We start from the raw sequence: 216,533 nt of genomic DNA, 5'->3' as shown, positions 1-216,533 counted from the left end.
TCGTGTGGCGTGTTGCCACGCAGCAGGGCGATCCCTGCCTGCCGCTGGCGGCGGCTCAGCTGGGCAAACTGCGCGATAAAACGGATCCATTTGGCATGCTGCATGGAAGGCTCCTGTTTGTCTGATATAGACAGTCAGACAGCCGGGGCAGAGCAAGATTCCTGGAAATCCCCTATTTAACGGAGACAGAGCCTTTTTTAAACTTCGCGCACGGATCCGGGCGCGGCTGCGCAGGCATCGTTTGCGTCAGATCAAACGTCCCCTGGTAGCCGGCGACACCCTGCTCCAGGTAGCCGATGCTGCGCACATTCAATTGCGGGTCGGCCAGTTTCAGCCAGCGGGGCACGCCGAGATCCTTGCGCACATGGTCATTGCCGGCGATCAGCACCACGTCGCGCGGCGCCTGGTCGCGGATCAGCTTGGCCATCCAGATATCGCGCGCCACCTGGGCATTGACGACACCGTTGATCATCATGTCGGGCAGCATATTGCAGCGGGCCGCCTGGACCTCCTTTTTTTGCCCTTCCACGATGTCGGCCGGCACGGGCGCGGCCAGATACGTGGCGACCATGGCGGGCGGCATGGACCACTGGATACCGTCGCGCACGATGCGCGAGGCATCGGCCGGCGACAGGTTGCCTGCAATCAAGGTCAACTGGTAGCTGATGACGAGGTCCAGCACGGGCCGGTACAAGCTCCAGTCCCAGCGCGGCTGTTCCATCACGCGGATGATGCAGTCGGGGTCGGCGCAATCGCGCGCGGCGCGCGTCAGCAAGGCCTGGTTTTCGCGGTCGAACTGCTCCATGACGATCACGGGACGCCAGCCGGCCGCCAGGCGGCGCTGCAATTCCGCGACGCGCAGGCGATGGCCTTGCGCATTGTCATGCACTTCACCGAGCAGCAGCACTTGCGGGTTGGGCAAGGTGTCGGCCACGGGCGCGGGAGGGGGCGGCGCTTGCTTCTTCAGCAAGCTGCCGCAGGCGGCCAGCGCCAGCACGCCGCACAGCAGGGCGGCGCGCGCGCCGGCGCGGAAAATCACGGTCTTCATGTCAACGGGTATCCAGAGTGGCGATGCGCCAGATTGTACCGTCTCAGGCCGGCGCGGGTGCCTTGCGGCGCTCCAGCACTTCAAAGACGGCCATGCCAGCCAGCATGGCAAGCACAAAAATCCACGCCTTCGGCTGTCCCGCCAGCAACGACACGAGGGCGGGACCGGGACAAAAACCGGCGATACCCCAGCCCGCGCCAAAGGCCAGGCTACCCAGCAGCAAACGCCGGTCGATGCGGCGCGTCGCAGGCAATTGCATGGGGTCGCCCAGCAGCGACCTGGTGCGCCGGCGCGCCAGCCAGAACGCGGGCATGGCCACGCCGATGGCACCGCCCATCACCAGCGCCAGCGACGGGTCCCAGGCGCCGGCCAGGTCGAGAAAACCGAGCACCTTGGCCGGATTGCTCATGCCGGAGACAATCAGGCCCAGTCCAAAGACGAGGCCGCTCAACAGGGAAAAGATCAGCTTGCTCATAAGCTTGCTCACAGATGGCGCAACAGATACACGGTGAGGAAACCGGCCGCCATGAAGGCGATGGTGGCAGCCAGCGAACGGGGAGACAGGCGCGACAGGCCACACACGCCGTGGCCGCTGGTGCAGCCGGCGCCATAGCGCACGCCCAGGCCCACCAGCAAGCCCGCCACGATCAGCGCCGGGGTGCCCGCGTCGACTTGCACGGCCGGCAAGGCTTGCCACAGCTGGTACAGCAGGGGCGTGCCGACCAGGCCGGCAAGAAAGGCGATGCGCCAGCCCAGGTCACCCTGGTGCGGGCGCAGCAAGCCGCCAAGTATGCCGCTGATGCCGGCGATGCGGCCATTGAACAAGATCAATAGCGCAGCCGCCAGGCCGATCAGCATGCCGCCGGCCAGCGAGGCGAACGGCGTAAAGTATTCCCACGCAATCGTCATGGCAATCTCAGTCGGCTTCGTCGTTGAACGGGGGGCGCGGCGCGCAAAATTGCGCGTACAGCACTTGCAGCACGGCCAGCACGGGCGCGCTGGCAACACGGTAATAGATCTGCTTGCCATCGCGCCGCGTGGCCACCAGCATTTCTTCGCGCAGCACGCCCAGTTGCTGCGACAGGGTCGGCTGGCCGATGCCCACTTTTTGCTCCAGGTCGCTGACGCAATGCTCGCCCTGCGATAGCTGGCATAGCAGCATCAAACGGTCGGCATTGCCCATGGCCTTGAGCAGCGAGCTGGCCTTGTAGGCCGATCCGCGCATGGCGTCGAGGTTGTATTCGGCGTGTTGTGTTGCGACTGTCTCCATCTGGCCCTCCCACAGGCTGGGTTATGCATCATCATGCGATAAACAATATACTAATCAATATATTGTTTTCTTGCTGGCGATTCGCACAAAAAAACAACAGTGTTTTCGCCGCGATAGCGTACTCATGCGAAGCGCTCGGCAGCGATAGCGCCCGCACTATCAAAATGACAAATATTCGTAATTAATAGCAAATATACATACCAAAATTGCCATCGTTTGTGCTGTAATAAGAAGTCATCAGAAAAATCAGAATACGCCCCCGTACAGGCGAATTGTCCGTCCATGCGCCAGCCGGTTTCGGCGGCGCCACACGGTGAACACACGGAGATCAAGATGAAGATATTTCAGCCGCTATGCGTGGCCATGCTGGCGCTGTCGGCCAGTGCATGGAGTACGGCGGCAGTGAGCGAGACGGAGAAGCTGCCAGACGCGGACGCACACCTTGCGATCGACGAAAGCATCAGCCTGAACAACAACCCAGGCTGGGAAACACCGGACGTGCCGTACACGCGCCTGCTGGCCGATACCAGCCCCGCGCAAGCCACTCCGCCTTGGAGCAACGCGCGCCATGCCACCTTGGCGCCTGCCAAGGCTGGCGCATCAGTTCCCGCGCAACAGAACAACGTACCGGCAGCCGTGCCGGAAGCGAGCATGTATTCGATGTTGCTGGTCGGCCTGGGCTTGCTGGCATTGAGCGTGCATGGTGAAAAACAGGAAAAATTCGACGGGTAATGCCTTCCCAGCGGCGCCCTGCCCTTGCCCTGCTGAAAAAATTCCGCCTCGTGCGGAATTTTTTTTACTGCTTACTTTTCCGTCAGGCGGCAAACCCGTTCAATATTGCCCACTGGCATACGCGCCTTCAGCGCGCGCGCGATGCAGGCCGCCTTGTCGGGGCCGGATGCAGAAATCAGCACGAAGGCAGTCATCACGACGCTGATGGCGACGAGCACGATCAGCACGCCCTTGACGATGTCCCAGTTCATGGCTCCTCAGCAATGTCGTAGGTGAAATCATAATAATGCTTGCCGCCTTCGATGCGGATGGCCATGCTGCCATGCAAGCCCTGCAGCTGGCCCGTGCCCGTGTCGGGCACCACGGTGAGCGACAGGCTGGGCGTGCCGCGCGCCATGCTGCCGCTATGCTGCAGATAAAAGCTGCCCTGGCGGCCATCGAGCGTGCCCTCGACGCGCTCCAGCGCCACATAGCCGGCTGAGCCGGCCACGCCGGCGCGCACGCTGAGCATCTCGCCCTGCGCGCTGGCCTCGAGCGCGCCGCGGTAGCGCTTGTCGAGCGACATGCGACCCAGTCCCGACTGCGCGGTCATGACCGACAGGCTTTCGGGCGCCATGGTGACTGCGAATTCCCCTGTAATTTGCGGCATCATTCCTCCTTGCTCATGCGTTTGCGGCTCCCTCTGGCCCATCCAGCAACAATTTTAATTTATGCATGGTGGCCCAGTTGCGCGACGTGACGCCATCGCCCAGCATGGCACCCAGGGCCGCCAGCACCTTGCTGGCCAGCACGCCGTCGGGACACCAGGCATACGCCGCCCATTGTCCCAGGGCCAGCGCTTCCGGCTGCCAGGATTGCTGCAGCAACGGCACCAGTCGCTGGACATCGGCCGGATTGTTCAGCACCAGCGCCAGCAGACGGGCCGCATCGGCCGCCGGCGCCAGCGTATTTTGCGCGATCAGCTCGGCAAACTGGGCGGCCGACAGCACCGTCACGCGCGCCGCCACGCCCAGCTTGAGCACCAGGGCTTCCTCGATACGGACTGCGGCCTCGGCCGGCGCTACCTGGCCCGCGTCAAACACCACATTGCCACTGTTGAGTACGGTGCGAACCTCCGCAAAACCCAGGTCGCCCAGCAGCTTGCGCAGGTCGGCCATGGCCACGCGCTTGGCGCGGCCGACATTGATGCCACGCAAGAACGCCACTTGCTGTGTGTTTGCTACGTTTGCCATGGTTTTCTCCTCGCCTATGCCTGGCCGGCAGGCGCAACGAGGGCGCCATCCGGCAGCGGCGTCACGCGGGGCAGGCGCAACAGGAACGTCGCGCCCTGCCCCAGCGTGCTGCTGACCGTGATGGTGCCGCCAAACTGCTTGGCAATCAAGTTGAATACGATATTGAGGCCCAGTCCCGTGCCGCCCTGGCCCCGGCGCGTGGTGACGAATGGGTCGAATACGCGGTCGAGCATGTCCGGCGCGATGCCGCGGCCATTGTCGCGCACCTGCATTTCAATCCAGTCGCGGTCGCAGCGCACGCCGATATGGATGTTGCCGGCCGTATCCGCGTCGAAGGCGTGCTCGACGCAGTTGAGCACCAGGTTGGTCAGCACCTGCGCCAGGGCGCCAGGGTAGCTATCGAGCATGATGTCCGGCGGGCAATCGATGTCGATGGCGATGCGCGTCTTTTTCAGGGTAGGCTGCAGGCTGGAAATCACTTCGCCAATATAATCGCGCAATTCGAACAGCCGGCGCGCCTCGCTGACCTGGTCGACGGCGATCTGCTTGAAGCTGTGGATCAGGTGTGCAGCGCGGTAGGCATTGTTCATGATCAGCCGCGCACTCTCGCCGGCCGTCTCCAGGTAGCGCACGATGTCGGTTTTCTTCACGGCGCCGCCCGCCACGGCCGCGCTGATGGCGTCCGTGGCTTCCTTCAGCACCGAGGCGCTGGTCAGCGCAATGCCGACCGGGGTATTGATTTCATGCGCGACGCCGGCCACCAGACTGCCCAGCGAAGCCAGCCGTTCCGATTGCAGCAGCGACTCCTGCGTGCGGCGCAAGTCGTCCATCGCCTGCGCCGTCTCCTGCTGCGAGCGGCGCGCCACGTCTTCCGCCTGACGGATGCCGGCGATGATGGACTTGAGCTTGCGCTGCACGGCGTTGAAGCCACGGATCACGTCACCCAGTTCATCGCGGCGGTTTTCCGGCAACTCTTCGACGTCGTCGCTGCCGCGCGTGGCCAGGTCGAACAAACCGTCGCGCAACTGTTTCAGCGGGTCAAAGACGATGCGCAGGCTCAGCGCCAGCGCACCCACGAGAATGATGTCAAGCAGCAAAACTTCCACCACCTTGCGCCGCACTTCGCTGCGCAGGGCCGCATCGATCTGTTCGCGGCTGAAATTGACGATGACCTTGCCCACGATCACGGGCTTGCCGCCGGTAGCGGCCGCCACGGCGTCACGGAACACGAGCGGCGCCTCGACGGGCGTGCCGCCCATGGCCACGTCCGCTTCGAGCGGCACCAGGGTGCCGGAGGCGTCGCGCACCTCCCCCGCGAACAGGCCAACGGAAGCATCGTAGACGCGGATGCCGACCAGTTCCGGCGGCAGCATTTCGGCCGCGACGATGCTGTCGACCTTGGATTTATCGAGGTCCCACAGGGCCGAAGGCAGGCTCGTCTGCAGGCGCGTCAGCACGCCGCTGCGCAGGCGCGCGCTGCCCGATTCCAGTTCCTGGCTCAATGTATATTGGGTATAGCTGCCGGAAATGCCCAGCACCAAAGTGACGATCACGACAAAAAGCAAAGTCAGCCGGACTTGGATACTCACCATCAATCAACGCTCCCGGGACCGGCCGCCGGCCCGCGGCGCGGGCGCAGAGAAGGCAGCAATGCAACGGCCTGAATCAAATGTACGGTATGACATGCTTATTGGCAAGATTTACAGCATCCCCGATTTCGATAGGGACTTTGATGCAGGTTGAGACATTGCGCGATGGCAATGGTAATATCCCGCAATCATCTAAGGAGTCGTCATGGCGGTCACGCATCAACATCTACCCCTGGAACAGGTTCGTCCCGGCATGATTTTGTCGGACGTCTTGCTCGATGCGCATGGACAAGTGCTGTTGCCGCAAGGCGCGGTACTGACGGAAAACATGCTCGCGCTGATGCCGCGCCACGGCATCGCCATGCTGCCGATCCAGGCACCGCCACCGTCGCCGGAAGAAATCGCCGCGCAGCAGGCGGCGTATCGCGAGCGGCTCGATTATCTGTTCCGCAAGAATGACCCCGATGACCCCACCGACGTGGCCACCACCCTGCTGCGCAGTTATGTCTCGGCATACCGCCTGGGCTCGGAGGAGGCAGCATGAGCAGCCAGCTGACGCTCGACGATATCGTCGCCCACCTCGATGACCTGCCATCGCTGCCCGCCGTCGTCATGGAATTACTGAACAGCATAGACCAGGAAGACGTCGATATTTCCGTGCTGGCGAAGAAAGTCTCGTATGACCAGGCGCTGACGGCAAAAAACCTGCGCCTGGCCAACTCATCCCACTATGGCCTGCAAGTGAAGGCCACCACCATCCAGCAGGCGATCACTTACCTGGGCTTCCAGACCACGCGCAGCCTGATTACCTCGGCCGCCATCACGGGCTGCTTCCCCGAAGGACGCTGCCCCGGCTTCGACGACAAGGCTTTCTGGCGCCACTCGGTGGCGACGGCCGCCTGCGCCAAGGTGCTGGCGCGGCAGATCCGCTTCAACCAGGACTACGCGTTTACGGCCGGCTTGCTGCACAACATAGGCCGCCTGGTGCTGGTCAGCAGCTTCCCGGCACACTATGCCCAGGTCATCGCGCACCAGGCGGCGCAGGACTGCACCCTGCTCGAGGCGGAACAAGCCGTGCTGGGCGTGGACCACGTGCAGGCGGGCGTGGCCCTGGCCGAACACTGGAATTTTTCCGACACCATGCGCCTGGCCATCGGCAACTATCTGCAACCGGAAGTGCCAGGAGCGGGTTTCTTGGCGGCACTCATCCACGTGGCCAATGCGATTGTCTGCGCGCTCGACCTGGCGCAGGCGGGCGACGACATGGTGCCGCGCGTGTCGCCGGTGGCGTGGGATGCGCTGGGCCTGGGCGAGGACACGTATCTGCAACTGTTCCGCGAAATCGAACTGCGCTACGATGAAATCACCACGGCATTATTGAGCTGATTCAGGCGGGCTCGGCAGGCAGAATTCCAAACGCAAACGGCCCTCGCCTGGGGCGAAAGCCGTTATGGGTACTGCCATCGGTCCATCTTGCCCGGTCCACGCCAGCCTGTTGCCGCCAGCAGCTACGCAAGCGGCACAGTCAGCGCACAACCGCCACATCAGTGCGCGTAATTCGACTCTTGCGCATCGCCGCGGTCTTCTGCTTTTGGACGGCCCTGGGCATCGGACAAACGGTACTTGGTGCGGCGGTCGCCCATCAGGTCGCGCAGGTCACGGATGCTCATGCCCGTCACTTCGTGCATGCGGATCAGCAGTGAGGCGCCGACCGGCAAACGGTGATGGCGGATCTTGCTGATGACCGGTGGCGCCACTTCGAGCAGGCGCGACAGGGCTGCATCATTCTTCAGCTGCATCTTACTCAGCAGAATATCGAGCAGGTGGTTAGGGTTGTAACTTTCTTGCGATGCTAATGCATGATGTGCCATGATTTTTCCTCGTCTGGTGAATGTTGAAAGAATGCCGATACGAACTTAAGGCTGGCTTAGAGTGTTTAAGTATTTCGAAAACCATCAGCCTCTCTCCTTCTATCGCGCCGCCTGCACGGGACTCGCACAGCCACGGCCAAGCAACGTGCACAGCTTGCCGCGTAAGTAAAAGCATCTGCAACCCGATAAAATGAATTGCATATAAGGCAATATACTAGCCCAAACAGGCAGCATTCGCGGCTTGCGCAACCTTCCTGATTGTTAAATATCAATCAAGCTGCTGGTTGGCTTAGCAACGATGCCATTTCAACACATTAGGATGCCTGCGGGCGCACACAAGGCTTTGCAGCAACTTGTTACAAATCAATGGTGTCGTACAGCAATAAATGCCATGGAGGAACATCGACAGCAGGACCATGCCGCACTGAAACGGCCGCAGCGACATGGCCCGCAAGAGCGATTTACGCTAAACTATGGCCTGAACTTGCAGCGAGCCTGCCACCGGGCAGCCACAGGCGCCCGGCCGGTCATCCACCGCCCCGCCGCCCGAGCAGCGTCCAGCGCTGCAGCCCCCCAGCAGCTGATTTGCCGCCACACTAATTTGTCCCACTTATTTGCCGCCACATTTACCGATAAGCACCGACCCCATGCAGAAAAAAGTATTCATTAAAACCTTCGGCTGCCAGATGAACGAGTACGACTCGGACAAGATGGCCGACGTGCTGGGCGCCTCCGACGGCCTGGTGCGCACCGACACGCCGGAAGATGCCGATGTGATCCTGCTCAATACCTGTTCCGTGCGCGAAAAGGCGCAGGAAAAAGTGTTTTCCGACCTGGGCCGTCTGCGCGAGCTGAAACTGGCCAAGCCGCACCTCCTGATCGGCGTGGGCGGCTGCGTGGCCTCGCAGGAAGGCGACGCCATCGTCAAGCGCGCGCCGTATGTCGACATGGTGTTCGGCCCGCAAACGCTGCACCGCCTGCCGCAGATGATCGAACTGCGCCGCGCCAGCGGCGATGCGCAAGTGGATATCAGCTTCCCGGAAATCGAAAAATTCGACCACATGCCGCCGGCCAAGGTGGAAGGCGCCTCGGCATTTGTTTCCATCATGGAAGGCTGCAGCAAATACTGCAGCTACTGCGTGGTGCCCTACACGCGCGGCGAGGAAGTGTCGCGCCGCTTCGAGGACGTGCTGACGGAAGTGGCGGGCTTGGCCGCCCAGGGCGTCAAGGAAATCACCCTGCTGGGGCAAAACGTGAACGCCTACCGGGGCGCGATGGAAGGCGGAGAGATCGCCGACTTCGCCCTGCTGCTCGAATACGTGGCCGATATCCCTGGCATCGAACGCATGCGCTTCGTCACCAGCCACCCGAAGGAATTCACGCAGCGCCTGATCGACGCCTACGCGAAGATTCCGCAACTGGTCGACCACCTGTACCTGCCGGCGCAGCACGGTTCCGACAAGATCCTCGGCGCCATGAAGCGCGGCTACACGGGCCTCGAATACAAGTCCATCATCCGGCGCATCCGCGCCGTGCGCCCGAACATGGCCATTTCGTCCGACTTCATCGTCGGTTTTCCCGGCGAGACGCAGGCCGATTTCGACGCCATGATGAAACTGATCGCCGACGTCGGCTTCGACAACAGCTACAGCTTCATCTTCAGCAAGCGCCCCGGCACGCCGGCGGCCAGCCTGGAAGACGACACGCCGCATGACGTAAAACTTGCTCGCTTGCAACAACTGCAGGCGGCCATCGACGCCAACACGCGCAAGTACAGCCTGGCCATGGTGGGCACGGTGCAAACCATCCTCGTCGAAGGCCGCTCGAAAAAAGATACAGACGACAGCGAACTGCAAGGCCGCACGGAAAACAACCGCGTGGTCAATTTCGACGCCGGCCCGGACGCGCTGCAGCTGGTCGGCCAGCTGGTCGACGTGCGCATCACCGAAAGCCATTCCTACACCCTGCGCGGCGAACTCGTCGCCAGCGCCCCCGCATTGAAAAGAGCCAGTTGAAAACCAAAGCCCCGATACAGCCGCACTACTTCATCCCTGAGCCGCTCGACAACACGCGCCTGGCGCACCTGTGCGGGCCGCTCGATGAAAACCTGCGCCAGATTTCCGCCGCCCTCGACGTGACGATCTTCCGCCGCGGCGAGAAATTCATCGTCGGCGGCAGCAATGCCGCACGCGCCGTGGAAATCCTCGAGCAGTTCTACGCCATCGCCAACAAGGTCGTGCCGCTGGAAGAAGTGCAGCTGGCCCTGGTGGAGCAGCGCGCGGGACTGTCCGCCGCCTCGGAACACCACGCCAACGCGCCCGCCAGCACCTTCGTCGAGCCGGACATCGCCAGCCCCGTGCTGAAAACGCGGCGCTCCGACCTGCGCGGGCGCACGCCGCACCAGATCGCCTACCTGCGCGACATCCTCGAACACGACATCAGCTTCGGCGTAGGCCCGGCCGGCACGGGCAAGACCTACCTGGCCGTCGCCTGCGCCGTCGACGCCCTCGAACGCGACGCCGTCAAGCGCATCATTTTGACGCGCCCCGCCGTCGAAGCGGGCGAGCGCCTGGGCTTTTTGCCGGGCGACCTGGCGCAAAAGGTCGATCCGTATCTGCGCCCCCTTTACGATGCGCTGTACGACTTGCTGGGCTTTGACCGCACGCAAAAACTGTTTGAAAAACAGGTGATCGAGATCGCACCGCTGGCCTATATGCGCGGACGCACCCTGAACCACGCCTTTGTCATCCTTGATGAAGCGCAAAACACCACCGTCGAACAGATGAAGATGTTTTTGACGCGCATCGGCTTTGGCAGCAAGGCCGTGGTGACGGGCGACGTGACCCAGGTCGACCTGCACAAGAGCCAGACAAGCGGCCTGATCGACGCCGTGCAAGTGCTGAAAGACGTGCGCGGCATTGGCTTTACGCAATTTAACAGCACCGACGTGGTGCGCCACCCGCTCGTCGCGCGCATCGTCGACGCTTATGAAACGGCGCAGGCCGCCAGCGCCGACGCCGCCCAGTTGCTCCCCCTGATCAAACCAGCCGCCGCCAAAAATGTCCGAAAAAAATAAACTGTCCTTGTCCGTGCAATACCCGGACGCCCGCCTGGAAACCCTGATCACGCGCCCGAAAGTGCGCCGCTGGGTCAAGGCGGCCCTGTTCGCCCCGGCCGAATTCACCATCCGCTTCGTCGACGCGGAAGAAGGCCGCAGCCTGAACCGCGACTACCGCGAAAAGGACTACGCCACCAACGTGCTGACGTTTGCCTACAACGAAGGCGAGGAACTGGCCGAGGACGAACCGACGCGCGCCGACATCATCCTGTGCACGGACGTGCTGGAAAAGGAAGCGGCGGAACAAAAGAAAAGCGTGGAAGAGCACACGGCCCATTTGATCGTGCACGGCGTGCTGCATGCGCAGGGCTACGACCACATGGATGACGAGGAAGCGGCCGAGATGGAGGGCCTGGAAACGGAGATCCTCGCGAAACTCGGCATCACCGACCCGTACAAGGAGTAAGGACATGGGCACCTGGGCACTTGATGCCTTCGGCAACGACTACGCCATGGATTGGGCGCAGGATTTGCACGAATATAAAACACTGGAACTGGTCGAGACGACGCTCGACAACGTCATCGACAGCCAGGAAGCGGAACTGGAAGCGCCGTTCGCCGCCGAGGCGCTGGCCGCGCTGGAAGTGATCGCGCGCCTCTTGGGCAAGCCGGGCGAGGCCGACCCGGCCACGGCTGAGGTGGACGAATGGGTGGCCGCCTGCAGGAAGAAAGTCACGCCGCCGCTGCTGGAGAAGGCCCGCCTGGCCTTCGACAGGATCACCGCCGAGACCTCGGAACTGCGCCAGTTGTGGCAGGACAGCGAACATTTCGCCGACTGGCAGGCCGACGTGGCCGGCTTGCGCCAACGCGTGCTGGGCCCGGAAGCCTGAAACGTCGGGCAACGGGTCACTTCAGCGTATTAAATTTACATCAAAAGCGGGGACATCCGGTATTCCCCCACTTTTGGTGTATCCTATATCCCTTCGCAACAACGGCTCACGCCTCCTATGCCCGAGCACCCTAGTGGCGTCAGAACTGACGTCAAGCCCCACCGGTCACTGTTTGAACGCCTGACCGCACTCATTTCCCCCGAGCCAGAGAACCGTGCAGAATTGCTCGAAGTTCTACACGATGCGCATGAACGCAAGCTGATCGACGCCGACGCCCTGTCGATGATCGAAGGCGTGTTCCAGGTATCGGATCTCTGTGCGCGCGACATCATGATTCCCCGTTCGCAAATGGATGTCATCGACATCAGCAAGCCGATCGAGGAATGGATGCCGGAAGTCCTGTCCACCGCCCACTCGCGCTTCCCCGCGATCGAAGGCGAGCGCGACAAGGTTATCGGCATCCTGCTGGCGAAAGACTTGCTGCGCTATTACGCAGAAGAAACTTTCGACGTGCGTGACATGCTGCGCCCCGCCATCTTCATCCCCGAATCGAAACGCCTGAATGTGCTGCTGCGCGATTTCCGCGCCAACCACAATCACATGGCCATCGTCGTCGATGAGTACAGCGGCGTCGCCGGCCTGATCACCATCGAAGACGTGCTGGAACAGATCGTCGGCGACATCGAGGACGAATACGACTTTGACGAAGCCGAGGACAATATCCTCTCGCTCAAGGAAGGCCAGTTCGGCCCCCGCTGGCGCGTCAAGGCGCTGACCGAGATCGAACAGTTCAACGAGGAAGTGGGCAGCCACCTGGTGGACGACGACGTCGACACCATCGGCGGCCTCGTCTCCAAGTACCTGGGCCGCATGGCGCACAAGGGCGACATCTTCGACCTGGGCAATCTGCGCTTCGAGGTGCTGCGCGCCGATGCGCGCCAGGTGCACGTGCTGCTCGTCGAGCGCCTGCCCAACGTGCCGGAACTGGAACTCTGACATGCGCGTGCTGTAAATGCGTTTCAGACGCGCCGCCCCCAATGCCCCCGCCAAACCGCCCCGCAGCACGTGGGCGCGCATGCTGACTGCCTTTGTTGCCGGCGCAGTCGCCGTGCTGGCGTTCGCCCCTTTCGGCTACTGGCCCCTGCAAATCCTCAGCCTGGGCGTGCTGTTCTACCAGGTGCTGCGTTCGTCCAGCGTCAAGGGTGGCGCGCTGATCGGCTGGGCCTATGGCTTCGGCTGGTGCGCGGCCGGCACGCACTGGCTGTATATCTCGATGCACCGCTATGGCGACATGGCCGCGCCGATCGCCGCCATCGCCGTGGCCCTGCTGGCCCTCTTGATGGCCATCTACGTGGCCCTGGCCATGGGTGCGGCCGCCTGGCTGCGCCAGCGCTGGGTGTTGTCCCTGCCCGCCATGACCCTGCTGGTATTGCCGGCCACCTGGACCCTGTTCGAATGGACGCGCGGCTGGCTGTTTACGGGTTTCCCGTGGCTGGCCACGGGCTATGCCCACAATACCAGCCCGCTGGGCGGCTTTGCCCCCATCGTCGGATCGTACGGCCTGGGCTGGCTGGCGGCGCTGTCGGCCGGCGCCCTGCTGTTGCTCACGCATCGCACGCGCTGGAGCGCGCTGGGCGGCGTGATCGCGCTGTATGCGGCCGGCGTTGGCCTGCAATACGTGAACTGGACCCACCCGGTCGGGCGCCCCATCACCGTGCGCCTGCTGCAGGGGAATGTGCCGCAGCAGCAGAAATTCGACCCCGGCTTCGTGCTGGGCGCCCTGCAGATGTACCAGAGCGCCATCACCAGCGCCCCGGCCGACCTGATCGCCACGCCGGAAACGGCCGTCACCGTGCTGCCGCACCAGCTGCCGCCCGGCTATCTCGATAGCCTGGCGAAGTACGCGCAGCAGACGGGCAGCACGATTTTGCTCGGCATGCCCGTGCTCGACGAGCAGCAGCGCTTCTACAATGCGGCCGTGGGCATCACGCCCAACGGCACACCGGGACCGTACTACCAGTACCGCAAGCACCACCTGGTGCCGTTCGGCGAATTCGTGCCGCCCGGCCTGCACTGGTTCGTCGCCATGATGGCCATCCCGCTCGGTGACATGGGCCGCGGCGCCGAGGTGCAGGCACCGCTGCAGGTACGCGACCAGCTGGTGCTGCCGAATATCTGCTACGAAGACCTGTTCGGCGAGGAAATCGCCGGCCAGCTGGCCAGCGCCCACCGCCACGGCAAGCAATCGGCGTCCGTGCTGCTTAATATCTCGAACCTGGCCTGGTTTGGCGACTCGATTGCCATCCCCCAGCATCTGCAGATTTCGCAGATGCGCAGCCTGGAAACGGGCCGCCCCATGCTGCGCTCGACGAACACGGGCGCCACGGCCGTCATCGACGGCAAGGGCGTGGTGCAAAGCCTGCTGCCGCCGGAACAGCAAGCCACGCTGGCGGCCAAGGTGCAGGGCATGGGCGGCATGACGCCATACATTCTGTACGGCAACAAACTGGTGCTGGCCCTGGCCGCGCTGGCCCTGCTGACGGCCTTCCTGCTGTCGCGCGCCGCCCGCCGTGGCCGCGCCGTGCAGCAATAAGCGGCCGATATTGCCCGAAGAGTCACAGTGGGCCCGTAAAAACCGCTAAAATTAGCAAAACCCCGGCCCGGACGCGCTTGTTAGCAGCGTGCGGGCTTCAAGCAAACCTTAACAAAGCGCAGCCTCCCGCGCGGCGAACTCATACGATGCTCACATTTCAACAAATTATCCTGACCTTGCAAACCTATTGGGACAAGCAAGGTTGCGCCTTGCTCCAGCCTTACGACATGGAAGTCGGCGCCGGCACCTTCCACACCGGCACCTTCCTGCGCGCGATCGGCCCGGAACCGTGGCGCGCCGCGTATGTGCAGCCGTCGCGCCGCCCGAAAGATGGCCGCTACGGCGAAAACCCGAACCGCATGCAGCACTACTACCAGTACCAGGTGGTGCTCAAGCCCGCGCCGGAAAACATCCTCGACCTGTATCTGGGTTCGCTGGCCGCGCTGGGCCTGGACTTGAAGCAGAATGACGTGCGCTTCGTCGAAGACGACTGGGAAAGCCCGACCCTGGGCGCCTGGGGCCTGGGCTGGGAAGTCTGGCTGAACGGCATGGAAGTGACCCAATTTACCTACTTCCAGCAAGTGGGCGGCCTCGATTGCAAGCCCGTGCTGGGCGAGATCACCTACGGCATCGAACGCCTGGCCATGTATCTGCAGGGCGTGGAAAACGTGTATGACCTGGTGTGGACCGAGTGGGAAGAAAACGGTATTACGAAAAAACTGACCTACGGCGACGTCTTCCACCAGAACGAAGTGGAGCAATCGACCTACAACTTCGAGCACGCGAATACGGACCTGCTGTTCGAACAGTTCGGCAACTACGAAGCGGAAGCGAAGCGCCTGATCGAGCTGCAGCTGACCCTGCCCGCCTACGAGAAGATCATGAAGGCCTCGCACAGCTTCAATATGCTCGACGCGCGCGGCGCCATCTCGGTGACGGAACGCGCCGCCTACATCGGCCGCGTGCGCACCCTGTCGCGCCTGGTGGCGCAAGCCTATTACGACTCGCGCGAGCGCCTCGGTTTCCCGATGCTGCCCGCCGCAGACCAACCCGCCGCTTGATCGCCTAGCTCATACACCGCCGTACCAGACAAGAACACCATGAACCAAACACTGCTCATCGAACTGCTGACCGAAGAACTGCCGCCGAAAGCGCTGGCCAAACTGGGCGCCGCCTTCACGGCCGGCATCGTCAACGGCCTGAAATCGCGCGACTTCCTCGAAGCCGACAGCGTCGCCACCAGCTACGCCTCGCCGCGCCGCCTGGCCGTCTCCATCACCAACGTGCGCGAAGTCTCGCCCGACAAATCGATCCGCGAAAAAGTCTTGCCCGTCTCCGTGGCGCTGGACGCCAACGGCAACGGCACGCCGCCGCTGGCCAAGAAGCTGACCGCGCTGGGCTTTCCCGATCTGACGGTGGCCGAGCTGGAACGCGCCGCCGACGGCAAGGCCGAAAGCTTCTTCTACACCTACACGGCGCCGGGCAGCCAGCTTGCCGCCGGCGCGCAAGCCGCTTTGAGCGAGTCCTGCGCCAAGCTGCCGATTCCAAAACTGATGAGCTATCAGCGCCCGGACGGCACCACCGTGCAATTCGTGCGCCCGGCCCACAGCCTAATCGCCCTGCACGGCATCAATATCCTGCCATTGACCCTGCTGGGCTTGACGGCCGGCCGCACGACGCTGGGCCACCGTTTCCTCACCGACGGCGAACCGATCACCATCGCGCACGCGGAAAACTATGCGCCCTCGCTGATCCTCAACGCCAGCGTCATCGCCAGCAACGAGGAACGCAAGGAGCGCATCCGCGCCCAGTTGCTGGACAAGGCCGGCGCCGACCAGGTGCTGATGCCCGAAGCGCTGCTCGACGAAGTCACGGCCTTGGTCGAATGGCCGGTCGTATATGAGTGCCACTTCGAGGAAGAATTCCTGGCCGTGCCGCAGGAATGCCTGATCCTCACGATGCAGACGAACCAGAAATACTTCGCGCTGACCGACAGCGAAGGCAAGCTGCGCTCGCGCTTTTTGATCGTCTCGAACATCGAGACGGACACGCCCGAGCACATCATCGGCGGCAACGAGCGCGTCGTGCGCCCGCGCCTGTCCGACGCCAAGTTCTTCTTCGAGCAGGACAAGAAGAAGACGCTGGCATCGCGCCTGCCGCTGCTGGCCAACGTCGTCTACCACAACAAGCTGGGCACGCAAGCTGCCCGCACAGAGCGCGTCAAGTCTCTGGCCGGCGCCATCGCCGCCAAATTGAACTACGACGTGGCCCTGGCCGAACGCGGCGCCCTGCTGGCCAAGGCCGATCTGCTGACCGACATGGTGGGCGAATTCCCCGAACTGCAAGGCATCATGGGCACGTACTACGCGCGCCATGACGGCGAACCGGAAGAAGTGGCGCTGGCCGCCTCCGAACACTACCAGCCGCGCTTTGCGGGCGACAGCCTGCCGTCCACCGCCACCGGCACCGCCGTGGCCCTGGCCGACAAGCTCGAAACCCTGGTTGGCATCTGGGCCATCGGCCTGGCGCCAACGGGCGACAAGGACCCGTTCGCGCTGCGCCGCCACGCCCTGGGCGTGCTGCGCATGCTGCTGGAAAAACGCCTGCCATTGTCGATCCAGGGCTTGCTGGCGGACGCCGCCGCGCAGTTCGCGTCGGTGCCCGGCTTCAAGGACCCCGTCGCGGATGTGACCACCTTCATGCTCGACCGCCTGCGCGGCATCCTGCGCGAGCGCGGTTTCTCGCCGAATGAAATCGAAGCCGTCGTGGCGCAGAACCCGGACCGCCTGGACGACATCGTGCAGCGCCTGGAAGCCGTGCAGGCGTTTGCCGCGCTGCCGGAAAGCGCGTCGCTCGCCGCCGCCAACAAGCGCATCACGAACATCCTGAAAAAGAACGAGGAAGCCGTGAGCCAGGTCGCCGCCGGCGGCGTCAACGTGGCGCTGCTGCAGGACGAAGCGGAGAAAAAACTGGCCGCCGCCGTCTCGCGCGTGCAGCCGGAAGTCGACGCGGCCTTTGCCAAGGGCGATTTCACCAGCACCCTGCAAACCCTGGCGCAGCTGCGCGACGACGTCGACGGTTTCTTCAACGACGTGATGGTGATGGCCGAGGATGTCGCCCTGCGCAACAACCGTCTGGCACTGCTGTCGTCCCTGCACGGCATGATGAACCGCGTGGCCGACATTTCCAAGCTGGCGGCATAATGGGCACTCCGGCGCTGAAACTGATTATTCTCGACCGCGACGGCGTCATTAATCATGACTCGCCGGACTTCATCAAGTCGCCGGCCGAATGGCTGCCGATTCCCGGCTCGCTCGAAGCGATCGCCCGCCTGAACCAGGCCGGCTATCGCGTCGTCGTCGCCTCGAACCAGTCGGGCATCGCGCGCGAATACTTCGACATGACGGTGCTCAACGCGATCCACCAGAAGATGCACACCCTGGCGCAGCAGGTGGGCGCCGATATCGACGCCATCTTCTTTTGCCCGCATGCGGGCGCGGACAATTGCGACTGCCGCAAGCCGAAACCGGGCATGTTCCATGAAATCTCGCAGCGCTACAACACCAGCCTGCGAGGCGTGCCCACCGTCGGCGATTCGCTGCGCGACCTGCAGGCCGGCTTCATCAGCGGCTGCGTACCCTACCTTGTGTTGACGGGCAAGGGCGAAAAGACCAACGAGACGGGTGGCCTGCCGCCTGGCACCCAGGTCTTCCCCGACCTGGCCGCCGTCGTCAGCCACCTGCTCAAGGCGCCCGCCGCACCGGCGCCCACCGTGGCATCGAGTATCTAATCTTCGGAGAACCGCATTGCGTAATATTTCCCTGTTCCTGCGATCCCTGCTGTTCATGATCATCATGATCGTGGCCACCATCGTCTGGGCCTGCGTGTGCTTTTTTGCCGCGCCATTGAGCTACAACAAGCGCTATTGGGTCACCTCGCGCTGGAATGTGTTTATCCTGTGGTGCGCCAAGGTCATATGCGGCATCCGCTATGAAGTCAAGGGCGCCGAGAACTTCCCCGACGCGCCGGCCATCGTGCTCTCAAAACACCAGTCGGCGTGGGAAACCATCTTTTTGCTGCCCAGCCTGCCCCGCCCGCTCGTGTATGTGTTCAAGAAGGAGATCCTGTACATTCCCTTCTTCGGCTGGGCCATGGCGCTGCTGCGCATGATCCCCATCGACCGCAAGCAGGGCAAGCATGCCTTCAAGAGCGTGGTCGCGCATGGCAAGCGCCGGCTGGCCGATGGCCAATGGATTATCATGTTCCCGGAAGGTACCCGCATTCCCGTCGGCCAGGCGGGCAAGTACAAGAGCGGCGGCACGCGTCTGGCCATCGCCACAGGCGCCGTGGTGGTGCCGATTGCGCACAATTCAGGCGAGTGCTGGCCCAAGCAGTCATTCCTCAAACGCCCGGGACTGATCACCGTCTCGATAGGCAAACCGATTTCGCCGGAAGGGCAAACTCCGGACAGCATGATGCAACAGGTGGAAAATTGGATAGAATCAGAAATGCGCGTCATTTCGCCTCACGCCTACAACGCTGGCTAGACGGCATCAGCGCGGTCATCCAGGAGCCGACCCTGCGCCAGCAGATGAAGACCATCAAGGTCGGCGACCAGCAACTGGATTTGTTCGCGCATGACGTCTCGACCAGCACGCCCCCGGCGGTGCGCCCCACGGCACCGCCAGCGCCGCCCGTGGCGCCACCGGTAGTGGCGCCCGCGCCGCCCATCGTCCGCCCCGCTCCGCCTCCCCTGCCCTCCCCCCCACGCACCGCCGATGGCCCGCCACTGCGCCAACTGCAGCTGGGCAGCCACCTCGTCGAATTCGCCCTGCGCCGCTCCACGCGCCGTTCCATCGGCTTCATGATCGACGATAACGGTTTGCGCGTCACGGCCCCCAAACGCGTCACCTTGGCCGAAATCGACAACGCCATCCGCGCCAAGCAGGGCTGGATCGTCTCGAAACTGCTGGAGCGGGGCGAGCGCAAGGTGCAGCGCCAGCAGCGCCCGCCCGTGGCCTGGATCGATGGCGCCGTGCTGCCGTATCTGGGCGGCGAGATCACCCTGCGATTGCACCAGGCGCCGCGCCACCGCGCCAGCTTCCAGCGCGAGACGAATGAACTGCACGTCTGGGTCACGCCCACGGGCAGCGAGCAGCAATTGAAGGAAAAAGTGAAGGGCTGGTTCCAGCACGAGGCGCGCCAGTTGTTCGAAGCACGGCTGGACCTGTATGCGGACAAGCTGGGCGTGCGCTACGATTCGCTGTCGCTATCGTCGGCCGGCACGCGCTGGGGCAGCTGCACCATCGAGCGCAAGATCCGCCTGAACTGGCGCCTGATCCACTTCGCCCTGCCGCTGATCGATTACGTCGTGGCGCACGAACTGTCGCACCTGCTGGAAATGAACCACAGCCCCCGCTTCTGGGCCACCGTGGAATCGATCTATCCCGATTACGACGGGGCCAAGCAGGCGCTCAGGAAACGCTCGCAGGAATTACCGGTATTATTCCAATAAGACGGCACTACCGCCTGCAGTGTTGGTATGGGATACTGAATGTCCCATTCCGCCCATTTCGTCCATGAATATTTTCAAGATGCTGTTTGGTGCCAAGACAGCTACCGTGCCAGCAAACCAGTTATTGCCTGGAGCGCCCCATGACCAGTCTTCGCTGGAAGGTGAGCTATGCCATTATTCCGGCTATGAACGGCAAGCCGCGCTGGAACGCTGCGCTGCTCTGGACAGGACGGACCTGCTGCCCTTGGTCGTCGTGCGCCTGAATGACTGGGTGCCGGCCGTGCGCCATGCAGCACGTGCCACCATGCAGCGCCTCTTGCCACTGACACCAGCTCCCCAGTTATTGCAGATACTGCCGAAAGTTCTGCGCCTGCGCGAAATGAGCAGGAGCGACCATGCGGACTGGCTGCAGCACTTTGAAGACAGCATACTTGAACTGCTGAACGTGCAAGACTTGCTCGATGGCGTCTGTGGCAAGAACGTCCATGTCGCCAGGAGCTGCTTCTACATGCTCCACCAGCATGGTCTGGGTGATCCCGCGCAATACATCGGCATGGCGCTGGCCACGCGCGGAGATACGGTGCTGGCAACGCAAGCACTACGGCTATGCGCCAGCACCGCACCAGAGGTACAAACGGCGCTATATCTCAAGGCGATGTCGTCGCCTTTCGGCCGGATACGTACCAGTGCGTTATTGTCCCTGACGCAAGCGCCTGGAGGCCAGGATATGCGTACACTTGCGCAAGCGTCCCTGCTTGATGCCCAAGCGTCGGTACGCTACCTGGCTGTCGCCTGCCTTCAGACAATGGGAGAGGAGGCACGCATCAGCTACCGCGCCATTCTGACCAGTCCGGGATCGAGCACACAAGCCACTCGTGTCAGTCTGCTCTCGCTGGGCAGCCTGCGCAAGCCAGAAGATCTGGAGCTGATTCACACTTTTACGCAGTCAAAACTGCCCTCCGTGCGCCTGGCGGCCTATACCGCGTGGTTCAAGGTCGCGCCATCCGATAAAGATGCGATCGCCCTGCAAGCGGCAGGCGATGCGGCGCCCGGCATGCAGAAACTTGCCTGGAAAATGGTATCTCACCAGGGCGCGTTCATTCCCTTCGCTACGCTACATCCCTTGCTGGAAGCAAGGGGTGACCATGATCTGCTACTGCGCTACGCTTCCGCCAACAAGTGGCAATGGCTCTCGACCATCGCGCACCTGGCTATGGCACACGCACCACACAGGCCGTCTCATACCCGCCTGCACCATGAACTGCTGCGCTGGATCAGGGACTCTCATCGCGATACCGCTAAACCGGATGGTCAACAGCACGACCTTCTGTCACAGGAGTGCGCGCAAGCGGCGTTGTTCGCGCTGTTGACAGTGCATGACGAGCACAGCAGATTACTCACGCTTGAACTGACACACCATCAGCTAACTCCTGCCAGGACACTGCAGCATTAAACTATGGCAGCAGGGGTTTGATTGCCGCGATCGTGCGCGGCGTGGCGCCCCGGTGCTGACTGGCAAACGCCAGCGCTTTTTCTCCCATCGACGCCAGGCGCGCGGGATCCTGCAGCAGCGCCGACGCCTGCGCCATCAGCGCGTCGGCATCCGCCACCAGCGCGGCGCCGCCGGCGGCAATCGCCTGCTCGGTCACCAGCGCAAAGTTGAAGGTGTGGGGGCCGATCAGCACGGGCTTGCCCAGGGCCGCCGGCTCGATCAGGTTTTGCCCGCCCAGCGGCAGCAGGCTGCCGCCGACGAAGGCGCAATCGCAGGCAGCGTAGTACGCAAACATCTCGCCCATCGAGTCGCCCAACAGCACTTGCGTGCCCTGCGCCACGGCATCGTCCTGCCCCAGGCCGGACCTGCGCTGCACGGCCAGGCTTTGCGCCGCGATCAGTTTTTCCACCTCATCGAAGCGCTGCGGATGGCGCGGCACGATCAGCAGCAGTGCATGCGCGGGCAAGCTGGCGCGGATATACGCATCGAGGATCAGCTGCTCCTCGCCTTCGCGCGTGCTGGCGCACAGCAGCACGGGGCGCGCACCGATGGCCGCGCGCAGCGCCGCCCCCGTCGCCAGCGCCGCCTCGGGCACGACGACGTCGAATTTGATGCTGCCCGTGACGACCACGTCCCGCACGCCGAGCTGGCGCACGCGATCGGCGTCATCCTGCGTCTGCGCCGCCACCAGGGTGATGCCGCGCGCCGCGTCGGCTATGAGTTTGCCCAGGCGCTGCGCCTTGCCCAGCGAACGCTGCGACAAGCGCGCGTTGGCCAGCACCACCGGCACCTTGTAGCGATTGCATTGATGTATCAGATTCGGCCACACTTCCGTCTCCATCAGGATGCAGATGCGCGGCGCAAAGTGGCGGATGAAACGGGCTGGCATGGCGCCCGTGTCGTACGGCAGATAGCTTTGCACGAGGCGTGCGCCGTGTTTGGCGAACAGCGCCTTGCCCGTGGCTCGCCCCGTGGGCGTCATGTGCGTGAGGACGATGCGGCACGCTGGCCAGGCTGCCAGCAGCGCATCGATCAGCGGCTCGGCCGCGCGGGTTTCGCCGACGGAGACGGCGTGCAGCCAGATGGTGCCCGCAGCAGGTGCCGGCTGGCGCCCGTAAAATCCCAGGCGCTCGCCCCAGTGCTGGCGGTAGCCAGGTTCCTGGCGTCCGCGCAGCCACAGCCGCGCCAGCACCAGGGGCAAGGCCAGCCACCAGGCAAGAGTATAAAGAAGTCGCATGATTGTTGAAGGTTAAAGTCAGGCGGGAGGATAGTCCGCCAGCAGGCGACGTGCAGCGGCCAGCACTTCCGGCACGCCGGGCGGCGCGCCTTTGTCGCCCAGATTGATGATTTTCGGCGACCAGTTGCCTTCCGTTTTCCACAGTGGCGAGTCGGCATAGATTTCCACTGTCGGTCGCACAAAGGCGGCCGCGATGTGCGTCAGGCCCGTATCGACGCCGATCACCAGCGCCGCATGACGCGCCAGCAGGGTGGCATCACCCATCGACAGTTTCGGCAGCACGCGCGCATTCGGCAGGCCGGCCGCCAGCTGTTCGGCTTCCGCCTTTTCCCTGGGCGAACCCCAGGGCAGCAAAATCGGCATGGGCGCGAGCGCGTGGCCGAGGGCGATCCAGTTCTGCGGCGCCCATTTCTTGGCGTCGCGCGCCGTGCCGTGGAAATACACGCAGTAGGGAGCCTCGCCCATCCAGTCCGGGCGCGGTTCGCTGCCGGAGACTTCCGGCAAGCCGAAATCGGCCGGCGTGTCGACCTCGTAGCCCAGTGCGGCGGCAGCCACCAGGCGGCCGCGCGCTACCGCGTGCGTGCGCGGGTCTAGCGGAATGCTTTTGGTGTGGAAGAGGCGCGAGACGCCTTCGTAACCGGAGCCTTCGCTGCCGTTGGCCAGACCGATCTTCTGTCCGCCAGGCGCCAGGCGCGCGGCGCCCATGATGATGCCCGTCTTGAGCAAGCCCTGGGTATCGAATACATAATCGTAGCGCGTCTGGCGCAGGCTGCGGAAGAAGGCGGCGATTTCCGCGCGCGTCTCCTTCTTGCCCAGGCTCTTGCGCCAGCGCCGCAGCGCGAACGGAAAGATAGTCCCCACGCGCGGGTTCAGGCGCACCAGGCTGGTGTAACCCTCTTCGACCACCCAGTCGATGGTCGCGTCCGGATAGTGGCGGGCGATATCCGCCACCATCGGCAGGTTATGCAGCACGTCGCCCAGCGAGGACACCCGCACCAGCAATATTTTCAAGGGCGCCTGTGCGCCTGGTTGAGCGGCCATGCTGTCAGAACGGCAGAATGGCGTCTGGCTTGGCCGCCAGGATCACGCTCTTGAACTGTCCCTGGATGCGCGTCAGGGCTGCCGGCGTTTCCGCCTCGAAGCGCATGACGACTACCGGCGTGGTATTCGACGAGCGTGCCAGGCCGAAACCGTCCGCGTATTCCACGCGCAAGCCGTCGATGGTGATGATCTGTTCATTGCCGGGAAAAACGGCGTCGCGGCGCAGCATGTCCATCAGCGCGACGTTCTCGCCTTCCTTCAGTTCCAGGTGCAGTTCCGGCGTGCTGTCGGACTGCGGCAGGGAGTTCAGCAGGGCAGAAGGATCAGCCGAACGCGTGAGGATTTCCAGCAGGCGCGCGCCAGAATACAGGCCGTCGTCGAAACCGTACCAGCGGTCCTTGAAGAAGATATGGCCGCTCATTTCGCCGCCCAGCGGCGCCCCCGTCTCGCGCAGCTTGGCTTTCACCAGCGAGTGGCCCGTCTTGTACATCAGCGGCATGCCGCCATGCTTGCTGATCCACGGCGCCAGGTGGCGCGTGCATTTCACGTCGTACAAGATCTGCGCGCCAGGGTGGCGGGTCAGCACGTCGGCCGCGAACAGCATCATCTGGCGGTCAGGGTAGATGATCTGGCCATCCTTGGTGACCACGCCCAGACGGTCGCCGTCGCCGTCGAAGGCGATGCCGATTTCGGCATCCGTCTCGGCCAGGCAGCGGATCAGGTCTTGCAGGTTTTCCGGATGCGCCGGATCCGGATGGTGGTTCGGGAAGTTGCCATCGACTTCGCAGAACAGTTCGATGACTTCGCAGCCCATGCCGCGGAACAGGTCGCCCGCGAATGCGCCGGCCACGCCATTGCCGCAATCGACGGCGATCTTGATCGGGCGCGTCAGCTTGACGTCGCCCAGGATGCGCTCCAGGTAGGCAGCGCGGATATCATGCGTGGCGTAGCTGCCCGGCTTGGCGCTGGCGCTGCCGTCGTGCGCGACGATGCTGTGGTACAGCGCCTGGATGGCTTCGCCATGGATCGCTTCGCCAGCCAGCACCATCTTGAAGCCGTTGTAGTCGGGTGGATTGTGGCTGCCCGTGACCATGATGCCGGAGCGCGTATCGAGCACATTCGTGCCGAAATAAACCATCGGGGTGGCCACCACCCCCAGGTCGATCACGTCGACACCTGCCGCCTGCAAGCCCTGCGCCAGCGCCGCCGTCAATTCAGGTCCGGACAGGCGGCCGTCCCGGCCGATCACGACCCGCTGCTCGCCCTTGGCCAGGGCGGCCTGGCCAAATGCCTGACCGATCTTGTGGGCCACGCTGGCATCGAGGGTTTTGGCGATGATGCCGCGAATATCGTAGGCTTTGAAGATCGTGGATGACAGAGGCAGCATGGTATTGGACGTAAGGAAAATGAATCGCTAACTGAATAGATATCTGCGCTGGCAGGCAGGTAAAAAACTGCCGCTGAGCCAAGGCATACCGAATTATACGCGCAGCAGATCGATGGCCTTGCCTGATTCAAGCCACTTCTTGACCCACAGCGGCTGACGGCCGCGGCCGGTCCATTGCTCTCCCGCATTCTCCGGATGGCGATATTGCACCGCCACCTTGCCCCTGCGCGGGTGCAAGCCTTCCAGTATCAGCTGCTTCAGCGGGATGCCGGCCTGCTGCGCAATGGCCATGATCTGCTCACGCGCCTTGTCCATATCCTCACGCCCGCGACCAATCAATTCGCGCTGGACCTTGTCCTGCAAATTGCGCAATTCTTCCATTGTCAGTGCTGATAAATTCATACCGTGCCTTCTTTAATAATATGGATTAAAAACCATGCAATATACACCACACTTATTATTTCTTCTTATTCATAATCATCCAGCGTGGCGATTTGAATCGGATGATGCGGAAATATAACCAGACATACGACGCCATGAATAAAAACGAACAGAAAATCAATAAACAGGTATGGCGCCAAAGCAAGGTCGCGGGGATCACGGCCGTCAGAGAAAACAGCCACAGATAGGGCGAGGTCATCGAATTGCGGCGCATCAGCGCTCTGGCTTCCTTGCGTCCCACGGTCCACTGCACGATACGTCGGAAAATCAGGCTGTGCAGGTGTATGCCGTCAGGCATCACGGGCGACTTTCCTTGTATGAATGCACGCCGATAGGCGGAAAACAGGGTTTCAAAGGCGGGGTAAATCAGCAGCAGCACGGCATACCAGGTCGACACTTCCGGATTACGCATCACCAGCAGCAAGGTCAGTTCACCAAGCATGAAGCCGATAAAATAGGCGCCGCCATCGCCCAGGAAAATCAGACCGACCGGATAGTTCCAGATCAGAAATCCGGTCACGGCGCCCGCCACCAGCAAGGCGGACACCAGGATAAAGGAATCGTTCACTTGCAAACCCACATAGGCAAGCGATAGGAACATGCAGATCGATACCACGCTTGCCAGGCCGTTGAAGCCATCGATAATATTGATGGCATTGGCAATGCCAGCGACGGCCAGCACCGTGATGGGCAAGCTCAGCCAGATGAAAGGTATCGCCCAACTGGAGAAGGGCAGGTCAATGCGGTCGATGCGCGCGTCGATCAGGAAATAGGCCAGCAGCGCGCCTCCCATGGTCAGCAGCAGGCGTCCCACGGGGCTGACTTTGCCAGTGAAGTCCTCGATGATGCCGCCTGCAAAGGCGATGCCAGAACACAGCAGCAATGACAACATCCAAGACGTCATGACCGGCAGGCGCCAGATCGACACGAACGCACTGAGCAGCACTGCCACAAAGATCGCCAGCCCGCCGATGCGTGCCACCGAATGCGAGTGCACTTTTTGCACGCCATGAAAATCTGAGTCGAGTGCCGATTTGTGCAATCTCACCTGCTTGATAATCAACAGGGTGAATAATGCGGAAGCGACAAAGCTCACGATAAAAGAAAACATTTTTATTATCAATAAAAAATCGGGCTAGCCACCAAACAGCGCCGATAAGGTAAAAACCACGAGAAATTGCTGCCTGCTGCCGTGCAATGACATTGTACCCAAATAGGCAACAAATCCATATTTCGGGCTTTGGCTTAAGCAATCGCAGGTGCCTATATCCAAAAAAATACGATATATTCAGTATCGCAAATGAAAAATACCTCTTCGTGTGAAAAAAATACACATGCGGCCAGTTTGCCGGATTCTCGGCACAGCAAAATTATATAAAATATAACATTATGCACAACTCCCAAGGCAAACCTGTCGCAGCGTGGCGCATGGTAGCAAGAGAGGCCATGATTGCTGACAGCTTTTACCATTTGATACATCAACAATAGCGGTTTGCATAACAGGCCCAAAGCACCAGGCTGATACAAGGTAGCGGCCCGCCGTACCGCCCGGAAGCGCGCAACTTCAGGCATGATGCTGACTCCATGTGCAAGCGTGCCGCCATCCGGCATGTTTGCCGTCCAGTCCGGCCACTTGCTGAAAAATACGACACATCCATGAAAACCTACTTTATCGGCGATCTGCAAGGCTGCCATGCACAAACCGAAGAACTGATCGAGCGTATCCAGACGGCAGCGGATGGCCCGTACCGCCTCCTGTTCGCTGGCGACCTGATCAACCGTGGTCCCGCCTCGCTGGCCACCCTGCGCCATGTTCATGCGCTGGCCAAGCAAGGCCTGGCAGACAGCGTCCTGGGCAACCACGACTTGCACTTGCTGGCCGTGGCCAACGGCATCCGGCCCGAGCATGCGTCCGACACCCTCGCCGAAATCCTCGATGCACCCGACCGCGAGGAGTTGATCACCTGGCTGCGCCAGCGACCACTGGCACTGGAACACAATGGCCATGTGCTCGTGCATGCGGGCTTGCTGCCGCAATGGAGCGCGGCCCGGGCCCTGGCCCTGAGCGAGGAGGTGTCCGCCATGCTGCGCGGCGACGATTGGGTGGCGTTCCTGCGCACCATGTACGGCAACGAGCCGAGCGCCTGGCGCGACGACCTGCAGGGCGCCGACCGGCTGCGCTGCATCGTCAACGCCATGACGCGGCTGCGCTTTTGCACGCCGGACGGCGTGATGGATTTCAAGATGAAGGAAAGCGGCAGCCCGCCGCCAGGCTCCGGCCTGCTGCCGTGGTTCGACGTGCCGGGCCGGCGCAGCGCCGGCGACACCATCGTCTTCGGCCACTGGTCGGCGCTGGGACTGCTACTACGGCCGCACCTGATCGGGCTCGATAGCGGCTGCGTCTGGGGCGGGAAACTCTCGGCCGTGTGCATGGAAGACCGCTCGCTGCTGCAGGTCGACTGTCCCGCCTTCCAGCAGCACGGCGGCAAGCGGTAAGCTGCATATGCTTAGTCGAAATCGGTCGTTGGCCTTGCCGCGCCGAGTCCGTATGATGGCGGTTTTGACCTTGCGATTCCATGCATCCTGACACCGACAGACTGGCGCGCTGGCTGCTTGGCAGCCTGCAACTCGACACCGCAGTGCTGCACGTGGGCCAGTACTGCGGCCGCTGGCGCGCGTCCACGGCGGGCCGGGAACTGGGCAGCTTTCACCTGGTGCTCGATGGCCACTGCTATCTGCACCTCGATGGCGCGGCACCGATCGCGCTCGGCCCACGCGACGGCGTCTTCCTGCTGCGCGATCTGCCGCACTTCCTCAGTCCCCACGGCGATCCGCTGCGGGCGGTGAGCGCGCAAGCGATGCTGCCGCTGCAAACGCCCACGCAGCAGCCGGCAACGGCGCTGGCCTGCGGCTTCTTTCAATTTCGCGGCGCCCTCTCCGCGCTGATCGTCGACTCGTTTCCACCGTATCTGCTGATACGCGGCGATGCGCCTGCCTTCAGCGCTGCTGCCGCATTATTCGACCTGATCCTGGCGGAGGCCGGTGGCGACCCGGAACAGCCGTCGCCGCTCATCGCGCGCCTGGTCGAGCTGCTGTTCTTTTACCTGATCCGCCATGTGGCGCAGGGCGAGCAGGTGGCGGCTGGCCTGCTGTCGCTGCTGCACCAGCCCGCATTTTCGCCGCTGCTCGAACGCATGCTCGACGCCCCGGCCGACGACTGGTCAATCGAGAACATGGCCAAGGCAGCGTGCATGTCGCGCGCCAGCTTCTGCAAGCATTTCGCCAGCGCCAGCGGCCACTCGCCGGCCCAGTTCCTGCTCCTGCTGCGCATGAAGATCGCCGCGCGGCGCCTGCACGACGGCGTCTCCGTCGAACGGGCCGCCGAACTGGTGGGCTACCGTTCGCACGCCGCCTTTACGCGCGCCTTCAAGCGGGTCACGGGCGAGCAGCCGGGCGCCTACCGGCGCGACCAGCGATTGCGCCAGCTGGCCAGCTAAGAGCCTGTCTGGATCGAGGATCACACAATCGCAGACGAACGAGCACAAAAGGACGACGCTGACGTCTGTTGTGTACACGATATGGCCGATATAATGCCCGGGTGACTTACTAACTTAGCAAGGTACCCCATGTCCCGTCTGACGCTGCACACTCTCGATACCGCCCCGGCCGACAGCCGCCCCTTCGTGGAAAAGGCCATCGCCAATAACGGCTTCCTGCCCAACCTGATCGGCGTGCTGGCCAATGCCCCGCTGGCACTGGAAACCTATCTGACCGTCTCCGGCATCAATGCGCGCGCCAGCCTGACGTTAATGGAACGCGAAGTGGTGCAAATCACGGCCGCGCGTATCCATGGCTGCGATTTCTGCATCGCCGGCCATAGCGCCATCTCGCTGAAAAAGGCGGGCCAGACACCGGACACGGTGCGCGCCCTGCAGCACGGCCAACCGACGGACGACGCCAAACTGGACGCCGTCGCCGCCTTCGCCACGGCCGTCATCGCCACGCGCGGCGCCGTCAACGACGCCGAATATCAAGCCTTCCTGGCCGCCGGCTACAATGAACAGCAGGCGCTGGAAGTGGTGCTGGGCATCAGCCTCGCTACGCTGTGCAATTTCTCCAACAGCCTGGCCGGCACGCCCGTCAATCCCCAGTTGACGCCCTACCTGCCCGGCGCCGTCTGATATGGGCCACCTCAATCACTGGCTGCACATGCATGCCGATCAGCTCGACCAGTCTTCGCAACTGGCTGAAACCGTACTACCGGCGCTGGCCGGCGACAAGCTGCTGGCCATCGGCGTGCCGCAGGAGCACGGCGGCGCGGGCGGTGACGTGCGCGACGCCATCGAAGCCATCGCCAAGGTGGCCGAGCAATCGGTGACGGCCGCCTTTGTCTTCTGGGGCCAGCGCTGCTTCATCGAATTCCTGCTGCAAAGCGAGAACCGCGCGCTGGCCGAGCGCCGCTTGCCCGGCCTGCTGGCCGGCACACAGGCAGGAGCCAGCGGTTTGTCGAACGCGATGAAATTCTTGTCCGGCATCGAACAGTTGCAAATCACGGGCGCACGCCACGGCGACGGCTTGCTCGTCGACGGCGGCCTGGCTTGGGTGACCAACCTGCGCAAGGCGGGCTTTGTCGCGGCAGCCGCCGTGGCGCCCGATGACGGCGCGCCGCCCGTCATCGTCGCCTTTGACAGCGGCACGGCTGGCGTCAAGCGCAGCGACGATCTGGACCTGATCGCCTTGCGCGGCAGCAATACGGCCTCCGTCAGGCTGACGCAGGTGCACATTCCTGCCGAGGACATCATCAGCGACAACGCGCCAGCCTGGCTGCCGCAAGTACGCCCATCGTTCCTCGGCATGCAATGCGGCCTGTCGATTGGCCTGGCGCGCGCCAGCCTGGCGCAGGCGGCGCAGATTTCGGCCGGCTCGCGCAACCAGCTCACGCCGCGCATCGCAGCGCTGCAAGCGACCCTGGAAGGCGCCGTCGCTACCCTGCTGGCCGGCGTGCACGATGGCCGCTTCAAGACACAGGCGCCGGCCATGTTCCGCTTGCGCATACAACTGGCCGACGTGCTGCAGCAGGCCTTGATGCTGGAACTGCAAGCCATGGGCGGACGCGCCTACCTGAACGCGGAACAGCAGGGCTTTGCCCGCCGTTGGCGCGAATCATCGTTCATCCCCATCGTCACTCCCAGCCTGACGCAATTGCAGGCGGCCTTGCAGCTGTTCGACAGCCAGCAGGCGGCAGCGGGAGCCCCGGCATGACGGCAACGGCAGAATTGCAACAATGGGCCTTGCAGGCGCAGGATCTGAGCTATGCCTATCCGGGCACGGCGCCCGTGTTCCAGCACGTCTCGCTGGGCGTGCGCAAGCGCGAAATCGTCTGCCTGCTGGGCGGCAGCGGCTGCGGCAAATCGAGCCTGCTGCGCGTGCTGGCCGGCTTGCAATCGCCGTCCACGGGCGCCATTCAATTCCTGGACGCGCCCATGCGCGAACCGGATCCGCGCAGCGCCCTCGTGTTCCAGCAGGCGAGCCTATTGCCCTGGCTGAACGTCACGGGCAACGCCGGCTTCGGCCTGGACTTCAAGCACCAGCCGCAGCTCACGCGCGCAGCGCACGAGGCGCGCGTGGCGCAAGCCATCGAAGCCGTCGGTTTGAAGGGCCGCGAAAAACTGTATCCTTCCGCACTGTCAGGCGGCATGGCGCAGCGCGTGGCGCTGGCCCGCGCGCTGGCGCGCGAACCGGAGCTGCTGTTCGCCGACGAGCCGTTTTCCGCGCTCGACGCCATCACGCGCGCCGAGATGCAGTCGCTGCTGGTCGACGTGGTGCACCGCTGGCACACGGCCGTACTGCTGGTGACGCACGATATCGATGAAGCGATCCTGGTCGCCGATCGCATCCTGCTCATGGGCGGCAAGCCCGGCAACATCGTGCGCGAATGGCCCGTCGCCATCGAGCAGCCGCGCATCGGCCACAGCGCCGACGTCATCGCCCTGAAGATGGACATCCTCGACGCCCTGCAGGCGCTGCAGCAGCAGGACCAGGCCCACGCCGCCGCCCTTTAGCATATCCCATACACCACACTGGAACCCTTCATGTCCCTTTATCTAGATAACAAACCCTTGCACATCTGCGCCTCGTCCGATTGCGACTGCGGCCTGACGCGGCGCGACTTCCTGCGCATGTCGGCCCTGGCCACGGCCAGCGTCGCCTCGCCGCTGCTGTTCGCCGGCGACGCCATGGCCCAGCAAGGCCCGAAAGGCGACGACCAACCCGTCAAGATCGGCTACCTGCCCATCACCGACGCCACTCCGCTGCTCGTCGCCCACGCCCGCAAGCTGTTCGAGGCGGAAGGCTTGCAGGCGGAAACGCCGCGCCTGTTCCGCAGCTGGGCGCAGATCATCGAAGCTTTCGTGGCCGGCCAGGTCAACGTCATCCACCTGCTCTCGCCGGCCACCCTGTGGGTACGCTACGGCGCCAAGTTCCCGGCGAAAGTCGTCGCCTGGAATCACGTCAACGGCTCCGCACTGACGGTAGCCAACGAGATCAACAAGGTTTCAGACCTGGGCGGACGCACGGTCGCCATCCCGTTCTGGTACTCGATCCACAACATCCTGCTGCAGCAAATCCTGTCCGCCAATGGCCTGACGCCCGTTACGCGCGCGCGCAACGCGGCCATCAAGCCGAATGAAGTCAACCTGATCGTGCTGGCGCCGGCCGAAATGGTCTCGGCCCTGGCCAGCAAGTCGATTGCCGGCTACATCGTGGCAGAGCCGTTCAATGCGGCGGCGGAAAACGCCGGCATCGGCAAGATCCTGCGCTTCTCGGGCGACGTGTGGAAAAACCATGCATGCTGCGTCACCTTCCTGTCCGAACGCGACATCAACACGCGTCCGGAATGGGCGCAAAAAGTCACCAACGCCATCGTCAAGGCGCAGCTGTGGACGCGCACGAACCAGGTCGACACGGCCAAGCTGCTGTCGAACGTGGGCGAGCACCGCTACACACCGCATCCGCTGCAGGTGCTGACCAAGGTGCTGGCCACCACCGACTACGCCGGCTATGAAAAGCAGGGGCTGATCGTGCACAAGAACTGGCAGCAGCGCCGCATCGACTTCCAGCCCTATCCGTTTGCCTCGTACACGGAAGAACTGGTGCGCGCCATCGGCCGCACCAAGGTTGAGGGCGATACGCGCTTCCTGGCCAATCTCGATCCGAAATTCGCCGCGCGCGACCTGGTCGATGACCGCTTCGTGCGCAAGGCCATCACGGCAGTCGGCGGCCCGGCCGCCTTCGGCTTGCCGGCCAACCTGCTGCGCAGCGAAACCGTGGCGGTCTGACGATGGCAAGCAAGTTGTTGACGAAGTTCGGCCTGCCCCTGGTGGGGCTGGCCTGTGCCTGGTTGTTGTGGTCCGTGGGCGTGACGGCGCTGGAGAAATCCACGCCGATCGCCACCGCCTTCGCGCCCTTGCCCACGGCGCTGGCGTTCAAGGAAATGCTCGGTGGTTCGGATATCTGGCTGCACGTGGTATTGAGTCTGCAAAGGGTGGCCGTGGGCCTGGGGCTGGCGATCGTCATCGGCGTGCCGCTCGGCGTGCTGGTGGCCATGTCGAAGAGCTTTTCCGGCGCGGCCATGCCGTTGTTCCAGCTGCTGCGCATGATTTCGCCGCTGTCGTGGATGCCGATCGCCGTGATGGTGCTCGGCGTCGGCGACGCGCCCGTGTACTTCCTGCTGGCGTTCGCGGCCGTCTGGCCCATCCTGCTCAATACGGCGGCCGGCGTGGCGCGGCTCGATCCGAACTGGCTGCTGCTGGCGCGCAGCCTGTCTGCCACGCGCAGCGAAATCGTCTTCAAGGTGATTTTGCCAGGCATCACGGCCGATATCCTGACTGGCGTGCGCCTTGCCATCGGCATCATCTGGATCGTGCTGGTGCCGGCGGAGATGCTGGGCGTGTCGGCAGGTCTCGGCTACTTCATCCTCGATACGCGCGACCGCCTCGCCTATTCGGAACTGATGGCCGCCATCGTGCTGATCGGGATGTTAGGTTTCATCCTCGACTACCTGGCCCGCGCCGCCCATGCGCGCTGGCTGCACGTCAAGAACTAGCCTGTTCCAGCGGCAGCGCGGCGGCCACCGCCGCCTGCGTTGCCGCTGCCAGTTCGCGGCGGTGCGCGTCGACCGTCGCCACTGGCGCCAGGCAGGTCAGGCGGGCCGTGACCGGCGGGCCGGTCAGGATCGCCACCATGCTTTGCGCAAAGCTCATGTCGCCGATGAAATCGACGGCGTGGTGCAACTCCCCCTTGTCATCCTCGTACACGAGCGCGAACGGCTGCACCGGTACCTTTGCATCGATAGCCGCCTCGAACAGGTTCGCGTGAAACGGCAGGATTTGTCCTTGCGCTGCGGTCGTGCCTTCGGGGAAGAACGCAATGCGCTCGCCCGCCGTCAATTTATCCACCAGTCCCTGGAAAATCAGGCGCAGGTCGCGCTTGCTGCCGCGCGAAATGAAGATGGTGCCGGCACGCCCCGCCAGCCAGCCGAGGATAGGCCAGGCGCGGATTTCCGCCTTGGCGACGAAACGGCAAGGGTGGACGGCATTGATGACGAAGATGTCGAGCCACGAAACGTGGTTCGCCACCACCATCGCATGGTCGAGGGCCGGCACGCTGTCCGCCGGCTGCGCCACGTGCACGCCGCAGATGTCGAGCAGTTGCGTGGACCAGCGGCGGATACGCCGGTTGCGCCCTTCCAGGTCCAGCCAGGGAAACAGCACGGCGCTCTTGGCCATGCCGCAGCTCAGGTGGATGGCGATGCGCGCGAGGCGGTAGGTAAGCAGAAGTTTCAAATCACACCAACAAATAAACCAGAGCCGAAATCCGGGAGCAGACAAGGGATGCCGGAGCAGCATGCCCCGGTCCGCGGATCTGATTTTTAACGCTGAAACGCCACCTGTCCAGCCACGATGGTCGCCTTGACGATGCCGCTCAGCTCATAGCCGAGGAAAGGCGTATGCTTGCCCTGGCTGGCCAGCGAGGCCGACGACACGGTCCAGCGCGCGGACGGATCGAAGACGCAGATGTCGGCCGCTTCGCCCACGGCCAGGCTGCCGGCAGGAATGCCGGCCACACGGGCCGCATCGGACGTGACCTTGGCCACGGCGCGCGCCAGCGGACGCTCGCCCGCCTGTGGCTGGCCCAGCGCGTAGTCGTCGGCCCATTTCAAGGCCAGCGACAGCAGCAGTTCCAGGCCCGTCGCGCCGGGCGACGCTTCGCCGAACGGCAGCAGTTTTTCATCGTCATCGACGGGCGTGTGGTCCGAGCACATGGCGTCGATCGTGCCGTCGAGCAGGCCGGCGCGGATCGCATCGCGGTCGCGCTGGCTGCGGAACGGCGGCGTGACGCGCGCGTTCGGATCGAAGAAGCCGATGTCGGCGTCCGTCAGGTGCACGTGGTGCACGCCGACGTCGCAGGTGACGGGCAAGCCTTCGGCCTTGGCGGCGCGGATCAGTTCCAGACCCGCCGCCGAGGAGATGCGGCACAGGTGCACGCGCGCGCGGCTGGCGCGCATCAATTCAAAGATCGTGTGCAGGGCGATGGTTTCGGACATTACGGGCACGCCGGACAAGCCCAGGCGCGACGCCAGCGGACCGCTGTGGGCGATGCCGCCACGGCCGATGTGCGGGTCTTGCGGGCGCAGCCAGACCGTGTAGCCGAAGGTGTTTGCGTACTGCATGGCGCGCAGCAGCACGGTGGTATCTTCGATTGGCTCTTCCGCCTGCGCGAAGCCGATGCATCCCGCTTCCGTCAGTTCCGCCATTTCCGTCAGCGACTGGCCCTTCAAGCCCATGGTCAGCGCGCCCAGCGGGTGCACGTGGGCCTTGTTTTGCGTCTTGGCGCGGTATTTCAGCATTTCCACCAGGCCCGGCTCATCGAGCACGGGGTCGGTATCGGGCGGGCAGACCAGGCTCGTGACGCCGCCCTGCAGGGCAGCCTGCAGTTCCGATTCCAGGGTCGCCTTGTATTCGTAGCCCGGCTCGCGCAGGCGCGCGGACAGGTCCACCAGGCCGGGGGAAACCACCAGCCCTGCCGCATCAAACGTGGTGTCGGCCTTGAAGCCGGCCGGGGCGCTGCCCACAGCCAGTACCTTGCCGTCGGCGATAAACAGGTCTTGCAAGCCATCGATGCCATTGGCGGGGTCGATCAGGTGGCCATTCTTGATATGTAGTGTCGTCATGCTCGCTTACTCGTCCTTGGGCTATCAGCCCTGATTACCAGCCAAAATACTCATCACCGCCATGCGCACGGCGATACCGAACGTCACCTGCGGCAGGATCACCGCCTGCGGACCGTCGGCCACGGCCGAATCGATTTCCACGCCGCGGTTCATCGGCCCCGGATGCATAACGATGGCATCCGGCTTCGCCAGCGCCAGACGCTCGGGCGTGAGGCCATAGCTCTTGAAGTATTCCTGCGCCGACGGCAGCAGCGCGCCGCTCATGCGTTCATTCTGCAGGCGCAGCATGATGATCACGTCCACGCCCTTGAGGCCTTCATCCATGTTGGTGAAGGTGCGCACGCCCATCTGTTCCAGGCCACCCGGCAGCAGGGTATGCGGGCCGATGGCGCGCACTTCCGGCACGCCCAGCGTGGTCAGCGCATGGATGTCGGAGCGGGCCACGCGGCTGTGCAAAATGTCGCCCACGATGGCCACCGTCAGGTTGGTGAAATCCTTCTTGTAGTGGCGGATCGTGTACATGTCGAGCAAGCCCTGGGTCGGGTGCGCATGGCGCCCGTCGCCCGCGTTGACCACGTGGACATGCGGCTGCTTCGTGTCGATCAGGTGCTTGGCGATCAGGTAGGGCGCGCCCGACTGCGCGTGGCGCACGACGAACATGTCGGCATGCATGGCCGACAGGTTGTCGATGGTGTCGAGCAGGGACTCGCCCTTGCTGGCCGACGAGGCCTGGATATTCAGGTTGATGACGTCGGCCGACAAACGCTTCGAGGCGATCTCGAAGGTGGTGCGGGTGCGCGTGGAGTTTTCAAAGAACAGGTTGAAAACGCTCTTGCCGCGCATCAGCGGCACCTTTTTCACGTCGCGGTCGGAGATGCCGACAAACGAGGAAGCCGTGTCGAGGATATGGTTGACGATAGACTTCGGCAAGCCTTCGATCGTCAGCAGATGTTGCAGTTCGCCGTGTTTATTCAGTTGCGGATTAAGCATGGTGGGTATCTATGGTGAGCGTGAATTTTCCATCGTCGGCTTGCTTCAGTACCAGGGCCTGGCCCGGCGGCACGGCTGTGAAGGCGGCCACGAAATCGGCGGCCACCGGCAGCTGGCGTTCGCCGCGGTCGACCAGGGCCGCCAGCATGATCTTGGCCGGGCGGCCATAGTCGAACAATTCGTTGATGGCCGCGCGCGTGGTGCGGCCCGTGTACAGCACGTCGTCGACCAGCAGGATGGTGGCGCCGGCTACGTCGAAGCTGATTTGCGTCGGCTTGACGTCGGCATGCAAGCCCTTCTGGGCAAAGTCGTCGCGGTAGAACGAGACGTCGAGCACGCCCAGGCGGTCGAGCAGGCTCAGGTCGCGCGCCAGGCGCTCCGCCAGCCAGGCGCCGCCCGAATGGATGCCGACGATGGCCACGTTGGGGATGCCCGCCAGGCCGCTTCGCACCTGCTGCAGCAGGTCTGCATACAGGGCCTCGGCGTCGAGTTGGGAAGGATTCGCAGGATGCGGCATAGAGTTCTTAATCATTCAGGATTGGAGGCTAAAGTCAGATTAATAATTCGCGTCGAAATACTGTTGCAGGATGATGGCGGCAGCCCGGTCGTCGATGACTTCGCCGCGTTTGGCGGCAATCACGGCCGAGGAATAGCGCTCGTCGACCAGTTCCACCGGCAGGTTGAAACGGCCGTGTACCTGGTTGGCGAACCGCCGGCAACGCGCGCTCATCTCGTGTTCGGTGCCATCGGGGTGGCTGGGCAAGCCCACCACGATGCGGCTGGCGCCCCACTCCTTGATCAGGCTCGCGATGGCGGCGAATTTCGGCTCATTCGCCGTCTCCGTGATCACGCTGAGCGGCTTGGCCTGGCAAATCATGCTATTGCCGATGGCCACGCCGATGCGTTTCAAGCCGAAATCGAAGGCGAGGATGGTGTCGATGGCGTCACCGCTCATGCGTGGCCAGCCTCGCTGGCGAGCATGAGCGGATCGATGCCCAGCAACTTGATGGCCGCCACGTAGCGCTGCTCGATGGGGAAGTCGAACAGGATGTCGGCCGAGGCGCCCACCGTCAGCCAGCCGTTGCGGCCGATCTCGTCTTCCAGCTGACCCGGGCTCCAGCCCGAGTAGCCGATCGAGACGAGCATGCGCTCGGGACCATCGCCCTTGGCGACGGCTTCGAGCACGTCGATCGAGGTGGTAAACGCGATTTCATCGGTCACCGTCAGCGACGAGGAATAGCGCGCTCCCGGCGTATGCAGCACGAAGCCACGGTCATCCTGCACCGGGCCGCCGAACATGATCGGTTCATTGATGATGGGCGTGTCGGTGCCGGCCGCCAGTTTCAGGTCGATACGGTCGAACAGCACTTCCATGGTCATGTCGGTGGGCTTGTTGATGACGACGCCCAGCACGCCGTTTTCATTGTGTTCACAGACGTACACGACCGTCCCGCCGAAGATCGGATCTTGCATCGCCGGCATCGCAATCAGGAAATGGTTGGCCAGATTCAGAGTGGAAGACCCGGTTGCGGCCGGTTCTCCGACACCATGCATCAATCGATGTCCTGGTAGAGTCTGGTCGATTTTACTCTTCTTCATACGCGATGCTCTCTCTGTGGGCTTGCTGGCAAGTTTCGCTTACCCCTGCTGTCATACGCCTGACTGATCACGCGGCACGGAACTGGTGGCCGCACGCCGCAATGATGCCTGACGCTATTATTGTTTTAAATTCAATTATAAAAGTTCACTTTGCGTGTTGCGGAACATCAGTTCAAAGCCGGATTGCCAGCTCAGTCCCCCGCCATTGCAACATCAATTGTAAAATTGATCGCAAAATGGTTGTCGCACGTGAAACACGACGAACATACCCGGTAGTTTACACTGAATTGCCATCACGGCGACGCCAATGGCATGACACGAGCGACCATAAAGCCGCTTGAACGGCGAAAAATCGACTATTTTTGACCCTAAACACAGAAAATAATGACAATCAAGACTTCCCTGGTATGGTTCCGCCGCGATTTGCGTGCTTTTGACCATGCTGCGCTGCATCACGCCCTGCGCCAGAGCCAGGCCGTGCATTGTGTGTTTGTGTATGACACGGCCATCCTGGCCACGTTGCCGCGTCGTGACCGGCGCGTCGACTTCATCCATGCCAGCGTGGCGGAACTGGCCGCCGAACTGCGGCAGCTGGGCGGCGACCTGATCGTGCTGCACGCCGATGCGGCCGAGGCCATCCCACGCCTGGCCGCCGAACTGCAGGTGGACGCCGTCTTTGCCAACCACGATTACGAGCCGCAAGCCATCGCCCGTGACGCAGCCGTGGCAAGCGCCCTCAGTGCCAACGCGCGCCTGTGGTTCAGTTTCAAGGATCAGGTGATCTTTGAGAAAGATGAGGTGCTGACCTTGTCGCACAAGCCGTATACCGTCTATACGCCATACAAGAATGCCTGGCTGAAGAAAATGCGTGCGGAACCAGCCTGCCTGGCATCATTTGATATCGGGCCGCATGTCGCCAGCCTGGCGCCACCGCGCAGCGAGGTGCCGGCGCCCCTGCCCTCCCTGTCAGAACTGGGTTTCGAAGCGAGCAACCTGGCAGAACTGGCGATTCCGACCGGTATGTCCGGCGCCAGCAAGCTGTTCGAGGACTTCCTGCCACGCGCAGCCCGCTATGACGTGGCGCGCGACTTTCCGGCCCTGAAGGGACCGTCGTACCTGTCCATGCATCTGCGCTTCGGCACAGTCTCGCTGCGCTACCTCGTGCGCACGATTGTCGACCTGATGGACCGGGGCGGTGGGGGCGACGGCGCTCCCGTGTGGCTGGCCGAACTGATCTGGCGCGACTTCTACGCCATGATCCTGTATCAGAACCCGCACGTGGACGGCGGCGCCTTTAAACCCGCGTATGACGCCATCGCCTGGGAGACAGGGCCGCAGGCCGACGCCGCGTTCGCGGCCTGGTGCGAAGGACGCACCGGCTATCCTCTGGTCGATGCGGCCATGGCGCAACTGAACCAGACAGGTTACATGCACAACCGCCTGCGCATGGTCACGGCCTGCTTCCTGATCAAGGATCTGGGCATCGACTGGCGCCGCGGCGAAGCGTATTTCGCGCTGCACCTGAACGACTTCGACCTGGCGTCGAACAACGGCGGCTGGCAGTGGGCGTCCTCGTCCGGCTGCGACGCACAGCCTTATTTCCGCATCTTCAATCCGATCACGCAATCGGAAAAATTCGATGCTGGCGGACGCTTCATCCGCCGCTACCTGCCGCAACTGAAGGCGCTGGGCGACAAGGAAATCCACGCGCCGTGGCTGGTGCCGCGCATGCTGCTCGAACAGAAAAACATCGTGCTGGGACGCGACTACCCGCATCCCATCGTGCAGCATGATGAGGCGCGCAAGCTGACCCTGGAACGCTATGCAGTAGTCAAGGCGGTAGCGTAGAAGGTGGTGCCGTAAGTCAGCCCCCCGCCAGCAGGCGCCCCACCTCGGCCAGCAATTCCTCTTCCTGAAACGGCTTGCCGAAATACGCATTCACGCCCAGTTCAAAGGCGTGCGTGCGGTGCTTGTCGGCGCTGCGCGAAGTGATCATGATGACTGGAATGGCGCGCGTCTTGCCGTCGCTGCGCACATTGCGCGTCAGGTCAAAGCCATCCATGCGCGGCATCTCCACGTCGACCAGCAGCAGCACCGGCATGGCCGCCGGCTCCAGCGCGTGCAGCTGCTCCAGCGCATCAACGCCGTCTTTGGCCAGCAGCACCTGGTAGCCTTCGCGCTCGAACAGGCGCTGCATCACGCGACGCACGGTCAAGGAATCGTCGACTACCATGACGCAGGCGCGCGGCATAGCCAGCCCGCTGTTGGCGGTCCGCTGCACGCTGCTGGCCAGCGCGTATTGCGACAGGAGTTCCGGATGGTGTTCGAGGTGCTGCGCCAGCGCCACAGGGTTCAGGATCAGCACGATGTCGCCTGTGCCCAGCACGGTGGCGCCGGCAATGCCCGGCATGCGTGCCAGTTGCGGCCCCACATGCTTGACCACCACCTCGCGGTTGCCCACCACATCATCGACCTGCAAGGCCAGCCTGTCGTTGCCATTTCTCAGCAGTAACACGGGCGCGTAACGCTGCACGGCCTGTGCCACCGGGGTCTCGCCCAGCATGGACGACAGGTGGTGCAGCGCCAGCACCTGTCCGTGCGACTCGATGCAACCGGCCGCCTGCACTTGCTCCAGCTGCTCGCCCTTCAGGTGCAGCACCTGCTCGACCAGCACCGATGGCAAGGCGTAGGTCTTGCCGTGCGCCGCCAGCAGCACCACTTGCGTGACAGCCAGGGTCAGCGGCAGGTGTATGGTGAAGCGCATGCCCAGACCCGCCTGCGTCAACGTTTCCACGCGTCCGCCCAGGGCCAGCGCTTCGGAACGCACGATATCCATGCCAACACCGCGTCCGGCCAGTTCCGTCAGGCTGTCGGCAGTGGAGAAGCCGGGCGAGAAAATCAGTTCTGTCGCCTGCGCGTCGGTTAGCGGCGCGTCCGTCGCCAGCAGGCCGGCGCCATGCGCCTTGGTCCGGATGCGCTCGAGGTCCAGCCCCGCGCCATCGTCGGAGAAGGCGATCGCCACCTCGTTGCCCTGCTGGCTGAGCTGCACCAGCAGCTCGCCTGTTTCGCTCTTGCCCACCGCCAGGCGCGCGTCGCGTGGCTCGACGCCGTGCACGATGGCGTTGCGCAGCAGGTGTTCGAAGGGCGCCGCCATGCGTTCGAGCACGCTGCGGTCGATTTCCACACTACCGCCGCGGATGTCGAGGTTGACCCTCTTGTCGACTTCCTTGGCGCTTTGCCGCGCCACGCGGAACAGGCGTTCGGCGATGCTGGAAAACGGCACCATGCGAATCTGCATCAGGTCGCGCTGCAGCTCGCGCGTCAGGCGCGCCTGCAGCACCAGGTCATCCGTCACCGCATCGATGCTATGGCTGAGGTTTTCGTGGAACGAGGCTACGTCATTGACGCTTTCGGCCATCATGCGCGTCAATTCCTGCAGGCGCGTAAAGCGGTCGAATTCGAGCGGATCGAAATCGCGCTCGCTGCCGACGGCCATGCGCGAGGCGATCTGCGATTCGGCCTGCATTTCCACTTCGCGCAGCTGGCGGCGCAGTCGCGCCAGATTGTCGGAAAACTCGGACAGCGAAGCTCCCAGCACGCCCACTTCATTTTCCATCTTCGAGCGCGTAATCGACACTTCTCCGGCCTGGTTCACCAGGCGGTCGAGGATATCGGCGCGCACGCGCACCAGGGCCGCCTTCGGTTCGGCCACCGGCGTGTCTTCCATGCCAGGCAAGGGCAACAACGGTTGCTGCAACTGTTCGAACAGGTGCAACGCATGGTCGTAATGGGCCAGCAATTCCTCGAAGGCTTGCGGTGTGGCGGTGCCGGCGTGCAGCATGTTTTCGATATGCGTCTCGATTTCATGCGCATGCTGGCCCAGGCGCATGGCGCCGGCCATGCGCGCGCTGCCCTTGACCGTATGCAGCGTGCGCAGCAGCATCTGCGCCTGGCCGCTGTCATGCGGATGCTGCTGCCAGCTACGCAGCGCTTCGCCGATCTGCGGCAACAAGTCAGCGCCTTCCTCGAGGAAGACGGACAGCAGATCGAGATCGAGTTCATCGCTGATGCCGGCGCTCGCCGCCAGCAGCGCGGCCGCATCTGCCGGCATGATGGCTGGCACCAGCACTTCGGGCACCGCGTGCTCCAATGGCGGCGCGTGCTCGAAGCCGGCGTCGAACAGGTCATCGCTGGCGCCAATGTGCAGTTCTGGCGCGCCTGGCGGCAAGGATGCCGCCGCATCGACGATGCTCGCATACGTTGCCGCGAACAAGCTATCGAGCTGCGAGACAGGAACTTCGGCGGGCGCTTCGGCGTCCGGCGCCGGCGTACCGACGATGCTGGCGTAGGCGGCGGCAAACAAGGTGTCCAGCTGCGCTTCCTTGCTCTCGCCAGGCGCTGCCGTCAAGGTGCGCCACAGGGTGTTGAGCGCTTCGATCATGTCCGGCTGCGCTGGCGCCAGGTCGCCCAGCGCGAAAGCCTGCAGCATCTGCCCGATGCGCTGCGTGGCCTGTTCCAGCACCTCGTGCTGCGCATCGCGCAAACCGGCCCACGGCGGCACCACGGATTCGATCGTCGTCTCCAGCGCCAGCGCCAGGTCGCGCAAGGACTGGAAGCCGACCGTGCCCGACGTTCCTGCCAGGGTATGCACGGCCTGCAGGGCCTCGGCACTGACGACCCGCTGTTCATGGCGCCACTCGCCAAAGTCGCGCGTCAGCACGCGCAACAATTCGTCCGTCTCGGCCAGGTAGATGTTGTACAAGGGCAGACTGATGCGCAGCTCACCCACGTGCTTCAGGTTGTCGTCGGGCGCCTCGTGCAGCAAAGGTGCAGTCGCGGCCGGAAAACCGATCACGTTGCCGTTGCCGTGCACCGGCACGGCCGCTTTCGCCACCGGCTCGGGCGCGACGGGACGCGGCTTGCGCAGCTCAAACGGTCCGCCTTCGCGCACGCGTTCGGCCGCCATCAGCAGCATGCCAGCCTCGCGTTCGCGCCCCGCTCCCCCTTCCAGTTCAGCCACCCATTCGCTGAGCTGGTACCAGCCGTAATTCAACAGGGTAAACAGATCGTCGCTTGCCGGGCGCGCCTCGGCCAGCCAGGTATTCATGACGCGCTCGACGGCGCCGGCCGCTTCGGCAAATTGCGCCAGGCCGATCATGCGGCTGCTGCCTTTCAAGGTGTGAAAGGAGCGGCGCAGCATGGCCAGCCGTTCGCCGCTGGCGGCCTGCTCACGCGGCAAGGCCAGGGTACTGTCGACAAAGGTCAGCACTTCGCGCGCTTCGGCGATGAAGATGTCGAGCATCTCCGCGTCGACCCCGGCTGTTGCTGGCGCCACCTCGCCGGCAGACGGCGCGACAGGGGGCAAGGCATGGTCCAGCAGCGGCACGGGTACCATACCGGCGGCGGCCACCTTTTCAAATGGCAGCGCGCGGAAGGTGCCGGCGGCCGCGTCAAAATGAAAGCGTCCCTTCGCCGCTTGCGCATTGCGGCCCAACATGTCGACAAAAAAACCCAGCGCGCTGACATTCTGCGCGATCTCGTCCAGCGCTTCGGCCGGTGCCTCGCTGGAGGACAGCTGCCGCACTGCCGCTTCGACCTGCAGTACGGCGGCGCTGGCATCGCCCTGGCCAAGCCCGGCCAGCTGCTCCTGCAAATGCTGCAGCACCAGTCCCGCGTCTTCAAGGGCGGCCTGCCGCTTTCCATCCACGTAATAGTCGTTAAGCAGTTTTTCGACCTGCCGCAGCCCTGCCTTCATATCCTCAGCCCGTGCGGCGACCGTCTGCCCCTGTTCGATCTGGCGCGACAGCTCGCCAGCGGTCGCAGGCGGCGCCTCGCCCGCCAGCAGCGCCTGCAAGCGCGCGGCGATGGTCTCCGCGTTGCCCGCGAAATCATCGGGCAGGCGGCGCACCTGCTCCAGACCCGTGTCGGCGAACAGCAGTGCGGTACCGATTTCCTGCTCCAGGGCGGCACTGCGGCCACTGGCCACGGCCTGCTGCGCCACGGCCGCGCACTGGCGCAGCAGAGTGGCCAGGGCCGGCAACTTCAGCACATCGCTCTGCACCGCCACCTGCTGCAAGGATTGCTCGAATACCGCAGCCAGCGATGGATCGAGGTCCGCCTGCGCCAATCTGCCCCAGCTGCTCCTCGCCTGCGCCAGCGCGGCGCGTGCGCCGTGCAGCGCTTCCTGGTCGACCTGGCCATAGCGCCGCTTCTCCACGTCGTCGGCCACCAGTCCATCGAGCGCGAAAGCGGCGCGCAACTGAAGCGCCGCCGGCGTCGGTTCGGCTGCCGCGGCGATAAAGAACAGCGCGTCACGCAGCATCGCCTCGGGCAGGCTCCCCGTGCCCTGCGCCAAGCGCCGCAATTGCAGGTTAATCAGGCCAAACAGCTGCTTGACGTACAGGCTGTGCGCACCTTGCCCGCTGGCCGCCAGTTCGGCGCACGCCTGCATGGCGAACCAGAAGGTGCGGGCCTGCGCTTCCCGCTGCGCATCGGCCACCAGGGTCAGGGTTTCGTGCAGGGCGGCGGCATGCAGGCGTTGCGCCTCAGCGTCTGCCGCTTTCAGAAAGGGCAGCAGAGATTTTTCAAAGCGGCCGCGCCAGGCCGGATAGTCCGCCGCAGGCGGCGCGTCGGACAGCGCGATAGCATGCCCTTCCAGCATGCCAGCAGGAGGAAAAAACAGGTCGGCAGGATGGATGCGCTCCACGCCAAGCATGGCCTGCACGGCGCGATAATAGGGAAACAAACGGGTGGGCTGTGGCGGCGTGCCGGCCACCAGGTCTTCCAGGTATTCGAGGAGGGCCTGATACAGCTCGGCGACAACCTGCGCATGGTCCACCGTGTATTCCAGGCTGCCGTCGCGAAAGCGCGCCAGCGCCTGTTCCGCACTGGCCGTCAACAGGCTGGCGCCGGCCACGTCAACCATCACCAGAGCGCCATGCGCCTGATGCAGGTGGGAGCGTGCATGCTGCAATGCCGTGGCGCGCTCCTCGCGCGCGCGGCCACCCGCCTCGTACAGGGCTGTTTTCGAGCGGCCCAGCGCTTCGCGGATCTCCACCATCACCCACGACAGGGGTTCGCTGTCGAACGGCTTGGACTGCTGCGGACTATCAGGTGTGCTCATGCATGCCTCGGTAAAGAAATCGTAGCGCAAAAATCGGTACGCACAACGCGCCGCGCCATCGCCAGGCGCGGCGTTCAGGCGGCGACGCGGAAGCGCGACACCGAGTTTTTCAGTTCCTGTGCCAGCATCGACAGCTTGTGGATCGACTGCGCCGTCTGCTGCGTGCCATCCTGGGTCTGCTCCGTCACGCTCAGGATATGCTGAATGCTCAGGGCCACGCCGCTGGCCGAGCCTGCCTGCGTGCCGGTGGCGAACGAAATGCCCTGGATCAGCTCGGCCAGGTGCTTCGACACCTGGCTGATGTCATTCAAGGCGGCGCCAGCCGCGTCGGACAGGCGCGCGCCCTCGACCACGCCCTGCGTCGATTTCTCCATCGCCCTTGTCGCATCCTGGGTGTCGGCCTGGATGGTGCGCACCAGGGCGCCGATCTGCTTGGCGGCGGCGGCCGAACGTTCGGCCAGGCGCTGCACCTCCTCGGCGACAACGGAAAAGCCGCGTCCCGCCTCGCCGGCCGATGCGGCCTGGATGGCGGCATTCAGCGCCAGCACGTTCGTCTGCTCGGTGATGTCGGAGATGAGTTCCGTGATTTCGCCGATTTCCTGCGACGACTCGCCCAGGCGCTTGATGCGCTTGGAGGTGTCCTGGATCTGCTCGCGGATTTCATGCATGCCCTTGATGGCGTTTTCCACCGCCGTCGATCCCTGCAGCGCGGCCGCCACCGACTGGCGCGCCACGTCGGCCGAGACGCTGGCCGATTTCGACACGTCGGTGATCGCATTGGCCATCTTTACCACGGTAGCGCTGGCATCGAGTATTTCGCGCGACTGCTGCTGCGAGGCGATCAGGAGCTTGCTGGAGATGCTCTGTGCCTGCGTCGATGCGCCGTTGACCTGCTCGGCCGTGGCCGTCACACGTCCCACCAGGCCGCGCAATTCCTCGACCGTGTAGTTGACGGAATCGGCGATGGCGCCTGTAATGTCTTCCGACACCGTCGCCTGCACCGTCAGATCGCCATCGGCCACTTTCTGCAGCTCGTTCATCAGGCGCAGGATGGCCGCTTGGTTCTGGTCGTTCTGCGCCTTGGCCTGTTCTTCCTTTTCCTGCGACAGCAGGCGTTGTATTTCCGCTTCCTGGCGCCGCCGCTCCGCATCGCGCGTGCGGTTGACTGAATCCTGCAGCAGCACGCGGCCGATGCCGGCTGCCGCGATCAGGGTCAGCACCACGCCGGCCACCATCAGCCAGAATTCCGCGCCCAGCGACTCCTGGTTGACGTGATACATCTGCTGCAACAGCGTCAGGCGCTGGCGCAGGTCTTCGTTCTCGTTGAAAATCAGCTGTTCCGCGCTTTTCGCCGAACTGAATTTATCCAGGCGGTCGAGGATGGACGACACCAGCTTCTGGTAGGCGTCAAAGCTGGCCTTCAGCGCCACCAGGCGCTCGCGCAGTTCGACGTCGCGCGTGGGCGCCAGCTGCAGCGAAACGCTGCCATTGAGCAGTCCCTCGACGGCAGCGCGGAAGTACGTCGTGTCGCGTCCCAGCGAAAACGCCGTTTCCGAGCTGATGCTGCCGGAGGCCAGAAACTCGCTGGCGCTGCGGCTCATGCGCTGCGTCAGCATCATCAAGCGGCCGATGACGGCCAGCTCGCGGCCACTGCCGCCCCGCTGTACCTTCAAGGCGGCGACTTCCTCCGTCTGCGCCAGCAACGCGGGCGACAAGGCATTCAATTGCTGCAAGGTCTTGTCGAATTCGCCCAATTCCGTCTTCAGGCGCAGGATGGTGCTGGCGGCGCGGTCACTGCTGGCCCACTTCTTGCGCGCGTCGGCCACCGCCGCCAGCAGGCCCGAACGCGATTCGCCGATGTCGCGCCCATGATATGTCCCGCCGCGCAGCATCAGGCGGAAATCCTGGTTCAGTTCATTGCGGCTTTCCTCGAGCTGGCGGAAGGCTTCCGGATTGCCTTGCACGGCATTCGGCGTGGCCTTGCCGATGCGCTGCGAGTGCATCAGCGCATCGCTGGCCAGCTGCGTCTGCGCCGAGGCGATATTGCCGCTGCGCGTGTTCAGACCCACGAACAGCAGGCTGGCGGCCAGGCTCAGGGCCATTACCGTCGACAGGATGCTCAATTGTTTTTGCAGCGGAAAATGGCCGATGAAGGGCAATTTCAAGTCGCTCGCCGGCGCGCTGGCCAGCGACTTGCGCCGTCCCAGCGCGTCGCGCAGGCGCAGCGGAAGATCGTCCGCCTGCACGGCGTCGGCCAGGCCATTGGCCGCTTCGGGCAGGCTGGCCGCCAGGATAGGGGAATGGGCACCCATCAGCGAGTGTCCTTGTACGTGGGTGCGCCGCCGAATCCGGCGTCCAGAAAACGTTCCGCCTGCACCAGCTGCGCCAGATCCAGGCGCAGCCAGTGCTGCCCTTCGCTGTCGCGCAATGCCTGCGCGGCCCATGGCAACGCATTTTGCAACGACATGGCTTGCATGCCGCGCTGCTGGCGCAAGCCCAGCACGCGCTCGACCAGCAGCGCGCAATTCATGCCCAGGCGCGGAGAGAAAGTGATGATGCGGCTGTCGCCGCCTGCCACGCAGGCGGGTTCACCCATGTAGCGGGCCAGGTCGATGACTGCCGTCAGGCGGCCGCGCATGGCCACCAGGCCCAGGTACCAGTCCTGCGCCAGCGGCACGCCCTGGATCTGCAAGCCGGCGGGGATGACGATTTCACCGAGCTGCGTCAGGTCGAGCAGGCAGCGCCGTCCACCAAGCATCACGCCCAGCTCCTTGCGGGCCGCCAGCGCGCCGCTGCGCGCGGCCTGCACGCGCTCGATCAATTGCAGCTGGTACTGGCGCAAGCGCCCCTGCCTGCCTGCCGTTTCAAGCGGCGGCAGGACGGCCACAGGCGGAAAGGCCGATGGGGGCACGCCGTTGCCAGGCATGGTCCGCATTACCTAGGTCAGCGCCGCGATCTTCGCCAGCAGGTCGGCTTCGACCACCGGCTTGACCAGGTAATCGCGCGCGCCCTGGCGCAAGCCCCAGATACGGTCGGTTTCCTGGCTCTTGCTGGAGCAGATAATCACCGGCACATCCTGCAGTTCGGGATCGCGCGCGATCGCGCGCGTGATCTGGAAGCCATTCGCACCTGGCATCACCACATCCATCAGGATCAGGTCGGGCCTGGCCTGCTTCAGTTGCGCCAGCGCGTCGGCACCGTCCTGCGCCGTCAACACGGCGTAACCGGCACGCACCAGCATCTCGCTCAGGTAATAACGTTCTGTCGGCGAGTCATCGACGATCAGAATTGTTTGTATGGCCATGTGTTTATTTACTTCCTTGCTGCGTTGTGTACATCATACTAAAAACGGCAGGCCAGGTGCTGCCGCACGGCCGCCAGCAGCGCCTCCGGCGCCAGCGGTTTGGCCAGACAGGCGCTGGCACCCGCCATGACGCCGCGCGCCCGGTCGAACAAGCCCTCCTTCGACGACAGCATCAGCACCGGCGTGGCGTGAAATGCGGCGCTGGCCTTGATCAGCGCGCACGTGCGGTAGCCATCGAGGCGCGGCATCACGATGTCGCACACGATCAGCGCCGGCCGGCAGTCGCCGATCTTGGCCAGCGCATCGAAACCGTTTTCCGCCACCACCACGCGAAACCCCGCCCCGCGCAGTACCTTTTCGGCCGCGCTGCGCACGGTGGCACTGTCATCGATCACCAGGATCGTGATGCCGGTGCAAGCGCCATCGGACGATGCCTCGGGCAGTAGCGAACTCGTCATTTGATTTTTCGGCAATCTTTCATACCATAGCATATGCTGCCGCTACTGAACTGTGCGGCCGGCACATGCCAATTGATCAGGATTAATTAAATATTAAATGGCCACCATCTCGAAATCATCCTTGCGCGCACCGCATTCCGGGCAGGTCCAGTTCATCGGCACATCGGCCCAACGCGTGCCGGGAGCGATGTCTTCGTCAGGCAGGCCGGCCGCTTCATCATAAACCCAGCCGCAAATAAGACACATCCACGTTTGGAATTGCTGCGTTGTTTCGTTGCTACTCACGTTCTGCCACCCTTCAATCAAGTAAAATGCTGAATTAGGTATCTTAATCTACCCGCCGTGCAAAACCAAACTTCTCCCCTCATATTAAGCTTCGGCGTGTCCGATCCGGTCGGTGCGATCGGCATCCAGGCCGACCTGGCCACGTTTTCAGCCTTCGGCTGCCATGGACTGTCAGTCACCACGGGCCTGTTGATCAGCGATACGGCGCGCGTGGAAGACGTGCAGGCGGTCGACCCCGACTGGGTCTCCGACCAGGCGCGCGTGCTGCTGGAAGACATGTCCGTGTCTGCCATCAAGATCGGCGCCCTGGGCAGCGTGGAAAACGTCACGGCCATCGCCGAAATCGTCTCCGACTATCCGAACGTGCCGCTGATTCTCGATCCCTTCATTTCGGCGCTGCCGGAACAGGGCATGGACGACGAGGACATCCTCACCGCCGTGCGCCAGCTGCTGATCCCGCAAACGACCCTGCTGGTGCTCTCGCCGGTGGAGCTGGAGCGCCTGGCCGAAACCTGGCGCGACGCCGACCCGGACGACACCCTGCAAAACGACGTCGACTACCTGGTGGCCCTGGGCTGCGAATACGTGCTCGTCACCGGCATGCCGGCCGATGCCAGCAAGTCAGGCAAGGGCGAAGGCAAGCTGCGCGCCAATACCCTGTTCGGCGAGGACGGCGTGGTGCGCCACGACGAATGGCAGCACCTGCCCGGCATCTTCAACGGCGCCGGCAGCACCCTGTCGGCGGCGGCCACCGCCCTGCTGGCCCTGGCCGACAATGAAGACGACGTGCCGCAGGTAGTCGTGGCGGCGCAGGAATTCACCGCCGGCGCGTTGGCCCATGCGCAGCGCCACGGCATGGGCAAGCTGGTGCCGAACCGGCTGTTCCGGCAGCAGCGCCAGCACGGCGCCCAATAAGCACAGACGACACAGACAACGATCCACTTTCAAGGCACGATTATCATGACGACGACTTCCCAGAACGACATCCTGTTTACCCGCGCGCAAAAAACCACGCCAGGCGGCGTCAATTCGCCCGTGCGCGCCTTCCGCTCCGTCGGCGGCACGCCGCGCTTCATCACGCGCGCCGAAGGCCCGTACTTCTGGGACGCGGACGGCAAGCGCTATATCGACTATATCGGCTCGTGGGGCCCGGCCATCGTCGGCCACGCCCATCCTGAAGTCGTGAAAGCGGTGCAGGATGCGGCCGCGCTCGGCCTGTCGTTCGGCGCGCCGACGGAAGGCGAAGTGCTGATGGCCGAGGAAATCACGCGTCTGGTGCCGTCGATCGAGCAGGTGCGCCTGGTGTCGTCGGGCACGGAAGCGACCATGAGCGCCCTGCGCCTGGCGCGCGGCGCCACGGGACGCGACAAGATCGTCAAGTTCGAAGGCTGCTACCACGGCCACGCCGATTCGCTGCTGGTCAAGGCGGGCAGCGGCCTGCTCACCTTCGGCAATCCGACGTCGGCCGGCGTACCGGAAGATTTTGTGAAGCACACCCTGGTGCTCGACTATAACAACGTGGAACAGCTGAAGGACGCCTTCGACAGCTTCGGCGCGGAGATCGCCTGCGTCATCGTCGAGCCCGTGGCCGGCAACATGAACCTGGTCAAAGCCACGCCCGCATTCCTGCAGGCGATGCGCGAACTGTGCACGCAGCACGGCGCCCTGCTCATTTTCGATGAAGTCATGTGCGGCTTGCGCGTGGCCCTGGGCGGCGCGCAGGCGCTGTACGGCATCAAGCCCGACCTCACCGCCCTGGGCAAGGTGATCGGCGGCGGCATGCCGGTGGCGGCCTTCGGCGGCAGCGCGGCGCTGATGCACAACATGGCGCCGCTGGGCGCCGTCTACCAGGCCGGCACCCTGTCGGGCAACCCGGTCGCCGTGGCGGCCGGCATGGCCACCTTGAAACTGATCCAGCAGCCCGGCTTCTACGAGCAGCTGGGCGCCACGGCCAGGCGCCTGGCCGAAGGCCTGACCGACGCTGCCAAGGAGGCAGGCGTGGTCTTCTGCGCCGACTACATCGGCGGCATGTTCGGCATCTATTTCAGTGCCACGCCGCCGACCAGCTACGCGGAAATGATGGCGGGCGACCGCAGCAAGTTCAACACCTTCTTCCACGCCATGCTGGACGAAGGCGTGTACTTCGCGCCCGCCGCCTTCGAGGCGGGCTTCGTCTCGGCGCAGCACGACGATGCCGTCATCGACGCCACCATCGCCGCTGCGCGCAAGGTGTTTGCCAAATTGGCATAAGCACTGTCAGACGGTCGCGGCATCCATCACTGCGGCCACCAGCGCCGGCAGCTTGCCCATGTCGTTGAACACGACATGGGCGCCGGCCGCCTTCAGGCGCGCTTCCTGGCCGGGGGCGATATGCCCGCCGCCGATGAAACCCAATACCGTCATGCCCGCCGCCACGGCGGCCGTCACGCCCGTGACGCTGTCTTCCAGCACCAGGCACTGGCCAGGCGGCACGCCAAAAGCGGCAGCCGCCGCCAGGTAGACGCCCGGATGCGGCTTGGCGTGGCCGACCAGGTCCGGCGTGAAGACGCGGCTCTGGAACAGGGGCGCCATGCCAGTGCGCTCGAGCGCCGACAGCACGCGCGCGCTGACACTGTTCGAGGCCACCGCCTTGGGCAGGGGAATGGCGGCCAGCGCCTGCGCCACGCCCGGCACTGCGCGCAGCTGCGCATCGCAGGCCGCATCAACGGCGTTGCCGATCGCCATGATCTCGTCGGCCGGCAATTGCGGCAAACCCAGCTCCCTGTAAATATCCTGCATCAGCGGCACCAGGCGCTGGCCCAGGCGCGGCTCGATCAAGCCTTGCACCGTGATACCTTCGGGCAACTTGGACAGGCGCGGCGCCAGCAATTCCAGCAGCGCCTGCAGGGCCACGGCCTCGCTGTCGACCAGCACGCCATCGCAGTCGCTGATCAGGTGGGTAAAGCGCAGTGGGGCGGTAGCAGTATCAGGCATGAAATCTCCAGAAGTACAACGTTGGCGGGAAATGCGGCGGCCAGCCGGCAGGCCGGTAACGCAACGATCATAGGTGGAACAGGCGGACGCTGCTACGCAAAAACGTATCGATGGCGATACTTTTCTGCACAAGACAGCCAGCGGGGCAAAGAACGGCTCAGCGCAGAAAAAACAGATACCAATTCAATACCACGCAATACCAATGATTATCGCTGATTTTTGAAATTGCTGCGTTCGCCTTGAAATCCGGGAACTCCGGTGGCGGTGCCGGAACGCGGACGCGTCCCGGCGCCAAGGCCTTATTTCAGCCAGCCACGGTGGCGGAAGTACAGGAAGGGTGCGATGGCGCTGGTGATCATCAAGCCCCAGGCCCAGGGATAACCGAACGACCATTCCAGTTCCGGCATCAGCTTGAAGTTCATGCCGTACACGCTGGCGATCAGGGTGGGCGGCAAGAAAGCGACGCTGGCCACCGAGAAGATCTTGATGATCTTGTTCTGGTTGATGTTGATGAAGCCGACGGTGGCGTCCATCAGGAAGTTAATCTTATCAAACAGGAAAGATGTATGGCCATCCAGCGATTCGATGTCGCGCAGAATCTGGCGCGCTTCCTCGAACTGCTCGGAATTGAGCAATCGGCCGCGCATCAGAAAACTCACGGCGCGGCGCGTATCCATCATGTTGCGGCGGATACGGCCATTCAAATCTTCCTCGTGGGCAATGGCATTCAGCGCCTCGGCCGCGTGCGCATCGGTAAATTCCTTTTGCAGCACGCGCGTGCTGACCTCTTCCAGGTTCTGATAGATGCCTTCGAGCACGTCGGCCGAATATTCGGCATCGGTGGCGTACAGATCCAGCAGCACGTCCATGTAGTCGGCAATCGATCCAGGCCGTGAGCGGGCGCGCATGCGCACCAGGCGGAACACGGGCAGGTCGTCCGTATGCATGGAAAACAAAATCTTGCGGGCCAGGATGAACGCCACGGTGATGACGCGCGACGGACCGTCGTCTTCTTCGCGCAAGAAGTCCGTGCGCAGATGCAAGTCGCCGTTTTCCGCTTCGTAGTAGCGCGCCGACGCTTCGATATCCTTGACTTCGTCTTCGCCCGGCAGGGTCACGTTGTAGATGGCCTTGACCCAGGCCCGTTCGTCATCGGTGGGGTCGGTCAGGTCGACCCAGACCGGTTCGGCGTTTTCGAGGTCTGCGCGGCTGTCGATCGGCACCTGGTTGAGCCGGCCATTCTGTAATACAAAAACATTGATCATGCGCGCTCTCAGCCGGATGTTAGGTTATCGTGATGTGCTGGCGCTGGCGCCAAAAATGAAAACAGCGCAAGTGTACCCGCAAAGCCCTTTTCACGACCACCCCTCGCCGCCGCTTTTTCACGGAAATTGTGTGTCGCTGCAGCAAAGGCATCGATTAAGATGCCGCATTGCAATAGTGCAAATACGACATGTTTAATCTTATGCAAAGCAACGCGGGCTGGCGTCAAGGCAGTTCGGCCGCTCCCATGCGGCGCAGGATGACACTGGTGCGCCGGTTCAGGTAACCCGTGTCGCGGTGACGGTCGTAAAAGCGGGGATTCGGCAGCATCACGGCCAGTTTCGCCGCCTGCGCCGCGTTCAGGCTGGCCGCGCTGACGTGGTAATAATGGCGGGCAGCCGCCTCGGCGCCGAAGATGCCCGTGCCAAATTCCACCACGTTCAGGTAAATCTCGAAAATACGCTGCTTCTCCATCAGGCTTTCCAGCATGTAGGTGATGATCAGTTCCTGGCCCTTGCGCACATAGCTGCGCGAGCCGGACAGGAACAGATTCTTCGCCAGTTGCTGGGTGATGGTGGACCCGCCGGCCACGACCTTCTGCTTCTTGCTGTTTTTCTCATATGCCTTTTGCAAGGCTTCCCAGTCCACGCCTTCGTGCTCGGAAAAATTCGCGTCTTCCGAGGCGATGATGGCCCGCTTTAAATTGTTCGAGATGCGGTTGTACGGCACCCACGTTTGCTGGATCGTGGCATTCGGATTCTTGTCCTGCAAGACAGACAACTGCTCGCGCATGAAGGCCGTGCTGGAAGGGTTGTGGTCGACCCACCACCAGATTTGCAGGAAGAAATACAGTTGCACGACGATAAACGCCAGCACGGGCACGATGAACAGCCACTTGATCCAGCCGTAGCGGCCGCCGCTCTTGCGCGCGCCCTTCTTGCCGGCGCTCACAGGCTGCCCCGCAATTGCGCCAGCAAGTCCTGCGTCTGTGGCCGCACGCCGCGCCACACGTAAAACGCTTCGGCCGCCTGCTCCACCAGCATGCCCAGGCCATCGCGCACCTGCGCGCCATGCTGGGCGGCAAAGTCCATGAAGACAGTGGGCTGGGCGCCATACATCATGTCCAGCGCCAGGGTGTGGCTGCCGAAGATACCGGGCGGCACGGGCGGCAAGTCGCCCGCCAGGCTGGCCGAGGTGGCATTGATGACGATATCGAAGACGCCTTCGGGCTGCGTGAAGCCGCCGGCACGCAGCTGGCCGGGGTGCGCCAGCGCGTCGGCAAACTGCGCCACCAGCGCCTCGGCCGTGGTCACGGTACGGTTGGCAATGACGATTTCCTGCGGCCCCTGTTCCAGCAAGGGCAGGATCACGCCGCGCGCAGCGCCCCCCGCGCCCAGCAGCAGGACGCGCTTGCCGGCAATGCACACGCCCGCGTTGCGCACGATGTCCGCCACCAGGCCCGCGCCATCGGTATTGTCGCCAAGAATGGTGTCTCCATCGAAACGCAGGGTATTGACGGCGCCGGCGGCCCTGGCCCGCGGCGTCAGCGCGGTGGCCAGCGCGCACGCGTCGAGCTTGAAGGGCACCGTCACGTTCGCGCCCTTGCCGCCTTCGGCCGCAAAGCTGCGGGCAGCCAGCGCAAAGCCATCGAGCGGCGCCAGCCGACGCTCGTAGACCAACGCTTGTCCTGTCTGCAGGGCAAACGCGGCGTGGATCAGGGGCGACTTGCTATGGGCGATGGGATTGCCGAAGACACAATATTGATCACGATTAATATCTTGCTTGCTCAATTGCTGCCGCCAGTCAGGTTAGCTTCCATTTTTTCTTCGCGGGTAAATTTGAAACGGGTGATGACGACCCACAGGTCATCTTTATCACTCGACAACATATTCGGTGGAAAGCGGCCAAACGGCGCCGAACGGCGCACGATGGCCAGGGCCGCCGCGTCCAGCGCGGGATTGCCCGAGCTTTTCTCCACGCGGGCGCCGCCCTCCTTCTGGTAAATCGTGCCGTCCTGGAAGATGGGGATGTAGACGACCAGTTCGCCATACATCTTGCGGCCATTCTTTTGCGGGAAATTCAGCGTGCCGATTTCCTCGATGCGCTTTTGCAGGGTCTTGTAATACATGGCATAGCCGACTTCCTGCGTGCTGGGCGTAATGAAGGTCTTGCGCGGACGTTTATTCTGGTCTTCCACGGTCTGGCTGATCTCGGCCGCCATGCGCGCGATGGCTTTGCTGCTTTCCATCAAGTCCGAACCGGAAGCGAGCGGGTTCGGTTTGTCCTTTTCCGTGACGGGCGCGGCGCTGTAAGGCGTCGCCTTGGCCGCCTGCGTCAGCAATTCCTGCTGCTTCTGCTCCAGTTCGGCGATGCGCCGGGCGCTGGCCTTGACGCTCTCGCCCTCTTCCACCTTGCGCATGTCGGGCAGGGGCGATTTGGCGCGGCCCTTGTCGGCCTGGCCACCGCCGTCGAGGTTGGCTTGCGCGAGCGCGTCGGCCTTCAGGGGCTTGTCCGCATGCTTGGCATTGACGAGGATCACTTCCAGGCCGGGATCCGTGGCCACGGCCCGCTGCGGAGCCGGGGCGACAAAATGCATCGCCAGCAAGGCGCCGTGCGCCAGCAGCGATACCGCCACGGCGATCATCAGGAAACGATTCTCTTGGAAAGACTTCACGCGCAACCCAGTTCGCAACAAGCACAAGATACAAGACTGCTGAATTCTACGTCAAAGGACGGCGCTGGAAACAGTTTTGCTCCCGTTTTTCGCGCCGCCCCGCGGCCTTACTTGACCTCGGGTTCGCTGACCACGTCTTCGCTGGCCAGTTCCGCCACTTCCGCGTCCGCATCACTGACCTGGTTGGCCGCCTCCGGCGAGGCGTCCGGCGCCACTTCTCCCTCGTCGGCGCCGTCGTCGCCCGCGTCTTCCTCGTAATCGAGCTCGGCATCGGCCGCCACCTCGGGCACGGCGGCGATTTCCAGCAGGCGCGCTTCGATGCTCAGGTCGACTTCATCCCAGCGCAGCAAGTCCAGTTTCACCTGGGCGCCGCGCGCCACGGAAGGCATGCCCGGCAGCTTGATGACCAGCGGAATGTCGACCAGGCGCAAGATCTCGTCTTTCAGCACGACGGCATCGACCTGGCGCGCGTTTTCCTGGTGCAGCCAGCGCAAGCACCAGTAGCGTTCCATGTTCGACTGGAAATCGCCATACGCGGCATACGCGGCGTCGAAGGCCGAGACGATGGCGAACAGGTTGGCGTCGCGCGGCTTGAACGGGGCCACCAGGGGCGCCGTCACGCCATGCTCGGCGCAGGCGATGATTTGCCACTGGTTCACCAGGTCCGTGTAGCGGCGCAGGGGCGAAGTGCTCCACGCGTACTGATCCACGCCCAGGCCCTGGTGCGGCGCCGCATGGGTGACCATGCGCACCTGCATCTTTGCCGCCCAGCTATTGCCGCTGCCGCCGCCCTGGCTGCGGTAGATGCCGGGCACGCCATGGTCGTGCAGCATCTTGCCCCAGGTACTGTTGGCAAAGATCATCAATTCGGCGACGATCTTATCCAGCGGCGCGCCACGCTTGCGGCGCGCCACGGTGACGATGTCATTTTCCACATAAAAGTTGAAATCGACGCGGTTATTCTGTTCCGGCTTCAAGCCAAACGCTTCGCGCTTCTTCATGCGCCCCTGTTCCAGCTGCTGCGCCCATTGCCACAGCACGGCGAAGTCGGCCTTGTGCGGGTACTCTCCCTCGCCGCTGGCCAGGGTTTCCTCGTTGACCACGTCGTCGAGCTGGTTGTGGCGCAAGTTGCTGGCGATCGGCACCAGCTCGGCGCGCGTCTGCGTGCTGACCACGGCCCAGTCCGCTTTGGGGTCCAGGGTGGCGTACAGCGACAGGGCCGGGCAGGTCGTGCCTTCCGCCAGGGTAAACGCGTTGACGATTTCGTCCGGCAGCATGGTGATCTTGTCGCCCGGCATGTAAACGGTGGACATGCGCTGGCGCGCCATCTTGTCGATCACATCTTCCGGGCGGATACCCAGGCCCGGCGCAGCGATGTGAATACCCACTTTCACAGTACCGTCCGGCAGTGGCTGCACGGAGAAGGCATCGTCGATCTCGGTGGTGGTCACGTCGTCGATCGAGAAGGCGGCCACGTCGGCCAGCGGCAGCTTGGCCGTGACGGACGGCACGGGCACGTTGGGGAAACCGGCGCCCTTGGGGAAGTTCTCGAAGAGGAACTTCGACAAGTGCAAATCCTTCGGCGAAGCAATACCGCCGACGGCCAGCATCAGGCGTGCCGGGGTCGTGTGTAATTCCGTGCACGCCGCGTCCAGCGCCTTGTATTCAATCGTGTTCTTGTCCGGCTTGAACAGCAGTTGCAGCACCATGGGCTGCATCGAGGCGGGCAAACGGTTCTGTTTCAGCTCTTCCACATAGCCTGCCTGCACCAGCGCCTGCTGCTTTTTCTTCTCGATGCCGGCCAGGGCCGCCTTCAGCGACGCTTCCGGCGCCGCCTTGTAGCGGCCTCGGCCCTTCTTGTAGAAATACACGGGCGCCGAATGCAGGGCCAGGATCAGCCCGGCCGCTTCCGGCGGCAGCGGCGTATGGCCGAAATACTCGGCGCCCAGCTCGGCAAAGCCGAACTCGTCTTCGCCCGCCACTTCCCACAGGAAATCAAGGTCGATCTCGGCGGCGATGCTCTTGGCTTGTTCCAGCAGCTCGGCCGGGGCCGGCTTTTCATATTGCAGCAATACATCCTTGGTCTTGACCTTGGTGCGTTTGCCGCTGGCCATCTCGACCTGGTAAGCTTCACCCGCTTGCGACAGGACCGTGCCGACCTTGAAATCGCCGGATTCTTCAAAAAATAGATTCATTGTTATGCTTTGTTTATTAATGTGTCGGTTGCAACGGTGCGAGTGAGCTCAAACACCGCCGGCAGAAATACTTCCGTTACCAGCAGTAATCCACGATGGCGCTGATACAGGCAGCGCCTGGCAAAAAACAGCGCCTTGTCGCTGGTGCGCGTCCCTTCCCGGGCCAGCGCCGCCTGCGCCCGCTGCACCAGCGGGTGTCCGGCGCGCAAGCGGGCAAATTCCAGAGGGCCGCGCCGCACCATGCGGTCGCCGAACAGGGTTGTCCCCAGTGAGCGCTCGCCCAGCGCGGAAAACAGGGGCCAGTCCGTGGCCGTCGCCTGCATGGGCACGACGGTATGGCCAAACACGGCGGGCCTATTATCACACCGCAGCAGCACTTCGCGTTCCCACACCCGGCCAGGACGGTACAGGCCGATGCTGGCCGCCTCGTCGCTCAAACAGCGGGCAGTTTCCTGATGCAAACATTGCACGCGAAACGACTGGCTATGCGCTTTCAGCTTGGCCGTCAGCGAACCGCCGCCCGTCAGCCAGTGGCGCAAGGCCGGCGGCGCATTGACGGCGTTCACGTGCGCATGCCACTGCGCCTGCCGCAGCGAACCCGGCCTCACTGGGCCGCGTCCGTCGGGATGCCGCAAAAGGCCAGCACGGGCGCCACGTATTCGGCAAATTCGCTGATGCCATGGTCGCTGCCCTCGATGACCAGTTGCCGCGCGCCCTGATAATGCGCCACCATGTCGCGGTAGTCGAGTACTTCGTCGCCGGTGGCGGCGATCAGGAAGTAACGTTGCGGTTGAGTAATTTTCTCTACGGAAAAGGTAGCCAGCTCGTCTATATACTCGCGCTTGAACTCGAATGGCTTGTCAGAATGGAACTCGGTCGTCACGCCCACATGCTGTTCCAGGTCGATCAGGGGCACGATGGCGGGATTGAGCAAGACGGCACGGCAACCAAGCCGCTCGGCCAGCCAGGTGGCGTAATAGCCGCCCAGCGAAGAGCCAATGATCGTCAAGTCGGCTGGCGCCACCTCTTTCACCAATGACAGGGCCAGTTCGATGGCCAACTTGGGCGAGGCCGGCAATTGCGGGCACAACCACTGCGCCTCGCGGCCCAGCGCCCGCATCTGCGCGGCCAGCAGGCGCGACTTCATCGACAGGGGCGACGAGCGAAATCCATGCAGGTACAGAATCATCGGCCCAGCGCCTCCAGCAATTTCTGGTGCACGCCGCCAAAGCCACCATTGCTCATGACCACGATCTGGTCGCCGGGACGGGCACTGGCGGCCACGGCCGCCACCAAGGTATCGATGTCTTCATAGGCGCTGGCAATCTTGCCCAGCGGCGCCAGCGCGTCACCCAGGCTCCAGCCCAGCGCGGCATGGCTGCCGTAACCGAAGACCAGGTCGGCATCCTTGAGGCTGCCCGGCAGCGCATCTTTCATGGCGCCCAGCTTCATGGTGTTTGAACGCGGCTCCAGCACGGCCAGGATGCGGCCGCTGCTGCCAATTTTTTGGCGCAGACCGCCGACGGTGGTGGCAATGGCGGTCGGGTGGTGGGCGAAATCGTCGTACACGGTAATGTCGTTGACGACGCCGCGCACTTCCATGCGGCGCTTGACACTCTCGAACGTGGCCAGTGAAGCGCACGCCTGGGCAATCGGCACGCCCACGTGGCGCGCCGCGGCGATGGCGGCCAGCGCATTGCTGCGGTTGTGCTTGCCCGTGAGGGCCCATGCGACGTGGCCTTCCTGCTTGCCATTGAACAAGACGTCGAAACTGCCGTCGGCCTGCTCTTGCAGTTGCCAGTTGGCATCTTGGCCAAAGCTTTCCTTTTCGCTCCAGCAGCCGCGCGCCAGCACGCGCTGCAGCGAGGCTTCGTCGCCGTTGTACACGAGGCGGCCGATGCCGGGCACGGTGCGCACCAGGTGGTGGAATTGCGTCTCGATGGCATGCAGATCGGGGAAGATGTCAGCGTGATCATATTCGAGGTTATTCATGATGGCCGTCTTCGCGTGGTAATGCACGAATTTGCTGCGCTTGTCGAAGAAGGCCGTGTCGTATTCGTCCGCTTCAATGACGAAGAAGTCCGAATCGGCGCTTTTACCGTCAATTTTTCCGCTGAGGCGGGCAGAAATGCCGAAATTCATCGGCACGCCGCCGATCAGGAAGCCCGGCGCGTAGCCCGCGTCGTCGAGTATCCAGGCCAGCATGGCGGATGTTGTCGTCTTGCCATGCGTGCCGGCCACGGCCAGCACCCACTTGTTGCGTAATATATGTTCGCCTATCCACTGTGGACCGGACACATATGGCAGGCTGCGGTTGAGAATCTCTTCCACCAGCGGATTGCCGCGCGACACCACATTGCCAATCACATACAAATCCGGGTTGAGCTTGGTTTGTTCGGGATCAAATCCCTGGATCAGTTCGATTCCCTGCGATTCCAGCTGGGTGCTCATCGGAGGATAGACGTTGGCATCGCAACCGGTAACTTTATGGCCGGCTTCCTTGGCCAGCACGGCCAGGCCGCCCATGAAGGTACCGCAAATGCCGAGAATATGAATATGCATGTGGTCAGTGCGCAAGGTGCACGCTTAAGTAAGTCGGTGAGATAAAAAAGAGCAAGTGCAGGATTTTACCTGACGCCATGACTTTTTCCGCTTCGGAGTATCATCTCGGTCATGACGACTGATGCATTTGACGATAGCGCGCTCCTGCGCCTGGAAATCGCCGCCGCTGCCGCGCGCCTCGTGGCGCAGGACGGCGCCGACTATGGCAGCGCCAAGCGCAAGGCGGCGCGGCAGGTTCTCGGTGACACGCCGAACCGGCCCAACATACTGCCTGACAACGAGATGATCGAGGAACAGGTGCGGCAATACAATGCCCTGTTCCTGGCCGACAGCCAACCGGCGCGATTGTTCCAGCTGCGCATGATCGCGTTGCAGGTGATGGAAGCGTTGCAACAATTTCATCCGCTGCTCAGTGGTCCCGTGCTCAATGGCACGGCCGGCCCCCACGACGAGATCTATCTGCAGCTGTTTGCCGAGAGCGCCAAGGCAATCCACATCTTTCTGCTGAATAAAAATGTCGCGCTCGACATGTCGGAAAGCCCGCATTTCAAGGGAGCGCGTTATGATGCGGTCGAGACAGCCAGTTTCTTGTGGAAAAACGAAGGCGTGCACGCGGCCATGTATGAACTCGACGATATGCGCGGCGCGCTGAAAACCAAGGCCGACGGCAAGGTACTGCGCACCGATATCGCCGGGCTGCGCAGCCTGCTGGCCGCCAGCCTCGCCGATGGCGTGCCGGCTGCCGACTAACATTGATATAGATAAAGTTATGACAAAAAAGAATTGGATCGCCTGCGCCATCGTCGCGCTGATGTTTGGCGGCATGGGCGCCTATGTCGGTCTGAGCAAGGAAAAAGCGAAAGCAGCGGGACCGCTGACGACCACCATCGCGCCGGGCGCGACGGGACCCGTCAACGAACTGTATGCGCTGTCCCTGCCGGACGCGGCGGGCGCCACGCAAGCCTTGTCGCAATGGAAAGGCAAGAATTTACTGGTCAATTTCTGGGCGCCGTGGTGCCCGCCTTGCGTGGAAGAAATGCCGGAATTATCCGAAGTACAAGGCCACTATGCGGCGAAAAACCTGCAGGTCATCGGCATCGGCATCGATTCGGCCAGCAATATTGCCACCTTTGCCAGCAAGGTCAAGATCGCCTATCCTGTCTACGTGTCCGGCATGAGCGGCACGGACCTGTCGCGTCACTTTGGCAACGCCACGGGCGGTTTGCCCTTTACGGTGCTGATCGGCGCCGATGGCGAAGTGAAAAAGACCTATCTGGGCCGCTTGAAATTTGATCAGTTGCGCGCCGATCTGGATAAATTGTAAATTCGGAGCGTGCTTTTTTCTCTTGCCAATGCGTATCTTTGGCGGCAAAATGCGGAACTTTCGCTAAAACGGTCTTCCATACATGGCAAAAAACCTCCTTCTGCTCAACGGTCCCAACCTGAATTTGCTGGGAACGCGCGAGCCTGAGGTCTACGGCGCCAGCACCTTGGCCGATATCGAACAGGCAGCAATGGCGCAAGCCATGGCGGCCGGTGCCGACCTGGTCTGCTTTCAAAGCAACCACGAAGGCGCGCTGATCGACCGCATCCATGCCGCGCGAGCGGAAGGGATCGATGCCATCGTCATCAATCCGGGCGGCCTGACCCATACCAGCGTTGCCTTGCGCGATGCGCTGGCCGGGGTCGCCATCCCGTTCGTGGAAGTCCATATCTCGAATATTTATCAACGCGAAACGTTTCGACATCACTCATTTCTCAGCGCGATCGCGCAGGGGACGATCTGCGGGCTAGGTATCGATGGATATCGGTTTGCCATCGACTTTGCGCTTAAAAAACGTTAATCTACGCGATCTGCACGCATTTAGCGCGGCGATAGGTTCTGGACATCACCGCATCACTCATAAAACAAACTACATTCCTAGGGGTTTTACATGGATCTACGAAAACTCAAGACCTTGATCGACCTGGTCGCCGAATCGGATATCGCAGAGCTGGAAGTTACCGAAGGCGAAAGCAAGGTTCGCATCGTCAAATCGTCGGCCATGCCGCAAAACCAGATGGTCATGATGCAGCCGCAAGGCATGCAAGCCCAATACCAGCCAGCCGCGCCAGCCGCCGCGCCCGCTGCGGCACCTGCCGTCGTGGTCGCCGCCGAGCCAACGGGCTATGTGGTCAAGTCGCCGATGGTTGGCACCTTCTACCGTTCCTCCGCTCCTGGCAGCGCCGCCTATGTTGAAGTGGGCTCGACCGTCAAGGAAGGTGATACCCTGTGCATCATCGAAGCGATGAAGCTCCTGAATGAAATCGACTCGGACAAAGCCGGTGTCGTGACCCAGATCCTGGTCGAGAACGGCCAACCGGTCGAATTCGGTCAACCCTTGTTTGTGATCGGCTAAAACCCAGTCCACACGGCCGGCAACGGCCGTTTGCAGTTTTAGCCCCTCACACTTGTTGTTTCGCCGGCTCGCCGGCTCTCACAGACATACGCGAACCTACCATGTTTGAAAAAATCCTGATTGCCAACCGTGGTGAAATTGCCCTCCGTATTCAGCGCGCCTGCCGCGAAATGGGCATTAAAACGGTTGTAGTCCACTCCGAAGCCGACAAGGACGCGAAATACGTCAAGCTGGCCGACGAATCCGTTTGTATCGGGCCGGCACAGTCGACCCTGAGCTACCTGAACATGCCCGCCATTATCAGCGCCGCTGAAGTGACGGATGCACAAGCGATTCACCCAGGCTACGGTTTCCTGTCGGAAAATGCCGACTTCGCCGAACGCGTCGAGAAATCGGGCTTCGTCTTCATCGGCCCCCGCTCCGAGTCGATCCGTTTGATGGGCGACAAAGTGTCGGCCAAGCAAACCATGATCAAGGCTGGCGTACCGTGCGTGCCCGGCTCGGAAGGCGCCTTGCCGGACGATCCGAAAGCAATCGTGCAAATTGCCCGCAAGATCGGCTACCCGGTCATCATCAAGGCCGCCGGTGGCGGTGGCGGACGCGGCATGCGCGTCGTGCACACGGAAGCTGCCCTGATCAACGCCGTGGCGATGACCAAGACGGAAGCGGGCACCGCTTTCGGCAACCCTGAAGTGTATATGGAGAAGTACCTGGAAAATCCGCGCCACGTGGAAATCCAGATCCTCGCCGACGAACACAAGAACGCCGTCTGGCTGGGCGAGCGCGACTGCTCCATGCAGCGCCGCCACCAGAAAGTGATCGAAGAAGCACCAGCGCCGGGCATCCCGCGCAAGCTCATCGAGAAAATCGGCGACCGTTGCGCCGAAGCCTGCCGCAAGATCGGCTACCGCGGCGCCGGCACGTTTGAATTCCTGTACGAAAATGGCGAGTTCTATTTCATTGAAATGAACACCCGCGTGCAAGTAGAACATCCGGTCACCGAAATGATCACCGGTATTGATATCGTACAAGAACAGATCCGTATCGCCGCCGGCGAAAAACTGCGCTATCGCCAGCGCGACGTCATGCTGTCGGGCCACGCCGTCGAGTGCCGCATCAATGCGGAAGATCCGTTCAAGTTTACGCCATCGCCGGGCAAGATCGTGTCGTGGCATGCACCGGGCGGTCCTGGCATCCGCGTCGATTCGCACGCCTACGCCGGCTACTACGTGCCGCCGCACTACGACTCGATGATCGGCAAAGTGATCGCTTACGGCGCCACGCGCGAGCAAGCGATCCGCCGCATGCAGATCGCCCTGTCCGAAATGGTAGTCGAAGGCATCAACACGAATATCGCCCTGCACCGCGAGCTGATGATCGACGCGCGCTTCATCGAAGGCGGCACCAACATTCACTATCTGGAACAGAAACTGGCCGACATGCCGGACCTGGGCAAGAACCTGAATGGCGGCAGCCCCAGCATCGCCAAGAAATCCGAAATCAAGGCGGGCGCATGAGCTGGACGGAAATCGTCATCGAAATCGCCCGTGACAACGCCGAGGCCATGTCCGACGCGCTGATGGAAGCGGGCGCCCTGTCGGTGTCGGTGGAAGACGCCGATGAAGGCACGGAAGCCGAGCAGCCCTTGTTTGGCGAGCCGGGCATGGAACCGAAGGAAGCGGCATGGGAACGCAGCCGCGTGGTGGCGCTGACGGACGTCGACGCCGACCAGGCTGCCATCGTGGCCGCTGCCGCCCAGGCAGTTGGCATGGCGGAAGCGCCCGCGTTCACCGTGCGCCCCGTGGAAGAGCAGGACTGGGTGCGTCTGACCCAGTCGCAATTCGCACCGATTCACATCGGCAAGAACATCTGGGTCGTCCCCAGCTGGCACGAGGCACCGGACCCAAGCGGCCTGATCCTGGAACTGGACCCGGGCCTGGCCTTCGGCACGGGCAGCCATCCGACCACGCGTTTGTGCATGGAATGGCTGGAAGCCCATCCTGCCCCAGGCAAGACCGTGCTCGACTACGGTTGCGGTTCCGGCATCCTGGCCATGGTGGCCAAGAAACTCGGTGCGCAAACGGTGGCCGGCGTCGACATCGACCCGCAAGCGATCGAATCGGCGCGCGACAATGCCGAGCGCAACCAGTGCGAGATCGAATATTTCTTGCCAGACACGTTCGCCACCTCGGCACACGCCACGGCCAAGTTTGACATCGTCGTCGCCAATATCCTGTCGAGCCCATTGAAGCTGATGGCGCCGATGCTCTCGGGCCGTGTCGCCGACGGCGGTGCCCTGATCCTGTCCGGCGTGCTGGCACGCCAGGCAGAGGAAGTGGCCGCTGCTTATGCGCCATTCATCGAGCTGGGTGTATGGGCCGAGCAAGACGGCTGGGTGGCCCTGCATGGCCGCCTGGGTGCAACGCAAGCCCCTGCGCCCCGCGCGGAAGGTGCATAAGCACAGCAATGGCCCTCGCCACCAAATGCCCCCATTGCAACACGATATTTCGGGTCGCTGCTGACCAGTTGAAGTTACGTGGGGGCATCGTGCGCTGTGGCACGTGCAGGGAAGTGTTTGACGGCAATGCCGCGCTGGTCGATCCGGCTGCGGCATCGCCGTTTTTAACCTCCAGCGCCGGCGCCACCACCCCGTTGCCGACGAGTTTCCCCACCGACAACAGCCTGCCGTCCGTCACGGACGACGAACCCATCTATTCTCTCGACTTCGACACCTCGTTCGACCCGTTCGGCATCCTGCCGGAAACGGCGCAGCTCAAGGACGACGCAGACGATAGCGAACACATCGAACTGGACCTCGACGTCAGCCTGCCTGCCGAGGTACCGGCCGACGCGCCTGCCGACGCGCCGCTCGACCTGCCTGAAGAAACACCGGCAGAGCCGCCAGAAGCGCCGCTGCCCCAGCCGATGGCGCCCTTCAGGCGCCGTCAGGTCGATGAAGTGCCCGCCTTTGCCACGTATCTGCGCGACAGCCGCCGCGAACCGAGCCTGGAAGCGGGCGCGTCGCCCGTACTGGCGGCGCAGGAAAAGGTCAACCTGGACAAGCCCGTGCCGCCTGCGCCTGCCGCTGCCGGCGCCGCGCGCCGGGAACCGACACTGGCCGACCATTCCTTCACGCCGCTGCCCGCCGCCCCCGTTGCGCCGGCGCCAGCCGAAGAGCAGGAAGAAACCGTCCTGCCGCCGGCCGACGACGAGCCGGCCTTTGTCACCCAGGGCCGGCGCCGCGAACAGAGCGGCAAGGCCCTGCGCATGGCCATGGCCATCGGCTCGCTGGTGCTGCTGCTTTTGCTATTCCTGCAAGTAATGACCACCTTCCGCAATCCGCTGGCGGCGCAATTCCCCCAGTGGAAGCCGACTCTGGTCGCGCTGTGCAAACTCAGTGGCTGCCAGGTGGACTTGCCAGCGCAGATCGAGGCGCTGGCCATCGAGCAAGGCGAGTTGCAGACCTTGAAGGAACAAACTTTCTCCTACGTCTCGCTGCTGCGCAACCAGAGCCGCAGCGTGCAAGCCTGGCCCAGCATCGAACTGACTCTCAACGACGCGAACGACAAGCCGGTCTTGCGCCGCGTGATCGCGCCGCGCGACTACCTGCCGGCCAATATCGACGTAAGCCAGGGTTTTGCGCCGCGCTCGGAACAAACCATCAAACTGTACTTTGCATTAGACCAGCTCACGGCGTCTGGCTACCATATCGCCATCTTTTACCCTTAACAGACACTATCATGACGAAAACATCGCTGATCTGCGGCTCGCTTGCCACCGACACCATCATGCAATTCCCTGGCCGCTTCGGCGAATCCCTGCTGGCCGACCAGTTGCACAAGGTCAACGTCTCCTTCCTCGTGCCCACCATGCGCACGGAATTTGGCGGCTGCTCGGGCAACATCGCCTACAGCCTGAAAATGCTGGGCGGCGACCCGCGTATCGTCGGTGTCATGGGGCAAGATAGCGCCGCCTACCTGGAACGCCTGCAAAAGCTGGGCATTTCCACCGCCAACATCCTGATCAAGGCCGACAGCTACAACGCGCAGTGCTTCGTCACGGCCGATGCGGACAATAACCAGATCAACGCCTTCCACCCGGGAGCCATGTCGTACGCACATGAAAACCCGATCGCCAACGCGGGGCCGGCCAAGGTCGCCATCATTTCGCCGGACGGCGACCAGGGCATGCTCAAGCACGCCGCCGACCTGGCCGAACTGGGCATTCCCTTTATGTTTGATCCGGGTCAACAGTTGCCGCGTTTCAACGGCGAACAGTTGATCGATTTCATCAACAAAGCTACTTACGTGTCGGCCAATGACTATGAAATGGAAATGTTGATGGAACGCACGGGCTTGACCCTGCCGGACATCGCCAGCCGCCTGGAAGCACTGATCGTCACGCGCGGGGAAAAGGGTTCGGAAATCTATACGGACGGCAAGCGCATCGACATCCCTGTCGTGACCGCCAAGGAAGTGCTGGACCCGACCGGCTGCGGCGACGCCTACCGCGCTGGCTTGCTGTTCGGCATCACCAACGACCTGGGCTGGGAAACCAGCGGGCGCCTGGCCAGCCTGCTGGGCGCCATCAAGATCGCCACTCAGGGCGCGCAAAACCACGTGTTCACGCCCGAGAGCATCGCCGACCAGTTCGAAGCGGCGTTCGGTTACCGCTATTAATATGTAGGTCGTAGGTCGGATTGGCGCGGCAAAGCCGTGCGCAATCCGACATTACCACTTGGCATCATCGCAGCACAATAATCATTCCCACCAGCACTTGCGCGATCTGCAGCAGGATCAGCGCTACCAGCAGCGACAGGTCCAGGCTGCCCACCAGCGGCACCACCTTGCGGATCGGACGCAGCAGCGGCTCGTTCAGGGCCCGTACGAACGGCGCCAGCGGCGCATGCGGGTTGACCCAGCTGAAGATGGCTTCGATGATCAGCAAGGCCATGAAACCGTAGAGTATCCATTGCAGGAAGCGTTGCAGCGACTTGAGCAGCACCACTCCGACAGGATAGCCGGAAATAAACAGGACCGAACTGGCCAGCAAGACGATCAAAAAGGCGCCGATCAGGCTGGCCCAGTCATACCCGCCCACTCCAGGCACCACGCGCCGCAGGGGACGTACCAGCCAGTCGGACAATTGAAAGGTGAATTGCGCCACGGACGAAGGTGGCCGCACGCGCACTGCCTGCATCCAGAAGCGCAGCAGCAGGACGCCGCCCAACAACGTGGCAATGGTATCAACGATCAATGTAAGAATAACGATCAGCACGACAAATTCTCCAAAAAAAAACCGCTGTGTGATTGAGTCACACAGCGGCGTGTTGCCTCATCCAGGCATCCGTCTCGTTGGGATTACGATGGGCGGGTGCTGGTTGGGAATGGCCAGGCTGCAGCCGGTGCCAACACGGTTTTTGCTACAGGTGCGATAGGTGCCGATGGCTTGGCAACAGCTGCCTTCTTCGGTGCGGCCTTTTTAGGCGCGGCCTTCTTGGCTGCTGGCTTGGCGGCCACGACGGCTGGTGCCGCTGGAGCTGCTGCCGGCGCTGCGGCGACAGGAGCCGGTGCGGCCACTGCTGGTGCTGCAGCTGGCTTGGCGGCTGGCTTCGCTGCAACTTTTGCTGCTGGCTTGGCTACCGGTTTCGCGGCAACCTTGGCGGCAGGTTTCGCTGCTGCTTTGGCTGCTGGCTTGGCTGCAACTTTGGTTGCTGGCTTGGCCGCAGCTTTTGCTGCTGGCTTGGCCGCAACTTTAGCTGCTGGCTTCGCAGCTACCTTTGCTGCTGGCTTGGAGGCAACTTTTGCTGCCGGTTTCGCTGCTGCCTTGGCTGCTGGCTTCGCTGCAACTTTTGCTGCCGGCTTGGCGGCGGCCTTTGCGGCTGGCTTGGCTACGGTTTTTGCCGCCGGCTTGGCGACTGCCTTGGCGACGACTTTTTTCGCCGCTGGCTTGGCCGCAACTTTTGCTGCTGGCTTAGCAGCTGCCTTGGCGACCGGTTTCGCCGCGGCTTTTTTCACTGCTGGCTTCGCTGCTGCCTTGGCCACTGGCTTGGCTGCAGTTTTTGCTGCTGGCTTGGCGACTGCCTTGGCGACGGCTTTTTTCGCTGCTGGCTTGGCCGCAACTTTTGCTGCTGGCTTCGCGGCTGCCTTGGCGACCGGTTTCGCTGCGGCTTTTTTCACCGCTGGCTTGGCTGCAGCTTTTGCTGCTGGCTTCGCTGCGGCTTTCGCGGCCGGCTTGGCGACGGCTTTTTTCGCTACCGGCTTGGCTGCGGCCTTGGCGACAGGCTTCGCTGCAACTTTCGCTGCTGGCTTGGCTGCCGGTTTTGCGGCGGCTTTCGCTACCGGCTTGGCAGCCACTTTTGCTGCAGGCTTGGCTACGGCTTTAGCGGCTGGTTTTGCTGCTGGTTTTGCTGCTGGTTTTGCTGCTGGTTTCGCTGCGGCTTTGGCAGCTGGTTTAGCGGCAACCGTCTTCGCTGCGGCTGCCGGTTTCTTCGCGGCAGGAGCAGCCTTGGCGGCTGGTTTCTTTACTTCTGATTTCTTAGCGGCTGTTGCCATTTGTCTCTCCTTCATCTGAGATGAGAAATTTAAGCTACAAGATTTAAACCCGTCCGACCCACCACAGGGATAGGCCAGGCGAATTATTCATCGGCACAAACGGTCGTTTGCGCTAATGAATTCGGCACCAGCTGAACTGCTGCAACTCCTCACGTTTGCAGCACTTCAGCCATCGTCGGTGCCACCCTGCTTTATCTCGCAGCTGGTGGCAAAGTCTGAATTCGGTCATTCGCTTTCGATGCCGTGCGTTTTTTCGCTCCTCGCATCGCGCTCGCCACAACACCCATGCGTCAAATAAAAAACCGCCATGCCTGAAAAAATTCGGGCACGGCGGCAGACGAAAACGGTGTGGTTTTGTGCATATCCGTGTAAATCTGTATCCCTGTTTTGCGAGGTTTTTTTGTTACCGCGCTGGTTAAAAAACCCCGCATTCTAACTCTCGCATTTGCAATCTCATAAAGTACACGAAAACCTTGTCAATGCGCAACCGGCACGACACGTTTTCACGGGCTTTTTTGCACGATACGCGCGCTATCGCACAATCGCATGCCAAATGCCGCCGTCAGGGTACCCGGAAACGCTATTTTCCACCTTGGACGCGACTGCGCGCGAGCACCGAAAAAGCTGGCGCCGGCCTGCCCATTCCAGTGCAGTCGCAGGTACTTTTTCGGACGCTCCGCCGGTACTTTTCAGCGCCTTCCGGCGGCGGTATTTTTCGCGTCCAGATAAAAAAAAGCGCCGTCAACGTGACGGCGCTTTTGGCTTTTGAAAGCGAAGGCTTATTCCCAGTTCAACGCACCGCCGGTCTGGTACTCGGTCACGCGCGTCTCGAAGAAATTGCGCTCCTTCTTCATGTCGATCATCTCGCTCATCCACGGGAACGGGTTTTCTTCCTGGGCGAACAGCGGCTCGATGCCGATCTGCTGCGCGCGGCGGTTGGCGATGAAGCGCAAATAGCCCTTGAACATCGGCGCGTTCAGACCCAGCACGCCGCGCGGCATGGTGTCTTCCGCGTACGCGTATTCCAGTTCCACAGCCTTCATGAACAGGTCCTTGATCTCTTCGCGGAAGGCGGCCGTCCACAGCTGCGGGTTTTCCATCTTGATCGTGTTGATCAAGTCGATGCCGAAGTTGCAGTGCATCGATTCGTCGCGCAGGATGTACTGGTACTGCTCGGCAGCGCCCATCATCTTGTTCTGGCGGCCCAGCGCCAGGATCTGCGTGAAGCCGACGTAGAAGAACAACCCTTCCATCAGGCAGGCGAACACGATCAGGGATTTGAGCAGCTTCTGGTCGTTTTCCACCGTGCCGGTGACGAAGGCCGGGTCGGTCAGGGTGTTGATGAACGGGATCAGGAATTCATCCTTGTCGCGGATCGACTTGACTTCGTTGTAGGCGTTGAAGATCTCGCCTTCGTCCAGGCCCAGCGATTCGACGATGTACTGGTAGGCGTGCGTGTGGATCGCTTCCTCGAACGCCTGGCGCAGCAGGTACTGGCGGCACTCGGGCGCCGTGATGTGGCGGTAGGTGCCCAGCACGATGTTGTTGGCGGCCAGCGAGTCGGCCGTCACGAAGAAGCCCAGGTTGCGCTTGACCAGGCGGCGCTCGTCGTCCGTCAGGCCGTTCGGGTTCTTCCACAGCTCGATATCGCGCTGCATGTTCACTTCCTGCGGCATCCAGTGGTTGGCGCAGCCGGCCAGGTATTTGTCCCATGCCCACTTGTACTTGAACGGCACCAGCTGGTTGACGTCCGTCTTGCCGTTGATGATGCGCTTGTCGTCGGCATTCACGCGGCGCGCCACTTGCTCGGCGTTCGCTTCGGACGGCTCGGCGCCGGCCGGCAGGTTCAAATCGGTATTTCCCAGTGGCGCTTGCTGCGCCGGACGCGGCACAGCTGCCGACGTGGTTTCATCATCCCAAGACAACGACATATTCTTCTTCCTTTCCATGCCGGCTCACCGGCGTCTGCAACAGGCCCGTTGAATCGGACAATACAGACATTGACAACATTGAATCAGCCCAGAAGTTCTGGGCTGACAACGAAAAATTTACTGGCAGGCTTCGCACTCTTCGAAACCGTCGTCACCCGGACGCAGGTAGCAGGCTTCGCCATCGGCGTCGTCCGCTGCCGCTGCTGCCACCGGCGCCACGGCCACAGCTGCTGCCGCCACGACGGCTGCCTGGGCGCTCTGTGCGCTGGCCGACATGCCGCCGTCGACTGCCACGGCGTTCAGCGCGCCCGTCTTGGAGGTCGATTTCTCCATGTGGGTGGCGGCGATGGTGCGCAGGTAGTAGGTGGTTTTCAGGCCACGCAGCCATGCCAGCTTGTAAGTCTCGTCGAGCTTCTTGCCCGAAGCGCCAGCCATGTAGATGTTCAGCGACTGGGCCTGGTCGATCCACTTCTGGCGACGCGAAGCCGCTTCCACCAGCCAGCTTGGCGACACTTCAAAGGCGGTGGCGTAGATATCGCGCAAGTCTTGCGGGATGCGGTCGATCTTCACCAGGGAGCCGTCGAAATACTTCAGGTCGGAAATCATGACTTCATCCCACAGGTCGCGCGCCTTCAGGTCGCGCACCAGGTAGCCGTTGATCTCGGTGAATTCGCCCGACAGGTTCGATTTCACGTACAGGTTCTGGAACGTCGGCTCGATACAGGCCGACACGCCGATGATGTTCGAAATCGTCGCCGTCGGGGCAATCGCCACGCAGTTCGAGTTGCGCATGCCGAACTTGGCGATGCGCTCGCGCACCGGGGTCCAGTCCATGGCCGACGAGGAATCGACTTCCAGGTAGCCGCCGCGCTCTTCGGCCAGCAATTTGACCGAATCTTGCGGCAGAATGCCGCGGTCCCACAGCGAACCGGCATACGACTCATAGCGGCCGCGCTCTTCGGCCAGTTCCGTCGATGCCAGGTAGGCGTAGTAGCACACCGCTTCCATCGAGGTGTCGGCGAAGCTGACGGCTGCGTCCGAGGCGAACGGTACGCGCATCATGTGCAGGCAGTCCTGGAAGCCCATGATGCCCATGCCGACCGGACGGTGGCGCATGTTCGAATTGCGTGCCTTGTCGACGGCGTAGTAGTTGATGTCGATGACGTTGTCGAGCATGCGCATGGCGGTGCGGACGGTCTTGGCCAGCTTGACGTGATCGAGCTTGCCTTCCTTCATGTGCGCCGGCATGTTGACGGAACCGAGGTTGCAGACGGCGATTTCGTCGCTGCTGGTGTTCAGCGTGATTTCCGTGCACAGGTTCGAGCTGTGGACGACGCCAACGTGCGACTGCGGGCTGCGGATGTTGCACGGATCCTTGAACGTGATCCATGGGTGGCCCGTTTCAAACAGCATCGACAGCATCTTGCGCCACAGGTCCAGCGCCGCGATCTTCTTGAAGACGCGGATTTCACCGGCGGCGGCCTTGGCTTCGTAGCCCAGGTAAGCCTGTTCAAACGCCTTGCCGACCTTGTCGTGCAGGTCTGGCGTGTCCGACGGCGAGAACAGGGTCCACTCGCCTTTTTCCATGACGCGCTTCATGAACATGTCGGGAATCCAGTTCGCCGTGTTCATGTCGTGCGTGCGGCGGCGGTCGTCGCCCGTGTTCTTGCGCAGGTCGAGGAATTCCTCGATGTCCATGTGCCAGGTTTCCAGGTAGGCGCAGACGGCGCCCTTGCGCTTGCCGCCCTGGTTGACTGCCACGGCCGTGTCGTTGACCACTTTCAGGAACGGCACCACGCCTTGCGACTTGCCGTTGGTGCCCTTGATGTGGGCGCCCAGGGCGCGCACTGGCGTCCAGTCGTTGCCCAGGCCGCCGGCAAACTTGGCCAGCAGCGCGTTGTCCTTGATGGCGTCGTAGATGCCTTCCAGATCGTCGGAAACGGTGCTCAGGTAGCACGACGACAGCTGCGAGCGCAAGGTGCCCGAGTTGAACAGGGTCGGGGTCGAGCTCATGAAGTCGAACGAAGACAGCAGGCTGTAGAACTCAATGGCGCGCGCTTCGCGGTCCGCCTCGTTCAGCGCCAGGCCCATGGCCACGCGCATGTAGAACGCTTGCGGCATTTCGATGCGCACGTCCTGAATGTGCAGGAAATAGCGGTCGTACAGGGTTTGCAGGCCAATGTAGCCGAATTGCAAGTCGCGGTCGGCGACGATGGCTTTCGCCAGGCGCTCCAGGTCGAAACTGGCGAGTACCGGGTTCAGCAGCTCGGCGGCGATGCCCTTGGCGATATATTGCGGGAAATACGTCAGGTATTCGGCGGCAGCGGCCGCTTGCGGCACTTCCTTGCCGAACACTTCCTTGCGCACCGTGTGCAGCAGGATGCGGGCCGTGACCTGGCTGTAGGCAGGGTCTTTTTCCATCAGCGCGCGCGCCGCCAGGATGGCCGACTTGTGCAGCTCTTCAACGGGCACGCCGTCGTACAGGTTCTTCACCGTTTCCGCCAGGATGGCGTCGGCATCGACGTGCTTTTCCAGGCCGGCGCAGGCGGCGTTGATCAGGTCGCGCACTTCCTGCATGTCCAGCAGGCGGCGCACGCCGTTGTCGGTGACATTCAATTGCGGTGCAGAAACTTGCGCGGATGCGCCCAGCGCTTCCTTCTGCAAGCGACGCTCTTCCATGTGCTTGGCGCGGTACAGCACGTAGGCACGCGCCACATCGTGCTCGCCCGAACGCATCAGCGACAGTTCCACCTGGTCTTGCACATCTTCGATGTGGAAGGTGCCGCCGCCCGGCTGGCGACGCACCAGCGCTGCGACCACGCCAGCGGTCAACTGTTCCACCAGTTCGCGGATACGGGCCGAAGCGGCGCCCTGGCCGCCGTTCACGGCCAGAAACGCCTTGGTCATGGCGATGGCGATCTTCGAAGGCTCAAATGCCACCACCGCACCGTTGCGGCGGATGATGCGATAGTCGCCCAAGGCCGCGCCCGTGCTAGCCACGCTATTGGCCGCGCTGGGCGCTGGCGATGCTGGCGTTGGATGGATGGAAATATCTTGAGGTGATTGCATTGAAGCTCCCGTTGTCAGCTAAATTCAGCCTGCAGTTTTGCTGCCGCGTATGTTGTTGAATAGAACGCCCGATGGTCAGGGTTTCTTCAGGTTTTTTTGTTGCTAAATAGTAAATAATTCACAGTCAGAATTCATATGCCCAAGCTGTACTGCCCGGCTGGCGCGAAACACGATCAAGGGTGATGAACCGCCAGTTCCAGTGCTTTATCAGCAATCCGGGTAGCTTTGACAATAATTATGAAAACGTCTGTGATGGCACTACATATAGTCATTAAATCCAAATTCTGCACTAATTGTAGTACCCATCGAAAGGCGATGCAATAGTTTTCCGGCATCGCCTCTGGTAAATTTTTGTGCTTTCTTCTACGATTTCGGTTGACTTTTCAGCGTACCGGCGGGAAGCCCAATACCCGCGAAGTAAGCGCTAACGCAGGCTGCTCGCCCTGCGCTTCCAGCCAACATTCCTGATAGTAATTCCAGTCAAAGAATGGCCCCGGATCCGTCTTCCTGCCCGGCGCGATATGTTCGTGTCCACGCACTTGCCCCAACCCATAGCGCACTGCCAGCGCCGCAGTCAATGCCGCCAGGACATGATATTGCCGTGGCTGAAAAGGGACGAAATCCGAGCCTTCCATTTCGATACCGATGGAATATCCATTGCACTGCGGGCGCCCCTCGAACGTGGACGTGCCGGCATGCCAGGCGCGCTGGTCAGCCGAAACATATTGCAGCAACGCACCATTGCGCCGCACAAAAAAGTGCGCCGACACCTGCAAACCACACAGGTCGGCGAAAGAAGGATCGGCATTATAATCTACCCGGCCCGTAAACAAGTCCGACACATGCGGTCCGCCAAATTGTCCGCCGGGCAAACTGATGTTATGAATCACCAGCAAGTCGATTTGCGCGCCGTCCGGACGCGCATCCCAGTACGGCGAATCGTAGCGCACAGCGCCATCGCACCAGCCGTCTTCATCTATTTTCCATGCCATCATCAAGCCAGGGCTCCTGTATCGTCAACTTTTGCATCCGGTAGCGCAACTGGCGCACGCTGAGCCCCAGTTGCCGCGCCGCCCGCGCACGGTGATAGCGCTCGCGCTCCAGCGCCTGCATGATCATTTCACGCTCGGCCTGGCGCAAATACAAGGCCAGCGGCAAGAGCGGCGCCGCTTCGCGCGACGCCATGCCCGGCAGGGACAGTTGCCGCTCGACGCCCGGCAAGCCTGTCTTCAGGGACGTGATCGAGGCCGTCGCCGCGCTTGGCAAGCCCATACCATCAAGTGCGATCACGCCGTCGTCGGCAAAGGCCAGCGCCCGTTCCAGCAGGTTCTCCAGCTCGCGCACATTGCCCGGGAACGCGTAGCGGCGCAAGGCGTCCAGCACCGGCGGTGCCAGGCGCACGCTTTGCCGTGGCGCCAGGCGCGCCAGAATTGCCTCACATAATACAGGCAGATCGCCGAGCCGTTCACGCAGCGGCGGCAAGACCAGTTCGATCACGTTGAGCCGGTAATACAGGTCCTGACGGAAGGTGCGCGCCGCCACGCCACGCGCCAGACCATGCTGGCTGGCGCACAGGATGCGCACGTCAAAGGCCTCATCAGCGCTGCCACCAAGCTTGCGCACGCGGTGCTCCTGCAGCGCGCGCAACAGCTTGACCTGCATGGCCAGCGGGAGATCGTCGACTTCGTCGAGCAGCAGGCTGCCGCCGTTGGCTGCCTGGAACAGACCATCCCGCTCATGCCGCGCGCCCGTATATGCCCCCTGGCGACAGCCGAAGAACTCTGCCTCCATCAGCGCCTCGGGGATGGCAGCGCAATTGACGGCAATGAACGGGAAACGGGCACGCTCCCCCTGCGCATGGATGGCGCGCGCCGCCAGTTCCTTGCCGCTGCCCGATTCGCCGCGGATAGCCACCGGCGCGCCGCAACGGGCGATGCGGCCGATCTGCGCGCGCAAGGCCTGCATGGCGGCCGAGTCGCCAATCAGCTGCGGCGCAGGCGGCACGCCCTTGGCCGCCGACGTGCGCGCGGCCGACATGATATGCGAATTGGGCATATTCCAGGCTCCCTGCGATGGCGATATCGGATCGCTGCATGAGATGGTACGCCTGGCGCGCGGCGGGGGACGTTACGATACGGCTGAGCAATGCGAACGCGGCGGCATGGCCGGCGCACCGCCCGCATTGCATTACAGCGTGGCGTGCGCGTGGCTGCAGTAATCGTGGCCCTTGGCCTGCACGTTTTCGGAGGCAGGGTAATACACGCCGCAGTGGGCGCAGCACAGCATCAGCTCGGCATCGGGCAACTCCCGCGTCCGGCCCGGCGGCGTAAATGGCTGCGAAGGCTGTTGCTGCTGTGCACGGGCGCGCTGCTGCATGCCGCGGATCTTGCTGCGGATCGCAAACAGCACCAGAAACACCAGCGCCAGCCAGAACAAAACACGTGTCATGCGAATCCTCGGTGTAAAACCACTTCAAGTACAAAACGACTGCCGACATAGGCCAGCAGCAAGGTGGCGAAACCGGCCAGGGTGAAGCTCAGGGCCGTCTTGCCGCGCCAGCCACGGAAACGCCTGCCGGCTAGCAGGGAGGCAAACAGCAGCCACGAGAGCATGGTAAACACCGACTTGTGATCCCAGTTCAGGGCCTTGCCAAACAGTTGCTCGGAAAATACGATTCCCGACAGCACGGTCAGGCTGAGCAAGATGAAACCCAGTCCGATCATGCGGAACAGCAACTTTTCCATCGTCAGCAATGCTGGCAGCTGATCAAGCGCGCTGCCGATGAAACCACGACTTTCGCTGCGCGTGTGCAAACGCGACTCCTGCAGCGCCATGAGCACGGCGTGGAAGGCGGCGATCGTCAAGGTGCTGTAGGCAAGCACGGCGACGGCAATATGCCAGCCGAAGACGGCCGACTTGCCTTCCATGCTGACCTGGCTGCCGGGGAAGGCCCACGCCAGGCAGATGGCGATGACGGCGCTGGGCATGACCATGCGGCGCAAGCCATCGAGGCTGAAATTACGGTTCTCTATCCAGTACGCCCCCACCGACACCCACAGCGCAGCCGACAGCATGGCGGAAAAACCAAAGCGCAAGGTACCCGGCGCCATCAGGTCGAACCACAGGGTCACGGCGTGAGCCAGCCAGGCGACACCGGTCAGGCCGGCAATGATCCTGGCACGGGAAGAGGGAAGCACGGCGCACGCTGCATACAGGAGAGCGGCAAGGAGAAAGAAATAGGTCTGCATAGTTTAAGTTTACACCATAGCCGGCAAGCGCGATTCAAGCGGCAGTATAGGTTGCGGGCAATACGCCGCCTACCGGTACCGCAAGCCTGCCATGATATCGCGCCTGAGACGTGAAGGGGTGGCGCGCTCTCAAGATTTCAACAATCTTTCGCACCGCCTGTATATATTAGTGTGTCGCAAAAAAAGATGGCCCGCCTAAGCGGGCCATCAGACCATATGGCAGGTGAGCTTTACTTGACGTTCAGGCTCTTCTTCGCCTGCTCCAGCAAATCCGTCTTGACCCAGTCCTTGGCTACGGGCGGTTTCGCCATGCGGCCCACGCCCGTTTTCACCATCACATCGGTGGTCACCTGGATATGCTCGGGCGTGATGTCATACGAATATGGCGAATTGCTGATCGCATCGTCGAAATCGTCCTTCGTGATCTGGCCACGGAACACCACTTCGCGCACATATTTTTCCGCCGTTGCCTTGCTGTCAATAAATGTTTTCGTCGCTTCGACGAAGCAGCGCATGAATTTTTCCGCCACGGGACGGCGTTCCTTGTAAAACTTTTCCGTCATCACCATGGTCCGCACGGGCTCGCCGATCGGCGTGTCGTACGGTTTGATGACTTCGGTGCCGAAGCCCTTGTTGATGGCCTGCGACGATTGCGGCTCCGACTGCATCATCGCGTCGATATTCTTGCCCATCAGCGCCTGGTTCAAGTCGGCGTAGGCGAGGAACACCAGTTGCACATCCTTGCCCTTGGTTTCGGAGAACGTCAGGCCTGCCTGCGCCAGTTCGGCCAGCAGCAGCACTTCCTGGATGCCGCCACGCGTCACGCCCACGCGCTTGCCCTTCAAGTCCTTAACGCTGGCAATCTTTTGCCCGGCGCCCGCCACCAGGCGCGCGCCGCCCTTGGCAAAGCCGGCCACCACATAGATCGGCGCGCCGCCGGCGCGGCCGGAAATGGCCGCTTCGGACGCCGTCGCGCCCACGTCCAGCTCGCCCGCGATAATCGCCTGCATGACATCCAGGCCCTTGGCGAAGATATGCTCTTCGACCTTGATGCCGCACTTGGGCGCGATTTCCTTGATGTACGACACGGCGCCGTAATGGGCGAACTTCAAGTTACCCAGGCGCACGACTTCCTGTGCCTGTGCCTGCACGGCGCCCATGCCGAACGCCAGCATGAGGGCGGCGGCGATACCGGTCTTCAAGGTTGATTTTTTCTGCATCTGGTTCTCCTGTGGTGGTGGGTATGTGCCTGCAAGGGCATAAAACACGAAACACTGCTTTTTATTATGAGGAGATAGTACCGTGTGTTGAGTCAGGAGCAATCTTTTTTATGGAAAGCCTGTCTTGGCGCTGTTGCGGCAGCGCCAAGACAGGCGAATACGGGAGCAGCAAGCCCGGCTGCGTGAAGCGCTACTGTCCCGCCAGCGCCACCACCGGATCGAGTCCCGACGCCTTGCGCGCCGGCATGAACCCAAACACCAGCCCCGTCACCACGGCGCAGGCAAATGCCCCGGCGATGGCGCTGAGCGAAAAGATCACCGGCACGTCCCAGACCAGCAGCAAGCCTGCCACCGTCACGCCGACCACGATGCCAGCCACGCCGCCCACCACCGACACCAGCACGGCTTCCGTGAGGAACTGGCGCAGGATGTCGCGCCGGCGCGCGCCCGTCGCCATGCGGATGCCGATTTCGCGCGTGCGCTCGCGCACCGTCATCAGCATCACGTTCATGACGCCGATGCCGCCCACCACCAGCGAGACGGCGGCGATCAAGCTGAGCATCATGGTCATGTTGTCCTGCGTCTTGGCTTCGGCGGCGATCGACGCGGCCGCGTTACTGATGCCATAGTCGCGGATGCGGTGGCGCTCGAACATGGTGGCGTCGACCGCCGCCTCCACTTCGGTCACGCGCTTGACGTCGTCCACCGCCATCACCGTGTACGTCGGCTCGCGCTGGCCGAAGACGCGGATGCCGGCCGTGGAAAACGGCAGCAGCAGCACGTCGTCTTCATCCTTCTCGCCCGTCAGCGCGCCCTTCGCGCTCATCACGCCGATCACTTGGAACGGCACGTTGCCGATCAGGATGCTCTGCCCCACGGGATTGGGCACGTCGGGCATCAGCTTTTCGGCCAGGTGCGCGCCCAGCACGGCCACGGTGGCCATTTCGCGCTCGTCTTCCTCGGTAAAGAAACCTCCCTTGGCCACGGGCCAGGTCTGAATCTGCGGCAGGGCCGGCCCCGTGCCGCGCACATAGGTCTGCACGTCGAGGTTACCGTGGCGTATCACCTTGTTGCCCGTGACATTCGGCAGCACGTGGGAAATGCCCGGCACGTCCTTGAGCGCATCGAGGTCGGCCAGGGTGATGCTGCGCCCGGGGATGCGCGAGCTTTCGCCGCGCGATGCCATGTACAGCAAGTTCGAGCCGAAGGCACCTAATTGGGCCATCACCTGCTGGCGCGTGCCCAGGCCGATGGCCAGCATGACGATCACGGAAGCGACGCCGATGACGATGCCCAGCAGGGTCAGGCCCGTGCGGAAACGGTTGATCCACAGCACGCGCCAGGCGGCGCGCGCCGCGTCGAGCAATTCCGTGCCCAGCGACGCGCCGGTATCGTGGGCGGCGCGCGACATGTCCAGCGGCGGCAGGGCCGTCGACGTGGCGGGAATGGCGACGGCGCCCGTGTCGGCGATGATTTCGCCGTCGCTGATCTCGATCACCCGGCGCGCCTGGGCCGCCACCTTGCGGTCATGCGTGATGAGGATGATGGTGTGGCCAGCGTCGGCCAGTTCGCCCAAGAGGGCCATGACTTCGGCGCCGCTGCTGCTATCTAACGCCCCCGTCGGTTCGTCGGCGAGGATGATGCGCCCGCCATTCATCAGGGCGCGCGCGATCGACACGCGCTGCTGCTGCCCGCCGGACAACTGGTTCGGCCGGTGGTCGAGCCGCTCGCCCAGGCCCAGGCGCTTGAGCAGCGCTTCGGAACGGGCGTGGCGGGCCGCAGCCGGCATGCCCGCATACAGGGCCGGCACTTCCACGTTTTCGCGCGCCGATTCGGTGGCGATCAGGTGGTAGCCCTGGAAGACGAAGCCGAACGCCTCGCGCCGCAGCCACGCCAGTTCATCGGGGTTCAGGCTGGCCACGTCCTGGCCGGCGAAGCGGTAGCTGCCGTCGCTGGGGCGGTCCAGGCACCCAAGCAAATGCATCAGGGTCGATTTGCCGGAACCGGACGCACCGACGATGGCGACGAATTCGCCGGCGCCGATAGCCAGGCTCACGCCGCGCAGCACTTCCACGGCCGGTGCGCCATCGTGGCCGCCGTAGCGCTTGCGGATGCCTGCAAGCTCGATCAGGGGCGCCGGCTGGCCACCTTCTCCCGCTTGTCCCAGAGAAGCGGCCTCGCTCATCGCGCTCACAGCTGGAACCTGCTGCTGCCGCTGCCGGCCGGCTGCTCGCCCGTGACCAGCAATTCGCCTTCGCGCAAGCCCTGCAGCACTTCCGCGCTGAGGCGGTTGCGTACGCCCACGGTGACGGTGCGCGTATCAACCTTGCCGTCCGCATCCATCACGCGGGCCGTGAACTGCCCCGGCTTGGCGCCTTCTTCCGTCGATGCTTTCAGGGCCGGCAAGGGCACGGCCAGCACATTGTTCGCCGCTGCCGTGACAAACACCACCTGCGCCGTCATCTGCGGCATCAATTCGCCATCGGCGTTATCCACGTCAAACAGCACCGTATATAAAATCACCTTGCTGGTCGACGGCGCCAGGGCCGTACCAGCGCTGGTGCCCCCCGGCACCGGCGGCGCGGGCAGCACTTGCCGCACCTTGCCGCTCCAGCGCCGCTGGTCGCCGCCCAGGGTGGTGAAGTACACGGGCATGTCCGGGCGCACGCGGCGCACGTCCGCTTCCGACACTTCCGTCCATACCGTCATGGCCGACAGGTCGGCGATGCGCAGGATGTTCGGCGTCTGGTACGTGGCGTTCAGGGTTTGCCCCTCTTTCGCGTCCAGGCCCACCACCTTGCCGGCCATCGGCGCGTAGATGCGCGTATAGCCGAGGCGCGCCTCGTCCGCCTTCAGGCTGGCCTGGGTCTGGTCTATCTGCGCCTTCAGGTGGTCGATCTTGGCGGCGGCCGAGGCCAGGGTGGCTTCGGCCGTCTCCAGGTCGGCCAAGGGCGTCGAATCGAACTTGGCCATCTGCTTCTGGCGGCCATGCTGCTGGCCCGCCAGGCGGTGCTGCGCCTGCTGGTCGGCCAGCTGCGCGCGCAAGCCCGCCAGCGCGGCGCGGCCCGCGTCGACCGTGGCTTGCTGCACGCTGGGGTCGATCTCGGCCAGCAGCTGGCCTTTTTCCACGGCGCTGCCGGGCTGCACGTGCAGGCGCGTGATCTGGCCCGACACCTGCGCACCCACGTCGACATAGGTTTGCGGCTGCAGGGTGCCGATGGCCGTGACGCTGGCCTCGATATTGCCGCGCTTGACGGGGGCCGTATCGAACACGGTCGTCGGGCCGCGCGTGGCCCACAGGGCACCGGCGCCGAACAGCGCCAGCAAGACCACGCCGCCGAGGATGCGGGCGCGGCGGGTAGGCAGGCGGGCCGCCATCAGGAAGCCGCCTTGCGGTTGCTGCTACAGTAAAACGGTGTCGCCAAACGTGAAAAATACATCGGTCTATCCTTGAAAATAGCGGTGGACATCACCGCAGGAACGTCACAAGACCTGCCAGCGCGGCGACGGCTGCCAACAGGGAACTACGCAACAGCAAGCGGGGGGCATACGGCAGCAGCAGGGCCACCAGCAGCGCCCCGGCACCGATGAATCCCAGCCAGGCGACGACGCCGACGGTGGCGCTCCAGCCGGCCACGCAAGGCCAGATGGCCAGCGCCAGCAGGACGGCGCCCGCCAGCTGCAGCGCGCGCCGCACGTTCGGCGCCGCGTCCCTGCCCCAGACCTGGCCATGGTGGCGGTCCATCGCCAGGGAGAGGCTGGCCATGCCCGCATACGACAGGCCCAGCGCGCACAGGATGGTGCTAATCATGACTGTCCTTCCGTATTGACTCGCAGGCTGGCCGACGGTGCTTCCTTGGCTACCGCCTTCTTGAGCGGTTTTTCCTTGCGCTTGTGGACTTTCCACGCGCCCCAGCCGGCCAGCAGGCCGAAGGCCATGCTGACCAGTTCCACGCCCGCGCTTTCCCAGTCGCCACGCGCGATTTGCGCCGCCAGGTTGTCGCCCGTGCTCAGGACATTGAGCACGGGCAGCAGCAGGCATAGGGCGGCCAGCAAGCCCAGTTGCTCGATCCAGGCGCGTTTTTCGCCGCGCAGGCAGGCGTGCACTAGCATCAAAAACCACACGCCAAAGAAGGCGCGCACTTCCCAGCCGGCGCGGTGCTCGAGGCCGACGGGGATCAAACGGTTCGCCCACAGGAAACCCGCGCAGGCGATGGACAGGCCGGCAATCGCCGCCACGTTCAGGCATTCGATGGCCCGGTAGACGCGCTGCGTGTAGGCGCCGAACTCGCCGCCCGACTTCTGGCGGCGCTTGACCATGAACATGATCGCGCCCGTGCCCATCATGGCCGTGCCGGCCAGGCCGCAGAAGAAGTACAGCCAGCGCATGGGCGTGCCGCCAAAGCCGACCATGTGCAGATTTGACATGACGGAGCGCGTCAGGCCCGCGCCGCCCGTGTCGGACGCGCCGGGCAGGCGCAAGGCGGTCTGCTCGCCCGTGGCCAACGCATAACAGGCCCTGCCCGTGTTGGCGCTGAGGCGCTCCATCGTGTCCGTCTCTTCATTCCAACCGTACATGCACACGCGCATGGAGGCGTCGTTCGGATTGTCCAGCACCACGGCGCGGATTTCCTGGCCGATGGACTGCTCGGCGCGCAGCGCGAACGCTTCCAGCGCGGGAATGGCCAGCGGCTGGCCCGTCTTCACGGGTTTGCCCGCATCGTTCCAGTCGCTCAAAAAGGCCTTCTTGGGATTGTCCATGCCGTATTGCGCCGCCACGGGGGCCGGCACATAGTCATCGCTGAAGAATGCCAGGCCCGTGTAGGCGATCATGAACTGGAACGGCAAGGTCAGCACGGCCACCGCGTTGTGCGCGTCCAGCCACGAACGCTGGCCCTTGGCGGGGCGGAAGGTGAAGAAATCCTTGAAGATGCGCTTGTGCGTGATGACGCCGCTCACCAGCGCCACCAGCATGATCATGGTGGTGATGCCGACGATCCACACGCCGATACGGCCCGCGTGCAGCTCGTAGTGGAAATCGACGAAATGGTGGCCGCCGATGGTTTCCCGTTCCGTTGCCTCGCGCGCATGTTCGATGACGGCGCCCGTCAGCGGATCGAGCTCCGCCGAGCCATAGCCGCCGCTGGGCTGGAACCAGTAGGCGGACAGGCCGTGGCCGGGGCGCTGCACGGGCCAGATTTCCCACATGTCCGCCTTCGGGTGTTCCTTCGCCATGAAGTCGAGCGCCAGCTCCAGGCGGTGGCCACGGTCCGTGACCTTCGGCAGCGGCGGATCGTTCGCATGCGCCGCCTCTTCCAGCGCGTGTTCGGGCGTCATCCAGTGGCCGATCGGGTCGTCGAAGACGGCCAGGGTGCCGGTCAGGAAGATGGCGAACAGCAGCCAGGAAATCCACAGGCCGCTCCACGTATGCAGCCAGGCCATGGCCTGGCGCAGGCCGCCCTGCTGCGGCGTTTTCACCACTTTGTCTACCTTGACGGCGTTCATGCGGCACCCCGCGACAGCAGCAGGCCGATGCCACCGCAGGCGATGGCCGGCAGCAGCATGCCGAGCCAGGCGCGGCGCAGGTCTTGCACGGCAAAGACCCAGATCACGGCGCAGGTGTAGACGACAAAGGCGCTCAGGGTCGCCGTCAGCACGGCTTCGGGGCGCGACAGCGGCAGCACGGCAGCCAGCAGCACGGCCACGCCGGACGTCAGGGCATAGCCGCCAAAGACGGCGGCAAGCACGCGCGAAAACAACATCATGTTGGCCGACTTCATCATCGCGACACTCCCCGTGGCATACGCTGGCCCGCGCTGCCGCGGGCCAGATTCAACTGCACATCCATAAGCCATGCATCCTTCATCAAGATAGGTCATTCAAAAGTGATTGTTTACAGTTTGTAGTTCAAAGTCAGCATCACATTGCGCGGCGCGCCTACCAGGTTGCCGAAGACATCGGAATAAATGCTCTGGTAATAGTGCTTGTCGAGCGCATTGTTGACGTTCAGGCGCAGCTCGGCGCGGCTGTCGATCTGCCAGGCCGCGTTCAGGCCCACGATCGCATAGCGGCCCTGGCGCAGATGGTAGGTGCCGTCGCTCGACTCGGTCGCGCCCTGCCCGTACACCGACGCGCCGACGCGCCAGCCCTGCGCCGCGCCAGACAGGCGGTAGCTGGTGGCCAGCTTGAGCTGCTGGCGCGGATAGCGGCTGTTGAAATCCTTGCCGATATTGGCCGGATCGCTGTCGCGCGTGAATTGCGCCTTCACATAGGTAAAACCGGCCGACAGCTGCCAGTCGGGCGTCAGCGCGCCCGCCACGTCCAGCTCCACGCCTTCGCTGCGCACTTCGCCCAACGCGCGCTGACAATAGCCCCAGGTGCTGCCGGGGCAGGGATACGGGCCGGCCAGGTCGTCCACGCCTCGGTTCTGCTGGCGGATCTGGAACACGGCCGCGCTGGCATTGAGGGCGCCGCCGAAGTATTCTCCCTTTACGCCCGCTTCATAGTTGGTGCCGCTGATCGGCTTCAGGGGCTGCGCATTGGCGTCGGTGGACGCCTGCGGCTGGAAGATCTCGGTCCAGCTGGCGTACACGGAATGCTGCTTGTCGAGGTCATACACGACACCGGCGTAGGGCGTGAATTCGCGCGCCACCGAGTAGCCGGCATCGTCCTTGTACCAGCTCACGCGCCCGCCCAGCACCAGCGACAGCGGGTCGGCCAGGCGCAGGCGCGTCCCTGCATACACGCCGCTTTGCTCGGTGATGCTGGCCGTGCGCCACTGCGCGTAGTTGATGACGGGGGGCGCCACGCTGCCCGCATCCCAGTGGAACGGGTCGAGCACGGGCGCGTTTGCGCCCCAGCTGTACGGCGCCCAGCCGCCATAGCTGTTCTTCGACGAACGGCGGTGGCTGGCGCCGACGGTCAGCTCGTGCTCGCGGCCGAACAGGCCGTAGCTGCCGCTCGCATACGCGTCGTAGCTGGTATTGGCCAGTTCGGCGCGGTAGCTTTGCGAATTGAAGCGCAGGGTGTCGCCGCGGCGGTTGATGCCGGAAAACGTGGTGTCGATCTCGGGCGTCTTGCGCGTGGCCGCCAGCTTGGCCTTCCAGCCGTTGGCGAAGCGGTGCTCCAGTTCGGCGAAAATGGTCTTGTCCGTCTGGCGCCATTCATCGAAATCGCTGCCCAGGTAGGTCGAGCGGGGCAAGTTCAGGAAAGTGCCATCGGCCGCCGTGACCACGCCCGTCGTCACGCCGTCGTTGTCCGTCTTGCGGTAGTGGGCGCCCACGGTCAAGGTCGTATCGGGACGCAGGTCGGCCTCGATGACGCCGTACAGCTGGTGATTGCGGCCATGCAGGACGTCGACAAAATCCTTCTTGTCCTGCACCGTGACGACCATGCGTCCGCGCAGGGTCTTCGCTTCATTGAGCGCGTTGGCCGCGTCGGCTTCCAGGCGGTAGTTGCTCCAGCTGCCCACGCTGGCCGAGAACGACGCCTGCGGCGTGGCCGTCGGGCGCTTGCGCACCAGGTTGATGGCCGCGCTGGGCGTGCCGCTGCCCGTGGTCAAACCCGTGGCGCCGCGCACCACCTCGATGCGGTCGTAGATGGCCAGGTCGTCATTGTCGCCATTGAAAGTATTGTTCGCACCGAGGCTGGTGGGCAAGCCGTCGAGCAGGATGTTGTCGACTGGAAAGCCCCGTGCGCTGAAACTGCCCGAATCGCCCGTAAAGTTGCCCTTTTGCATGACCAGACCCGTGATCGACTGCACGGCGTCGTCCAGGGTCGTGATGCCCAGGTCGTCGATCTGCTGGCGCGTCAGCACGCTGACCGACTGCGGCGTTTCGCGCAGCGACAGGTTCAGCTTGGTTGCCGTGTTGCTCACGCCCGTCGTGTAGGAGCCGCTGCCTTCCGTCGTCGCATCGCGCCCCGCCGTGACGGAGACGCCGAGCATGGTCTGCTCGGCAGCAGGGATGGCAGGCGCGGCCTGCTGCGCCAGCGCCGGCAGGCTGGCGGCCAGACACAGGGCCGCGGCGGCTTGCGCCAGCGGACGCAGTGAGGAGTGAGACGATGGCAAACTGACAAAAGGCAAAGCGTGCGACATGAAAGTTCCTGATAGTAATGGCGTCATCAGACGGTAAAAAACAGGCGCCTACTTCTGTAGGTGCCGCGAAAACGAAAAACGGGCAGCCGAATGGCTAAATATTTTTGCGCGGCGTGCTATGACGCCGGTTCGACGCTGACCCAATAGCGCGTGCGGCTGCGTACCTGCACCGGCAGCGAGTTGGGCAGCATGTTCAAGATACGCTGCGTGTCGTCCAGCGGGAATACACCCGACAGGCGCAACCGGGCGACCTCCGGCGCACAATGAATCACGCCGGGGCGATAACGGGCCAGGTCGGCCAGGAAATCGCCCAGGGTCACGTCGTCGACGATCAGCTGCCCGCGCGACCAGCCGTCGGCGGACGCATCGATGGCGTGCGGCGCGCCGGGCGCGTGGCGCGAAAACGCCACGCCACGCCCGGCCGCCAGCCGCATTGGCTCGCCTTCGCCGTCGCGGGGGCTGATTTCAACGGCGCTTTCCAACACGTCCACCGTGCTGGTGCCATCGTGCTGGCGCACGGCAAAGCGCGTGCCCAGCGCGCGCACCACGCCTTCGCGCGTGGCCACTTCCAACGGCGCGGCGCTGCCGGCGCCGTGGCCGCTGGTGACGAGGATTTCGCCGGCCAGCAGCTCGATCAGGCGGCGGCTGGCGTCGAAACGCACGTTGACGGCCGATCCCGTATTCAGGCTGAGCACGCTGCCATCGTCCAATATCACCTCGCGCCGCTCGCCCGTGGCCGTGCGGTAGTCGGCGCGCACGGTGCGGACTGCATCCCAGGCGCCCGTCTGCGCGGCCAGCAAACCGCCGCCGGCCGCCACGCCCAGCCACGCCAGCACCTGGCGCCGCTTGCCGTTGACGGCTTTGCGCTGCGTGCCGGCCAGCGCCTGCGCGGCCGCGCTGCGATGCAAGCCGTTGAAGCGCCGCGACACCGCTTCGATATGCCGCCAGGCCCGTTCATGTTCCGGGTCGGCGGCGCGCCAGCGCTGCCAGGCAGCCTGCTGCGCTTCGCTGACCTCGCTCGACATCAGTACGGTCAGCCACTCGGCCGCCTGCTGCTGCACGTCCTCGCGGATGGCTGGCGGTTCCGCCGATGCTGCCAACTTGCTCATGCCGGCAGCGAGAAAAACACCTGGCGGTTGGCACGCGTCAGGTATTGCTTGACCGAGCTGGCCGATACGTTCAGGCGCGCAGCGATCTCGGCATAGCTGAGGCCTTCGAGCTGCGCCAGCAAGAACGCCGTGCGTACGGGACCCGGCAAGCCGTCGAGGGCCAGGTCGATCTCCTGCAAGGCTTCCAGCGCCAGCAGCCGCGCTTCAGGCGCGGGCGCCACCTCGGGCGGCAGGCAAGCGAGCGCCTCCAGGTAGGCGTCTTCCAGCACTTGCCGGCGGTAGCGGTGCGCCACCAGGCGGCGCGCGACGGTGGCGAGAAAAGGCCGCGCTTCGCGGATCTGCGGCGCGGAAGCGGCCGTCAGCACGCTGATGAAGGTATCTTGCGCCAGATCCGCCGCGTCGCCCGCATTGCCCAGCTTATGCCGCAGCCAGCCCTGCAGCCAGCCGTGATGGCTGCTGTAGAGTGCGTGCAGGTCTTGTTGCTGTGCAAAATCGGCGGCCGACATGGCATCCCTTTCCGCTCAGGCGTGCGCCACCCGAGAATGTAAATAAGAATTATTCTCATTCTAACCGCGCAATGCCTTTGATGCAATCGCGGCATTGACAGAAATACCAACTAATTCAAAAGCCGGCCAACCGCCAGGCGCTGCAGCACAGGACCGCCAGCCACCCGCGATAAGGTAAAATGACGGCCATCGTCCGGCTTGCGCCGCCCACTCCCAAGCTTTTCATTGCAGGTTCATCATGCTAGATAATCTCACCCAACGGCTTGCCAAAGTCGTCAAGACCATGCGCGGCGAGGCGCGCCTGACCGAAGCGAACACCGCCGACATGCTGCGCGAAGTGCGCCTGGCGCTGCTCGAAGCCGACGTCGCCCTGCCCGCCGTGCGCGAATTCATCGCCAAAGTCAAAGAAAAAGCCATGGGCGAGGATGTCATTTCCTCGCTGACGCCAGGCCAGGCCCTCGTTGGCGTGGTGCAGCGCGAGCTGGCCGCCCTGATGGGCGCCGACCTGGGACCGGAAGCGTCGCAGATCAGCTTTGCGCAGCAGCCACCCGCCATCATCCTGATGGCCGGTCTGCAGGGTGTGGGTAAAACCACCACCGTCGGCAAGCTGGCAAAGTACCTGAAGGAAGAAAAGAAGAAGAAAGTACTGACCGTTTCGGCCGACGTGTACCGTCCTGCCGCGATCGCCCAGCTGCAATCGGTCACCGCCCAGGTAGGCGCCGATTTCTTCCCGTCCACCAGCACGGACAAGCCGGTCGATATCGCCCTGGCCGCGCTGGACTGGGCGAAGAAGCATTACCACGACGTGCTGATCATCGATACGGCCGGTCGTCTCGGTATCGACGAAGAGATGATGCGCGAAATCGCCGCCGTCCACGGCGCCGTGAAGCCGATCGAAACCCTGTTCGTCGTCGACGCCATGCTGGGCCAGGACGCCATCAACACGGCCAAGGCCTTCAACGATGCGCTGCCGCTGACCGGTATCGTGCTGACCAAGCTCGATGGCGACGCGCGCGGCGGTGCGGCCCTGTCCGTGCGCCACATCACGGGCAAACCGATCAAGTTTGCCGGCGTGTCGGAAAAACTCGACGGCCTGGAAGCATTCGACCCGACCCGCATGGCCAACCGCATCCTGGGCATGGGCGACATCCTCGCCCTGGTGGAAGAGGCGCGCAAGGGCGTCGACAGCAAGGCGGCAGCCGACCTGGCGCAAAAGATCAAGGTCGGCGGCAAGTTCGACATGAACGACTTCAAGGCGCAACTGGGGCAAATGAAGAAAATGGGCGGCATGGCCAACCTGATGGACAAGCTGCCGGCCCAGTTCCAGCAGGCGGCGGGCGGCAAGAACATGGATCAAGCCGATAAACAGGTGCGCCGCATGTGCGGCATCATCGATTCGATGACGCCGCAGGAACGCGCCAAGCCTGAACTGATCAAGGCCACGCGCAAGCGCCGCATCGCCGCCGGCGCCGGCGTGCAAGTGCAGGAAGTGAACCGCATGCTGACACAATTCGAGCAAATGCAGACGATGATGAAGAAATTGTCGGGCGGCGGCATGATGAAGATGATGCGCAGTATGAAAGGCATGATGCCTGGGATGAGGTAGTGGAAGGCTTCAAAATCCGCTGCGCGGTGGTCCTTGCGGCCGGCGATGCTCAGCGCACTAGAGTGCGCTTGCGCTTCTCGGCCACAAATACCATCCGCTCGCGGTGATTTTGAAGGCCTTTTTTACGCCGCGTGAGACGTAGTTCAAGTCAAAAAACATCGTTCTAAATAATGCCGGATTGCATTTTCATGTGTCCGGCATCACTGTTCCCTCCCTCCGCAGTCCTCCTCCCCGCATAGCCAGCAACCATGCCATTTACGGGCAAAAATGCGCTTCTGTGCCCGCAAGCGCTGCGCCCGGGCGACAGCATTGTCATTTCCCTGCTTTTTCCTCGTGAAAACGTGAAAAACACTTGCATACTAGGTAAATCCACACCAATATTAGCCGTGCGATTAATTGCGCAATTTCCCATGTGTTTGTTAAGGAGGCTCGAAGATGGCAACAGCCAAAAAAACCCCAGTAGCAGCGCCAGCCAAAGCAGCAGCAGCCAAGCCTGCAGCCGCCAAGAAAGCAGCACCCGCAGCCAAAGCAGCAGCTAAACCAGCAGCGGCGAAGAAAGCGGCAGCACCGGCAACACCACGCAAGCCAAACGCAGCATTCATGAAAGAGATGACGCCATCCGCCTCCCTGGCAGCCGTCGTTGGCGCAGCACCATTGCCGCGCACTGAAGTGACCAAAAAGGTATGGGATTACATCAAAAAACTCGATCTGCAGGATCCGGCCAACCGCCGCATGATCAATGCGGACGACAAGCTGAAAGCTGTTTTCGGCGGCAAAGCCCAAGTCTCCATGTTTGAAATGACGAAACTGATCTCCGATCATTTGAAATAATCTGATACGCGCCGGCCAACACCGAGCGAGTGCCCCGCCGCATGACTGCGAGCGGGGCATTTTTTTTGCCTGCCGTTCAACCAGCGGGCTTGAATTCCCACTGGCTCCACGCAGCCCGCACGGCATTCGGATACTCGGCCCTGCCCCGGCTGCCGTTATAGCGCCCCAGCGCCAGGTACAAGTCGCCCTTTTCCATGTCCAGGTACATCCGCAGGATGGCGCAGCCGTAGCGCAGATTCGTCTGCATGTGGAACAGCTTGCTGCGGTCATGGTCGCCGATGACGCCCGTCCAGAATGGCATCACCTGCATGTAGCCGCGCGCGCCGGCCAGCGAGACGGCATATTTGCGGTAGGCCGATTCCACCTGGATCAAGCCCAGTACCAGGGCCGGTTCCAGGCCCGCGCGGCGCGCTTCATACCAGACGGTTTCCAGGAATTCCGTGCGCAGCTGGGCATCCGGCAGCTTGCGCTGCAGGCGTTGCGACATCTGCGCCAGCCATTGCTGGTAGCGCTGCAAGTCGGCGGGCGTGGCAAATTTGGGCTGTGGCGGGCGTTCGTCGCGGATCGCGTGCGACAGGGCCAGGCGGACGGAGTCGGCCAGCGCCTCCTCCTTCTGGTTGCCGGCCTGCGCCAAGGGAGCACAGGCCAGGCAGGTGGCCAGCGCGAGCGCGCCAGCCGTTTTACTTGGCGATAAGCGCTTCACTGCGCCATTTTGCCCTGGATGAAGGCGACGATCTCGTCCGGTGCGACGCCGGTCGCTTCCGTATCGCGGCGGCCCTGGTACTCCAGCTTGCCTTCTTTCAGGCCGCGCTCGCCGATGACGATGCGGTGCGGCACGCCAATCAGTTCCCAGTCAGCAAACATGGCGCCAGGGCGCAGGCCGCGATCGTCGACGATGACGTCCACGCCAGCGCCTTGCAGGGCCGCGTACAGCTTCTCCGTCTCTTCCTTGACCAGTTCGCTGCGGTCCATGCCCATCGGGCACAGCACGACTTCGAACGGCGCGATCGAGGCCGGCCAGATGATGCCCTTGTCGTCGAAGTTCTGTTCGATGGCGGCGCCCAGGATGCGCGTCACGCCGATGCCGTAGCAACCCATCTGCAGCGGCGCCGGCTTGCCGTTTTCGTCGAGGAAGGTAGCTTTCATGCTTTCCGAGTACGCCGTACCGAGCTGGAACACGTGACCCACTTCGATGCCGCGCTCGATGGCGAGCAGGCCCTGGCCGTCCGGCGAAGCGTCGCCGGCGACGACATTGCGCAAGTCGGCCACAATGGCAGGCTCGGCCACGTCACGGCCCCAGTTGGCGCCCGTGTAGTGGAAACCGGCCTCATTCGCGCCGCAGACAAAATCATTCATGAGGGCAACAGTGCGGTCCGCCACCACGGTGACAGGCGCTTTCGTGCCGATCGGACCCAGGTAGCCGGGGATGGTGCCGTAGACTTCCAGGATTTCCGCTTCCGTCGAGAAACGGTGACCGGCCAGGCCGGCAACCTTGCCCACCTTGATCTCGTTCAGCTCATGGTCGCCGCGCAGCAGCAGCATGAAATGCTGTTTCGTGATTTTTTCGTCCTTGCCCGTCGTTTCCACCGTCAGGGCGATGGTTTTCACGGTGTGTGACAGATCAATACCCAGCAGGGCGGCCACGGTTTCGCACTTGACGGTGTCCGGTGTGGCCGTTTTCGTCAGCGCCTGGGTGGCCGCCGGGCGCTCGCCCGCTGGTGCCAGCGCTTCGGCCGCTTCCATGTTGGCGGCGTAGTCGGACGTCGGGCAATACACGAGCGCGTCTTCACCCGTGTGGGCGATGACGTGGAATTCATGCGAACCGGAACCGCCGATGGCGCCGTTGTCGGCCGCCACGGCGCGGAATTTCAGGCCGAAACGCGTGAAGATGCGCGTGTAGGCGTCGAACATGACCTTGTACGACGCCTGCATGCCGGCCAGGTCGCGGTCGAACGAGTAGGCGTCCTTCATGGTGAATTCGCGGCCGCGCATCAGGCCGAAACGTGGGCGGCGCTCGTCGCGGAACTTGGTCTGGATGTGATAAAAGTTCAGCGGCAACTGGCGGTAGGACTTGATTTCCGTGCGCACGACGTCGGTGATCACTTCTTCCGATGTCGGCTGGATCGCGTATTCGCGGCCGTGGCGGTCTTTCACGCGCATCAGTTCGTCGCCCATCTTGGTCCAGCGGCCCGTCTCCTGCCACAGTTCGGCCGGCTGCACGAGCGGCATCAGCAGTTCGATGGCGGCGGCTTTGTTCATCTCGTCACGGATGATGGCTTCCACCTTGCGGATCACGCGCAAGCCCATCGGCATGTAGGTATAGATGCCGGAGCCGAGGCGTTTGATCATGCCTGCACGCATCATCAATTGGTGGCTGACGATTTCCGCGTCAGAAGGTGCATCTTTAAGTGTGGAAATAAAAAAACGGGAGGCGCGCATAACGGTGAATTCTTTTTAAAAAGAGAGGGTTATAATCAACCTAATTTTAAAGGATTAGCTGGCTGATGCGTCCATACTTTACACAAATGCGCTCAATTGGTGCGATTCCGGCGCTTTTCGCACCCCGAAAAGGTCACCGGCTTGCGAAGTTGTGGGTAATTATGTAAAAAAGGACGCTCTGTCGCAGAAAGTTTGAGGTGCATTATGCTCGACCGTGAAGGGTTTCGGCCCAACGTCGGCATCATCCTGCTAAACGCCCAGAACGAGGTGTGGTGGGGCAAGCGGGTGCGCGAGCACTCTTGGCAGTTTCCGCAGGGCGGTATCAAATATGGCGAAACACCGGAACAAGCCATGTTTCGCGAACTTGAAGAGGAAATCGGACTCAGACAGGAACACGTCAAAATTGTCGGCCGCACCCGCGACTGGCTGCGCTATGAGGTGCCAGACCACTTCATCAAGCGCGAGATTCGCGGCCATTACCGTGGCCAGAAGCAGATTTGGTTTCTGCTGAGAATGTGCGCGCGCGATAACGACGTCAATCTGCGCCTGACCGACCATCCGGAGTTCGACGCCTGGCGCTGGCATGAGTACTGGGTCCCGCTCGATGTCGTGATTGAATTTAAACGCGATGTATATCAGCGCGCCTTGCAGGAGCTGTCCCGCTTCCTGACCTGGCCCGTGCATGGCAACGCACAGCAAGCGCACCGCCACACGTCGCGCTACCTGCGCCAGCCCCATGCGCCACGGGCACAGGACGGCGCGGCACTGGCCAAGCCTTGCGACGGCATCGCCGCCGAAGGGTGTACGCCGGAGCTGATCTTGCCGGGCAAGGGGTAGTCCGCCGCAATGAACGCACGCTCCCACGCAAAAGGGGCAGCCTGAACAGGCTGCCCCTTTTTTTCATGCCGGCAGGAAACTCCCCTGCCGCTCAGGCTCGCTTAGTTTGCTGCCGGCGCTGGCGCAGCGCTTGGCACGTCGAGCGTGATCGCTTTCAAGCCCAGGATATTGCTGCTGTACTGGCGGATCTTGTTGGCCAGGGCCGGGTCGTTATTCAGCTTTTGGCCATACGACGGCACCATTTCCACCATCTTCGCTTGCCATTCCGGCGTGGCCAGACGGCTCTTGAAGGCCGTTTGCAGCACCTTGATCATGATGGGCGGCGCGGTCGAGGCGCCTGGCGAAGCACCCAGCAGGGCGACAATGCTGCCATCGGCGGCACCGACGACTTCCGTGCCGAACTGCAGCAAGCCGCCTTTGACAGGGTCATCCTTGACGATCTGCACGCGCTGGCCGGCGTTTTGCAAGGTCCAGTCTTCCATCTTGGCATTCGGCAAGTATTCGCGCAGGGTCTTCAGGCGGTCTTCCGGCGTGTTCATGACCTGTTCCACCAAATATTTCGTCAGCGGAATATTGTCGTAACCGGCTTGCAGCATCGGTTTCACATTGCCCGTGCCGATCGAGGCAGGCAGGTCAATCCAGGAACCATTTTTCAGGAATTTCGTCGAGAAGGTGGCAAACGGGCCAAACAGCAGGGCTTTCTTGCCATCGATGATGCGCGTGTCCAGATGCGGCACGGACATCGGCGGCGAACCGACGGACGCCTTGCCGTACACCTTGGCCGCATGTGCCGCCACCAGTTCCGGATTGGTGGTCACCAGCCATTGACCGCCCACCGGCACGCCGCCGTAGCCCTTGGCTTCAGGAATGCCCGATTTTTCCAGCAGCGGCAGCGAACCGCCGCCGGCGCCGATGAAGACGAACTTGGCGCGCACGGTCTTTTCTTTGCCGTCAGCCAAGTTTTTCACCGTCACGTTCCATACGCCGTCGGCGCCGCGCTGGATGTCTTCCACCTGGTGGCGCAGGTGCAGCGCCATGCCATGGCTGTCGGTCAGGTAGCTCACCAGGCCGCGCGTCAGCACGCCGAAATTGACGTCGGTACCGATTTCCATGCGTGTTGCCGCCACTTTCTGGCCCTTGTCGCGGCCTTGCATGACCAGTGGCGCCCATTGTTCGATCTGCGCCGGGTCTTCCGAGTACAGCATACCCTTGAACAGGTTTTGCTTTTGCATCGCTTCATAGCGTTTGTGCAAGAAAGCAATATTTGCGTCGCCCCAGACAAAGGCCATGTGCGGCACGTTGTTGATGAAGGTGTGCGGCGCGCCCAGGTGCTTGTTAGCTACCTGATAAGCCCAGAATTGCTTGGAAATTTCGAATTGCTCGTTGATATCGACGGCTTTCTTGGTCTCGATGCTGCCATCGGCCGCTTCCGGCGTGTAGTTCAACTCGGCAAACGCCGAGTGGCCCGTGCCCGCGTTGTTCATCGCGTCCGAGCTTTCGGCGGCCACGGAATCGAGGCGCTCATACATTTCCATCGTCAGGGAGGGATCGAGTTCCTTGAGCATGCTGCCCAGGGTGGCGCTCATGGTGCCGGCGCCGACCAGCAGCACGTCGACCGGTTTCTCGGACGAGGCGGGAGGTGTCTTGTTACATGCCGCCAGGATCAGGCACGACATCAAAAGTAATAGCGATTTACGCATTCGTAACTCCATTTTTGGATACTGAAGGATGATTCTTGCGCGCCACCGTCGCGGCACCATCGCTGTATTGAATGAAAAACAGCCAGCCATCCGGAACGCCAGGGCGGCCGGAAAAGCGAATGTCGATGGTGATAGGCATGCTGCCGCGCTCCGGGATACGCCAGGAGCGAGATCTGGTGGCAAAGGTGCGGGCAATGGATGCACGGAATGACAATAGAATCGCCATCGTGTCCAGAGCAAATATCAAGAGCGGCGATTTTATCACCGTTATTTGCTGCCGCCGGGCCGTGGCGCTAGTGGATAATACTTACTGCAGGGTATTAAATGACGGTAACTATCGGGTCACGAAAGCGGCCACCGGACGGCAAAAAGGGCATCCCCGATGCCCTCGCTTGATGTACGCGGTACAATGCCGGCTGCCCTTTAGCCACAGTCATTCAGCCATGTTCAACCCCTCTTCCGACGATGTGCGCCGCTTCTTTTGCGACGCCTTGCGCAAGCACCGCGCCCACGAAATCCTCACACCGATGGAAGCCATCGCGCTCGACTGGATACTGGAACATCCCGAGTATGAAAACGAGCTCTCCGACGTCGAAGCGGCGCTGGCGCGCGACTACTCCGTCGAAGGGGGCCAGGCCAATCCTTTCCTGCACCTGTCCATGCATCTGTCGATCACGGAGCAGGTACAGGTGGACCAGCCGCGCGGCATCCGCCCGGCCGTCCAGCAGCTGACCCAGCGCCTCGATTCGGCCCATGCGGCCCAGCACGAAGTGATGGAATGCCTGGGCCAGATGATCTGGGCCTCGCAGCGCTCGGGCTTGCCGCCCGATACGGACGCGTATATCGACTGCGTGCGGCGCCGCTAACCTGGCTACACCGCCTGCGGCTGCAGTACCGCTGCCTTCGGCGCCTTGCCCAGCAAGCCCAGCACCACCTGCAATGCCATGGCGACAGCGCCGACGATGAAGACCACGTCGCCGAAGGTGCGTATCCAGCGCAGGTTCTGCAGCAGCGGCTGCTGCATGAAGCCTTCGCTGCGCGCATACCACAGGCCTTCCGTCACGCTGGCGTGGAACTGGATGATGCCAATCGGCAACAGACTGGTAAAGATCATCAGCGCCAGGCCCCCGTTCAAACCCCAGAACGCCCACTTCATCAAGGCAGGGCTGAAGCGGTAGTCGGGCCGCAGGTAGCGCAGCACCAGCAAGGTAAAGCCCAGCGCCAGGAAGCCGTACACGCCGAACAGCGCCGCATGCGCATGCACGGGTGTCGTGTTCAAGCCCTGGATGTAGTACAAGGCCACGGGCGGATTGATCATGAAGCCCAGTACGCCCGCGCCCAGCATGTTCCAGAAGGCGACGGCGACAAAGCACATCAGGGGCCAGCGCAGGTTTTCCATCCACGGCGCGCGTTCCTTCAGGCGCCAGTTTTCCCACGCTTCATGGCCCAGCACGATCAGCGGCACAACTTCCAGCGCGCTGAAGCTCGCGCCGATGGCCATCACGGGCGTGGTAGTGCCGGCAAAGTACAGGTGGTGGAAGGTGCCGGGTATGCCCCCCAGCATGAACAGCGAGGCCGACGCCAGGCTGGCCGTCGTGGCCATGCGCACCGATACCAGGCCCAGGGTCGAGAAGATGAAGGCCAGCGCCGTCGTGGCGAAGACTTCAAAGAAACCTTCCACCCACAGGTGCACCACCCACCAGCGCCAGTACTCCATCACCGATAAATGCGTGCGCTCGCCGTAGAACAGGCCGGCGCCGTAGAACAGGCCGATGGCGCCCACGGACGCGGTCAGCAGCGCCAGCAGGTTCCTGTCGCCGCCCGGCTGGCGCAGGGCCGGCACCACGCCGCGCAGCATCAACACCAGCCACAGCAAGATGCCGACGAATTTGCCGATCTGCCACAGCCGTCCCAGGTCGACATATTCATAGCCCTGGTGGCCAAGCCAGAAATTCCACTCGGGCGGCATGACTTGTGCAATCGCAAGGTAATTGCCGATAAACGAGCCGACGACGACAGCGACCAGGGCCCAGAACAGCACGTCGACACCGAGGCGCTGCCACTTGGGGTCCTTGCCGCCATTGATCAAGGGCGCGAGGAACAGACCGGCGGCCAGGAAGCCCGTGGCGATCCAGAACAGCGCCGCCTGGATATGCCAGGTGCGCGTGAGCGCATAAGGGAACCAGCGCGACACGTCGATGCCGTAGAACTGCTGTCCTTCCACCGTGTAGTGCGCCGTAAAGCCGCCGATGAAGACCTGGAAGATGAACAGCGCCACCACCAGGAACAGGTATTTGCCCAGTCCCCGCTGCGAAGACGTCAGCGCGAAAGCGGTGAGCGGGTCGCGCGGCCCGGCGGCCGGCAGCGCTTCGTCGTGGTCGCGCAAGAAGGCCCAGCCCCAGACGAGGAAGCCCACGCCGGCCAGCAGCACCACCACGCTGGCGACCGACCAGACGAGGTTTTCGCCGCTGGGCTGGTTGCCGATCAGCGGTTCGTGCGGCCAGTTGTTCGTGTAGGTCACTTTCTGGCCCGGACGTTCGGTGGCGGCAGCCCACGCCGTCCAGAAGAAGAACCGCGTCATCTGCGCGCGCCGCTCGGCGCTGGGCAGGGTGTTTTCCTTCATGGCGAAATGCTCGCGGCTGGCGTGCAGGGCGGGCGCGTCGGAGAACAGCTGGTCGTAATAGTGCGCCGTGCTGGCGATCGCCTGCACGCGGCGCGCCGACAGATGCAGTACTTGTTCTTCATCTACCCGGTTGCCGCGGTATTCGATTTTGAGCGCTTCGCGCAGCGCCGCCTGCGCGGGGCCGTCGAGCGCCGCGTACGCCTTGCCATGCTGCTCTTGCGCGGCCAGTTCCAGCCAGGCCGTCAGTTCGCGGTGCAGCCAGTCGGCCGTCCAGTCGGGCGCCTGGTAGGCGCCGTGGCCCCAGATGGAGCCCAGCTGCATGCCGCCGACGGATTGCCAGGCCGTCTGGCCGTCGAGGATGCCCTCGCGGTCGAACAGCTGCCGGCCGTCCTGCGCCAGCACTTGCGCGGGAATCGGCGGCGCCTGCCGGTAGACTTCCGTGCCGTAGTAGCCGAGCAGCGAGAACGTCACGATCAGCACACCGATCAGGGTGAACCAGAGTTTTTTGTAGGGACCCATGGGTCTTTCCTTTGTCAGTGCACCACGGCCGGCGCAAAGCGCTCGAACAGGATATTGTTTTCAGTATGGATGTGCGCCATCAGGTCTTCGCGGAAGGTGCGCAAGCCCGTGTACAGCGCGCGCCAGGTGGTGCAGGCGCCGCCAGGTGCAGTGATATCGTTCGTCATCGCCTCCATGGCGCGCAGGGCCACGCCATGGTCGTCGTGCTCCATGCGCATCACGTTGATGGGTGCGCCGGCCCGGGGGCCCTGGCCGCGCACGATCATGGGGAACAGCACATCTTCTTCCTTGCGCATATGGCTTTCCAGTTCCTGCGCCATGGCCGACAGGTGTTCCGCCAGCCCGTGCGGACAGTCGGCGCGGTCGCCATGCACCTGCTCGACCTTGCGCGCCAGGCGTATCAGCTCGGGCAACTGCTCGCGGTGCACGGCGTGATAGCGCGCCAGGATGTGTTCCACCAGCTCGGCGGCCGGGGCTTCCTGCCAGTCACGCGCGCCGCTGGTGTCAATCCGTCCGGCCAGCACTTGCAGTTCCTTGACGATGGGCGCCGTGTCCACGCCGGCCGCTTCGGCCGCCGCGCGCAAGGTCTTGTTGCCGCCGCAGCAGAAATCGAGGCGGTGCGCATCGAACAGGCGCGTGGCGCCGGGGATGCGGCGGGCCAGCTGGCCCAGGGATAAGTCGATCAGTTCCATAAGATGCTCCTTGATGATGAATGGGGGGGTTTTATTGGACGGCGCCCGCGTGATAGACGCCCGGCACGGGGTCGCCAGTCGCTTCCAGCACGCCCACGGCGCCCTTGCCGGCGCGCGACAGCGCATGGTCGACCAGCAGATAGCTGCCAGGGTGCTGTACCTTGAGTTCGACGATGGTCGCGCCGCCCGGCGCCACGAGCGTGGTTTGCACGTCGTTTTTCGGGCTGCTGATCGAGCCTTCGCTGTACACCTTGTCGAAGATCTCGCCGATGATGTGGAACGACGAAATCTTGTTCGGGCCGCCGACGCCGAAATAGATGCGCACGGTCTCGCCGACTTTCGCCTGCAATTTGTGCGTCTTGCTCAGGGCGCCCACTTCGCCATTGAAGACGTAGTAGTCGGGCAATTCATTGGCCATTTTTTCCAGGTTCGGTTCCTGGTGCACGGGCGCGCCATGCGGACGGCCCGTATACATCTCGCCCTGCATCACGTAATACTCGCGGTCCACTTTCGACAGGCCGCCTTCCGGTTCGACCAGGATCATGCCGTACATGCCGGCCGCGATATGCTGCGGCACCAGCGGCGTGGCGCAGTGGTAGACGAAGAGGCCCGGATTGAGCGCCTTGAAGGTCACCGTCTTTTCCTGCCCCGGCGCCACCTGCGTGTGCTGCCCGCCGCCGTGGCCGCCCGTCACCGCGTGCAGGTCGATCGAGTGGATCATCTTGCTGTCCTTGGCGTTGAACAGGGTCAGCTCCACCGTATCGCCCACCTTGGCGCGCAGCATGGGGCCGGGCACCTGGCGGTTGAAGGTCCAGTACGTAAAACTGGTGCCGTCATCGAGCTTGCCGGGCAATTCCACCGTCTCCATGCGGTATTTCAGGGTTTGCGGCGCGCGCGCGCCGATGGCGGAAGGCACCTGCGCCGGATTGGCGGCCACGCTGACGGCCGATGGATCGGGGCCGCGCATCGGCGACGGCGCGGGCGTGTACAGGGCCAGCGCGGCGGCCTGGCTCGATTCGCCCGCTGCGCTGCCGGCGCCAGCCGTCTTCGGTGTCCCGGCTTCGGCCAGCGAGGTGCCGGCGACTACCAGCTTGCCTTCCATGCCGATCTGGCGGTGGCCGGGAATCGAGCAGTAATAGGTGAACGTGCCAGCGCGCGTGACCTTGAAGCGCACGGTGGTGCTGCCGCTATTGGCGCTGAACTTGCTTGATGCCACATTGAGTTCCGGGATCAGCAAGTCGTGCTCGGCGCCTTCGCCGCTTTTCAGCACGAGTTCGACCATGTCGCCCACCTTGGCCGCCAGCACGGGATTGACCTGGCCCTTGGCGTCGATGAAGACCATCTTGCCGTCGACGATATTGGTTTGCAGTTCATAGCGCTTGAGCGCGGCGGCAGCAGAGGGTTGGCTGACAGCGGCCGCAGCGGCGGCGCTGGCCGGCAGGCTCGCCTGGGCCTGCACGGACAGGGGCATGGACAGGACACAGACGGCGGCGGCAATGGCGCGGAGGGAGGGAGTCGTTTTCATCAGGCTTTCCTTGGTCTTGTATGCCGGTTTGGCACACTTATCTAGGCAAACCGTGTGCCAGGAAAAACTTGTTTTAAATCAATGATTTGAAAAATGCAGGGTATTTACAACCCTGCATCGACATGGTTGCATATACCATTCATGGTGAATATGACCACTTCCGCCACCCATCTGCTGTTGCTCACCGACCTGGTCGCCGACCTTCCCGTGGCCGTGCGCCTGCAGCGCCTCGTGGGCAGCCTGCGCGCGCACTTCGGCTGCGAGGCCGTGGCCTTGCTCAAGCTCGATGGCGAGCATCTGCGCCCCGTGGCGATGGCCGGCCTGGCCAGCGATGCGCTGGGACGCCGCTTCGCCGTAGCCGACCATCCGCGCCTGGCCGCCATTCTGCAGCGGCGCGGCGTGCTGTGCTTCCATCACGACAGCTCCCTGCCCGATCCCTACGATGGCTTGATCGCCGAGCGGGCCGGCGAGCCGCTGCCCGTGCACGACTGCATGGGCATGGCGCTGGACCTCGAAGGCGAACGCTGGGGCGTGATCACGCTCGATGCGCTGCGGGTGGGCACCTTCGATACGCAGGCGCAGCGCGACCTGGGCGAACTGGCCTGCGCCATCGAGGCCGCCGTGCGCGTGACCCGCCTGGAGACGGAAATCCGCGCCCTGCGCCTGTCGGGCGGCGCCATGCAGGCCGATGCGCAGGCGCCGCGCGAGGAACACGACTTCGTGGGACAGAGCGGCGCCATCACCCAACTGCTGCACGAATTGCAGGTGGTGGCCGATTCCGAACTGCCCGTGCTGCTGCTGGGCGAAACGGGGGTGGGCAAGGAATTGTGCGCGCACCGCCTGCACCGGCTGTCGCGCCGCGCGGGCAAACCGCTGATCCACGTCAATTGCGCAGCCTTGCCGGAATCGCTGGCCGAGAGCGAGTTGTTCGGCCATGTGCGGGGTGCGTTTTCCGGCGCCGTCAGCGACCGGCCCGGGCGCTTCGAGGCGGCCGAGGGGGGCACCCTGTTTCTCGATGAAGTGGGGGAGTTGCCGCTGTCGATACAGGCCAAGCTGCTGCGCACCTTGCAAAATGGCGAAATCCAGCGCCTGGGCGCGGACCGGCCGCGCCGGGTCAACGTGCGCGTGATCGCCGCCACCAACCGCAGCCTGCGCGAACATGTGCGCGACGGCTCGTTCCGCGCCGACCTGTACCACCGTTTATCCGTGTATCCCGTGCCGATTCCGCCGCTGCGCGAGCGGGGCAATGATGTGCTGCTGCTGGCGGGAGGCTTCCTGGAACTGAACCGCGCGCGCCTGGGCTTGCGCAGCCTGCGCCTGTCCGCCGCGGCGGAAAGCGCCTTGTGCCATTACCGCTGGCCGGGCAACGTGCGCGAACTCGAACATGTGATCAGCCGGGCCGCGCTGAAAGCCGTGATCCGCGGGGCGGACCGCAAGGAGATAGTGACACTGGAAAAAGATATGCTTGACCTCGATGCGCTGGAGCCGCCGGCCGGCGCGGCTGCGCCGCCGAGTGCGCCGGCAGCGTGCGACGCACCGGCGGCGCCACTGCTCAGCATGCATCAAATCGTGGAAACGAGCCAGCGCCAGGCCATCCGGCAAGCGCTGGCCCGGCATCAGGATAACTGGGCCGCTGCTGCGCGCCAGCTGGGACTCGACGCCAGCAACCTGCACAAGCTGGCGCGCCGGGTCGGCATCAAGGCCTGAGCAAGGCCAGATGTCAGCGGTGGATGACCAGGGTGCCGGGCAGGCTGTGGAAGTAGGCGGCCAGGTCCTTGATGTCCTGATTGCTCAGTGGCTTGACCTGGCCCGTCATGATGGCGTTGTTGCGGCCGTTGGCCTTGTCGCCCCGTTTATACGCCGTCAGGGCGTGTTCCAGGTAATCCTTGTGCTGGCCCGCCAGTTTCGGGTACGAAGGATCGATGGGCGAACCGTAATCCTTGCCGTGGCAAGTGGCGCAGCTGTATTTTTCCGCCAGGGCCTTGCCCGTATTGATGTTGCCGGCAGCGAGGGCGGAAAACGAAACGGTGGCGCAAACGAGGGCGGCGAGTAGTGTTTTCATCTGGCGGTTCCTCAGTTCGGCTTGGCTTGTTGCGAATAATAGGCGGCGACATCGGCGATATCCTGGTCCGACAGGCTGCTGGCAATGCCTTTCATGCTGGGGTGCTTGCGATCGCCCTTCTTGTAGGCCTGCAACGCATTCTCGATGTATTTCGCCGACTGGCCGCCGATCATCGGCACCTGAAACACTTCGGGGAAGGTCGCCTTATAGCCAGGAATGCCATGGCAACCGATACACATTTCCACCTTGGCAGTGGCTGCCTTGGCGTTTCCTACAATGTCAGCCGCAGTGACGGCATTTGCGATGCCGGCAAGCACGAGAAGTGCAAATATTTTTTTCATAGTGGCAAAGTGAACAAAGGTAATCGGAGAAACGCCAGAGCTGGTTTTTATTGATTTTATGTGTTGACAATTAAGGTTGACAATTAATCTGCTGCTTGCCGATTCTAGCCAAGATATTCTTGCAAGTCCACCTATAAAACCCGCATTGTGTGCGGGCGGGTACAGGCTATCTGCGTGACGCTGCGCCGCAGTTCTGTTTATACTCACCCTTTCATTTCTTTGGCAGACCGCTCATGCAAGCAAAGCACCCCCAGCAAAGCCTCCGCTTCGAAGGTTCCGACAGCTACGTCGCCACCGCCGACCTGAAACTGGCCGTGAATGCGGCGCTGACCCTGCAACGCCCGCTGCTGATCAAGGGCGAACCGGGCACGGGCAAGACCATGCTGGCCGAGGAAGTGGCCGCCGCGCTGAACATGCCGCTGATGCAATGGCATATCAAATCGACCACCAAGGCGCAGCAGGGCCTATACGAATACGACGCCGTGTCGCGCCTGCGCGATTCGCAGCTGGGCGACGAGCGCGTGCGCGACATCCAGAACTACATCGTCAAGGGAGTGCTGTGGCAGGCATTCACGGCGCCCGAACCGGTGGTGCTGCTGATCGATGAAATCGACAAGGCCGACATCGAATTCCCGAACGACCTGCTGCGCGAACTGGACCGCATGGAATTCTATGTGTATGAGACGCGCGAAATGGTCACGGCGCGCCACCGTCCGCTCGTCATCATCACCTCGAACAACGAAAAGGAATTGCCGGACGCCTTTTTGCGCCGCTGCTTCTTCCATTACATCAAATTCCCGGACAAGGACACGATGGAGCAGATCGTCGCCGTCCACTACCCGCACCTGAAACAGGAATTGCTGGCGCAGGCACTGCAAACCTTCTACGAAGTGCGCGATGTGCCGGGCCTGAAGAAAAAGCCGTCGACGTCGGAATTTCTCGACTGGCTCAAGCTCCTGCTGGCCGAGGACATCCCTGCCGAAGCGCTGCGCAGCAAGGACAACAAGGCCGTCGTGCCGCCGCTGCATGGCGCGCTGCTGAAAAACGAGCAGGACGTGCACCTGTTCGAGCGCCTGATGTTCATGTCGCGCACCAACCGCTAAGGAGCGCCGGTGAACGACATCAGCCCGGACATGGTCTTCGTCCCCCTGGAACTGCACGGCATTCGCCTCGAAGCCTTGGCGCCGCACCACGCCCCCGGCTTGCGCGCGGCGGCCATGGATGGCGAACTGTGGAATCTGCGCGTCACCTCCGTGCCCGAGCCGGACCAGGTGGACCAGTACATCTTCAAGGCCATCGAAATGCGCCCGGCACGCTTCGCCTTTGCCGTCATCGACGTGGCCAGCGGCGAGGTGCTCGGCACTACCAGCTACCACGACGTGGTGCCAGCCATCGGACGCCTGGAAATCGGTTACACCTGGTACGCGAAGCGCTGCCAGCGCAGCCACGTCAACACCACCTGCAAATTGCTGCTGCTGGCGCACGCCTTCGACACGCTCGGCTGCGCGCTGGTGGGCCTGCGCACCGATAATTTCAACCACGCCTCGCAGGCGGCCATCGAGCGCCTGGGTGCGAAAAAGGATGGCGTGCTGCGCCACCATGCGCTGCGCCGCGACGGCACCGTGCGCGACACGGTCATGTACAGCATCGCGCGCGGCGAGTGGCCGGAAATTGCCGCCCATTTGCGCTACAAGCTGGCGCAGCGCCCCATCGCCGCACTGCCGCGCGCGGGAGACACCGGCACAGAGGAAGCGCCATGCTGATCGATTTCTTCTTCACGCTCAAGGATGCGAAGATTCCCGTCTCAATCAAGGAATTCCTGACGCTTCTGGAGGCGCTGCAAAAGAACGTCATCGACGCCTCGATGGACGATTTCTACTATCTGGCGCGCCTGACCCTGGTCAAGGATGAAGCCCATTTCGACAAGTTCGACCGCGCCTTTGCCCAGTACTTCAAGGGCGTCAACGCGGCTTTCGACACGAACGCGGCGATTCCCCTCGACTGGCTGCTCAAACGCATGCAGCGCGAGCTGTCCGAGGAGCAGAAGGCGCAGCTGGAGAAATTCGGCTACGACAAGCTGATGGACCGTCTGAACGAGCTGCTGAAGGAGCAGAAGGAGCGCCACGAGGGCGGCAGCAAGTGGATCGGCACGGGCGGCACCTCGCCGTTCGGCAATGGCGGCACGAATCCGGAAGGCATCCGCATCGGCGGCAAGGGCGGCAACCGCACGGCCGTGAAGGTGTGGGAAGCGCGCAGCTACAAGGATTACGACAGCGAGCGCGAACTGGGCACGCGCAACATCAAGGTGGCCTTGCGCCGCCTGCGCAAGTTCGCGCGCGAAGGCGCGGAAGACGAACTGGCGCTCGACGCCACCATCGCCGCCACGGCCAACAACGCGGGCTACCTCGACATCAGGATGCGGCCCGAGCGCAAGAACCGCATCAAGGTGCTGATGCTGTTTGATGTGGGCGGCAGCATGGACGACCATATCGAGCGCACCGAGGAACTGTTTTCGGCGGCGAAGACGGAATTCAAGAACATGGAGTTCTTTTACTTCCATAACTGCGTCTACGACTACCTGTGGAAGAACAACCGGCGCCGTAACGCCGAGCGTTTTCCCACCTGGGACGTGCTGCGCAAATACCCGCCCGACACCAAGCTGATTTTCGTCGGCGACGCCACCATGAGCCCCTATGAAATCCTGCAGCCGGGCGGCAGCGTGGAATACAACAACGAGGAAGCGGGATCGACGTGGCTGGCGCGCTTTACCCAGGCGTTCCCGAAATTCATCTGGCTCAACCCCGAAGCGGAAGGATTGTGGCAATACCGCCAGTCGATCGGCGTGATGCGGCAGTTGATGAACAACCGCATGTTCCCCCTGTCGATCGACGGGCTGGAACGGGGCATGCGTCTGCTCAGTAAATAAAGCCGCGCAACAAAGAGTCCATGGCGGCATGCCGCCGTCATGTCGTACACTGCGTAAAAAACTACCGTGCGGAGCATCTCCGCTGCGGGCGGGTACCATACGCTGATACCAACCCCGCCCCACCCTGCTGCATCCCGTGCGCGGCCGCCATGGCCGTGACACTGTTCGATTGCGCACATCGTGCGCGCCCTCTGCTCCGGTAGAATCGGCGCATCGCTCTGCGCAAACCATGCACCATCGCTGCACCACGCTATTGCCGTGCCAGCCCCCGTGCTGCCGGCCGGTGCCAGCGCCATTTTCAAAGGAATGAGCATGCAAAGTCTGATCTCGATCGCCGCCGACCTGTCCTGGCCGTTCGCCATTACCCTGGCCTGGGTGGTGGGCGAATTCGGCCACCGCTGGACTGGCCTGCCGCGCATCAGTTTTTACGGCGTGATCGGCTTCGTCCTGGCACAGACCCAGGTAGGCATCCTGCCGCAGACGGACGCCGGCCCCATGCTGGTGCTGGCCGACGTGGCCTTCGGCCTGATCCTGTTCGAGGTGGGCTACCGCATCAACCTGCGCTGGCTGAAGAACAATCCGTGGATCGCCGTCACGGGCCTGGTCGAATCCCTGCTGACCTTTGCCGTCGTCTACTTCATCGGCATCGAATTCGGCAGCACCTCGATGACGGCGCTGCTGCTCGCATCGCTGGCCATGTCCACCTCGCCGGCCACCATCATGCGCGTCATCAACGAGGAACGCAGCTCGGGCCAGGTCACGGAGCGCATCGTCCACCTCACCGCCTTGAACTGCGTGCTGGCCGTCTTCACGTTCAACATCATCGTCGGCTTCTGGATGTTCCAGAGTTCCACCGACCTGATCGAGGCGAGCAGCAGCAGCGCCGCCGTGCTGGCCGCCTCCGTGGCCGCCGGCACCGTCTTTGGCATCGTCGTGCCGGCCATGCTGCGCCGCCTGGGCAATATGGCGCAGGACGCCACCGTGGCGTTCGCGCTGTCGGTGATGCTGCTCGTCGCCCTCACCTACACCACCAGCCTGTCGCCGCTGCTGGCCACGCTCACCTTCGGCCTGGTGGCGCGCCACCGCCGCGTCGCCTTCAGCCAGGCGCAGCGCAATTTCGGCGCGCTGGGCGAGCTGCTGACGGTGCTGCTGTTCGTGTATGCCGCCTCGACCCTGGAATGGGCCAGCGTGACGGCCGGCGCGGGCCTGGCCCTGGCCGTCGTCGGCGGACGCCTGCTGACGAAGGTCGCCGGCGTGGCCGCGTTTTCACATGTCAGCGGCATTTCCTGGCGCAAGGGCGTGCTGACGGGCGTGGCCCTGACGCCCGTCTCCGTCTTCATCATCCTGCTGCTCGAACACGCGCGCCAGCACGGCGTGAACTTCGGCGACGAATTGAACGCCCTGGCCGCCATCACCCTGGGCCTGGAACTGATCGGCCCTGTGCTGGTGCAGCGCGTGCTGATGCTGGCCAAAGAAACCCACGAAATCAAGGAGCGCTAAATGCCGCTGGAACCTTTTGGCCAATCGGCCGCGCTGACCTTCGGCGTCGAACTCGAACTGCAACTGGTGAACCTGTCGGACTATGACTTGACGGCTGCCAGCCCCGACCTGCTGCATCTGCTGAATAAAAAGCCGTTTCCCGGCAACGTCACGCCGGAAATCACCGAGAGCATGATCGAGATCAACTCGAGCGTGCACACGCACCACGGCCCCCTGCTGGAGCAGCTGCAGGAAATCCGCGACACCTTGATCACGGCCGGCGACAAGCTCAATATCGGCATCGCGGGCGGCGGCACGCACCCGTTCCAGCAATGGTCTTCGCAAAAGATCTTTTCCAAGCCCCGCTTCCAGGAGATTTCGGAACTGTACGGCTACCTGGCCAAGCAGTTCACCATCTTCGGCCAGCACGTGCACATCGGCTGCGCCTCGGGCGACGACGCCATGTTCCTGCTGCATTCGCTGAACCGCTACATCCCCCATTTCATCGCCCTGTCGGCGTCCTCGCCCTACGTGCAGGGCCGAGATACCCTGTTCGATTCGGCCCGTTTGAATTCCGTGTTCGCGTTTCCCATGAGCGGACGCGCGCCGTTTACACTGAGCTGGGACCAGTTCTCCAACGAGTATTTCGCCAAGATGGAGAACACGGGCATCATCAAGAGCATGAAGGATTTTTACTGGGATATCCGTCCCAAGCCGGAATTCGGCACCATCGAGCTGCGCGTGTGCGACACGCCGCTGACAGTGGAGCGGGCCGCCGCGCTGGCCGCCTACCTGCAGGCGCTGTGCCGCTACCTGCTCGAACGCCGCGAAACCCCGCCGGTGGAAGACGATTACCTCGTATATAACTACAACCGCTTCCAGGCCTGCCGCTTCGGCCTCGATGGCGCCATTACGCATCCGAAAACCTACGAGACGATGTCGCTGCGCGAAGACATCATGACCACCCTGCGCAAGATGGAGCCGCACGCCGAGGCGCTGGGCAGCACGCCGGCCCTGAAACACCTGTCGGACGTGGCCAAGCAGTGGAGCGACGCGCAATACCTGCGCAAGCAGCACAGCCTGCAGGGCAGCGCCGAGGGCATGGTCGATTCGGCGATCCGCTGCTTCCGTGGCGAGCCCATGAACTACTGACGTTGCGCTGCCTGGCAACGTGGGTCGGATTAGCCCGTCGGGCGTAATCCGACAACATCGTGAGCGCTATTGGTGGCGTCGGATTACGGTCCTTCAGACCTCGGCGGCCCCACCTAATCCGACCTGCGCCGCTGCCGTAGCAAGGCGCCAAAAAACCACACCGCGCCTTCCCGTCATTTACAGCCCCCTCCCCCGCTTGCTACAATGAGAATGATTCTTATTATTGTTTAAAAACGCAAGGGGAATGCGATGCCGCTGGCAGAGCCGCTACAACGCCAGGACATCGCGACACTGTATGCCGACCACCACGGCTGGCTGCAGGGCTGGCTGCGCAAAAAACTCGGCAGCACGGCGTGCGCGGCCGATGTGGCGCACGATACTTTCATGCGCCTGCTCGACCGCGAAGACGCCGTCGCCGCGCGCGAGCCGCGCGCCTTTCTCGCCACCGTGGCCCAGCGCGTGCTGTTCAATCATTACCGCCGCCAGAAACTCGAACAGGCTTATCTCGACGTGCTGGCGCAGCTGCCGCCCTTGCATGCACCCTCGCCCGAGGAGCGCGCGCTGCTGCTGGCCACCGTGTTTGAACTGGACCGCATGCTCGACGGCTTGCCGCCCCCCGTCAAACGGGCATTTTTACTACGCCAGCTCGATGAACTGCCGCAGGAAGACATCGCGCGCCAGCTCGGCATCTCGCTGGCCACCGTGAAACGCCATCTGCAGCGGGCCGGCAGCGCCACGCAGGCGTGGCAGCAGCTGCAAATGCAGCACGAGCATCTGCCGCCCGCGGCGCACGCGAGCCTGCTGCGCGCCTGCGTGCAAGCCAACGCGCCGCGCCGCCAAGCCGTCAAGACCCTGGCCCTGCTGCTGGCCTGCAGCGCATCGCTGTATGCATTCGAACGCCGCAGCCCGTGGCGCAGCTGGACGGCCGACTACCGCACGGGCATCAACCAGCGTCGCGTCGTGACCTTGAACGATGGCACGCGGCTCACGCTCAATACCAACAGCGCCGTGAATATCGCTTACGACGGCGTGCAGCGCCGCATCGACCTGCTGGCCGGCGAAATCTTCATCGCCACCGGCAAGGATGCGGCGCAGCGCCCGTTCTTCGTCGGCACGCCACATGGCAGCCTGCAGGCGCTGGGCACGCGTTTCACCGTGCGCCAGCACGATGGCTATGCCAGCGCCGGCGTGCTCGAAGGGGCCGTCGCCGTGCTGGCCGGCGATGGCGCGCAGCGCCTGGTGCTGCGCCCCGGCGAAAGCGCCCATTTCGACAGTGACGGTTATCACCGCCAGGCGCTGGCGCCGTACGGCGGCGCCTGGCTCGACGGCATGCTGGTGGCGCGCGACATGCGCCTGGCCGATTTCCTCGCCGAGCTGTCGCGCTATAGCGACCATCCGCTGGACTGCGCACCCGCCGTCGCCGGTTTGCGCGTATCCGGTTCCTACCCGCTGGCCGACGTCGATGCCATCGTCGACGCCGTCAGCGCCAGCCTGCAATTGCGACGCAATACCGTCACGCGCTTCTGGGGCCATCAGGTGCTGCGCATCGAACTGGCGGCCCGCTGAAAAATATTTTCTGCAAAGTGAGCTGTTTTACCGTGCTCGCGTGACCTGGAAGATAGGCAGTCTCCATCTTGCGCATCCACGAAAGGCTTTATCCCATGCACCACGCTTCGCGTTCCCTCCTGACACGTACCGTTTTGGCCTGTGCCCTGGCGCAGATCGGCATGGCCCTGGCCCTGCCGGCGCCAGCGCAGGCACAAAGCCGGCAAGTACGCGCCTACAGCATTCCGGCCGGCGCGCTCGGCGACGTGCTGACGCGCTTCGGCAGCGACAGCGCCATTTTGTTGTCGTTCTCCAGCGATACCACGCAAGGCTTGCGCAGCGCCGGCCTGCAAGGCAGCTACAGCCTGCACGATGGCTTCCGCATGCTGCTGGCCGGCAGCGGCCTGCAAGCCGTGCCGCAGGCGAATGGCGGCTACCTGCTGCAAAAGATCTCCGCCGGCGCGACTACTCCCACGGCGGACAGCCGCGGCGTGGCCGTCATGAGCGGCGTCACCGTGGTGGCGGCCGCCGAGCGCAACGCCGCCACCAGCGGCACGGCCAGCTATACGGGCGGCCCTGCCAGCGGCGCCACAGGCCTGGCCCTGACGCAGCGCGAAACGCCGCAGTCGCTGACCATCGTCACGCGCCAGCAGATGGATGACCAGAACAGCAACGCCGTCTCCGACGTCATGAAGAACGTCAATGGCGTGAGCGTGCAAAACTACGACAGCGACCGCTGGAGCTTCCAGGCGCGCGGCTTTGCCGTCACCAATTTCCAGTATGACGGCGTGTCGGCCATTTATGACGGCGTCTACGACTGGGGCACGACCAACAGCGACATGGCCATCTACGACCGCATCGAAGTGCTGAAGGGCGCGACTGGCCTGATGAGCGGCTCGGGCGACCCGTCGGCCACCGTCAACATGGTGCGCAAGCGTCCCACTGCCAGCTTCGAGGGCGCGGCGACCCTGGGCGCGGGATCGTGGGACAATTACCGGGGCGAGGCCGATGTCTCCGGTCCCCTGAACGACAACCGCACGGTGCGCGGCCGCCTGGTCGGCGCCTACCAGGACAAGCACTCCTACCTGGACCGCTACACGCAGCAAAAATCCGTCGCCTACGGCATCGTCGAGGCGGACCTGACACCCGTGACCCTGCTGACGGCCGGCTTCACGCACCAGGACTACAAGCCGCGCGGCTCGACCTGGACGGGCTTCCCCGTGCTGCTGGCCGACGGCTCGCGCACGGATTTCCCCACCGCGTGGAACCCTGCCACCGGCTGGAGCCGCCGCGACATGCAGAACACCACCCTGTTTTCGTCGCTCGAACATACGTTCGCCAACGCGTGGAAACTGACACTGAGCGCCAACCAGTTGCGCAGCAAGCATGACAGCGTGCTCGGTTCGGCCAGCGGCGGCAATCCCGACCCCGTCACGGGCGAAGGCGCCTATTTCTTCATGGGCAAATACAAGGGCGACCGCCGCCAGACCACCGTCAACGTCGACGCCAGCGGGCCGTTTACCGCCTTCGGCCACCGCCATGAAGCGATGCTCGGCTATTCCCATTCGACGGCAAAACAGGATGGCCCAGTCTATGAGTCAGTCTATCCCCCCGTCGAAGGCAGCTATTTCGACTGGCGCGGCCAGTATGCGGAACCCGCATTTAGCCGCCTGGGCAACGACAACGACAGCACGCGCCAGAGCGGCCTGTATGGCGCCGTGCGCCTGCATCCGGCCGATGCGCTGTCCGTCATCGTCGGCGCGCGCGTGAGCGACTACAAGCAGGAGCAGGACCGCAGCTTCTTCGATCCCAAGACCGCGCGCATCACCTCGCGCATCGAGGAAAGCAACGTCATCACCCCGTATGCGGGCGTCGTGTATGACCTCGACAAGACGTATTCCCTCTTCGGCAGCTATACCAGCATCTTCGCTCCGCAGAGCAACCGCGACGTGAACCGCAACTTCCTCGCCCCCGTGCGCGGCAAGGGTATCGAGGCGGGCGTGAAAGCCGAATACCTCGATGGCAAGGTCAATGCCAGCGCGTCCCTGTTCCAGATCCGCCAGAGCAACGTGGCCAGCTCCGTGGGTGAAGTCAACGGCGAGGAAGCGTATCAAGCCATCGACGGCGTCACCAGCCGCGGCGTGGAAATGGAAGTGGCGGGCGAAGTGATGAAGGATGTGAAGCTGAGCGCCGGCTATACCTACACCCACGTGCGCGACGCGGATGGCAAGGATGTCTTTTCCACCATGCTGCAAACCACGCAGCCTGCCCATTTGGTGCGCGTGCAAGGCTCGTGGCGCCTGCCGGCCAGCCTGGACAAGCTGACCGTCGGTGGCGGCATCAACTGGCAAAGCAGCTACTACGGCAATATCTGGAATCCCGCCATCGAGGATTATTCACGCATCAAGCAGGGCAGCTACGCGCTGCTCAACCTGATGGCCCGCTACGAGATCAGCAAGAACGTCACGGCCAGCCTGAACGTGAACAACCTGCTCGACAAGAAGTACTTCACGGGCCTGGGCCTGTTCCAGACGGGTTTTTACGGCGAACCGCGCAACGTGATGTTCACCGTGCGCACGAAGTTTTAACCAGCAAGTTTTAACTCACTGCCGTACAGCGCCAGCGCCCAGGCTGGCGGGCGCAGTTCCATCGCCAGGGACAGGTAAGCGGGATCGAAGCGCGCCGCCAGCAAATACACATTGGCCGCGCCCTTGGTCTCCCAGTTCCCTGTAAAGCCCTTTTCACCGGCCGCCACGCGCTTGCGGTCGAAGGGCACGGCGCTTTTCGCGAACTCTTCGTGCGTCTTTTTGCCCTGCGCATACGGCGCCAGCCAGGCCAGCGCTTCGGCCAGGCGCCGCGCTTCCGGCGCGCCATACCAGTCGTCGCCATGCGCCTGCGCCATCAGGGCCGTCGTCAGCAGCGGCTCCAGGCTGTAGGTGGTGTAATGCAGGGCGTCGCGCTGCTCGAAGTCGAAGGGCACGCCGCCGGCGCCGATATTGCGCGGCACGTGTGCCAGGAAGCGCTCCTTCGCCCGCGCGACCAGCAAGGCGTCGCCCGTGACATACGCGGCGGCCGTGCCGATCTTGATGCGGTGGCTGTGCCAATTGTTGCGCGCGGTGGACGGGCCGCCCACCTTGACGGGATCGCTCAGATACCCCTGCGCCAGGGTGCGGCAAAACGCCTGCACCTGCTCGCGCTCGACGCCGTTCAAGCCCTCCTGTACCAAATCAAAGCCCATCAGCAGGCTGGCCAGCTCCGTCTCGTCGACGGGGCTGAACGAGGGCTGATAGCTGCCGCTCCAGGCCAGCAGCAGCTGGCGCGCCGCCTCGAAATGCGGCATCTCGCCCGATAGCCGCCAGGCCAGCGCCTGCAAGCGCGCCTGGCGCCAGTCTTCCTGCGCCTGCTGGCTGGTCTCGCGTCCGCCCTCCCCCTTCAGCAAGCCGCCCGTGCGCACTTCCGCCATCAGGTGCACGGGCCGCGCCGCGTCCTTGCGCGCCGCCTTGACTACCTGTTCCGCGATGGCTGGCGCCACCCGCGCCTTGAGCGTGCGGACGCGCACGGCGGACGTCAGCGCAAACGGCAGCGCGCCCTCATGCGGGCGCGGCGCCGCGCGCAAGCCCGCCAGGGGCAGCGCCAGCAGGCCGGCCAGCACGGCACGCCGGCGGATCAGGTGCGTGCTCAAAACCGCGTCTCCCGCGCCGCGCGCAAAAAGTTATCGAGGATGGGCGTGCAATCGAGCAGCTCCACGCCGCCCGCCGAATGGAATTCCGGGTGCCACTGCAAGCCCATGACGAAGCGGGCACGCTGGTAGCGGATGGCCTCGACGATGTTGTCCCCTTGCGAATACGCTTCCACGGTGACGTCGCGCCCCAGGTCCTTGACCGACTGGTGGTGGATGGAATTGACGAGCGCCTCGCCCGTCTTCGGGAACATGCCCGCCAGCGACGAGCCTTTCGGGAAGACGATGGTGTGGCGGTGGCGGTCATACAGGTCGTTGACGTGGGAGGCCGCGCCTGCCACATCCGAGGCGATGTCCTGGTACAGGGTGCCGCCAAAGCCCACGTTGATCAGTTGGCAGCCGCGGCAAATGCCCAGCACGGGTTTGCCCGCATCGACGAATTCGTGCAGCAGCTCCAGCTCGTACAGGTCGCGCGCGCGGTCGCCGTTCCATTCGGGCCGCGTGGCCGCCTCGGAATACGTCTGCGGCGAGACGTCGGCGCCGCCCTGCAGCACCAGGCCGTCCAGATGGCGCGCATAGTGGCGCAAGGTGATATTGCTCGGGTGTAGCTGGCCGCTGGTATTGACGGTCGGGATCATGAACACGAGCACGTCGCGCGACATGACCCACTGGGCAATCGACTCTTCCAGGTATTGCAGGTTCTTGCTGCGCAGGCCAGTGGCGCCCGGCTCGGGGTGGAAAATGCGCGCCGAGATGCCGATGCGCAGGGTGCGCCGCATGAAATCGCGGCTGGCCTTGTCGCGCATGGAACGGTAGCGCGACGAGATCACCCGCCAGGCCAGCGCCAGCGGCGTGTCGTTATCCTTCAGGTAGCGGGGGGCGGCGTCGTGCGCGCGGTGCTCATCATCGGGCGCCCGGCGGCCCACCCGGTCGGGCCGCGGCGGTGCCGGCGCTGCGGGATCGGTGGATGGGGGCTGCTGGGGATCTTTTTCGTCTGACATGGCAAGGCTGACTGAAAGCGGAGACGTTTTCAATATAAACCCCTGCCCCCGAAAGCACGATTCAATTTTGTAACAAAAGCACATGCGCGGCGCATCCGCGCAACACGGCGGCAGTAAAACTGCATACAGTCCGTTTACGCCGGCGGGCCCGCTTTTTAGAGAATCTTTACGCCCCCGCTGCTAATCTTGAACGTACCTCAACCACCGCTGCAAAGCCACCATGGAACCCCATTCACGCCTGCCATCGCATCAAGCACTGCCCCACCGCCATCCCCGCCTGCCCACCTTCCTCATGCATATCACGGTCGACAAAGCCTGCCTGGCCGAGCTGCGCCAGTTGGTCGTCAGGACCTGCGGCGGCATGCTGTCGTTCATGCGCGTCGAGGCGGTCGACCACGCCGAGCGCATGAAGGTCTGGCTGTGCGTGACGGAACCGGCGCTGCGCCTGACCATGGATGCCGTCATGCGCCTGCTGCCAGCGGCGGAATTTGGCCGCATCAGCCAGGGGAAATCGCTATGAACCAGTATTCCTGCGAACAGGCCATGTCGTCATCGCGCATTACCGCCCACTTCCAGGGCATCTGGGTGCCGATGGTCACGCCATTTTGCGACGGAGATGGCGACATCGACTTCGACGCGGCACAACGGCTCGCATGCGAACTGGCCGCCAGCGGCATCGATGGCCTGGTGGTATGCGGCACCACGGGCGAAGCGGCCATGCTAAGCGCCGCGGAACAGACCATGCTGCTCGACAGCGTGCTCGAAGCCGTCGGTCCCCGCTTCCCCGTCGTCATGGGGATAGGCGGCAGCGATACGCGCAGCGTCGTCGCCACGGTGCAGCGCTACAACGACCATCCGCTGGCCGGCCTGCTGGTCTCGGCGCCAGCGTATGTGCGCCCTTCGCAGGAAGGCATCGTGCGCCACTTCCAGGCCATCGCCGCCGCCACCGACCAGTCCATCGTGCTGTACAACGTGCCGGCCCGCACGGGCGTCAATATCGAACCGCAAACGGCGGCGCTACTGGCGCGCGACTCGCACTTCGTCGCCATCAAGGAAGCGGGCGGCAAGCTGCAGCAGCTGGGCGAACTGCTGCTCGACACGCGCCTGGACGTGCTGTGCGGCGACGATGCGCTGCTGCTGGCCAGCCTGTCCATGGGCGGCCACGGCGCCATGTCGGCCGCAGCCCAGGTGCGCCCCGACCTGTATGCGCAGCTGTACCACCTCGTCAGGCAGGGACGCCACGGCGCCGCCGGCGCCCTGTTCAAGACCATGCTGCCCGTCATCCGCCTGCTGTTTGCCGAACCGAATCCCGCTCCCGTGAAGGCCGCGCTGTCCATGCAGGGCAAGGTGCGCGACGCATTGCGCCTGCCGATGACGCCCATGTCGGCCGCCGGCCAGGCCGCCCTGGCCGAAGCACTCGAACCATTGATGCAGCTGCCCGCATGGACCGCGAGCGACAGGGATGCGCCGCGCGAAGGCTGTCTGCTGCAGCTGGTTTCCCCTGCCAACATCATGCCAGCCGTGCGCCAAGATGATCATCGCCATCACGGATGAACGCGGCGGGATGGAGAAATCCATCCTGGCCGGGCGGCTGGCCGCCTCGCGGGCGCTGGCCGGACGCAAGGTGCTGCTGCTCGACGCCGATCCGCGCCAGGGCGCCATGGCGCAGGCCAGGAACCTGCACGACGGCGCCATGCACGGCAGCCTGACGCGGCCGCGCCTGATGGCGCGCGCCATCAGCGCCAAGGGCTTGCAGCCGGAGCTCGAGCACCTGGTGCACTGCTACCACGACATCGTCATCGACAGCGAAGGCCGCGATTCCATGGGCAGCCGCTCGGCCCTGATCGCCGCGCGCGTGCTGGTGGTGCCGCTCGATGGTGTCGTCGACGCCGGCGCGCAGGCGGGCCTGGCGCGCCGCATCGCGCATGCGCGCAGCGTCAATCCGGGCCTGCGCGTCCTGCTGGCAAGGGACACGCAAGCGACGGCCGCCCATGCGCTGGCCGCGCAGATTCCAGCCTCCCGCGTGGTCGGTCTGGAGCAGCTGTATTGCGCCGTTTTCAACCTTTCTACCTAGCCCGTCCGGGCACGCAAAAAAGGCGGCGCATGCGCCGCCTCTCCCTTCAGTCAATTAAAACGTCTTGCTGACCGTCAGCTGCAGCGCCGTCTTGCCCATGAATTTGCCATTCACGGGCGAGGCATAGGCGGATTTGCCCGCGTTCGTGCCGATCACGGCCAGCGCGCCCGAAACAAAACCGAAGTCGCGCGTCACGCCCACTTTCCAGTCCGTGTAGCTAGCCGCATCATTGTTTTTCACTTTCTGGTGGCCCGCATGCAGGTTGCCGGTCCAGCCGTTCGTCAGGTCGATATTCGCGCCGATATCGAGGTAGCCGCTGTTCTTGCTGTTGACGATGCCGAACAGGTTCGAGACGGCATGCGAATACTTGATATAGGCGGGGCCGTACGACAACTGGCCGTAGACTTCCTGCGTGTCCGCGTTGGCCAGGCCGGCGACGTGCTTCAAGCCGTTGTCGGCATACACATACGCCAGCACGCCCACGTCATAGCCGATGTCGGTCGTCAACTGGCCGCGCTTGCCCGCATACAGGTCCACTTCCACGTCGCCGCTGCCGCCCGCATCCTTGGCCCACTTGATGGTGGAAGCCCAGGCGCCTGCATACAGGCCGGTCGGATTGTTGACATAGTCGACGCCGCCCTGCAGCGCGGGTTTCAAACGCGTCTGCGAGATGCCCCGATAACGGTAGTCGGACACGCCGGCCACATTGAAACTGACTTCATTGTCGGGCTTGGCCTCTTCCGCGTGGGCCAGGCTGCCAGTAAAGGCGGTCGCGACGGCAAGTGCAAGTAACATTTTATTCATGGTTTTTTCTTCTTCATGGGTGGTATGGGCCTTTGCCAACATGGCGCAGCTGGCCCGCCGCTGCAAAATTTTGGGTAAAGCGTCCCCCTGGCGCGCGCGGCGCCGGTTTTCAAACAGGGGATTCACAGGTGTTAGAGCGGCAGCAGCAGCCGGTAACCGACGGCCGTTTCCGTCAGCAGGTACTGCGGCTGGGCCGGATCGGCTTCCAGCTTCTGGCGCAGATGGCCCATGTAGATGCGCAGGTAATGGCCGTTTTCGCTATTCGACGGCCCCCATACTTCGCGCAGCAGCTGCGGATTGGTGACCACCCTGCCCGCGTTTTTTACCAACACCGACAGCAGGCGAAATTCCGTCGGCGTCATGTGCACCAGCTGCTTGTTGCGCGTCACCAGCCGGTCCTTCAGGTCGACCCGCACGTCGCCGAACTGCACCACGCCATCGTCGCTGGCGGCGGGCTGGCGCTGGCGGCGCAAGGTGGCGCGCACGCGCGCCAGCAGTTCGCCCACGCCAAACGGCTTGGTGAGATAGTCGTCGGCGCCGGCGTCGAGCGCGCGGATCTTGTCCTGCTCGTCGACCCGCGCCGACAGCACGATGATGGGCACGGCCGACCATTTGCGGATGTCGGCGATGAAATCGATGCCGTCGCCGTCGGGCAGGCCCAGGTCCAGCACGATCAGGTCGGGCCGGCGCGTGCCCGCATCGATCAGGCCCCGCTGCATGGTGGCGGACTCGAAAATCTGCCAGCCCTCGTCTTCCAGCGCGGCACGCACGAAGCGGCGGATTTGTGGTTCATCCTCGACCAGCAAAGCGGTGGCGGAAGGTTCGTTCATGATGGTTTTCCTGTTTCATTTACGTTGGCGTCGTCCAGTTCCGCTTCCGGCAAGGCTGGCGGCGTACCCAGGGGCAGGCTGAAGGCGATGGCAGCACCCTGTCCCGGCGCGTGCGGCTGCGCGTGGATGGTGCCGCCGTGGGCTTCGACGATGGCGCGGCAAATGGCCAGCCCCAGCCCGACGCCCGGCTTGTTCGATTCGCGCTCGCCGCGCGTGAATTTTTCAAAGATGGCTTCTTCGCGGCCGGGCGGCAAGCCCGGGCCATCGTCAAGCACCATCACCTGCAGGAACTGGCCGCGCACTCCGGCCACGACCGTGATGGTGCTGCCCGGCGGCGTATACTTGGCCGCGTTTTCCAGCAGGTTGCACAGTACGCGCTCGATCAGCACGGCATCGTAGCGCACCAGCGGCAAGTCTGGCGCCAGCTGCGTCTGCACGGTGTGCAGCTGCAGTTGCGGACCGCTGGCGCGCAGCGCGCTGCCCACCACCTCTTCCAGCGCCTGCCATTGCAGGTTCAGGCGCACCTGGCCGCTCTCGATGCGCGCCATGTCCAGCAAGTTCGCCACCAGGGCGCTCATGCGCACGGTTTCGGACTGCAGCGAGCGCGCCATGTCCAGCTGCGCGGGCGACAGCGCAGGCCGGGACAGCGCCAGCGATTCGGCCAGGCCCACCAGCGACGTCAATGGCGTGCGCAAATCGTGCGACAGGGCCGCCAGCAGCGAATTGCGCAGCCGCTCGGATTCCATCTGCAGCAGCGCGCCCTGGGCCACGTCGATGTAGTGCACGCGTTCGAGCGCGATGGCCGCCAGCGCGGCAAAGGTATCGAGGTGCTGGCGCTGTTCCGGCACCAGCAGCCAGCGACCGCGCTGCGCGCCATCGAGCGGCAGCAGCGCCAGCACGCCGCGCGTACGCACAGGCGCGATCAGCGGCAGGTAGAAAATGGGCGAGGCCGGCAAGGTATCGGTGCCAGTGCCCGCTGCCTGCGCATGGTCGAAGGCCCACTGCGCGATGCCGAGATCGAGCGGTTCGCCGCCGTTCGGGGCCTGCAAGCTGCCCTCGTCGTCCGGCAGCAGCAAGGTGGCGCGCGCGCGGAAAGCCCGTTCGATGGCGCTTTTCGTGATGTCGAAAATCTGCTCCGTCTGCAGCACGCCGGATAATTCGCGCGAGAATTCGTACAGGGCGCGGGCGCGCGCTTCGCGGTGCGAGGCCACGCGCGCCTGGAAGCGCAGGCCGGCCGTCAGGTGGCCTGTGATCAAGCCTACGGCCAGCATCACGCCAAAGGTGATCACATACTGGAAATCGCCCACGGCAAACGAGAAACGGGGCGGCACGAAGATAAAATCGAAGCTGGCCACGCCCAGCAGGCTGGCCAGCGCCGCCGGCCCCCGCCCCAGGCGCACGGCCACCAGCACCACCGTCAATAATGACAGCATGGCGATGTTGGCCAGGTCCAGATAAGGCTGCAGAGGTACCGAAGCGAGGGCCGTTCCCAGGCTGGCGCCGGCGGCCAGGATGTAGCGCCAATGGCGCGATGGCCGGCGCGGCGCATCCGCGTCGTCGCCCGCCGCGCGCCGGGGCGCCGCATCGGCTGGCGGCAAGCCCACCTCGATCAAATCGATATCGTGCGCCAGGCTGGCCATGCGTGCGGCCGGCGGGGCCTGCCACAGGCGCGCCAGCGGACCGCCACGACCACGGCCCACGATGACTTTCGAGATATTCGCGCCGCGTGCATACTCGACCACGGCGCCGCCGATGTCGGCGGACGGCACAATGGCCGTGCGCGCGCCCAGGTCCTGCGCCAGTTTCAGGGTTTTCAGGATGCGTTCGCGCTGGCCCGCCGGCAAACGCTGCAAACGGGGCGTTTCCACGTACAGCGCGTGCCATTCCGCATTCAGCTGGCTGGCCAGACGCGCCGTGCTGCGGACGACATGTTCGCCCCCCGCATGCGGTCCCACGCAGGCCAGCAGCGCGGCGCCCGTCTTCCACACGGGATTGATCGATTTTTCGACGCGGTAGGCCTGTACGTCGTCCTGCACCCGGTCCGCCGTGCGGCGCAAGGCCAGTTCGCGCAAGGCGATCAGGTTCCCCTTGCGGAAAAAATGCTGCGATGCCCGTTCGGCCTGCTGCGGCTGATACACCTTGCCCTGCTTCAGGCGGCGCAGCAATTCATCGGCCGGGATATCGACCAGCACCACTTCATCGGCACGGTCGAACACCGTGTCGGGCAGGGTCTCGGCCACGCGCACGCCCGTGATTCCTCCCACCACGTCGTTCAGACTTTCCAGGTGCTGCACGTTCACGGTCGACAGCACGTCGATGCCGGCCGCCAGCAGTTCCTCGACGTCCTGCCAGCGCTTCGGATGGCGCGAACCGGCCACGTTCGAGTGGGCCAGTTCATCCATCAGTATCAGCGGCGGCGCGCGGCGCAGGGCCTCGTCCAGGTCGAACTCGTACAGAGTCTTGCCCCGGTACTCGATGGCCTTGAGCGGAAGCACGGGCAAGCCGTCCAGCTGGGCCGCCGTATCCTGGCGCCCATGCGTCTCCACCACGCCCACCAGCAAGTCCTGGCCATCGGCCAGCAATTTGCGGGCGGCCGCCAGCATCGCATAGGTCTTGCCGACGCCGGCTGAAGCGCCAAAATAGATGCGCAGCCGACCGCGCGCGGCTTTCTGTTCCTGCGCCTGCACTTGCGCCAGCAGGGCATCAGGGTCGGGGCGTTGGCTGTCGTTGGGGAGCATGTTGTATTTTAATCTTCTTGGGCATTGTAGGTCGGATTAGCGCGTCCGAAGGGCGCGCGTAATCCGACAACATCGTTGGCCTGGCTGGTGGTGATGTCGGCTTACGCTGCGCTAAGCCGACCTACGCCGACCTGCGCCTTATTTTGCCATGGCATCCAACGCCAGATTCAGTTCCAGCACATTCACGCGCGGTTCGCCGAAAAAGCCGATATACGCGGTTTTCTGCACCTTGGCGATGGCGTTTTCCACCTGCGCCAGCGGCACGGCGCGCACGCGGGCCACGCGCGGCGCCTGGTACAGGGCGCCCGCCAGGCTGATTTCCGGGTCCAGGCCGCTGCTCGACGCCGTCACCAGGTCGACGGGGATCGGGTTGCGGTTGCCGGGATCGGCTTCCTTCAGGGCGGCGATGCGCGCCTTGACGGCGTCCACCAGGGCCGGATTGCTCGGCCCCTGGTTCGAGCCGCCCGAACCGGCGCCGTTATTGGCCATTGGCGCGGTGGCCGACGGCCGGCCCCAGAAGTACTTGGGCGAGGTGAAGGACTGGCCGATCAGCATCGAGCCGACGGGCTTGCCCCCACGCTCGACGATGCTGCCGTTGACTTCATCGCTGAAGGCCAGCTGCCCGATGCCGGCCGTGGCAAACGGATAGACGACGCCGCAGATCACGGTCAGCGCGGCAAACAGGACCAGGGCGGGACGTACGATAGTGCTCATGATGGTTCCTTTAGACTAAATTGAGGGCGGACAGCAGCATGTCGATCAGCTTGATCCCGATGAAGGGCAAAATAATCCCGCCCAGGCCGTAGATCAGCAGGTTGCGGCGCAACAGGCTGGCCGCGCCGATGGCCCGGTACTGCACGCCTTTCAGCGCCAGCGGAATGAGCACGACGATGATCAGGGCATTGAAGATCACGGCCGACATGATGGCTGAGGCAGGGCTGGCCAAATGCATGACGTCGAGCGCCTTCAATTGCGGATACGTACCCACGAAAGCGGCCGGGATGATGGCGAAGTACTTGGCGATGTCGTTCGAGATCGAGAACGTCGTCAGCGAACCGCGCGTCATCAGCATCTGCTTGCCGATTTCAACGATTTCCAGCAGCTTGGTCGGGTTCGAATCGAGGTCGACCATGTTGCCCGCCTCCTTCGCCGCCTGCGTGCCCGAATTCATGGCCACGGCCACGTCGGCCTGCGCCAGCGCGGGGGCATCGTTGGTGCCGTCGCCCGTCATCGCCACCAGGCGGCCTTCGGACTGGTAGCTGCGGATGAGTTTCAGTTTGTCTTCCGGCGTCGCCTCGGCGAGGAAATCGTCCACGCCCGCTTCGGCGGCAATCGCGGCCGCCGTCAGCTTGTTGTCGCCCGTGATCATGACGGTCTTGATGCCCATGCGGCGCAATTCCGCAAAACGCTCCTTGATGCCGCCCTTGACGATATCCTTCAGTTCCACGGCGCCCATGACGCGACCGTCGTCCACCACCACCAGCGGCGTGCTGCCGCGGCGGGCGATATCGTCAACGGCGCGCGCAACTTCATCAGGATACGGCTGCCCCAGCGCTTCCACGTGCTTTTTCATCGAATCGGCCGCGCCCTTGCGCAACTGGCGCACCTGCTGCTCGCCAGGGATATCCACGCCGCTCATGCGCGTCTGCGCCGTAAAGGGCACGAAGGTGGCGTGCAGGCTGGCCATCTCGCGTTCGCGGATATTGAACTTCTGCTTGGCCAGCACGACGATGCTGCGCCCTTCCGGCGTTTCATCGGCCAGCGAGGCCAGCTGCGCCGCATCGGCCAGCTGCTGCTCCGTCACGCCGGGCGCCGGCACGAAGCTCGATGCCTGGCGGTTGCCGAGGGTGATGGTGCCCGTCTTATCGAGCAGCAGCACGTCCACGTCGCCGGCCGCTTCCACGGCGCGGCCCGAGGTGGCGATCACATTGGCCTGCATCATGCGGCTCATGCCGGCCACGCCGATGGCGGACAGCAAGCCGCCGATGGTGGTCGGAATCAAACACACGAGCAGTGCGATCAGCACGGTGATCGTCACCGGCGTGCCGCTGCCGGCCGCCGCCACGGAAAATAGCGAGTACGGCAGCAGGGTCACGGTGACGATCAGGAACACGATCGACAGGGCGACGAGCAGGATCGTCAGGGCGATCTCGTTCGGCGTCTTCTGGCGCTTGGCGCCTTCGACCATGGCGATCATGCGGTCGATGAAGGCTTCGCCCGGGTTGACGGACACGCGCACCAGCAGCCAGTCCGACAGCACGCGGGTGCCGCCCGTGACGGCAGAAAAGTCGCCGCCCGATTCGCGGATGACGGGCGCCGATTCGCCCGTGATGGCGCTCTCGTCGACGGAGGCCACGCCGGCCGTCACTTCGCCGTCGGCGGGAATCACGTCGCCCGCTTCGACCAGCACCGTCATGCCCTTGCGCAGGTCGGTCGCCGGCGTGGGCAGCCAGGAGGTGCCGTACTTCGGCGTCTGCATTTTCTTTGCCATCACCGTCTGCTTGAGGGCGCGCAGCGAGGCCGCCTGGGCCTTGCTGCGGCCTTCGGCCAGCGCTTCGGCAAAGTTCGCGAACAGCACGGTAAACCACAGCCACACGGCGACGGCGACGATGAAGCCGAACGGCGCTTCACCTTGGCCATTCAGCGCCTGGATGGCCAGCAGGGTCGTGATGATGCTGCCCACATAGACGACGAACATCACGGGGCTGCGCCACTGCGTGCGGGGGTCGAGTTTTTTGAACGCATCGACGATGGCGGGGCCAATCAGTGCGGAATCGAACAAAGTCAGGCTTGTGCGTGACATGGTAGCCTCTTATTTGATGAAAAGTTGCAGGTGTTCGACGATCGGGCCCAGGGCCAGCGCGGGAACGTAATTCAATACACCAACCAGCACGACGACGCCGATCAGCAGGCCGATGAACATGGGGCCATGCGTGGGCATGGTGCCCGCATTGGCCGACAGGCGCTGCTTGGCCGCCAGCGAACCGGCCACCGCCAGCACGGGCACGATCACGCCGAAGCGGCCGAACCACATGGCAATCGCCAGCATCACGTTGTAGAACGGCGTGTTGGCGGACAGGCCGGCAAACGCGCTGCCGTTGTTGTTGGCGGCCGATGTGAAGGCGTACAGGATCTCGGAGAAACCGTGCGCGCCCGGATTGGCCACGCCGATCTTGCCCGGTTCGACCATCACGGCGATCGCCGTACCCGTCAATACGAGGGCTGGCGTAATCAGGATGGCCAGCGAGACCATCTTCATTTCATAGGCCTGGATTTTCTTGCCCAGGTATTCAGGCGTGCGGCCTATCATCAGGCCGGCGATGAAGACAGCCAGGATGGCGAACATCAGCATGCCGTACAGACCCGTTCCCACACCGCCGAAGACCACTTCGCCGAACTGCATCAGCAGCAGCGGCACCATGCCGCCCAGGGGCATATAGGAATCGTGCATGGAGTTGACGGCGCCGCACGATGCGGCCGTCGTCACCGCCGCGAACAGGGTCGAGGAGCTGATGCCGAAGCGCGTTTCCTTGCCTTCCATATTGCCGCCCGATTGCAGGCTGCTGGCCTGCTGGTCCACGCCCAGCGCTTGCAAGGCGGGATTGGCTTGCTGCTCTGCGCTCATCACGCCGGCCGTCATGACGACAAAGATCAGGGACATCGCGGCCAGCACGGCCCAGCCCTGGCGCAGGTCGCCCACCACGCGGCCAAAGGTGAAGCACAGGCCGGCGGGAATGATGAAAATGGCCAGCATCTGCAGGAAGTTCGACAGCACGGTCGGATTTTCATACGGGTGCGAGGAATTGGCATTGAAGAAGCCGCCGCCATTCGTGCCCAGCAGCTTGATCGACTCCTGCGACGCGACGGGGCCCATGGCGATTGTCTGCGTGGTCGCCACTTGCGCTTCCATCACGGGTTTGCCGGCCGTATCCAGCAAGGGCTGGCCGTCGGCCGTCACTTTCGGCGTTTCATACGCAACGTGGTCGAGCAGGGTCACTTCCTTGTAGGCGGAAAAATTCTGGATCATGCCTTCGCCCATGAAGACGACGGACAGGGCCAGGGACAACGGCAGCAGGATGTACAGGGTCGAGCGCACCAGGTCGACCCAGAAATTGCCGATCGATTTGCCCGAGCGCGAGGCGAAGCCGCGCACCAGCGCGAAGATCACGGCGATGCCTGTGGCCGCCGAGAAGAAATTCTGGCAGGCCATGCCCAGCATCTGCGTCAGGTAGCTCATGGTCTGTTCGCCGCCGTAGCCCTGCCAGTTGGTATTGGCGACGAAGCTGACGGTGGTATTGAACGAGGAATCGGGGCTGACGGCGCCCAGGCCCTGTGGATTCAGGGGCAGGAAGCCCTGCAGGCGCTGCAGGCCGTAGACGAAGACGGCGCCCACGGTATTGAAGACGATCAGGGCGATGGCATAGCTTTTCCAGCCCATGGCCTTGTCGGCGGGAAGGCCGGACCAGCGGTACAGCAGGTTTTCCAGCTTTTGCAGCCAGCCCAGGCCGCGCACGGGGCCGTCGCCGGCCACCTTGGCCATGTACAGGCCCAGCGGATAGCCGGCGGCCAGCAGCACGGCCAGGAAGGCCACCAATAACAGTATCGATTGCGTCGTCATCACAGTTCCTCCGCCTTCAGCAGCGCCACCAGCAGGTACACGAGCAGGCCGGCCGAGACGACGGCGCCCAGCACATAAAACGCGTTCATTTGACGCTCCCTAATTTGTCGCAGGCGATGGCAAAGCCGGCCGCCACGACGAAAAACACGGCAATCAAGCCGAGATACACGAGATCCATTCCCACCCTCATTCAGGTTTGTTTTGATAGTGAGCAGATTAGCCAAAAGGGTCTAAAAAATTCGTAAAGACTGGGAAGGCAGCTGTAAACAAGATGTAAAAACGGCGGCTTTACCGCATAAAATCCTTCACAATGGGCGCAAAACCACGCGCACAGCGCACCGTTGTTGCCCTGGAGTAGCGCTATTGCTCGCCGGACAAGATAGAATGCGCGAGCGTCCGCACAAGGACGCCAAGCCTGCCGCACTGCCCTCCCCCAGTGACGCTGGACGAGATTTACTGTATATTCATACAGTTATCGCCGCCGCTGTCATTGCGCCCCGCAGTGCCCTGGCCTGGCGTTCCAACCACTGTCTTTACTTAGCTTGAACACGTATGGCCACTAAAAAACCAGCATCCGACTACAGCGAATCATCCATCCGTGTCCTGAAAGGACTGGAACCCGTCAAGCAGCGCCCGGGGATGTACACCCGCACTGAAAATCCGCTGCACATCATTCAGGAAGTGATCGACAATGCCTCCGACGAGGCGCTGGGAGGTCATTGCACGCATATCGCCGTGACGCAAAACACGGATGGCAGCATCACCGTCGAAGACAATGGCCGCGGCATTCCCGTCGGCCTGCACCCGGAAGAAGGCGTGCCGACGGTGGAAATCGTGTTTACACGGCTGCACGCGGGCGGCAAGTTCGACAAGGGTTCGGGCGGCGCCTACGCGTTCTCGGGCGGCTTGCACGGCGTCGGCGTGTCCGTCACCAATGCGCTATCGACGCGCCTGGAAATCACAGTCTGGCGCAAGGAAAGCGACGGCAACGGCCTGCATCACATGGTGTTTGCCAACGGCGACGTGATCGAACCCCTGAGTTCCCGCCCCGCCCCGCGCGACGGCAAGAAGTCCGGCACGCGCGTCACGGCCTGGCCCGATGCAAAATACTTTGATTCGCCCAACATCTCGCAAACGGAGCTGCAACGCCTGCTGCGCTCGAAAGCCGTGCTGCTGCCGGGTGTCACCGTCACCCTGACCAACGCGAAGACGGGCGATACGCAGACCTGGCAGTACGCGGAAGGCTTGCGCGGCTACCTGACCGAAACGCTGGCGCAGGTATCGAATGGCGAAACCCTGATTCCCCTGTTCGAAGGCGCGCAATACGCGGGCCCGGACTCGGAAGGATTTGCCGAAGGCGAAGGCGCGGCCTGGGTGGTGGCGTGGACGGAAGAAGGCGCCATCGTGCGCGAATCGTATGTCAACCTGATTCCCACGTCGAATGGCGGCACGCACGAATCGGGCTTGCGCGACGGCCTGTTCGGCGCCGTGAAAAACTTCGTCGAAATGCACTCGCTGCTGCCCAAAGGCGTGAAGCTGCTGCCGGAAGACGTGTTCGCGCGCGCCTCCTTCGTGCTGTCGGCCAAGGTGCTGGACCCGCAATTCCAGGGCCAGATCAAGGAGCGCCTCAATTCGCGCGACGCCGTGCGCCTGGTCTCGACCTTCACCAAGCCGCCGCTGGAACTGTGGCTGAACCAGCACGTCGACTACGGCAAGAAGCTGGCCGAGCTCGTGATCAAGCAGGCGCAGTCGCGCCAGCGCTCGCTGCAAAAAGTGGAAAAGAAAAAATCCTCGGGCGTCGCCGTCCTGCCGGGCAAGCTGACCGACTGCGAATCGTCGGACATCGCGCGCAATGAACTGTTCCTCGTCGAGGGAGACTCGGCGGGCGGTTCGGCCAAGATGGGCCGCGACAAGGAATTCCAGGCGATCCTGCCCCTGCGCGGCAAGGTCCTGAACTCGTGGGAAACGGACCGCGACCGCCTGTTCGCCAATAACGAGATCCACGACATTGCGGTGGCCATCGGCGTCGATCCGCACAGCGTGGGCGACTCGCCCGACCTGTCGGGCCTGCGCTACGGCAAGATCTGCATCCTGTCCGATGCGGACGTGGACGGCTCGCACATCCAGGTACTGCTGCTGACCCTGTTCTTCAAGCACTTCCCCGTCCTGATCAACAAGGGCCACATCTGCATCGCCCGGCCGCCTTTGTACCGCGTGGACGCGCCGGCGCGCGGCAAGAAGCCGATGCAGAAAATCTATGCCCTCGACGACGGCGAGCTGGTCGCCATCGAGGACAAGCTGCGCAAGGAAGGCGTGAAACAGGGCGCCTGGTCAATCTCGCGCTTCAAGGGCCTGGGCGAGATGAACGCCGAACAGCTGTGGGAAACGACGATGAACCCGGACACGCGCCGTTTGCTGCCCGTCACGCTCGGTGAAATCGACCACATGACCTCGGCCTCGCGCTTCAATATGTTGATGGGCAAGGGCGAAGCGGCAGGACGCCGCGCCTGGATCGAGGAGCACGGCAATGAGGCGGAGGCGGATATCTGATGATCATCGGCATCGACCTGGGCACCACCAACAGCCTGGTCGCCATCTGGCGCGACGGCAAGGCTTCCATCATCCCGAATGCGCTCGGTGAACACCTGACGCCGTCGTGCGTGAGCATCGACGACGACGGCACCGTGCTGGTGGGCCGCGCCGCGCGCGAACGGCTGCAGACGCACCCGCAGCTGACGGCGGCCGTCTTCAAGCGCTACATGGGCAGCGAAAAGAAGATCACCCTCGGCACGCAGCAATTCCGCCCGGAAGAGCTGTCGTCGATGGTGCTGCGCGCGCTGAAGGAAGATGCCGAGGCCTTTCTCGGCCACAAGGTCGAAGAGGCCATCATCACCGTGCCCGCGTATTTCAGCGATGCGCAGCGCAAGGCCACGCGCATCGCCGGCCAGCTGGCGGGCCTGCGCGTGGAGCGCCTGCTCAACGAGCCGACGGCCGCCGCGCTGGCCTACGGCATCCGCGACAAGGAACAGGAAAGCAAATTCCTCGTCTTCGACCTGGGTGGCGGCACGTTCGACGTGTCGATCCTGGAGCTGTTCGAAGGCGTGATGGAAGTGCGCGCCTCGGCCGGCGACAATTTTTTGGGCGGCGAAGACTTCGTCACCGTGCTGGTCGACGCTTTCATGAAAGGCAGCGGCCTGCGCGACGCCGTCGGCAGCCGCCTGCTCGACCCGCGCCAGCAGCAGCTGCTGCGCGATGAAGCCGAGCGCGTCAAGCGATTGCTGTCGGACCAGCCGTCCGTGCGCATGGCCACGCGTTACCAGGACAAGGAATACAGCTGGGAGATCGGCGAAGACAAGCTGGCGCAGCTGTGCGAGCCGCTGCTGGCCCGTTTGCGCCTGCCCGTGGAACGGGCGCTGCGCGACGCCACCATCCGCGCGGCGGAATTGCATGAAGTGGTGCTGGCCGGCGGCGCCACGCGCATGCCGCTGGTGCGTAAACTCGTCTCGCGCATGTTCGGCCGCTTCCCCGCCATCCACCTGGACCCGGACGAAGCCGTGGCGCTGGGCGCCGCCGTGCAGGCGGGCCTGAAGATGCGCGACGCGGCCCTCGACGAAGTGGTCATGACGGACGTGGCGCCGTATTCGCTGGGCATTTCGATTTCGCGCCAGGTTGGCGCGAACCAGTATGAGGGCGGCCATTACCTGCCCATCATCGAGCGCAATTCCGTGGTGCCCGTCTCGCGCACGGAAAACATCACCACCATCCACGACAACCAGAAGGAAATCAACGTGGCGATCTTCCAGGGCGAGTCGCGCCTGGTGGCCGACAACGTCTTCCTGGGCAAGATCAGCTTCCCCATACCCGCAAAAAAGGCGGGCGAGATCGGCATCGACGTGCGCTTCACCTACGACGTCAGCGGCGTGCTGGAAGCGGAAGTGACGGTGCTGGCCACGCAGGAACGCCACAAGATGATCATCAGCGACAACGCGGGTGTGATGACGCCGGAACAGATCGAGCAGCGCTTTGCGGAACTGGCCGACCTGAAGATCCACCCGCGCGAGCAGATGGAAAACCGCACCCTGGTCACGCGCGCCGACCGGCTGTACGAACAGTCGCTGGGCGACGTGCGCCAATACCTGGCGGCGCACACGGCCAACTTCCAGGCCGCGCTGGAAACGCAGGACCCGAACACCATCCGCAAGGCGCGCCAGGCGCTCGACGAGGTGCTGCGCCAGGTCGAGAGCGAGAGCTTCCTGTAAATGGACGGCGGCATGTACAACGGACAGCGCGGCCTGTGGGAGATCCTGGGCACGGAGCCGACCGGCGACGAGCGCGCCCTCAAGCGCGCGTACGCGAAGCGCCTGAAGGTGACGCGTCCCGAGGACGATCCTGCCGCCTTCCAGGAGCTGCGCGAAGCGTATGAATACGCGCTGCGCCATGCGCACCTGTTTGCCGAGGAGCTGCCGGAAGCGGAATCGGCTGGGACCGAAGCAGCGGCGGAAACGCCAGAAGCGCCGCCCATGGAACCGGCCGACCTGTGGGGCGTCATCAACGAGCCCGCGCAACACGCACCTGCGGAGCTGTGGGGCGTCATCGCCCAGGACCAGGCGCCGCCGCCGGAATTATGGGGCGTGGTCGCCATCGATCCGGTGCTGGAAGCGGAGCACCTGTGGCAAGGCTGCCTGGAATTGATGCGGCATGCGGATGCGGGCGAGGTTCTGGCCCGCATGCTACAGGATGATGCCATGCTGAACCTCGACGTGCACGAGGAATTCGAGCTGCGCGCGCTGCGCTACTGCGCCAGCGCAGGCTATGACCTGGCGCTGCGCCAGGCCCTGTTCGAACAGCTGGGTTGGAACCACGATTTTTCCTACCTGGCGCGCAGCCATGCGGACCTGGTGCGCAGCGCCGTGCAGCGCTACCGGGCGGACCGCTCGTTCGCCCACTTCAGCGACAACCGCGACAGCTATCCGGGCCTGGACTGCATCATGTCGCAGCAGCCGCCAAGCGCCTACGCGCGCCAGCTGTTCGATGAAAAATTCACGCTGCAGCTGCGCGAGCTGCTGCACGCGATACGCTGGCAACACGCAGAGATGCTGGCCTACAAGCTCGATACGGACCTGTTCGAGCAGTGGGAACACGCCGTCCATGCCAAACGCTACTTCAAGCAGACGGCGCTCGCTTCGTGCGGCCTGGGCTTCGTGCTGCACTTCATGCTCGCGGGTGTGCTCGATGCGGCCGGCTTCAAGCTCGGCGACACGGCCGCCCATGCCAGCCTGCTCGGTTTCCAGGCACTGACCTTTGCCCTGCTGGCCATGCATGCCATGCGCTGGCCAGTCCCCCTGTTCGCGCGCCTGGATTCGCTGCAGGAAGCGCTGCAGGACCGCCTGCCCGTGCTGTGGCAGCGGCCCGGCTTGCGGCAGCTGGGCTGGATCGTGCCCTATCTGCTGCTGACGCTGATGCTGTTCCTGCCCGAACGCAGCGAGACCGCGCGCCTTGTCACCGCGGCCGGTTTGTGCGCCTCGGCCCTGCTCGCGTATGCGCTGAACCGCCAGCTGCTGCATGGCATGCTGCTGCTCCTGGTCCTGGGTTTGTCGCTGTTCGCCGCCATGTTCATGAGTGGCAGAGGCCAGTCGGCGCTGGCCATCGGCGACGCCATGCCGATGATGTTTTGCCTGGCGGCGCTGGCTCTGCGCAGCGCCACCGGCCTGTATGGCGATTGCGGCTGGCCGGAGGCGCTCTTGCCCCGCCTGCGCGCGGCATGGCTGATCGGCTGCGCGGGCTTGCTGTCCTTGCTGTATGTGCAGCAGATGCCGGCCGCCCTCGTCGGCGCCGCGCTGTATGTCTGGTCGTGCGCCGGCTTGCTGTTTTCCCCCACCGATTTCAAATGGAAGACGATCTGGCCGGTGGTGCTGGTGCCGTCCCTCGCCAGCTTCGTGCTGGCCGGCCACGCCCCGGCCATCCGCGCCATGCAGATGATGCATAACAGCGTGGAGCTGGCCCTGGCCGTGCTGTATTTCACCATGTGCTACATCTACAAGACCTACGGCAAATCCTTCTCCAAATCCGGGCTGTCATAATCGCCCCCATGAATTCAACCGCAACCACTTAACACCGAAACAAGCGCCATGTCCACACAAACCAATTTATTTGACGATGCCCAGCCTGAGCCGATCGAGCCGGATGAACCGGTATTCGACGGCGAAGCGCTGACCCTGTCCACCTTTGCCGAGCGCGCCTATCTCGATTACGCCATCTCCGTCGTCAAGGGCCGCGCCCTGCCCGACGTGTGCGACGGCCAGAAGCCCGTGCAGCGCCGCATCCTGTATGCGATGAATGAGCTGGGCTTGAATTCCACGGCCAAGCCGCGCAAATCGGCGGCCGTGGTCGGCGACGTACTGGGCAAATTGCATCCGCACGGCGACCAGTCCGTGTACGACGCGCTGGTGCGCATGGCGCAGGATTTCTCCTTGCGCTACCCGCTGATCGACGGCCAGGGCAACTTCGGCTCGCGCGACGGCGACGGCGCTGCGGCCATGCGTTACACGGAAGCGCGTTTGACGCCGATCGCCAAGCTGCTGATGGATGAAATCGGCATGGGCACGGTCGATTTCCAGCCCAACTACGACGGTTCGACGGAAGAACCGAAGCTGCTGCCGGCGCGCCTGCCGATGGTGCTGCTCAATGGCGCCTCCGGCATCGCCGTGGGCCTGGCGACGGAAATCCCGTCGCATAACCTGGCGGAAGTGGCCAAGGCGGCCGTCGCCATGATCCGCGATCCGAAGATGACGCACGCCGAATTGATGGCCATCATGCCCGGCCCCGATTTCCCCGGCGGCGGCCAGATCATCACGCCGCCATCGCAGATCGCCGACATGTATGCGAGCGGCCGCGGCAGCATGAAGGTACGCGCGCGCTGGAAGATCGAGGAACTGGCGCGCGGCCAGTGGCAAGCCGTCGTCACGGAACTGCCGCCCGGTACCTCGTCGCAAAAGGTCCTGGAAGAAATCGAGGAACTGACGAATCCGAAAATCAAGCTGGGCAAGAAGGCGCTGTCGCCGGACCAGGTTGCCCTGAAGGCGCTGATCCTCAATTCGCTCGACACCATCCGCGACGAATCGGGCCGCGCCGCGCCCGTGCGCCTCGTGTTCGAACCGAAATCGAAGAACCAGGACCAGACGGAATTCATGCTGATGCTGCTGGCGCACACGTCGCTGGAATCGTCGACCTCGATCAACCTGGTGATGATAGGCGGCGATGGCCGTCCGCGCCAGAAAGGCCTGGGCGACATCCTGCGCGAATGGATCGATTTCCGCTTCGAGACCGTCACGCGCCGCACCGGCTACAAACTGGGCAAGGTCAAGGACCGCATCCATATCCTGGAAGGACGCGAAGCGATCCTGCTCAACATCGACAAGGTGATCCAGATCATCCGCAATTCGGATGAACCGAAAGCGGCCCTGATCGAGGCGTTCAAGCTGTCCGAGCGACAGGCCGACGATATCCTGGAAATCCGCTTGCGCCAGCTGGCGCGCCTGGAAACGATCAAGATCCAGCAGGAACTGGCCGAACTGCGCAAGGAAGAAAAGGCGCTGCAAGACCTGCTCGACAACCCTGGTTCGATGAAGCGCGCCATCATCCGCGAAATCGAAGCGGACGCCAAGCAGTTCGGCGACGCGCGACGCACCCTGATCGAGGAAGCGCAGAAAGCCGTGGCCGAACAGAAGGTGGTCGATGAACCGGTCACCGTCATCATCTCGGAAAAAGGCTGGGTGCGCGCGCGCACCGGCATCGGCCACGACGCGGCGCAGTTCACCTTCAAGGCGGGCGACAGCCTGCATGGCGCCTTCGAGTGCCGCACGGTCGACACCCTGCTGGGCTTTGGCAACAACGGCAAGATCTACTCGGTTCCCGTCTCGGCGCTGCCTAACGCGCGCGGCGACGGGGTGCCGATCACGACCTTGTGCGACCTGAGCGGCGGCACGCCGGGCAACGCCGTGCGCATCCTGCACTACTTTGCGGGCAATGGCGCCACCAATTTGCTGCTGGCGTCGAGCGCCGGCTACGGCTTCATCGCCAAGGCGGGCGACATGACAAGCCGCCTGAAAGGCGGCAAGGCCTTCATCACCCTGGACGACGGCGACGTGCCGCTGGCGCCGAAAGTCATCCCCGAGGCGGCCAGCGCACTGGCCTGTTTGACGGAAGGCGCTCGCCTGCTGGTGTTCGGCCTCGATGAAATGAAAACCCTGACCAAGGGCGGCACCGGCGTCAAGCTGATCGACCTCGATGCCAAGGACAAGCTGCTGGCCGTGCAGCCGATCACCCAGCGCGGTGTAGTCGTCTCCGGCATCGGCCGGGCCTCGAAGCCGCAGGATGCGTCCTTGGGCGCCACGGCCCTTGCCGACCACTTTGGCAAGCGCGCGAAAAAAGGCAAGGCGCTGGCGGCCAAGCTGAAACCGGTCTCGATGGCAGCCATCGGCTGACCGTCATCGCGCCACACGAAAAGACGGGTTCGCCTGTCTTTTTTTTCGCCCATCGCCACGTAGCGGCCACTGGTAAAAATAATTTTAGACATACTCATCACGTTCCCGTTATCCCTGCAGGCATGCCACCGGCATGCCGCCCACGGACAGGAGAGCAAGGATGACAAACAACGTTTCAGGCAGGCCGCCATGCAGCGTCTGACGCCGGCGGAACGGCTGGTGGCGGCCATGGCGGCCGAAGGCTTGCCGTATAAATGCATCGCCAGGGAACTGGGCAAGTCGCCGGCCACCGTGCGCAACCAGCTGCATGCGATTTACCAGAAGCTGGACGTGGGCAACCGCACGGCGCTCGCGCACAAGCTGCGCGGCCAGCCTTAATGTCGCGCCAGGCGCAGCACGTCGGGTGTCGCTTCGACGATGTCGATCACATCCTGCGCGCCGGTGGCATCACTGAGCGCATAGCGGCCCATACCCAGCGGCACCAGCTTGGCGGCGGGACCGGCGCGGGGGCGATCATCGGGACCGGGTGCCATCGACGTCAATGTCACTTCTCCTTGCGCCATGGCGCCGGCGGGTGCGCCGAACTCGAGCACCTTGCGCCCCTTGCGGCTGGGAGGAAAGGCGAAGGTGGCCGTGGGCCGGTACACCTCGATACCGTCTGCATCCTCCTCGAAGGAATGCGTCCAGCTACCGCTGGGCAAAGCCGTTGTCATGCCGTGCATGCCGCCTCCCGTTTAACGCATTGATGTCAGAAACACGATACCACGCCGCCCAGGCTTTCATAGCCGCTCACGGACGGCGACCAGGCCGTGCCGTTCCACGCCTTGTGGAACAGGGCCCCATTCGTTCCCGTGACAAACACGTCGAGGCGGTTCGGCGCCCAGGCCGTCGCGCGCGCACGCGAGGTGCACACGCCGCCCAGGCTTTCAAAGCCCGTCAGCGACGGCGTCCAGGCGCTGCCGTTCCAGGCCTTGTGGTACAGGGCGCTATCGGTGCCGATGACGAACAGATCGAGCCGGTTGGGCGCCCACGACACGGCTTCCACCTCGCCCACGCAGATGCCGCCCAGCCGTTCGAAGCCGTCGTTGGAAGGCCCCCATTTCGCGCCATCCCACCACTTGTGGTACAGGGCGCCATCGGTGCCCGTAACAAAAACGTCGAGGCGGTTCGGTCCCCACGCCACCGCCTTCGGCGACGAGGTGCAAATGCCACCCAGCCGCTCATAGCCCGTCAGTGATGGCCCCCAGGCCGTGCCATCCCACCACTTGTGGTACAGCGCATGGTCGGAACCAATGACGAAGACGTCGAGGCGGTTCGCCCCCCATGCCACGGCTTCCGGCTGGCCCAGGCAGATGCCGCCCATGGCTTCGTACCCGGTCAGCGACGGCCCCCAGGCCGTGCCGTTCCACCACTTGTGATACAGGCCGCGGTCCGTGCCGACGACAAACACGTCGAGGCGGTTCGGCCCCCAGGCCACGGCGCGCGGGTCTCCCACGCACAGCCCGCCCATCGCTTCAAAACCGGTCAGGGACGGACCCCAGGCCGTGCCATTCCACCACTTGTGGAACAAGCCGCTGTCGGTGCCGGTGACGAATACGTCGAGCCGGTTCGGCGCCCACGACACCACCTGCGGCGCGCTGGTACAGATGCCGCCCTGCCCTTCATAGCCGGTGACGGACGGCGCCCAGGCCGTGCCATCCCAGGCCTTGTGGTACAGCGCGCGGTCCGTGCCCAGCACGAAGACGTCGAGGCGGTTCGCGCCCCAGGCCACGACGGGGGAGGAACTCTGGCGCGGCGTGGCGCCCGTGCCGCCCGTTCCCGTGCCGATGCTGGCGCGCGGACCGTCGAGGCAGGCCTGCATGCGCGCCACCTGGCCCGCCGTGAACATGAACATGGCGGGATCGTCGACGTAATCCATGTAGTTCATGAACATGTCGCCATTCGGCCCGTTGCTGCAGGAAATGTGCGGGAACGAAGGCTGGCCCGTGTTCGGCCCGCCCTGGTTCGGCGTGTCGGCCACGTTGTCCGTGCCCGAGCAGCCGGTGCCGTCGTCCCCCCAGATATGGTTCAGGTTCAGCCAGTGGCCGATTTCATGCGTGGCCGTGCGCCCCAGGTGGAACGGCGGCGCCGCCGTGCCCGTCGTGCCGAAGGCCGATTGCAGGATCACCACGCCGTCGGTGGCGGCCGGGCCGCCGGGAAACTGCGCGTAGCCGAGCAAGCCGCCGCCCAGCTGGCACACCCAGATATTCAGGTAGGTGTCGGCCGGCCAGGCATTCATGCCGCCCGTCGCCTGCGATTTGACGGCATCGTCGGCGCCAAACGAGGCCACCGTCGTCTGGCGCCGCTCGATGCCGCTGGTGGCCGCGCCGTTCGGATCGATCGTGGCCAGCGCGAACTCCACGCGCGCATCGGCCGTCAGCGGCAGGAACGGCGCCGGCGTGCTGTTGACATCGGGATTGACGCGCCGGAAATCACGGTTCAGCACGTCGATCTGGCTGGCGATCTGCGCATCCGAAATATTCTGCGCGGCCGTGTTCCACACCACGTGCACGACCACCGGTATCTGCGTCACGCCGGAACGTCCGGCACTGCTGCCAGCCCCCTCGTACATGCCAGCCTGGTTTTCAATATCGGCGCGGATGTTCGCATACGATGGATCTTCCGTCAGCAGGCGACGATGCACATCCATCGTGGCGCAGGTACGCACCTGCGGCGTGCCGCCTCCCTGGCCGCCACCGCCCATGCCCCCTGCGCCACCCCCGTCGTCACCGTCGCGGTCGCCCCCCATGCCGCCGCCATCGCCCACGTGCATGCAACTGGCGCCGGCCATGCCCTGCGATGCCTGCTGCATGCCGCCGCCCGGCATGTCGCCGCCATTCGCTGCGGCGGCGCCCTGGGCGAACGCCGCCTGGTCCGCGTACGACATGCCCACGCGCGGCCCCGGCATGGCGTCGGCGCCGGCAGCATCAGCGCCGGCATGCACGTCGCCCTCGACCGGCATGGATTGCATGGACTGCATGGTCGGCGCGCCTTCAGCCGAGCCGGTCGCCTGTGATTTTTTCGTTTTAGCGGTGCTCATGATGTCTCCTTCGTCTGTTTGCCAATTCACTATGGCACGGCGAAAAGAACAGCATTTGTGCCAGATCAAGACTGGCAAGCGGCGCCCGAAAAAAGTGGCAGACGAAAAAAAAGACAGCCGAAGCTGTCTTTTGGATTTGCCGGCCGTGGCCCGCAAACGGGGAATTACTTGGCGGCGGCGGCCTTGACTTCAGCGTCGGCCTTGGCCTTGGCTTCTTCCGTCTTGGTGGCGGCGAGGGCTTTGTCGGCATTCGCTTCCACTTTTTCCTTGGCGACCTTGGCGTTCGCTTTCACGGCAGCCTTGGTGGCTTTCGCATCGGCTTTGGCATCGGTTTTGTCGGCCTTGGCTTCCGCTTTCAGCTTGTCTTCCGCATCGGCGTGGACGACCTTGTCATGAGCCTTGGCTTTGGTTTTGTTGGCCTTGTGCTGGGCGTCGGCTTTCTTTTCGTCAGCCTTCATTTCGGCCTTGGCGACGTTGGCGTCAGCCTTGGCATCGACCTTGGCTTCCGAAGCGGCAGCCTTATTGACGTCTTTTTGCGCGGAAGCCTGGGCTTTCACGACAGCTTCCGTGGCCGGCGCCGTTTGAGCGAAGGCGGCGGTAGCAAACAGGGTAGCGATCAGGGTGGCGAGTAATTTGTTCATGATGAGACCTTTCAATATGGTTTAATTTTATTCTTACTAAAGGCGGGCAAAATGTTCAAAATTTGCCAGGCATCGCGCTGTTTCTTGATGTAGCGCAATGGCATGACTTCATAGTAAAGATAACTGGCAAACCACACAGTGCGTTAGCGCACTCAACGAGAAATATGTGCAAATCGACAAATTTCCCATCGAGTGCAACCGGACGCTTCAGATCATCATGCGCCCACGGCCAAGGCCGCGTGGCGCGCGGCCACCCACTCTTCATTGGCCGGCTCCACGCCCACCACGATACGGCTGGCGTCGGTGGAAATACGGCTGGCGTTGCGCGCATTCGCCTCGGCATCGAGCACGGGGCCGATAAAACCGAGCTCGGCGCAGATGCGCTGGCGCAATTCAGCGCTGTGTTCGCCGATACCGGCCGTAAACACCAGCATGTCCAGCCCGCCCAGCACGGCCGTCAGGGCGCCGATCTCGCGCACGATGCGGCGGATATATAAGGCCAGCGCGGCGCGGATGCGTTCGCCCGTGGCATCCTGCCGGTCCTGTTGCGCCAGCAGCACGGGCGGGTCGGCCGACACGCCCGACACGCCCAGCAAGCCCGACTCGTGGTACAGCACATGTGCCACTTTTTCCAGCGACAGCTTTTCGATTTCCATCAGATAGATGACGGCGCCCGGATCGAGCGAGCCGCAGCGCGTGCCCATCATCAGTCCGTCCAGTGCGGAGAAGCCCATGGTGGTGGCGACGCTGTGCAAATTGTCCATGGCGCACAGGCTCGCGCCGCTGCCCAGGTGGGCGACAATAACCTTGCCGCGCGCGACAGCGCCAAAGCGCTGCTCCAGCACCAGCGACTGGTATTCGTAGGACAGGCCGTGGAAACCATAGCGGCGCAAGCCCCGCTCCCATGCATCGTAAGGCAGGGCCAGCATCTGCTCGACCTGCGGCACCGTGTGGTGGAAGGCCGTGTCGAAGCACGCCACCTGGGCGATGTCGGGCCGCGACGTGAGCAGCACCTCGATCGCTTCGAGCGCGAACGGCTGGTGCAGGGGCGCCAGCGGCACATAGCTTTTCAGGTCGGCCAGCACGGCGAAATCGATGCGCACGGGAGCGAAATACTTGCTGCCGCCATGCACCACGCGGTGCGCCACGGCGCGCAGCGCACGCCCGTCCAGCTGCGCCACGACTTGCGCGCGGATGTATTCGAGCGCCGCATGATGCGGCTGCTGCGGGTCCAGCTGCAAGGCGACTGCCGGCAGGCCGCCGGCGCGGTACGTCGCGTTTTCGCGGCCGATGCCCTCGACCTTGCCGCTCCATTGCGCCTGCTGCGGCAGCACGCCGCCCGCCTGCTCGAAAAGGGCGAACTTGATGCTCGACGAGCCGCAATTGAGCACGAGGATCAGGGTGCCGTCGGCGTGGGTGATTTGCGCGTTCATGGCGGCGTGCTCCGGTAATGGTTGGCCAGCATCACGGCGATGGCGCACGAGGCGATGCGACTGGCGCGCGAATCGGCGCGGCTGGTGAGGATGACGGGGACCTTCGCGCCCAGCACGATGCCGGCGCTGTCCGCGTCGCCCATGTATTCGAGCTGCTTGGCCAGCATGTTGCCGCTTTCCAGGTCAGGCACAAGCAGGATGTCGGCGCGGCCGGCCACTTCGGAAACGATGCCCTTGACGGTGGCGGCGGCGATCGAGACGGCGTTATCAAAAGCCAGCGGGCCGTCAAGGATCGCCCCGGTGATCTGGCCACGGTCGGCCATCTTGCACAGGGCGGCCGCGTCCAAAGTCGCCGGCATGTCCGCGTTCACCGTTTCCACGGCGGCCAGGATGGCCACGCGCGGCTGGGCCACGCCGATCACGTGCGCCAGGTCGATGGCGTTGCGCACGATGTCGGCCTTCATGGCCAGGTTGGGCGCGATATTGATGGCCGCGTCCGTGATGATGAAGGGGCGCGGATACGCGGGCGTCTGCATCAGGAAGCAGTGGCTGATGCGGCGCTTGGTGCGCAGGCCGGCGCTGGCCGACAGCACGGCCGACATCAGTTCATCCGTGTGCAGGCTGCCCTTCATCAGCGCTTCCACTTCACCCTTGCCCGCCAGTTCGGCGCCGCGCGCGGCCGCCGCATGGCTATGCTCGACGTCCTCGATGGCGATGCCGGCCAAGCTCAGGCCCGCTTCGGCCGCCACCGCTTCCAGGCGCGCGCGCGGCGCCACCAGCACGGGCGTGATCAGGCCGGCCGCATACGCGTCCAGCGCGCCCGACAGGCTCAGTTCATCGCAGGGATGGATGACGGCGACCCGGATCGGCCCCAGCGTGCGCGCATGCTCGAGCAGGCGCCGCGTACCGTCGCCGTTATGCAGGCGCACTTCCGGCAAGGTGGCGCGCGCCCGTTCGATCTGCTCGGCCGGGGCGATCACCTGCGCCTCACCGTCGAGCACCACGGCGCCATGCTGGTTGACGCAGCGGCAAGCCAGGGTCACGTGGCGGCTGCGCGGTTCGCGCGCCGTCACGGTGACGCTGATGGCCAAGGTATCGCCCACGCGAACGGGCTGCAAGAAGCGCAGGGTCTGGCCCGTGTAGACGGTGCCGGCGCCGGGCAGGCGCGTGCCCAGCACGGCGGAAATGAGGGAAGCGCCCCACATGCCATGCGCGATCACGCCCTGGTAGCGGCTGGAAGCGGCAAATTCGGCATCGAGGTGCTGCGGATTGTCGTCGCCCGACATCACCGCGAACAGGGCGATATCGTCCATGCTCAGGGTGCGCGTGATGCTGGCGGTGTCGCCGATGGCGATCTGGTCGAAGGTGCGGTTACGTACGATATTCAGATCATCGTCTTGGGTAGTAGTCATCGTGGTCTTCTAGGCAGGGGTAATGTGTTTGGCCGGTTTGGCTTTGGGTCCGGCATCGGATGCGCGCGCGTCCGGCGGCAGCGCCTTCGCCTGCGCCTTGACCGCGCGGTCGAAGACCTCCAGCATCTGCTGCAGGCTCGCCTCCTCGTCCGGCGTTGGCGCTTCGGGCACCTGCAGCACTTGCTGCAGCCACTCGGCCAGTGCGCCGATGTCGTCCGGTTCGGCACGCGACAGCAAAGTCGGCAAGGCGGCGATGGCGGCATCGAAATCATGCAGCATCAAACGGGCCTGCTGGCGCACGATGCCGCGGAATTCCTCCATGCTGACCTCCTGCCGGTATTGCGGCTTGATCAATTTCAGGGCCAGGTTGACCCTGCGCTCGTCAGCGATCATGCGGAAGCGGTAGATGTAGAACAGCGCGCGCACGGCCGCCTCCACCAGGCCACCGCGCTGCATGTCCTCGTCCATCTTGCGCGTTTCGCAGCGCACGTATTCGCAATGCTCGGGAGAGATGCCGGGGTGCGGACGTGGCGGATTGGCATCGTTCGGGCTTTGTCCCGTCAGCGCCTGCACCAGCGGCGAGCCGTACACCATGTCGAAGGTCGCTTCCTGCACGCTGTCGCGCCAGTCGCGCCAGCTGTTCAGGCCTGCCGTGATGGCGACGGAGATGGCCTCCTGCATGGCCAGCAGCGGGTTGTCGGGCGATACCGGCTGGCGGTGGGCGCGCACCTTTTCCGCTTCCCTGGCCACCAGCCTGGCCAGCGGATTGTGATCGGTCCAGCGCTCGTACGACACGCGCAGCGGATGCGCAAGCTGCAGGAAGCGCGCGGTCTGCGGCGTGACCATGGCGCGCACCCACGGCTGCGCGAACGTGCGGTACAAGGCCAGGTTGACCTCGGATACGCGCGCGGCGGCGGCGAACTTGCGGTCGTTTTCCACGCTAGGCTGCACGATGGCGCGCACGTCCTCGATGCCGCGATGCTCGACCTGCAGCACATAGTCGCCGCTGGCCAGGTCGGCGTTCGGCGTGTCGGGCGTCTTGTCGACGATCCTCGCTTCATAGATACCGGCCGGCAACAGGTTGATCAGGTCGATATTGCTGGCGAATTTCTGGTGTTCCTTGTGCCCCACCTTGGACGACACGAAAATGCCAAGGTGGCCGATGCTGTCATGCACGGCGTAGACGATGGTCTGGTCGTGCATCAGCACGTCGTTGTCGTCGCGGTACAGGTCCGTGATCCAGCCCAGGGCCTGCGGCGGCGGCGTGATGTTGTCGCCGTTCGAGCAGAATACGACGATGGGCGAACGGATATTGCGCAAGTCCAACCGCACGCCGTCGGAAGTGATCAGTTCCGCCGTGGCCAAGCGGTTGCCGATGAATAGATTGTCAACGATGTACTGCATCTCGACGTCGTTGAGGAAGACGTGGCCACCCCAGTATTTCTCAAATTCCAGGTAACGGGGCGCTTCCGTGTCGATGTTTGCATACAGGTTGTACTGCTTGCTCCACAGGGTATTGGCCGGGTTGAGCTTCTCGAAATTCTGCACCAGGCTGGCGCCATCGAAACGGCCGTTGCCCAGGTCACCGGCCAGCGCCGTGGCCCAGCTGCCGCCCATCAGGCCGCCCGCGTAGCGCATCGGGTTGCGGCCATGCCAGCCGGCCCAGTAGGACACGGGCGCGCCGGCCACGATGATGGGACCGAACAATTCCGGGCGCATGGCCGCCGTCATGAGGATTTGCCAGCCCGCCTGGCAATTGCCGATGACGACGGGCTTGCCCTCGCTGAGCGGATGCAGGGCGATGACTTTCTCCAGGAAGGCCGCCTCCGCGTGCATCACGTCTTCCACCGTCTGTCCCGGCACGGGATCGGGCAAGAAGCCGATGAAGTAGCACGGGTGGCCGGCCCGCAGGGCCACGCCGATCTCGCTCTCGGCCTTGAAGCCGCCGATGCCGGGACCGTGGCCGGCGCGCGGATCGACGACGACAAAAGGACGTTTCGATGGGTCAGGGTCGGGCGCATCGGGCGTCAGGATGCGCGCCAGGCCGTAGTTGACGGGACGCGCCAGCTCCAGGCCCGACATCACCACCTCGGCGGGAAAATCGAGCACGTTCGGCACTTCCTCGGCCAGGTGCTCCTGGTATTGGTTGCCACGCCGGCGCATCACGTCCGCGTACAGCACGATGCGTTGCCAGGAGTCGCGCGCATAGTCGCCCAGCATGCCCAGGGACGGCAAGCCGCCGGCGGAGAAAAATGGTGCAGCTTCGGTCTTCATGGCTATCCTTTTCATGCAAACAAGCGCCGGACCATTCCGGCACGGGGGCTACGCCATCTGGCTGATGGTCTTGCGAAAGCGCGCCAGCGCGAAGGTAAACAGGGCCGTGCCGATGGCCAGCAGGGCCAGGAACGGTTTCCACACCACATCGATACCGGCGCCCCGGTACAGGATCGCCTGGCTCAATTCTACGAAATGCGTGGTCGGGGCGATCAGCATGATGTTCTGCACCAGCTCGGGCATGCTCTCGCGCGGCGTGCTGCCGCCCGAGAGCATCTGCAGCGGCAGCAACACGAGGATCAGGAGCATGCCGAACTGCGGCATGCTGCGCGCCACGGTAGCCAGGAAAATCCCCATCGAGGTGGTGGCAAACAGGTGCAGGGCCGCGCCGCACAGGAACAGCGCGATCGAGCCTTCGATGGGCACGTGCAGCATGCCGCGCACCACCAGGTTCAGCGACAGGGCGGCGGCCAGCAGCACCACCAGGCCCATCGACCAGACCTTGCCCAGCATGATCTCGGCCGGCGTCACGGGCATCACCAGCAAGTGCTCGATGGTGCCGTGTTCGCGCTCGCGGATCAGGGCCGCGCCCGTGAGGATGATCGACAGCATCGTCACCTGGTTGATCAGCTCCATCAGCGAGCCAAACCACGCCTGGCTCAGCGAGGGATTGAAGCGCGCGCGCATCACCAGCTCCACGGGCGAGACAGTCGCGCCCCGGTAGCGTTTGGCGAATTCGGATATTTCGCCGGCGACGATCTGCTGGATGTAGCCGCTGCCGCTGAAGGCCTGGCTCATGCGCGTGGCGTCGACGTTCAGCTGCAGTTCCGCCTGGCGCCCGCCCAGCACGTCGGCCTGCAGCTTGGGCGGGATCGTCAGCACGAAGGTGTACCGGCCCGCATCGAGGCCCGCATCGACCTGGCTCTGATTGATCATGGCCGGCGGCGTGAACTGCGGCGCAAAGAAGGCCGAGGCGATGCGCCCGGACAGCGGCGAGCCATCCTCGTCGACGATGGCGATCGAGGCCATGTGCAGGGTTTCCGGCTTGGCCGTGGCGGCCACGTAGATGGCCAGGGTGAACGTGTAGAGGATCAGGATCAGCATCATCGGATCGCGGATCAGGCTCCAGATTTCCTTCACGCCCAGGCGGTAGATGTTTTCAAGGTGGCGCATATCAGCTCTCCTGTTTCTTCAGCAGCGCCACCGTCACGCCGAGGATCACGGGAATGGCGACGAGCAGGGGCCAGAACGAGGCGTGCAGGTCGCCGAAGCCCAGCGCCTTGTTGAACACGCCGCGGCTGATATTGAGCATGTGCGTGGCCGGATACATCAGGCCGATGGCCTTGCCCACGCCTTCCATCGACGAGACGGGATTGAGCAGGCCGGAAAACTGGATGGCCGGAATCATGGTGCCGATCATGGTCACGAACAGGGCCGCGATCTGGCTGCGCGTAAACGTCGAGGCGAACAGGCCGATGCCGGTGGCGCAGATATTGAAGATGAAGGTGGCGCCGATCAGGGTCGGCAAGCTGCCCTTGATCGGCACGCCGAAGGCGGTGACCGCCAGCAGCGCCATGAGGACGAAGTTGAACATGGCCAGCACGACGTAGGGCACCTGCTTGCCGAGCAAGAATTCCAGGCGCGTGACGGGCGTCACGTACAGGTTGATGATGGAACCGAGTTCCTTTTCGCGCACCACGGACAGCGCCGCCAGCATGGCCGGCAGCATCAGCAGCAGCAAGGGAATCACGGCCGGCACCATGGCGGGCAGGCTTTTCACGTCCGGGTTGTAGCGGTAGCGCGTCTGGATGGCGACGGGGTTGCTCATCGTGATGCCATAGCGGTGCAAGGCCTGGTCGGCCAGCCACAGCTGGTGCATGCCCTGCACGTAGCCCTGCACGGTTTCGGCGCGCATCGGCATGGCGCCGTCGATCCACGCGCCCACCTGCGCCGGCGCGCCGCGCTGCACGTCGCGCGCGAAGCCGGGCGGGATCTCGATGGCCAGCGACAGTTCGCCGCTGCGCATGCGCTTGTCGATATCGGCATAGTCGCGCAGCGGCGGGCGCTCGACGAAGTAGCGCGAGCCGGCCAGGTTGTTCGTGTAATTCTGGCTCAGGGTGGTCTGGTCGTGGTCGAGCACCGCATAGCTCAAGTCTTCGACGTCCAGGCTGATGCCGAAGCCGATGACGAACAGCAGCAGCACGGAGCCGCCCAGTGCCAGGGTCAGGCGCACGGGATCGCGGCGCAATTCCAGTGTCTCGCGCCACATATAGCTGAGCATGCGGCCCAGGCTGAAACGGCTGCGCCGGTGCTGCGGCGCCGGTGCCGCTTCCTGCGGCACGGACGGCGGCGCTTCCTGCACTGTCGCCGCTGCCGTGCCGCCGCCCGCCTCTTCCAGGTAGGCGATGAAGGCCGCTTCCAGCGACGGCGCGCCCTTCTTGCGCACCAGTTCGGCCGGCGCATCGCTGACCAGCACTTTACCCGCATGCATCAGCGAGATGCGGTCGCAGCGCTCGGCCTCGTTCATGAAGTGGGTCGAAATGAAAATGGTGACGCGGTCGCGCCGCGCCAGTTCGATCATCAGGCGCCAGAAATTGTCGCGCGCGATGGGATCGACGCCGGATGTCGGTTCGTCGAGGATCAGCATTTCCGGCTTGTGCACCATGGCCACGGCCAGCGACTGGCGCTGGCGTATGCCCAGCGGCAGGCTGTCGGGCAAGTCGTCCATCACCGCGCGCAAGTCGAAGCGCTGCGCCATCTCATCGACCCTCGCGGGGATCTCGGCTTCCGGCACGTGGAACAGGCGCGCGTGCAGCACCAGGTTCTGGCGCACCGTCAATTCGCTGTACAGAGAGAATGCCTGCGACATGTAGCCAACCCTGCGGCGCGTGTCGATGTCGTTGGAATCGACCTCCTTGCCGAACAGCCAGGCCTTGCCTTCGGTGGCCGGCAGCAAGCCCGTGAGCATTTTCATGGTGGTCGACTTGCCGCAGCCGTTCGAGCCGAGAAAGCCGAAGATCTCGCCGCGGCCGATGCGGAAGTTCACATGATCGACGGCGGTAAAATCGCCGAAGCGCATGGTCAGGTCTTGGGCTTCGATGGCGACGTCCTGCGCGCTGGCGGCGTCCAGCGGCGTGATCACGACGGGCTGGTGGCCGGCGCGCTTGGCTTCGGGCAGCAGCTTGATGAAGGCCGCTTCCAGGTTGTCGCTTTGCGTGCGCGCCAGCAGTTCGGCCGGCGTGCCCGTATCGAGCACCTTGCCGTCATCCATGGCCACCAACCAGTCGAAGCGCTGCGCCTCGTCCATGTAGGCGGTGGCCACCATCACGCTCATTTGCGGACGCTGCACGCGGATGCCGGCGATCAGGTCCCAGAACTGGGCGCGCGCGAGCGGATCGACGCCGGTGGTCGGTTCATCGAGAATGAGCAGGTCGGGATCGTGGATCAGGGCGCAGCACAGGCCCAGCTTCTGCTTCATGCCGCCCGACAGCTTGCCCGCCGGGCGCGCGAGGAAGGGGTGCAAGCCCGTGCTCAGAGTTAATTGATCGATGCGTCGGCGGCGCTCGGCCGCGTCGTGGCCGAACAGGCGCGCGAAAAACTGCAGGTTTTCCTCGACCGACAGAGTCGGGTACAGATTCTTGCCCAGGCCTTGCGGCATGTAGGCGATGCGCGGGCAGACGTCGTCGCGGTGGCGCGCGTCCTGCATGTCGCCGCCCAGCGCCATCACGCTGCCCTGCTGCACGGCGCGCGCGCCGGCCACCAGTGACAGCAAGCTCGATTTGCCCACGCCATCGGGACCGATCAATCCCACCATGCGGCCGGCCGGCACGTCCAGGTCGATGGCGTCGAGCGCCACCGTCTTGCCATAATGCTGGCTGACGCCCTGGATGCTGACGACAAAGGAAGTCACGTCCATGCTCACTGCGGAACCTTGGCAGTCAGTTCAGCAGGCCAAGGCTGCTTCGCATCGAGGCGCACCCAGGCTACGCCGGGCAGACCCACCTTGACCAGCGCTAGGTGCTTTTGCAGCAGCTCGCGGCTGATCTGCGCTTTCACGCGGAACATCAGCTTCTGGCGCTCGCTGGCCGTTTCCACCGTCTTCGGCGTGAACTGCGCGCTGGCGGCAACGAATGAAATCGTCGCCGGAATCACGTAGTTGGGCGCCGCGTCGAGGATGATGCGCACTTCGCCGCCCAGCGCCACCTTGCCAGCCGCCGTCTCGGGCAGGAAGAAGGTCATGTAGACGTCCGACAGGTCGACCAGGTTGAGCACCTTGCCGCCACCGGCCAGCACTTCGCCCTGCTGCGCCACCAGGTACTGCACGCGGCCGTCGCGCGGCGCCGCCAGCTGGCCATCGGCCAGGTCGGCGTCGATGCGCGCCGTGGTCGCCTCGGCGGCGACGACGGCGGAACGCGAACCGACGACTTGCGCCCTGGCCGCGTCGATGGCCGCTTGCGCCGCCGTCACTTGCGCCTTGGCCGCATTCAGGGCAGCGGCCACGCTGCGCACGCGGGCGCGGTCGTCGTCGAGTTCCTGCACCGAGGAAGCCCCCTCTTTCGACAAGGTTTCGGAGCGGGCCAGGCGGCGCCGGGCCGCATCGAGTTCGCTTTCACGCTGCGCCACCATGGCCAGCGCGGCCGCCTTGTCGCTCTCGCGCACGGCCACCTGCGCCTGCGCGCCGACCACCGCGTCGGACGCCTGCTGCTGGCGCGCTCGCGCCTCGTCGCGCTGGGCCGTCAGCGAGTCCACCTGCATGGTGGCCAGCGGCTGGCCCGCCTTGACGAAGTCGCCCTCGCGCACGAGGATCTCCTTGACCCGCCCGGCCAGCTTGGTGGCGACGTCGATTTCCGTCGCCTCGATGCGGCCATTGCCGCTGACAAAACCTTCTCCAGGGCCGGTGGGGCGCATTTTTTGCCAGGCCACATAGCCCAGCACGATAACGGCCACGACCAGCGCGGCGGGGATGAGTTTTTTCTTCAGTTGTGGAGTCATGGGTATCGGTGATCGCAATTAGTTGGTGAACGTAGTGGCGGCAGGGGCGCCGCCGCCCAGGGCGGCGTACAGGCTGACCTGGCTGGACAGCAGCGCGCGGCGCGTCTGTACCAGCTGCTGTTCCACCGTCAGCAGGTCGCGCTGGGCATCGAGTACTTCCAGGTAGGGCGCTGCACCATTGTCGTAACGCAGCTTGGCCAGGCGCGCGCGTTCGCTCTGCGCAGCCAGGGTGGTCTTGCCGATATCGACCTGCAGCGCCAGCCAGCGCCGGTTCGACAGAGCGTCGGCCACTTCGCGGAAGGCGCCCTGCACGCTCTTTTCATAATTGGCCACGGCCACGTCGCGGCGCACCTCGGCCAGGTCCATATTGGCGCGGATGCGGCCCGCGTCAAAGATCGGCAGCACCAGGCGCGGCGCGAAATTCCAGGCGCCGCTGCCCGAGTCGAACAGGCCGCTCAATTCCGCGCTGGCCGTGCCATAGCTGGCCGTCAGCGAAATGGTGGGGAAGAAGGCGGCACGCGCGGCGCCGATATTGGCTTGCGCGGCGCGCAGCTGGTGTTCGGCGGCGATCAGGTCGGGGCGCTGCGTGAGCAAGGCCGAGGGCAGGCCCGCATGCAGCGGCTGCAGCACGCTGGCGTCGTCGAAGCGGCGTACCTCACCGGCGACCGGCGTCAGGTCGACAGGACCGCCCACCAGCTGGGCCAGCGCATACGCCTGCACGGCGCGCGCCTGCTCCAGTTGGGCCGACAGCGACAGGGCCTGGCTGAGCAGGGTTTCCACCTGCGTCAGGTCCAGCTTGGAAATCGACCCCACCTCGAAACGGCGCGTGAAGATGCGCAGCGATTCGGCACGGCTATCGACGGTGGCGCGGGCCAGTTCCACGCGCTCGTCGAGTTCGCGCAAGCCCAGGTAGCCGTTCGCTACCTGCGCCACCAGAGCCACGCCGATGGCGCGGCGCGCCTCGTCGCTGGCCAGCAGGGTTTGCAGCGCGCTATCTTTCAGGCTGCGCACGCGGCCCCAGAAGTCAAGCTCCCAGGCGCTCACGTTCAAGCCTGCCTGGTACTGCGCGCTCGTCATGGCGCGCCCCGTCAAGCTCAGGTCGCCGGGCACGCGCGTGCGGCTGCCGGAAGCACCCAGCGCGACGGTTGGAAATTGCTCGGCGCGCTGGATACCATACGCAGCGCGCGCCTCTTCCACGCGCAGGGCGGCGACGCGCATGTCGCGGTTGCTGGCCAGCGCTTGCGCAATGAGCGACTGCAGGCGCGGGTCGGTAAAATAGGCTTGCCAGGCGACGTCGGGCGCATGTGCGCCGGCAGCGTCGTTTTCAGGATACTGCGCCGCCACGGGCAGCGGCGGTGGCGCATATGTGGGCGCCAGCGAGGCGCAGCCGGCCAGCAGCACAGTGGCAGCCAACGCCGCCATTCTGGCGCAGGGGGGCAAAGCAGAAACAGCCATGGTCATCATCTTCCAGTCAATTCAGAATGTTGTAGCCGCCATCGACGTACAGCGTGCCGCCCGTGATGGCGCGTGCGCCATCGCCGGCAAGGAAGGCGCACAGCGCGCCCACGTCCTCGATGGTGGCCAGGCGGCGCATGGGCGAGCGTTCGATGGCATCGGCCATCAGGCGGTCGAAATGGGCGATGCCGGAAGCGGCCCGCGTCTCCAGAGGCCCTGGAGAGATGGCGTTGACGCGAATGCCTTGCGGCCCCAGTTCGGCGGCCAGGTAGCGCACCGACGCTTCCAGCGCCGCCTTCACGGGACCCATCAGGCCGTAGTCGGCGATCACTTCCTCGGCGCCCAGATAGCTCATGGTGGTCAAGCTGCCGCCGTTCCGCATCAGCGGCTCGGCCAGCTTCGCCATGCGCATGAAGGAGTGGCAGGAGATATCCATCGCCTGCGCAAAGCCGTCGGCCGAACTGTCCGTCACGCGGCCATGCAAGTCGTGTTTCGGCGCATACGCGATGGAATGAACGACGAAATCGATGGTTCCCCACTGCCGTTCGATCTGCGCAAACAGCGCTTCGAGCTGGCCCGGCACGGCCACGTCGAGCGGCGCCATGATGGCCGCCTGCACTTGCTGGGCCAGCGGCTCCACGTGCGCTCTGGCCTTGTCATTGAGCCAGGTCACGGCCAGTTCTGCACCGGCCGCGCGCAGCGCGCTGGCGCAACCCCAGGCGATGCTCTGCGTATTGGCGATGCCCACCACCAGCCCCCGCTTGCCCTGCAACGGCGGCGGGGGCGACAAAGGGGGCATCATGACTTGGACGGACGCAAGGCTGGCCAGGGCGTGGCCGCGTTCACGCACTGCACTGCGCCGGCGCAGACGGCGGCGGCGCACGTGGCCAGCGTCACCCCGCCGGCACGCGCATACGGCAACACGATGGGAGTGTGGGGATGGAGGGTACTGCACGCGTCAGGCGCGGGGTTCTGCATCTTCATGAATCTGGCTTCCGTCACTGAAAATTCGAGGCACGCGCCAGTGCATTCTTGGGGAACTGGAGCGTGGCGAAAATTACTCTACAGCATTTCGATGCGTGATTCGTGATGTGTCCGGTCCGCACGCACAACGCTTTTGAGCTAGGTCAACTATAAGTGCGATTGCGGCGATGCAACATTGATGTACATCAAATTCTACATCAATATTATTTAAATGAAACAATTTGCAAGCAATCGAATCGTCATACCTTTTTGATAATCCTATCGGGCTGACGGGAAGAAAAAGATAACGGCAAGCGTAAATTGGTATTGCTGGAAAAAGCAGCACAGATACACGGTTGCGATGGAGTAAGGTTGAGGAAAGGAAAAAATGGCGGCCGCGCTATTGCATTGCAACATGGCCCGCCATGAATTACAGGAGTGACGGGAACGGCATTATTTGCCCGGCGCTGCCGCAGGACGCGAATACAGGTCGATGATGGTGCTGATGCCATCCTGGCATACGGAGCAGAAGGTCTCGCTGCGGTCGAACATGATGCACTGCATTTCGGGCCGGTAGTAACCGGACGATTCATAGTTCGCGCCTTCGAAGGCACCCACCGCATGGCGTTGCGGCGCCTTCGAAAACAGCTGCTGCGTGTATGCCAGGTCGGCCTTGAACAAGGCGCTCATCTCGCTCTCCGGGCGGTTGGCCGCGCGCAGGGCGGCGCGCTGCTTCTGATACTCGCGCGCATGGCTGTCGTAGGCTTCCTTCGGCCAGGGCGTCGGCAGCGGCGTAGCCGCCTTGACGTGGCTCTTCCATTTCAGTCTGGACGGATCGCGCAGCGCCGTGGCGTTCGGCTCCCACGGTTCCTGGCGCTCGCCATTCGACTGGTAGGCCACGGGCGAGGTGTAGTACTCGTCGGCCAGGCCCGCGAAATGGTGGCCGAATTCATGCACGAACAGGTAATTGGCCCAGTCGTTGTTCGCCGCCGCCGTGCTGAACTGGCCGAAGATGCCGCCGCCACCGTAGGTGTCGTTATTGACGAGGATTTCGATGAATTCGTACGGCGCATATTGCGCCAGGTCGCGCAGCGCGCGGTTGTCCGTCGTCAGCACATAGCGCTCGCTGCCGAAGATGTCGTAGCGTGTGCCCAGCGGCGAGGCGTGATGCACGCCCGTCGAAGGACGCGACACGCCAGACTCCTGTGTCGGCGCGGCCATGGCCCACACGTTGAAGTCATTGGCCCGCTCGCGAAATGGCGAGACGGTAAACAGGTGCTCGGCCAATTTGCGCGCCGTCGCTTCGAACTTGCCCATTTCAGCCGCCGTATAGCCGTCGCCCATGATCAGCAGGTCGACCTTGTCGCTGGACGGGCCACTGATGCGGATCGGGATAGGCTTGACGGGCGCCGGCGGCTGCTTGCGGATCACGTCCTGCGCGGCGGGATCGACGTCGGTGCTCCACACAATGGAAAACAGGCCGCGCTCATCGCGCTTGAGGATGCGCACGCGCACGGGCTGCTCGGGCTGCGGGAAGCGCACGGATTCCTGGAACGCGCGCGTGGTGGTCTTCGCTTCATCGGTGCTGGCCCACTCGCCGAAGATGGTGGAAAAACCGCGCGAATACAGCACCTTGCCCGATTTGATGTCGACCACTTCCAGCATATTGTTGCCGCGGTTGCTGTCGTCGATGGGGCGTGCCAGGTTGCCCGGCCATGGCAGGGGCTCGACCAGCACGCGCTCGACCGCATAATGCTCGCCCAGCGCATTGCCGCTGTGCTGGTGGTCGAGGCGCATGGTGGCCGGCAGCGGGGTATTGTCCGCCTGCGCGGCAGGGACGATGCCGGCGGCCAGCGCCAGCGCGCACAGAAGGGATCGGATCGGGGTCTGCTGCATCTCATTCCTAACACGGTAGAAAAACGGGTAAACGAAGCGGTTTTCCGAACAAACAGCGGCGCCAGCGGCGGGCATGGAAAAATCCGGTGCGGCACATTGTAGCGACAGGAATCGACACTGCAAAGCGCCCAGCTTGACCGCGCCACGCAATCCCTTTATATTAGACTGACTAGTCGATTAATTAAAAGGAAAGCAAACTGCCATGCGCACCATCGATCCCGGCAAACACGCGGCCCGCCGCGACGCCATCCTCGCCGCCGCGCGCCACTGCTTCGCGCGCAAGGGTTTCCACCAGACCAGCACCGCCGCCATCTGCGCGCAGGCGGGCATGAGTCCCGGCAACCTGTTTCACTATTTCCCCACCAAGCAAGCCATCATCGCCGCCATCGTCGACCAGGAAGGCGGCGAGACGGCCGCCTATTTCGCCGGCGTGCAAGGCAGCGCCGATGCGTACGGTGCCCTGCTCGACTTCATGGACCTGGTATTGGCATTGGCGGCCGATGGGGACTTTGCGGCACTGGCGCTGGACATTGCCGCCGAAGCGATGCGCGACACGGACATCGCGGCCAGGGTGGCGCACAACGACGCCAGCCTGCGCGGCGGTCTGCAATCCTTGCTGGAAGAAGCGGCGGCGGCAGGCCAGGTCGACGCCGCGCTGGACGCCGCGCAAACGGCCGGCTGGATCGCCGCGCTGATCGACGGCATCTTCAACCGGGTCGCCGTCGATCCCGATTATGCGCCGCTGGCGCAGCGCGCCAGTTTGCACCTGCTGCTGGCGCGCTTCCTGCGCCCTGCACTGGCATGAGCGCCGCCATGCCAACCCCGCCCACGCGCATCGCCGACGTCGACGCCCTGCGCGGCTGCGCCCTGTTCGGTATTTTGGTCGTCAATATCGGCGCCTTTGCCACGCCATGGTTTGGCCTGGGCTTGACCGATCCCGCCTTTCACGGCGGCGTCGACCGCGCCACGCATTTTCTTGTCGCGCTGCTGTTCGAGACCAAGTTCTACCTGCTGTTTTCCTTCCTGTTCGGCTACAGCTTCACCTTGCAGATGCAAGCGGCCGCGCGCGCCGACGCGCCATTCGTGCCGCGCATGCTGCGCCGGCAGGCGGGCCTGTGGCTGATCGGCGTCCTGCATGCCGTGTTCCTGTTTCATGGCGACATACTCACCACTTACGCCGTGCTGGGCATCGTGCTGCTGGCGCTGCACCGCTGCGGCGAACGCCAGGCACTGTCCCTGGCCTTGATCCTCGTCGCCGGCTGCGCGGCATTCTGGGGATCGATGGCCTGGCTGCAAAGCCTGCAGCCGGCGGGCGACGCGGCGGACAATGCAGTGGCCATGGCGCAAAAGGCGGCAACGGCGCTGGCCGCCTACCGCACCACGCCGGCAACAGTCATCGTGCAGCACCTGCGCGAACTGAGCGACATCTGGATTGTCCTGCTGCTGGTGCAGGCGCCGTGCGCGCTGGCCATGTTCCTGTGCGGCCTGGCCGCCGGCAAGCGCGAGATGCTGCTGCACGCGGCTGACTATCTGCCGCTGCGCCGCCGCCTGCTGTGGGCTGGTGCGCTGGTCGGCCTGCCCGGCGCCGCCTTGTATGCGCGGACCTCCGTGTATGGCGACAGCCAGGCATGGCAGGTGGCGGGACTGGCCGTGGGCCTGGCAAGCGCGCCGCTGCTGGCGGGCGCCTACTTGGCATGCGCGCTGACCCTGTTCGAACGGCTGCGCGACGGCACGCTGTTTGCGCTGCTGGCCGACACGGGCCGCATGGCCCTGTCGAACTACCTGTTGCAGTCGGCCGTCTGCGCCTGGCTGTTCCTCGCCTATGGCGCGCGGCTGATGGGCAGCGTTTCGCCGCTGGGCGCCCTGGCACTGGCTGCCATCATCTTCAGCCTGCAGCTGCCCCTGAGCCGCTGGTGGCTGCGCGGCCACGCGTATGGTCCCGTCGAGTGGCTGCTGCGGGCCTTGACGATCGCCGCCTGGCCGCGCTGGCGGCGCGCCAGCGCAAGCTACTTGTAGCGGTACAGCGGCTGGCGCAGCTGGATCGGGCGGATGTCGAGGCGCAGTTTGAGCACCGAATACGCTTCCGCCTCGGTCGAGCTGTAGCCGACGCTGTTGACCGTTTTACTGAAGCGGAATTCGAAGCCCAGGTCCGGGTACGGGTCGCGCGGGTTGCCGAAGGCGATGCCGATGGCTTCCTGCTGCGCGTTGTCGATCAGATTGCCCATCAGGTCGAGCACGGCGTTGTTGCCGAGGATATCGTTGGTAAACACGGGTTCGCGCATGTCGGGCTGGTTCGGATCGAGCTTGTTGTCGGCCTTGTCCGGCGAGGGCGTAAACACGCGCGTGACGAGGTTGAATTTGTCGCCCCGGTCCAGATAGCTGATGGCCGCGTTGCTGATATTGAAATTCTTCACGCCACGGTCGCTGATGGCGCCCGACAGGTCGATCAGCAGGGCGCCGCTGTAGCCGATCACTTCCACGTCGCGCATGGCGTCGACCACCATGGCGCTGTTTTCATCGATGCCGAGTCCCAGGTGATAGCCTTTTTTCAGCATCACGGGAATCATGCGCGCAAAGCGCCCGCGCACCAGCAAATGCTGGTCGACGAAGACGTCGCTGCCGATGAAACCCAGGCCGGGCGCGATCTCGCGGCCGTCCGTGACGCCCATTTTCAGCATGTCGAGCACGGGCTTGGCGTCATAGAACATGGTGGTGCTCATGATGGCCGCACCGGCGCTGGAGCCGGCAATGACGCCGCCGTTGCGGTAGACCGACCAGATGGCTTCCAGCGCGGCCGTGCGGCTGCCGTCCGGGCGCAGCAAGGCTTGCGTGATGCGGCCCTGGTCGCCGCCGGCAAAATAGATGCCGGTGGCCGACTTGATCTGCGTGACGATGGCCGGATCTTCGGCCGCCTTGCGGTAATCGCGATTGGCCAGCTTGACGGCCAGCGGCACGAAAAAGGCGTCCGCGCCATATTGATTGAGCTTCTTGATGATGCTTTCACCCGATTTTTCCGGGTTCATCGCGGCCGAGGCCAGCACGGCGATGCGCGCGCCCGGCCCGCCCGACAACTTGACGATACGCTGCCAGACTTCGGCATTGTCGGCGCGCAGGCCGCCGCCGATGATGACGAGCGTGCCCTGCGGCGCGCTGCCGATGGCGCTGCCGCCGGGCGCCGCCACGGCAGGGAAGCTGCACAATGCCAGCGCGAACAGCAGCGCGGCGCAAAATTTCTGATACAGGCTTGCGGGTGATTTCATGGTGCCTTTCAAATGCAAAGAAAGTGGCGCGCACTTGCTGACACAGGCACGCGCCATTGCTGCCGATACTGCTGCTTGCAATCCAACTCCATCGAACTACGATATTACCCGCTGCGTGTGACAGCGGTATTGCGGCATCTCCTGTTTTGGCGATTTTTACCTGAAAGTGTAGCTGGCACTGGCGTAGAAGCGCCGCCCACGCGGGTCAGTATAGGTAGGGTCATAGCCGGACAGGAAAAAAAACGCCTGGTTCGAGTACGGCGGACTGGTATTGAACAGATTCTGTATGCCTGCGCGCAGCTTGAACTGCTTGCTGACTGCATACGCGCCCGACATGTCCCACAGCGTGTACGCCTTCACGCGGTTCGGCTTGACCACGCTGCCGTCGTCCGTGTTGATGGCCGAGTTCTGGTCATCGTAGCCGCTCGAATACGTATTCGACAGGCTGGCCGAATACGGGCCGTCGTCCCAGTCGAGCGTGATCGTGTGGCGCCAGCGCTGCACCACGCCGTCCGTGACGAATTTATTGAGATTGCTGACAAAGGTATCGCCAGGGCTGGTCTGGATTTTCGAATCGAGCACATAGGTGCCGCTCAGGTGGCCGCCGAAACGCCCCCAGGCCGTTTTTACGCCATGCAGGTCGGCCGTGATATCGATACCCGAAGCTTTTTGCGCGCCGCGGTTCTCCTTGCGCAGCTCGATGTAGTCGATTTCATTGTCATCGTTGCGATGCACGAGATCACCGTATTTGGTCAGGTTGCCCAGGATGATGTCGTCGCCGATTTCACTGATCAGGTCCGTGCGCTTGATGTTCCAGTAGTCGGCACTGAAGGTCCAGTGCTGACTCGGTTCGAGCACCACGCCGGCCGTGAACTGGCGGCTGCGCTCCGGTTTCAGCTTGTCGTTGCTGTAGCGTCGTGTGTCCCAGTTTTGCGCGCATCGCGTGTAATCGTAATCGATAGATGCGCAATACACCGGATCAGGCAGGGTCGCCGTACTGCTGTAAACGGTGGGACGGTGTAACTCGGACATGGAAGGCGCGCGGAAGCCCTTGCCGGCAGACGCACGCAGCAGCACCTGCTTGCTGGGCATATAGGTAAGCCCGATCTTGGGGCTGAGGGCACCGCCCACCTGCTGGTAGTGATCGTAGCGGCCCGACAGCTGCGCCTGCCATTGCCGGGTAAACGGCAGTAGCAGCTCGCTGTAAATGGCTTGCACGTTGCGGCTGTCGCTGGTGGGCTTACCGCCTTCGGGAGCATCATCGTTATTGATGTTATCACTCATCAACAGTTCGGAAGGACGGAAGTTCGTGCGTTCGCGCCGCACTTCGCCACCCACGGCCAGCGCCATATCGCCGCCGCCCAAGGCAATCAAGGCGCGCGACACCTTGAAATCCAAGGCATCCATGGTGCCACGCGCATGACGCACTTCATCATTCACCTGAAGGCTATCAATCAGCGCCTTGCCTTCGACTCCCGAAGGGCCAAAGGGATTAATAAGGCCATCGGCGATACCCTTCTTGAGCTCTTTATACAGCAGGTACCCATGCGTATCTCTGTCGCGTACAGTATTCACACTATGGTTGATACCTATATCGTAATCCCAACCCGCCGCGGTACCGGTCGCCCCCACCACGATACGTTGACTTTCGCTGGTCAGCTCGCTGGTACGCATTCCACCTTCGTTCAGTCGGATACGTAATTCCAGCTCTGTGTCGATCGGCTTGCCATCCTCATCGATAGCTGTGAAGAGGCCGGAACCCGCCAATTGCGGAATCCGGCTCGCATCGATATAGGCTTTCACGCGCGCGGAAGAGCCCACATAATAGGTACGCGATCGACTCAAGGCTACCTCCGCATATAGCTGATGGTCGGAGTTCAGTTTCAACACTCCACGCGTAAGGAAATTCTGCTTGTCGGATTTCGGATACAGCTCTGTATCGCCCATGTAATCATAGGTGCACGCGTCAATGCCACCGGTACCATTAGGTAAGTGCAGGTTGGCCGGTGGATTGCAGCCGGGAGCACCAGTATTGATAGTACCCTTGGAAATTGGCCGTCCGTTCAGCGGAAATCCCTTGAGCACGTCAAACTGCTCATCAGACAGTATGATGTTCGCAGGGCTTGTATAGCCGGACAAGAGGTGGCCAAGGCGTTCCGGCACCTGCAGGTTCGGAATGAACTTTCGCTGCGAAGAGGTGAGGCGGTCGGTTTTTTGCAGATCGACCACGGCAAAGATATTGTAACCATCGGCCGCCAGGTCGCCGGTGCCGGCCGTGATGCTGGCCGTGCGCTTGCCGGCACCGCCTTCCTGGGTGCCGCTGCCGTAGGCGTTCAGTTCCACGCCCTGGTAATCCTTGCGTGTAATAAAATTGATGACGCCGCCGATGGCGTCCGTGCCGTACAGGGCCGACGCGCCGTCGAGCAGCACTTCCACGCGCTGCAACGCGGCGGCAGGGATGTTATTCAGGTCCACGCCGGCATCGTCGCCGGGCGAGGCGAAGTTGGCCATGCGCCGGCCGTTGAGCAGCACCAGCGTGGATGAAGTGCCGACGCCACGCAGGTTGGCGCTGTTGAAGCCGCGCTGGTCGCCGCCCACGTTGATGCTGGCACCATCGGTCAAGCCGCCCACGTTGGCCGACACGCGCGCCATCAGCTCGGCCGCCGTCGTTACCCCCGCCTTCTCGATGTCGGCGCGCGTGATGATCTGCACGGGCAGCGCCGTCTCCGACTCCAGCCGCTTGATGGCCGACCCCGTGATTTCCACGCGCTGCAATTTGGACGGTGCGGCTCCCCCATCCGGCCCCTGCTCCTGCGCCAGCGCCCCGCTGCCCAGCATGCCCAGCGCCGCCGAGACGCTCAATCCCCCTGCTGCCAGGCGCACGGCATGCGCCAATATCGATACACGTGGCGGCATGCGAATGCCGTCCTGTTTTTCTGTTTGCATGCCAACTCTCCCGGATGGTGTTAACCCTGATTCTTATAATGACTGCTTTTTATGTACTGCCTTGCGCTGCTTGACTGCTGTTTTTCGCGCACCCTGCACACCATGCTCGCCGCCATACAGGTAGGCGGCAATCACCTCGCTCAGGCGGGCGGCTTTTTCAACGTTGTCCTTGTTCGACACCATCAGCGCCACAGCCAGCGCCTCAATCATGGCCAGTGCCGCGCTGGCGCTGCTGGGCAGGACCGGATGCGTGCTTTGCGCGTACAGCGCATGATCGGCCAGTTCGGCCAGGGGCGAGGCGGGAGAGTCGGTGAGCGCGACGATGCGGGCGCCGCGGTCGCGCGCGAAGCTGGCCAGGCCAATACAGTCGAGCGTATAGCGGGGGAAGGAAATCACCACCAGCACGTCGCTCGCCGTCAGGTTGACCAGGTGTCCCGCCGCCACTTCCGAGCCGCCGATGCCCACCACTTCGACGACATGCGGGCAAAACGGCTGCAAGTGCTGTACCAGCATGCCGGCCAGGTTGGCTGACAGGCCAAAGCCCATCACATACACTACCTGGGCGAGCGTCAGATGGCGCACCACGGCATGCATGTCCGGCAGCGCCAGCGCGCCAGAAGTGGCGGCGATATTCGCCGCGGCATATTCGAGGCTTTCCGTGACGGGCGATGTGGCGCGCGCGCGTCGTTCTATCGTATGGCGCAGTTTGTCGACCGGCTGCAGCAATGCCTGCAGGGTTTCCGCCATGGCGCCGCGCATGGCCGAATAATTCTTCTGACCTATGTCGCGCGCGAAGCGGCTGATGGTGGCTGTCGAGACGCGGCAGCTGTCGGCCAGTTCCTCGATACCGAGCGCGATAACGCGCATCTGGTTGCGCAGCAGGTAGTCCGCGATCTGGCGCTGCGAAGTCGACCCGGTTGCCAGCACATGCATCAGTGCCTGCCCCAGCGGCGATTGCGCAAACGCCGCATCGGGCGACGACAGCGCGATAACCTGCGGCGTGCGCGGCGTGCGCGGCGTGCGCGGCGTGCGCGGCGTGCGGGTACTGCTGCGGGCAGGACTGGCGGATGATTTCATGTCAGTAGCGGCCTGTGCTGGTCATGTGCGGCGGATCGGTGTGTGTCGGCGCAAAAAATCAGCGCTTGAACTTACTTTACGCATATCAAAAAGAAAACTCAACAACTTTTTGTAAATGCATTTTCATTGATTTACTTCGTGAAAACAATGCGACATAATTGACCGAAACCCATCAACCATGCACCTTTCCGGGGCACCCATCATGCACGTACAACAGCATCCGATCTCCACGCCCCAGGCCAGCGTCTCCTCCCAATTGAGCAGCTTTCACTTCGGCACTGCGGCCGCCACCAGCCGCAGCGGCAAGAAGGTGTACATCCAGGCGGCGCTGCACGCGGACGAGGTGCCGGGCATGCTGGTGTCGCAATTTTTGCGCCGCGAACTGCTGGCGCTGGAAGCGGCCGGCAAGGTGCACGGCGAAATCATCCTGGTGCCGGCCGCCAACCCGATCGGCCTGGCGCAAGCCATCCATGGCGCGCCGTTCGGCCGCTTCGACCTGACCACCGGCATCAACTTCAACCGCGCCTACCGCCACGTGGCCGACGAATTGAAAACCACGCTCGATGGTCAGCTGGGACAGGATGCCAAGGCCAACGTGGCGCTGATACGCGCGCATGCGCGCGCCGCCGTCGCCGCCTGGCGGCCGGGCACGGATGCAGAAATGCTGAAAAAAACCCTGCTGGGCATGGCCATCGACGCCGACATCGTGCTCGACCTGCATTGCGACAACGAGGCGGCCCTGCATATCTATACGGGCACGCCGCTGGCGGCGCAGATCGCGCCCCTGTCCGCCCTGCTGGGCGCGCGCGCCGTGCTGCTGGAGCTGGCCGCCGGCGAAGAGCCATTCGACGAAGCCTGCAGCCGCCTGTGGTGGGACCTCGACAACCACTTCGGCGGCCGCTATCCGATTCCCGCCGCCTGCCTGTCGACCACCGTCGAACTGCGCGGCGAAGTGGAGGTGAGCTACGCCCTGGCCGAACGCGACGCCGCCGCCCTGCTGCGCTTTCTCGCCATCGAGGGCGTGCTGGAGATCGCCGGCGCCGGCGACGACCTGCCCGCGCCGCAATGTACGCCAACGCCGCTGGCGGGCGTGGAACCGATTCTCGCGCCGCATCACGGCGTGCTGGTCTACCTGCGGGAAATGGGCGACGTGCTGGCCGCAGGCGACGCGGTGGCCGACCTGATCGACCCCGTCAGCGGCGAGACGACGACCTTGCGCTGCACCGTCGCCGGTGTCTTTTTTGCGCGCAGCGCCCACCGCCACGTCCTGCGCGGCATGAACGTCGGCAAGGTCGCAGGCAGCATCGCCTTCCGCGGCGGCAGCCTGTTGAGCCAATAAATGTCACAAAAAAGCGCCATGAGAACATTCAAGCTCCCCAATACCTTCGTCCTGCTGTGCGCCATCCTGGCCATGATCGCCCTGGCGACCTGGCTGGTGCCGGGCGGGAAATTCGACACCCAGCTGGTCAACGGCAAGCAGTTGATCATCCCCGGCACGTTTCATTACGTAGCCAACAAGCCGCAGGGGCTGGCCGCACTGATGATGGCGCCCATCAAGGGCTTCGTCGACGCCAGCCTGATCATCGGCTTCGTGCTGATCGTCGGCGGCGCCTTCGCCGTGCTGCAAAAGACGGAAGCCTTCGATTCGCTGATCAAGGCCATCGCCAAGGCCCATACCAGTTCGCGCTTCGTGCGCGCCGCCATCATCCCCGTCTTTTTCACCATGTTTTCGCTGGGCGGCGCCACCTTCGGCATGAACGAAGAAGCCATTCCCTTCATCCTGATCTTCGTGCCGCTGGCACTGGCCCTGGGCTATGACACCATCACGGGCGTGTCGATTCCCTTCATCGGCTCGCAGGTGGGCTTTTCCGCCGCCTTTTTAAATCCGTTCAACGTCGGCATCGCGCAGGGCATCGCCGGGGTGCCGATCTTTTCCGGCATCGGCTACCGCCTGATCGTGTGGGCCATCGCCACGGCGGTCAGCATCGTGTTCTTGATGTGGTACGCGGCGCGCATCAAGCGCCATCCGGAAAAAAGCCCGACCTACCTGCTCGACATCGAAAAGCGCAGCGAACATTCGATGGACCTGGACAGCTTTGCCGGCATGACGCGCACGCACCGCGCCGTGCTGTGGATCTTCATGGCGACCTTGCTGACGATGGTCGTCGGCGTCGTCAAGTATGATTGGTTCATCGATGAAATCGCCGCCCTGTTCCTGGTGATGGCCATCATCGTCGGCCTGGTCGGCCGGCTCGACATGGACAGCCTGGTCGCGTCCTTCGTGCAGGGCGCGCGCGACATGGTCAGCGTGGCGCTGGTCATCGCGCTGGCGCGCGGCACCATGATCCTGGCGCGCGATGCGCAGATCATCGACACCATACTGCATGCATTGACGCCCCTGGTGGCGTCGTCAAGCCCCGTCTTCGCCGCGCAAAAAATGTTCTTCATGCAGTCGGTGATCAACTTCTTCATCCATTCGGGCAGCGGCCAGGCGGCGCTGACCATGCCCATCATGGCGCCGCTGGCCGACCTGGTGGGCGTGACGCGCCAGACGGCCATCCTGGCCTTCCAGTTCGGTGAATTCACCACGCCGATGATCCCCACCTCCGGCATCACCGTCGGCGTGCTGGCGCTGGCGCGCGTGCCGTGGATTACCTGGGCCAAGTGGATGATCCCGCTGCAGTTGATCTACCTGGTGCTCGCGCTGCTGCTCTTGATTCCGCCCTGCCTGATGCACTGGCAGTGAGCGCCAGCCAGGCGGCTCAAACAATCAACGCTGGTAGATGCCCGGCACATACCGCTCCATCAGCGTCTCCGGCCTGAGCGGCGCCGTAAAGCCGTAGCGCGCATACAAATCATGCGCCGTGCTGGTGGCCAGCATGAAACGGCGCAAGCCCTGCAAGCCGGGATGCGCCATCACGGCCTCCATCAGGCGCTGGCTGTAGCCGCGGCCGCGGTATTCTTCCAGCACATACACGTCGACCAGATAGGCAAACGTGGCGTAGTCGGTGACCACGCGGGCGAACGCCACCTGACGGCCGTCCAGCGTGCCGCCAAAGCAGAGCGAATGGTCGATCGCGCGCTGTACGGTAGCCAGCGGGATGCCAATGGCCCATGTCGATTGCGTGCTGAGAAAATGGTGAATGGCTGGAACGTCGAGTTCCGCCTTGTCGGTGCTGATCATCAAATGTGACATCGCGCTGGCCCTGCTATCGTTGAAAAACACGATCATCGGCCTTTTTGCTGCGGCTGTCACCAGGGCTGGATAGAACCGGGGGCGCCGCCCGTTCTGCCTGTCCGTGATGCGGTGTTGCTGTTTGCTGCCGATGCTTCTTGTACTGCCGGCAATGCCATTGCCGCGCTTACAGGGCGGCTTTCTCTTCGGCGCTCAAGCGCTTGGCGCTGACGTACACGGTGTGCATGGTGGCTTGATCGGCGCTGGCGACGATGGGGGCGGGCGCGGCGCGGAACTTCGGCACGGCGGCGGTGGCCAGGCTGGTGGCGGCGGCGACGGCGATGATGGCAACGAAGATGGCTTCCATGTTTTTAGCGATGTTCATGATGGTGTCCTTTGAGTGGCTGGTTGTGTGCTGCGATGATTGAACTGTAGGCCGATCCCCCCTGAACTGCCATCGGATTGCGACCAAACGCACGATTCGCGGGACAGAATACAAAAAGCCCGGATGAAACGCGCGACAGGCCATCGGCGGGGCATTTGAGGCTTGCCAGCCCCATTCCTGGCCATTTCAGCGCCGTGCAAGCCCCTAAAAGCCCTACCGCAGGCCAACCTTGTTTATAATCGCCTTACACTAAAGGACTTCTTTCATGACTGATCAATTCTCCAAAAAGGGCGAAGCCTGGTCGGCCCGGTTTTCCGAACCGGTCTCGGACCTCGTCAAGCGCTACACAGCTTCTGTATTTTTTGACAAGCGCCTGGCGCTGTTCGACATTGAAGGTTCGCTGGCCCATGCGGAAATGCTGCATGCGCAAGCCATCATCAGCCCGGCCGACTACGCGGAAATCCAGCGCGGCATGGCGCAAATCTCGCAGGAAATCGCCGCCGGCCAGTTCGAATGGCTGCTGGACCTGGAAGATGTCCACCTGAATATCGAAAAGCGCCTGACCGAACTGGTAGGCGATGCGGGCAAGCGCCTGCACACGGGCCGTTCGCGCAACGACCAGGTGGCCACCGACATCCGCCTGTACGTGCGTTCCGCCATCGACGACATTAGCGCCCTGCTGGCGACGTTGCGCAGCGCGCTGACGGACCTGGCCGAGCAGCATGCCGACACCATCATGCCGGGCTTCACCCACATGCAGGTGGCCCAGCCGATCACCTTCGGCCACCACATGCTGGCGTATGTCGAAATGTTCGGCCGCGACGCCGAGCGCATGGCCGACTGCCGCAAGCGCGTCAACCGCCTGCCGCTGGGCGCCGCCGCCCTGGCCGGCACCACCTTCCCCATCGACCGCCTGCGCGTGGCAAAAACGCTGGGCTTTGACGACGTGTGCCACAACTCGCTCGACGCCGTCTCGGACCGCGATTTCGCCATCGAATTTTGCGCCGCCTCCGCCGTGCTGATGATGCACGTGTCGCGCATGGCCGAAGAACTGGTAATCTGGATGAGCCCGCGCATCGGCTTCATCGACATCGCCGACCGCTTCTGCACCGGCTCGTCGATCATGCCGCAAAAGAAGAACCCCGACGTGCCGGAACTGGCGCGTGGCAAGACGGGCCGCGTGTATGGCCACCTGATTGGCCTCTTGACCCTGATGAAAGGCCAGCCGCTGGCCTACAACAAGGACAACCAGGAAGACAAGGAACCGCTGTTCGACACGGTCGACACCGTCATCGACACCTTGCGCATCTTCGCCGACATGGCCGGCGGCATCACGGTGAAACCGGAAGCGATGCGCGCAGCGGCCCTGCAAGGCTACGCCACGGCGACCGACCTGGCCGACTATCTGGTCAAGAAAGGCTTGCCATTCCGCGACGCCCATGAAGCGGTGGCCCTGGCCGTACGCGCCTGCGTCGACGCCGGTTGCGACCTGGCCGACCTGTCGCTGGAGCAGCTGCGCGCCTTCTCGCCGCTGACCGGCGAAGACGTATTCGAGGTGCTGACGCTGGAAGGCTCCGTTGCCGCGCGCGACCACGTGGGCGGCACCGCGCCACGCCAGGTACGCGAAGCGATCGCCCGCGTGCGTACGCAGCTGGAAAAATAAACCGCGCTTGTGCGCTCAAGCGCCCCGCTGCAGCGATGCAGCGGGGCGTTTTTCATTGCGCGACGATTTTCGACAATCCAGAAAAGGCAGCGCCCGGGCTCAACCCGAAAGGCGCGAACTGATATCATGCCCGCATTCCCCATTCAGCATTCGAGCAAAGGAGCAGGCATGAGCATAGGCATAGGTGGCACTTCCATCGAACAGGCATTGGCATCGCTGTCGGACATGACGGACGGCATGGTCGCCATCGGCAAGGACGAACATGCGCAACGCATCGCCAAGGCGCAGGACTTCATGCGCGCACAGGGCCTCGCCGCCATCTACCTGAACGCGGGCGCCAACCTCACCTATTTCACGGGCACCAAATGGTATGCCAGCGAACGCATGGTGGGCGCCATCCTGCCGGCCAGCGGCGACATCGAGTACATTGCGCCCGCCTTCGAGGAAAGCACCCTGACGGGTTTCATGCTCATCGCAGGCAAGGTCAATTGTTGGGAAGAGCATGAAAGCCCGTACCAGCTGTTCGTCGACGTGCTGGCGCGCATGGGGATAGCCCAGGATGCGGCTGCGCCGCCGCGCGTGGGCATCTGCGAAAGCGCCGCCTTCTTCATCTACGATGGCATCAAACCGCTGGCGCCCGGCTACGCGCTGGAAAACGCGCGCGCCGTCACGGCGTACTGCCGCAGCCGCAAGTCCGAGGCAGAAATCGCCCTGATGCAGCGCGTGATGGACATGACCCTGGCCGTGCACGTGGCCACGGCCAGCATGCTGTACGAAGGCATCACGACGGTGGAAGTGGAAGAATTCATCCAGCGCGCGCACCGCAAGGTAGGCGCGCCCCGCTCGTACTTCTGCATCGTGCTGTTCGGCGAGGCGACCGCCTATCCGCACGGCGTGAATTACGTGCAGACCCTGAAGGCGGGCGACACGGTGCTGATCGACACGGGTTGCCAGGTGATGAACTACATCTCCGACATCACGCGCACCTATGTGTTTGGTGCCATCAGCGCGCGCCAGCGCAGCGTGTGGAACAGCGAAAAGGCGGCCCAGGCAGCCGCATTCGCCGCCGCCCAACTGGGCGTACCGTGCGGCGACGTGGACCGCGCAGCCCGCGTCTCGCTGGAAGCGGACGGCTTTGGCCCCGGCTACAAGCTGCCCGGCCTGCCGCACCGCACGGGCCACGGCATCGGCCTCGATATCCACGAATGGCCTTACCTGGTGGGCAACGACACGACGCCGCTCGACGTCGGCATGTGCTTCTCGAACGAGCCGATGATCTGCATCCCCGGCGAATTCGGCATCCGCCACGAAGACCATTTTTACATGACGGAAAACGGTCCGCGCTGGTTCACGCAGCCGGCGCACAGCATCGACGATCCGTTCGGCTTGCGCGCGTAAGCCGGTGCTCCTGTGTTGGATTACGCTGCGCTAATCCAACCTACGTCTTCGCCAACGCCAACCGCCGTGGCACGGGCATGCTGGACAAACCGCCCTGCGCCAGCTTGAACACGGCCAGCGCCGTACCCAGTTGCACGGCCTGTTCCTGCAACGATTCGGCCGCCGCCGACGCTTCTTCCACCAGCGCGGAATTTTGCTGCGTCATTTGATCCATGCTGCCGATAGCCACGCCGATGTCGCCGATGCCGGCGCTTTGTGCCTGGCTGGCGGCGCTGATCTCGGCCATGATGTCGGCCACTTTTTTCACGGAATCGACGATCTGGCCCATGGTCAGACCCGCTTCGTCAACCAGCTTCGAACCGATATTCACCTTGGCTACCGAATCGCCGATCAATTGTTTGATCTCGCGCGCCGCTGCCGCACTGCGCTGCGCCAGGTTGCGCACTTCAGATGCCACCACGGCAAAGCCACGCCCTTGTTCACCGGCGCGTGCCGCTTCCACGGCTGCATTCAAGGCCAGAATGTTCGTCTGGAAGGCGATACCGTCGATGACACCGATAATGTCGACGATGCGTTTCGATGCATCGTTGATCTCTCCCATGGTGGTCACCACCTGGCTGACCACCTGCCCGCCCTTCACGGCAACGGAGGAGGCCGACACCACCAGTTCATGCGCCTGGCCCGCGTTGGCGGCGTTGTCGCGCACGGTACTTGTGAGGCTGTCCATGCTGCGCGCCGTCTGATCCAGGCTTCCCGCCTGCGATTCCGTGCGCGCGGCCAGGTCCGCATTGCCCTGGGCGATTTCGGCACTGGCAACCTGGATGGTTTCGGCCGACGACTTGATATCGGAGACCATGCCGCCAAGCTTGGCGCGCATGTCCTTCAGCGCCGCCAGCAGGCTTGCCTGGTCGCCTGCTTCGGTCTCGATGTGCATCGAGAGATCGCCATCGGCCACGGCGCGCGCGATCTGGCGCGCATATTCGGGTTCGCCGCCCAGCTGCTGCCAGATGGCGCGCACGACGAAGTGCGACACGGCCACCAGGCAGACGATGACGGCCAGCGCCACGGCGATGCTGGTATTGAGCGCATTGCGCACATTGGCCGCGCTGCGTTCTATGCCCTGCTTGAACTGCGCTTGCGCCTGTTCATTGGTCTTTGCCAGGTCGGCATTGAGTACCGCCAGCGCCCCCTGCATGCGCGCCACGGTCGCTTGCGGGTCGCCCTCTTCCATTTCCAGCATGATGCGCGCCGCGCTCAGGGCCGGCGCATAGTAGGCATCGAATTCCCTGGCCAGCCGCTGACCCTGTTCGCGCTGCCCGGGGATCGCCGCAAAGTCGCCCAGCCTGGCGCGCAGCTTGGTGGCCTGGCCGCCGACTTGTCCGATGCGTTCCTTGTCGCCTTCGCTGACGGCATCGCGGAGGGCGTCGCCGACGGCGGCCACGTCCAGGGTCAGCGACTTGGCCATGTCAAGCACGGGATAGTCGGCGCTTTCGGTGGCGTGGATGGAATTGAGCGCGGCCGTCGACAGATAGGCGCTGACGGCCAGCCCCAGCCCGAAAATCACGGCCGAGACGACAGGCAGCGCCCATATCTTGCGTTTGATGCTCATTGCTGTCTCCTGATGTTGATGAATTATCGGGCCGCCGCATGGCGCGCAGCCCGAATCGGCTTTATGGCGCCGTCAGCACCACTTTGACGGTGCCGTCGACGGCACTCTTTTCGATATAGCCGATGGCTTTCGGATCGGCCGCCACGGCCTTCTTCACGTCGGCGCTATTGGCCACTTCCTTCGGCAAGGTGGCCTTGCCCGTGAAAACCAGCTTGGACCACAGGGCCTTCGCTTGCGACGGTTCCTTGTCCGTCACCTTCTTGTAGAACTCGGCGCGCACGGGGGCACTTTCCGGCTGGTCGATCGGCGTCATGGCCGTCGATTTACCGAGGAAGAATTGCGCCACCTGTTCATTCGTCATCGCGCCCGCAGCGCTTTTTGGATTGACCACCACGACCACTTCGGCAATGGCGGGAACACAGGTCGACAGCGCCAGCAAGGCAGCCGCAATAATGTAGGGTTTCATGCGGCGCTCCTCAGAAAACGAAATCGATGGCGGCGGCAGCCACCGTGACGGGACCATGGAAGCCCGGCGTGGCTTGCACGAACAGACCCGGTCCATTCTTCGGCTTGATGCGGTCGATCTGCACCTTCAGGGCAGCCGAACGGTGGAAGTCCCAGCGCACGCCTATGCTGTCCGTCGATTGCTCGAGCTGGTTGCGCATGGTGGCCAGGGTCTCGACGCCGGCCGACAGGGCGCGCAGGGTCGGTGTGCAGGCGGCCGGATAGCCGGCAGGGCAGGATGCGGGCACGGTGTTGTTCACGCGGCCATCGGCCTTCAGGCTGGCGTGGCTGTAGTAGGGCAGGAAGGCGCCGATGCGGTAGCCGCCCATCACGTACCACGAGGTGCTGTCGCTGACATAGCTGTCCGTCTTGCGCTTCGCATATTCGGACTGCAGCAGCACGTTGTTCCAGTCCAGCCCCAGGCCCACGGAAGTGAACGACGCCTTCTTGTTCTTGACTTCCAGCGCATCGGCCAGGACGCCCAACTGGGCGATCCGGTAGCCGCTGCCGGCCGCGCGCAAGCCGCCCATCAGCGTGTTCAGGCTCGGCGAATCGTTGATCGTCAGCCTGGTCTCGGCACGGCCGAGGCGCACGGTGACGGGGCCATGTTCGGCCACCACGTTGAGGGCGACGATAGACTTGCCTTCCACCTGCACGGTCGAAGCGGGCCCCGTAGCCAGGGTGGCCTTGGTACGACCCAGCGCCAGCTGCGTGGTGATGCTGGTATCGCCCGCGCTGAACTGGTAGGTGCCGTCGATGCCGTCGATGCTGTTCAGCGGCACCTGCGAATACATTTCGCCTGGTGGGCGCAGCATGGTGTTGGCATAGCCGACGTTGCGGTAATCGGAAATCATGAAGACAGGCAGACCCATACGGCCGACGCGCACGCTGAAGCTGTCCGACACCTTGGCCTTGGCGAAGGCCCAGGCCAGTTCGGCGCCGACATCATCCTCGCCATCCTTGCGCGCCAGGCCCTGCACGGTAGCCGACAGCCACGGGGTGACGGTGACATTGGCCTGCAAGCCCAGGTTGGAATCGACGCCCGTGCGGGCGGTGCGGCCCGCGCCGGCAGCCTGGTTCGGGCGCGCGAACTGCGCGCTGTCGGTATCGGCCATGGTCAGGGCGGCCGTTCCGTAACCGCTGATCTTGACGGCGGGGCCAGCGGTCTCTTCGGCGTAGGCATGGCTGACGGCCAGGGGCATGGCCAGCAGGAAAATCAGGACGTGTTTATTCATAGTAATTAAATACCCGTAGCGGTGAACATTAATCGTGGAATGGGACTCGCAGTCGATGGCTCACCGGCCGTAAAAGGCCGGGTCCGTTTTTTTCGCGCCGCCATCGCCTTGGGCGTCATGGCGTGTGACCAGTGAGTAAAACCATGCTACAGAGAAAAGGTTTTACGTTGGAAAGTTTTCTTGAGGCAACGAGAGAATTCACCCCTTTTCATGAAAAAAACGCGCGTTCTAGAGGGGTTTATCTAAATAGCACGCCATGCAAAACCACACTTAGCCTATATTTTTCATACACTTATGGATAATTCAAGAGGAAAAGAATCCGGATAAAAAAAGCGCCGCCCACGCAAAAAATCGCGGGCGGCGCCGATGTAGACATTCTTGCCGGGAAAGCTTATTCGCGCTTCGACACCAGGGTCAGGATGTCATAACTGGCCACCAGTTCCTCGTTCTGGTTGGTCACCTGCACGTCCCATGCGACCACGCCCTGGCCTACGCCAAACACATCCTTGCGGTTGCGGTCGACCTTGCGCTTGCACGTCAGGCGCGCGCGGATGGTGTCGCCGATGGCGACGGGGGCGACGAAGCGCAGGTTGTCCAGGCCATAGTTGGCCAGCACGGGACCGACGCCGGGCGAGACGAACAGGCCGGCGGCGGCCGACAGTACGAAGTAGCCGTGGGCGATGCGCTTGCCGAATTGCGATTCCTTCGCGGCGATTTCGTCGAAGTGCATGTAGAAGAAATCGCCCGAGATGCCGCCGAAGGCGACGATGTCGGCCTCGCTGACCGTGCGGCGGTGCGTGAGCAGCGAGTCGCCCGTCTTCAAGTCCTCGAAGTGCTTGCGGAACGGGTGGATCGGGCTTTCGTTGACGTCCGCGCCGCGCACGTATTCGCCGGTGATGGCCGCCAGCATGGTCGGCGAGCCTTGCACGGCCGCCCGTTGCAAGTAGTGGCGCACGGCGCGCACGCCGCCCAGTTCCTCGCCGCCGCCCGCGCGGCCAGGGCCGCCATGCTTCAGCTGCGGCAGGGGCGAGCCGTGGCCCGTCGAATCGACGGAAGCGACGCGCTCAAGCACATGTACGCGGCCATGCGTGGCCGCCACTTGCGGCACCACGCGCGCGGCGATCTTCGGATCGCGCGTCACCAGGGTGCTCACCAGGCTGCCCTTGCCGCGCGCGGCCAGGGCCAGCGCTTCGTCGATGTCCTTGTAGCCCATCATGGTGCTGACGGGGCCGAACGCTTCCACGTCATGCACGGCATCGTTGCCGAAGGCGTCGCGGCACATCAGCAAGGTCGGCGAGAAGAAGCTGCCATCCGAAGCGCCCTCGCCGAGCGGATTGAATCCGTCGGCCGCGCCGAACACCACTTCGTTCCCCTGCGACAGCGTGGCGACACGCTCGGCCACGTCATTCTGCTGCTCTTTCGAGGCCAGCGCACCCATGCGCACGCCGTCGATGGACGGATCGCCCACCACCACCTTGGCCAGGCGCTCGCGCAGGCGCGTGCCGACGGCGTCCATCAGGTGCTCGGGCACGATAATGCGGCGGATGGCCGTGCACTTCTGGCCCGACTTGCCCGTCATTTCGCGCACGACTTCCTTGACGAACAGGTCGAATTCCACGTCGTCGGGCGTGACGTCCGGCGCCAGGATGGCGCAATTGAGCGAATCGGCTTCGCCGTTGAACGGCACGGACTGGGCGATCAGATTCGGGTTCGTGCGCAGCTTGGCGGCCGTGGCGGCGGACCCCGTGAAGGTAACGAAATCCTGGCCATTCAGGCGGTCCAGCAAGTCGCCCGTGGAACCGATCACCAGCTGCAGACTGCCGGCCGGCAGCAAGCCCGATTCATGCATCATGCGCACGACGGCCTGCGTCAGATAGCTCGTCGCCGTGGCCGGCTTGGCGATGCAGGGCATGGCCGCCAGGAAACTGGGCGCGAATTTTTCCAGCAAGCCCCATATAGGAAAGTTGAAGGCGTTGATGTGCACGGCCAGGCCGCCGCGCGGCACCAGGATATGCGTGCCGGCGAAACCGCCCTTCTTGCCCAGCGCGATGGCCGGTCCTTCGTGCAGGACGTTCGACGACGGCAGCTCGTTGCTACCCATGCTGGCGTAGGCGAACAGGGTGCCCGTGCCGCCTTCGATATCGACCCAGCTGTCGGCGCGCGTGGCGCCCGACAGGTGCGAGATCGCATACAGTTCTTCCTTGCGCTCGACCAGGTACAGGGCCAGCGCCTTCAGGCGCGCGGCGCGCTGCTGGAAATCCAGCGCCATCAGGCCAGGCACGCCCGTCTTGCGCGCATATGTGACGGCTTCGTCGAAGTCGATCTTTTCCGCGTGCGTATGATAGATGACGCGGTTGTTCAAGGCGCTGTGCAGGGGCACGGCGGCGCTTTCGCCCAGCCAGCGGCCGGCGATCAGGCTTTGCAGGGTGGATATGTGAGCCATGTGGTTTCTCCGTAAAACGAGGGTGTTGGTGACGTTGGTGGTGTCGGATGACGCGAGGCGCAGCCCCGCTGATCCGACCTACGCTCATATGGTTTATTGCGCGGCGGCGTTCTTGTGCAAATGCAGCGGCAAGGCCGATTCGAAATTGAGGCGCTGGCGGTTCGCCTCGACTTGCGTCAGGGCTTCCACCTCGCGCATCGTCTGCATCGAGCGCACGGCCAGTTCGTGGTACTGGCCCGTGCCCGAGCTTTTCCATTTGATTTCATCGTCGGTCAGCGCGCGGATGATCTTGGCGGGCGTGCCCACGACCATGCTGCGCGGCGCGACGACCATGCCCGCCTTGACGAAACTCATGGCGGCGACGATGGATTCCTCGCCGATGACGGCGTTATCCATCACCACGGCGTTCATGCCGACGAGCGCGTTGCGGCCGATGCGGCAGCCGTGCAGCACGGCGCCATGGCCGATATGGCCGTCGACTTCGACCACCGTGTCGCAGCCGGGGAAGCCATGCATGACGCACGTGTCCTGCAGGTTCGCCCCCTCTTCCAGGATCAATCGGCCGAAGTCGCCGCGGATCGAGGCGAGCGGACCGATATAGCAGCGCGGACCGACGATCACGTCGCCGATCAGCACGGCCGACGGATGCACATAGGCGCTGGGGTGGACGACGGGGGTGACGCCGTTGATTTCGTAGACTTTGACCATACAGACTCCTTACATGCCCAGATAGGCGCTTTGTACCTGCTCGTTATGCAGCAATTCGGGACCGGGACCGGACAATATGATGGCGCCCGTCTCGATCACATAGCCGACGTCGGCAATCGACAGGGCCGCGTGCGCGTTCTGCTCGACGAGGAAGATGGTAATGCCCTGGTCGCGCAGTTCGGCGACGATACGGAAGATTTCCGCGATCAGGAGGGGCGCCAGGCCCATGCTCGGTTCGTCGAGCAACAGCAGTTGAGGGCGGCCCATCAGCGCGCGCGCCATGGCCAGCATCTGCTGCTGTCCACCGGAGAGCGTGCCGGCCAGCAGCAGGCGCTTTTCCTTCAGGATCGGGAACAGGCCGTACATGCGCTCCATGTCGCCCGCCACGTCCTGCGCGGGGCGTGTGAAGGCGCCCAGACGCAGATTGTCTTCCACCGTCATGGGGCCGAACACTTGCCGCCCTTCCGGTACCTGGCAGATGCCGGCGCGCACGCGCTTGTCGGCGCTCATGCGGCTGACGTCCTGGCCGGCGAAGACGATGCTGCCGGCGCTGATCGGCTGCACGCCGGAAATCGCCCGCAGCAAGGTCGTCTTGCCGGCGCCGTTCGCGCCCACCAGCGCCACCAGTTGGCCCTGGCGCACCTGCAGTTCGATGCCGTGCAGGGCCTGGATGCGGCCGTAATGGCTGGTCAGGCCGGCGATATCGAGCACCAGCGGCGCTTGAGGTTTTTCCATCTTCATCATGCCGCCACTCCCAGGTATGCCGCCACCACGTCGGGATTCGCGCGCACTTCGGCGGCGGTCCCTTCGGCCAGCTTCTTGCCATAGTCGAGCACCAGGATATGGTCCGACAGATTCATCACCAGTTTCATGTCATGTTCGACGAGGACCACCGTCACGCCCGATTGCGCCACCTTGCGGATCAGGGCTTCGATCTCGCCCGTCTCCGTGTGGTTCAAGCCCGCGGCGGGTTCATCGAGCAGCAGCACCTTCGGCTTGGCAGCCAGCGCGCGGGCGATCTCCAGGCGTTTCAAGGCGCCATACGACATCTGCCCGGCCTCGTCATCAATATGCCGGCCCACGCCGACAAATTCCATCAGGCCCGCCGCCTCGTCGCGGCAAGCCGCGTCCGCGCGGCGCACGGAAGGCAAACGCAGCATGGAGGCGAACAGGTTCTGGTTCAGGCGAAGGTGCGCGCCCACCATCACATTGTCGATGGCTGTCATGTTCATGCACACCTGCAGGTTCTGGAAGGTGCGGCTCATGCCGCGCCGCGCCAGCGCATCGGGCGACATGGCGGCCACGTTCTCGCCATTGAGCAGGATCTCGCCTCTGGTCGGCGTGTAGACACCGGTGATCAGGTTGAACAGGGTCGTCTTGCCGGCGCCGTTCGGCCCGATCACGGAATGGATATTGCCTTCCTTGACGGTGAAACTGACATCCTGCACCGCATGCACGCCGCCGAAGCTCTTGCTCAGGTTTTTGATCGTCAGCATCTCACGCCTCCTGTGCAGATTGAGGCGGTGCTTTCAGCGTAGCAGAACGCTTGCGCGAACGGCTGGCCAGGCTCGGCACGAGCCCCTTGGGCATGAAGATCATGGTCGCCATCAGGATCACGCCGAACACCACCGTTTCCCAGCCTTCAAAACTGGACAGCAACTGCGGCAGGATCGTCAACAGCGCTGCGCCGATGATGGAACCGAAGATCGACGCCATGCCGCCCACCACCACCATCGTCACCAGCTCGATCGAGTGGAAGAAGCCGGCCAGGTTGGGCGTGATGAAACCGATGTAATGGGCGCTGATGCTGCCCGCGATGCTGGCAATGACGGCCGACAGCACGAACACGCGCACCTTGAAGCGCGTTGTATCGACGCCGACCACGCGGGCCGCCACTTCCGAACCGTGGATGGCCTGCAGCGCGCGGCCGACAGGCGAATCGATCAGGTTCAGGGCCAGCCATGTCACCAGCAAAAGCAGTACCGCGCTCACCAGATACCATGATTTTTCACCGGCGATTTCCAGGCCGGCGACACTGAAGGCGGAGACGCCAATGCCGTCAGGCCCGCCCGTCCATTGCGTCTCGTTGTTGATGACGATGGAAATGATGATGCCCAGGCCCAGGGTCGCCATGGCCAGGGTATGACCTTTCAGTTTCAGCACAGGACGGGCCAGCAGCAGCGCCAGCAGGCCCGTGGCGACGGCGCCGGCGGCCAGGGCGGCCAGCGGCGGCCAGCCATAGTGCGTGGTCAGCACGGCCGACGCATACGCGCCCAGGCCATAGAAGCCCGCGTGACCGAGGCTGATCTGGCCCGTATAGCCCATCAAGAGGTTCAGGCCGATGACGACGATGGCGTTCAGCGCGATGCGGATCGCCACGTCATAGTAAAACGCATTGCTGAGGAACAGGGGCAGCATGGCCAGCACCAGGGCCAGCACCAGCAAGCCGCCATGGCGCGAACGGGTAAGGAAATTCTTCATACACGCTCCGAATTTTTAGCGCCAAACAAGCCTTGCGGCAAGAAGAACAGGATCAATAAAATCAGCACGAACGGCACGGCGTCCTTGTAGGCCGACGAGATGTAGCCGGCCGTCATGGCTTCGGCGATGCCAAGGATCAGGCCTCCGGCAATCGCGCCCGCGCCGCCGCCCAGGCCACCCAATACGGCGGCGACGAAGCCTTTCAGGCCCAGCATGATGCCCGCGTCATAGGACGTGTACGTAATCGGCGCGACGAGAATGCCGCCCGCCGCGCCCAGCAGGGCCGACAGGCCGAACGAGAACAGCAGCACCTTGCGCGTATTGATGCCCACCAGTTGCGCGGCCAGCTTGTTGTGCGAGGTGGCCAGCATGGCCTTGCCCATCAGCGTGCGGCCGAAGAACCAGCCCAGCACCAGCACGATGACGACGGTCACGCCCAGCACCCACAGGCTTTGCGGCAGCAGGCTGGCGCCAAAAAATTCGATCGGCGCGTCACCCGAGAAGGCCGGCAGCGAGTGCGTATCCTTGCCCAGCCAAATTTGCACGAGGCCGCGCAGCACCAGTGAAGCACCGATGGTGATGATCAACAGGGTGATGACCTGCGCGTTTTGCGCCGGTTCAATCACGGTCTTTTCCATCAGCAGGCCAACGATGCCGGTGGCGATGACGGCCAGGATGATGGCCAGCGGCAGCGGCACGCCGGCGGCCGACATCACGGCGGCCAGCATCCCGCCCAGCATGATGAATTCGCCTTGCGCGAAATTGATCACGCCGCTGGTGTTGTAGATGATGGTAAAGCCCAGCGCCGCCAGCGCGTAGGCGGAACCGACCGTCATCCCGGAATACAGAAATTGTAGAAATTGAGCGACTTCCATGGTGTCTCCATTATGTTCGGCGATGCGCGGGCCGCCTTCGAGGGTGGCCTCGCGCAGGTACTCTGGCTTACATCACTTCGACAATTGCCATTCGCCGTTCTTCACTTCCACCATGCGGAACGCCGACAGATCCAGGCCCATGTGATCCTTGGCCGACATGTTGAAGACACCAGTGGTGCCGACAAAACCCTTGGTCTGTTCCAGTGCCGTGCGCACTTTTTCGCGGTCCGTGCCGCCGGCGCGCTTGATGGCGTCCACCGACAGGTTCAGGGCGTCGAGCGCATAGCCGCCAAAGGTCGAAGGATCGATCTTGTAGCGGTCCTTATACGTCTTGTCGTAGCCGACGACGACGGCCTTTTGCGCGTCGCTGTCGGGCAGCATGGCGCCGATCAAGAGGGCAGGTGTCGGCAGGCGCACGCCTTCGGCAGCCTTGCCCGACAGCTTCAGGTATTCGTCCGACGCCACGCCATGCGACTGGTACAGCGGCAGCGCGGCCATGCCCAGCTGGCCGTAGTTCTTGGTCACGACGGCCGGGCCCTGGCCCAGGCCGAACACGAAGACGGCCTGCACACCGGCCGTATTCTTGATCCGCGTGAGCTGCGCAGTGATGTCCGTGTCTTTCGGGCCGTAGGTTTCATCGGCCACCAGGGTGATGCCATATTTGGAAGCGACGATCTGCGACTCCTTACGGCCCGAGGCGCCGAAGCCGCTCGTTTCCGACAGCAGACCCACCTTGCTGATGCCGCGCTTCTTCATGTCCTCGAACACCTTCTCGGCCGCCATGCGGTCCGTATGCGGCGTCTTGAAGACCCATTTCTTGACCGGATCGATGATGACCACGGCGCCCGCCAGCGAGATGAACGGCATGCTGGCGCGGTCCACCAGCGGCGCCATCGCCATCGTCGCGCCCGTGGTGGTGCCGCCGATCAGCACATCAACCTTGTCCGACTCGATCAGGCGCTTGGTAAAACCGTTGGCCTTGGCCGCGTCGCTGCCGTCGTCGTAGTGCACCAGTTCCAGCTTGCGTCCCAGGACGCCGCCGGCCGCATTGATTTTCTCGATATACAGCTGCAGGGTCTTCAGTTCCGGGTCGCCCAGGAAGGCGGCAGGTCCCGTGACGGACAGCACGGAGCCGATCTTGATGTTGTCGGCCGCATACGCGCCCGCGGCAGTCATGGCCAGCACGCCGGCGATCAGGGTTTTCTTGAAGATATTGGCAATCATTGTGGTCTCCACCAGGTTGGCACTACGGTCAATTATGGTTGGCGCTTTTTTGCAAGCCTGCGCCTTTTTTGTTGTTTTACTTTTTATACGCGTTCAATGACGACAGCAATACCCTGCCCCACGCCGATGCACATGGTGCACAGCGCATAGCGCCCGCCCGTGCGTTCCAGCTGGTTCAGCGCGGCCATCACCAGGCGCGCGCCCGATGCGCCCAGCGGATGGCCGATGGCAATCGCCCCGCCATTCGGGTTCACGTGGGACGCATCGTCGGCCAGGCCCAGGTCGCGCGTGACGGCCAGCGCCTGCGCGGCAAACGCTTCATTGAGTTCGATCACGTCCATCTGTTCGATGGTGAGTCCTGTCTGCGCCAGCACCTTGCGCGACGCCGGCGAGGGACCGAAGCCCATGATGCGCGGCGCCAGACCGGCCGTGGCCATGCCCAGCACCTTTGCGCGCGGCGTCAGTTTGTATTTATCCACGGCGGCGGCGGACGCCAGCAAGATCGCGCAGGCGCCGTCGTTCAAGCCCGAGGCGTTGCCGGCCGTGACCGTGCCATCCGCTTTCACCACGCCTTTCAGTTTCGCCAGCATTTCCAGCGAGGTGTCCGGACGCGGATGTTCATCCATCGTCACCATCTTCGGCTCGCCCTTTTTTTGCGGCACGGCGACGGGCACGATTTCGCGATCAAACACGCCGGCCGCGTTGGCGGCGGCCCAGCGCTGCTGGCTGCGCAAGGCCAGCGCGTCCTGGTCGGCGCGGCTGATGCCAAATTCCACAGCCACGTTTTCCGCCGTTTCCGGCATGGTATCGATGCCGTACTGCGCCTTCATCTTGCCGTTCACAAAACGCCAGCCCAGGGTCGTGTCTTCGATTTTTGCCGCGCGCGAAAACGCGCTGTCGGCCTTGCCCATCACGAAAGGTGCGCGCGTCATGCTTTCCACGCCACCGGCGATGATCAGCTCCGCCTCGCCCGCCTTGATGGAGCGGGCCGCCATGCCGACGGCATCCAGGCTGGAGCCGCACAGGCGGTTGATGGTATTGCCCGGCACGGCGGCAGGCAGGCCGGCCAGCAGCGCGGCCATGCGGCCCACGTTGCGGTTGTCCTCGCCCGCCTGGTTGGCGCAGCCGTAGAACACGTCGTCGATGGCGGACCAGTCGACGGAAGGGTTGCGGGCGATCAGCGCGGCGATCGGCAGCGCGCCCAGGTCGTCGGCGCGCACGCTGGAGAGCGCCCCGCCATAGCGTCCGAAGGGGGTGCGCACGGCGTCACAGATAAAGGCTTCGTTCATGTTTGCTTCCTTGTTCTGGCTATCAGGAGAAAATCTTCGGGCGCTGGTCGACCACGCGGCGTGCTTTGCCCGTCAGGGTGCGTTCGATGCCGGCAGCGGCCACCAGGCGCACGCGCGTGCTCACGCCCACGTGCGTCTTGATGCGGTGTTCCAGTTCACGCGCCAGCGCATCCGTTTCGCTGGCCGAGATGGTGGAGGTCAGGTCGATGCGCAGCTCGGCGATGACTTCGAGCTTGTCGAGGTGGCCGTCGCGCGTAACCACCAGCTGGTACTGCGGCGCCAGCTTCGGCATTTTGAGGATCAGCTCTTCGATCTGCGTGGGGAAGACGTTCACGCCGCGGATGATCAGCATGTCATCGGAACGTCCCGTGATCTTGCCAATGCGCCGCATGGAGCGCGAGGTGGGTGGCAGCAAGCGTGTCAGGTCGCGCGTGCGGTAGCGGATGACAGGCAGCGCCTCCTTTGACAGTGAAGTGAAGACCAGTTCGCCCTCTTCGCCGTCGGGCAGCACCTCGCCCGTTTCCGGATCGATGATCTCCGGGTAAAAATGGTCTTCCCAGATGACAGGACCATCCTTGCTCTCGATGCATTCGGAAGCCACGCCAGGCCCCATCACTTCGGACAGGCCGTAGATGTCGACGGCATCGATGCCGGCGCGCGTCTCGATTTCCGAACGCATGGCGTCCGTCCAGGGCTCGGCGCCAAAGATGCCGACCTTCAGCGACGATTCGGCCGGGTCCAGTCCCTGGCGCGTGAATTCCTCGACGATGTTAAGCATGTACGAGGGCGTGACCATGATGATGGACGGCTTGAAATCCTGGATCAGTTGCACCTGCTTTTCCGTCTGTCCGCCGGACATGGGAATGACGGTGCAGCCCAGGCGCTCGGCACCATAATGCGCGCCCAGGCCGCCCGTGAACAGGCCGTAGCCATACGAAATGTGCACCATGTCGCCCGAACGCCCGCCTGCGGCGCGGATCGAGCGCGCCACGACGTTGGCCCAGGTATCGATGTCGTTCTGCGTGTAGCCGACCACCGTGGCCTTGCCCGTCGTGCCGCTGGACGCGTGGATGCGCACCACTTGCTCGCGCGGCACGGCAAACAGGCCGAAAGGGTAATTGTCGCGCAAGACTTTTTTATCGGTGAACGGAAATTTCGCCAGGTCGGACAGCGACTTCAGGTCGTCCGGATGCACGCCCGCTGCGTCAAAAGCTGCCCGGTAATGGGGCACGTTGTCATACGCGTGCTTGAGCGTCCATTTCATGCGTTCGAGCTGCAGCGCCTGCAGTTCATCCTTGCTGGCGCGCTCGATCGGCTCGAGGTCATTCGGGGAAGGGGTGCGTTGGACCATCATTGTCTCCTCTAGTAACACCTGACCAAACCTGCTGCGCGTCGTGATTTGCGGCCTGCGATGCTCACTGTGCCACAGCACAGTTGCGCTTCTCGGCCACAACTCACTTCCGCTCGCGACGGTTTTGTCGAGGCGTTTTTAATCTTAAAAAAAATCTAAAACAGTTCCGGCAGTTCAAGCCTGCTCTTGTATGACTTCACCCGCCACGCGGATCGACTTGCCGCGGAAGAGCGCAATGGCGCGCCCTTCCTGGTTGCTGACCTTGACGTCATAGACGCCGCTCTTGCCGGCCAGCGCCTGCTCGACGGCGTGCGCCGTCAACACGTCGCCTTCACGGCCGGGCGCCAGATAGTCGATGGTGCAGCCGGCGCCGACCGTGTTCATGTTGTAGCTGTTGCAGGCAAAGGCGAAGGCGCTGTCGGCCAGGGCAAAGATGAAACCGCCATGGCAAGTCTGGTGGCCGTTCAGCATGTCGGCGCGCACCGTCATCGTCATGCGCGCATGGCCAGGACCCACGTCGGCCAGGGCGATGCCCATGGCCGCAGTGGCGTTATCGCGCGACAGCATGGAAGCGGCCGCCGCTTCTGCCAAAGCCTGGGCAGCGTGGATATGGTCTTCCTTATGCATGAAACGGTGCTCCATTGGCGAGTTTGCGGCGCAGCAGCGGCGAGACCCGGTAGCGGTCTTCGCCATAGCCTTGCGCCAGGTGGTTCAGCACGGCAACGATGTGTTGTACGCCGACGGCATCGGCCCAGGCCAGCGGCCCGCGCGGATAATTGACGCCTTTTTGCATGGCGATATCAACGGCATCCGCCGTGCACACGCCCTGGTGGACGGCATCGGCCGCCTCGTTGGCCAGCATGGCGACGGTACGCATGACGGCCAGGCCAGGCACGTCGTCCAGACGCGTGACGGTAAAGCCGGCCGCCTGGAACAGGCCCACGACGGCGGCGTAAGCGGCGTCGCTGCACTGGTCGGCACGTGCCACGGCGATGCGGCTGGCACTGGCGTAGTCCAGCGCCAGGTCGAACAGCACCGTATCCGGATGCTGGTTATCGTGCGCGCGCTGGGTGGCGCTGCGGCCATCGGTGAGATAAATCGCGGCGCCGTTGCAATGCAGGGCCGGCGCTTCGTCATGGGCCTGTCCTTCCTGCGTCACGCGGCGGCTGACGGTGACGCCAGCCTGTTCCAGCCGCTGCACCAGGCTGCGGATGATGCCGCTGTGGCCACGCCCATCGCCGCCGACGGCCGCCGACAGGGCGACGAATTCCGGGGTCGCTTGCGGGCCTTCCGCCTGCGCGACAAGGGTAGGCGCATCTGCACCGTACAGGTAAAAACCACGGCCCGATTTGCGGCCCAGGAATCCGGCGTTGACCATTTCCTGCTGCAGCACGGAAGGCGTGAAGCGCGGGTCGTTGAAGTAGGCGCCGAATACGGATTGCGTGACGGAGAAATTCACGTCGTGGCCGATCAGGTCCATCAGCTCGAATGGGCCCATGCGGAAACCGCCCGCTTCGCGCAGCACGGCATCGATGGTGGCCGGGTCGCCCGCCTGCTCGTTCAACAGGCGCCAGCCTTCCGCATAGAAAGGACGGGCGACGCGGTTGACGATGAAGCCGGGCGTCGATTTCGCATGCACGGGGTTCTTGCCCCAGGCGATCGAGGTGTCATAGACGGTGGCGGCAACTTGGTCACTGGTGGCCAGGCCACTGATCACTTCCACCAACGCCATCAGGGGTACGGGATTAAAGAAGTGCATGCCGACCAGGCGTTCCGGCCGACGCAGCTTGGCGGCAATCGCCGTGACGGAGATCGACGAGGTATTCGTCGCCAGGATGCAGTCGTCGGCCACCAGCGCTTCGAGTTCGGCGAACAGGCCGCGCTTGACGTCGAGGTTTTCCACGATGGCTTCCACCACCAGGGCAGCATCGCTCACATCAGCCAGGCTGCCGGCCGCCTGCAGGCGCGCCGTGGCGTCAGCGGCTTCGTCCAACGTCATGCGGCCCTTTTCGGCCAGCTTCGCATACATCTTGCCAATGTCCGCCAGCGCCTTGCTCACCGCTTCCGCGCGCGTGTCGTACAGTTTGACGCTGTAACCGGCCGCTGCCGCCACCTGCGCGATGCCGGCGCCCATGGCGCCGCTGCCGATGACGGCGACGATACTGTTGTTGTCCAAAGCTGCCATATCAATGTCCCTTGAATTGCGGTGTGCGCTTTTCCATGAAGGCCGCCACGCCTTCGCGATAATCGTCGCTGTTACCGAGATCGCTCATCATGCGCGCTTCCAGCGCAAGCTGCTGCGGCAGGGTATTGGCACCACTGAGAGCCAGCGCCTGCTTGATGTACGCCAGGCCCTTGGTCGGCGCGCTGGCAAAATGCACGGCCAGCTTGCGCGTCTCTTCCGCCAGCTGCGCGTCGTCCACGCATTTCCAGATCAGGCCCCAGTCTTCCGCCTTTTCCGCCGTCAGTTTTTCACCGAGCATGGCCAGGCCCATGGCGCGCGCGGAACCGATCAGCCGTGGCAGGAAGAAGGTGCCGCCCGTGTCCGGGATCAGACCCAGCTTGCAGAACACTTCGACGAAACTGGCGGACTTTCCGGCGATGACGATGTCGCAGGCCAGCGCCAGGTTGGCGCCCGCGCCGGCGGCTACGCCGTTGACGGCGCAGATCACGGGCATAGGCAAGGCCTTCAAGGCCAGCACCAGCGGCGCGTAGTTCTTTTCCACCGATTCGCCCAGGTCCACGCCCTTCGAGCCCGGTTCCACGGCGCGGTCGGACAAATCCTGGCCCGCGCAAAAGCCGCGACCCGCGCCCGTCAGCACGAAGACGCGCACGGAGCTGTCGGCATTGACTTTCGCAATCGCGTCGCGCACTTCCTCGTGCATGGCTTGCGTAAAGCTATTGAGCTTGTCGGGACGGTTCAGGGTGAGCGTCGCGATACCCTGCTCGATGGTAAAGAGGATGTTTTGGTAGGTCATGGCGTCTCGCTTTGTAATGGGTACGGCAGGGCAGCAGCCCTGCGCCGGCTTTATTCTGCCTGATCGAAGTCGACCACGACCTTGTCGGTCAGCGGAAAACTCTGGCAACTGAGGACGAAGCCGCGCGCCACTTCGTAGTCTTCCAGCGCGTAGTTGACGTCCATCTCGACCTTGCCATCGAGGATCTTGCAGCGGCAGGTCGAGCACACGCCGCCCTTGCACGAGTAGCGCATGTCCAGCCCTGCCCGCAGGCCGGCGTCGAGGATGGATTCCTTGTCCTTGTCCATCGTGAAGGTAGTGTGGTTGCCATCCATGACGACGGTCACTTCCGTTTCCTTCACGGCATCCGCAGCCAGCTGGGCGCGCGGCTTGTGGGCGTTTTTCGGGATGCTGGCGGCGAACAGTTCGATCTTGATATTCTGCTTGGGCATGCCGGCCGCCTGCAGGGCGGCGGACACGCCGAGCATCATGTCTTCCGGGCCGCAGATGAAGGCGTTGTCGTAGTCTTCGACTTTGATCCAGTGCTGCAGGAACTGCTCGCATTTTTCCTGCGTGATGCGGCCGTTGAACAGTTCGATGTCCTGCTGCTCGCGGCTCATCACGTAGACGAGGTTCAGGCGCTCCAGGTACACATCCTTCAAATCCGTCAATTCTTCCTTGAAGATGACGGACGATGAGGCGCGATTGCCGTAGAACAGAGTAAAACGGCTCAGGGGTTCCGTCAGCAGGGTCGTCTTGATGATGGAGAGAATGGGCGTGATGCCGCTGCCGGCCGCAAACGCCAGGTAATGCTTGCGGTTGAGGCAGTCGAGCGGCACGTTGAAGTGGCCCATGGGCGGCATCACCTCGATGGTGGCGCCGGCTTTCAGGGTATCGTTGGCCCAGGTGGAAAAGGCGCCGCCCGGCGTGCGCTTGATGGCCACGCGCAGGGTGCCGTCCTGCACGGCGGAACAGATCGAGTACGAACGGCGCACGTCTTCCGCGTTGATATTGGCACGCAGGGTCAGGTGCTGGCCCTGCTGGAAGCGGAACTGCTGCTGCAGTTCCGCTGGCACGTCAAACGTGACGGCGATGGTGTCGCGCGTTTCGTTGCGCACGTTCGATACGCACAGCGGATAAAATTTACTCATGCTTCATCTCCAGTTTCTTCGGAACGCGTGCCTGATTTTTTTAGTGGCACTTGAAGTAGTCAAACGGTTCGCGGCAAGCCAGGCATTTGTACAGGGCCTTGCACGGCGTGGAGCCGAACTGGCTGGTCAGTTGCGTATGCGTGGAACCGCAGTTCGGGCAAATGACGTCCAGCTTGGGCATCAGTTGCCGTTTCACGCCTCCACGCAAGCCACTGATATCGATCACCTGCTGCTGCGGCGGCGCGATGCCATAGCCTTTCAGCTTGGCCTTGCCCGCTTCGCTCATCCAGTCAGTGGTCCAGGCAGGCGACAACTGGTTCACCAAGGTTACCTTGGCCACGCCATGGCTGCGCAAGGCATCGGTGACGGCATCGGCGATTACCTGCATGGCCGGACAGCCCGAATACGTGGGCGTGATCGTCACGATGCACGCATCGACATCCGTGACTTCGACGGCGCGCACGATGCCCAGGTCCACCACCGAAATGACGGGGATTTCCGGGTCCGGCACATCGCCCAGCCAGGTCCAGACCTGGGCAGCGTCCAGCGCTGCGGCGCCAGCGGCGGCATTCATTACCACTCCGCGCCAGGATAGGCGCGCTGCAGGAACTGCATCTCGGCCAGAATAAAACCCAGGTGCTCCGTGTGCGTGCCCTGCTTGCCGCCCTTTTGCATCCACGCGTCGGGCGCCGGCATGGCCAGGGTGGCTTCGGCGAAGATCTCGGCCACGTGATCGAGGAAAGCCCGGCGCAGCACGTCCGATGGCGGCGCGATGCCGGCGGCGAGCATGGCCTGGTCGACGGCGTCGTACTTGAACATCTCGCCCGTGTACATCCACAGCTTGTCGGCCGCGGCCTGCGTTTTCGCATGGCTTTCCGCCGTGCCGTCGCCCAGGCGCACGATCAGGTCGCCGCTGCGGCGCAGGTGGTAAGTGACTTCCTTGATCGACTTTTGCGCCACTTCGACGATGCGCGCATCCGTCGATTTCGTCAGTTCCAGCAGCTGGAAGTAGTGCCAGCTGTCGAAGAAGAACTGGCGCATCATGGTGTCGGCGTAATTTCCGTTCGGCTGTTCGACCAGCAGGCAGTTCTTGAAGTCGTGGGCGTCGCGCAAGAAGGCAATGTCGTCCTCGTCGCGGCCCGCATTTTCCAGTTCCGCCGCATAGCTGAACCACAAGCGCGTCTGGCCCAGCAAGTCCAGCGACACGTTGGTCAGCGCCATGTCTTCTTCCAGCGCAGGGCCCTTGCCGCACAGTTGCGACAGCTGCTGGCTGAGGATCAGGGCGTTGTCGCCCAGGCGCAGCAGGTAGTTAACCTTGTCATCCATTGCAGGCGCTCCCATCACAGGTTCTTGACTTCTTCCGGCATCGGGAAGAAGGTGGGATGGCGGTACACCTTGCTGTTCGACGGTTCGAACAGGGCGCCCTTGTCGCCGGGGCTGCTGGCGACGATATCGGCCGCGCGCACCACCCAGATGCTCACGCCTTCATTGCGGCGCGTGTAGACGTCGCGCGCATGGTTGACCGCCATGGCGGCGTCGGAAGCGTGCAGGCTGCCCACATGCTTGTGCGCCAGGCCGTGCTGGCTGCGGATGAACACTTCCCACAATGGCCATTCTTTGCTCATGTTGCTATCCCCTTTTATAGATATTTCAGGCTGCCGCTTTGATAGCGGCTTGCTTGTCTGCGTAGGCGACCAAGGCGTCGCGGAACCATTCGCCCTCCTCATACGCTTTCACGCGCGTTTGCAAACGCTCGCGGTTGCACGGGCCGTTGCCCTTCAGGACATTGTTGAACTCGGCCCAGTCAATCTCGCCGAATTCATAGTGGCCCGTTTCCGCATTGAACTTCAGGTCGGGATCGGGCACGGTCAAGCCCAGGTATTCGATTTGCGGCACGGTCTGGTCGACCATGCGCTGGCGCAATTCGTCGTTCGAGAACAGCTTGATGCGCCATTGCGCCGATTGCGCGCTGTTGACGGAGGCGGCGTCGGACGGGCCGAACATCATCAAGGATGGCCACCACCAGCGGTTCAGCGCATCCTGCGCCATGGCTTTCTGCTCGGGCGTACCCTTGCACAGCGACATCATGATGTCGTAGCCCTGGCGCGCATGGAACGATTCTTCCTTGCAGACGCGGATCATGGCGCGCGCATACGGACCGTAGGAGCAGCGGCACAGGGGAATCTGGTTGATGATGGCCGAACCGTCGACCAGCCAGCCGATGGCGCCCATGTCGGCCCACGACAGGGTGGGATAGTTAAAGATGCTGGAATACTTGGCTTTGCCCGAGTGCAGGGCGGCCAGCAAGTCGTCGCGCGAGACGCCCAGGGTTTCCGCGGCGCTATACAGGTAGAGGCCATGGCCCGCTTCGTCCTGGATCTTCGCCAGCAGGATGGACTTGCGTTTCAGGGTCGGCGCGCGCGTAACCCAGTTACCTTCAGGCAACTGGCCGACGATTTCCGAGTGCGCGTGCTGCGAAATCTGGCGGATCAGGGTCTTGCGGTAGGCGTCGGGCATCCAGTCCTTGGCCTCGATCTTGATGCCTTCGTCGATGCGCGCCTGGAAGGCGCGTTCTTCTTGCCCCATGTCGTCGATGGAACGGACATTTTTGAGGCCGGTTTCAACCATTTGTGCGTACATGATGTGTCTCCCATGTCGTTGATTTGCGCAGCAGCGCAGCGCGATGAACAGATAATACGATACAAAAATCGATTTGCATACACTTGATGTGAATCATTTTAAAAAATCGTATCTTATGTGCTTTTTTTGTGCGTATGATATTACTTACGAGCAAGCACTTTGGCAGCACCATCAGCGCTGCCGACAAATTATTGACGCGCAACCCGCGCGGCCAAGTAAACTGCTGCTTTTATTGAAATGACCGCAACACGGCCAGACCGGAACCACATGAAGAACACGCGCTGCACGGCATGGATAGCCGATTTCCTGGAAAGCGACCCACCGCGCTCGAAGTCCCTGGTGATGACGATTTTCGGCGACGCCATCGTGCCGCGTGGCGGCGCCATCTGGCTGGGCAGCCTGATCGAACTGCTGGCGCCGTTTGGCGTCAATGACCGGCTGTTGCGCACCAGCGTGTTCCGCCTGGCGCAGGAAGGCTGGCTCACTTCGCAACGCGACGGCCGCCGCAGCGCCTATGCGATAAGCCCGGACGCGCTGGCCCGCTTCGAACGCGCGTATCGCCGCATCTATGCGCCGCTGGTGGTGCACTGGGATGGCAGCTGGACCCTGGTGATCGGCCCTGCCGGCAGCATCGGCGCGGCCGAAAGGAGTGCCCTGCGCAAGGAGTTGTTATGGGCCGGCTACGGCTTGATCGCGCCCGGCATCTTCGGCCACCCGGCCAGCAATGCGGACGCGCTGGAAGATATCCTCGTGCGCAACGAGGTACAGGGCAAGCTGTATGTCTGCCACACAACAGAGTTGCCGGGCGTGAGCACGCGCCCGCTGCGCGACATGGTGGGCGAATGCTGGGATCTGTCGGAAGTGATGGCCGGCTACGAAAAATTCATCGCCAGCTTCCAGCCGCTGCTGGCCCTGCTACAGGAAGAACCCGTGTTCGATGCGGAGCAGGCCTTCGTCATCCGCTCGCTGCTGACGCATGCCTACCGCCGCGTGCAATTGCACGACCCGCAATTGCCCGTCGAACTGCTGCCCGAGCCGTGGCCAGGCACGCAAGCCTATGCACTGGCGCGCGACCTGTACCGTATCACCCATGCGGCGGCCGAGGAACACATCCTGGCCACCCTGCGGCGCGAGGACGAGCACGCGCCCGACGTGGAGCCGTGGTTCTACGAGCGTTTTGGCGGACTTAATACCTGAACCCAACGGCCTAGTACCGGGGTCGGACCCTTGAGGGTCCGACCCCAGCCTTTGCGTTTAGGGTAAGAGACTAAACCCACCTCAAGCTACTGTTTCACCACCACCTGCTTGGCCCCCGCCAGCAAATCCTGCCCCAGCTTTTCCAGCGCATTGGCCTGCACCAGCATGGTGTCGAGGATGGCGACGTTGAAGGTGAATTCGGCCGGCGTCGTATAGCCGGGGAAACGTATGATGCGCAGCAATTCCTGCAAGGTCGTGCCCTTGCCCAGGTGCGCCAGGGCGTCGCTGAGGGCGCTGATTTTCTTTTCCAGCTCGTGGATATGCTTGTCTTCGCCGGCCATGATGATCTCCTTGTTCACGCTACCACGTTAGCAAAGCGCGCCCAGCATCGTTTGCGCCAGCACAAAGGCCGGCGCAAAACAGGTATCATCGCGCCATTGCACACGATGCAAAACCCATACGTTTTTATCAGGAACACACATGACCATTAAAATCAGCCAGCAATTCGACGCCGGCGCGATCGAGGTGCTGCGCGCCGACGATGCCCAGTCCATCGAGCTGAACATCCGCAAGGATTCCCACGCCGACATTACGCAGTGGTTTTACTTCCGCCTGCAAGGCGCGGAAGGCGAGGCGTGCACGATCCGCTTCATGAACGCGGGCAAGTCGGCCTACCCGGACGGCTGGAAAGATTACCAGGCCGTCGCCAGCTATGACCGCGAAACGTGGTTCCGCGTGCCAACCAGCTTTGACGGCACGGTGATGACCATAGCACACACGCCCGAGGAAGAAAGCGTCTACTACGCCTACTTCGAGCCGTACCCATGGGACCGCCACCTGGCCCTGATCGACAGCGCGCAAGCGTCGCCGCTGGTGCGCCTGATCGACCTGGGCAGCACGGTGGAAGGCCGCGACATGAATCTGCTGGTCGTCGGCGACGCTGATGCCGAGAAAAAAGTCTGGGTCATCGCGCGCCAGCATCCCGGTGAGACGATGGCCGAGTGGTTTGTCGAAGGCATGCTCGAAGCCTTGCTGGACCAGGCCAATCCGTTTGCCCGCCAGTGCCTGCAGGACGCGGTTTTCTACGTGGTGCCGAACATGAACCCGGACGGTTCCGTGCATGGCAACCTGCGCACCAACGCGGCCGGCGCCAACCTGAACCGCGAGTGGATGACGCCGACGATGGAACGCAGCCCGGAAGTATTCCTGGTGAAACAGAAAATGCATGAAATCGGTTGCGACCTGTTCCTCGACGTGCATGGCGACGAAGGCCTGCCCTACGTCTTCGTGGCCGGCAGCGATGCGCTGGAAAACTTCACTGCTGAACAAAAGGCCGAGCAAGACCGCTTCATCGCCGACTTCAAGGTGGCCAGCCCCGACTTCCAGGACGAGCACGGCTATGAAGACGGCCCGTTCACGCCGGAAGTGCTGACCATGGGCTCGCCCCACATCACCCATGCCTTCGGTTGCCTGTCGCTGACCCTGGAACTGCCGTTCAAGGACAACGCCAACGATCCCGACCCGCAAACGGGCTGGAGCGGCGCCCGCAGCGCCGCCCTGGGCGCCGCCGTGCTGCAGCCTATCCTGTCTACCTTGCGCGCCTGAACGCCTGGGCCGACACGGCCCGTCTGATCCCATGCCCCGCACGCCGGGGCATTTTTATGCCTGCGCGGCAAGCGTTGTTGACGCAGCGCTTTTTTTCGCGAACATCTTGCCGGCCAGAAATTATCGTCCTACACTTGACGACAGAATCGGGCTGCGCCACGCTGCACAGCCCCGCAACAATACGCCGCCGGGCAGGTCGCCACGACTTCCCGGCCACCGGAAAATACGCATCCACGGCCCTGTCCCTGCCGCGCCAGCTCTCTGTAACGCAAAATGACCACATCAGCGCCGTCATGGACGCCGCCTGCCCGCATGGCAGGCGAGGACCGGGCCGGCGCCGAACGCACGCTTTCCGCTTTTCGCCCAGGATGGATGACCTATGTCTCAGCTCAAAATCAGTACGCGCCTGGCCTGCAGTTTCGGCTTGATCATTGCCTTGCTTGCCATGGTGGCATTTGTTTCCGTAACCCGCATTCGCAACATCAACGCATCAACGGAAAAAATCCTCAATGACCGCTATGTCAAGGTCATGCTGTCCAATACGATACAGTCCGAGGTCAATATCCAGGCCCGCCTGCTGAGCATCGCCATCATCGGCGCCAACGATGCCGACGAAGTCAGCAGTTCCGTGACCAAGATTCAGGCCTCGATCAAAAAGAACGCGGAGCTGCTGGCGCGCCTGAAAACCCTGATCAACACGCCCAAGGGCCAGGAACTGTTCCAGGCCGTGATGACCAGCCGCGAAAGCTATGCCAGGACGCGCGATGCGAACATCAAGCTATTACAAGAAGGCAAATCGGAAACGGCAGGCATCTTCCTGTTGACGCAGTTGCGCTATCCGCAAGAAAAATTCTTGACTGCACTGACGGCCATGGCCAGCTTCCAGGAATCGCTGATGGCTGCCGAAGGCAAGCAGGCGCTCGCCGGCGGGCGCATGGCCATCATCCTGACCTTGTCCCTGTCCGTTGCCGCGACGCTCATCGCCATTGTCCTGGCCATCCGGATCAGCCGCTCCATCAGCCGTCCCATCGCCGAAGCCGTCACAGTGGCGCAACGGGTGGCGGCCGGCGACTTGTCGGTCAGCATAGACGCGCGCGGCAACGATGAAACGGGCCTGCTGCTGCGCGCCCTGAAAGACATGAACGACAATCTGCAAGGCATCGTGGCCCGCGTGCGCCATGGCACGGATGCCATCGCCCATGGCTCGCGTGAAATCGCCTCCGGCAATATGGACCTGTCCTCGCGCACCGAGCAACAGGCCAGTTCGCTGGAAGAAACGGCCTCGTCGATGGAAGAACTGACGTCGACCGTCAAGCAGAATGGCGAAAACGCGCGCCAGGCCAACCAGATGGCGCAATCGGCCTCCAGCGTGGCGAGCAAGGGCGGCCAGGTGGTGGCGGAAGTGATCACGACCATGGATTCCATCAATGCCTCGTCGAAGAAAATCGTCGACATCATCAGCGTCATCGACGGCATTGCCTTCCAGACCAACATCCTGGCACTGAATGCGGCCGTGGAGGCGGCCAGGGCGGGTGAACAGGGCCGCGGCTTTGCCGTCGTCGCCACGGAAGTGCGCAACCTGGCGCACCGCTCGGCCGCGGCGGCCAAGGAAATCAAGATCCTCATCGACGATTCCGTGCACCAGGTCGGCCTCGGCAGCACCCTCGTGAACCAGGCGGGCAGCACCATGGAAGAAATCGTCAGCAGCGTGCGCCGCGTGACCGATATCATGGCCGAAATCACGTCTGCCAGCAGTGAACAAGTCGCGGGCATCGAGCAGATCAACCAGGCCATCACGGAAATGGATGCCGTGACACAACAAAATGCCGCCCTCGTGGAAGAAGCCGCGGCCGCTTCCGAAGCGCTGCAGGATCAGGCAAGCAGTCTGGCCGAAGCCGTCAGCGTCTTCAAACTCGACGGCATGCAAGCGTTGCCGCCAGCCGTGCCGGCATCGCGTCCCGAGCCACGGCCCGCAGCCGCCAAGGCGGACCAGCCCCGTCTCGTCGCCCGGGCGCCGGCCAACCGCAAGAGCGCAGCGCCCGCCATGGTGGCAGAAGGTGAATGGGAACAATACTGACCGTCCCGTAGCCAGCCGCGAGCGCCGCCCTCTGGCACGACGGGAGCGGCGCGCCGCCATGGCGCAGCGCAACATCGCAAATCGTTGCCACGCGAGCCATTGCTGCCTATACTGGGCGCAGCGCTGCCCGTCCCTCCCTTGCCGATAACTGCCCCACAATGACCATCAAACACCAGCCACGCGCTGCGGCGCGATTTTCACCGACCCGATTTGCACACGTGTGCATATTCTTGTTCGCCAACGTGTATGGCATGCCAGGCACGGCGGCCGAACTCAGTCCTGCCGCACAGCTGGGACGCCAGATTTTCAACGACGCCAGCCTGTCGGCCTCGGGCAAGCAGTCATGCGCGAGCTGCCATGACCCGGCCCACGCCTACGCGCCCGGCAACAAACTGGCCGTGCAACTGGGGGGCGCCGATGGCCAGGCAAGCGGCTACCGCGCCACGCCATCGCTGCGCTATCTGGAACGCAATCCCCCGTTCCGCTTCGACGAGGAAGGCGCGCCCAACGGCGGCATCAACTGGGACGGCCGCGCCGCCAGCCTGGCGGAGCAGGCGGAACGGCCTTTCCTGGCAGCGCACGAAATGGCCAATGCCAGCACGGATGAAGTGGTGGAACGGCTGCGCGGCGCGCCCTATGCGCAAGCATTCCGGCGCGTCTTTGGCGACGGCATCTTTGCGCAACCGCAACAGGCCTTTCGCCGCATCACCTATGCCTTGCAGCAATTCCAACTGGAAGAGCCGGACTTCCACCGCTACGATTCCAAGTATGACCTCTACCTGGCCAACAAGGTTCCCCTGGAACTGGCGGAATTGCGCGGACTGGCCCTGTTCAACGATGAGCGCAAGGGCAATTGCGCCGCCTGCCACCCCAGCGTGCGCGGTGAACATGGCGCGCCGCCCCTGTTCACGGATTTCAGTTTCGACAATCTGGGCGTGCCGCGCAATACGCGCATTCCCGCCACCGCCGACGCCACCTATTTTGACCTGGGCTTATGCGGCCCCGACCGCACGGACCTGGCAAAAAAAGCAGCGTTATGCGGCGCCTTCAAGGTGCCCAGCCTGCGCAATGTGGCCACGCGCCAGGTGTTTTTTCACAACGGCGTGTTCGACAACCTGACGGATGCCCTGCGTTTCTATGTGCGGCGCGATACGCACCCGGAAGAATGGTATCCGCGCGACAGCAAGGGAAAAGTGCAGAAATTCAACGACCTACCGGGCAAGTACCGCGCCAATGTGAACGTCAAGGAGGGGCCGTTCGACCGCAAGCGCGGCATGGCGCCCGCGCTGACGGCCGGGGAAATCGAGGATATGGTGAAGTTTCTGGCCACGCTGACGGATGGCTATCAAGTCCGGCAGTAAAGCGTGGGGCGCCAGCGCGGCGTTGCCGCGGCTGGCCCCCAGGGCGCTCAGCCGCCAGCCACCACCATGCTCTCGATGAGGATGGAGCCTGTCTGCTTGGTGCCGCGGCGCAGCACGTCGGCGCCCACGGCGACGATGTTGCGCAGCATGTCCTTCATGTTGCCGGCGATAGTGATTTCCTCCACCGGATATTGAATCACGCCATTTTCCACCCAGAAACCAGATGCGCCGCGCGAATAGTCGCCCGTCACGTAGTTGGTTCCTTGTCCCATCAGTTCCGTTACCAGCAAGCCCGTGCCCAGCTTTTTCAGCATGGCAACAAAATCGTCGCTGGCTGCCGTCTGGCTGGACGTCAGGTACAGATTGTGCGAGCCGCCCGCGTTGCCCGTCGTCTGCATGCCCAGCTTGCGGGCCGTATAGGTCGACAGGAAATAGCCTTGCACCACGCCATCCTTGACGACGTCGCGGCTGACGGTTTTCACGCCCTCCTCGTCGAACGGGGCGGAGCCGACACCGCCGATCACGTGCGGGTCTTCGAAAATCTGCACATGATCGGGCAGCACCTGCGTGCCGAGCGAGTCCAGCAGGAAAGTAGATTTGCGGTACAAAGCGCCGCCCGAGGTCGCTTGCACATAGGTCCCCAGCAAGCCGGCCGCCAGCGGCGCCTCGAACAGCACGGGACAGGTGCGCGTGCCCAGCTTGCGCGCGTTCAGGCGCGACAGGGCGCGCTCGGCGGCGTAGCGGCCGATGGCTTCCGGACTCGACATTTTTGAGGCGTCGCGCACGGACGAATACCAGTCGTCGCGCTGCATCTTCGCGCCCTTGCCGGCGATGGGCGCCACGGACAGGGTGTGGCGGGAAAACGGATAGCCGCCGATGAAGCCGCGCGAATTGGCGGATACAAAGTGCGATTGCTGCACGTGCACGCTGGCGCCCTCGCTGTTCGTGATGCGCGGGTCGACGGCGAAGGCGGCCGCTTCGGCCCGCTGGGCCAGTGCGACGGCTTCCTCGGCGGAAATGAGCCACGGATAATACAATTGCAAGTCGCGGGGCGACATTTCCAGCATGTCCGCGTCAGCCAGGCCCGCACAATCGTCCTCGGCCGTGAAGCGGGCGATATTGTAGGCCGCGTCCACCGTGGCACGCAGGGCGGCAGGGGAAAAGTCGGACGTGCTGGCGTTGCCGCGTTTCTTGCCGACAAACACGGTCACGCCCATGCCCTTGTCCTTGTTTTGCTCGATCGTCTCGATCTTGCCTTTTCGTACAGAAACGGAAAGCCCGCCCCCTTCGCTGACTTCGACGGCGGCGTCCGTGCCGCCGGCGTCCCGCGCAAAAGACAACACATCACGGGCTAGTTGCTGCAATTGCTCTTGGCTATGGGTAAATACGGAGTCGTTCATGCGCTGTTTTCTTCGGAAAGCCGCTAAAAAGGTTATCATAGCAGTCGTTTACAGTTTACAGGAGCGGTCCACAAGTCCCCTCCCGCCTTATATATCATGCCAAATCCAAACCGGGGAGCTTGCGGCTTCCAATCCACCGAATTCGAACAGGAATATGAACGTCCGTCGAAGTCGGAACTCAAGCGCCAGATGACCGTCCTGCAAAAGCTGGGCGAAGAACTCGTCAATGAGGCACGTGACCGCGTCAAGCGCGTCCCGATGCCGGAAGACGTGCGCGACGCCATTCTCGAATGCCAGCAGATCAAGGATCACGAAGGCCGCCGCCGCCAGCTGCAATACGTGGGCAAGAAAATGCGCACCCTGGACGAGGAAGAAGTTGCCGCAATCCAACGCACCATCGATAGCTGGAAAGGCTTGTCGAAAGCCGACACGGCCAATATGCATGCGATGGAACGCCGCCGCGACAAGCTGCTGGCGGATGACAAGGCCCTGACCGTCTTGCTGTCGGAAAACCCGGAACTGGACGTGCAGCACCTGCGCACCCTGATCCGCAATGCCCGCAAGGAGCAAGCCGAGAACAAGCCGCCGAAAGCCTATCGCGAAATCTTCCAGATCTTGAAAGAGATCGCCAAGAAGAACAACAGCGGCAAGAAAGATGCCGATGAAGATGGCGTTGAAGGCGAAGACGACGAGTAAAAAACTGGGCTCAGACCCGGCGGGTCTGACCCCGAAAGCAGCTAAAAACCGGGATCATCCCGGTTTTTTTACGACATAGACAGGTGCCCCCATGACCACGATAGAAGACGAATTGATTATCGGCCTCGTGTCGATCTCGGACCGCGCCAGCGGCGGCGTGTATGAAGACCAGGGCATCCCGGCCCTGGAAAGCTGGCTGTCCGCCGCCATCCGCACACCTTTCCGCCTGGAAAAGCGTTTGATCCCGGACGAGCGCTCGCAAATTGAAAACACCCTGATCGACATGGTCGACCTGAACCACTGCCATCTGATCCTGACCACGGGCGGCACGGGCCCGGCGCGGCGCGACGTGACGCCGGACGCCACGCTCAGCGTGGGCACCAAGGAAATGCCCGGTTTCGGCGAACAGATGCGCCAGATCAGCCTGCAATTCGTGCCGACGGCGATCCTGTCGCGCCAGGTGGCCGTGATCCGCGAGACACCCGAGCGCGCTTGCCTGATCATGAACCTGCCGGGCCAGCCCAAGGCCATCAAGGAAACCCTGGAAGGCTTGAAGGATGTTGATGGAAATCAATTGGTGAACGGCATCTTTGCCGCCGTCCCCTATTGCATCGACCTGATCAAAGGTCCCTACATGGAAACCGACCCGGCCATCTGCAAGGCCTTCCGTCCCAAATCGGCGCTGCGTCCGGCGCAACCACTACCAGAGGAAAATACATGAGCACCTTGCTGGAAACCATAGAACTCGACAGCGCACCGAACCCCACCGTCTCCATCATCTGGATGCACGGCCTGGGCGCCGACGGCAACGACTTCGTGCCCCTGGTGAAAGAACTCGATTTGCGCGGCTGCCCCGCCATCCGCTTCATTTTCCCCAGCGCCGGCACCATGCCCGTCACCATCAACAACGGCTATGTGATGCGCGCCTGGTACGACATCCTCGTGAGCGACCTCGTGCGCCGCGAAGACGAGAACGGCCTGCGCGCCTCGCAAGTACAAATCGAGGCGCTGATCGCGCGCGAAAAGGCGCGCGGCATTCCCGCCAGCCGCATCGTCCTGGCCGGCTTCTCGCAAGGCTGCGCCATGACCCTGCAGACGGGCTTGCGCCACGCCGAACCGCTGGCTGGCCTGATGTGCCTGTCCGGCTACCTGCCGCTGGCCGACAAGACGGCTCTTGAACGCACGCCGGCCAGCCTGCAGACGCCGATCTTCATGGCGCATGGCACGGCCGACCCCGTGGTGCAGATCGGCCGCGCGCAGCAATCGCGCGACTTGCTCACCGGCATGGGTTACAAGGTGGAATGGCATGAATACATGATGCAACACTCGTTGTGCCAGGAAGAGATCGACGCCATCGGCGCGTGGCTGAAAAAAGTACTGGCCTAAAATGAAACAGGCGCGGCTTGCGCCACGCCTGTTGTCAAACGGAACGCCGGGAACGATCAGTTCACCGGCGTTTTTTCATTCCATATTTTCAACATATCGGCCGACGCTTCCGAGCGGATGCCATTGTCCGTCAGCCCCGATTCCGTCGCGGCCAGCATCTCCTTGCGGGGCACGACGACCATTTCCGCATCGCGCTGCTGGAAACGGAAGGTCAGCAGTTCGTCCTTCTGGTCGCGCAGCAGAGCCACCAGGTGCGCCAGGCTGCGCACGCGCACGCCATTGACGGAATCGACGACCGAGAAGAAACGGGTGCTGTAGCCATTCATCAGCTTGTGCGGGAAGAAAGGCGCGGCAATCACCACCAGTTCCTCGCGCTCGGTATCGGGCGCGTCGCCGCGGCGCGTCATCAGCGGATTGCCAGCAAAACTCATGCCCGTCAACACACCCGCATTGCTGTTCGGACCCGCCATGAATTCCGTGGTGGCGCGCGAAAACACCATCGGGCCGAAGATGAAATACGAAGGATAGTTGCCCTGCAGGCTAGGGATGAGCATCGGGTGCGCCGCCGAGACGGGCACCTTGATTTTCAGGGGCGCGCCCTGGCGCACCACCGTCAACGGCAGCTGGCCATCCTTCGCCAGCTGCTGCACGCGGTACTGGAAGCGCACGCGGCTGTTGGCATTCAGCTTGACCATGCCCTGGTTATCGATAGGGAACTCGCCGATCTGCGTGATGACGTCCCACTCCTTGAGCGGGTAGGCGGCATCCTTGCTGGCCGGCGTCATCACGACGGCGCCCTCGACGCCCTTGGCCAGCTTCAGGTAGGTGCGCAGCGCAGGATTTTCCAGCGTTTGCGTTACATCAAGCATGGCGGGCTTGCCCTTGGGCGCGCCGCTTTCCTGGTCGCGCAGGAACAGCTCGATTTCCTCGTTGGGGATGATGTAGCCGATGTTTTGCGCATTGAGCATGCCCGCAAAGGCCAGGCCGATCATCTTGTCGCCCGCGATCACGGGGCCGCCGCTATTGCCCGGGTTGATGGCCGCATCGATCTGGATGCGCAGGCCGGAGACGGGGAAGTTGTAGCGCACGAATTCGATGCGCGAGACGATGCCCTTGGTAATCGACAGCGAGGTGCCGCCCGTCGGATAACCGTAGGCCAGCACGGCATCGCGCACGTCCGGCAGGACGTTGGCGCGCGGCACCGGCTTGTGGCTGGCGAAAAAGCCGTCGTCGTCGATCTTCAGCAAGGCCAGGTCCATGCCCCGCGAAATGGCCAGCACCGTGGCCGGGATCTTGTCGCCCGAGCCATTCGCCTGGATCTGCACCTGGCTGGCATAACCGACCACATGGGCGTTGGTGAGGATGCGGCGGCCCTCGATGACGACGCCGGAACCCGTCACCTCCTGCGGCTGGGCCTTGCTCCAGGGCTTGTACGGGTCAGGTCCGCGCAGGGTGGAAAACACCTTGACGACGGAATTTTCCAGCGCGGAAGCGCTGGCGCTGGCAGCCGTCTCGGCGGCCAGCGCGCGCACCGTCATCAACGGGCAAAAAGAAAGGGCCAGCGCCAGCAAGGCGCGGCCCATCAGGGTGAAGCACGGACGAGTTTTCATTGAGCGATTTAGCAATGGAAGAGAAGCAAAATTATATATTGAATAATTGCAACTTCATTACAATTCGTCCATCTTCGCCCGAGGAACTCCTCTAATCACGCTGGCAGTGGCGGCACGCCCAGGGCGGGCACGGCCGTCTGCGCGCCATTCATCACCATGGCCAGGAAAGTGTAGTAGCCATTGATGCCCATCAAGTCGACCACGCCCTGCTCGCCGAACAGCGCCAGCGCCCGCGCATATGTGGCATCGCTGACGCGCTTGTTCTGCTGCAGCTCGATGCAAAAGTCATGCACGGCTTGCTCATCGTCTTGCAGGGCCACGGGCAGGCAACGCTGCCCGATGGCGTCCACAGCCGCCTGCGCGATGCCGTTCTGCACGGCCAGCGGCGCGTGGATGGCCCACTCGACCTGCTGATCCCACTGGCGCGCCGTCACCAGGATGGCCAGTTCGGACAGCCGCGTGCCGATGGCGCTGCGGTAGCGCAAATACTCTCCCATGCGCTGCGCCGTTTCCATCAGCTCAGGGCTGCGGATCAGCGGCACGAAGGGGCCGTACAGCGCCCCGCGCGGGCCGTCGATGATGGCTTGCGCGGCCGCGCGCTGCTGCGGGTCCAGCCGGTCCAGCGGCAGCGGCGGCAAACGGTCGATATCGCTACCGGCCATCAGGCAGTCCAGGCGACGACGTCCTGCTGCTGCTCGCCCAGGCCGGCGATGCCCAGGCGCAAACTGTCGCCTTTTTTAAGGAAGCGCTGCGGCTTGCGGCCCTGGCCCACGCCGGGCGGCGTGCCCGTGGCGATGATGTCGCCCGGTTCCAGGGTCATGAATTGCGACAGGTAGCTGACGATCTGCGCCACGGTGAAAATCATGGTTTGCGTATTGCCGGTCTGCATGCGCTTGCCGTTGACTTCCAGGTACAGGTCCAGGTCTTGCTCGTCGATGACTTCATCGCGCGTCACCAGCCACGGGCCGACGGGGCCGAACGTATCGCAGCCCTTGCCCTTGTCCCACTGGCCGCCCCGCTCCAGCTGGAACGAGCGCTCGGAAATGTCGTTGACGACGCAATAGCCGGCCACGTGCTTCAAGGCGTCTGCTTCGCTCACATATTGCGCGCGCGTGCCGATGATCACGCCCAGCTCCACTTCCCAATCCGTCTTTTTCGAGCCTTTCGGCAGCACGACATTGTCGTCCGGGCCATTCAGGCAGCTGATCGCCTTCATGAAGACGATGGGTTCGGCCGGAACCGGCATGCCCGCCTCGGCCGCGTGGTCCGCGTAATTGAGGCCGATGCCGATGAACTTGCCGACCTTGGCCAGCGGCACGCCGAAGCGCGGGTTGCCGCGCACCAGGGGCAAGGTCTTTTCGTCGAGCTTGGCCAGCTTGCGCAAGGCCTTGTCGGACAGTTGCGCACCGTCAATATCGGCGATCACGCCGGACAGGTCGCGCAGTTTGCCTTCTTCATCGATCAGGCCCGGTTTTTCCTTGCCTGGACGTCCATAACGAACGAGTTTCATAGTCTTCCTTGGAGTTGATCATTGCCGCTGTGCAGGCTGCCATTTTACCGGATGGCCCGGCGCGCCTGTAGCGGTTGATGAAAAACATCGCAAGTCCCGGCAGTTGCAAGGCCGCCAGCACGCCAAACGCCGCCTGGTAGGCCTGCGGCGGATATTGCTGCTGGCTGTTCAGGGGCCAGCAGCCGAGGACCAGGCCAAAGCCCGCCTGCACCAGGAAGGCGCCTGTAAAAATAAGCAAGTTCAGGCAGGTTGCCGCCCTGCCCGTCAAACTGGCCGGCATGCTTTGCGCGACAATCGCATAGTCGAGACCCGTCACCGTGCCCAGCAAGGCAAACAGCACGGACAGCATGGGCAGGCTGGACACCACATTGCACGCCATCGCCACCTGCACGGCAATAAACAGGGCGATGCCCACGGCCGCCAATTGCATGGGAGCAATACCGCGCCGGCCCGCCCACTCCGTCAGCATGCCCATGCCGATGGCGCCGAAGATGACGGCCGCCATCCCCAGGTACAGCAGATACGCCACGTTATGCGCGGACAGGCCGCCCACGTCGGCCAGCCAGCGGCCCACCCACAAGCCCTGCACGCCAAAAAACACCGTGTGCGGCAGCAGGATCAGCGCGATGGTGCGGCGAAAGGCCGCGTCGCGATAGACACTCCACACGCTGGCCTTGTTCACGGCAGCGGCCGGCACGGGCATGGCGGGCGACAGCAGGCGGATCAGCACGCCGATGGCCAGCGCGGCCAGCGCCAGGGCCAGGAACACGCCGCGCCAGTCCGTGTAGTGCAGGGCCAGCCTGACGGGCATGGTGGCCGTGGCCGCGCCCAGGCCGCCGACGGCGATCAGATAGCCGTGCACGGAAGGCAGGCGCGACGGCGCGATGGCGCACGAGACCGCTTTCACGGCTGCCATGAAACAGCCGCCAAGCCCGGCCCCCATCACGGCGCGCGCCCACATCAGCTCGGCAAAGCTGTGGCCCCGGCTGAACAGCCACACACCCAGCGCCGCCAGCGCCATCAGCCACGCCTGCACGGCGCGGGGGCCGTAGCGGTCCAGCGCCATGCCGACTGGCAATTGCACGAACGCAAAAGCCAGGAAGAAGGCGCTGGTCAGCAAGCCCAGTTGCGCTGGCGTCAGGGCGACGGCGCCCAGCAATTCCGCCGTCAGCACGGCATTGACGCCGCGCAACAGGCATGACAGGTAATGCCCGAGCGCAAACGGCAGGAAGACCAGGCAAAACACGGCCACGCCGGAGCGCGCTGGTGCGGCGGCGGTGTCCATGTTCATGCAGCCTGCGCCAGGCGGATGACTTTCTGCGGCAGCTGCGGCACGGGCTCATCCGTTTCAAAGAAGAATTTATCGTGGCCGAACGCGGGTTTTAGCTGATCCATCCATGTCGCTTCCGCATCGAACCGGGCGTAAAACGGCCGGCGCACCCAGTCGGGGTTGCGCGCCTGCAAGAACTGCAGGGCGAACAGCTTTTCGCCATTGATGCTGACGATGCCGTCGATGACGACCTTGCCGGGAAAGGCGCTCATCGATGGTCCCCGCACCGTGCGCGACAGGCCCGACACCATCTGGTAGGCGGCCTGGAAAATTTCATGCGCCTTCGCCAGCGGCAACTCGAAATAGCCGCGCGGCCCCGTGTCCCGTTCGACAAACATGTAGTACGGAATCGCTCCCAGGCGCGTGCCCGTCTGCCACAGTTCGGCCCAGCTGTTCGGGTCTTCGTTGATGTGGCGGATCAGCGGCCCCTGCATGCGCAGGGTGGCGCCCGTGGAAACGATGCGTTTCACCGCTTGCTGGGCTATGTCCTGGCGCAACTCGACGGCGTGGCTGTAATGGCCCATCACGGCCAGGTTCTTGCCCGCCTTGACGATGCGCTCGAACAGCCGCATCAAGTCGTCCGCATCGCGGTCGGACACAAAGCGCTGCGGCCAATACGCTACCGCCTTGGTGCCGATGCGAATGTTCTGGATGTGCTCCAGGTCCGGCGCCAGCAGCGGTTCCAGATAAGCTGCCAGTTGCCGCGTGTTCATGATCATCGGGTCGCCGCCCGTGATCAGCACGTCCGTCACTTCCGGATGCAGTTTCAGGTAGCCGGCCAGCTCATGCGATTCGCGCGCATCGAATTTCATGTCGTCCATGCCGACGAACTGGGGCCAGCGGAAACAGAAGGTGCAATATGCATGGCACGTCTGCCCCGCGCTGGGGAAAAACAGCACCGTCTGCGCATACTTGTGCTGCAGGCCGCGCACGGGCGCATCGTTAACCCTGGGCACGTTATGCGTCATCTGGCCCGCCGGATGGGGGTTCATGCCCAGGCGCAAACCATGCACATAGGCGTCGATGGCGGCCTTGTCCCGCTGCACCAGCACCAGGTCGCGCAAATGCGCGTACTGCTCGGGCGGCAGCATGTCGCGGTGCGGAAAGACGAGGCGGTAGATGGGGTCGTCGGGAATATTGTTCCAGTCGATCAATTGATCGAGCACATATTCATTAGTGCGAAATGGCAACACGTGCGATACCACTTGCACGGCTTCACGCTGCTCTTCCGGCAGCCATTCCCACTGCCGTGCCTGTTGTATGGTTTGCCGCGTATAGGGCTTGAACTTGGGTGAAAACGGCTCGGTGATCAATGCGGACACGGTCGGCTCCTTGCCAGTAAATAGCGATAACATCCATGAAATCAGCTGAACATCAGCCAATTCCAACCTGTTTTTACCATGCAGCCAGACCCTGGCATGCTGTGAAAGTCATCATAGTTCTTGCCAAACGGAATCAAATTGCCACATATCAACAAGCCTGCCGATAGACCGCAAGATGCTATTTGGCAAGACCTTAGTTTGTTCCATCGCAATTTGATGGAAGCGGCGGCGACGTAAATTACGACTTGGCAACACTTCCCTCGATTTCACAAGGAGCTGTCATGAAACGCTTATTCACGGGTAGCCTGCTGTGCCTGGCATTGGCCGGCGGCAGTGTCAGTGCCGCGGTCGAACCAACGGAGAAAGACGCCATCGCCATGGCGGAACGGGGTGCCGCCTTCATGAAGGCGCATGGCAAGGAAGAAATGATGAAGAAAATCACGGCGAAAGACCCGGACTTCGTGCAGGGCTCGCTATACGTGGACATGCGCGACATCAAGACGGGCATCGTGCTGGCCCACCCGATCAACCCGTCCATCGTGGGCAAGGACTTGACGGACGTACCGGATGCGAATGGCAAGAAATACCGCCGTGAAATCATTGAGCTGGCGCAAAAACAAGGCAAGGGCTGGGTCGACTACCAGTACAAGAATCCCACCAGCGGCAAGATCGAGCCGAAGACCACGTATATCTTGCGCGTCAACGACGTGGTGCTGGAAGCGGGCATCTACAAGAAGTAAGGCCGTCCCGGCGCGGCGGACGGCGGCTGCCTGCCCGCCGCCCGCCGTTTGCTCAGCCATAGCCTGGAGTCAAGCATGCTCAATCAATTACGCCTCGGACCAAAACTATTGCTGGCGCCCGCGCTGGTCTTGCTGCTGCTGATACTCAGCTCCAGTGGCGCCTGGTATGGCATGGTGCGGCAAAATGCCTCGCTGGAAAACATGGTGCGGGTACGCATCGCCCATCTGAAAGCGGCCGCCGACGTACTCGGCGAGGCCAGGCATGTGCACGGCAATATGTACCAGTTGCTGTCGTGGACCAATGGCAGCTTTGCAAAAGCCCGCATCGATGCGCTGGAGCAACAGATCAAGGCGCGCCACGCCGCCATCGGCACCCAGCTGGCCGCGCTGCGCGGCACGGCCACGGGCGCCGAGCGCAGCCTGCTCGACGCGGCCATCAAGGCCCTGGCCGGCTACCGCAAGGCGGTGCTGGAAACCATGGAAATGGCGCAGATGGACCAGTCGATCGCCACCAATTCCATGCTCAAGGCGGAAACCCAGTTCGTCCAGTTCAATACACAGCTGACGCAGCTGTCAGCCCTGGAAACGACGCTCAGCAGCCAGGCCCATGCGACGGCCAGCGCGGAATTCCGCAGCCTGGGCTGGAGCCTGCTGCTGACGGTGCTGCTGTCGATACTCGTTTCCATCGTGGTGACCATGCTGGTGCGGCGCGCCATGCTGGCGGAAATCCGCGGCATTGGCGACGCCGTGCAAGACCTGGCCGCCGGCAAGCTGATGGCCGGCGCGCCCAGGCAGGGCAATGATGAAATCGCCGACACCTCGCGCGTGCTGGACCAGGCCATCGCCCAGTTGAACCGGACCTTGCGCACCATCATGGACGCCGTGCAATCGATCGACACGGCCTCGCGCGAAATTGCCACGGGCAACCTCGATTTGTCGGCACGCACGGAAATGCAGGCGAGCTCGCTGGAAGAAACGTCGAGCGCCATGGAAACCTTGACGGAAGCCGTCAATGACAATGCCGACAATGCCCAGCTGGCCTGCGACCTGGCGGCGCAAGCATCGGCCCTGGCTGTGCAAGGGGGCACGGCGATGCAGCAAGCCGTGACGACGATGGCGACGATACGGGCCAATTCGCGCCAGATCGTGGATATTATCGGCGTGATTGACGGCATTTCCTTCCAGACCAATATCCTTGCGCTGAATGCCGCAGTCGAGGCGGCGCGCGCGGGCGAGCAGGGCCGCGGCTTTGCCGTCGTGGCGTCCGAAGTGCGCACGCTGGCGCAGCGCTCGGCGCAGGCCGCCAGGGAAATCAAGACCCTGATCGCCACGTCCGTCAGCACCATCGACGGCGGCAGCGTGGCCGTGCAGCAAGCGGGCGAGCGCATGGGCGCCATCGTGGCCTCGGTACAGCAGGTCAACGACATCATCCAGCGCGTCAAACAGGCCAGCGCCGAACAGGCGTCCGGCATCACGGAAGTGAACCAGGCCGTCTCGCAGATGGATGACGTCACGCAACAAAACGCGGCCCTGGTGGAACAGGCGGCGGCTGCGGCCGCCAGTTTGCAGGACCAGGCCGTCAAATTGTCGGCGGCAGTCGGCGTCTTTACCTTGGATCAGGCCGCGCCGGCGGCGCCCGCCAGCGCGGACGATGACGCCTTTCAAGACCCGGCCAGGACGCCCGTCCAGGAACGGCGCGCGCTGCACAGCCCGCTGCGCGGCATGCCACACAACAATGCGCCAGGTAACGCCCCCCGCCGCCAACGCGGTGTTTAATGCCAGCATCCAGCCACAGGCACGTACCGGCACACTCAAGAACGCCTAACAAAACCGTAGCGAGCGGCAGTGATTTGTGGCTGAGAAGCGCAGCTGTGCTGAAGCACGGGGCCGCCGAGGCAGCGAGCATCACCGGCCGCACAGCGCGACGCGCAGTAGGCTTGCCTAGGTGTTGCTAGATCGGCTTGCTCAGGTAGGGCGAGCCGGCCAGCACGAAGCGCCACGGCGTCTCCATTGCCCTGGAAATGCCGATGCGCGGGCCTGCCTGTACCGTAACATCTGCCTCGCGGGCCAGCAGCATGAAGGGCGGCGCATCGAGCGCCAGGCGGTTGTGCAGATGGCTCACGCCGAGCGCCTGGCACACCTTGCCCGGCCCCGAGCACAGCTGCCGCAACGATGCCACGCCACGCCGCTCGCGCATGGTATCGATGCCCGCCAGCGGCTCGATGGCGCGGATCAGCACGCCCGCGCCATGTCCCGGCTCGCGGCACACAAAATTCAGGCACCAGTGGATGCCGTACGAGCGGTAGACATAAGCGTGCGCGGGCGGGCCGAACATGGCTGCATTGCGCGGCGTCAAGCCGCCATACGTGTGCGAAGCGGGGTCCAGCCGGTCATACGCTTCCGTTTCCACGATGCGCCCGCCCACGCCATCGACCAGTACGGTCACGCCGATCAGCTGGCGCGCCACGCTACTGGAATCGTCCGCAAAATCGATACCGGCCAGAATTTTTTTCATCCGGCAATTGTACCGCCGCACCTCCCTTCGCCCCCGCTTGCGCGACATTGAATACAAATAAAACTTAATATTTTTACCATCACTCCCAAAATAGGCGGCGTCGTAAAATGATGAAAATCGCGGCTGAACCAGGCCAAAACGGGAATTTTTTCCAGAATAGTTTGTCGAGACGAACTATTGCTATGCATAAACAGCGATAATCGTCGGGCACTGCGCCCAACGCCCACGAGGCCGGCAGCGGCAGCGCGACAGAATAACCACCATGTAGGGCAATGATGATGAGAGCGGCAGCGCAAAAACAGGTAGTGCACGATGATCCGGTTGACGCCCTGATGCGTTCCATCCGTATCCCGCCGCGCCCCAGCCTGCTGGTCGATCTGCAGCGCGAATTGGCCGAGGATGACCCCTCGCCGCGGCGCATTGCGCGCATTATCGCCGACGATGTGGGCATGTCGGGCGCCCTGCTCAAGCTCGCCAATTCGCCGTTCTATGGCGCCGCGCGCAAGGCCAAGTCCGTCGAGCAAGGCATCAACTTTCTCGGCATCAACCAGTGCAGCGCCATGATGACGGGCTTGCTGGCGCGCCAGGCGCTGGAAGCGGAAGGCGTGGAACTGACCAATTTCTGGGATGTGTCGGCCAAGCGCGCGCGCGCGCTGGTATTTACCTCGCGCAAGCTGCGCATCGCGCCGCCCGACATCGCCCACACCTTCGGCCTGTTCTGCGACATCGGCGTGCCCCTCTTGATGAACCGCTTCCCCGACTACGTCAAGACATTCGCGGCGGCGGCGAATGACGCGCACAACTGCTTTACCAGCCTGGAAGACGCGCGCCACCAGACCAACCACGCGGCCATCGGCTGCTTGCTGGCGCGCAACTGGGGGCTGTCTTCCGACGTCTCCTGGGCGATTTTGCACCACCACGACTACACGGTGCTGGCCGACCCATCCACGGACGACGCCATCCGCTCGCTCGTCGCGCTGTCGCTGCTGGCCGAAAAGGGCATTCAGCGCTACCATGGCAACAGCACTTCGCTGGAGTGGGACAAGGGCGGTGATCTTGCTTGCCAGCATCTTGGCCTGTCGCAAGAAGAAGCGGCCGACCTGCTCGACGAATTGCACGAGATGTTCGATACCGACCATTGATGTGCGGGGCCCCGCCCCCTGTATCATTCCCCTGGCGCGAGGCAAGCCGCCTCGACGCCCGTACGCCCTGACTTTTACCCTGATAAGACCAATTGACCGCCATGCCCAAAAATAAGCGCCCTGTCCCCCGTAAATCCGCCAACACCCCTGAAGACAAGGATGAAGCCGTCACGCGCATGCTGTGCACGATGGCCCTGAACCTGGCGGAACAGGAAGACAGCGAATCGCAGGGCACGGTGCTGGCCGAGCAGGCCGTCGAATTCGGCCGCATCATCCGCAAGGCCCTGAATCAAAAGAAGGATGAAATCCTGTACGACGCCATCGAGCGTTCCAAGTACGAAGACGTGGGCGCCTACCAGTACCTGCGCAGCCATATCGAGGAAGCGGCCTCCATTTCCGTGATCCGCCGCGAAAATGCCCCGGCCATGGAAATCAACGCCTTCGTCGTGCCCCTGCTGGTGCAAAGCACGGGCGGCCTGAAGGAAGCGGACAGTTTCCAGGACCAGGACGCGTTCGAAGCGCTGGTAAAAAGTTTCCAGCAAGCAGAACTGGAAAGCGCCAAGGCCAAGGTGGTCCTGATGAGCCATGCCTACGACCTCGAGGAAATCGACCGCATCACCTACAGCCACCTGCATGAAATGGTGCGCGATGCCTACGCGTCGATGACGGACAAGAAGATCGTCGCCGCGCCGGGCCTGGAAAGCAGCATCGTCGGCTGGAGCGAGACGGCCTTCGGCCCGCAGGACACGGCCGTCGAACTGCGCTTCCTGCTGGGCTTTGCCCTGAAGCGCGTGGACGACCCGTTCTATGCGGAACCGAAGGATGAGGCGGCGCTCGACGCCTGGTTCGATGCCCGCATGGCCCGCTACCAGCAGTGGACGACGGAAGTGGGCGACCTGGTGAAACGCTGCCTGGCGCCGGCCGACAGCGCGCTGGAAGTGAGCTTCCTCTACCAGGATCTGTTCCATGGCGGCAAGGAACAGGGCATGAGCGAATATGCGATGCTGCAAATGATGTCCGGCATCAACCATGCATTGGCGGAAAACAACGTCGATGCGGGCGACGTTTCCGTCGTCGTCGGCCCGGCCGATGAACACGGTGAAATGTTGTTGCGCGTCAATGTCAGCACGGCGGGCGGCGCACTGCTGCACAGCGCCGACAAGCCGCTGGACCTGGCCGCCGACCTGCAGGAAGAAGTCGACGACATCTGCGACGCGCTGGCCACCATCGGCGTCACCAACTTGTCCGTGGCCCTGCGATTCGATGCCAAGGGGCAGCCGCTGGAAGTGCAGGCCTACGCGCCAACGTAAAACGCCATCTTCATTGCAATGCTGTCAATTAGCGCCTTTCTACCCCAGAAGCAAGCTCCGGGATAGAACCTTCAGGGTAACCAGAAGGACAGGGACTGGCCGACGGCACTCACGGTGTCGAGCATGTGCGCCGGCACCGCGCTGCCCTGCTCGGCCAGCTGGGTGGCCCTGCCAGAATAGGCGAGATCAGATCAAGGCTGCAGCCTGAACAGGCTGCACCGTATCATTGCCACTCACCGCCTTGCCGGCACCTTCTCGGCGCGGCAAACGTACACCATCCAGCTATCCGTGTACGGTTCATTACGGTCAAAGCGTCCGGTCGTCGAGGCTGCGGGGTTGGTGCACACGACACGACCTGCCGCCAGGTCGGCTTGGTTACGCGCCACCTCGCCGCTGGGCAAGGTGTTCGAACGGCCATAGCTGGCATTGGCGCTGCCTTTTTTCGCTTGCAGCGCCAGCAAATGGCTGCGGTAGGCGATCACTTTTTTCTCATACTGCGCTTCGCGCCCGCTCTGCTGCACCAATTGCTCGAATGCATTGAACTTGTCGGAGTAGCTTGCCCGCAACTGCTCGACATCCGCTTGCTGCAGGTCGGCGCCGCTTGCTTGCCGCAGTTGTTGCAACTGCGCGTCCAGTGCTGCCAGTGGTTCGTCCTGCAAGGTGGCCGATGACTCGGCCGGCGCGGCTTGCACAAGTGTGGCGGCCTGCGCAGGAAGCATGATTAGCGGGAGCAGCAACGATGCCAGAGAAAAAGAAAAGTGAAAGCTGTACACGATTTGCTCCGCAAAAGGATTTAAAAAAGCAACGACAGGCATCACCGTATTGCCATATATCAATATGGCATATTTTATATCAAAGCCTTGCTTGTTGCCTGTGGCAGGTGGGCGTGGTAGCCGAGGTGGCTCGAATCACTGATGCAAGTGCCGCTCGGCAACACCGAGGATTTCGGCGTCATTCGCTCGTACCTCGCATGCTGCGCAAGCAAGGCACGCATGCTCGTCGTCCTGCAACGCGCATTCGCTGGCAATCCTGTCGACTCCACCATCGCGCCACTTTTCCCGGGCTGCAATTCAATCATGCATTCACCGATAACAAACGCCGTGCGGGAAGTATTGTTCGTCTCCACCTCACTCCCATCCATCCTGAGTGCCGGCGCGGTGCGCTGCCTGGCAACTACAGATTTCGGTCTACCGATGACTGATGACGTCCTCTCCAGATTCGACCGAACAGCTTGCCACCTGAATCGTGAGCATCACCGCGGATCGGGCGATGCCCATGCCATCTGGTGAGTCCATTACCGCACTGTTCAAACTCATCAGCAGAGAATGTGAGGACTGGTCAAAGCTGCCCCTCTTTTCCTTGAAGTCTTGCGGTTGGCTCGCGGTGTTGCTCCAGGATGCACGCATGGTGCAGCGTGTTACGCTGTGGACAGTTGCCGCCACGCCTGCAATTTCTGCGCATACGCGAGCGTGTACGCCGGGCTGCTCGACGGCAAGCTGACGATGCGGTAGCGCTGCGCGTGCTCGCCCAGCACCTTGACGCCCAGCTTCGCGGCCGTGCCGCCGTTGAAGGCGATCGTGTGCAGCCGTGGCAGGCTGGCGGCCAGGGCAAGCAGGTCGTTGTCGTCGCGTTCGCGGATATTGCTGTCCAGGCTGCCCGTGCGCTGCGCCTGCGCCACCACATCCCACAAGCCCACGCCGTGCGCCAGCAAGCTGGCCAGACGCTCATCATAGGGCAGGCTCTTCAAGTCCACGCCCAGCACCTCGCCCAGCAGCATCCAGAACTTGTTTTGCGGATGCGCATAATACTGGCTGTGCGCCAGCGATTTTTCACCGGGCAAGCTGCCCAGTATCAGCAAGCGCGTGCCGGCATCGACAACGGGATCGAAACAGCGTTTAAGCGCGTCGGCGCTGTCGTCTGGCAGAGAGGCAGGGCGAATCAAATGAAATGTCCGGAAGGGAAGATGAAGGATCATTTTACCCGGCCACGCGACAGTGTAGAATTCCCGCACAACCTTCCCCACACAAGAGACCGTCCATGCGCACCATCGACACCCTGCTGGCCCGGTATGGCGAAAGCCACCGCAACCACGTCAATGAATGGGTGCACATCGTATGCGTGCCGCTGATCGTTTTCAGTCTGCTGGGCTTGCTGTGGAGCGTGCATGCCAGCGTGGCGCTGCTCGGCAGTATTCTGGCCTTATACTATTATTACAAGCTGTCGCGCCCGTTTGCGGCGGGCATGCTGGCGATGCTGGCCATCATGCTGGGCTTGCTGCTGCTCATGCCGGCGCTGACGATTTTGCCCGTGTCGCTGGCGCTGTTCGTGCTGGCCTGGATAGGCCAGTTCATCGGCCATCAGATCGAAGGCAAGAAACCGTCGTTCCTCGACGATATGCGCTTCCTGCTGATCGGCCCGCTGTTCGTGCTGGCGTTTCTGTACCGCCGCCTGCGGCTGGCGTATTGAGCGGCAGGCGCTTCCGTGGTCACGCGGGACCAGTAACAGATTTTTACTATTCGCAACTAGTTATCTCAGGCAAGTGTCCTTATGATAAGTAATAGTCCAACTTGCCGGTCGATGTAATCGGCATTCCAACTTTTGTCCAAGGAGTTCCATATGAAAGCACCAATTATTGCCGTGGCATTGCTGGCCACCCTGGCCGGCTGCGCCGTACAACCGAACTCGGCGAACGTGTATAACGCGCGCCAGGCGCAAAATGAGCAGTCGGTTCGCATGGGCACGGTTGAATCCGTACGCCAGGTCACCATCGACAAGGGTGAAACGGGCACGGGCGTGCTGGCTGGCGCGGCGCTGGGCGGCGTGGCCGGCTCGGCGGTCGGCGGCGGCAAGGGCGCCATCGCGGCCAGCATCCTCGGCGCGGTCGCCGGCGGCATGGCCGGCCAGAGCATCGAAGCGAATGCCTCGAACAAGCCCGGCCTGGAAATCACCGTGCGCCTCGACAATGGCGACATGCGCGCCATCGTGCAGGACGCGGACGAACTGTTCCGTCCGGGCGAGCGCGTGCGCCTGCTGTCGGACGGCCGCAAGACCCGCGTCACGCATTGATCTGCATGCCGGCGCATGCGCTTTAACCGAAGGCGCCGGCAGCGATGAGCAAAGTCGAGGGCGACATGCCCTCGTGCAGCCAGACGGCAATCCACGTTGCCACGACGACATACACAAGCACGCTCCATATTTTGATTTGCAGTGAGGCTGGCATGGCGCTTCTCCCTTTAAGATGCAATTCAGAAAATATTTATCTAATATTAATGTAAATATTTTCATAAATTCAACATTCTCCAAAAGCACTGCGCTGGCTCAATACCGGGGTGTCTCCTGCCCGCCCATTCGGCAAGCTCGACCGGGAGAAGCTATGCCCGTATACTTGCGCGATGTCCTCTCCTCTCCTGTTCATCATCGCCTGCCTGATCTGGGGCTCCACCTTCTGGGCCATCACCTTGCAACTGGGCGATGTCGCTCCCGCCGTCTCCGTCGTCTACCGCTTCGGCCTCGCGTCCGCCACCCTGTTTGCCTGGTGCGCGCTGCGTGGCGACCGCCTGCGCCTGCCCTGGCGCGCGCAACAATGGATGCTGCTGCAAGGCCTGGCCTCGTTCGCCCTCAGCTATGTATGCACCTACAGCTCGGAGCAATACCTGGTTTCCGCCCTCGTCAGCGTACTGTTCGCGCTGATGGTGTTCTGGACACCCTTGCTCAACCGCATCGCTTTCGGCACCCCCATCACCTGGAGCACCTGCTGCGCCGCGTTTGTCGCCATCTGCGGCATCGTGCTGCTGTTTTACCAATCCATCGGCGCGGCGCTGCAAGACATACTCGGTGGGGGGAATGGCCACTTCCTGCTCGGTTTTATCCTCGCACTGGTGGCCACCATTTCCAGCACCTGCGGCAACGCCCTCGTCATGAAGGTACGCGAACAGTCGGGCAACGTGATGCTGACCATGGCCTGGACCATGCTGTGGGGCACCTTGATGGTCGCCGCCTGGGCCATCGCCACGGGCCAGTCCTGGCAGCTGCCGACGCGCCCCAGTTACTGGATGGGATTGCTGTACCTGGCCATCTTCGGCTCGGTGATCGCCTTCAGCGCGTATTTCACCCTGATCGCCCGCATCGGCACGCAAAAGACCGTGTATATCGGCGTCGTCACGCCCGTCATTTCCGTGCTGCTGTCGGTGCAGTTCGAACATTACCGGCCCGCCCCCATCGAATGGGTGGGCATGGTGCTGTGCCTGTCCAGCGTGGCCTGGGCCCTGACGTCGGGCGCGCGCAAGACGAGTAGCATTGCTTCCCTTTCCACCACTCCATCGACAAAGGCAACATGAGCACCTCTTCCTCCCTCGCCATCCGTCCCGCGACCGCATCCGACGTGGCCGCCATTTTCGGCATGATCCATGAACTGGCCGTGTTTGAAAAACTCGAACACATGATGATCGCCAAAGAATCCATGCTGCACGACAGCCTGTTCGGCAAGCACCCGGCATGCGAAGCGCTGGTGGGCGAGGAAAACGGCGAGGTGGTGACGTTCGCCCTGTTCTTCCATAACTTTTCCACCTTCCTGTGCCGCAAGGGCTTGTATCTGGAAGACCTGTACGTGAAGCAGTCCGTGCGCGGCAAGGGCTACGGCAAGCAGATGCTGGTGGCGCTGGCGCAACTGGCCGTCGAACGCGATTGCGGCCGCTTCGAATGGTCGGTGCTGGACTGGAATGAAAATGCGATCAATTTCTACAAGGGCATGGGCGCGGACGTGATGCCGGACTGGCGCATCTGCCGGGTCGCGGGCGATGCCTTGACGCAATTGTCGGCAGGCATGCCAAAAGCGGCCTGATCGGAATTGTAGCGAGGCAACTGACAATGTAAGTTCCCAAAAAAAATCCCCGCGGGCTAGCGGCACCGCGGGGTGAACCCATTGTCAAGTGGGAGGGGGAGAATGCAATCAACGGTTATCAATATAAACGCTACGACTGGTCACCGCGCCGACCTTTACATTTGCTTACCGGGCCTTACATTTCACTTAAGGCCGCCAGGCACGCACCATGGCAGGCAGTGATTATTTCCGTGGTTCAATCAGTGTGCCGTGCAGGCCTATGTGTTGTTGCGCAACACTGTCGCCACCCTGCGATTTTTTATGGATTTGGTACACTGTCAAGCAAGCGATGCAGCCAGCAAGGAAGGCGGAAATGAGCATGCGACAATCTCCTGAATGAGGTCCGGACGCGGCAAGGACCGGGCCGGTATGAGGGTCTGCGCATAAGGGACAGCTTATGCTTGCAGGGAAGATTCAGTGTGGCATCTCCAGCATATCGGGCATTGCGGAATATCAAACGCGCCACATTGACCGCAGGATGGTGTTTGATACGACGCAAAGTGGCAGCATTGTGCTCACACAAAATGAACGAATTGTTATGACTCTGGGAGCCACATCATGAATGTCTCTGCCAAACCGCTCGTCATGAAAATCTACCGCGCCTACCTGCGTTCCCGCCTGGAACGCTACACGCGCGACTTGCAAGCCATCGCCGAACAGCGCGAGAACGACTTCCAGGCCGAACGCATCCTGCACCAGGCCGTCGTCTCGGTGCGCTCGAAACTGCACTCGCTGTAACCGTGATGCCGTCAGCGCTGCCGGCCGGCCACGGCCCAGCGCTCCACCAGCTCGAACAGGCCTTGCGTCAGCAGGGCCAGCACGGCTGCGGGGATCGCGCCGGCCAGCAGCATGTCGTTGTCGTTCAGCGCCAGGCCGATGGTGATGCGTTCGCCATAGCCGCCCGCGCCGATGAAGGCGGCGATGGTGGCCGTGCCCACGCTCATCACTGCCGCCGTTTTCACGCCCGCCAGCATGACGGGCAAGGCCAGCGGCAAGTCCACGTGCAGCAGGCGGTCGCGCCGGCTCAAACCCAGCGCCAGCGCCGCCATGCGCAAGCCTTGCGGCACCTGCAGGATGCCCGTGCACGTGTTGCGCACGATGGGCAGCAAGGCGTACACGAATAGGGCCGCCAGCGCCGGCACGGTGCCGATCATGCCCAGTACGGGTATCAATATCGCCAGCAGGGCCAGCGACGGCACCGTCTGCAGCACGCCGACCAGCGCCAGCACCGTTTGCCGCAGCGGCGCCGAAAACGCCGCCAGCACGCCCAGCGGAATGCCGACTGCGCACGCCAGCGCCACCGACAGCAGCACCAGGGTCACATGCTGGCGCGTCAGGGTCCACAGATCGTCGCCGAAGATCTTATCGAGCAGGCCGCTGCGCGGCGCGGCTTGTTTGTTTGTCTGCTTGCCCGATGCCAGCCACTGCCGCGCCACGCCGGCAAAGCTCTTGCCATCGATTTCCACGGCCGCATTCATGGCGATCATGTCGCTCTCGCTGATGCGCCCCTGCAACGCCTGCAAGGCTTGCCAGGCGGCGGGAAAGCGCTGCGGCAGGTCGAGCCGGTACAGCAGCATGGCGTCGTAGCGGGGAAAATACTGCTGCGTGTCAGCCAGCACGCGCAAACCGTACTGGCGGATCTTCGCGTCCGTCGAATAGATGTCGATCACATCCACCTGGCGCTGCGCCAGCGCTTCATAGGCGATGCCGTGATCGAGGCCGCGCGGGCGCTGCGGCAAGCCATAGCGCGCGGCCAGGCCCGGCCAGCCATCGACCCTGCCGATGAATTCATGCGACAGGCCGAATGTCAGGGCCCGATGCTGGGCCAGCTGCGCCAGGCTCGTGATGGATGTTTCATCGCCGCGCATGGCCAGCGCATACGTGTTGTTAAAGCCCAGCGGCACGGCCACGCCCAGGCCCAGCGCGGCCAGCTCGCGCCGCATCTGATCCAGATCAATGGCTTTGTCGTGCCTGAGAATTTCGCCGGCAATGGTGCCCATGTATTCGGCATACACGTCGATGCTGCCCGCCTGCAGCGCGGCCAGCACGATGGCCGTGTTGCCCAGGCCCTGGCGGTGCTGCGCCGCCACGTGCGGCGCGGCGCTCTGCTTGATGATTTCGCCGAGAATATACGATTCCGTAAAGCGCTTCGAGCCTACCTTCAGGGTGCCGCCATCCATGGCAAGGGAGGACATGGGCGCGGCGGCGAAGACCAGTAACAACAGCAAGTAAAACGGCAAATAAGCAGC

At 63.4% G+C, this 216,533-nt stretch carries 197 protein-coding genes and 2 pseudogenes; 77 read left to right on the top strand and 122 right to left on the bottom strand.

Annotated elements, in window-relative coordinates:
- The 5 genes and pseudogenes from BXA07_RS29990 to BXA07_RS05900 form a co-directional block, all read right to left on the bottom strand.
- Positions 1–104 (bottom strand): annotated as a pseudogene (locus BXA07_RS29990) (IS1595 family transposase); the annotation flags it as partial.
- Between the two features lie 68 nt (positions 105–172).
- Complete coding sequence (locus tag BXA07_RS05915) at positions 173–1,048, bottom strand: ChaN family lipoprotein (RefSeq protein ID WP_076566451.1); 876 nt, start codon at positions 1,046–1,048, stop codon at positions 173–175.
- A 43-nt stretch (positions 1,049–1,091) separates the two neighbouring features.
- Entirely contained in the window at positions 1,092–1,523 is a 432-nt protein-coding gene (locus BXA07_RS05910) for a YeeE/YedE family protein (protein WP_076566449.1), read from the bottom strand.
- 8 nt (positions 1,524–1,531) lie between these two features.
- Positions 1,532–1,957 (bottom strand): YeeE/YedE family protein, encoded by a 426-nt coding sequence (locus BXA07_RS05905; protein WP_076566447.1) that lies wholly within the window; start codon positions 1,955–1,957, stop codon positions 1,532–1,534.
- 7 nt (positions 1,958–1,964) lie between these two features.
- Positions 1,965–2,318, bottom strand: a complete 354-nt coding sequence (locus BXA07_RS05900; RefSeq protein WP_070310209.1) for an ArsR/SmtB family transcription factor — start codon at positions 2,316–2,318, stop codon at positions 1,965–1,967.
- A 333-nt stretch (positions 2,319–2,651) separates the two neighbouring features.
- On the opposite strand from BXA07_RS05900, the gene BXA07_RS05895 reads away from it, so the two are divergent.
- The gene (locus BXA07_RS05895) at positions 2,652–3,050 is read left to right on the top strand and encodes a PEP-CTERM sorting domain-containing protein (RefSeq protein ID WP_139335442.1); all 399 of its coding nucleotides are present in this window, start codon (positions 2,652–2,654) and stop codon (positions 3,048–3,050) included.
- Positions 3,051–3,121: 71 nt separating this feature from the next.
- Here the strand turns inward: BXA07_RS05895 and BXA07_RS05890 are convergent, their stop codons facing one another.
- The 4 genes from BXA07_RS05890 to BXA07_RS05875 are packed head-to-tail and all read right to left on the bottom strand — an operon-like array spanning position 3,122 to position 5,874.
- The gene (locus tag BXA07_RS05890; RefSeq protein WP_076566443.1) at positions 3,122–3,301 is read right to left on the bottom strand and encodes a hypothetical protein; all 180 of its coding nucleotides are present in this window, start codon (positions 3,299–3,301) and stop codon (positions 3,122–3,124) included.
- Positions 3,298–3,702, bottom strand: coding sequence for a DUF3224 domain-containing protein (locus tag BXA07_RS05885; protein WP_076566441.1), 405 nt, complete (start codon positions 3,700–3,702; stop codon positions 3,298–3,300). Before BXA07_RS05885 ends, BXA07_RS05890 begins: the two co-directional genes overlap by 4 nt.
- A gap of 10 nt (positions 3,703–3,712) precedes the next feature.
- Positions 3,713–4,282, bottom strand: a complete 570-nt coding sequence (locus tag BXA07_RS05880; protein WP_076566439.1) for a DUF1697 domain-containing protein — start codon at positions 4,280–4,282, stop codon at positions 3,713–3,715.
- Between the two features lie 14 nt (positions 4,283–4,296).
- Positions 4,297–5,874, bottom strand: a complete 1,578-nt coding sequence (locus BXA07_RS05875) for a sensor histidine kinase (RefSeq protein ID WP_076566437.1) — start codon at positions 5,872–5,874, stop codon at positions 4,297–4,299.
- Between the two features lie 202 nt (positions 5,875–6,076).
- Between BXA07_RS05875 and BXA07_RS05870 the strand changes: the two genes are divergently transcribed.
- Both BXA07_RS05870 and BXA07_RS05865 read left to right on the top strand, forming a co-directional pair.
- Positions 6,077–6,415 carry a hypothetical protein gene (locus tag BXA07_RS05870; protein WP_076566435.1) on the top strand — a complete coding sequence of 113 codons (339 nt, stop codon included), beginning with the start codon at positions 6,077–6,079 and terminating at the stop codon, positions 6,413–6,415.
- Positions 6,412–7,257 (top strand): HDOD domain-containing protein, encoded by an 846-nt coding sequence (locus BXA07_RS05865; protein ID WP_076566433.1) that lies wholly within the window; start codon positions 6,412–6,414, stop codon positions 7,255–7,257. Before BXA07_RS05870 ends, BXA07_RS05865 begins: the two co-directional genes overlap by 4 nt.
- Before the next feature lie 158 nt (positions 7,258–7,415).
- Here the strand turns inward: BXA07_RS05865 and BXA07_RS05860 are convergent, their stop codons facing one another.
- Positions 7,416–7,742, bottom strand: coding sequence for a hypothetical protein (locus BXA07_RS05860; protein ID WP_034746769.1), 327 nt, complete (start codon positions 7,740–7,742; stop codon positions 7,416–7,418).
- A gap of 647 nt (positions 7,743–8,389) precedes the next feature.
- Here BXA07_RS05860 and miaB point away from each other — a divergent pair.
- From miaB to BXA07_RS05800, 12 genes are all read left to right on the top strand, one after another.
- Positions 8,390–9,757: a tRNA (N6-isopentenyl adenosine(37)-C2)-methylthiotransferase MiaB gene (gene miaB / locus BXA07_RS05855; protein ID WP_076566431.1), complete on the top strand. Its 1,368-nt coding sequence runs from the start codon at positions 8,390–8,392 to the stop codon at positions 9,755–9,757.
- On the top strand, positions 9,754–10,818 hold the full coding sequence (locus BXA07_RS05850; RefSeq protein ID WP_076566429.1) for a PhoH family protein: 1,065 nt from the start codon (positions 9,754–9,756) through the stop codon (positions 10,816–10,818). Before miaB ends, BXA07_RS05850 begins: the two co-directional genes overlap by 4 nt.
- On the top strand, positions 10,802–11,266 hold the full coding sequence (gene ybeY / locus BXA07_RS05845) for an rRNA maturation RNase YbeY (protein WP_076566427.1): 465 nt from the start codon (positions 10,802–10,804) through the stop codon (positions 11,264–11,266). Before BXA07_RS05850 ends, ybeY begins: the two co-directional genes overlap by 17 nt.
- 4 nt (positions 11,267–11,270) lie before the next feature.
- Positions 11,271–11,690 (top strand): DUF4259 domain-containing protein, encoded by a 420-nt coding sequence (locus BXA07_RS05840; RefSeq protein ID WP_076566425.1) that lies wholly within the window; start codon positions 11,271–11,273, stop codon positions 11,688–11,690.
- 117 nt (positions 11,691–11,807) lie between these two features.
- Positions 11,808–12,686 (top strand): CorC family transporter, encoded by an 879-nt coding sequence (locus BXA07_RS05835; RefSeq protein ID WP_034746750.1) that lies wholly within the window; start codon positions 11,808–11,810, stop codon positions 12,684–12,686.
- Positions 12,687–12,765: 79 nt separating this feature from the next.
- Positions 12,766–14,283 (top strand): apolipoprotein N-acyltransferase, encoded by a 1,518-nt coding sequence (gene lnt, locus BXA07_RS05830; RefSeq protein ID WP_083708063.1) that lies wholly within the window; start codon positions 12,766–12,768, stop codon positions 14,281–14,283.
- Positions 14,284–14,429: 146 nt separating this feature from the next.
- The gene (glyQ, locus tag BXA07_RS05825) at positions 14,430–15,344 is read left to right on the top strand and encodes a glycine--tRNA ligase subunit alpha (protein WP_076566421.1); all 915 of its coding nucleotides are present in this window, start codon (positions 14,430–14,432) and stop codon (positions 15,342–15,344) included.
- A 39-nt stretch (positions 15,345–15,383) separates the two neighbouring features.
- Positions 15,384–17,486: a glycine--tRNA ligase subunit beta gene (gene glyS / locus BXA07_RS05820; protein WP_076566419.1), complete on the top strand. Its 2,103-nt coding sequence runs from the start codon at positions 15,384–15,386 to the stop codon at positions 17,484–17,486.
- Complete coding sequence (gene gmhB, locus BXA07_RS05815) at positions 17,486–18,073, top strand: D-glycero-beta-D-manno-heptose 1,7-bisphosphate 7-phosphatase (RefSeq protein WP_083708049.1); 588 nt, start codon at positions 17,486–17,488, stop codon at positions 18,071–18,073. Before glyS ends, gmhB begins: the two co-directional genes overlap by 1 nt.
- A 16-nt stretch (positions 18,074–18,089) precedes the next feature.
- Positions 18,090–18,830, top strand: a complete 741-nt coding sequence (locus BXA07_RS05810) for a lysophospholipid acyltransferase family protein (protein WP_034746739.1) — start codon at positions 18,090–18,092, stop codon at positions 18,828–18,830.
- 44 nt (positions 18,831–18,874) lie between these two features.
- On the top strand, positions 18,875–19,798 hold the full coding sequence (locus tag BXA07_RS05805; protein WP_076566417.1) for a M48 family metallopeptidase: 924 nt from the start codon (positions 18,875–18,877) through the stop codon (positions 19,796–19,798).
- A 64-nt stretch (positions 19,799–19,862) separates the two neighbouring features.
- A complete protein-coding gene (locus BXA07_RS05800; RefSeq protein ID WP_076566416.1) occupies positions 19,863–21,251 on the top strand; it encodes a hypothetical protein in 1,389 nt (462 codons plus the stop codon).
- A gap of 1 nt (position 21,252) precedes the next feature.
- Here BXA07_RS05800 and waaA read toward each other — a convergent pair whose 3' ends face one another.
- The 6 genes from waaA to BXA07_RS29985 form a co-directional block, all read right to left on the bottom strand.
- Positions 21,253–22,527, bottom strand: coding sequence for a lipid IV(A) 3-deoxy-D-manno-octulosonic acid transferase (waaA, locus tag BXA07_RS05795; RefSeq protein ID WP_076566414.1), 1,275 nt, complete (start codon positions 22,525–22,527; stop codon positions 21,253–21,255).
- 18 nt (positions 22,528–22,545) lie between these two features.
- Positions 22,546–23,568, bottom strand: a complete 1,023-nt coding sequence (gene waaC / locus BXA07_RS05790; protein ID WP_076566413.1) for a lipopolysaccharide heptosyltransferase I — start codon at positions 23,566–23,568, stop codon at positions 22,546–22,548.
- A 4-nt stretch (positions 23,569–23,572) separates the two neighbouring features.
- Positions 23,573–24,955 carry a phosphomannomutase/phosphoglucomutase gene (locus tag BXA07_RS05785; RefSeq protein WP_076566411.1) on the bottom strand — a complete coding sequence of 461 codons (1,383 nt, stop codon included), beginning with the start codon at positions 24,953–24,955 and terminating at the stop codon, positions 23,573–23,575.
- Between the two features lie 93 nt (positions 24,956–25,048).
- Entirely contained in the window at positions 25,049–25,357 is a 309-nt protein-coding gene (locus BXA07_RS05780) for an H-NS histone family protein (RefSeq protein ID WP_076566410.1), read from the bottom strand.
- A 55-nt stretch (positions 25,358–25,412) separates the two neighbouring features.
- On the bottom strand, positions 25,413–26,507 hold the full coding sequence (locus BXA07_RS05775; protein WP_076566408.1) for an MraY family glycosyltransferase: 1,095 nt from the start codon (positions 26,505–26,507) through the stop codon (positions 25,413–25,415).
- A 152-nt stretch (positions 26,508–26,659) separates the two neighbouring features.
- A complete protein-coding gene (locus BXA07_RS29985) occupies positions 26,660–27,082 on the bottom strand; it encodes a hypothetical protein (RefSeq protein ID WP_212592273.1) in 423 nt (140 codons plus the stop codon).
- Between BXA07_RS29985 and BXA07_RS05770 the strand changes: the two genes are divergently transcribed.
- From BXA07_RS05770 to BXA07_RS05740, 7 genes are all read left to right on the top strand, one after another.
- Positions 27,053–27,892, top strand: coding sequence for a symmetrical bis(5'-nucleosyl)-tetraphosphatase (locus BXA07_RS05770; protein ID WP_076566406.1), 840 nt, complete (start codon positions 27,053–27,055; stop codon positions 27,890–27,892). The two genes, BXA07_RS29985 and BXA07_RS05770, sit on opposite strands and share 30 nt — an antisense overlap.
- An 80-nt stretch (positions 27,893–27,972) precedes the next feature.
- Positions 27,973–28,893, top strand: a complete 921-nt coding sequence (locus BXA07_RS05765; protein ID WP_076566404.1) for an AraC family transcriptional regulator — start codon at positions 27,973–27,975, stop codon at positions 28,891–28,893.
- 129 nt (positions 28,894–29,022) lie between these two features.
- Positions 29,023–29,577 (top strand): carboxymuconolactone decarboxylase family protein, encoded by a 555-nt coding sequence (locus BXA07_RS05760; protein WP_076566402.1) that lies wholly within the window; start codon positions 29,023–29,025, stop codon positions 29,575–29,577.
- Position 29,578: 1 nt separating this feature from the next.
- Complete coding sequence (locus BXA07_RS05755; protein ID WP_076566400.1) at positions 29,579–30,658, top strand: acyl-CoA dehydrogenase family protein; 1,080 nt, start codon at positions 29,579–29,581, stop codon at positions 30,656–30,658.
- Entirely contained in the window at positions 30,655–31,458 is an 804-nt protein-coding gene (locus BXA07_RS05750) for an ABC transporter ATP-binding protein (protein WP_076566398.1), read from the top strand. Before BXA07_RS05755 ends, BXA07_RS05750 begins: the two co-directional genes overlap by 4 nt.
- Before the next feature lie 30 nt (positions 31,459–31,488).
- On the top strand, positions 31,489–32,733 hold the full coding sequence (locus tag BXA07_RS05745) for an ABC transporter substrate-binding protein (protein WP_076566396.1): 1,245 nt from the start codon (positions 31,489–31,491) through the stop codon (positions 32,731–32,733).
- A gap of 2 nt (positions 32,734–32,735) precedes the next feature.
- Positions 32,736–33,500 carry an ABC transporter permease gene (locus tag BXA07_RS05740; RefSeq protein WP_170909611.1) on the top strand — a complete coding sequence of 255 codons (765 nt, stop codon included), beginning with the start codon at positions 32,736–32,738 and terminating at the stop codon, positions 33,498–33,500.
- On the opposite strand, the gene BXA07_RS05735 is transcribed toward BXA07_RS05740, so the two are convergent.
- The 6 genes from BXA07_RS05735 to BXA07_RS05710 form a co-directional block, all read right to left on the bottom strand.
- Positions 33,490–34,239, bottom strand: a complete 750-nt coding sequence (locus tag BXA07_RS05735) for a lysophospholipid acyltransferase family protein (protein WP_076566394.1) — start codon at positions 34,237–34,239, stop codon at positions 33,490–33,492. The genes BXA07_RS05740 and BXA07_RS05735 overlap by 11 nt on opposite strands.
- An 86-nt stretch (positions 34,240–34,325) precedes the next feature.
- Positions 34,326–35,627, bottom strand: coding sequence for a dihydroorotase (locus tag BXA07_RS05730; protein ID WP_076566392.1), 1,302 nt, complete (start codon positions 35,625–35,627; stop codon positions 34,326–34,328).
- A gap of 24 nt (positions 35,628–35,651) precedes the next feature.
- A complete protein-coding gene (locus BXA07_RS05725; RefSeq protein WP_034746695.1) occupies positions 35,652–36,617 on the bottom strand; it encodes an aspartate carbamoyltransferase catalytic subunit in 966 nt (321 codons plus the stop codon).
- Entirely contained in the window at positions 36,610–37,134 is a 525-nt protein-coding gene (gene pyrR / locus BXA07_RS05720; RefSeq protein WP_076566390.1) for a bifunctional pyr operon transcriptional regulator/uracil phosphoribosyltransferase PyrR, read from the bottom strand. Before pyrR ends, BXA07_RS05725 begins: the two co-directional genes overlap by 8 nt.
- Positions 37,135–37,173: 39 nt before the next feature.
- Positions 37,174–37,572, bottom strand: a complete 399-nt coding sequence (ruvX, locus tag BXA07_RS05715; RefSeq protein ID WP_170909610.1) for a Holliday junction resolvase RuvX — start codon at positions 37,570–37,572, stop codon at positions 37,174–37,176.
- Positions 37,569–38,171: a YqgE/AlgH family protein gene (locus BXA07_RS05710; RefSeq protein WP_076566547.1), complete on the bottom strand. Its 603-nt coding sequence runs from the start codon at positions 38,169–38,171 to the stop codon at positions 37,569–37,571. The genes ruvX and BXA07_RS05710 overlap by 4 nt, the downstream gene beginning before the upstream one ends.
- Positions 38,172–38,600: 429 nt before the next feature.
- On the opposite strand from BXA07_RS05710, the gene BXA07_RS05705 reads away from it, so the two are divergent.
- Positions 38,601–40,064, top strand: a complete 1,464-nt coding sequence (locus tag BXA07_RS05705; RefSeq protein ID WP_076566387.1) for a cryptochrome/photolyase family protein — start codon at positions 38,601–38,603, stop codon at positions 40,062–40,064.
- 16 nt (positions 40,065–40,080) lie between these two features.
- Here BXA07_RS05705 and BXA07_RS05700 read toward each other — a convergent pair whose 3' ends face one another.
- From BXA07_RS05700 to BXA07_RS05675, 6 genes are all read right to left on the bottom strand, one after another.
- Positions 40,081–45,339, bottom strand: coding sequence for a hybrid sensor histidine kinase/response regulator (locus BXA07_RS05700; protein WP_076566542.1), 5,259 nt, complete (start codon positions 45,337–45,339; stop codon positions 40,081–40,083).
- Between the two features lie 74 nt (positions 45,340–45,413).
- A complete protein-coding gene (locus tag BXA07_RS05695; RefSeq protein ID WP_076566384.1) occupies positions 45,414–47,651 on the bottom strand; it encodes a methyl-accepting chemotaxis protein in 2,238 nt (745 codons plus the stop codon).
- A complete protein-coding gene (locus BXA07_RS05690) occupies positions 47,651–48,265 on the bottom strand; it encodes a chemotaxis protein CheW (RefSeq protein WP_348532952.1) in 615 nt (204 codons plus the stop codon). Before BXA07_RS05690 ends, BXA07_RS05695 begins: the two co-directional genes overlap by 1 nt.
- Before the next feature lie 12 nt (positions 48,266–48,277).
- A complete protein-coding gene (locus tag BXA07_RS05685) occupies positions 48,278–48,643 on the bottom strand; it encodes a response regulator (protein ID WP_076566382.1) in 366 nt (121 codons plus the stop codon).
- Positions 48,644–48,681: 38 nt separating this feature from the next.
- The gene (locus BXA07_RS05680; protein ID WP_076566380.1) at positions 48,682–49,101 is read right to left on the bottom strand and encodes a response regulator; all 420 of its coding nucleotides are present in this window, start codon (positions 49,099–49,101) and stop codon (positions 48,682–48,684) included.
- A 93-nt stretch (positions 49,102–49,194) separates the two neighbouring features.
- Complete coding sequence (locus BXA07_RS05675; protein WP_038488910.1) at positions 49,195–49,347, bottom strand: rubredoxin; 153 nt, start codon at positions 49,345–49,347, stop codon at positions 49,195–49,197.
- Between the two features lie 96 nt (positions 49,348–49,443).
- Between BXA07_RS05675 and BXA07_RS05670 the strand changes: the two genes are divergently transcribed.
- Together BXA07_RS05670 and hemL are read left to right on the top strand one after the other, a co-directional pair.
- Positions 49,444–50,301 carry a bifunctional hydroxymethylpyrimidine kinase/phosphomethylpyrimidine kinase gene (locus BXA07_RS05670; RefSeq protein ID WP_076566378.1) on the top strand — a complete coding sequence of 286 codons (858 nt, stop codon included), beginning with the start codon at positions 49,444–49,446 and terminating at the stop codon, positions 50,299–50,301.
- Between the two features lie 45 nt (positions 50,302–50,346).
- The gene (gene hemL / locus BXA07_RS05665) at positions 50,347–51,636 is read left to right on the top strand and encodes a glutamate-1-semialdehyde 2,1-aminomutase (RefSeq protein ID WP_076566376.1); all 1,290 of its coding nucleotides are present in this window, start codon (positions 50,347–50,349) and stop codon (positions 51,634–51,636) included.
- 6 nt (positions 51,637–51,642) lie between these two features.
- Here the strand turns inward: hemL and BXA07_RS05660 are convergent, their stop codons facing one another.
- From BXA07_RS05660 to mpl, 10 genes are all read right to left on the bottom strand, one after another.
- Entirely contained in the window at positions 51,643–52,359 is a 717-nt protein-coding gene (locus BXA07_RS05660; protein ID WP_076566374.1) for an HAD-IA family hydrolase, read from the bottom strand.
- A 299-nt stretch (positions 52,360–52,658) separates the two neighbouring features.
- A complete protein-coding gene (gene corA, locus BXA07_RS05655; protein WP_034746658.1) occupies positions 52,659–53,624 on the bottom strand; it encodes a magnesium/cobalt transporter CorA in 966 nt (321 codons plus the stop codon).
- A gap of 8 nt (positions 53,625–53,632) precedes the next feature.
- Positions 53,633–53,851 carry a hypothetical protein gene (locus BXA07_RS29980; protein ID WP_139335440.1) on the bottom strand — a complete coding sequence of 73 codons (219 nt, stop codon included), beginning with the start codon at positions 53,849–53,851 and terminating at the stop codon, positions 53,633–53,635.
- A complete protein-coding gene (mtgA, locus tag BXA07_RS05650; protein WP_076566372.1) occupies positions 53,848–54,573 on the bottom strand; it encodes a monofunctional biosynthetic peptidoglycan transglycosylase in 726 nt (241 codons plus the stop codon). The genes BXA07_RS29980 and mtgA overlap by 4 nt, the downstream gene beginning before the upstream one ends.
- Positions 54,570–55,412 carry a shikimate dehydrogenase gene (gene aroE / locus BXA07_RS05645; protein WP_076566370.1) on the bottom strand — a complete coding sequence of 281 codons (843 nt, stop codon included), beginning with the start codon at positions 55,410–55,412 and terminating at the stop codon, positions 54,570–54,572. The genes mtgA and aroE overlap by 4 nt, the downstream gene beginning before the upstream one ends.
- On the bottom strand, positions 55,409–56,266 hold the full coding sequence (locus BXA07_RS05640; RefSeq protein WP_076566538.1) for an energy transducer TonB family protein: 858 nt from the start codon (positions 56,264–56,266) through the stop codon (positions 55,409–55,411). Before BXA07_RS05640 ends, aroE begins: the two co-directional genes overlap by 4 nt.
- Positions 56,267–56,403: 137 nt before the next feature.
- The gene (locus BXA07_RS05635; protein ID WP_076566368.1) at positions 56,404–58,491 is read right to left on the bottom strand and encodes a ribonuclease catalytic domain-containing protein; all 2,088 of its coding nucleotides are present in this window, start codon (positions 58,489–58,491) and stop codon (positions 56,404–56,406) included.
- Positions 58,492–58,493: 2 nt separating this feature from the next.
- A complete protein-coding gene (locus BXA07_RS05630; RefSeq protein ID WP_076566366.1) occupies positions 58,494–59,099 on the bottom strand; it encodes a chorismate--pyruvate lyase family protein in 606 nt (201 codons plus the stop codon).
- Positions 59,096–59,680, bottom strand: coding sequence for a YqiA/YcfP family alpha/beta fold hydrolase (locus BXA07_RS05625; protein WP_076566364.1), 585 nt, complete (start codon positions 59,678–59,680; stop codon positions 59,096–59,098). Before BXA07_RS05625 ends, BXA07_RS05630 begins: the two co-directional genes overlap by 4 nt.
- A complete protein-coding gene (gene mpl / locus BXA07_RS05620; protein ID WP_076566362.1) occupies positions 59,677–61,053 on the bottom strand; it encodes a UDP-N-acetylmuramate:L-alanyl-gamma-D-glutamyl-meso-diaminopimelate ligase in 1,377 nt (458 codons plus the stop codon). The genes BXA07_RS05625 and mpl overlap by 4 nt, the downstream gene beginning before the upstream one ends.
- 111 nt (positions 61,054–61,164) lie before the next feature.
- Between mpl and BXA07_RS05615 the strand changes: the two genes are divergently transcribed.
- The 8 genes from BXA07_RS05615 (at position 61,165) to BXA07_RS05580 (ending at position 68,131) form a co-directional block, all read left to right on the top strand.
- Positions 61,165–61,803, top strand: coding sequence for a hypothetical protein (locus BXA07_RS05615; RefSeq protein ID WP_076566360.1), 639 nt, complete (start codon positions 61,165–61,167; stop codon positions 61,801–61,803).
- 19 nt (positions 61,804–61,822) lie between these two features.
- Positions 61,823–62,377, top strand: coding sequence for a TlpA family protein disulfide reductase (locus BXA07_RS05610; RefSeq protein ID WP_076566358.1), 555 nt, complete (start codon positions 61,823–61,825; stop codon positions 62,375–62,377).
- Between the two features lie 82 nt (positions 62,378–62,459).
- Positions 62,460–62,897, top strand: coding sequence for a type II 3-dehydroquinate dehydratase (aroQ, locus tag BXA07_RS05605; RefSeq protein WP_034746628.1), 438 nt, complete (start codon positions 62,460–62,462; stop codon positions 62,895–62,897).
- A 90-nt stretch (positions 62,898–62,987) separates the two neighbouring features.
- Entirely contained in the window at positions 62,988–63,452 is a 465-nt protein-coding gene (gene accB / locus BXA07_RS05600) for an acetyl-CoA carboxylase biotin carboxyl carrier protein (protein ID WP_070222155.1), read from the top strand.
- Positions 63,453–63,553: 101 nt separating this feature from the next.
- Complete coding sequence (gene accC / locus BXA07_RS05595; protein ID WP_076566356.1) at positions 63,554–64,969, top strand: acetyl-CoA carboxylase biotin carboxylase subunit; 1,416 nt, start codon at positions 63,554–63,556, stop codon at positions 64,967–64,969.
- Entirely contained in the window at positions 64,966–65,910 is a 945-nt protein-coding gene (gene prmA / locus BXA07_RS05590; protein WP_076566354.1) for a 50S ribosomal protein L11 methyltransferase, read from the top strand. The genes accC and prmA overlap by 4 nt, the downstream gene beginning before the upstream one ends.
- An 8-nt stretch (positions 65,911–65,918) precedes the next feature.
- Complete coding sequence (locus BXA07_RS05585) at positions 65,919–67,181, top strand: DUF3426 domain-containing protein (RefSeq protein ID WP_076566352.1); 1,263 nt, start codon at positions 65,919–65,921, stop codon at positions 67,179–67,181.
- 11 nt (positions 67,182–67,192) lie between these two features.
- Entirely contained in the window at positions 67,193–68,131 is a 939-nt protein-coding gene (locus BXA07_RS05580) for a carbohydrate kinase family protein (RefSeq protein ID WP_076566350.1), read from the top strand.
- A gap of 64 nt (positions 68,132–68,195) precedes the next feature.
- On the opposite strand, the gene BXA07_RS05575 is transcribed toward BXA07_RS05580, so the two are convergent.
- From BXA07_RS05575 to BXA07_RS05495, 17 genes are all read right to left on the bottom strand, one after another.
- Positions 68,196–68,729: a YggT family protein gene (locus BXA07_RS05575; RefSeq protein ID WP_244556193.1), complete on the bottom strand. Its 534-nt coding sequence runs from the start codon at positions 68,727–68,729 to the stop codon at positions 68,196–68,198.
- Positions 68,730–68,812: 83 nt separating this feature from the next.
- Entirely contained in the window at positions 68,813–70,006 is a 1,194-nt protein-coding gene (locus BXA07_RS05570) for a transcriptional regulator (protein ID WP_076566346.1), read from the bottom strand.
- 779 nt (positions 70,007–70,785) lie between these two features.
- Positions 70,786–71,937, bottom strand: a complete 1,152-nt coding sequence (locus BXA07_RS05565; RefSeq protein ID WP_070218582.1) for a ribonucleotide-diphosphate reductase subunit beta — start codon at positions 71,935–71,937, stop codon at positions 70,786–70,788.
- Between the two features lie 117 nt (positions 71,938–72,054).
- Positions 72,055–75,006, bottom strand: a complete 2,952-nt coding sequence (locus BXA07_RS05560) for a ribonucleoside-diphosphate reductase subunit alpha (RefSeq protein WP_076566344.1) — start codon at positions 75,004–75,006, stop codon at positions 72,055–72,057.
- A 383-nt stretch (positions 75,007–75,389) separates the two neighbouring features.
- Positions 75,390–76,001 carry a 1,6-anhydro-N-acetylmuramyl-L-alanine amidase AmpD gene (gene ampD / locus BXA07_RS05555; protein WP_076566342.1) on the bottom strand — a complete coding sequence of 204 codons (612 nt, stop codon included), beginning with the start codon at positions 75,999–76,001 and terminating at the stop codon, positions 75,390–75,392.
- Complete coding sequence (locus BXA07_RS05550; RefSeq protein WP_076566340.1) at positions 75,979–77,061, bottom strand: sigma-54 interaction domain-containing protein; 1,083 nt, start codon at positions 77,059–77,061, stop codon at positions 75,979–75,981. Before BXA07_RS05550 ends, ampD begins: the two co-directional genes overlap by 23 nt.
- Before the next feature lie 132 nt (positions 77,062–77,193).
- A complete protein-coding gene (locus tag BXA07_RS05545; protein ID WP_076566338.1) occupies positions 77,194–77,454 on the bottom strand; it encodes a PP0621 family protein in 261 nt (86 codons plus the stop codon).
- Entirely contained in the window at positions 77,451–78,254 is an 804-nt protein-coding gene (ccsA, locus tag BXA07_RS05540; protein WP_076566337.1) for a cytochrome C assembly family protein, read from the bottom strand. Before ccsA ends, BXA07_RS05545 begins: the two co-directional genes overlap by 4 nt.
- Positions 78,255–78,484: 230 nt before the next feature.
- Positions 78,485–79,429 (bottom strand): ABC transporter substrate-binding protein, encoded by a 945-nt coding sequence (locus tag BXA07_RS05535; protein ID WP_139335450.1) that lies wholly within the window; start codon positions 79,427–79,429, stop codon positions 78,485–78,487.
- Between the two features lie 235 nt (positions 79,430–79,664).
- A complete protein-coding gene (locus BXA07_RS05530) occupies positions 79,665–81,659 on the bottom strand; it encodes a MacB family efflux pump subunit (RefSeq protein WP_076566335.1) in 1,995 nt (664 codons plus the stop codon).
- A 5-nt stretch (positions 81,660–81,664) separates the two neighbouring features.
- Positions 81,665–82,852, bottom strand: coding sequence for an efflux RND transporter periplasmic adaptor subunit (locus BXA07_RS05525; protein ID WP_076566333.1), 1,188 nt, complete (start codon positions 82,850–82,852; stop codon positions 81,665–81,667).
- Between the two features lie 91 nt (positions 82,853–82,943).
- Positions 82,944–83,285 carry a DUF3325 domain-containing protein gene (locus tag BXA07_RS05520; RefSeq protein WP_076566331.1) on the bottom strand — a complete coding sequence of 114 codons (342 nt, stop codon included), beginning with the start codon at positions 83,283–83,285 and terminating at the stop codon, positions 82,944–82,946.
- Complete coding sequence (locus BXA07_RS05515) at positions 83,282–84,979, bottom strand: PepSY-associated TM helix domain-containing protein (RefSeq protein WP_076566329.1); 1,698 nt, start codon at positions 84,977–84,979, stop codon at positions 83,282–83,284. The genes BXA07_RS05520 and BXA07_RS05515 overlap by 4 nt, the downstream gene beginning before the upstream one ends.
- On the bottom strand, positions 84,976–85,257 hold the full coding sequence (locus BXA07_RS05510; RefSeq protein ID WP_083708046.1) for a hypothetical protein: 282 nt from the start codon (positions 85,255–85,257) through the stop codon (positions 84,976–84,978). The genes BXA07_RS05515 and BXA07_RS05510 overlap by 4 nt, the downstream gene beginning before the upstream one ends.
- Positions 85,258–85,367: 110 nt before the next feature.
- On the bottom strand, positions 85,368–87,569 hold the full coding sequence (locus BXA07_RS05505; protein ID WP_212592272.1) for a TonB-dependent siderophore receptor: 2,202 nt from the start codon (positions 87,567–87,569) through the stop codon (positions 85,368–85,370).
- Positions 87,570–87,685: 116 nt separating this feature from the next.
- Positions 87,686–88,678 (bottom strand): FecR domain-containing protein, encoded by a 993-nt coding sequence (locus BXA07_RS05500; RefSeq protein WP_076566327.1) that lies wholly within the window; start codon positions 88,676–88,678, stop codon positions 87,686–87,688.
- A complete protein-coding gene (locus BXA07_RS05495; protein WP_076566325.1) occupies positions 88,675–89,184 on the bottom strand; it encodes a sigma-70 family RNA polymerase sigma factor in 510 nt (169 codons plus the stop codon). Before BXA07_RS05495 ends, BXA07_RS05500 begins: the two co-directional genes overlap by 4 nt.
- 238 nt (positions 89,185–89,422) lie before the next feature.
- Between BXA07_RS05495 and ffh the strand changes: the two genes are divergently transcribed.
- Together ffh and BXA07_RS05485 are read left to right on the top strand one after the other, a co-directional pair.
- Positions 89,423–90,790, top strand: a complete 1,368-nt coding sequence (gene ffh, locus BXA07_RS05490; protein ID WP_034746567.1) for a signal recognition particle protein — start codon at positions 89,423–89,425, stop codon at positions 90,788–90,790.
- Positions 90,791–91,225: 435 nt separating this feature from the next.
- Positions 91,226–91,621, top strand: a complete 396-nt coding sequence (locus tag BXA07_RS05485; protein WP_076566323.1) for an SWIB/MDM2 domain-containing protein — start codon at positions 91,226–91,228, stop codon at positions 91,619–91,621.
- 76 nt (positions 91,622–91,697) lie between these two features.
- Here BXA07_RS05485 and BXA07_RS05480 read toward each other — a convergent pair whose 3' ends face one another.
- On the bottom strand, positions 91,698–92,282 hold the full coding sequence (locus tag BXA07_RS05480) for a lytic transglycosylase domain-containing protein (RefSeq protein ID WP_076566530.1): 585 nt from the start codon (positions 92,280–92,282) through the stop codon (positions 91,698–91,700).
- Between the two features lie 38 nt (positions 92,283–92,320).
- Entirely contained in the window at positions 92,321–94,060 is a 1,740-nt protein-coding gene (locus tag BXA07_RS05475) for a proline--tRNA ligase (RefSeq protein ID WP_076566321.1), read from the bottom strand.
- 204 nt (positions 94,061–94,264) lie between these two features.
- Here BXA07_RS05475 and BXA07_RS05470 point away from each other — a divergent pair, with 204 nt between their 5' ends.
- Positions 94,265–94,897: an RNA pyrophosphohydrolase gene (locus BXA07_RS05470; protein ID WP_076566319.1), complete on the top strand. Its 633-nt coding sequence runs from the start codon at positions 94,265–94,267 to the stop codon at positions 94,895–94,897.
- A 101-nt stretch (positions 94,898–94,998) separates the two neighbouring features.
- On the opposite strand, the gene mqo is transcribed toward BXA07_RS05470, so the two are convergent.
- On the bottom strand, positions 94,999–96,597 hold the full coding sequence (mqo, locus tag BXA07_RS05465) for a malate dehydrogenase (quinone) (RefSeq protein WP_076566317.1): 1,599 nt from the start codon (positions 96,595–96,597) through the stop codon (positions 94,999–95,001).
- Positions 96,590–96,736, bottom strand: coding sequence for a hypothetical protein (locus BXA07_RS30745; protein WP_170909609.1), 147 nt, complete (start codon positions 96,734–96,736; stop codon positions 96,590–96,592). Before BXA07_RS30745 ends, mqo begins: the two co-directional genes overlap by 8 nt.
- A gap of 304 nt (positions 96,737–97,040) precedes the next feature.
- Here BXA07_RS30745 and BXA07_RS05460 point away from each other — a divergent pair, with 304 nt between their 5' ends.
- Positions 97,041–97,463: a DUF1841 family protein gene (locus BXA07_RS05460; protein ID WP_076566315.1), complete on the top strand. Its 423-nt coding sequence runs from the start codon at positions 97,041–97,043 to the stop codon at positions 97,461–97,463.
- A 5-nt stretch (positions 97,464–97,468) separates the two neighbouring features.
- On the opposite strand, the gene BXA07_RS05455 is transcribed toward BXA07_RS05460, so the two are convergent.
- Genes BXA07_RS05455 through nirK form a run of 3 tightly spaced genes read right to left on the bottom strand, consistent with a single transcriptional unit; the run spans position 97,469 to position 101,956 of the window.
- Positions 97,469–99,739, bottom strand: a complete 2,271-nt coding sequence (locus BXA07_RS05455; RefSeq protein WP_076566313.1) for a nitric-oxide reductase large subunit — start codon at positions 99,737–99,739, stop codon at positions 97,469–97,471.
- Positions 99,740–99,753: 14 nt separating this feature from the next.
- Positions 99,754–100,431, bottom strand: coding sequence for an iron-sulfur cluster repair protein YtfE (ytfE, locus tag BXA07_RS05450; protein ID WP_076566311.1), 678 nt, complete (start codon positions 100,429–100,431; stop codon positions 99,754–99,756).
- A gap of 31 nt (positions 100,432–100,462) precedes the next feature.
- Entirely contained in the window at positions 100,463–101,956 is a 1,494-nt protein-coding gene (gene nirK, locus BXA07_RS05445) for a copper-containing nitrite reductase (RefSeq protein ID WP_076566309.1), read from the bottom strand.
- 150 nt (positions 101,957–102,106) lie between these two features.
- Between nirK and norR the strand changes: the two genes are divergently transcribed.
- Positions 102,107–103,663 carry a nitric oxide reductase transcriptional regulator NorR gene (gene norR / locus BXA07_RS05440; RefSeq protein ID WP_076566528.1) on the top strand — a complete coding sequence of 519 codons (1,557 nt, stop codon included), beginning with the start codon at positions 102,107–102,109 and terminating at the stop codon, positions 103,661–103,663.
- A 13-nt stretch (positions 103,664–103,676) separates the two neighbouring features.
- On the opposite strand, the gene BXA07_RS05435 is transcribed toward norR, so the two are convergent.
- Positions 103,677–104,018, bottom strand: a complete 342-nt coding sequence (locus BXA07_RS05435) for a c-type cytochrome (protein ID WP_076566307.1) — start codon at positions 104,016–104,018, stop codon at positions 103,677–103,679.
- Between the two features lie 11 nt (positions 104,019–104,029).
- The gene (locus BXA07_RS05430) at positions 104,030–104,359 is read right to left on the bottom strand and encodes a c-type cytochrome (protein WP_076566305.1); all 330 of its coding nucleotides are present in this window, start codon (positions 104,357–104,359) and stop codon (positions 104,030–104,032) included.
- A 233-nt stretch (positions 104,360–104,592) separates the two neighbouring features.
- Between BXA07_RS05430 and BXA07_RS05425 the strand changes: the two genes are divergently transcribed.
- From BXA07_RS05425 to BXA07_RS05395, 8 genes and pseudogenes are all read left to right on the top strand, one after another.
- Positions 104,593–105,462, top strand: a complete 870-nt coding sequence (locus BXA07_RS05425) for an AAA family ATPase (RefSeq protein WP_076566303.1) — start codon at positions 104,593–104,595, stop codon at positions 105,460–105,462.
- 30 nt (positions 105,463–105,492) lie between these two features.
- The gene (locus tag BXA07_RS05420) at positions 105,493–106,122 is read left to right on the top strand and encodes a GNAT family N-acetyltransferase (protein ID WP_076566526.1); all 630 of its coding nucleotides are present in this window, start codon (positions 105,493–105,495) and stop codon (positions 106,120–106,122) included.
- Positions 106,116–107,285, top strand: a complete 1,170-nt coding sequence (locus tag BXA07_RS05415) for a vWA domain-containing protein (RefSeq protein ID WP_076566300.1) — start codon at positions 106,116–106,118, stop codon at positions 107,283–107,285. The genes BXA07_RS05420 and BXA07_RS05415 overlap by 7 nt, the downstream gene beginning before the upstream one ends.
- Positions 107,286–107,597: 312 nt before the next feature.
- Positions 107,598–108,785: a cation:proton antiporter gene (locus tag BXA07_RS05410; protein ID WP_076566297.1), complete on the top strand. Its 1,188-nt coding sequence runs from the start codon at positions 107,598–107,600 to the stop codon at positions 108,783–108,785.
- The gene (locus BXA07_RS05405) at positions 108,786–109,916 is read left to right on the top strand and encodes a YbdK family carboxylate-amine ligase (RefSeq protein WP_034780287.1); all 1,131 of its coding nucleotides are present in this window, start codon (positions 108,786–108,788) and stop codon (positions 109,914–109,916) included.
- A 249-nt stretch (positions 109,917–110,165) separates the two neighbouring features.
- Positions 110,166–110,648, top strand: a pseudogene (locus tag BXA07_RS31265) (sigma-70 family RNA polymerase sigma factor); the annotation flags it as partial.
- Between the two features lie 27 nt (positions 110,649–110,675).
- Positions 110,676–111,482, top strand: coding sequence for a FecR family protein (locus BXA07_RS31260; RefSeq protein ID WP_244556200.1), 807 nt, complete (start codon positions 110,676–110,678; stop codon positions 111,480–111,482).
- 95 nt (positions 111,483–111,577) lie between these two features.
- Positions 111,578–114,049: a TonB-dependent siderophore receptor gene (locus BXA07_RS05395; RefSeq protein WP_076566294.1), complete on the top strand. Its 2,472-nt coding sequence runs from the start codon at positions 111,578–111,580 to the stop codon at positions 114,047–114,049.
- Here BXA07_RS05395 and BXA07_RS05390 read toward each other — a convergent pair.
- Both BXA07_RS05390 and BXA07_RS05385 read right to left on the bottom strand, forming a co-directional pair.
- A complete protein-coding gene (locus tag BXA07_RS05390; RefSeq protein WP_076566292.1) occupies positions 114,046–115,143 on the bottom strand; it encodes an alginate lyase family protein in 1,098 nt (365 codons plus the stop codon). The genes BXA07_RS05395 and BXA07_RS05390 overlap by 4 nt on opposite strands.
- Positions 115,140–116,141 (bottom strand): gamma-glutamyl-gamma-aminobutyrate hydrolase family protein, encoded by a 1,002-nt coding sequence (locus BXA07_RS05385; RefSeq protein ID WP_139335438.1) that lies wholly within the window; start codon positions 116,139–116,141, stop codon positions 115,140–115,142. The genes BXA07_RS05390 and BXA07_RS05385 overlap by 4 nt, the downstream gene beginning before the upstream one ends.
- A 220-nt stretch (positions 116,142–116,361) precedes the next feature.
- Between BXA07_RS05385 and BXA07_RS05380 the strand changes: the two genes are divergently transcribed.
- Genes BXA07_RS05380 through BXA07_RS05370 form a run of 3 tightly spaced genes read left to right on the top strand, consistent with a single transcriptional unit; the run spans position 116,362 to position 118,215 of the window.
- Positions 116,362–116,661 carry a hypothetical protein gene (locus BXA07_RS05380; protein ID WP_244556192.1) on the top strand — a complete coding sequence of 100 codons (300 nt, stop codon included), beginning with the start codon at positions 116,362–116,364 and terminating at the stop codon, positions 116,659–116,661.
- Positions 116,658–117,695 carry a 4-hydroxy-tetrahydrodipicolinate synthase gene (gene dapA / locus BXA07_RS05375; protein ID WP_076566291.1) on the top strand — a complete coding sequence of 346 codons (1,038 nt, stop codon included), beginning with the start codon at positions 116,658–116,660 and terminating at the stop codon, positions 117,693–117,695. Before BXA07_RS05380 ends, dapA begins: the two co-directional genes overlap by 4 nt.
- The gene (locus BXA07_RS05370; protein WP_076566289.1) at positions 117,673–118,215 is read left to right on the top strand and encodes a division plane positioning ATPase MipZ; all 543 of its coding nucleotides are present in this window, start codon (positions 117,673–117,675) and stop codon (positions 118,213–118,215) included. The genes dapA and BXA07_RS05370 overlap by 23 nt, the downstream gene beginning before the upstream one ends.
- A 54-nt stretch (positions 118,216–118,269) precedes the next feature.
- Here the strand turns inward: BXA07_RS05370 and BXA07_RS05365 are convergent, their stop codons facing one another.
- From BXA07_RS05365 to kdpF, 7 genes are all read right to left on the bottom strand, one after another.
- Complete coding sequence (locus BXA07_RS05365; protein ID WP_076566522.1) at positions 118,270–119,019, bottom strand: TorF family putative porin; 750 nt, start codon at positions 119,017–119,019, stop codon at positions 118,270–118,272.
- A 131-nt stretch (positions 119,020–119,150) separates the two neighbouring features.
- The gene (gene kdpE / locus BXA07_RS05360; protein WP_034746496.1) at positions 119,151–119,849 is read right to left on the bottom strand and encodes a two-component system response regulator KdpE; all 699 of its coding nucleotides are present in this window, start codon (positions 119,847–119,849) and stop codon (positions 119,151–119,153) included.
- Complete coding sequence (locus tag BXA07_RS05355; protein ID WP_076566288.1) at positions 119,846–122,587, bottom strand: DUF4118 domain-containing protein; 2,742 nt, start codon at positions 122,585–122,587, stop codon at positions 119,846–119,848. The genes kdpE and BXA07_RS05355 overlap by 4 nt, the downstream gene beginning before the upstream one ends.
- A 138-nt stretch (positions 122,588–122,725) precedes the next feature.
- Complete coding sequence (gene kdpC, locus BXA07_RS05350; protein WP_076566286.1) at positions 122,726–123,301, bottom strand: potassium-transporting ATPase subunit KdpC; 576 nt, start codon at positions 123,299–123,301, stop codon at positions 122,726–122,728.
- A 10-nt stretch (positions 123,302–123,311) separates the two neighbouring features.
- On the bottom strand, positions 123,312–125,390 hold the full coding sequence (kdpB, locus tag BXA07_RS05345) for a potassium-transporting ATPase subunit KdpB (protein WP_076566284.1): 2,079 nt from the start codon (positions 125,388–125,390) through the stop codon (positions 123,312–123,314).
- 9 nt (positions 125,391–125,399) lie between these two features.
- Entirely contained in the window at positions 125,400–127,205 is a 1,806-nt protein-coding gene (kdpA, locus tag BXA07_RS05340; protein ID WP_076566282.1) for a potassium-transporting ATPase subunit KdpA, read from the bottom strand.
- Positions 127,205–127,294, bottom strand: coding sequence for a K(+)-transporting ATPase subunit F (kdpF, locus tag BXA07_RS05335; RefSeq protein ID WP_034746483.1), 90 nt, complete (start codon positions 127,292–127,294; stop codon positions 127,205–127,207). The genes kdpA and kdpF overlap by 1 nt, the downstream gene beginning before the upstream one ends.
- 463 nt (positions 127,295–127,757) lie before the next feature.
- On the opposite strand from kdpF, the gene BXA07_RS05330 reads away from it, so the two are divergent.
- The 5 genes from BXA07_RS05330 (at position 127,758) to BXA07_RS05310 (ending at position 136,066) form a co-directional block, all read left to right on the top strand.
- Positions 127,758–129,755, top strand: coding sequence for a DNA topoisomerase IV subunit B (locus BXA07_RS05330; protein WP_076566281.1), 1,998 nt, complete (start codon positions 127,758–127,760; stop codon positions 129,753–129,755).
- The gene (locus BXA07_RS05325) at positions 129,755–131,464 is read left to right on the top strand and encodes a molecular chaperone HscC (RefSeq protein ID WP_076566279.1); all 1,710 of its coding nucleotides are present in this window, start codon (positions 129,755–129,757) and stop codon (positions 131,462–131,464) included. Before BXA07_RS05330 ends, BXA07_RS05325 begins: the two co-directional genes overlap by 1 nt.
- Before the next feature lie 12 nt (positions 131,465–131,476).
- Positions 131,477–133,285 carry a J domain-containing protein gene (locus BXA07_RS05320; RefSeq protein ID WP_139335437.1) on the top strand — a complete coding sequence of 603 codons (1,809 nt, stop codon included), beginning with the start codon at positions 131,477–131,479 and terminating at the stop codon, positions 133,283–133,285.
- A 48-nt stretch (positions 133,286–133,333) separates the two neighbouring features.
- Positions 133,334–135,688 carry a DNA topoisomerase IV subunit A gene (gene parC, locus BXA07_RS05315; RefSeq protein WP_076566276.1) on the top strand — a complete coding sequence of 785 codons (2,355 nt, stop codon included), beginning with the start codon at positions 133,334–133,336 and terminating at the stop codon, positions 135,686–135,688.
- Between the two features lie 189 nt (positions 135,689–135,877).
- Entirely contained in the window at positions 135,878–136,066 is a 189-nt protein-coding gene (locus BXA07_RS05310; RefSeq protein ID WP_076566274.1) for a helix-turn-helix domain-containing protein, read from the top strand.
- Here the strand turns inward: BXA07_RS05310 and BXA07_RS05305 are convergent.
- The 12 genes from BXA07_RS05305 to BXA07_RS05250 form a co-directional block, all read right to left on the bottom strand.
- The gene (locus tag BXA07_RS05305; protein WP_076566273.1) at positions 136,063–136,410 is read right to left on the bottom strand and encodes a hypothetical protein; all 348 of its coding nucleotides are present in this window, start codon (positions 136,408–136,410) and stop codon (positions 136,063–136,065) included. The genes BXA07_RS05310 and BXA07_RS05305 overlap by 4 nt on opposite strands.
- A 26-nt stretch (positions 136,411–136,436) precedes the next feature.
- Positions 136,437–138,767, bottom strand: a complete 2,331-nt coding sequence (locus BXA07_RS05300; protein WP_280175045.1) for a DUF8189 domain-containing protein — start codon at positions 138,765–138,767, stop codon at positions 136,437–136,439.
- A gap of 164 nt (positions 138,768–138,931) precedes the next feature.
- The gene (locus tag BXA07_RS05295; RefSeq protein ID WP_076566271.1) at positions 138,932–139,408 is read right to left on the bottom strand and encodes a hypothetical protein; all 477 of its coding nucleotides are present in this window, start codon (positions 139,406–139,408) and stop codon (positions 138,932–138,934) included.
- Between the two features lie 215 nt (positions 139,409–139,623).
- The gene (locus BXA07_RS05290) at positions 139,624–140,841 is read right to left on the bottom strand and encodes an acetate/propionate family kinase (protein WP_076566270.1); all 1,218 of its coding nucleotides are present in this window, start codon (positions 140,839–140,841) and stop codon (positions 139,624–139,626) included.
- A complete protein-coding gene (locus BXA07_RS05285; RefSeq protein WP_076566268.1) occupies positions 140,838–142,253 on the bottom strand; it encodes a bifunctional enoyl-CoA hydratase/phosphate acetyltransferase in 1,416 nt (471 codons plus the stop codon). The genes BXA07_RS05290 and BXA07_RS05285 overlap by 4 nt, the downstream gene beginning before the upstream one ends.
- Positions 142,254–142,262: 9 nt before the next feature.
- Positions 142,263–144,473: a DUF3141 domain-containing protein gene (locus BXA07_RS05280; RefSeq protein ID WP_244556199.1), complete on the bottom strand. Its 2,211-nt coding sequence runs from the start codon at positions 144,471–144,473 to the stop codon at positions 142,263–142,265.
- 102 nt (positions 144,474–144,575) lie between these two features.
- Positions 144,576–145,700 carry an ABC transporter permease gene (locus tag BXA07_RS05275; RefSeq protein WP_076566265.1) on the bottom strand — a complete coding sequence of 375 codons (1,125 nt, stop codon included), beginning with the start codon at positions 145,698–145,700 and terminating at the stop codon, positions 144,576–144,578.
- A gap of 1 nt (position 145,701) precedes the next feature.
- Positions 145,702–148,443, bottom strand: a complete 2,742-nt coding sequence (rbbA, locus tag BXA07_RS05270; RefSeq protein ID WP_076566263.1) for a ribosome-associated ATPase/putative transporter RbbA — start codon at positions 148,441–148,443, stop codon at positions 145,702–145,704.
- Between the two features lie 2 nt (positions 148,444–148,445).
- On the bottom strand, positions 148,446–149,519 hold the full coding sequence (locus BXA07_RS05265; RefSeq protein ID WP_076566261.1) for an HlyD family secretion protein: 1,074 nt from the start codon (positions 149,517–149,519) through the stop codon (positions 148,446–148,448).
- 18 nt (positions 149,520–149,537) lie between these two features.
- Entirely contained in the window at positions 149,538–150,941 is a 1,404-nt protein-coding gene (locus tag BXA07_RS05260; protein ID WP_244556191.1) for an efflux transporter outer membrane subunit, read from the bottom strand.
- A 49-nt stretch (positions 150,942–150,990) separates the two neighbouring features.
- Positions 150,991–151,776: an enoyl-ACP reductase FabI gene (gene fabI / locus BXA07_RS05255; protein ID WP_076566257.1), complete on the bottom strand. Its 786-nt coding sequence runs from the start codon at positions 151,774–151,776 to the stop codon at positions 150,991–150,993.
- Positions 151,777–152,390: 614 nt separating this feature from the next.
- The gene (locus tag BXA07_RS05250) at positions 152,391–153,833 is read right to left on the bottom strand and encodes an IgA Peptidase M64 (protein ID WP_083708043.1); all 1,443 of its coding nucleotides are present in this window, start codon (positions 153,831–153,833) and stop codon (positions 152,391–152,393) included.
- A 202-nt stretch (positions 153,834–154,035) separates the two neighbouring features.
- On the opposite strand from BXA07_RS05250, the gene BXA07_RS05245 reads away from it, so the two are divergent.
- Entirely contained in the window at positions 154,036–154,638 is a 603-nt protein-coding gene (locus BXA07_RS05245; RefSeq protein WP_076566255.1) for a TetR/AcrR family transcriptional regulator, read from the top strand.
- 8 nt (positions 154,639–154,646) lie between these two features.
- A complete protein-coding gene (locus BXA07_RS05240; RefSeq protein WP_244556190.1) occupies positions 154,647–155,849 on the top strand; it encodes a DUF418 domain-containing protein in 1,203 nt (400 codons plus the stop codon).
- On the opposite strand, the gene BXA07_RS05235 is transcribed toward BXA07_RS05240, so the two are convergent.
- From BXA07_RS05235 to BXA07_RS05225, 3 genes are all read right to left on the bottom strand, one after another.
- Positions 155,840–157,093 carry a cyanophycinase gene (locus tag BXA07_RS05235; RefSeq protein WP_076566251.1) on the bottom strand — a complete coding sequence of 418 codons (1,254 nt, stop codon included), beginning with the start codon at positions 157,091–157,093 and terminating at the stop codon, positions 155,840–155,842. The genes BXA07_RS05240 and BXA07_RS05235 overlap by 10 nt on opposite strands.
- Positions 157,094–157,249: 156 nt before the next feature.
- Positions 157,250–160,039 carry a TonB-dependent receptor gene (locus BXA07_RS05230; RefSeq protein WP_076566249.1) on the bottom strand — a complete coding sequence of 930 codons (2,790 nt, stop codon included), beginning with the start codon at positions 160,037–160,039 and terminating at the stop codon, positions 157,250–157,252.
- 33 nt (positions 160,040–160,072) lie between these two features.
- Positions 160,073–161,116 (bottom strand): MurR/RpiR family transcriptional regulator, encoded by a 1,044-nt coding sequence (locus tag BXA07_RS05225; RefSeq protein ID WP_083708042.1) that lies wholly within the window; start codon positions 161,114–161,116, stop codon positions 160,073–160,075.
- Between the two features lie 202 nt (positions 161,117–161,318).
- On the opposite strand from BXA07_RS05225, the gene BXA07_RS05220 reads away from it, so the two are divergent.
- On the top strand, positions 161,319–162,455 hold the full coding sequence (locus tag BXA07_RS05220) for a succinylglutamate desuccinylase/aspartoacylase family protein (RefSeq protein ID WP_076566247.1): 1,137 nt from the start codon (positions 161,319–161,321) through the stop codon (positions 162,453–162,455).
- 18 nt (positions 162,456–162,473) lie between these two features.
- Positions 162,474–163,862, top strand: a complete 1,389-nt coding sequence (locus BXA07_RS05215) for a YfcC family protein (protein WP_162995779.1) — start codon at positions 162,474–162,476, stop codon at positions 163,860–163,862.
- 24 nt (positions 163,863–163,886) lie between these two features.
- Here the strand turns inward: BXA07_RS05215 and BXA07_RS05210 are convergent, their stop codons facing one another.
- On the bottom strand, positions 163,887–164,312 hold the full coding sequence (locus BXA07_RS05210; RefSeq protein ID WP_076566515.1) for a GNAT family N-acetyltransferase: 426 nt from the start codon (positions 164,310–164,312) through the stop codon (positions 163,887–163,889).
- A 166-nt stretch (positions 164,313–164,478) separates the two neighbouring features.
- Positions 164,479–164,676 (bottom strand): hypothetical protein, encoded by a 198-nt coding sequence (locus BXA07_RS05205; protein WP_076566245.1) that lies wholly within the window; start codon positions 164,674–164,676, stop codon positions 164,479–164,481.
- Positions 164,677–164,941: 265 nt separating this feature from the next.
- Here BXA07_RS05205 and argH point away from each other — a divergent pair, with 265 nt between their 5' ends.
- Positions 164,942–166,339: an argininosuccinate lyase gene (gene argH, locus BXA07_RS05200; RefSeq protein ID WP_070288641.1), complete on the top strand. Its 1,398-nt coding sequence runs from the start codon at positions 164,942–164,944 to the stop codon at positions 166,337–166,339.
- Between the two features lie 168 nt (positions 166,340–166,507).
- The gene (locus BXA07_RS05195) at positions 166,508–167,737 is read left to right on the top strand and encodes a M24 family metallopeptidase (protein WP_076566243.1); all 1,230 of its coding nucleotides are present in this window, start codon (positions 166,508–166,510) and stop codon (positions 167,735–167,737) included.
- A 40-nt stretch (positions 167,738–167,777) separates the two neighbouring features.
- On the opposite strand, the gene BXA07_RS05190 is transcribed toward BXA07_RS05195, so the two are convergent.
- From BXA07_RS05190 to paaA, 20 genes are all read right to left on the bottom strand, one after another.
- Positions 167,778–169,346: a methyl-accepting chemotaxis protein gene (locus tag BXA07_RS05190; protein ID WP_076566241.1), complete on the bottom strand. Its 1,569-nt coding sequence runs from the start codon at positions 169,344–169,346 to the stop codon at positions 167,778–167,780.
- A 61-nt stretch (positions 169,347–169,407) separates the two neighbouring features.
- The gene (locus BXA07_RS05185; protein WP_076566239.1) at positions 169,408–169,812 is read right to left on the bottom strand and encodes a type 2 periplasmic-binding domain-containing protein; all 405 of its coding nucleotides are present in this window, start codon (positions 169,810–169,812) and stop codon (positions 169,408–169,410) included.
- A 10-nt stretch (positions 169,813–169,822) separates the two neighbouring features.
- The gene (locus tag BXA07_RS05180) at positions 169,823–171,085 is read right to left on the bottom strand and encodes a hypothetical protein (protein ID WP_076566237.1); all 1,263 of its coding nucleotides are present in this window, start codon (positions 171,083–171,085) and stop codon (positions 169,823–169,825) included.
- Between the two features lie 391 nt (positions 171,086–171,476).
- Positions 171,477–173,528 (bottom strand): phenylacetic acid degradation bifunctional protein PaaZ, encoded by a 2,052-nt coding sequence (gene paaZ, locus BXA07_RS05175; protein WP_076566235.1) that lies wholly within the window; start codon positions 173,526–173,528, stop codon positions 171,477–171,479.
- A 93-nt stretch (positions 173,529–173,621) separates the two neighbouring features.
- Positions 173,622–174,236, bottom strand: coding sequence for a phenylacetic acid degradation protein PaaY (paaY, locus tag BXA07_RS05170; protein WP_076566233.1), 615 nt, complete (start codon positions 174,234–174,236; stop codon positions 173,622–173,624).
- Between the two features lie 9 nt (positions 174,237–174,245).
- Entirely contained in the window at positions 174,246–174,977 is a 732-nt protein-coding gene (locus tag BXA07_RS05165) for an ABC transporter ATP-binding protein (RefSeq protein WP_076566231.1), read from the bottom strand.
- Positions 174,977–175,732: an ABC transporter ATP-binding protein gene (locus BXA07_RS05160; RefSeq protein WP_076566229.1), complete on the bottom strand. Its 756-nt coding sequence runs from the start codon at positions 175,730–175,732 to the stop codon at positions 174,977–174,979. The genes BXA07_RS05165 and BXA07_RS05160 overlap by 1 nt, the downstream gene beginning before the upstream one ends.
- Before the next feature lies 1 nt (position 175,733).
- Positions 175,734–176,717 (bottom strand): branched-chain amino acid ABC transporter permease, encoded by a 984-nt coding sequence (locus BXA07_RS05155; RefSeq protein ID WP_076566228.1) that lies wholly within the window; start codon positions 176,715–176,717, stop codon positions 175,734–175,736.
- A complete protein-coding gene (locus BXA07_RS05150; protein WP_076566226.1) occupies positions 176,714–177,592 on the bottom strand; it encodes a branched-chain amino acid ABC transporter permease in 879 nt (292 codons plus the stop codon). Before BXA07_RS05150 ends, BXA07_RS05155 begins: the two co-directional genes overlap by 4 nt.
- A gap of 72 nt (positions 177,593–177,664) precedes the next feature.
- Positions 177,665–178,816: an ABC transporter substrate-binding protein gene (locus tag BXA07_RS05145; RefSeq protein WP_070311614.1), complete on the bottom strand. Its 1,152-nt coding sequence runs from the start codon at positions 178,814–178,816 to the stop codon at positions 177,665–177,667.
- Positions 178,817–178,899: 83 nt separating this feature from the next.
- On the bottom strand, positions 178,900–180,105 hold the full coding sequence (gene pcaF, locus BXA07_RS05140) for a 3-oxoadipyl-CoA thiolase (RefSeq protein ID WP_076566224.1): 1,206 nt from the start codon (positions 180,103–180,105) through the stop codon (positions 178,900–178,902).
- A 22-nt stretch (positions 180,106–180,127) separates the two neighbouring features.
- Positions 180,128–181,456 (bottom strand): phenylacetate--CoA ligase PaaK, encoded by a 1,329-nt coding sequence (paaK, locus tag BXA07_RS05135; protein WP_076566223.1) that lies wholly within the window; start codon positions 181,454–181,456, stop codon positions 180,128–180,130.
- 174 nt (positions 181,457–181,630) lie between these two features.
- Positions 181,631–182,083, bottom strand: coding sequence for a hydroxyphenylacetyl-CoA thioesterase PaaI (gene paaI / locus BXA07_RS05130; protein WP_076566221.1), 453 nt, complete (start codon positions 182,081–182,083; stop codon positions 181,631–181,633).
- Positions 182,076–183,641 (bottom strand): 3-hydroxyacyl-CoA dehydrogenase PaaH, encoded by a 1,566-nt coding sequence (gene paaH, locus BXA07_RS05125; protein WP_076566220.1) that lies wholly within the window; start codon positions 183,639–183,641, stop codon positions 182,076–182,078. Before paaH ends, paaI begins: the two co-directional genes overlap by 8 nt.
- Position 183,642: 1 nt before the next feature.
- Positions 183,643–184,434 carry a 2-(1,2-epoxy-1,2-dihydrophenyl)acetyl-CoA isomerase PaaG gene (gene paaG, locus BXA07_RS05120; protein WP_076566218.1) on the bottom strand — a complete coding sequence of 264 codons (792 nt, stop codon included), beginning with the start codon at positions 184,432–184,434 and terminating at the stop codon, positions 183,643–183,645.
- Positions 184,435–184,484: 50 nt separating this feature from the next.
- Complete coding sequence (paaE, locus tag BXA07_RS05115; RefSeq protein ID WP_076566217.1) at positions 184,485–185,564, bottom strand: 1,2-phenylacetyl-CoA epoxidase subunit PaaE; 1,080 nt, start codon at positions 185,562–185,564, stop codon at positions 184,485–184,487.
- A gap of 40 nt (positions 185,565–185,604) precedes the next feature.
- Positions 185,605–186,138 (bottom strand): 1,2-phenylacetyl-CoA epoxidase subunit PaaD, encoded by a 534-nt coding sequence (gene paaD / locus BXA07_RS05110; RefSeq protein ID WP_076566215.1) that lies wholly within the window; start codon positions 186,136–186,138, stop codon positions 185,605–185,607.
- A complete protein-coding gene (gene paaC, locus BXA07_RS05105; RefSeq protein ID WP_280175044.1) occupies positions 186,138–186,905 on the bottom strand; it encodes a 1,2-phenylacetyl-CoA epoxidase subunit PaaC in 768 nt (255 codons plus the stop codon). The genes paaD and paaC overlap by 1 nt, the downstream gene beginning before the upstream one ends.
- Positions 186,905–187,189, bottom strand: coding sequence for a 1,2-phenylacetyl-CoA epoxidase subunit PaaB (gene paaB, locus BXA07_RS05100; protein ID WP_070224239.1), 285 nt, complete (start codon positions 187,187–187,189; stop codon positions 186,905–186,907). The genes paaC and paaB overlap by 1 nt, the downstream gene beginning before the upstream one ends.
- Before the next feature lie 25 nt (positions 187,190–187,214).
- Positions 187,215–188,204, bottom strand: a complete 990-nt coding sequence (paaA, locus tag BXA07_RS05095; RefSeq protein WP_076566212.1) for a 1,2-phenylacetyl-CoA epoxidase subunit PaaA — start codon at positions 188,202–188,204, stop codon at positions 187,215–187,217.
- Positions 188,205–188,471: 267 nt separating this feature from the next.
- Between paaA and paaX the strand changes: the two genes are divergently transcribed.
- Positions 188,472–189,401: a phenylacetic acid degradation operon negative regulatory protein PaaX gene (paaX, locus tag BXA07_RS05090; RefSeq protein ID WP_076566210.1), complete on the top strand. Its 930-nt coding sequence runs from the start codon at positions 188,472–188,474 to the stop codon at positions 189,399–189,401.
- An 86-nt stretch (positions 189,402–189,487) separates the two neighbouring features.
- On the opposite strand, the gene BXA07_RS05085 is transcribed toward paaX, so the two are convergent.
- Positions 189,488–189,742 (bottom strand): hypothetical protein, encoded by a 255-nt coding sequence (locus BXA07_RS05085; protein ID WP_076566208.1) that lies wholly within the window; start codon positions 189,740–189,742, stop codon positions 189,488–189,490.
- A gap of 139 nt (positions 189,743–189,881) precedes the next feature.
- On the opposite strand from BXA07_RS05085, the gene BXA07_RS05080 reads away from it, so the two are divergent.
- From BXA07_RS05080 to BXA07_RS05070, 3 genes are all read left to right on the top strand, one after another.
- Positions 189,882–191,006, top strand: a complete 1,125-nt coding sequence (locus tag BXA07_RS05080; RefSeq protein WP_076566207.1) for a M14 family metallopeptidase — start codon at positions 189,882–189,884, stop codon at positions 191,004–191,006.
- Between the two features lie 379 nt (positions 191,007–191,385).
- Complete coding sequence (locus BXA07_RS31580) at positions 191,386–193,083, top strand: methyl-accepting chemotaxis protein (RefSeq protein ID WP_076566205.1); 1,698 nt, start codon at positions 191,386–191,388, stop codon at positions 193,081–193,083.
- Between the two features lie 218 nt (positions 193,084–193,301).
- Entirely contained in the window at positions 193,302–194,444 is a 1,143-nt protein-coding gene (locus BXA07_RS05070) for a cytochrome-c peroxidase (RefSeq protein ID WP_244556189.1), read from the top strand.
- A 47-nt stretch (positions 194,445–194,491) separates the two neighbouring features.
- Here BXA07_RS05070 and pmbA read toward each other — a convergent pair whose 3' ends face one another.
- Complete coding sequence (gene pmbA, locus BXA07_RS05065) at positions 194,492–195,844, bottom strand: metalloprotease PmbA (RefSeq protein WP_076566204.1); 1,353 nt, start codon at positions 195,842–195,844, stop codon at positions 194,492–194,494.
- A gap of 96 nt (positions 195,845–195,940) precedes the next feature.
- On the opposite strand from pmbA, the gene yjgA reads away from it, so the two are divergent.
- The 3 genes from yjgA to BXA07_RS05050 all read left to right on the top strand — a co-directional run bounded on the left by yjgA (position 195,941) and on the right by BXA07_RS05050 (position 197,926).
- A complete protein-coding gene (yjgA, locus tag BXA07_RS05060; protein ID WP_076566202.1) occupies positions 195,941–196,540 on the top strand; it encodes a ribosome biogenesis factor YjgA in 600 nt (199 codons plus the stop codon).
- Positions 196,541–196,631: 91 nt separating this feature from the next.
- Positions 196,632–197,261: a molybdopterin adenylyltransferase gene (mog, locus tag BXA07_RS05055; protein ID WP_076566201.1), complete on the top strand. Its 630-nt coding sequence runs from the start codon at positions 196,632–196,634 to the stop codon at positions 197,259–197,261.
- Positions 197,258–197,926: an alpha/beta hydrolase gene (locus tag BXA07_RS05050; protein ID WP_076566199.1), complete on the top strand. Its 669-nt coding sequence runs from the start codon at positions 197,258–197,260 to the stop codon at positions 197,924–197,926. Before mog ends, BXA07_RS05050 begins: the two co-directional genes overlap by 4 nt.
- A 56-nt stretch (positions 197,927–197,982) precedes the next feature.
- Here the strand turns inward: BXA07_RS05050 and BXA07_RS05045 are convergent, their stop codons facing one another.
- The 5 genes from BXA07_RS05045 to BXA07_RS05025 all read right to left on the bottom strand — a co-directional run bounded on the left by BXA07_RS05045 (position 197,983) and on the right by BXA07_RS05025 (position 203,698).
- Complete coding sequence (locus BXA07_RS05045) at positions 197,983–199,536, bottom strand: S1C family serine protease (RefSeq protein ID WP_244556188.1); 1,554 nt, start codon at positions 199,534–199,536, stop codon at positions 197,983–197,985.
- Between the two features lie 95 nt (positions 199,537–199,631).
- Positions 199,632–200,198, bottom strand: a complete 567-nt coding sequence (locus tag BXA07_RS05040) for a carboxymuconolactone decarboxylase family protein (RefSeq protein ID WP_076566196.1) — start codon at positions 200,196–200,198, stop codon at positions 199,632–199,634.
- A complete protein-coding gene (locus tag BXA07_RS05035) occupies positions 200,198–201,046 on the bottom strand; it encodes a fumarylacetoacetate hydrolase family protein (RefSeq protein WP_076566195.1) in 849 nt (282 codons plus the stop codon). The genes BXA07_RS05040 and BXA07_RS05035 overlap by 1 nt, the downstream gene beginning before the upstream one ends.
- Positions 200,991–202,337, bottom strand: a complete 1,347-nt coding sequence (locus BXA07_RS05030) for an MFS transporter (protein ID WP_076566193.1) — start codon at positions 202,335–202,337, stop codon at positions 200,991–200,993. Before BXA07_RS05030 ends, BXA07_RS05035 begins: the two co-directional genes overlap by 56 nt.
- Positions 202,334–203,698: a KamA family radical SAM protein gene (locus BXA07_RS05025; RefSeq protein WP_076566511.1), complete on the bottom strand. Its 1,365-nt coding sequence runs from the start codon at positions 203,696–203,698 to the stop codon at positions 202,334–202,336. The genes BXA07_RS05030 and BXA07_RS05025 overlap by 4 nt, the downstream gene beginning before the upstream one ends.
- A gap of 281 nt (positions 203,699–203,979) precedes the next feature.
- On the opposite strand from BXA07_RS05025, the gene BXA07_RS05020 reads away from it, so the two are divergent.
- Both BXA07_RS05020 and BXA07_RS05015 read left to right on the top strand, forming a co-directional pair.
- A complete protein-coding gene (locus tag BXA07_RS05020; RefSeq protein ID WP_076566192.1) occupies positions 203,980–204,438 on the top strand; it encodes a cache domain-containing protein in 459 nt (152 codons plus the stop codon).
- 75 nt (positions 204,439–204,513) lie between these two features.
- Entirely contained in the window at positions 204,514–206,214 is a 1,701-nt protein-coding gene (locus tag BXA07_RS05015) for a methyl-accepting chemotaxis protein (protein ID WP_076566190.1), read from the top strand.
- 175 nt (positions 206,215–206,389) lie between these two features.
- On the opposite strand, the gene BXA07_RS05010 is transcribed toward BXA07_RS05015, so the two are convergent.
- Positions 206,390–206,953, bottom strand: coding sequence for a DNA-3-methyladenine glycosylase (locus BXA07_RS05010; protein WP_076566189.1), 564 nt, complete (start codon positions 206,951–206,953; stop codon positions 206,390–206,392).
- A gap of 275 nt (positions 206,954–207,228) precedes the next feature.
- Between BXA07_RS05010 and BXA07_RS05005 the strand changes: the two genes are divergently transcribed.
- Positions 207,229–208,095 carry an HDOD domain-containing protein gene (locus BXA07_RS05005; protein WP_076566509.1) on the top strand — a complete coding sequence of 289 codons (867 nt, stop codon included), beginning with the start codon at positions 207,229–207,231 and terminating at the stop codon, positions 208,093–208,095.
- 101 nt (positions 208,096–208,196) lie between these two features.
- Complete coding sequence (locus BXA07_RS05000; RefSeq protein WP_076566507.1) at positions 208,197–209,405, top strand: hypothetical protein; 1,209 nt, start codon at positions 208,197–208,199, stop codon at positions 209,403–209,405.
- Positions 209,406–209,638: 233 nt separating this feature from the next.
- Here BXA07_RS05000 and BXA07_RS04995 read toward each other — a convergent pair whose 3' ends face one another.
- On the bottom strand, positions 209,639–210,220 hold the full coding sequence (locus BXA07_RS04995) for a hypothetical protein (RefSeq protein ID WP_139335436.1): 582 nt from the start codon (positions 210,218–210,220) through the stop codon (positions 209,639–209,641).
- Positions 210,221–210,319: 99 nt separating this feature from the next.
- On the opposite strand from BXA07_RS04995, the gene BXA07_RS29975 reads away from it, so the two are divergent.
- Positions 210,320–210,694 carry a hypothetical protein gene (locus BXA07_RS29975; RefSeq protein ID WP_139335435.1) on the top strand — a complete coding sequence of 125 codons (375 nt, stop codon included), beginning with the start codon at positions 210,320–210,322 and terminating at the stop codon, positions 210,692–210,694.
- 128 nt (positions 210,695–210,822) lie between these two features.
- On the opposite strand, the gene BXA07_RS04980 is transcribed toward BXA07_RS29975, so the two are convergent.
- Complete coding sequence (locus BXA07_RS04980; protein WP_244556187.1) at positions 210,823–211,347, bottom strand: DNA-deoxyinosine glycosylase; 525 nt, start codon at positions 211,345–211,347, stop codon at positions 210,823–210,825.
- Between the two features lie 95 nt (positions 211,348–211,442).
- Between BXA07_RS04980 and BXA07_RS04975 the strand changes: the two genes are divergently transcribed.
- Together BXA07_RS04975 and BXA07_RS04970 are read left to right on the top strand one after the other, a co-directional pair.
- Entirely contained in the window at positions 211,443–211,871 is a 429-nt protein-coding gene (locus BXA07_RS04975; protein ID WP_076566183.1) for an Mpo1 family 2-hydroxy fatty acid dioxygenase, read from the top strand.
- Positions 211,872–212,021: 150 nt separating this feature from the next.
- Entirely contained in the window at positions 212,022–212,471 is a 450-nt protein-coding gene (locus tag BXA07_RS04970; protein ID WP_076566181.1) for an outer membrane lipoprotein, read from the top strand.
- Between the two features lie 22 nt (positions 212,472–212,493).
- On the opposite strand, the gene BXA07_RS31575 is transcribed toward BXA07_RS04970, so the two are convergent.
- Entirely contained in the window at positions 212,494–212,625 is a 132-nt protein-coding gene (locus BXA07_RS31575) for a hypothetical protein (RefSeq protein ID WP_280175043.1), read from the bottom strand.
- A gap of 172 nt (positions 212,626–212,797) precedes the next feature.
- Between BXA07_RS31575 and BXA07_RS04965 the strand changes: the two genes are divergently transcribed.
- The 3 genes from BXA07_RS04965 (at position 212,798) to BXA07_RS04955 (ending at position 215,022) form a co-directional block, all read left to right on the top strand.
- Positions 212,798–213,742: a DMT family transporter gene (locus BXA07_RS04965; RefSeq protein ID WP_076566180.1), complete on the top strand. Its 945-nt coding sequence runs from the start codon at positions 212,798–212,800 to the stop codon at positions 213,740–213,742.
- On the top strand, positions 213,739–214,245 hold the full coding sequence (locus BXA07_RS04960) for a GNAT family N-acetyltransferase (protein WP_076566178.1): 507 nt from the start codon (positions 213,739–213,741) through the stop codon (positions 214,243–214,245). Before BXA07_RS04965 ends, BXA07_RS04960 begins: the two co-directional genes overlap by 4 nt.
- A 597-nt stretch (positions 214,246–214,842) precedes the next feature.
- Entirely contained in the window at positions 214,843–215,022 is a 180-nt protein-coding gene (locus BXA07_RS04955; protein ID WP_034746290.1) for a hypothetical protein, read from the top strand.
- Between the two features lie 11 nt (positions 215,023–215,033).
- Here BXA07_RS04955 and BXA07_RS04950 read toward each other — a convergent pair whose 3' ends face one another.
- Positions 215,034–216,479 (bottom strand): glycine betaine ABC transporter substrate-binding protein, encoded by a 1,446-nt coding sequence (locus tag BXA07_RS04950; protein ID WP_076566504.1) that lies wholly within the window; start codon positions 216,477–216,479, stop codon positions 215,034–215,036.
- Positions 216,480–216,533 lie beyond the last annotated feature (54 nt).

Origin of the sequence: Janthinobacterium sp. TND4EL3, assembly GCF_900156175.1 — a bacterium.
Lineage (GTDB): Bacteria > Pseudomonadota > Gammaproteobacteria > Burkholderiales > Burkholderiaceae_D > Janthinobacterium.
The sequence above is the reverse complement of the archived record's forward strand: the minus strand, read 5'-3'. Positions and strand labels throughout refer to the sequence as shown.

What these genes read in the sequence shown, in the direction of transcription:
- BXA07_RS05915 (WP_076566451.1), bottom strand. Translation starts at nt 1,048, where the DNA reads ATGAAGACCGTGATTTTCCGCGCCGGCGCGCGCGCCGCCCTGCTGTGC.
- BXA07_RS05910 (WP_076566449.1), bottom strand. Translation starts at nt 1,523, where the DNA reads ATGAGCAAGCTGATCTTTTCCCTGTTGAGCGGCCTCGTCTTTGGACTG.
- BXA07_RS05905 (WP_076566447.1), bottom strand. Translation starts at nt 1,957, where the DNA reads ATGACGATTGCGTGGGAATACTTTACGCCGTTCGCCTCGCTGGCCGGC.
- BXA07_RS05900 (WP_070310209.1), bottom strand. Translation starts at nt 2,318, where the DNA reads ATGGAGACAGTCGCAACACAACACGCCGAATACAACCTCGACGCCATG.
- BXA07_RS05895 (WP_139335442.1), top strand. Translation starts at nt 2,652, where the DNA reads ATGAAGATATTTCAGCCGCTATGCGTGGCCATGCTGGCGCTGTCGGCC.
- BXA07_RS05890 (WP_076566443.1), bottom strand. Translation starts at nt 3,301, where the DNA reads ATGAACTGGGACATCGTCAAGGGCGTGCTGATCGTGCTCGTCGCCATC.
- BXA07_RS05885 (WP_076566441.1), bottom strand. Translation starts at nt 3,702, where the DNA reads ATGATGCCGCAAATTACAGGGGAATTCGCAGTCACCATGGCGCCCGAA.
- BXA07_RS05880 (WP_076566439.1), bottom strand. Translation starts at nt 4,282, where the DNA reads ATGGCAAACGTAGCAAACACACAGCAAGTGGCGTTCTTGCGTGGCATC.
- BXA07_RS05875 (WP_076566437.1), bottom strand. Translation starts at nt 5,874, where the DNA reads ATGGTGAGTATCCAAGTCCGGCTGACTTTGCTTTTTGTCGTGATCGTC.
- BXA07_RS05870 (WP_076566435.1), top strand. Translation starts at nt 6,077, where the DNA reads ATGGCGGTCACGCATCAACATCTACCCCTGGAACAGGTTCGTCCCGGC.
- BXA07_RS05865 (WP_076566433.1), top strand. Translation starts at nt 6,412, where the DNA reads ATGAGCAGCCAGCTGACGCTCGACGATATCGTCGCCCACCTCGATGAC.
- BXA07_RS05860 (WP_034746769.1), bottom strand. Translation starts at nt 7,742, where the DNA reads ATGGCACATCATGCATTAGCATCGCAAGAAAGTTACAACCCTAACCAC.
- miaB (WP_076566431.1), top strand. Translation starts at nt 8,390, where the DNA reads ATGCAGAAAAAAGTATTCATTAAAACCTTCGGCTGCCAGATGAACGAG.
- ybeY (WP_076566427.1), top strand. Translation starts at nt 10,802, where the DNA reads ATGTCCGAAAAAAATAAACTGTCCTTGTCCGTGCAATACCCGGACGCC.
- BXA07_RS05840 (WP_076566425.1), top strand. Translation starts at nt 11,271, where the DNA reads ATGGGCACCTGGGCACTTGATGCCTTCGGCAACGACTACGCCATGGAT.
- BXA07_RS05835 (WP_034746750.1), top strand. Translation starts at nt 11,808, where the DNA reads ATGCCCGAGCACCCTAGTGGCGTCAGAACTGACGTCAAGCCCCACCGG.
- lnt (WP_083708063.1), top strand. Translation starts at nt 12,766, where the DNA reads ATGCTGACTGCCTTTGTTGCCGGCGCAGTCGCCGTGCTGGCGTTCGCC.
- glyQ (WP_076566421.1), top strand. Translation starts at nt 14,430, where the DNA reads ATGCTCACATTTCAACAAATTATCCTGACCTTGCAAACCTATTGGGAC.
- glyS (WP_076566419.1), top strand. Translation starts at nt 15,384, where the DNA reads ATGAACCAAACACTGCTCATCGAACTGCTGACCGAAGAACTGCCGCCG.
- gmhB (WP_083708049.1), top strand. Translation starts at nt 17,486, where the DNA reads ATGGGCACTCCGGCGCTGAAACTGATTATTCTCGACCGCGACGGCGTC.
- BXA07_RS05805 (WP_076566417.1), top strand. Translation starts at nt 18,875, where the DNA reads ATGAAGACCATCAAGGTCGGCGACCAGCAACTGGATTTGTTCGCGCAT.
- BXA07_RS05800 (WP_076566416.1), top strand. Translation starts at nt 19,863, where the DNA reads ATGAATATTTTCAAGATGCTGTTTGGTGCCAAGACAGCTACCGTGCCA.
- waaA (WP_076566414.1), bottom strand. Translation starts at nt 22,527, where the DNA reads ATGCGACTTCTTTATACTCTTGCCTGGTGGCTGGCCTTGCCCCTGGTG.
- waaC (WP_076566413.1), bottom strand. Translation starts at nt 23,568, where the DNA reads ATGGCCGCTCAACCAGGCGCACAGGCGCCCTTGAAAATATTGCTGGTG.
- BXA07_RS05785 (WP_076566411.1), bottom strand. Translation starts at nt 24,955, where the DNA reads ATGCTGCCTCTGTCATCCACGATCTTCAAAGCCTACGATATTCGCGGC.
- BXA07_RS05780 (WP_076566410.1), bottom strand. Translation starts at nt 25,357, where the DNA reads ATGAATTTATCAGCACTGACAATGGAAGAATTGCGCAATTTGCAGGAC.
- BXA07_RS05775 (WP_076566408.1), bottom strand. Translation starts at nt 26,507, where the DNA reads ATGTTTTCTTTTATCGTGAGCTTTGTCGCTTCCGCATTATTCACCCTG.
- BXA07_RS05770 (WP_076566406.1), top strand. Translation starts at nt 27,053, where the DNA reads ATGAAAACCTACTTTATCGGCGATCTGCAAGGCTGCCATGCACAAACC.
- BXA07_RS05765 (WP_076566404.1), top strand. Translation starts at nt 27,973, where the DNA reads ATGCATCCTGACACCGACAGACTGGCGCGCTGGCTGCTTGGCAGCCTG.
- BXA07_RS05760 (WP_076566402.1), top strand. Translation starts at nt 29,023, where the DNA reads ATGTCCCGTCTGACGCTGCACACTCTCGATACCGCCCCGGCCGACAGC.
- BXA07_RS05755 (WP_076566400.1), top strand. Translation starts at nt 29,579, where the DNA reads ATGGGCCACCTCAATCACTGGCTGCACATGCATGCCGATCAGCTCGAC.
- BXA07_RS05750 (WP_076566398.1), top strand. Translation starts at nt 30,655, where the DNA reads ATGACGGCAACGGCAGAATTGCAACAATGGGCCTTGCAGGCGCAGGAT.
- BXA07_RS05745 (WP_076566396.1), top strand. Translation starts at nt 31,489, where the DNA reads ATGTCCCTTTATCTAGATAACAAACCCTTGCACATCTGCGCCTCGTCC.
- BXA07_RS05740 (WP_170909611.1), top strand. Translation starts at nt 32,736, where the DNA reads ATGGCAAGCAAGTTGTTGACGAAGTTCGGCCTGCCCCTGGTGGGGCTG.
- BXA07_RS05730 (WP_076566392.1), bottom strand. Translation starts at nt 35,627, where the DNA reads ATGACGACACTACATATCAAGAATGGCCACCTGATCGACCCCGCCAAT.
- BXA07_RS05725 (WP_034746695.1), bottom strand. Translation starts at nt 36,617, where the DNA reads ATGCTTAATCCGCAACTGAATAAACACGGCGAACTGCAACATCTGCTG.
- pyrR (WP_076566390.1), bottom strand. Translation starts at nt 37,134, where the DNA reads ATGCCGCATCCTGCGAATCCTTCCCAACTCGACGCCGAGGCCCTGTAT.
- ruvX (WP_170909610.1), bottom strand. Translation starts at nt 37,572, where the DNA reads ATGAGCGGTGACGCCATCGACACCATCCTCGCCTTCGATTTCGGCTTG.
- BXA07_RS05710 (WP_076566547.1), bottom strand. Translation starts at nt 38,171, where the DNA reads ATGCATGGTGTCGGAGAACCGGCCGCAACCGGGTCTTCCACTCTGAAT.
- BXA07_RS05705 (WP_076566387.1), top strand. Translation starts at nt 38,601, where the DNA reads ATGACAATCAAGACTTCCCTGGTATGGTTCCGCCGCGATTTGCGTGCT.
- BXA07_RS05700 (WP_076566542.1), bottom strand. Translation starts at nt 45,339, where the DNA reads ATGAGCACACCTGATAGTCCGCAGCAGTCCAAGCCGTTCGACAGCGAA.
- BXA07_RS05695 (WP_076566384.1), bottom strand. Translation starts at nt 47,651, where the DNA reads ATGGGTGCCCATTCCCCTATCCTGGCGGCCAGCCTGCCCGAAGCGGCC.
- BXA07_RS05690 (WP_348532952.1), bottom strand. Translation starts at nt 48,265, where the DNA reads ATGCCTGGCAACGGCGTGCCCCCATCGGCCTTTCCGCCTGTGGCCGTC.
- BXA07_RS05685 (WP_076566382.1), bottom strand. Translation starts at nt 48,643, where the DNA reads ATGGCCATACAAACAATTCTGATCGTCGATGACTCGCCGACAGAACGT.
- BXA07_RS05680 (WP_076566380.1), bottom strand. Translation starts at nt 49,101, where the DNA reads ATGACGAGTTCGCTACTGCCCGAGGCATCGTCCGATGGCGCTTGCACC.
- BXA07_RS05675 (WP_038488910.1), bottom strand. Translation starts at nt 49,347, where the DNA reads ATGTGTCTTATTTGCGGCTGGGTTTATGATGAAGCGGCCGGCCTGCCT.
- hemL (WP_076566376.1), top strand. Translation starts at nt 50,347, where the DNA reads ATGACGACGACTTCCCAGAACGACATCCTGTTTACCCGCGCGCAAAAA.
- BXA07_RS05660 (WP_076566374.1), bottom strand. Translation starts at nt 52,359, where the DNA reads ATGCCTGATACTGCTACCGCCCCACTGCGCTTTACCCACCTGATCAGC.
- corA (WP_034746658.1), bottom strand. Translation starts at nt 53,624, where the DNA reads ATGATCAATGTTTTTGTATTACAGAATGGCCGGCTCAACCAGGTGCCG.
- BXA07_RS05640 (WP_076566538.1), bottom strand. Translation starts at nt 56,266, where the DNA reads ATGATCGCCGTGGCGGTATCGCTGCTGGCGCACGGCGCCTTGCTGGCG.
- BXA07_RS05635 (WP_076566368.1), bottom strand. Translation starts at nt 58,491, where the DNA reads ATGAATCTATTTTTTGAAGAATCCGGCGATTTCAAGGTCGGCACGGTC.
- BXA07_RS05625 (WP_076566364.1), bottom strand. Translation starts at nt 59,680, where the DNA reads ATGATTCTGTACCTGCATGGATTTCGCTCGTCGCCCCTGTCGATGAAG.
- mpl (WP_076566362.1), bottom strand. Translation starts at nt 61,053, where the DNA reads ATGCATATTCATATTCTCGGCATTTGCGGTACCTTCATGGGCGGCCTG.
- BXA07_RS05615 (WP_076566360.1), top strand. Translation starts at nt 61,165, where the DNA reads ATGACGACTGATGCATTTGACGATAGCGCGCTCCTGCGCCTGGAAATC.
- BXA07_RS05610 (WP_076566358.1), top strand. Translation starts at nt 61,823, where the DNA reads ATGACAAAAAAGAATTGGATCGCCTGCGCCATCGTCGCGCTGATGTTT.
- aroQ (WP_034746628.1), top strand. Translation starts at nt 62,460, where the DNA reads ATGGCAAAAAACCTCCTTCTGCTCAACGGTCCCAACCTGAATTTGCTG.
- accB (WP_070222155.1), top strand. Translation starts at nt 62,988, where the DNA reads ATGGATCTACGAAAACTCAAGACCTTGATCGACCTGGTCGCCGAATCG.
- accC (WP_076566356.1), top strand. Translation starts at nt 63,554, where the DNA reads ATGTTTGAAAAAATCCTGATTGCCAACCGTGGTGAAATTGCCCTCCGT.
- prmA (WP_076566354.1), top strand. Translation starts at nt 64,966, where the DNA reads ATGAGCTGGACGGAAATCGTCATCGAAATCGCCCGTGACAACGCCGAG.
- BXA07_RS05585 (WP_076566352.1), top strand. Translation starts at nt 65,919, where the DNA reads ATGGCCCTCGCCACCAAATGCCCCCATTGCAACACGATATTTCGGGTC.
- BXA07_RS05580 (WP_076566350.1), top strand. Translation starts at nt 67,193, where the DNA reads ATGACGAAAACATCGCTGATCTGCGGCTCGCTTGCCACCGACACCATC.
- BXA07_RS05570 (WP_076566346.1), bottom strand. Translation starts at nt 70,006, where the DNA reads ATGGCAACAGCCGCTAAGAAATCAGAAGTAAAGAAACCAGCCGCCAAG.
- BXA07_RS05565 (WP_070218582.1), bottom strand. Translation starts at nt 71,937, where the DNA reads ATGTCGTTGTCTTGGGATGATGAAACCACGTCGGCAGCTGTGCCGCGT.
- BXA07_RS05560 (WP_076566344.1), bottom strand. Translation starts at nt 75,006, where the DNA reads ATGCAATCACCTCAAGATATTTCCATCCATCCAACGCCAGCATCGCCA.
- ampD (WP_076566342.1), bottom strand. Translation starts at nt 76,001, where the DNA reads ATGATGGCATGGAAAATAGATGAAGACGGCTGGTGCGATGGCGCTGTG.
- BXA07_RS05550 (WP_076566340.1), bottom strand. Translation starts at nt 77,061, where the DNA reads ATGCCCAATTCGCATATCATGTCGGCCGCGCGCACGTCGGCGGCCAAG.
- BXA07_RS05545 (WP_076566338.1), bottom strand. Translation starts at nt 77,454, where the DNA reads ATGACACGTGTTTTGTTCTGGCTGGCGCTGGTGTTTCTGGTGCTGTTT.
- ccsA (WP_076566337.1), bottom strand. Translation starts at nt 78,254, where the DNA reads ATGCAGACCTATTTCTTTCTCCTTGCCGCTCTCCTGTATGCAGCGTGC.
- BXA07_RS05535 (WP_139335450.1), bottom strand. Translation starts at nt 79,429, where the DNA reads ATGCTGGCGTTCGGCATGGGCGCCGTGCAGGCACAGGCACAGGAAGTC.
- BXA07_RS05530 (WP_076566335.1), bottom strand. Translation starts at nt 81,659, where the DNA reads ATGAGCGAGGCCGCTTCTCTGGGACAAGCGGGAGAAGGTGGCCAGCCG.
- BXA07_RS05525 (WP_076566333.1), bottom strand. Translation starts at nt 82,852, where the DNA reads ATGGCGGCCCGCCTGCCTACCCGCCGCGCCCGCATCCTCGGCGGCGTG.
- BXA07_RS05520 (WP_076566331.1), bottom strand. Translation starts at nt 83,285, where the DNA reads ATGATTAGCACCATCCTGTGCGCGCTGGGCCTGTCGTATGCGGGCATG.
- BXA07_RS05515 (WP_076566329.1), bottom strand. Translation starts at nt 84,979, where the DNA reads ATGAACGCCGTCAAGGTAGACAAAGTGGTGAAAACGCCGCAGCAGGGC.
- BXA07_RS05510 (WP_083708046.1), bottom strand. Translation starts at nt 85,257, where the DNA reads ATGATGAAGTCGGCCAACATGATGTTGTTTTCGCGCGTGCTTGCCGCC.
- BXA07_RS05505 (WP_212592272.1), bottom strand. Translation starts at nt 87,569, where the DNA reads ATGTCGCACGCTTTGCCTTTTGTCAGTTTGCCATCGTCTCACTCCTCA.
- BXA07_RS05500 (WP_076566327.1), bottom strand. Translation starts at nt 88,678, where the DNA reads ATGAGCAAGTTGGCAGCATCGGCGGAACCGCCAGCCATCCGCGAGGAC.
- BXA07_RS05495 (WP_076566325.1), bottom strand. Translation starts at nt 89,184, where the DNA reads ATGTCGGCCGCCGATTTTGCACAGCAACAAGACCTGCACGCACTCTAC.
- ffh (WP_034746567.1), top strand. Translation starts at nt 89,423, where the DNA reads ATGCTAGATAATCTCACCCAACGGCTTGCCAAAGTCGTCAAGACCATG.
- BXA07_RS05485 (WP_076566323.1), top strand. Translation starts at nt 91,226, where the DNA reads ATGGCAACAGCCAAAAAAACCCCAGTAGCAGCGCCAGCCAAAGCAGCA.
- BXA07_RS05475 (WP_076566321.1), bottom strand. Translation starts at nt 94,060, where the DNA reads ATGCGCGCCTCCCGTTTTTTTATTTCCACACTTAAAGATGCACCTTCT.
- BXA07_RS05470 (WP_076566319.1), top strand. Translation starts at nt 94,265, where the DNA reads ATGCTCGACCGTGAAGGGTTTCGGCCCAACGTCGGCATCATCCTGCTA.
- mqo (WP_076566317.1), bottom strand. Translation starts at nt 96,597, where the DNA reads ATGCGTAAATCGCTATTACTTTTGATGTCGTGCCTGATCCTGGCGGCA.
- BXA07_RS30745 (WP_170909609.1), bottom strand. Translation starts at nt 96,736, where the DNA reads ATGCCTATCACCATCGACATTCGCTTTTCCGGCCGCCCTGGCGTTCCG.
- BXA07_RS05460 (WP_076566315.1), top strand. Translation starts at nt 97,041, where the DNA reads ATGTTCAACCCCTCTTCCGACGATGTGCGCCGCTTCTTTTGCGACGCC.
- BXA07_RS05455 (WP_076566313.1), bottom strand. Translation starts at nt 99,739, where the DNA reads ATGGGTCCCTACAAAAAACTCTGGTTCACCCTGATCGGTGTGCTGATC.
- ytfE (WP_076566311.1), bottom strand. Translation starts at nt 100,431, where the DNA reads ATGGAACTGATCGACTTATCCCTGGGCCAGCTGGCCCGCCGCATCCCC.
- nirK (WP_076566309.1), bottom strand. Translation starts at nt 101,956, where the DNA reads ATGAAAACGACTCCCTCCCTCCGCGCCATTGCCGCCGCCGTCTGTGTC.
- norR (WP_076566528.1), top strand. Translation starts at nt 102,107, where the DNA reads ATGACCACTTCCGCCACCCATCTGCTGTTGCTCACCGACCTGGTCGCC.
- BXA07_RS05435 (WP_076566307.1), bottom strand. Translation starts at nt 104,018, where the DNA reads ATGAAAACACTACTCGCCGCCCTCGTTTGCGCCACCGTTTCGTTTTCC.
- BXA07_RS05430 (WP_076566305.1), bottom strand. Translation starts at nt 104,359, where the DNA reads ATGAAAAAAATATTTGCACTTCTCGTGCTTGCCGGCATCGCAAATGCC.
- BXA07_RS05425 (WP_076566303.1), top strand. Translation starts at nt 104,593, where the DNA reads ATGCAAGCAAAGCACCCCCAGCAAAGCCTCCGCTTCGAAGGTTCCGAC.
- BXA07_RS05420 (WP_076566526.1), top strand. Translation starts at nt 105,493, where the DNA reads ATGGTCTTCGTCCCCCTGGAACTGCACGGCATTCGCCTCGAAGCCTTG.
- BXA07_RS05415 (WP_076566300.1), top strand. Translation starts at nt 106,116, where the DNA reads ATGCTGATCGATTTCTTCTTCACGCTCAAGGATGCGAAGATTCCCGTC.
- BXA07_RS05410 (WP_076566297.1), top strand. Translation starts at nt 107,598, where the DNA reads ATGCAAAGTCTGATCTCGATCGCCGCCGACCTGTCCTGGCCGTTCGCC.
- BXA07_RS05405 (WP_034780287.1), top strand. Translation starts at nt 108,786, where the DNA reads ATGCCGCTGGAACCTTTTGGCCAATCGGCCGCGCTGACCTTCGGCGTC.
- BXA07_RS31260 (WP_244556200.1), top strand. Translation starts at nt 110,676, where the DNA reads ATGCAGCACGAGCATCTGCCGCCCGCGGCGCACGCGAGCCTGCTGCGC.
- BXA07_RS05395 (WP_076566294.1), top strand. Translation starts at nt 111,578, where the DNA reads ATGCACCACGCTTCGCGTTCCCTCCTGACACGTACCGTTTTGGCCTGT.
- BXA07_RS05385 (WP_139335438.1), bottom strand. Translation starts at nt 116,141, where the DNA reads ATGTCAGACGAAAAAGATCCCCAGCAGCCCCCATCCACCGATCCCGCA.
- BXA07_RS05380 (WP_244556192.1), top strand. Translation starts at nt 116,362, where the DNA reads ATGGAACCCCATTCACGCCTGCCATCGCATCAAGCACTGCCCCACCGC.
- dapA (WP_076566291.1), top strand. Translation starts at nt 116,658, where the DNA reads ATGAACCAGTATTCCTGCGAACAGGCCATGTCGTCATCGCGCATTACC.
- BXA07_RS05370 (WP_076566289.1), top strand. Translation starts at nt 117,673, where the DNA reads ATGATCATCGCCATCACGGATGAACGCGGCGGGATGGAGAAATCCATC.
- BXA07_RS05365 (WP_076566522.1), bottom strand. Translation starts at nt 119,019, where the DNA reads ATGAATAAAATGTTACTTGCACTTGCCGTCGCGACCGCCTTTACTGGC.
- kdpE (WP_034746496.1), bottom strand. Translation starts at nt 119,849, where the DNA reads ATGAACGAACCTTCCGCCACCGCTTTGCTGGTCGAGGATGAACCACAA.
- BXA07_RS05355 (WP_076566288.1), bottom strand. Translation starts at nt 122,587, where the DNA reads ATGCTCCCCAACGACAGCCAACGCCCCGACCCTGATGCCCTGCTGGCG.
- kdpC (WP_076566286.1), bottom strand. Translation starts at nt 123,301, where the DNA reads ATGAGCACTATCGTACGTCCCGCCCTGGTCCTGTTTGCCGCGCTGACC.
- kdpB (WP_076566284.1), bottom strand. Translation starts at nt 125,390, where the DNA reads ATGTCACGCACAAGCCTGACTTTGTTCGATTCCGCACTGATTGGCCCC.
- kdpA (WP_076566282.1), bottom strand. Translation starts at nt 127,205, where the DNA reads ATGACGACGCAATCGATACTGTTATTGGTGGCCTTCCTGGCCGTGCTG.
- kdpF (WP_034746483.1), bottom strand. Translation starts at nt 127,294, where the DNA reads ATGAACGCGTTTTATGTGCTGGGCGCCGTCGTCTCGGCCGGCCTGCTC.
- BXA07_RS05330 (WP_076566281.1), top strand. Translation starts at nt 127,758, where the DNA reads ATGGCCACTAAAAAACCAGCATCCGACTACAGCGAATCATCCATCCGT.
- BXA07_RS05325 (WP_076566279.1), top strand. Translation starts at nt 129,755, where the DNA reads ATGATCATCGGCATCGACCTGGGCACCACCAACAGCCTGGTCGCCATC.
- BXA07_RS05320 (WP_139335437.1), top strand. Translation starts at nt 131,477, where the DNA reads ATGTACAACGGACAGCGCGGCCTGTGGGAGATCCTGGGCACGGAGCCG.
- parC (WP_076566276.1), top strand. Translation starts at nt 133,334, where the DNA reads ATGTCCACACAAACCAATTTATTTGACGATGCCCAGCCTGAGCCGATC.
- BXA07_RS05310 (WP_076566274.1), top strand. Translation starts at nt 135,878, where the DNA reads ATGCAGCGTCTGACGCCGGCGGAACGGCTGGTGGCGGCCATGGCGGCC.
- BXA07_RS05305 (WP_076566273.1), bottom strand. Translation starts at nt 136,410, where the DNA reads ATGCACGGCATGACAACGGCTTTGCCCAGCGGTAGCTGGACGCATTCC.
- BXA07_RS05300 (WP_280175045.1), bottom strand. Translation starts at nt 138,767, where the DNA reads ATGAGCACCGCTAAAACGAAAAAATCACAGGCGACCGGCTCGGCTGAA.
- BXA07_RS05295 (WP_076566271.1), bottom strand. Translation starts at nt 139,408, where the DNA reads ATGAACAAATTACTCGCCACCCTGATCGCTACCCTGTTTGCTACCGCC.
- BXA07_RS05290 (WP_076566270.1), bottom strand. Translation starts at nt 140,841, where the DNA reads ATGAACGCGCAAATCACCCACGCCGACGGCACCCTGATCCTCGTGCTC.
- BXA07_RS05285 (WP_076566268.1), bottom strand. Translation starts at nt 142,253, where the DNA reads ATGACTACTACCCAAGACGATGATCTGAATATCGTACGTAACCGCACC.
- BXA07_RS05280 (WP_244556199.1), bottom strand. Translation starts at nt 144,473, where the DNA reads ATGCTGGGCGACTATGCGCGCGACTCCTGGCAACGCATCGTGCTGTAC.
- BXA07_RS05275 (WP_076566265.1), bottom strand. Translation starts at nt 145,700, where the DNA reads ATGCGCCACCTTGAAAACATCTACCGCCTGGGCGTGAAGGAAATCTGG.
- rbbA (WP_076566263.1), bottom strand. Translation starts at nt 148,443, where the DNA reads ATGGACGTGACTTCCTTTGTCGTCAGCATCCAGGGCGTCAGCCAGCAT.
- BXA07_RS05265 (WP_076566261.1), bottom strand. Translation starts at nt 149,519, where the DNA reads ATGACTCCACAACTGAAGAAAAAACTCATCCCCGCCGCGCTGGTCGTG.
- BXA07_RS05260 (WP_244556191.1), bottom strand. Translation starts at nt 150,941, where the DNA reads ATGGCGGCGTTGGCTGCCACTGTGCTGCTGGCCGGCTGCGCCTCGCTG.
- fabI (WP_076566257.1), bottom strand. Translation starts at nt 151,776, where the DNA reads ATGATGCCCCCTTTGTCGCCCCCGCCGCCGTTGCAGGGCAAGCGGGGG.
- BXA07_RS05250 (WP_083708043.1), bottom strand. Translation starts at nt 153,833, where the DNA reads ATGCAGCAGACCCCGATCCGATCCCTTCTGTGCGCGCTGGCGCTGGCC.
- BXA07_RS05245 (WP_076566255.1), top strand. Translation starts at nt 154,036, where the DNA reads ATGCGCACCATCGATCCCGGCAAACACGCGGCCCGCCGCGACGCCATC.
- BXA07_RS05240 (WP_244556190.1), top strand. Translation starts at nt 154,647, where the DNA reads ATGCCAACCCCGCCCACGCGCATCGCCGACGTCGACGCCCTGCGCGGC.
- BXA07_RS05235 (WP_076566251.1), bottom strand. Translation starts at nt 157,093, where the DNA reads ATGAAATCACCCGCAAGCCTGTATCAGAAATTTTGCGCCGCGCTGCTG.
- BXA07_RS05230 (WP_076566249.1), bottom strand. Translation starts at nt 160,039, where the DNA reads ATGCAAACAGAAAAACAGGACGGCATTCGCATGCCGCCACGTGTATCG.
- BXA07_RS05225 (WP_083708042.1), bottom strand. Translation starts at nt 161,116, where the DNA reads ATGAAATCATCCGCCAGTCCTGCCCGCAGCAGTACCCGCACGCCGCGC.
- BXA07_RS05220 (WP_076566247.1), top strand. Translation starts at nt 161,319, where the DNA reads ATGCACGTACAACAGCATCCGATCTCCACGCCCCAGGCCAGCGTCTCC.
- BXA07_RS05215 (WP_162995779.1), top strand. Translation starts at nt 162,474, where the DNA reads ATGAGAACATTCAAGCTCCCCAATACCTTCGTCCTGCTGTGCGCCATC.
- BXA07_RS05210 (WP_076566515.1), bottom strand. Translation starts at nt 164,312, where the DNA reads ATGTCACATTTGATGATCAGCACCGACAAGGCGGAACTCGACGTTCCA.
- BXA07_RS05205 (WP_076566245.1), bottom strand. Translation starts at nt 164,676, where the DNA reads ATGAACATCGCTAAAAACATGGAAGCCATCTTCGTTGCCATCATCGCC.
- argH (WP_070288641.1), top strand. Translation starts at nt 164,942, where the DNA reads ATGACTGATCAATTCTCCAAAAAGGGCGAAGCCTGGTCGGCCCGGTTT.
- BXA07_RS05195 (WP_076566243.1), top strand. Translation starts at nt 166,508, where the DNA reads ATGAGCATAGGCATAGGTGGCACTTCCATCGAACAGGCATTGGCATCG.
- BXA07_RS05190 (WP_076566241.1), bottom strand. Translation starts at nt 169,346, where the DNA reads ATGAGCATCAAACGCAAGATATGGGCGCTGCCTGTCGTCTCGGCCGTG.
- BXA07_RS05185 (WP_076566239.1), bottom strand. Translation starts at nt 169,812, where the DNA reads ATGAAACCCTACATTATTGCGGCTGCCTTGCTGGCGCTGTCGACCTGT.
- BXA07_RS05180 (WP_076566237.1), bottom strand. Translation starts at nt 171,085, where the DNA reads ATGAATAAACACGTCCTGATTTTCCTGCTGGCCATGCCCCTGGCCGTC.
- paaZ (WP_076566235.1), bottom strand. Translation starts at nt 173,528, where the DNA reads ATGGCTCACATATCCACCCTGCAAAGCCTGATCGCCGGCCGCTGGCTG.
- paaY (WP_076566233.1), bottom strand. Translation starts at nt 174,236, where the DNA reads ATGGTCAAAGTCTACGAAATCAACGGCGTCACCCCCGTCGTCCACCCC.
- BXA07_RS05165 (WP_076566231.1), bottom strand. Translation starts at nt 174,977, where the DNA reads ATGAAGATGGAAAAACCTCAAGCGCCGCTGGTGCTCGATATCGCCGGC.
- BXA07_RS05160 (WP_076566229.1), bottom strand. Translation starts at nt 175,732, where the DNA reads ATGCTGACGATCAAAAACCTGAGCAAGAGCTTCGGCGGCGTGCATGCG.
- BXA07_RS05155 (WP_076566228.1), bottom strand. Translation starts at nt 176,717, where the DNA reads ATGAAGAATTTCCTTACCCGTTCGCGCCATGGCGGCTTGCTGGTGCTG.
- BXA07_RS05150 (WP_076566226.1), bottom strand. Translation starts at nt 177,592, where the DNA reads ATGGAAGTCGCTCAATTTCTACAATTTCTGTATTCCGGGATGACGGTC.
- BXA07_RS05145 (WP_070311614.1), bottom strand. Translation starts at nt 178,816, where the DNA reads ATGATTGCCAATATCTTCAAGAAAACCCTGATCGCCGGCGTGCTGGCC.
- pcaF (WP_076566224.1), bottom strand. Translation starts at nt 180,105, where the DNA reads ATGAACGAAGCCTTTATCTGTGACGCCGTGCGCACCCCCTTCGGACGC.
- paaK (WP_076566223.1), bottom strand. Translation starts at nt 181,456, where the DNA reads ATGGTCCAACGCACCCCTTCCCCGAATGACCTCGAGCCGATCGAGCGC.
- paaI (WP_076566221.1), bottom strand. Translation starts at nt 182,083, where the DNA reads ATGCATAAGGAAGACCATATCCACGCTGCCCAGGCTTTGGCAGAAGCG.
- paaH (WP_076566220.1), bottom strand. Translation starts at nt 183,641, where the DNA reads ATGGCAGCTTTGGACAACAACAGTATCGTCGCCGTCATCGGCAGCGGC.
- paaG (WP_076566218.1), bottom strand. Translation starts at nt 184,434, where the DNA reads ATGACCTACCAAAACATCCTCTTTACCATCGAGCAGGGTATCGCGACG.
- paaE (WP_076566217.1), bottom strand. Translation starts at nt 185,564, where the DNA reads ATGAGTAAATTTTATCCGCTGTGCGTATCGAACGTGCGCAACGAAACG.
- paaD (WP_076566215.1), bottom strand. Translation starts at nt 186,138, where the DNA reads ATGAATGCCGCCGCTGGCGCCGCAGCGCTGGACGCTGCCCAGGTCTGG.
- paaC (WP_280175044.1), bottom strand. Translation starts at nt 186,905, where the DNA reads ATGGGAGCGCCTGCAATGGATGACAAGGTTAACTACCTGCTGCGCCTG.
- paaB (WP_070224239.1), bottom strand. Translation starts at nt 187,189, where the DNA reads ATGAGCAAAGAATGGCCATTGTGGGAAGTGTTCATCCGCAGCCAGCAC.
- paaA (WP_076566212.1), bottom strand. Translation starts at nt 188,204, where the DNA reads ATGTACGCACAAATGGTTGAAACCGGCCTCAAAAATGTCCGTTCCATC.
- paaX (WP_076566210.1), top strand. Translation starts at nt 188,472, where the DNA reads ATGAAGAACACGCGCTGCACGGCATGGATAGCCGATTTCCTGGAAAGC.
- BXA07_RS05085 (WP_076566208.1), bottom strand. Translation starts at nt 189,742, where the DNA reads ATGGCCGGCGAAGACAAGCATATCCACGAGCTGGAAAAGAAAATCAGC.
- BXA07_RS05080 (WP_076566207.1), top strand. Translation starts at nt 189,882, where the DNA reads ATGACCATTAAAATCAGCCAGCAATTCGACGCCGGCGCGATCGAGGTG.
- BXA07_RS31580 (WP_076566205.1), top strand. Translation starts at nt 191,386, where the DNA reads ATGTCTCAGCTCAAAATCAGTACGCGCCTGGCCTGCAGTTTCGGCTTG.
- pmbA (WP_076566204.1), bottom strand. Translation starts at nt 195,844, where the DNA reads ATGAACGACTCCGTATTTACCCATAGCCAAGAGCAATTGCAGCAACTA.
- yjgA (WP_076566202.1), top strand. Translation starts at nt 195,941, where the DNA reads ATGCCAAATCCAAACCGGGGAGCTTGCGGCTTCCAATCCACCGAATTC.
- mog (WP_076566201.1), top strand. Translation starts at nt 196,632, where the DNA reads ATGACCACGATAGAAGACGAATTGATTATCGGCCTCGTGTCGATCTCG.
- BXA07_RS05050 (WP_076566199.1), top strand. Translation starts at nt 197,258, where the DNA reads ATGAGCACCTTGCTGGAAACCATAGAACTCGACAGCGCACCGAACCCC.
- BXA07_RS05045 (WP_244556188.1), bottom strand. Translation starts at nt 199,536, where the DNA reads ATGAAAACTCGTCCGTGCTTCACCCTGATGGGCCGCGCCTTGCTGGCG.
- BXA07_RS05040 (WP_076566196.1), bottom strand. Translation starts at nt 200,198, where the DNA reads ATGGCCGGTAGCGATATCGACCGTTTGCCGCCGCTGCCGCTGGACCGG.
- BXA07_RS05035 (WP_076566195.1), bottom strand. Translation starts at nt 201,046, where the DNA reads ATGAAACTCGTTCGTTATGGACGTCCAGGCAAGGAAAAACCGGGCCTG.
- BXA07_RS05030 (WP_076566193.1), bottom strand. Translation starts at nt 202,337, where the DNA reads ATGAACATGGACACCGCCGCCGCACCAGCGCGCTCCGGCGTGGCCGTG.
- BXA07_RS05020 (WP_076566192.1), top strand. Translation starts at nt 203,980, where the DNA reads ATGAAACGCTTATTCACGGGTAGCCTGCTGTGCCTGGCATTGGCCGGC.
- BXA07_RS05015 (WP_076566190.1), top strand. Translation starts at nt 204,514, where the DNA reads ATGCTCAATCAATTACGCCTCGGACCAAAACTATTGCTGGCGCCCGCG.
- BXA07_RS05010 (WP_076566189.1), bottom strand. Translation starts at nt 206,953, where the DNA reads ATGAAAAAAATTCTGGCCGGTATCGATTTTGCGGACGATTCCAGTAGC.
- BXA07_RS05005 (WP_076566509.1), top strand. Translation starts at nt 207,229, where the DNA reads ATGATGAGAGCGGCAGCGCAAAAACAGGTAGTGCACGATGATCCGGTT.
- BXA07_RS05000 (WP_076566507.1), top strand. Translation starts at nt 208,197, where the DNA reads ATGCCCAAAAATAAGCGCCCTGTCCCCCGTAAATCCGCCAACACCCCT.
- BXA07_RS04995 (WP_139335436.1), bottom strand. Translation starts at nt 210,220, where the DNA reads ATGCCTGTCGTTGCTTTTTTAAATCCTTTTGCGGAGCAAATCGTGTAC.
- BXA07_RS29975 (WP_139335435.1), top strand. Translation starts at nt 210,320, where the DNA reads ATGCAAGTGCCGCTCGGCAACACCGAGGATTTCGGCGTCATTCGCTCG.
- BXA07_RS04975 (WP_076566183.1), top strand. Translation starts at nt 211,443, where the DNA reads ATGCGCACCATCGACACCCTGCTGGCCCGGTATGGCGAAAGCCACCGC.
- BXA07_RS04970 (WP_076566181.1), top strand. Translation starts at nt 212,022, where the DNA reads ATGAAAGCACCAATTATTGCCGTGGCATTGCTGGCCACCCTGGCCGGC.
- BXA07_RS31575 (WP_280175043.1), bottom strand. Translation starts at nt 212,625, where the DNA reads ATGCCAGCCTCACTGCAAATCAAAATATGGAGCGTGCTTGTGTATGTC.
- BXA07_RS04965 (WP_076566180.1), top strand. Translation starts at nt 212,798, where the DNA reads ATGTCCTCTCCTCTCCTGTTCATCATCGCCTGCCTGATCTGGGGCTCC.
- BXA07_RS04960 (WP_076566178.1), top strand. Translation starts at nt 213,739, where the DNA reads ATGAGCACCTCTTCCTCCCTCGCCATCCGTCCCGCGACCGCATCCGAC.
- BXA07_RS04955 (WP_034746290.1), top strand. Translation starts at nt 214,843, where the DNA reads ATGAATGTCTCTGCCAAACCGCTCGTCATGAAAATCTACCGCGCCTAC.
- BXA07_RS04950 (WP_076566504.1), bottom strand. Translation starts at nt 216,479, where the DNA reads ATGTCCTCCCTTGCCATGGATGGCGGCACCCTGAAGGTAGGCTCGAAG.